Raw genomic sequence first — 223439 nt, forward strand, 5'->3', positions numbered from 1 at the left:
GTACTGTCGTCCGCCATCATAGTGGCAAACTGAGGAAGAGAGGCGCGTTTACCCGCTTTGTTATAGGTCTGGGTCGCTGCCTCGTAGTCCGGACCTTTCGGTGAGGTCGTCAGCGCCAGAATATCCAGCTTCACCGGAATCGGCATCGCATCCCCGTCCAGCAGTTCAACGCGGGGTGAAGCGTCGAAGGCCGCAGATTCCTTCTCCGTTTCAAGGCGAGGCAGGGTGATATTCACCTGACTGATTTGCCGGGTATTAAAGCTGACGATCAGCGGCGGCGAGATGTACATCCTTTGCTCGTGATTCGCCAGACCGATCGATTTTTCCACCCTGAATACCAGCTGATGCGGCCCGTTATCCAGCTCGATGCTGTCCGCACCGCGCAATAACGAGCTGGAGACCTTTTTTCCGTCCAGTACAAGGAGATCAATGTCGGTAGAGAGCCGGAGCGTGGTAGCAAAAACGCAGACCGGCATCACTAACGCAATCAGAGCAGTGGCAATACCGGTTTTCATAGAAGGCTCCCGTCAGAAATCCTGTCGCCGCATTAATGTATCTAAATTTTTCGATAATCACGTTTACTAACATATAGACATATTTCGCCGTTTTGCCCTCATGCATCTGTATGGGATGGATGGTTGAGATGTGCGGTTTGGCGTACACTTTTAAAAAAGCCAGGAGAAAAACCATGAAAGAGAACGATATTGCCGAGATTCTGACATCTACGCGTACCATTGCGCTGGTGGGCGCGAGCGATAAACCCGATCGCCCAAGCTATCGGGTGATGAAATACCTTCTCGATCAGGGCTATCACGTTATCCCGGTCTCGCCAAAAGTGGCGGGGAAAACCTTACTCGGTCAGCAGGGGTATGCCACGCTCGCTGACGTGCCGGAAAAAATTGATATGGTTGATGTCTTCCGAAACTCCGAGGCAGCGTGGGAAGTGGCGCAGGACGCTATCGCTGTAGGGGCGAAAACGCTGTGGATGCAGCTGGGTGTGATTAACGAGCAGGCTGCGGTACTGGCGCGGGATGCGGGGCTGAACGTCGTCATGGACCGCTGTCCGGCGATCGATATCCCCCGTCTGGGGCTAGCGAAGTAATAAAAAAAAGCCCGTTCATCGGGCTTTTTTTACACGCTTAGTTCCGCAGGCGCGGAGCCTGTAACTGTTTGCGGATAGTCTGAGCAAGTTCATCCATAGTGGGTTGCTCCGGATGCTCTTCCTGCAGCTCGCTACTCAGCTGCGCTTCGGCAAGGTAGGTGTGGACGGGTTGCCCGTCGTCACCTTCCATCACCACATGGTACCAGGGCGCGGCGCGAAGCTCTGCGTTCACCGCCAGCTCGTCTGCTGACGGTTCATCAAGGGAATACTCCGGGTCGATATCCACGACCACACCCAAATACCCGAGCAAAGTGTGGCGGACCTGCTGGCCGATACCGAATTTGCTGGCAATCATAGTCACCTCCCGGGAAATACGACTTACACGTTATGTGCGGGCAATATTTCTCTTTTCAAGTTACATGACGCGACAGGCAAACCCTTTCAGATACAGTCCTTCCGGGTAGGTAGCAATCACGGGATGATCGGCTGCCTGACGGAACTGCTCTATAAATTGTACATCACGGCCAGCATCTATTGCGGCGTCGGCGATGATTTTCTGAAATAAATCTGTGGTCATCAGGCCGGAGCAGGAGAACGTGAGCAGAACCCCGCCCGGATTCAGCAGCTGGATGGCCAGCATGTTGATATCTTTATACCCACGGCACGCGCCAATCAGCTGGCTTTTATTTTCCACAAACTTTGGTGGATCCATCACGATGACGTCGAACTTCTCGCCCTGATCGCGATATTTACGCAGCAGCTTGAACACGTCATCGCGTACAAATTCCGCTTTGCTCAGATCCAGCTTGTTCAGCTCGACGTTCTGTTTTGCCACGTCCAGCGCTTCCTGCGAGGTATCCACGCTGACAACCTGGGCACAGCCGCCCATCAGAGCTGAAACGGCAAAACCGCCGGTATAGGAGAAGCAGTTCAGCACGCGTTTGTCGGCAACGTACTGACGCGTAGCCAGACGACTGTCGCGCTGGTCGAGGTAATAACCCGTTTTGTGCCCGCCCTGAATATCCACCAGCAGCTTCATGCCGTGCTCTTCAATCGGCAGCAGGGCAGGCGGCAGTTCGCCGGTCACTGGGCCTTGCGTCAGCTCCATGCCCTCTTTTTTGCGCACCGCCACATCGCTGCGGTCGTAAATGGCACACTGCGGGAACAGGGTTTGCAGGGCGCTAATCAGCGCGGCACGCTGGTATTCCGCCCCGGCGCTCAGAAGTTGCAGCACCAGGAAGTTGCCGAAGCGATCGATGGTTACACCTGGCAGCCCGTCGGACTCACCGGCAATCAGGCGGTAGCTGTCCAGCCCGTCGCGTTTTGCCAGCCATTCGCGCCACTGCTGCGCCTGCTGCAGGCGGCGGACGAAGAAGTCGATATCGATGGTTTCATCTTTATCGAAGGTCCAGACGCGGGCACGGATCTGGGACGCTGGCGAGTAAGCGCCTCGCGCTAACCATTTCCCCTGATGGTCAACGATATCAATGGTTTCACCGAGGCTGGCTTTACCTTCCATACGGGCAACCGCGCCGGAAAAGACCCAGGGATGACGGCGCAGTAATGATTTCTCGCGCCCTTTGGCTAACACTAAACGTACACTCATAATTTGCTGTTCTGTCGATTTCAGGAAATGGCGCGTAGATTACCACATTCAGCAAGGCGCAATCATCTGCGGATGCCGTTGAGCGTTTCGGCACAAAATCAAATCGCTTAGGCACATTACGATATTGCAGCTGGCTTTAGAGTGGGGCTTCCGGTACAGCAAAGGGAGCACCCATGAAAAAGCGCAGTGTAATAGCCATAGCCGCTCTGGCGGCAATGAGTTCTCAGGTTTTAGCGGCAACGCCTTTCGGTATCACCAGCCGGGATATTTCCGGCGAACGGCGGTTAGCGACACAGCAGGTGTTTGAGGGGTTCGGCTGCCACGGTGGAAATACTTCACCACAGCTGGCATGGAAGAATCCCCCCGCCGGTACGAAAAGTTTTGCCGTTACGGTATATGACCCGGATGCACCTACCGGCAGCGGCTGGTGGCACTGGACAGTAGCCAATATTCCGGCGAAGACAATGACGCTGCCCGCTGATGCCGGTAATCCAAACGGCGAGAAATTACCTGCCGGCACTGTGCAGGGGCGTAATGATTTCGGCTATTCTGGATTCGGCGGCGTATGTCCACCCGCCGGGGATAAGCCTCACCGCTATCAGATTACCGTCTGGGCGCTGGACGTGGATAAACTGCCCGTAGACAAAAATGCCAGCGGCGCGCTGGTCGGTTTTATGATCAACAGTCACGCTCTGGCAAAGGCTCAGTTAACAGCAACCTATAGCAGATAAGGATGGCAGGGTGCAGGAGTTTCATTTTCGACATAAACATCTTACAGCGGGTGAAGTGACTGCCAGCAAAATGCATCGCCTGCACCAGGTTAAACTTTTTTTTCCGGCTATTTGTCATATCACTCACGGCAGTAAGGTGATTGTTCAGGATGATAACCGCCTGGAGGCGACACGGGATGAGCTCATTATTATCCCGGCCAATACGTCGATGGAAATTATCAATCAGCCTGTAAACGGGCTGTTTCACTCGGATTTGCTAATGTTATCGCCGGAAATTGTTGCCGAGTTTAAAGCGCATTACCTGAAATCCTGGCCGCGCACGAAGCTGCATTCGCTCTGTGCTCCGCTGAGCGAGGGGCTGGCATTTATGTGGGACAACCTGCTGCACGCCGTGCGTCAGGAGTTACCGGAAGCGCTACAAAAGCATCAGGCCTTCGGTCTGTTGCTGGCCTTGCTACATGATGGCGTGGCGGGTCCGCTGCTTGTTGAGCGAAACAGTAACCTGACCGAGCAGGTGCGGCAGTTCATTATGCTGTCGCCCGCCAGAGACTGGACCGCGCAGGACGTTGCCAGCCGTCTCGCATTAAGCGTGCCGACGCTGCGCAGGCGGTTACGTGAAGAGTCGCAGAGTTTTCGCCAGATTGTGGAGGAGGTAAGGATGGCCGTGGCTTTGTCGCAGCTACAGTCAACACGATTACCGATCGGCGAAATCGCATTACAATGTGGGTATCTTTCCAGCTCTCGTTTCACCGCCCGTTTCCGGCAACACTACGGCTGCTTACCGAAAACGCTACGTTAAGGAGAAGAAGAATGTCTAAAGTCTGCACTATTGCCTGGGTTCACGGCGTTGTTCAGGGCGTCGGGTTCCGCTACAGCACCCAGCGCGAAGCTGTTGAGCTTGGGCTAACGGGATACGCGCGCAACATGGACGACGGAAGCGTCGAAGTGGTCGCCTGCGGCGAAGCGGAGCAGGTCGACAAGCTGGTGGCGTGGCTGAAAGCGGGTGGGCCGCGCAGCGCGCGGGTTGATAAGGTCTTAACTGAACCCCATCAACCGGGGCGCGAATACGTAAACTTCGGGATTCGGTATTAAATACACTTCACCGGCTTAGGCAGGCCTGCAATTTTGGTGGCCTGTTTTGCCGGGCCTTTCGGGAACAGACGATACAGATAGCGGCTGTTGCCTTTCTCTTCACCGAACTTATTGGCCATCGCCTTGACCAGCATGCGGATGGCCGGAGAGGTGTTGAATTCAAGATAGAACTCGCGAACAAAACGCACCACTTCCCAGTGTTCTGGAGAGAGGGTTATCCCTTCGTTTTCCGCAATTTTCTCCGCCAGCGGTTCGCACCAGATCGTCGTATCTTTCAGATAGCCTTCGCTATCGGTCTCAATTTCCTGGCCTGCAAAAATGAACATAATCTTCTGTCGTGTGTGAAAAAACCGGCGACAGTGTAGCAAAAAAGAGGCCGCGGGATAAACCGTGCCCTACAGGAGCAGCTGCAGCAGATTATTGGCATTAAGCTTTTTCAGTGCGTTGCATTTATGGGTCGAAACCTGTTTCTCAGACATACGCGTCATGATGGCAATGTGGCGTACCGGCAACCCGGTAAGCATCAGATCGAGCACGTTGAATTCAAGGCCGGTAAGACAGCAGTCAAGACTTCGAACGCGACGGGGCTCTTTTGCCAGCAAATACGCCGCATCGGCAACGGCGATCCTGTCGTCGATGATATAAAGCGTTAGCGTACCGAAACGCTTGCGTAAATGCGTCGCCAGCGCCCACCCTTTTTCATTGCAGACCAGATAAAGGCTGCCTTGCCAGCGGGCGGCTTCCAGTCTGAGTAAAATGTTAATCAGTGCCTGATGCGTACCCGCAACGGAAAAACGACAGCGTACGACAACCACGCGGCGGGTAAGCAGAGTTGGCTGCCATTGTACGGTATCGCTTATGACCTCTGGCTGGACGCCCCGACGCAGCAGCGCATAGCGCAACCCTTCGGCGTAAAATCGATTGTTGTCGAGAATGGCGTAACTCACGGTGACCTCGTTATAACGTGCTGGGGGTATAGATAACGCGCAGCGTGCCGGTGTAGTCGCCCGCGTTTTTGCTGCTGGCAGCAAACGCGGGGGTTTTCAGGATAATCGGTGCAGGAATGCACAGTACGCTCTCGCGTCCGCCGGGCAGCACGACCTGACGCAGATACTGCGGATCGTTTGTGCCTTGCCAGACAAGGGTTTTACCGTTCGAGACGGTTTCGGTTGCGCCTGTTATTGGATTGGTGACGGAGACCCGATAATCGAGACGATCCCGCGCATCGGTCTGGCTACCGCCACGTCGCCTGATAGAAAACGCGCCATCTGCACGGCCCGCTGACGTAAGTCCGTCGTCCTCAAACCGAAGGTAGGCGCGGGTGCTGGTACTGTTATTGCCGTCGTACAGGCACATATCCAGCGAGTTCTCACCCTGGATCTCACTGCCTCCCGGTCGCCCCGGGAAGTTGGTCAGGTTGAGGTTAACGATGGGCGTTGAGTGCGGAAAGGCTGGCAGATATATCTGCTGGTTTCCCGGGTCGACCACCTCAATGCGAATATTTGCCTGCCATTTGGCGATGGTGAGATAGCCAGGACAACCGACATTTACGTCATTGAAGTTGCCGCCGCAGTCGGCGCTTCCCCACTGACGCAGGTTCTGCTTCAGCGTGGCGGTCCAGATCCCCGGCAGGGCGAGCTTATCCAGTTCGCTTTTCACGATATAGAAATCGAAATAAGGCTCTCTGTTCCAGTCAGCGATGGTGGCCGTTCCCCCTGTCACGAAGCTGGCAAAGGTAAACACTTTGTTGTTGATAAACATGTAGTGATCGCCATACACCTTGATATCCGCCGTCTTGCCGGTGAGGGTATGCGTGAAACGTAAATTGATGGCATAGGGCGCGGCCGGGTTTGCCGAGAACCAGACCGGTGAGTTCATGCAGGCGCCGTTCGTGGTATCGGTACGGGACTGACAGGTCAGGGTATTGCGTCCCCACTTTTGCGGATCTGCGGCGTCAAAGCCGCCCGATTCATGAAACCAGATGTCAAAACGCGCGGGCGGCGCGGTGCGATCGAAGCTGATCCCTACGCTGGTGTTTCGTCCCGCGGGAGAGCCTGCCAGCGTCTGGCTGGCCCACAGGCTTAAGAACAGTAAAATAAAGAGGCACTTAATCACATCATTTCCCTTTTGTGAGGCTATCGGTGTTCATGGCAGTCGGGCCAGCAGGAACCGACCGTCCGGCCAGCATCAGCTGTGCCTGCTGCTGGACGGCATCCGGCAGGGCGGAGAAGGTTAACTCCTTACAGGGGATCGACCCGACGTAACGCACCACGTCGCGCATACTCTTCACGTTCAGCGCACACTGATAAAACTGCTGCTGACGCACCAGGTAGAGGTTATGCAGCAGGGCGTCGCTTTGGGCGCTAAACCCGCCGTTGCCAAGGTCGCTCCAGCCGTTCACGTTCAGCGGCACGCCGCCGATAAACGGCGAATGACGCTCGTCGGTTAACTGGCCGAGCCAGGTGTAGCTTGCGGTGGTTTGCACCTCCCGGCGCAGCAGTTTGCCAGGCACCATAAACAGCGTTCTGCTGCCCGATCCTTGCGTGATTTCACTGCTGGCTCCTCGTGAGACATCCAGCGATTCGTTAACCGTCAACGTTGTCTGCTGATAGCCCGGCACCGCGAAGAGGGCGCGGCTATTGCCCGGAATATCTGCGCTGCCGCCGTTATCCAGCGACACGGCCACGCGCGGATCCTGAGCATCTTCCGGCGTGGTCACGTTCACCGCGACGGCGGAAGCAGGGCGACCGTCGCTCCAGCGGCCCAGCCACAGGCCAGAACGCGACAGCGCAAGGGTCGAGCTGTAGTTGCCGCTGCTGCTCAGCGTATGGCGCCGATCCTGACGATCCCAGGCGTCGCTGACGGTAAGACTGCCGTTGCCATATCGCCCGCCCTGGCGCGTATAGGCTGAGGTATTCAGCGAGTCGCTGTTAATGCCCGATGCGCTAAGGCCGTACTCATTTTCGCCGCGGGCATCGGCATACCAGTTATGCGCCACGCTGTAGCTCAGCTGGTTTTTTTCACGTTGCTGGTGCTGCCATGTCGCGCCCAGAGAGGTGTAGCTTGATGCATCGCCCTGACGGTTATGCGTCATGGACAGGCTCACGCTCAGGTAGCCGCCTTTATCCCTGCCTTCGCGTGAGTCATCGTTACGCATGAACAGGTTAATGCTGCTGTTAATGTTCAGACCATGGGTGCTGAAGGCCTTGCTCAGGCCACCCTGCCAGGCCCGCGTACGCGAGCGGGTCATATAGACTGATTCCCACGGCAAACCCGCATCGTGGCGATCGTCGCTGTCCGGGAGCTCCCGACGTGAAACGTACCGTCCTTCGTTGCGGTTATCCGAATACCCCAGGCTCGCATACCAGGCGCCGACCGGGACGGAGAACATCACCGAGAGGGTGCGATAACAGCCGTTCACGGCATCAAACCCTGTACTTCGGGTGTTGCAGTTTTCCGCTGATAGCGCGTTGCGATAGAGGCTAAGTGAAAAACCGTCGTTGTAGCTGATTTGCTGGATATTGCCTCGCTGGCCTTCGCTGCCGTAAAGGTAGCTAAACCGGGTACTCAGCACGCCATCGATCGGGCCCGCGTTGAAGCCCCGGCTCCAGTCGATCGCATTTTCCAGGAAACGCTGGTTTTTCTTGAACGTTGCGCCGCTGGTCAGCGCCAGCGACGGGGTCAGGGGCAGGCGTACGCCCGCCTGCGCAACCGCACGGCGTTCTTCGTTTTGTTCGCTGTTGTCGGTTTCGCCCGCCTGCAGGAACCACTCGACGCGGTCGAATGGCGTAATGCCGGTTCGGGTAAACGGCACCTGCTCGGTGCGCGTCAGCCGGTTATTTTCATAGATGGAGAGCGTCACGGTGTAGCTCCCGTCCGGGAACGATCGCGTGTCCAGGGTTTGCGCCCCGGCATTCAGATAAAAGCTCGCCAGAAGCTGATTGCCCCGGCGGGCGTCGATACGCGCGTCATGGGAAAGTAGCACGGTAACAGGGGTTCCCTTCGACTGCTGAACCGGATTTATCCACGCCCTTGTCGATCCCGTGCGCAGGCCGCGAATTTTGCCCAGCGGCAGCTGGCTGAGGTTAATATTTCCGCCAGCATTACTGAACAGATCGCGGGTATCCATCTCGCCTAGCTGGACATAGTACTGACGCAAGATATCCTGGCGGAACCAGGCGTTGTTGACGGTTATCTCCTGCTGCTGCTGACGCCGTGAACGCTGTCCCAGCCAGGTCCAGTCGAGATTAACATAGCCGTCCTGCGTGAGCGCCAGCGCGCCGTTGCCCTGCACGGTAGCCGACTGATAATCCCTGTCGGCAACGAAGTTAATGTTCTGCTGATGGATCAGCGCATTTTCAGTGTCCTGCGTGGGCTGATACCACTGATTTTCCGCGATGGCTTTAGGCAGAAATTTCTTGTCCAAAAACAGGCTAATGCGGGCGTTATTCTCGTCATAGATAATGGCCGCGCGGTCGGTATCAATGTAATCGCAGCCTGCTGCGGAGCCGTTGCTGCTGCAGGCCAGGTTGCCGTTACGGGCAAGCGGAACGGCCAGCGCGGCAGACACGGTGGCAACGAGTGCAGGGGCGTCATTGAACCGTCGTTTGATGGCCGCAACCACGGTTTCAGGTGCGACAAAGCTCACCGTTTCAAGGGTGATATCCGTTTCAAAAAGTCCAAGCGACTCGCCGTAGAGGTTGACCTCTGTCCACAGGCGCTGCGTTTTCGCCAGATCTTCAAAACCTGCCGGGACGGCCATCCCGGCGCAGGCGAGTTGGATGGAAGCGGGTAACAAAGCAACAAAGAGGAGGGTATTTCTGTGAAACGCCATGAACGAGCCTCGACATCATCCTGACGTCAGAGGGTGGGCACCCTCTGACGTTATTCCTTAGGTGCTGTGGTGTTACGCACCGCCTTCCGTGGTAGTCGCCTGCGTCAGCATCAGGCTGACAACGCCGCTGTACTGACCGGTTTTCAGAATGCCTTTGGTGGTCTGGGAAATGGTCAGCGGAAGTACCGCTGAACCGTTTTCGATGCTTCCCGGGAACAGTTCGGTACCGGTGTATTCAACATCTGCGGTAGAGAGGGTTTTATCGCCCAGCTTCACCGTCATTGGGATGGTCTCAGCGCCGTCGGCATTCGCCAGCTTCGCGGCGCTCACCAGACGGATTTTCACGTTGCTGGTGGCGGAGTTAGACCACACCTTGGTATTCAGACGATAGCTTTCCAGACCGCGGCCAGGCAGGTACTGCATATCGATGCTTGCCGGCAGCGGCGTGTTATCGGCCTGGGTCATATCCAGCTGTGAATCAACGCTGGCGTTGACGGTAATATCTTTTTGAATCGCCAGCGCGCTAACGGACGTGGTCATCGCGGCAACAATCATTAAAGGTTTAAAGTACTTACGCATTGATATCTCCATATTTACAAATGAGCACCCTGGCTCTTTAAACAAACCCTTTGGGGTCTTTACGGTGACGTCGTGTTATTGCACGACGGGTAAATCAGCTTCTTCAGCGGTTTTATTCACCCAGTTGAAGTAGCGGAATTTATATTTCTGGCCTTGTGTCTTTGTGAGCGTTTTTAATTTCCGTTCGGTGTCCGGATAAATCGTCGCGTCTTCTTTAACCCATTTACACGACGAATCTGCGTTACAAATACCGATCTCTCTCAGCGGCACGCGCAACGTGCCGTTGTTTTTTAACGTGCCCCTGCGAGGGTCTATCGTCAGTGAAACCACACTTTTTTCCGGTGCGAGATGGATCAGGGCGCCCCAGATCACATTGACGCCCAGTCTTGCCGTCGCCGCAGGGCTTTCTGCCTTGCCCGGAATAATGCTGTCAGGCTGCTTTACTCCTTCAAAATAGACGCGCCAGGTCGTCTCTTTTTCCGGGGGCGTAAGCGATACCAGACGAACCACTCGCATTGCACCTGCCGCAAGGGCGAATTTTTCCGGTGTGACAACAACACCGCCTTCTTTCCACGAGGCCACATCAATCTCTTTTTCCTGGGCCGTGCCGGGATTAAGAATTTTCTTTTGCCTCACCCGAATGAACTGAATATCATCCGTTTTTGACGCCACCTTAATTTGCGCCGCACCGGACTTATCCACGTTAAGTTCCATGGGATACACGCTCATATTGGCGAGTGCCATTTCTGAGAAAAATGGCAGTGACAGCGCAGCGATATAAAAGGCAGTTGTCTTATTCACATTTTTTTTCTGTTTCACTTTCGGTCCGCCTGCGTTGAGTTCATTCCCGGAGCATTCACAACGGGACACCCTCTGCTAACGTATCGCTTCAGGGCAGGGAAACTTTAACCAGAACAGCGGTTTGTGAAAATTTGTATTAATTAACTCGTTACATACAGTTTTTTATCCTGCTTTTCTGGCTTTAAGGTTGTATAGTTAAGCGAAAATACCGCCACCAGGGATGGAGAGAAAATTCCTTCTGATGAAAAAATAAGCAGATCGGGAGGCGATTTTCATGTCGATGTACCAGGGATTAAAAAGCATGCGGTAACAGCCGAGAATAAAAGATGTTTTTTATATGCAATAATTCGTTGTTATTTGATCCTGAAGCACATGCAATAAGTCTTGTTGGACAACCGGAATCTGTATTAACGCTTTCGGCACCCGCCGTTCGCCTCTTACAGGAATTTATTAAACACAAAGGGCACGACCTGAGTCGGGAGGAATTGATTACCCGCGTGTGGGAGGAGTTTGGCTTTACGCCATCGGGAAATAATCTCAATAAAGCGGTGAGCGAATTACGGAAAAGCTTCCAGGCGCTGGGAGAGAGGTATGAATTTATCGTAACCGTGCCCCGTTATGGGTTTCGCTTTGAGGCCGATGTGATTTTTCAGCCTGGAGAGAATATTCAAACCGCCGAGCCGCAGCCTCCGTCTGCACCGCAACAGGAAAAGCGGCGACCCGCTTCCCTGAAAAGGTGGGGGATTCCTGCCGTATTGATTGTCGCTGTATTGGGAGCGAGCTTCTGCTTTAGCCGACAGCAGGGGATATTCGTCCCGGCGAAACTCATGCCGGTTAAGGAGAAAATCGCGCGTTGCAGCATCTGGATTATCAACGATCACGGAAGACCGCTGGTGTTATCGAAATTAGCGGAGCGGCTGACGGCCAATAACGTGGCGTGCGAACGTGAGGAATACGACATTTATTATTTCAGCGCCCGTTTTTCTATTGCCACTGCAGATGAGGTGTTCATTGGCGCTTGCCCGGTCAGTAAATCCAGCCTGTGCAAAACCATCCGTTATAAAAGTGGGGCACAAAAATGAAAATAAAACTTCTTTTTGGGCTGGGTGGCGCATTGGTCGGCAGTGCCCTGGCGCTATTTTACTATTCCGGCTGTGTGTTTAAAAAGGATGTGCTGGCCTGCAGCACTGAATTTAACTTCACGCGCAATGAGGGAAAAGCCAGCGAAGTAAAGGTCAATACCGTTGCTCAGTTCTATTTTCACCGGGATGGTACAGGGGTAACTACCTATAAAGGCGCGGCAAGGGCTGACGGGCAAAATATGATCGTTGACAGGGACGTGGACTTTACCTGGCAGCAGCGGGACGACGATAAGGTCATTGTATTGAGCTACACCGAAACCTGGCGTCGGCACAATGACAATACGCCTGATGCACAGTGGGGGAGCTTTGCCAGTCCTACCGCACGTTATTACCTCACGATCTCTGAACTCTCGCCATCCGTGTGGCTGATTCAGGACCGGCGTTACCCCACCTATATTTGCCGGGGTGAGTAGGGCATAAAAAAAGGAGAATGCCAGAGGCATTCTCCTTTTTAATATCCGTTGTGCTTAATCGCGGCTGGCGAAGCCCAGGATGCTCAACAGGCTGACGAAGATGTTGTACAGCGACACGTAAAGGCTCACGGTGGCGCGGATATAGTTCGTCTCACCGCCGCGAATGATGTTGCTGGTTTCAAACAGGATCGCGCCGGAAGAAATCAGAATAAACACGGCGCTGATCGCCAGGTGCAGGGCAGGCAGCTGCAGGAAGATGTTAGCCACCATGCCCACCAGCACCACAACAACACCCGCCATCAGCATACCGCCGAGGAAGGACATGTCCTTACGGGTGGTCAGCACGTAGGCCGAGCAGCAGAAGAATACCAGCGCGGTACCGCCCAGCGCCATGCCGATAAGGTCGCCCATACCGGCAGACAGATACGCGTTCAGCATCGGTCCCAGGATGTAGCCCAGGAAGCCGGTGAAGGCAAACGCCGACAGAATACCGACCGGTTTGTCAGCGGTTTTGTAGGTCAGGAACATCAGACCGTACATACCCACCAGCGTCAGAATGAGCCCCGGAGACGGCAGCATCAGCACTGTGCTGGCGGTGGCGGTGATCGCTGAAAACGCCAGCGTCAGGCTGAGCATGAAATAGGTATTGCGCAGCACCTTGTGGGTGCTGAGTAGCGATGTACGGTCGCGTGAGGAAGTAATTATACGATCCATGAGTCACTCTCTTATGACAGATGTAATTAACGGAAAGAATAGGAAACGGGGCGCCAGTCTCAAAGTGGTTTTACCCATCTTTACTCAGCAGGTTAGCGCTGGAGCTGGTTGTTTCTTCTGCATAAATACATTTCACCAGTGTGAACAGCGGTTTGACGCGATTAATCAGATCAACCTCTTATAGGTTACTGAAAATTATTGCGTTATTACCATAAGGCCGCTAAGAGTTATTTCCGGATCGTCACGAAAACAGACAATAAGGCGAAGGACATGAAACCACAAACACGCACGCGCTTTACGCTCTCTTTAATTACCGCCGGGATCCTGTGCGCCAGCACGGCTACCTGGGCGGCTAACGTGCCGGCAGGAACGCAGCTGGCCGATAAGCAGGAACTGGTCAGGAACAACGGTAATGAGCCCGCTTCGCTCGACCCGCATAAAGTCGAAAGCGACGTCGAATTCAATATTATCAGTGATTTATTCGACGGGCTGGTCAGCGTTTCCCCGTCGGGTGAAGTTCAGCCCCGGCTGGCGGAAAAATGGGAGAACAAGGACAACACCGTCTGGACGTTCCATCTGCGCCCGGGCATCACCTGGAGCGACGGCACTGCCATCACCGCGGAAGATGTGGTCTGGAGCTGGCAGCGTCTGGTTGATCCTAAAACCGCTTCACCGTATGCCAGCTATCCAGGCAACATGCACATCGTAAATGGTGCGGATATCGCTCAAGGGAAAAAAGCCACCGATACGCTGGGCGTGAAAGCCATTAACGACACCACCCTGGAAGTGACATTGACGCAGCCTAACGCGGCGTTCCTCGCGATGCTGGCGCACCCGTCGCTGGTGCCGGTGGATAAAGTGCTGATTAGCCGCTTTGGCGACAAGTGGACCAAGCCTGAACATATCGTCACCAGCGGGGCGTATAAGCTTTCGCAGTGGGTGGTCAACGAACGCATCGTGGCGGAGCGTAACCCGCGCTACTGGGATAATGACCATACCTTGATTAACAAGGTGACCTATCTGCCTATCACCTCCGAAGCCGCGGATGTGAACCGCTATAAAGCGGGTGAAATTGATATCGTGTACACGGTGCCGATCAACCAGTTTGCCCAGCTTAAGAAGACTCTGGGCAGCCAGCTGGATGTCTCTCCGCAGCTGGCGACCTATTACTACGAATTCAATACCACCCGACCGCCGTTCAACGACGCCCGCGTACGTAAGGCGCTGAACATGGCGCTCGATAAAGACATCATTGCTGGAAAAGTGTTAGGGCAGGGGCAGCGCCCGGCCTGGCTCATCAGCCAGCCGGATATTGGCGGCGTTAAGCTTCAGAACCCGGACTACGCCAGCTGGCCGCAGGACAAGCGCATCGCTGAGGCGAAAAAACTGCTCAACGAGGCCGGGTACAACGAAAGCCACCCTCTGAGCTTCAACCTGCTCTATAACACCTCTGAATCGCACCAGCGCATCGCGATTGCCGCCAGTTCCATGTGGAAAAAGAACCTCGGCGTGGAGGCGAAGCTGCAAAATCAGGAGTGGAAAACCATGCTGGATACCATGCACACCCACAACTTTGACGCGGTGCGGTACGCGTGGATTGCCGATTACGACGATGCCGCGACCTTCCTGAACACCTTCCGCACCGGCGACAGCGAAAACACCAGCCAGTACAGTAATCCGGAATACGACCAGGCGCTGGTGAATGCCGCAAAAGCCAAAACAACGGAAGAGCGGGGTAAGTTCTACCAGCAGGCGGAAGATCTGCTGGGGCGCGATGTGCCCGCCATTCCGGTGTATCACTACGTCCGTACGCACCTGGTGAAACCGTGGGTGGGTGGGTTTACGCCGGATAAGCTGGGGTACTATTTCACGAAAGACATGTACATCAAAAAACACTAAGCCTGAGTGCGGGAGACTGTGCTGATAAAATCGTCGATGTGTCGTCAGTTCAACCGTTTAAACACGTTTTGACTATTTTTACAGCGAACGAGTGCAGCCACTCTTTACAGCACGCGGTGAGGTGTTTATAGTTCGCCTCACTTAGGAAGTGTGGCCGAGCGGTTGAAGGCACCGGTCTTGAAAACCGGCGACCCGAAAGGGTTCCAGAGTTCGAATCTCTGCGCTTCCGCCAGATATAAACCCCAGGTTACTCGTGAACCTGGGGTTTTTGTTTTGGATTCACCGATCCGCCTCACACTTTCAAGACCCCGTTATTTCCCCGCAAAAATCAGGCGCTATTATTCACCCCCGTAAATACCTTTTCATCTCTCATCGAGGCTTTGATGCTGGAGAATGTTTTCATCAGATAATCAGTTTCCCGACCTTTTCAGGACGGACTGGTTATCGCTGCGCTTAAACCTTACGCACGCACCTGCGGGTGTGGGCTCGTTTTTACGCATGATGATTACACAGGTTTTCCAGTATGAATTTATCCCGTCAGGAACAACGTACCTTACACGTTCTCGCCAAAGGTGGGCATATTGTGCACGTCCGCGACAGTTCCGGCCGCGTTACGTCCGTAGAGTGCTATACCCGTGAAGGGCTGATACTGAGCGACTGCACGCTCAGCGTCTTCAAAAAACTCCGCACCAAAAAGCTAATCCGCTCCGTGAACGGGCAGCCGTACCGGATCAACACCACCGGGCTGAACAACGTTCGCGCCCAGCTGGATAATCGCTAAGCGAAATAGACAACGCCACCCTCGGGTGGCGTTCATGCATTGAACTGGATATCGTAGCGGAATGTAGGCCGGGTAAGCGCAGCACCACCCGGCAAGAAACGCAGCGTTATGGGCGAATGAAAGCCAGAATGTCCGCGTTGATAGTATCCGCATGGGTGGTATGCATCCCGTGCGGGAAGCCCGGATAAATTTTCAGTACGCTGTTCGCCAGCAGCTTGTCCTGCAGCAGGGCGGCATTCTTATACGGCACGACCTGATCGTCGTCGCCCTGCATCACCAGAACGGGAACCGTGATGGTTTTTAAATCTTCCGTCTGATCGGTTTCAGAAAATGCCTTAATCCCCTCATAGTGGGCCTTGGCGCTGCCGATCATGCCCTGACGCCACCAGTTCTGAATCGTACCGTGTGAAATCTCGGCTCCCTCACGGTTAAAACCATAGAAAGGACCGCTGGCGACGTCGAGGTAAAACTGGGCGCGGTTAGCCGCCAGCGCTTTGCGGAAGCCATCGAAAACCTCGATCGGCGTTCCGCCGGGGTTAGTCTCCGTTTTGACCATGAGAGGCGGAACAGAGCTGACGAGCACCGCTTTGGCAACGCGCCCCTGCGGTTGGCCGTACCGGGCAACATAGCGGGCGACCTGGCCGCCGCCTGTGGAGTGACCGACGTGCACGGCATTACGCAGATCCAGGCTTTCAACCACGGCTGACGCATCGGCCGCATAATGATCCATATCGTGTCCTTCACTCACCTGGTCCGAACGCCCGTGACCGCGGCGATCGATAGCGATAACGCGATAGCCTTCAGCAAGGAAGAAGAGCATCTGGTTATCCCAGTCATCGGCACTCAACGGCCAACCGTGGTGGAAGACAATGGGCTGGGCCTCTTTGGGGCCCCAGTCTTTGTAGTAAATGTTGACGCCGTCTTTCGTGGTTACGAATGCCATACTGCAGACTCCTCTGTTAAAGGCAAAACGATCGCAACCCGGGTGGAGAGCGAATCATTAATGCCTTAATTAAGTTGGCTTTTTTCTGTTTCCCGTACCGACAGTACCCCTAAAGTGTAGGTGAAATAGTAAAAGCAGTGGGTTTCATTCCTGTGAAAGGCAGCGTTTTGCTTTCAGGCGGGAGGGGGGAACGAAAAAAGGCTCTGGGGAGATCCTCCAGAGCCTTCAGGGCAGCATTAACTGCAGGGGCGTTTAGCGGTTTTCTTCAATATAGCGGGCCAGGTCAGCCGGGGTTTTCAGCACCGTCGCTACGTCAGTTGGCGGGATCATACAGCCGTAAACGTCCTGCACTTCCAGCACCATATCGACCGCCAGGATGGAGTCGAGAATGTCGGATTCAATCAGTTCATCGTGAAAGCCCACCTTACGGGATAACACTTTTTCGAACAGGGCGAGAATTTCTTGTTCCATAATTTTTCCTGGAGTCATTAATTTGTGCGGGCGTAAGCGTCCAGCAGCTTGCGGTCAATTTTGCCGTTGGGATTCAGCGGCAAAGCGTCTTTTACGATAATTTGTGAAGGCACCATATAGTGCGGAACCACCTTAGAAAGCGACGTTTTGATGGTATCCGGCGCCATATCGGTCACGCAGAACGCGGCAATGCGCAGCACGCTGCCGCAGGATTTCATCAGCGGCAGAACCACCGCTTCGTTGATGCCGGACATGGCCAGCAGGCGGTTTTCAATCTCGTTGATTTCAATACGGTAGCCATTCAGTTTGACCTGGCTATCGTTGCGGCCCTGGCAGTAGATAAGTTCCGCTTCATAGCCCAAATCGCCGGTCCGGTAACCGCGAAATGCTTCATTTTCCCGACGGAGTAATTTTTCTGCGTTCTCCTGCGGCAGGCCGAGGTAGCCGCGCATGACGTTTTTACCCCAGATAATCAGCTCGCCTTCAGCGGAAATTTCCATTCTGCTCTCAGGCATCATGACCCCCACCGGCAGCACGGCGCTGTCGCTGTTCAGGATCTCATCCGTGATTTCAACCACGGTGGTCGCGATGGTTGCTTCCGTTGGACCATAGGAGTTAATGATTTTCGCCTGCGGGAAGCGGCGGCGAAGCTGTTTAACCAGCGCTTTATTCAACACTTCACCAATGAAGATAAAGACGTTGAGTTCAGGTAAATACTCGCTGTTAAACTGCGGGGAAAGCAGCTGCTGGTAAGCAAAAGAGGGGGTGGAAACCCAGGCGGAGACGGCGTTGCTTTTCAGTCGCTCCAGCCAGTTCTCTTTTTGAATGTCTTCTTTGGCGTTCAGCACGATGTGTCCACCCATCGCCAGATTCGCCAGCAAAGGGATCAGGGAGAGGTCAAAACTGAAAACCGCGTGGTTCATCAGCACCGGTTTTTCCGGCAGCGAAAAGTCCTGGCTGACCCATTTCATGAAGTGCCATACGCTTTCACGTCCAATCTGCACCCCTTTAGGCTTGCCGGTGCTGCCTGAGGTAAACATGATATAGGCCAGATCCTGCTCCTCCAGCACCTTACCCGGTTCTCCGGTGGCGATGAACTGCCGGGTCGCGACGTCGTAATAGTAAGGGGCGCTGGCCAGATGGCAGATCTCCCGCAGGCGCTCCTGCGGGTAAATGCAGTCCACCGGAATGTACGGAATGTTGTGCAGAAGGCAGCTATAAATCGCCACGGCGAACTCGGCCTGCTGGTGTCCGTACAAGACGACCGGCGTACCGGCAACAGGCTGGCAACGCTGATAGCGCTGCGCCCAGTCCGTCACGGCCGCGGAAAGCTGCAGCCAGCTTAAGGCTTCGTCGCTGCCGCTGATGGCCGGCTGCTGCGGGGAGGCGGGATCGCATAATGCCGCACGCAAGAAATCGTGCATTTCCTGAAGATCGGAGTGATTTTTCATAGAGGTGACATTCCACTAAAGATGTAAAGGGAGCCCGCGGCGCTTCCCAGCGTCAGAATGCGTCCCAAAAACGCAACGGCCGGATACTGCAACCCGCGGTGTAACGTCGGGCTGCGTTTGGCTGACCACAGCAGCATGTTATGGGCGACAGAAATGCCGCCAAACAGCGCGCCGCTGATGACGTAATGGCGTTCCAGGCCATTCCATGCCCCCATGCAGAACAGGGTGCAAAAAATACCGATATTTTGCGCCAGCGTTTTGTTCTGACGGAAAAAGTTGAACTTCATCAGGTTCATATAAACGGGCATAAAGACCACATCGCGCAGCCATTCAGACAGGCTGATGTGGAAGCGGCGCCAGAAATCCTGCGGGTTCTTTGCCAGAAGCGGCATATTGAAGTTTGCCGGAATGTTGAGTCCAAACAGGCGGCCTGCGCCGATGGCCATATTGCTGTATCCCGCAAAATCAAAGTACAGATAGGCGCTATAGGCAATCGACATCACCACGCCCACGGTCAGCGTAAACGGCTTATGGCTCCAGGGCTGCACGACGAGTGAGTCAACCAGCATCGCAAACAGGAACTTCTGGACAATGCCGGTAATGATTTGCTCCAGCGCCACTAAAAACTGTTCGCGAGTAAGGGCAAATACGGGCTTGCTGACGTCGCTCATCCATGTCCGCCAGCGGTACATTGGGCCCGCCAGAATAATAAAGGGCATAAACAGATAGCAGAAATAGTGCAGGAAATTCTGCCCTTCTTTTTTACTGCGATAGAGCAGCACGTCCACCGCGCGGAACGTCATAAAAGAGAGGCCGATCATGCCGAGATGGTGATTAACGTGCAGTTTCACCAAAAATAAAGGAAGCAGCGTTAACACAATCGCCTGCCAGGTTTTTAACCATCCTTTTTCTTTCAACGCGGCGACAAGGTAAAAACTAAAAAAAACGACCGCGGGAACACGGTAATCACCCTGAAAAATATAGCCCCAGCCTAATGCGGCCAGGACGGATAAGGCCGATAAATACGTCAGGCGATGGCGTAATACGCGATTGACCAGCGCAAACGCCAGGGCGGATGAAAACAAATAGACAAAAAACATTCCTGAGCTATACATCATTCGGCCTCAGAACTTTTGATATTCAAAATGCAGCTGCATACTCATGCTGTCATCGACAGAGGTCCACGCGACGACGGTAATCGCCAGCAGGAGATAAAGGAAAAAAAGACGGATCGCAATTTTCATCATTTAAAACTCTGTGCAATAAAGCGAATCATAGGAACCCAGGCCAGTTCGGAAGGGTGCAAACGATCCCAGTTCCAGCCATTCTGATAAGGCATGGCGTACATATCTAAATAGGGGATCTGGTTCTTTTCCAGAATGGTTTTAATTTGCTTATCAACCGGGCGGAAGGTATCGGTGTTGTAAAGCGCCCAGGGGTTAACCGGGTCGACGATAGCAATCACCTGCACGTGATGTTCTTTCAGCAGCTGGACGGTTTTACTGAAAGCGGCGATTTGCGCAGGCACGACCGGCGTGTCGTCCCACTGTTGCCGCGTACCGTCCTCTTCGTAAATCGTTTTGTCCATCCACAGGGTGGCCGCGCTCTGCTGGCGTTTTTTATTTAACTCGCGGGCATTCGCCAGCTCTTTATCCCAGTCAGGGATAATGTGGGTGGCTGGCTGCGGCGGCCAGGTCTGAACCGTCTGGGGCCTAATGTTGAGCAGCGACAGCCAGTCGTTTTTTATCATGGTACAGACATTCGCAAACTGGAAGCTCAGCTCGTCCCAGATCAGATCGGGATGCCAGCCAAAGACGCGCATTTGGCCAAAGGTTAAATGGCTTATTTCTTTACTATCAATATGCTTTAAATAATTAACCAGCAGCGGGCGCGCCTGCGGATCCTTCATCAGTGGATTAAAAATAGAGCCGGGGAAATTATCGGCATAAATAGCCGGTGGCAGCCCTTTTGAGTAAAAGCTGTCAGGCGCCAGCAGCAAAACAACTTTACTGTTTGCGTTAAGGCTATTTTTAAAGCGTGAGAATAGTAAAAATTGCGTTTCATCATCGACAAACGCATCGCCATACGCCACGACAGGTTTGTGTAATTGCTTATTAAAGTAATTATATACAGCGTAATGTTCATCTTCTGAGGTGGCAACCTCAGACGCGCCAATGAAGAAAATAGCATTCCCTTCTAAGGCATGAGAAATAGTGGCAATTTTTTCCGCCTGTTCTTTAGGCGTGCCCGCCATTGATTTAATCAGCGGCTGGAAGGTGAGCGGCGGATCGAAACTCGTCACCAGCGGGTGAACACAGAGAAACAAAATGGCCAGCGTCGCCATCAGGATATGTAAGCAAAGCGAATTTTTGATTTTCATCATCAACCAGTAACACTGCATGGCAGTAATTTCTAAATCTGTGGCTACTCAGATTTATAACAATTACACAACAAATGACCGTTTATTTTTGTGGCATTCTATACCAGAGCGTTTTAAAACGATGAGCGTTGCTATGTTACGGTATGTACAAGGTCGCGGAGAGTGATGTGAAGTCAGCGTTTGGGTGACTTTTTGCGCAGTCAAACGCCTGTGGGGAAAAATAGAAAAATTCCTGCTTTACAAGGCGCTAATAGATGTTTATAGTGCGCCTCACTTTGGAAGCGTGGCCGAGCGGTTGAAGGCACCGGTCTTGAAAACCGGCGACCCGAAAGGGTTCTAGAGTTCGAATCTCTACGCTTCCGCCAAATTCGAAAACCCTGCGATAGCAATATCGCAGGGTTTTTTCGTTTTACAGCCCAATCACCAGCTCCCCGGAATGGCTTCGCGAACAGCACAGCGCCACCTGCTGGTTCGTCGCGCTTTTTTCCGCCTCCGACTGCACGCTATCCCGGTGATCCACCACGCCGTCAATCACCGGCGTCAGGCACGCGCCGCAGATCCCCATTTCGCATGACAGCGGAATGTCCACCCCGTTTTCCTGTAATACCTGGGCGATGGTCTTATCCGCAGGCACCGGCCAGCGCTCACCCGTGGAGGCCAGTTTGACCGTGAAGATCTCCCCGGTTTCACCGCCTGCGGCGGGCGCAACGGGTTGAAACGCCTCGCTGTGAAGGTGGGCGTAATCCCACCCTTTTGCCGTCGCGACCTCACGCACTTTTTCCATAAACCCTGCCGGTCCGCATATCCAGGCGTGAAGCCCCGCCTCGGGCGCGGGGAGATGCTCTGCCAGCGTTGTGCGCGGGCTGGCGGTATGAATGAGGCACTCATCGAACCGGGAGAGTTCACGCGTAAACGCCGCGCTTTCGCGGTTTCTGACGTAATAGTGCAGCGTAAACGGCGTTCCGGTCGCCTTCAGCTGCAGGGCCATCGCGTACAGCGGCGTAATGCCAATGCCCGCCGCCAGCAGCAAAACCCGCTCAGCCTGCTGAAGCGGAAACAGGTTGCGCGGGGCCGATATCATCAGCTTCTGCCCGGGACGCAGCGTCTCGTGAACGTAGCGCGACCCGCCGCGCGAGGCGGTTTCACGCCCCACGCAAATAAGATAGCTCTCGTCCCCACATGCTCCGGTCAGTGAATACTGGCGCACCACGCCGCAGGGCAGGTGGACATCAACGTGCGCGCCGGCCTGCCACGCCGGCAGCGCTTCGCCGTTTTCAGCCACCAGCCTGACGGCGAGGCTCTTGTCGCCCTCACGCCACAGCCCGTCAACAATTACGCTCAGCATATCGGCCTCCGTCATACCAGGAAAAATTCGCCAAAGCCCATCTTCTTCAGCCCCCGACGGTAGGCAATTGAGCTTTTATCTGCGGGAATATGGGCTTCCAGCGTCAGATCCAGCGGCAGGCTTTCCGGGCGCTGGGTTTCGACCATCAGGCGATCCTCTTCAAAAATGCGCAGGTTAAAGGCATGCACATCCTCCACCGGAATATGCAGGTCAAAGTTGCGGGCGATAGGGGCGAACATGCGGGTCACGCGCGACGACACGGGCGACGCGGCGTTCATGATCACCAGCCGCGATTCACCCGGAAAATGAATCGTCAGGGTAGCGGTAAACGGCAGGTGCATTTCAAAATGGCGCAGCCACTGGAACCCTTCTGGTGCCTGCACGTCCGAACTGGCGGGATAGTTGCTCACGGAGCTCCAGTAATCCGCCACGAAGCCGAACGGCGTCTCCTGCGGCTGATAGGCAGGTACAAGCTGATTATTGGGGTCGGCAAAGGTTTCGGTGTGGATCCACGCAAAGTGCGCCACGTCCAGAAAACCCTCTACCTGACGTCCGGCAAAGCCGTTTACCTCAAACGCCGGGCAGTTAATCTGCTGAAATCCGTCGTCATCCCAGTGCGGCATGGCGGGCAGCGGCGCGGGGTTATCCGGATCAAAGGCCAGGCAGGTCCAGATCAGCCCGTACCGCTCTTCCACGGCGTAGTTAATCAGGTTCAGCTTCGCCGGAACGGGCTGGTCGGGGCTGGACGGAATACGGTTGCAGCGCCCGTCCTCCCCAAAGCGTAAACCATGATAGGGGCAGATAATCCCGTGCTCATCGTGAAAGCCGAGCGTCAGCGGCACGCCGCGGTGCGGGCAAACGTCACGGGCGACCACAACCTGGTCGTTTATCCGGTAAATCACCAGCTGTTCATCCAGCAGCGTCGCTTTGACCGGCGCCGGACCGACGTCGCAGGCGCGCGCAACCGGATGCCAGCATTTCGCCAGACGCAGCCAGTCCTCTGGCTCAAACGTACAGTGGGCGGGTGGAGTCGGTTCTCTTTTCATCATTATCCCTCTTACGTTCAGCCTAACGGGCCGCCCTGAATGGTCTCGCACAGACCGTTGATGATGCGCTCTCCGGTCTCTTCGCTAAGCTCCTGATACCAGGCCTGCGTCAGCGCCATGTCTTTCCCGTGGGTGACGTCGCAGCGCTTACGCGCCTTCAGGACCAGGTCGCGCACCCGGTCGCAGCGCAGCGCCTCGTACTGCCGCAGCGCTAGCGTAATATTATGGTTTTCACGCAGGCATTCCCCCAGCACTACGGCATCTTCCATCGCCGCGCAGCCGCCCTGGCCGATATCCGGCGTGGTGCTGTGCGCGGCATCGCCGAGCAGCGCGACGTTGCCGCGCACCAGGCTGTCGAACGGCTCGATATCGTGGATTTCGATGCGGTTGGTCGTTTCAGGATCCAGCGCCGCGATAAGCTTCTGCACCGGCGGCGCCCAGCCGCGGAAGTAGCCCGTGAGATCGGCGCGCAGGGTGGTGCGATCTTCCGCCAGGCCTGCGGGCAGCGGCACGTCAAAAAAGAAGTAGAAGCGTCCGCCGGAGACGGGCATCAGCGACACGCGTTTGCCTTCGCCAACGAAGGTGGTCCACTGGTGCGCCGGGGCAATCTCTTCGTCAATCTTCACCAGCCCGTTCCAGTTTACGTACCCGGCGTATCGGCGCTCCGGGGTATACCCCAGCACATACGGGCGAACCGCCGAGTGGCTGCCGTCGGCGGCAATCAGAAAATCGCCGGTTGCCGTGGTGCCATCGGTGAAGGTGACGTTCACGCCCGCGTCGTCTTCATGGACGTGTTCCACGCGCTTGCCGAACTGCACCCCGTCGCGCCCCCAGAAGTCCAGCATTTCGCGCTGGAGTTCAGCGCGCGAGACGGGGCAGGGACGCCCGCCGGTACGCTCAACCAGCGGGGCAAGGCTAAAGCGGGTCAGAGTCTCGCCGCGCCGGTAATCCTTGTAGGCCATAAAACGCATCGGCCCGCCCCAGGTCTCGATGATGTCGCCCATGCCGAGGTGCTGCATGCATTTCACGCCGTTAGGCCAGATGGAGATGGCCGCCCCGACGGGCCTGATCTCCTTTACGGCTTCAAACACGGTACAGTCGATGCCCGCTTTCTTCAGCGCCACGGCAGCGCTCAGGCCGCCAATACCCGCGCCAATCACGATTGCTTTCATGCTTCTCTCCTTTTGCAGGGTGTAAAGACATTCAGCAATTTGCGTACCAGGCTGCAGAGTGGCGAAAATGGCGTTGTAAGGGAGACGTTTGCACTGCTAAGGTGCATAAACGCGGTGAGCGTGCCTTTTTATGAATCAAAAATTTCCAGTTGAGATATACGGAATCGACTGTTTCACGCCCGCGTTCAAGGTGGCGTGGTTTGTGCAATAGCCTGGAGAAGGATAATAAAGGAGACACTATGATCGCACTGCACGACTTCAATCAGCTTCCTGAGAAAGATGCTCTTACGCTGCTTCAGCCCTGCGTGGCGATACCCGGCTGGGCCGACGCGCTGGCTCTGGGGCGGCCATACGCCAGCCGGGACGAATTACTCAGTACGGCAAGCGCGCTGACGCAAAACTGGGACGAAGCGGCGCTGGCGCAGGCCCTGAGCGCCCATCCGCGCATCGGGGAAAAGCCCGCGGGTTCAGCGGCGGAGGCGGCGCTGTCGCGTCAGGAGCAGGGCGCTGTGAACGATCGCGATGGCGCCCTTGCCCAGGGGCTGCGCGAGGGGAATGCCCGCTACGAGGCCCGCTTCGGACGCGTGTTTCTGATCCGCGCGAAGGGTCGCAGCGGCGAGGAGATATTGCGGGCCCTGCACGCGCGGCTGGAGAACAGCGACGCGCAGGAAATCCGTGCCGCGCTGGAACAGCTGCGGGAAATTACGCTGCTTCGGCTGGAAGGAGTTATTAGCGAATGAGCACACTCAGCACCCATATTCTCGATATCTCTACGGGCAAGCCCGCAGAGGGCGTAACGGTTCATCTGCAACAGGACGGAAAGACGCTGGCGACGGGCGTGACCAACGCGCAGGGGCGCATCGCCGCGTTCGTTGCCTCTCTGCCCGCGGGCCGCTATCGGCTGGTGGCGGAGATCGGGGCGTGGTTTAGCGATACCGGCCGGGAGACAATCTACCCCTGTGCGCAAATTGATTTTGTGACGGGAGAAACGGCAGACGAGCATTTCCATCTGCCGTTTGTGATTGCCCCCGGCGGGTGGTCAACCTACCGGGGCAGTTGACCACACCCGCTCGCCGTTAACCCAGGTCTCGCTGATGTTGCGCTCGTCTCCGAGGGTCATCAGCACAAAAAGCTGCTCGTAGATATCCTGACAGCGGCGATTGCGCAGGCGCTGCAGCGGCGTCACGTCGGGATCGATGACCACAAAATCCGCCTCTTTGCCGGGTGTGAAGTTGCCAATCTTATCGTCCAGCCGGAGGGCGTGCGCGCCGCCCAGCGTGGCGTGATAAAACGCCTCGCTGGCGCGCAGGCGGTAGCTCTGAAGCTGGCCGACCTTGTAGGCTTCCCCCAGCGTGCGCAGCATGCTGAAGGTCGTGCCCGCCCCAACGTCGGTGCCGATGCCCATCCGCACCCTGTGCTGCCAGCAGGCGGGCAGGCGAAACAGCCCGCTGCCGAGAAACAGGTTAGAGGTAGGGCAAAACGCCACCGCCGAGCCGGTGTCATGCAGGCACTGCCACTCGCTGTGGTGCAGATGGATCGCGTGGGCAAACACGCTGCGCTCGCCGGTCAGGCCGTAGTGGTGATACACGTCGAGATAGCGCTCATGCTCCGGCCAGAGGTCGCTTACCCAGGCCACTTCGTTGGGGTTTTCGCTCAGGTGGGTCTGCAGCCAGGTGTCCGGGAACTCCTCTCTGAGCAGGCTGACCGCCGCAAGCAGCTCGGGGGATGACGTCGGGGCAAAGCGCGGCGTAATGGCATAGCCCAGCCGTCCCCGGTGGTGCCAGCGCTGGATTAGCGCCCGCGTCTGCCGGTAGCTCTGCTTCGCGTCTTCGCTCAGGTAGTCCGGCGCGTGTCTGTCCATCATCACTTTTCCGGCGATAAGGCGCATGTTCAGGCGCAGGGCCTCGGTAAACAGCGCCTCGACCGATTCCGGATGCAGCGTGCAAAACACCAGCGCGGTGGTGGTGCCGTTGCTAACCAGTTGCTGTATGAAAAATTCGGCGATCTCTTTCGCGTAGGCCTCATCGGCAAACTGGCTTTCCACCGGGAAGGTGTAGGTGGTCAGCCACTCCAGCAGCTGTTCGCCAAAGGCGCCGATCATCTCCGTTTGCGGGTAATGGACGTGGGTGTCGACAAAACCGGGCAGCAGCAGCCTGCCGCGCAGGTCGGTATAGCCCTTGTGGGGGTCAAGATACTGCTCGCCCTCCTGCCACGGCATCTGCGCCAGAATTTTCCCGCTCTGTATAAACAGCAGCCCGTCCTCAAGGTAGCGCGCGTGTTGAGCAATGGCGTCTGCGCTGTCGCAGACCCGGGCAATATCAAAAAATGCACCGCGTATCGCAGTCTGGTATTCCATCATGGTTCCTGCCTTCGTGTTTGCGTAGCGGGGGTGAGAGGGCTCAGCAAGAACGGTGCCAGAATGAAAGGGCCGCAGATACGCTGCGGCCGGAGGACGAGGGTTACTCTTTTTGCGTTGCCACGCGGGAGCTGAACGACGTCGCGCCCGCCGTCTCACGATCTTCCCGCGCCAGCCAGCGGTAGGTCACGCCGCCGAGGAAGACGCCGATAAACCAGCTGAAGTTCGCCACCTCATGCAGGGCCGGGATAAAGCTAATCACCAGGCCCACGGCAACGGACGGGATCAGCGCGCCAATAGCTTTCGGGTTAAAGCCGTTGCGGTACCAGTATTTGCCCTTTGGCGTGTCGTCGAACAGATCGTCAACCGACACCTTGCCGCGCTTAATCAGGTAGAAGTCAGCAATCAGAATGCCGAACAGCGGGCCGATGAACGCCCCGAGCACGTCCAGGGTGTAGTGGATAAGCTCCGGCGAGTTGAACAGGTTCCACGGGGTGAGCAGGATCGAGCCGACGGCGGCAATCATGCCCCCTGTGCGGAAGCTGATTTTCTGCGGCGAGCAGTTAGAGAAATCAAACGCCGGGGAGACGAAGTTTGCCACGATGTTGATCCCGATGGTGGCGGTGATCATCGTCAGCAGGCCAATCGCCACGGCCAGATCGTTGCCCACGCGGCTGACGGTTTCGATCGGGTCGGTGATCATGCGGCCAAACAGCGACTGGGTGCCGGACACAATCACCACCGTGACGATGGAGAACAGCAGGAAGTTAAACGGCAGGCCCCAGCGGTTGCCGCGGCGGATCTCGCCCATGCTTTTTCCGTAGCGGGAGAAGTCGCCAAAGTTGAGCAGCGGGCCGGAGAAGTAAGATACCACCAGCGCGGTCGCGGTGATCATCTGCCAGGTCTGCTCGCCCGCGCTCAGGGATTTGCTGGCGAGGGTAAAGGAGATCCCGTCAAAACCGGTCTTGTATACAATCCAGCCTGCGAGGGCAAGCATCACCACGTAGACCGCCGGACCGGCGATATCAATAAAGCGCTTGATGGCGCTCATGCCGTGCCAGAAGACCATCGCCTGCAGGACCCACATAATAGCGAAGCAGATCCAGCCCAGATGAGACAGGCCCAGGAACGCGCCGGCGGTGAGCGAAGAGAGCGATGGCCAGAACTTCAGCGCCACCAGCATCAGGGCGTTGGCGGCAAGATAGGTCTGGATGCCGTACCACGCGAAGGCAATCAGCCCGCGGATCACCGCCGGAATATTGGCTCCGAAGACGCCGAACGCCTGACGGCTGATCACCGCATAGGGCACGCCAGCCATCTGGCTTGGTTTGGCCACCAGGTTGGCGCACAGCTGCACGATGCAAATCCCCACCAGCAGGCAGAGCAGCACCTGCCAGCTTGCCAGCCCGAGCGTAAAGAAGCTCGCGGCGACAACATAACCCCCCATGCTGTGAACGTCCGACATCCAGAACGAAAAGATGTTGTACCAGCTCCAGTTCTGGTCACGCGTCGGTGCCAGATCCTCATTGCAAAGACGTGGGCTGTAAACCGCACCGGAATCAGCGGCCGTACCTTGCTGTGCGTTTTGACTGTTTGGCATGAAACCTGCTCCTGTGAATGAAAACCCGTTAAGCGGGAGTGCAAACGGTGTTGCAGGATCCAGGCCAAAATAATAAATCTTGTATGCAATATTTTATTTTTATGTATACGATTCGATAACGAAGAGTAAAAGACGGAGTGGTGAATGAACAACATAAACGCCCTGCAGACCGCGCCAGACCTGCATGACAAAGACGAATCGATCTTTCAGGCGCTGATGACCGCGATTGTCGAACATCAGCTGCTGCCGGGGAGCAAATTGCCAGAAGAGGCGCTGGCCGAGGTGTTTGGCGTAAGCCGCACGGGCATCCGCAAGGTGCTTCAACGACTCGCCGCTGTGCAAATGGTCACCCTGACGCCCAAGCGTGGTGCACACGTCGCCAGCCCGACGGTGGAAGAGGCGCGACACATCTTTCGCACCCGCGCCCTGCTGGAGGTCGCTAACCTTCCGGACGTGCTGGCGCACTGCCAGCCGCCGCACCTTGCCGCGCTGGAGACCATTATTCGCCAGGAGCAGCAGGCGCACGAGGCCTATGACGGCCCGGCGGCGATTCGCCACTCCGCCAATTTCCACATTCAGCTGCAGGCCATCTCCGGCAACCAGGTGCTCACTGAGATGGTGACCAGCCTGAGCCAGCGTTCTTCGCTGGTGATTGCCACCTGGGGCGCGCCGTGGCGTCAGGGCTGCCGCTGCAACGATCACGAACAGCTTGTGGATCTGCTGCGCCAGAAGGCGCTTGAGCCATTAAGCGATGCCCTCACGCACCATTTTGAACATATCGTCGCCAGCCTCTGCTTCGAGCGGGCGGGCGAGTGCCTGCCTGATTTTGCCCGGCTGTTTGCCGGCCACAAGGAGTCGTAATGTCTGTCTGTATACAAGTGATCAACCCCAACACCAGCCTCGCCATGACGGAAACCATCGGCGCGGCGGCGCGCGCGGTGGCGGCGCCGGGGACGGAGATCCTCGCGGTCTGCCCGAGCGCGGGCGTGCCGTCTATAGAAGGCCACTTTGATGAGGCCATCGCCGCCGTCGGTGTCCTGGAACAGATCAAAAAAGGCAGGGAACAGGGCGTGTCGGGTCACGTGATTGCCTGCTTTGGCGATCCGGGCCTGCTGGCGGCGCGCGAGCTGGCCCAGGGGCCGGTTATCGGCATTGCCGAAGCCGCGATGCACATGGCGACGCTGGTGGCGACGCGTTTTTCGGTGGTTACCACGCTGCCGCGCACGCTGATTATTGCCCGTCATCTGTTGCACCAGTATGGCTTTCAGGACCATTGCGCGGCGCTGCACGCCATCGACCTTCCGGTGCTCGCGCTGGAGGATGGCAGCGGTCTGGCGCAGGAAAAAGTGCGCGCGCGTTGTATACAGGCGCTGAAAGAGGATGGCTGTGGCGCCATCGTGCTGGGCTGCGGCGGCATGGCGACGCTGGCGCAGGAGCTGACCCGCGAGCTGCGCGTGCCGGTGATCGACGGCGTCAGCGCGGCGGTGAAGATGGTGGAATCGCTGGTGGCGCTGGGGCTGTCGACCAGCAAGCACGGGGATCTGGCATTCCCGGAGAACAAACCGTTAAGCGGGCATTTTCAGGCATTGAATCCATTTTAATTTTTGGGGGTGGCAATGGGGCTTTTTGAACAGGATTATCCGCGGGATTTGCGCGGCTACGCGGGCAACCCGCCGCACGCGCGGTGGCCTAATCAGGCGCGCATCGCCGTGCAGTTTGTGCTCAACTATGAGGAAGGGGCGGAAAACCACGTTCTGCACGGCGATGCCGGATCCGAGCAGTTCCTGTCGGACATTATCGGCGCGGCCAGCTACCCGGATAAACACATGTCGATGGACTCCCTCTACGAATACGGCAGCCGCGCCGGGTTCTGGAGGATCCACAATGAATTTCAAAAGCGCGGCCTGCCGCTAACGGTCTTTGGCGTGGCGATGGCGCTGGCGCGTCACCCGGAGATCGTTGAGGCGATCAAAGCCGCGGATTACGACGTGGTCAGCCACGGCTGGCGCTGGATCCACTATCAAAACATGGACATCAGCCAGGAGCGCGAACACCTGCATAAGGCGGTGCACGTTCTGACCGACCTGTTCGGCAAGCCGCCAACGGGCTGGTACACCGGGCGCGACAGCCCCAACACGCGCCAGCTGGTGGTGGAGCACGGCGGTTTTGACTACGACAGCGACTACTACGGCGACGATTTGCCCTTCTGGACGGAAGTGGCCTGCAGCGACGGCACCCGCAAGCCGCACCTGATTGTGCCGTATACGCTGGATGCGAACGACATGCGCTTCGCGACCGCGCAGGGGTTTAACACGGCCGAGCAGTTCTATACCTACCTGAAGGACAGTTTTGACGTGCTGTACGAAGAGGGAGAAAGCGCGCCGAAGATGATGTCCATCGGCATGCACTGTCGCCTGCTGGGCAGACCGGGGCGTTTTCGCGCGCTGCAGAAGTTCCTGGATTATGTGCAGCAGCACGAGCGGGTATGGGTCTGTACCCGCCAGCAGATTGCCGACCACTGGCGGGAGGTGCATCCGTTTCAGAAATAACTGAGCCGTCTTTAGCCGGGTGGCGGCTGCGCCTTACCCGGCCTACGACTACGACATCAAACTCACCTGCGCCGCCACGATCCGCCACCCGTAGGCAAACCGTACCCACGTCTGCTGCTGGCGGCCAATGCGTTCCGTCCCCGCGCGGGTAAACTCGGTGCTGCACACGGCATAATCCTCCCCAAAGGTGGTAATCACTGTGTGGCGCAGCGTCCGCTGCAATCCGGCGGACGGGCGCGCCGCCCGAAAGGCGCGGATTTCATCAATCCCGTACAGGTTTTCACCCGCTCCGAGACGCACCGTGCTTTTGTCGTGCCAGAACAGCTCGTCCAGCACCGCAACGTTGTTGCTCACCAGCGCGTCCTCATAGCGGTAAAACGCAGCGGTCACCTCGGCAACCACCCACGGGAGGTTAATGTCATCGTGATTCATCATGCTGCTATCTCCGCCGGGCGGGCATCGGTGATACCGTTCTCTTCCAGAACCCGCGCGACGCGCAGGCAGGCCTGCTCGTTAAACGGCGCGGCAATCAGCTGCAGGCCGATGGGCGCACCCTGCGCGGTGCGCAGGGGAACGGTGGTCACGGGCAGGCCCAAAAACGAAATTGGCTGGGTCAGCATCCCCATGCTGGCGCGAATGGGCAGCGGCTGGCCGTTAATCTCCATGGTCTGCTCACCCGCCAGCGTGGCGCTGCGCGGAGTGGCCGGGGCGATCAGCACGTCGGCCTGCGCGAACAGGGTTTTGAACGCCTGCCGGGCGTGAGCGCGAAACCGCTGGGCCTGAATATACCAGGCTGAGGGGATCATCGCCCCGGCGAGCAGCCGTTCGCGAGAGTGCGGCTCAAAACGCGCCGGTTCATGGCGAAGCGCGGGCAGGTATTGATTTCCCCCTTCGGAGGCGCTGATGATAAACGCCGCCGAACGCGCCAGCTCGGCGTCAGGGAACTGCAGCTCATCCTGCACGCCGAGCGCTTTCGCTACCCGCGCCACGGCGGCTCTGGCGTCCGTGTCACACCAGGTGGTGAAATAGCCGCCGAGCACCGCGCAGCGCAGGCCATCAAGCCCGCGATCGAGCAGGGGGCGCGTCTGTTCCCGGGAGCACTCGGCCTGAAAACCGTCGCTGGTATCCCGTCCCTGCAGCGCGTCGTACACGGACGCCAGGTCGCACACGCGGCGCGCAAAGGGCCCGATATGATCCAGGCTCGCGACAAACGGATGGCTGCCGGATCGCGACAGGCGGCCAAAGGTGGGCTTCAGGCCATAGATACCGCACAGGGAGGCCGGAACGCGAATCGAGCCGTTGGTGTCGGTGCCGAGCGAAAAGTGCACCAGCCCGGCGGCCACCGCGGCGGCTGAACCGCCGGACGACCCGCCCGCAATGCGCGTCAGGTCGTGCGGGTTACGCGTCGTGCCGTAGTGACTGTTCTCGGTGGTAAAGCCGTAGGCGTAGGCGTCCATATTGACCATCCCGGTCAGCAGCCCGCCCGCGCTGCGCAGCTGGCGCACCGCAAAACTGTCAGCGGCGGCGGCAGGGCGCTGGCTGAACAATTCGGCTCCTGCGAGGGTGGTGTGATCGGCAACGTCGAACAGATTTTTTACCGCGTAGGGCACGCCCGCCAGCGGCGGCAGGGGGCGCTTTTCCCGTCGCAGGGTATCGATATTGTCGGCCTCGGCGAGCATGCGTGCTTCCGTCACTGCGGTCCAGGCGCCGATCTGCGGGTTAACGCGCGCAATCCCCTCCAGCGTCTGTCGGGCGATCTCGCGAGCGCTCAGCTCCCCAGCGCTCAGCGCCTGCTGAATAGCGCTGATACTCATCTCGTGTAGCGTCATGCTTTATATACTCCTGCGATCTCAAGACGGTCGTCGAGCGGCAGCGCCATCAGCGGGGCGGCCATGGTGGCTATGCGGCTGAACTGCAGCTGCAGCTCGGCGCGGCGGGCGTCATCCAGCGTCACGCCGAGTACAGTTTCCATTTGCGCCAGGTATGCCTGCCAGTCGGGTTGGTGTGTCGTCATTTTTTTTCTCCTCAGAATCCGGCGGCCGCGCCGTTGCTGCGCGGGTCAAATGCCCCTTCGAACAGCCCGTTGGGGTGGCGGACAATCGCGCCCGCGTGGCCCATGGCTTCACTAAAGTCAGGGAAAAGCTCCACCTCGTGACCGAGTGCCCGCAGGCGCACGACCGTCTCGGGTGAAAAACGTCCTTCAAGCTTTAAGGTGTCCGAGGTTTGTCCCCAGGTGCGCCCCAGCAGCCAGCGCGGGCGGGAAATGCTCTCCTGTAAAGGCACGCCCTGAATCGCGTAGCGGGTAAAGATCGCGGCCTGGGTTTGCGGCTGTCCGTCGCCGCCCATCGATCCGTAGACCATCACGCGACCGTCCTTCAGACGCGCCGCCGCCGGGTTCAGGGTGTGGAACGGCTGTTTGCCCGGCGCGAGGGCCAGAAGATGGGCGGGATCGAGGCTGAATGATGCCCCTCGGTTCTGCCAGACGATGCCGGTATCGGGCAGCACCACGCCGCTGCCGAACTCGTGATAAATGCTCTGGATAAACGACACGGCAAGCCCGCTGCTGTCCATCACTCCCATCCACACCGTATCGCCGGGGCCTTTTCCGGTTCCCCACGGTGCGGCACGGCCGTCGTCAACCCTGTTGGCAAGCGCCTGCAGAGCGGGGGGATCCAGCAGATCCTGAATATCGGTTTTCAGCTCGCGCGGGTCGGTGATGTGGGCATCACGCAGGCCAAAGGCCAGCTTGGTGGCTTCAACGATGCGGTGAAGGGTTTCGGCGTCTTCGGCCTCCGCCATGTTCAGGCGGTCGGTGATGCCGAGTATCGCCAGCGAGACCAGCCCCTGCGTCGGCGGGGCGTGGTTAAAGATCTCCCCCTGCTGATGCTGCAGCGTCAGCGGCGCGGTGCGTCGGGCTGCGTGGGCGTGTAAATCGGCCAGCGTAACGGGCAGGCCCAGCGTCTCCATGCCGTGCGCCAGCACGTCCGCCAGCGGGCCGCGATAAAAACTGTCCAGACCGTCTTCCGCCAGGCGCCTCAGGGTTGTAGCCATGGCGGGCTGATAAAAGCGGCTCCCGGCCTGCGGCGGCTTGCCGTCGACCAGCCAGGTTTCCGCGAAGCCCGGAACATCCTTCAGCTCGTCGAACTTGCTGGCAGTGGCGTGAGCCTGAGAGGCCGTGACCGGCGTGCCGTTCTGCGCGTAGTCAATGGCGTCGGCCAGCAGGCGGGCCAGCGGCAGCGACTTGCCGGTCATCTCACGGGAAACCTTCAGCGCCTCGTCCCAGCCGCTGACCGTGCCGGCGACGGTTAGCGCCGCCTGCGGTCCGCGATGGGGGATCTGCTTGAGCCCATCGTAGGCGGCCAGCGTCGCGTGCGATCCTGCCGCGCCGCTGGCGTCAATGGCGATGGGGTCGCCTTCCGGCGGTACGATAAGCCAGAAGCCATCGCCGCCCAGCCCGTTCATATGCGGGTAGACCACGGCGATGGTGGCCGCCGCCGCGACCATCGCTTCTATCGCGCTGCCGCCTTCGCGTAGCACCGCCAGCGCGCTCTGGCTGGCGAGGTGGTGGGGCGCAACCGCCATACCGTGTGTGGAGACATTACTTTGCATGAAGAGTCCTCGTAACCCTGAAAGTCACAAGGCGCTGCAAAAGCTGTTCCAGTTCTGAAAGAAAAGTTTCAGTAAACTGGCACGTATAATGAAAGGTAGAATGAAAACCAAAATGTGATGAAACAAAAGTTACAGAGGCGCTATGGAACAACTGGATGAACGTCTGAAAGCACAATACCCGTCGCTGTCGCCGCAGGAGCAGCGGGTGGCGGACTTTATTTTTGATCATTTTGACGATCTCATTAGCTACAACAGCGCCGAGCTGGCGCAGCTGAGCGGGGTATCGAAAGCCACGGTGAGCCGTCTGTTTAAGCGTCTGGGCTATGAGAAATATAAAGACATGCGCGAAGAGCTGCGCACCCTGCGCCAGAGCGGGATGCCGCTCACCGATAATCGCGACGCGGTGCAGGGCAACACGCTGCTGGCACGCCACTACAAGCAGGAGATGGCGAACCTGACCCAGTGGGTCAATGCCCTCGACGCGCAGCAGTTTGCCGACGCCATGGCCTGCATGGTGAAGGCGCGGCGCATCGTTATTATCGGCATGCGTAACGCCTATCCGGCGGCGCTCCACCTGCGCCAGCAGCTGCTGCAGGCGCGCGGTCAGGTGCTGGTCCTGCCGCAGCCGGGGCAGAGCCTGAGCGAGGAGCTGGTGGACTTAACGCCGGACGATCTGGTGGTCATGATGGCCTTCCGCCGCCGTCCGCGCATTATCCGCCCGCTGATGCAGCAGCTTCAGAGCAGCGGTATTCCGGTGCTGCTGATGTGCGAGCCGCAGGCCCACAGCCTGTTTCCGCTCGCCAGCTGGCAGCTCTGCGCCCCGCTGGACAGCGTCTCGGCCTATGACAGCTATTCCTCGGTTAACAGTCTGATCAACCTGCTGGCGAACGCCTTCCTGCATGAGATCCTCGATAAAGGCCGTCCGCGCATTCACGAGATTGCCTCCCTCTACCAGCAGCTGGACGAGCTGGAACAGCGATAATGGGGCATCAGGCTGGTGCTTTGCATTAAAATGGTGCGTAATGGCGGGGCGAAAATGGAGAGCATTTTCGCCCCGCCCGCGTTTTATCAGGCTTTACAAGAATATTTCCCGCTTCGCCTTATCTGGCACATTAGTTGCAAAATCACATTCAAAGAATCTTTTGTTTCATGTTAACGTTACGGGGAAGCACCATGAAAAAATTGTTGATTGCACTGGCCGGGGCAGCATGCCTCTTCACTCAGCTGCCGGCAAAGGCTGACCAGCTACAGGATATCGAGAAGCGCGGCACTATCCGTATTGCCGTACCGCAGGACTTCCCGCCGTTTGGCTCGGTGGGAACCGATCTGCAGCCGCAGGGGTACGACATCGATATGGCGCGCTATCTCGCTAAACAGATGAAGCTCAAGCTGCAGCTGGTGCCGGTGACCAGCGCCAACCGCGTGCCGTACCTGCAAACCGATAAGGTGGACCTGGTCATTTCCAGCCTCGGTAAAAACCCGGAGCGCGAGAAGGTGATCGACTTCAGCCGCGCCTACGCGCCGTTCTTCCTTGGCGTGTTTGGTCCAAAAGGGGCCGAGCTGAAGGACGCCGCCGCGCTGAGCGGAAAAACCATCGGCGTGACGCGCGGGGCGGTGGAGGACATGGTGCTGACTGGACTGGCGCCGAAAGACGCGGACGTGAAACGCTACGAAGACAATAACACCACGCTCTCCGCTTACCTGTCGGGGCAGGTGCAGTACGTGGCAACCGGTAACCTCGTGGTGGCGGCCATTTCGCGCCAGAACGCGGATAAAGCCCCGGTGCCGAGCTTTATGCTGAAAGATTCGCCGTGCTTTATTGGCCTGAAGAAAAACGAACCGGCCCTGAAGGCAAAAGTGGATGCGCTGATTGAGCAGGGCATCAAGGACGGCACGCTGAACGGCCTGTCTGAGCAATGGCTGAAGGCCCCGCTGCCGGCAAATCTTGGCGCCTGAGCCGATGACTGAGCAACTTGATTTCTCCGCGCTCTGGCCGCACTGGCCGGAGCTGCTGGCAGGGCTGTGGGTCACCGTTCAGCTGACGGTGATGGCGACCGTCGGCGGGCTGGCGATAGGGATTTTCGGGGCGGCGATCCGCAGCGGACGCACGACCTGGTTCAGCCGGATCTGGGGCGGCTACGTGGAGATCATCCGCAACACGCCGTTTGTGGTACAGCTGTTTTTCATTGTCTTCGGCCTGCCAAATCTTGGCCTGAAGATGACGGCGGGGGAAGCGGCGCTGCTGGCCATGGTGGTAAACCTGGGCGCCTACAGCACCGAGATTATCCGCGCGGGCATTCAGGTCACGCCGAAAGGGCAGTGGGAAGCCGGACGCGTGCTGGGGCTCACCCGCCTGCAGACCTTTATTCGCGTGGTGCTGCCGCCCGCGCTGCAGCGCATTTACCCGGCGCTGGTGAGCCAGTGCATCATCGTGATGCTCGGCTCGTCGGTGGTGTCGCAGGTCTCCTATGAAGAGCTGACCTTCGCCGCCAACCTGATCCAGTCCAGAACGTTTTTGAGCTTTGAGGTTTATCTGGTGACAACCGGGATTTACCTGGCGCTGTCGATAACTCTGCGCCAGCTGATGATGGCGGCAGGACGCAAATGGCTGGGGGTGCAGGCATGATGACCACCTTTACCGACTGGGACATTATTCGCAACCTGCTGCTGGCCGGACGCTGGACGGTGCTGCTGTCGCTGGTGGCGTTCGTCGGCGGGGCGGTGGTAACCCTGCCTCTCCTGCTGCTGCGCCTGACGGGCGGGCGCACGGTGACGCGCATTATCCGCGGCTATATTGAGCTGTTTCAGGGCACGCCGCTGCTGATGCAGCTGTTCCTGGCCTTCTTCGGCGTGGCGCTGTTCGGCATCGACGTCTCGCCGTGGACCGCCGCCTCGCTGGCGCTGACGTTTTACACCAGCGCGTTTCTGCTCGATATCTGGAACGGCTGCATTCGCGCTTTACCGAAGGGGCAGTGGGAAGCGTCGCGCTGCCTGGGGATGACCTTCGGCCAGACCCTGTTTCGCGTCGTCGCCCCGCAGGCGCTGCGCATCGGCATTGCGCCGACGGTCGGCTTTGCCGTGCAGGTGATCAAAGGCACCGCGCTGGCGTCGATTATCGGTTTTGTCGAGCTGACCAAGGCCGGAACCATGCTGACCAACGTGACCTATCAGCCGTTTAAGGTCTTTGCGCTGGTGGCGCTGGGCTACTTTATTCTGTGTTATCCGCTGTCGCGCTACAGCCGCTATCTGGAGACGAAATTCAATGCCTCTCATCACCATTAATCAGGTGCAGAAGTACTACGGCGATAACCACGTGCTCAAGGGCGTCGATCTGGATATCGACATGGGCCAGGTAATCTCCATTATCGGGCGCAGCGGATCGGGCAAAAGCACGCTGCTGCGCTGCATTAACGGTCTGGAAGGCTATCAGGACGGCAGCATCAAGCTGGGCGGCATGACCATTACCGACCGGGATTCCCAGGCGCGTGAAATCAGCCGCTCGGTGGGGATGGTGTTCCAGAGCTTCAACCTGTTCCCGCACATGACGGCGCTGGAAAACGTGATGCTCGCCCCGCGTCGGGTGCTGAAGAAAAGCGCCACCGAATGCCGCGAGCTGGCGCAGCGCATGCTGGAGAAGGTTGGCCTCGGCGATCGTCTGGATTACTACCCGTCGAGCCTCTCCGGCGGCCAGCAGCAGCGCGTGGCGATTGCCCGCGCGCTGGCGATGTCGCCGAAAGTATTGCTCTGCGATGAGATCACCTCCGCGCTCGACCCGGAGCTGGTGGGCGAAGTGCTCAAAGTTCTGGAGCAGCTGGCGGCCGAGGGGATGACGCTCATACTGGTTACCCATGAAATGAATTTTGCCCGCGAAGTGGGCGACCGCGTGGTGTTTATGCACCAGGGGAAAGTCTGGGAGCAGGGCGACAGCAAAACGCTGTTCGCCAACCCGCAGACCACGGAACTGAAGCAGTTCATCTCCTCCGTGCGCGGCCTCAACTGATAAGGACTTAACAATGGATATCGCACACTTTCCGCAAATCAACCCGCCGCAGCGCCTGCTGATGGGGCCGGGCCCGATCAACGCCGACCCGCGCGTGCTGCGCGCCATGTCGAGCCAGCTGATCGGGCAGTACGATCCGGCCATGACCCACTACATGAACGAGGTGATGGCGCTCTATCGCGGCGTATTCCGCACCGAAAACCGCTGGACGATGCTGGTGGACGGTACCTCCCGCGCGGGGATTGAAGCCATTCTGGTCTCCGCCATCCGCCCGGGAGATAAGGTGCTGGTGCCGGTCTTTGGCCGCTTTGGCCACCTGCTGTGCGAAATTGCCCGCCGCTGCCGCGCGGAGGTGCATACCATCGAGGTGCCGTGGGGCGAGGTGTTTACCCCGGACCAGGTCGAGGATGCGATTAAACGTATTCGTCCGCGCCTGCTGCTGACCGTGCAGGGCGACACCTCCACCACCATGCTGCAGCCGCTCGCCGAGCTGGGCGCGATCTGCCGCCGCTACGACGTGCTGTTTTACACCGATGCCACCGCGTCGCTGGGCGGTAACGCGCTGGAGACCGATGCCTGGGGGCTGGATGCCGTCTCGGCCGGGATGCAGAAATGCCTCGGCGGCCCGTCGGGCACCTCGCCGATCACCCTGAGCGCGCGCATGGAGGAGGCGATCCGCCGCCGCAAATGCGTTGAGGAAGGCATACGCACCGACGCCCACCGCGACGGCGACGAGGAGATGATCTACTCCAACTACTTCGATCTCGGCATGGTGATGGACTACTGGGGGCCGGAACGTCTTAACCACCACACCGAAGCCACCACCGCGCTGTTTGGCGCCCGCGAGTGCGCGCGTCTTATCCTGCAGGAAGGGCTGGATAACGGCATCGCTCGCCACAGGCTGCACGGCGATGCGCTCCTGAAGGGCATTCAGGCGATGGGGCTGGAGACCTTCGGCGACCTGAAGCACAAGATGAACAACGTGCTGGGCGTGGTGATCCCGCAGGGCATCAACGGTGACCAGGTGCGTAAGCTGATGCTGGAGGATTTCGGGATTGAAATCGGCACCTCGTTTGGCCCGCTGCACGGCAAAGTTTGGCGCATTGGCACCATGGGCTACAACGCACGCAAGGACTGCGTGATGACCACCCTGAGCGCGCTGGAGTCGGTGCTGAACTACCTGAAATTCTCCACCACGCAGGGGGCCGCCATGCAGGCCGCGTGGGACCACTATCGCCGCGAGACGCAGCAATGAGCCCGGCGGCAGAGCGGGTGATGGCGCGCGCCGACGCGCTGGCCGCCATCAGCGAAACCCCGGACGGCCTGACGCGGGTCTATCTCTCCACGCAGCATCTGCAGGCTAACCAGCTGGTCGGGGAGTGGATGCGCCAGGCTGGCATGACCGTCTGGCAGGACAGCGTGGGCAATATCTGTGGACGCTATGAAGGCCAGCAGGAGGGGGCGCAGGCGGTGCTGCTCGGCTCGCATCTCGATACCGTGCGCAATGCCGGGCGCTACGACGGCATGCTCGGCGTGCTTGCCGCCATTGAGGTGGTGGACAGCCTGCGCCAGCAGGGTGTGCATCTGGCGCAGGCCATCGAGATTGTCGGCTTTTGCGACGAAGAGGGGACCCGCTTCGGCATTACGCTGTTAGGCAGCCGGGGCATCACCGGCACCTGGCCGCAGGGCTGGCTGGAGAAAGCCGACGCCAGCGGAATCAGCGTGGCGCAGGCGATGACCCTGGTGGGGCTCGATCCTGCCCGCGTGTTGCATGCCGCGCGCCGTCAGGAGGATTTCAGCGCCTATCTGGAACTGCATATTGAGCAGGGGCCGTGCCTTGAGCAGGAGACGCTCGCCATGGGCGTGGTGCAAGCCATTAACGGCGCGCGTCGTCTGAACTGTCGCTTTACCGGCGAGGCCGGGCACGCGGGAACCGTGCCGATGCACCACCGCAGGGATGCGCTGGCCGCCGCCGCCGAGTGGATGGTCATCATCGAAAACGCTACCCGACAGCAGGGCGGAAACCTGGTGGCGACGGTTGGCGAGCTGCGCTGCCTGCCGGGGGCGGTGAACGTGATCCCCGGCGAGGTTCAGCTCTCGCTGGATATTCGCGGCCCGCAGGATGCGCCGCTGGATCGGTTGCTTAACGACCTGCTGGAGCATGCGCAGGCGATCGCATCGCGCCGCAATCTGGACTTCAGCGCCGAGGAGTTTTACCGCATTGCCGCCACGCCGTGCGATATCCACCTGCAAAACGTGCTGGAGGAGGCGGTCAAATCGGTACAGGGTCGCTCGCTATCGCTACCCAGCGGTGCGGGCCATGATGCGATTGCCATCGCGGAACGCTGGCCGGTCGGCATGCTGTTTGTGCGCTGCAAAGGGGGCGTCAGCCACCATCCGGCGGAATCGGTGATGGCTGAAGATGTCGCCCTGGCGATTGAGGCGTTTTCGCGAGCGGTGATCCAGCTGGCGGACCGCGTTACTCCAGCCCCAGCGTATATTGCGCGATCTTAAAGTAGATAATCAGCCCGGTACCGTCGATAAGCGTCGCAATAAACGGCGCGGAGACGACAGCCGGGTCAATGCCGCAGCGCTTGAGCACCATCGGAATGACGGACGACACAATCGCACTCCAGAGCGTAATGCACACCAGCGTCAGGCTGACGATGAGCGTAATCTCCAGCCCAATCCCCATCATCCAGGCGCGGATACACCCGGCGATACCGAGCGTGGCGGCAATCATCAGCGAGGTGGTCATCTCTTTACGTAGTACGCGGCCAACGTCGCGCAGACGCACTTCCCCCAGCGCCATGGCGCGCACCAGGGTGGAGGTGATCTGCGTCCCGCTGTTGCCGCCCGTGCCGATCAGCAGCGGAATAAAAAACGCCAGCGCGATGGCGGACTCCAGCGCCTCTTCGAAATGCTGGATCACCGAGCTGGTGTAGGCTTCTGCGACAAAAAGCAGCAGCAGCCAGACGGAGCGTTTCTTCCACAGGCTATACGGACTGGTATCCAGATAGGGCTTCTCCAGCGGTAGCGTCGCCCCCTGAAGCTGGGCGTCTTCAGTGACGTCATCTTCCAGCAAATGGGCGATTTCGCGCTCCGTCAGGCAGCCGACGAGCTTACCGTGGGTGACCACAGGCACCACATCCGCGCCGCCGTGCGCCAGCAGTCCGGCAACGTCGGCACGTTCATCCTCCGGTTTGACCTGCAAAAACTGCGAAATCATCAGCGATTTCACCGGCTGGACCGTGTCGGCGGTTTGCAGCAATTTACGCACGGCAATCATGCCCGCCAGGCGACCATTGTCTTCAATAAAAATATGAGACGGAATATCGTCGTCTTTTAATTTTTCGAAGAATTGCTCGCGCGCCAGCGCCACGCATAATGAAATATCAAGGACAATAAAATCGGTATTCATATATTGCGCAACAGCGCTGTCATTGAATGCCAGGTTTTGGTTGTGAATAGCGTAAGACATAGTGAATTCCCTTTGAATAATAACATCTCTCAGGGGCGAGCAAGACAGGGCATGTCGAAGAGGAGATCCCCACGTCCTGGGTTCAGCACTGTACACCGTATCCCGTGAGGGAAGTTATACTGACAAAGCCTTGATTCGACAGTGCCTGTTTTACCCTGTGCCGGTTCTCTCGAACCTACCAGAGCGATAACGTGTATTTGTACAGGAGCCTCGCCATAACGAGATCGTTGTAAAACGAGGGAAATAATACGCCTGTTTAAATTTACCGCTCAGGAAATTAAATAATGTTTAAGAACGGTTTAGATAAATATTATTAATAAAGCGTTGAGGGTTTATTTAGGTTTGTTCATTTTAAATGGAGGATTAAATAATTAACGGAGGAGAGAAAATGGCGTGGCTTGATAATCTGCTGAATCATTTTGCGCTGTATCCGGCACATCTTTTCGCGCTGTTATTTGTGATGGCGCTGAGTAAATCGACGGTGCTGATCTCCTCCGTGCTGCCGCCCGCGTCGGTGATGCTGCTGGCGGGCATTACCGTCAGCCAGGGGAGCATGCATCCTGCGTTGGCATGGCTGGCCGTAGTGATGGGGGCAACGGCGGGATCGGTGCTGAACTACCACTTAGGGCAGCTGATGGGGCACACCCGGCTGGTCGCGCGCTTTACGTCGAAGCATGCCGCTACGTTTTTGCGGGTACAGCATCAGCTGCAAAAGAACGGCGTTATCGCACTGTTTACGTCGCGCTTTCTGGCGGTGCTGCGTTACATCGTGCCGCTGGCGGCGGGTATGCTCAGGCTGAACGCAGTCAAGGTCTACCTCGTCAGCCTGCTTTCAGCCTGCGCGTGGGCGGCGCTGTATGTCGGCGCGGTCACCGGCATCAGCGCCTTTTGAATTACAGACTTCCCATTCCGCCGTCCACCAGCAGCTCGGTTCCCACCGTGTAGCTCGACTCGTCGGACGCCAGATAGAGCGCGGCTTTTGCCAGCTCCGCCGTTGAGCCCATTCTGCCGAGCGGCACCAGCTTGATGATTTCCGCCATCATCGCGTTAAGCGCCTCGTCGCTTAAGCCCGTTTTGGTAAACGCCGGGGTCTCCACCGGACCGGGGCTCAGGCCGTTGACGCGTATCCCGCGCGGCAGCAGTTCCGCCGAGAGCGTGCGCGCCAGCGACAGCAGGGCGGCCTTGCTCGCGGCATACACGCTGCTGGTGGGCAGGCCGATGCGCGCGCTCACGGAGCCGCAGAGGATCACCGACGACGGGTTATTCAGCAGCGGCAGCAGCGCCTGAATCAAAAAGAACGGTCCCTTCAGGTTGATGCCCATCAGGCGATCCCAGGTCTCTTCCCGCCACTCTTCCAGCGGCGCGTGCGTTACGTCGCCGGCGTTGAGGAACACCGCGTCCAGGCGCGGCCAGCGGGTGGCGAGGGTTTCCGCCAGCGCTTTTTGCGACGCGATATCGCCCGCATCGGTTGGGATCACCCAGGCCTTATCGCCAAGAATACGTTCTGCTTCGGCGAGGGTGTCCGGGTTACGCCCGGTCACGGCGACGCGCGCGCCTTCGGCGATAAACGCCTGCGCGGTGGCGAGGCCGATGCCGCTGGTGCCGCCGGTAATCAGCGTATATTTATCTGTTAAATGACCCATATTCTTCTCCTGAAATGTCACTGGAGAAAGCACTATAGAAACGTTAGTATCGAAAGGAAACCAGGTACCAAATGGATACTAAAGAGGCAAGAGGTGTGCTATGGCAGAAATGCTGGAGGTGTGCTGCGAAAAAAAATCTGAGGCGTATACCTGCCCGATGACGCAGTTTGTGAACCTGATTTCCGGTAAATGGGCGATCCCCATTCTCTATCGCCTGATTGTCTTTAATACGCCCGTACGCTTTGGCGATCTGCTGCGGGCGGCTGCCCCCATCACGCAGAAAGAGCTGACTAAGCAGCTGCGCCTGTTTGAGCAGCGCGGGCTGGTGACGCGGACGGTCTACCCGGAGATCCCGCCGCGCGTGGAGTATCAGATAACCGAGCTGGGGTTAACCCTGCAGGACGCACTCTCCCCGCTGGCCGCCTGGATGAGCGAGTACGGCGACCAGCTTGAGCGTTAGGCTACTGTTTTACGTAGCGCGGTGCCGGAATGCCGGTGCGCGCGCTGTTGAACAGCTCAAGGCGCGCCGCTTCGTAGCGATCCCACAGGCCAGCGTCATGCATCGGCGGGATGGTGATCGGTTCACCCTGATCCAGACCCGCCAGCGACGCATCCACCATATCGTCGGTGGTCATCACCGATCCTTCCGGCAGATCGTCCACCGTGACGCCTGAATGGCTCCAGATTTCAGTCGCCGTGGCGGCAGGCAGTACGGCCTGAATGCGCACGTTGCTGTCGGCAAATTCTTCCTGTAACCCACGTGTAAAGCTCAACACCCACGCCTTGGTGGCGCTGTAAAGCGCGCTGCCCGCCCGGACGTGCAGGGCCAGCACGGACGCGATATTGATCAGCGTGCCGCGATTGTTCTGCGCCAGGCGCGGCAGGATGGCGTAGGTCAGACGCATCAGCGCCGTGGTGTTCAGGGTATTGATGGCCTGATGCTGCGCCACCTCGCCCGCGAGGAACGGTGCCATCTGCGCGGTGCCCGCGTTGTTAACGAGCGTATCAATGGCGGTATTGCTGCGCAGCTCTTCTTCCACGGCGCGGATCCCGGCTTCATCGGTGAGATCGGCCACCAGAATATCGACGGCCACGCCATAGCGCGCGCGAAGGTCGGTGGCGAGGATTTTCAGGCGACCCTCGCGACGGGCGACCAGCACCAGGTTAGCGCCGCGCGCGGCAAGGCGGTCAGCATAGACGGCACCGATCCCGGAAGAGGCACCCGTAATCAGGGCGGTTGTGATTTGCGTAGTCATCTGTGTTACCTCAAAGCAAAGTGGGTTATTTGGTTTCAATATGAAACTGAATAAACTCTCTGCTATTTGGTTTTATAATGCAACCATATTTGCGAGCATTTTGTGCTTTTGCCGTCGGGAACGGTCAGGAGGGGAGTTTAGCCACGATCTCTTCAGGCGTCAGTTCGCGCCCGTCGTCGGCGATAAGCGCCAGTTTACGCAGAGGTTTGCGCTGTTCGGTATCGACCAGCACGGTGCCGCATTCGTTTTCCGCGAACAAAAACTCGTTGCCCCACTGGGAGAGGGCAACCAGCACCGTTTGCAGGGCGCGCCCTTTATCGGTCAGGACATACTCCTGCCAGGCGCTGCCGTCAGACGCGGGCTGAAGCCGGAGGATGCCCTCGTCGACCAGCAGCTTGAGCCGCGTAGTCAGCATATTTTTTGCGATACCGAGGCTTTTCTGGAACTCGCCGAAGCGTTTAATCCCGCGTAGCGCGTCGCGAACAATCAGCAGCGACCACCAGTCGCCTATAATATCCAGCGAACGGGCGACGGGGCAGGTGCTCTCTTCAAGGCGGGTACGTTTCACAGCGCATTCTCCGGTGGGGTGTGGTTTTATTATAAAACTAATCTGCACGCGTCGTAAGCATGTTAATCATCAGTTTGAGAAATGCTTCCCGGAAAATTGTCACGAATCTGTCACACTGAACGCGACATTTTAAAACGAGTGAGGAATTAGGGATGAGAAAAGCACTACTCGCGCTGGCAGTCGCCGGTTCCATTTCAGCAACGTTTGGCGTGCAGGCGCAAGAGACGCCGGAAGGGTATCAGCTGGAGCAAGTTTTAATCATGAGTCGCCATAACCTGCGCGCGCCGCTCGCTAATAACGGCAGCGTGCTGGAGCAGTCCACGCCGAAGCAGTGGCCGGAGTGGGAGGTGCCGGGCGGTCAGCTCACCACCAAAGGTGGCGTGCTGGAAGTCTATATGGGCCATTACATGCGCGAGTGGCTGGCGCAGCAGGGGATGGTGAAGACGGGAGAATGTCCAGCGGCGGATAGCGTTTATGCTTACGCCAACAGCCTGCAGCGTACCGTCGCCACCGCGCAGTTCTTCATTACCGGCGCGTTCCCGGGCTGCGATGTGCCCGTGCACCATCAGGAAAAAATGGGCACCATGGACCCGACGTTCAACCCGGTGATTATCGATAACTCGCCGGAATTCCGCGAAAAAGCGCTCAAGGCGATGGAGACCGAGCGGCAGAAAATGCAGCTTGGCGAAAGCTATAAGCTGCTTGAGCAGATGACTAACTACGCCGATTCGCCGTCCTGCAAAGAGAAAAAAGTCTGCTCTCTGGCGGACGCAAAAGATACCTTCAGCGCCGACTATGAAAAAGAGCCTGGCGTATCCGGGCCGCTGAAGGTGGGTAACTCGCTGGTGGACGCGTTTACGCTGCAGTATTACGAAGGCTTCCCGGCCGACCAGGTGGCCTGGGGAGAAATCAAAACCGACCAGCAGTGGCGCGTGCTGTCGAAGCTGAAGAACGGCTATCAGGACTCGCTGTTTACCTCAACCGAGGTGGCGCAAAACGTAGCGAAGCCGCTGGTGAAATATATCGATAAAACGCTGGTCACCGACCAGGCTAAAGCGCCTAAGATCACCCTGCTGGTGGGACATGACTCGAACATTGCTTCCCTGCTGACGGCCCTGGATTTCAAACCGTATCAGCTGCACGACCAGCAGGAACGCACCCCGATTGGCGGCAAGATTGTCTTTCAGCGCTGGCATGACAAAAATGCCAACCAGGAGTTGATGAAAATTGAGTATGTCTATCAGAGCTCAGAGCAGCTGCGCAACGCCAGCGTGCTGTCGCTGCAGTCGCCTGCACAGCGCGTGACGCTGGAGCTGAAAGGCTGCCCGGTAGATGCGAATGGCTTCTGTCCTGTCGACAAATTCAATGCGGTGATGAATAACGCGGCGAAGTAAAAGAGAACCCCCCGCTGCGGCGGGGGGAAACGCTTAGACGTTTTTACGTTCGATGGTTTGCTCGCCCCAGAAGAGCGAGTCTTTATCCGTTTTTTCGAAGGCGCGCACCAGCACCTCATCGTTACCTTCCTCCCAAATCTGCTCGGCCAGCTTTTCATCGTATTTAGCGACTTCAAAGATAGCTTCGGCAATCTCCGGAGAGGTGTTGCGTAAACTTGCCCATTCGCCCACGTGGTGAGCTTTGGATTCTTGAGTTGGCATGCTTGTCCTCCTGTTGGGTGTTAGCCGTTCAGTTTTTTGGCCAGACCCGCGACGTATTCACCCTGATAGCGGGCGATAGACAGTTCTTCATTGCTTGGCTGACGTGAGCCATCCCCACCGGCAATGGTGGTTGCGCCGTACGGCGTACCGCCACGCACCTGGGAAATGTCAAACAGCTCCTGCGCGCCGTAGCCAATCGGCACAATCACCATCCCGTGATGAGCAAGGGTAGTCCAGGTTGAGGTAATCGTCTGCTCCTGACCGCCGCCGGTGCCGGTAGAGCTGAACACGCTGGCGAGTTTGCCGTAGAGCGCCCCGGATGCCCAAAGCCCGCCGGTTTGATCGAGGAAGGTGCGCATCTGGCCTGACATGTTGCCGAAGCGGGTCGGGGTGCCGAAGATAATGGCATCATAATCCGCCAGCTCCTGCGGGGTGGCGACCGGGGCGTTTTGCGTTTTCCCCCCGGCTTTCATGAAGGCTTCCGCCTGCATGGTTTCCGGTACGCGTTTCACCACAACCTCAACGCCGTCAACCCTGTTTGCACCTTCTGCTACCGCGTGAGCCATGGTTTCAATGTGTCCATACATGGAATAATAGAGCACCAGAACTTTTGCCATTTTGCTTCACTCCTCGTTGGTTTCTCTGACAGCGGATCGCTGCGCTCTTTTAAAGATATGCCATCACGGCCAGACTGCAAAAATGAACGCCATTTATTTGATTTATAACAACATGAGTAGAAAAATGGCTTTGTAGCAAAATGATACAACTTTCCAGGCGCGGATTTTTAAAATGATAAGAATGGCTTATGCATCCACGCCGCGTCATCTCATCCGAAAGACTGAGATCATGTTGCAGGATATTACCTCTGGCTTGCCGGACAGCCTCAGTCCACTAAGCTTAGTTTCACGCGGCACAGATTGAGGCGTCGTCCTTGCGCCGCGAGGTGAAAGAATCCTCTTTTACTGAATGCAATATGATGTCTAATGTTTCACACTCTGGAGGTTAGAGATGGCAAACCATCGTGGTGGTTCAGGTAATTTCGCTGAAGACCGTGAAAGAGCATCAGAAGCAGGTCGTAAAGGTGGCCAGCACAGCGGGGGCAATTTTAAAAATGACCCTCAGCGCGCATCAGAAGCTGGTAAAAAAGGGGGGAAAAACAGCCACGGCAGCAGTAAGTAATACGCCGGGTTGAACCTCTGCCGCCGGGATCTCCCGGCGGTTTTTTTATTTCTGCAACATTGAACTGTAACCAAAGGCAACGCACACTACAGAATTGTTTTCTCTTTCTGGTGCCGCATGTCTGTCTCACGCTTCAAATTCTCCGTTAAACCGCAGGAAGCCATCCTCATTCTCATCACCATGTTCTGGGGCGGGACGTTTCTGGCCGTTCAGTACGCGGTGACCCTCAGCGATCCGTTCTTTTTTGTTGGCCTGCGCTTTGCGACGGCGGCGCTTGCCGTGGGGCTAATTTCGCTTAAAACGCTGAGGGGGCTGACGCTGAAAGAGCTTAAGGCCGGCGTGGCGATTGGGGTGGCGATAGCGATGGGCTACAGCCTCCAGACGTGGGGATTGCAGACCATCTCCAGCAGCAAATCCGCATTTATCACCGCCATGTATGTGCCCCTGGTGCCGCTGCTGCAGTGGCTCTGCCTGGGTCGGCTGCCGGGGATGATGTCCTGTATTGGCATCGTGCTGGCGTTTATCGGTCTGATTTTGCTGGCCGGGCCGGAAAATAACCTGCTGGCGCTGGGGCCGGGCGAAATTATTACCCTGATTGGGGCGATCGCCATTGCGGCGGAAATTATTCTGATTAGCGCCTGGGCGGGCAAGGTCGACGTCAAACGCGTAACGGTGGTGCAGCTCGCGACGGCGTCGCTGGTGGCCTTTGCGACGATGGTTCCGGCAGGGGAGTCCGTGCCGCAGATGTCCACCGGTCTGGTGGTAGTCGCACTGGGGCTGGGTATCTTCAGCGCCATTATCCAGGTCACCATGAACTGGGCGCAGCGCAGCGTGTCGCCGACGCGGGCAACGGTGATCTACACCGGTGAGCCGGTCTGGGCAGGCATTTTCGGGCGACTCGCCGGCGAGCGTTTGCCGCTGCTGGCCCTGGTGGGCGCGGCGTTTATTGTCGCCGGGGTGCTGGTGAGCGAGCTGAAGCTCAGAAAGCGTCGGAGCCCGGTGAGCGACATGACTGCTGAAGAAGGTTTAGATTGAAAAAATAGACGGGTTTATCTACGATGTGTACGGATAAATACCGTACACGGTGAAGTAAACCATGCCAGCACTGAAAAAACAGCGTATCGATCTTCGCTTAACGGACGAAGACAAAACAATGATTGAAGAAGCGGCAGCGATGACGAACCAAACGATCACCCAGTTTATGGTGAACAGTGCGTCAGAGCGGGCAGCGGAAGTTATCGAGCAGCACCGCCGTCTCGTATTAAACGAAGCATCATGGAATGCCGTGATGGATGCCATCGAGAATCCGCCAGAGCCAAATGAACGCCTGATGCGAGCGGCGAAACGTCTTCGAAACATGGAGTGAAGCGTCGTGGATAATCTCACGATCGAAATGTTTTCAGAGGGAAAAGACTATGATTTCAGGGACTTCGATTGTGGTGAACCCTCGCTAAATGTCTTCCTCACAGAACATCTGGTGCGTCAGCACAATGGGCGTATTTTACGAGGCTATTTGCTTAAAGATCGCGATGGTCCGCGAGTCCTGGGCTATTACACGTTGTCTGGTAGTTGCTTTGAAAAAGCGATGCTGCCTTCTAAGACTCAGCAGCGTCGGATCCCTTATAGCAACGTACCGAGCGTAACGCTGGGACGTCTGGCGATACATAAAGACTTACAGGGGCTGGAGTGGGGAACGACGCTCGTCACGCATGCCATGCGGGTTGTCTATCTGGCATCGCAGGCGGTGGGCGTACACGGAATATTTGTTGATGTACTCAACGACCAGGCAAAACAATTTTATCTGAAGCAGGGCTTTATTCCGCTGACGGATGAAAACAGCCATTCTCTTTTCTTTCCTACAAAATCTATCGAACGACTGTTTGAGCAGGCGTGATTGCCTGACATAAAGGTGTTCTTAGCGAACATAAAGGTCGGGTAAGGCATCGCCGTCACCCGACATTCAGATTTCACGACTCCTGACGCACCACCTCGCCCTGCGGCGCAGCGGCCATCCGGCGGCTCAGCAGGGCGTTAAGCAGGATCGCGCCGAAGGTTGCCGTGCCAATCCCGCCGATCGTAAACCCGCCCAGCGTCAGGGCAAAATCGCCCGCGCCCAGCACCAGCGTAACGGCCACCATAATCAGGTTGCCGTTCTGGCTGAGATCGACCCGATGCTGCACCCAGATCCGCGCGCCAGCCACGGCGATCAGCCCAAACACCACGATTGAGGCCCCGCCGATGACCGGTGACGGAATGGTGTGGATCAGCGCGCCGAACTTCGGCGAGAAGCCGAGCAGCATCGCCATTACCGCCGCCGCGACAAAGACCAGCGTCGAGTAGACTTTGGTTACCGCCATCACGCCGATGTTTTCGGCATAGGTGGTGACGCCGCTGCCGCCCACGGAACCGGAGAGCATGGTCGCCAGCCCGTCGCCGACGAAAGCGCGGCCCATGTACGGATCCATACTGCGCCCGGTCATCCCCGCGACCGCCTTCAGGTGGCCCAGGTTTTCCGCCACCAGGATAACGGCGACGGGGGCGATAAGCATCATCGCCTGGGTGTTAAAGGTGGGCGAGGTGATTTTCGGCAGGCCGAACCAGGCGGCCTGGTGCAGCAGGGTAAAATCAACCGGCTTGCCGAGACCAAAAACGTTTGCCAGCAGGGCATATACCAGACAGGCGACAATCAACCCGACCAGGATCAGCAGCCGCTGGATCATGCCTCGCGTAAACACCGCCACCAGGCCGATGCACAGCACGGTCACGACGGCCATCCAGCTTTCAAAGGGCGAGCCGGAGACGCTTTTCACCGCAATCGGCGCAAGGTTCAGGCCAATCGCCATCACCACCGCGCCGGTGACAACTGGAGGCATCATGCGTTCGATCCACCGCGTGCCGATCTTCATCACCACCAGACCTATCAGGGTATACACCAGACCGCAGGCGATGATGCCGCCGAGGGCCACGCTCAGGTTGGGGTTGATTCCCTGGCCGTTAAACCCGGTAGTGGCGATGACCACGCCGACAAAGGCGGCACTGGATCCCAGATAGCTGGGCAGGCGCCCGCCGGTGACAAAAAAGAACAGCAGGGTACCGATACCCGACATCAGAATAGAGAGGTTGGGATCGAGTCCCATCAGCATCGGCATCAATACCGTGGCGCCAAACATGGCGACCGCGTGCTGGACGCCCATCACCATCGTCTGCCCGAGCGGGAGTCGTTCATCCGGCGCGACCACGCCAGCTTCTGTGGAGGTCGATTTCAACTGCCAGTGGGGAAATCCGAACATGGTCTGTCTCCTTAAAGCGGGTTAACAGGCGGGTCGCATCAGCGCGTGGTAGCCGCGGTCAAACCACACCAGGCCTTGCGGCGCGGGGTGGCGAATAATCGAAACGATGTCGCAAAACAGAATGTCGTGCGTACCGACGCTCACCACCTGGCTGATCCGGCAGTCAAACGAGGCCAGCGCCTCCTCCAGGCGCGGACAGCCCGTGTCGCCCGTTTGCCAGCGGGCGGCGGCGAAGCGTTCTTCCATTGGCGTTTTGCCGCCAAAGAGGTTTGAGAGCGGTTCCTGTCCGGCGCTTAGGGTATTCACGCAAAGGGTGCGATTTTCGCTGAACGTCGGCCAGACGGACGCGCCGCGGTTCAGGCACACCAGCAGGGTGGGCGGTGAATCCGTGACGCTGCACACCGCGCTGGCGGTGAAGCCTGCCATCCCCGCCGGGCCGTCGGTGGTGATGATATTCACCGCCGCGCCAACGCAGGCCATGGCGTCGCGAAAGGTTTGCTTATCCGGTGTCGTCATGATCGCTCCTTACGCCAGCCCGCAGGCATCGTCGAAGGTCAGGCGCGGCAGGCGGCCGTAAAGTTTGCCCGGGTCGCCGTAGCCAATGTTGATCAGCAGGTTGCTTTTAAGCGTCGTGCCGGTGAAAAAAGCCTCGTCGACCTTTTGGCGGTCAAAGCCCGACATCGGGCCGGTATCCAGCCCCAGCGCGCGACAGGCGAAAATCATGTAGGCGGCCTGCAGCGAGCTGTTGCGAAAGGCGGTCTCTTCCGCCAGCGCGGGGCTTGCGGTAAACCAGCTTCGGGCATCGCCGTGCGGGAACAGCTCAGGCAGGCGCTCGTAGAATTCACCGTCCCAGGCGACAATCGCCGTGACCGGAGCGGTAAGCGTTTTCTCCAGGTTGCCGCTGGAGAGCGCCGGGCGCAGCTTCTCTTTTCCCTCAGCGCTTCGCACAAACACAATCCGCGCCGGGGAGCAGTTGGCGGAGGTTGGCCCCCATTTCATCAGGTCGTAGATTTCGCGCAGCGTCTCGTCGCTGACGGCAATATCCTGCCAGCCGTTATGGGTGCGGGCGCCGGTGAACAGCGTTTCCAGCGCGGCGGGGGTAATGGCTTCGCTCATTAAAGCTCCTTATAAAGCGGGTTCAGGGCTGTGCAGCAGGCTGGCCAGCCCGTTCAGCAGCAGGGTGTTAAAGGCGTCCGGCTCGGTGACGTTGCAGGCATGCCCGCCCTGGCGCATCACCGCGCTGTGGCTGTTCGGGATCGCAGCCTGCAGTTCAGACGAGCAGACAGAGGGCACCAGCATGTCGTCGGCGGAACAGATGATCTGTACCGGGCAGCGAATGCGCGCCGCATGGCGGCTGAAGTCGGCCTTTTTCAGGGCGCTGAGCCGGTGCAGCAGGTTGGCTTTTCCCTGAAAGTGGGCCAGCGCCAGCGCTTCTTCGGCCTCCAGGCGGGGAGCGCGAGCGGCCATCCAGTCTGCCGGGTAGAGAAACAGCGGCTGCGCCTCGACCCACGCCTGGGCGCCGCCGTAATGCAGCAGGCACTCGCGGATCTGAAAGCAGCGGCGGGTGTGGGCGTTGAGGGTCAGCCAGCCGTTGACGCACACCAGCGCGGTGAGGGCGTCGGGCCTGTCGAGAGCCAGCTGCAGGCCGACCAGCGCCCCCAGCGCGTGGCCGACGACGCAGTAGCGTGCAATACCGGCCTCAGCCAGCGCCTGGTCCAGTTCGTCCGCCATCTCTGCAAGGCTGTAGCCTTCCGGCAGGACGTCGGGGTTATTGCCCGTTCCGCGCTGGTCATAGCACACCACCTGATACTCCGGTTCCAGCGCGGCCAGCTGGGGCAGCCAGTAGCTGCCGCTGCCGCCGAGACCGGAAATAAGGACCACCACGGGGGCACCTTCGTACGGTGGCGGCGAGATGGAGAGTTTCATGGCCGCCTCACTTCGCGATGTGCGCAACGGTGGCGATCTCAACCAGCGCCTCCGGCTTCACCAGGCCGCACTGAATGCAGAACCGGGCCGGCTTATCGCCGGGGAAGAACTCCGCGTAGATTTCGTTAATCGCGGCGTAATTTTTCCAGTCGGTGATAAAGATGCTGTTGAAGGTCACGTCCTCCATCGTGCCACCCGCCGTTTCGATCACGGTTTTGATCGTCTCCAGCACGTGGCGGGTTTGCGCCTTTGGGTCGTTGATAAATACCACGTTGTTGTCTTTATCAAACGGCAGCGTGCCGGAGACATACACCACGCCGTCGGCAAGGGTGCCGGGGGCAAACGGGGCGATGGGCGTGCTGGTGCCCGGCGGGATGATTACGGATTTCGGCATCAGATGTCTCCTCAGGCGATACGGGCGAGCGGGGGATTCAGGGCGTCGCAGAACTCGGCGACGCTGCTGACCCAGCCAAAAAAGGTTTCGATATTGAACAGGGCCGCCTTCTGGGCGAATTCCGGCCCGGCCTGATGGGTCGCGTCTTCCAGCACCACGCCAAAATACTCGAGGAAAAAGCCGTCGCGCAGGGTCGACTCCACGCAGACGTTGGTGGCAATGCCGGTGAAGACCAGGTGGCGAATGCCCCGGCTGCGCAGCAGGCTGTCGAGCGGCGTGTTGAAAAAGCCGCTGTAGCGCGGTTTGGGCAGGACGATATCACCCGCCTGCGGGACCAGCTCATCCACCAGCTGATAATCCCAGCCGCCTTTCGCCAGCAGCTTGCCCTGCAGTTCGGGCCGTTTGCGCATGGTTTTCAGGGCGTTCGACTTGTGGAAGTTGGGCGAGCCGGGGCCACCGGCCTCGACGTACTGGTCATCCCAGCCGTTCTGGAACCAGATGATGAGCATGCTCGCAGCGCGCGCGGCGGCGACGGCGGTTTTTATGTTCGCGATCACCGGCTGCGTAGCGGAGACGTCGAAGCCCGCCAGGTCCAGATAGCCGCCCTGGCTGGCGTAGGCGTTTTGCATGTCCACCACGATCAGCGCGCTCTGCTGTGGCGCGAAGGTGATGGCTTCCGGGCGTGCGTTAAGGGTTGTCATTACGCCACCTCCTTCGTGACGGCAGGAACGTGGGCGCGGCACTGCATCAGCGGCTGGATGCGCTCGCCGAAGGTCTCCACGCCGGTGAGGAAGTCATCGAAGGTCAGCAGGACGCCTTCCGCACCGGGAACGGCCGCCACTTCGTCCAGCATCCTGGCGACGCTGGCGTACGAGCCGACCAGCGTGCCCATGTTGATATTGACGGCGGAGGTCGGGTCGGCCATCTGGCGCACGTTGGTGTCCGCCCCGGAGCGGGTATCCTTCTGGCTCTGCTCGGTAAGCCAGCTCAGGGCCTCCTCGTCGGCGCCGTCCTTATAGCGCTCCCATTTCGCGCGCGCGGCGTCGTCGGTTTCATCTGCTATCACCATGAACAGCACGTAGGAGCCCACGTCGCGCCCGGTTTTGTCGGCGGCCTCTTTCATGCGAGCGGCGGTCGGGGCGAAGGCGGCAGGCGTGTTAACGCCTTTACCGAAGCAGAAGTTAAAGTCGGCGTATTTGGCGGAGAATTCCATCCCCGCGTCGCTCTGTCCGGCGCAAATCACCTTCATCGGCACCGACGGCCGCGGGCTGACGCGGCAGTCGTTCATGGTGAAGAAGTCACCCTTAAAATCGCTTTTGCCGGTACCCCACAGATCGCGCAGAACCTGCACGTATTCGGTCAGGTAGTCGTAGCGACGCGAGAAGTAATCGTCACCCGGCCAGAGCCCCATCTGCTCGTACTCGGGTTTTTGCCAGCCGGTAACCAGGTTGACGCCAAAGCGTCCGCCGGAAATGGAGTCAATGGTGGAGGCCATGCGCGCAACGATCGCCGGGGGCAGGGTAAGCGTGGCGGCGGTGGCGTAGATCTGGATCCGCGAGGTGACTGCCGCCAGCCCAGCCATCAGGGTGAAGGACTCCAGGTTGTGATCCCAGAATTCGGTTTTGCCGCCAAAGCCGCGCAGCTTGATCATCGAAAGCGCAAAGTCGAAATGGTAGTGCTCCGCTTTCTGCACGATGGCTTTATTGAGCTCAAAGGTCGGCATGTATTGCGGTGCAGTGGTCGAGATAAGCCAGCCGTTGTTGCCGATGGGTACAAATACGCCAATTTTCATCACGAACCTCTCTTCATTACGTCGCAGGTGTAACGGTGATTTTGCAAAGGCAGTGCCAGTTTTGAAAATGGCAGTGTTATTAATGTGTTAATCAAGAGTTGATGGATTGATGCAGCTAAATGTGGACTAACTGGTCAAAAACATTGCACAGAAAACAGGCATTCATGCGCGATCGGAGTGCAGGATGTCGTGGTGAGACGGGGGTTTTGCTATGCTGAGGGCAACGCAGAATAAGGAGAGCGGGAATGACACAAGGCGCAGTGAAAACACCAGGTAAACGTTCGCAGGCGGTGAGCGCCAAGAAGCAGGCGATCCTCAGCGCGGCGCTGGAGACATTTTCGCAGTTTGGTATTCACGGCACGCGCCTGGAGCAGGTGGCGGAGCAGTCCGGGGTATCCAAAACCAATCTGCTCTACTATTACCCGTCGAAAGAGGCGCTGTATGTTGCGGTGATGCAGCAGATCCTCGATATCTGGCTGGCGCCGCTGAAAGCGTTCCGCGAAGAGCTGGCCCCGCTGGTGGCGATCAGGGAGTACATTCGCCTGAAGCTGGAGGTGTCGCGCGATTACCCGCAGGCATCACGGCTGTTTTGTCTTGAGATGCTGCAGGGCGCTCCGCTGTTGCAGGCGGAGCTGACCGGAGATTTGAAACAGCTGGTGGACGACAAGTCGGCCATTATCGCCGGATGGGTTGCCAGCGGAAAGCTGGCCCCGGTCGATCCGCATCATCTGATCTTTATGATTTGGGCCTCCACCCAGCATTACGCTGACTTTGCGGCCCAGGTCGAGGCGGTGACCGGAAAAACGCTCCAGGACGAAGCGTTTTTCCACAGCACCCTGGAAAACGTGCAGCGGATGATTATTGAAGGGATCCGCCTACGTTAGTTTGCCGGCGGGAGAGGGCAGCTTAAGTCGCCCTCTTCACACTGCATCAGCGAGGCCAGAAACGCTTCGCGCTCCACGGTTTTTTCAGCCAGGCACTGGTTAACAATCATTGGCTGAACGCTCCCGCCTTCCGTACCCGAACCGATAAACGCGCAGTCCGCATCGCGCAGGGTAATCCACGCCTGCTGCGCTTTTTTCAGCAGATCTCGCTGAGGGGCTGCCGCACGCTTAACGGCCGCCTGGTACGTCTGGTTGAGCTTTTTATCGGCAGCCTGGTACTGCTGCGCGCTACAGGTATTCAGTTCAAGCTGGGTGGTCGCTTTGTCGCACTCGTCGGCCAGCGCGCTGGCGCTCAGCAGCAGCGCTGCACTGGCGATAAGATATCGTTTCATATATTCCCCAATAAAATAAGGCTCCGTCTCCGGAGCCTTATTAGCACAGCGTTAACCTATTGTCATCAGGCTGGCGTTACCGCCCGCCGCCGCGGTGTTGACGCTGAGCGAGCGCTCCACGTACAGACGCTCCAGCAGCAGGTTGGTTTCCCCGCGCGCAAAGCCCTGCACCGAAACAATCGCCCCGCTGCGGGCCGCAACCTGCTCGCACAGCTCGCGCAGCTGATCGGAATCACCGTGGTAGATCACCGCATCAAACGGCTGGGTCAGCAGGATATCGGCTTTCGCAAAGCGAATGCGGGCCGAGACCGCCTTCGGCAGCTGTTTGGCGAGATCGCGATGCAGCGCATCTTCCGGCCACAGCACTTCACAGCCGGTTGCCATCGTGGCGGCCAGCTGCACCAGCGCATCCTGCTCGTTATCGGCCACGCACAGCACGCGCTCGCGCGGCATCAGCGTCCAGGTGTTGCGCTCGCCGGTTGGACCCGGAAGCAGACGCTGCGTACCGGCCTGCGCCAGCTCGCCGTACTGCTGTGCGACAGCACGCAGTTCAGGACGTTTTTCCGCCCAGGCGATCAGCGCCTCCAGCGGCTGGGTCAGCACGGTTTTCAGCTGCGCATCCACCGGATACTCCGCATCCTGGCGAGCCAGGGTAACGCCCAGCGCGTTCTCCGGACGGTTCGCCAGCAGACGGTACAGGTAGAGCGGACCGCCCGCTTTCGGACCGGTGCCGGAAAGGCCTTCACCGCCGAACGGCTGTACGCCCACGACCGCGCCAACCATGTTGCGGTTAACGTACAGGTTGCCCACTTTGGCGCTGCCGGTCACCTGCGCGATAGTCTCGTCGATACGGGTATGCACGCCGAGCGTCAGGCCATAGCCGGAGGCGTTGATCTGCTCAACCAGCTCGTTGAGGTTGTTACGGTTGTAGCGCACCACGTGCAGTACCGGACCGAAGACCTCTTTTTTCAGCTCGTCGAAGCTTGCCAGCTCGATAAGCGTAGGCGGCACAAAGGTGCCGGAACGCCACTCGCGGGCGTCTTCGCTGTTGTCTCGCACCGCCTGGAACACCGGACGGCCTTTCGCGCGCATGGTCTGAATGTGGTTTTCAATATTGGCTTTGGCTTCCGCATCGATCACCGGCCCGATGTCGGTGGTGAGACGGCCCGGGTTGCCCATGCGGCATTCGGCCATCGCGCCGCGCAGCATCTTCAGCGTGTGGTCCGCCACGTCATCCTGCAGGCACAGCACGCGCAGGGCGGAGCAGCGCTGACCGGCGCTGTCGAAGGCGGAGGCCAGGACGTCAACCACCACCTGCTCGGTGAGGGCGGAGGAGTCAACGATCATGGCGTTCATGCCGCCGGTTTCCGCGATAAGCGGAGTAGGACGACCCTGCGCATCCAGACGGGTGGCAATATTGCGCTGCAGCAGCGATGCCACTTCGGTCGAACCAGTAAACATCACGCCGCGCACGCGGTTATCGGAGGTCAGTTTGGCGCCCACGGTTTCACCGCGGCCCGGCAGCAGCTGGACTACGCCCGCCGGTACGCCTGCCTCCAGAAGAATGTTGATGCCCTGCGCGGCAATCAGCGGGGTCTGCTCCGCCGGTTTTGCCAGCACGCTGTTGCCAGCGGCCAGGGCGGCGGCAATCTGGCCGGTGAAGATCGCCAGCGGGAAGTTCCACGGGCTGATACAGACGACCGGACCCAGCGGACGGTGGGTTTCGTTATCGAAATCATCGCGCACCTGACCGGCGTAGTAGTGCAGGAAGTCGACGGCCTCGCGTACTTCGGCGATGGCGTTGCTGAAGGTTTTACCCGCTTCGCGCACCAGAATGCCGATGAGCGACTGCATCTGATCTTCCATCAGCACCGCCGCGCGTTCCAGAATGGCGGCGCGCTCCTGCGGCGGGGTGGCGAACCAGATAGGGGCGTTATTCACCGCGCTGTCCAGCGCCTGATCCACTTCCGCATCGGTGGCTTCACGCACGTAGCCGACGATGTCTTTTGGCTCTGCCGGGTTGATGACCGGCTGCATGTCGCCGTCATCAACGGGCTGCTCCAGCATCGGTTTGGCCTGCCACTTCTGCAGCGCGCTGTTGAGCAGGGCAGAGGAGAGGGACGCCAGACGGTGTTCGTTGGCGAGATCCAGACCCGCCGAGTTGACGCGGCCTTTGCCGTACAGCTCGCGCGGCAGGGCAATTTTTGGATGCGGCAGACCAATCTGGCCTTCCTGCGCCGCCATCTTCTCAACGGCCAGCACCGGATCGGCGACCAGTTCGTCGAGCGGCAGCGTGGTGTCGGCGATGCGGTTAACGAAGGAGGTGTTCGCGCCGTTTTCCAGCAGACGACGAACCAGGTACGCCAGCAGGGTTTCGTGCGTGCCCACCGGAGCATAGATACGGCACGGGCGGTTCAGCTTGCCGTCCGCCACTTTACCGGTCACCTGCTCGTAAAGCGGTTCACCCATGCCGTGCAGGCACTGGAACTCGTATTGGCCCGGATAGTAGTTTTGCCCGGCCAGACTGTAGATCGCCGCCAGGGTGTGGGCGTTGTGGGTAGCGAACTGCGGATAGATCAGGTTCGGCACGCCGAGCAGCTTTTTCGCGCAGGCGAGGTAAGAGACGTCGGTGTAAACCTTACGGGTATAGACCGGATAGCCTTCCAGCCCTTCCATCTGGGCGCGTTTGATTTCGCTGTCCCAGTAGGCCCCTTTCACCAGACGGATCATCAGGCGACGGCGGCTGCGGCTGGCCAGGTCAATCAGGTAATCAATGACGAACGGGCAGCGCTTCTGGTAGGCCTGGATAACGAAGCCAATCCCGTTCCAGCCTGCCAGCTCCGGCTCGAAGCACAGTTTTTCCAGCAGATCGAGGGAGATCTCCAGACGGTCGGCCTCTTCGGCGTCGATGTTGATGCCGATGTCATACTGGCGCGCCAGCAGGGTCAGGGACTTCAGGCGCGGGTAGAGCTCTTCCATCACCCGGTCATACTGCGCGCGGCTGTAGCGCGGGTGCAGGGCGGAGAGCTTTATCGAGATGCCCGGGCCTTCATAAATACCGCGACCGTTGGACGCTTTACCAATGGCGTGGATCGCCTGCTGGTAAGAAACCATGTAGGCCTGCGCGTCGGCGGCGGTCAGGGCCGCTTCACCGAGCATGTCGTACGAATAGCGGAAACCTTTGTCTTCCAGCTTGCGGGCGTTCGCCAGCGCTTCGGCAATGGTTTCTCCGGTGACGAACTGCTCGCCCATCAGGCGCATCGCCATGTCCACGCCCTTGCGGATCAGCGGCTCGCCGCTCTTGCCGATGATGCGGTTCAGGGAGCGTGACAGGTTGGCTTCGTTATGGGTCGAAACCAGTTTGCCAGTAAACAGCAGGCCCCAGGTTGCCGCGTTAACGAACAGCGACGGGCTGCGGCCAATGTGCGAATGCCAGTTGCCGTTGCTGATCTTGTCGCGGATCAGCGCGTCGCGGGTGGCTTTATCCGGAATACGCAGCAGCGCTTCCGCCAGGCACATCAGCGCCACGCCTTCCTGAGAGGAGAGGGAGAACTCCTGCAGCAAACCCTGAACCATTCCGGCGCGGCCGGTGGCGGTTTTCTGGTTGCGCAGCTTGTCGGCTAACTGATACGCCAGGCTGTGCGCCTGTGCGGTAATGGCGTCAGGCAGGCGAGCCTGCTCAAGCAGCATCGGCACGGCGTCGGTTTCGGCGCGGCGGTAGGCGCCGGTAATGGCGGCGCGGCTGACGGACTGCGGCAGGATCTGCTCGGCAAATTCAAGGAACGGCTGATGGCTTTCGTCGCCAGCGGCCGGCGCCTCTTCGCTTTCATTGGCGGCACCGGCGAGCAGGGCAGGCAGCTCCGGCAGGCCCTCATCGCTCTCGAGTCTTTCGAGATAGTTAAAAATCGCCTGCTTAATTAACCAGTGCGGCGTGCGGTCAATGCGGGTTGCTGCGGTCTTAATCCGTTCGCGGGTCGCGTCATCCAGCTTAACCCCCATGGTGGTCATACCCATGCCAAAGCTCCTGTTGTTCTGTAATAGCGTTCTGTAGATAGCGTGAAATATCCCCCATGTTGCAACTTTGTGCAACCGTGTTAAATGTGACCTGGTTTGCAACCCAGAAAATGAATGGATTGTTAACGAATGGTTAGCTGGAAAAACGTGCTGGCTTTGTCGCGGAAAGCCTGGTTTTATGCGGAAGTTAACACTTTTCAAAGGTGCAACCCGTAAAAGCGTGAGCGAGTGCAACCTATAGGAAACTCGTATCAAACCGGGGATGAAATTGATGTAAATGCAGTGTTAAATCGTTTGTCAGCGGAGGGCGCATACGGCAGGATAGCGCGCCCAACCGAAACACAAGATACCGTCACCTCGTTCCGGTGATCATATAACAAGGCAACCCGGACGGTTGTCGCTCGACACTTTTGGAGAATTTGAATGGCTATTAGCACACCGATGCTGGTGACATTTCTCGTTTATATTTTTGGCATGATCCTGATAGGGTTTTTGGCGTGGCGTTCTACAAAGAACTTTGACGACTACATTCTGGGCGGACGCAGTTTAGGCCCGATGGTGACCGCGCTCTCCGCGGGCGCATCCGACATGAGCGGCTGGCTGCTGATGGGTCTGCCGGGCGCGATTTTCATCTCCGGTATCTCTGAAAGCTGGATCGCCATCGGTCTGACCGTCGGCGCGTGGATCAACTGGAAGCTGGTGGCAGGCCGTCTGCGCGTGCACACCGAGGCCAACAACAACGCTCTGACGCTGCCGGATTACTTCACCGGACGCTTTGAAGATAACAGCCGCGTGCTGCGTATTATCTCGGCGGTGGTGATCCTGGTATTCTTCACCATCTACTGCGCCTCCGGCATCGTGGCCGGTGCGCGCCTGTTCGAAAGCACCTTCGGCATGAGCTACGAAACTGCCCTGTGGGCCGGTGCGGCGGCAACCATCCTCTATACCTTCGTGGGCGGTTTCCTGGCCGTAAGCTGGACCGACACCGTGCAGGCGAGCCTGATGATCTTCGCCCTGATCCTGACCCCGGTGATTGTGATTTTCACCGTTGGCGGCTTTGGCGAATCGCTGGAAGTGATCAAGCAGAAGAGCATCGAAAACGTCGACATGCTGAAAGGGCTGAACTTCGTGGCCATCGTCTCCCTGATGGGCTGGGGTCTGGGCTACTTCGGTCAGCCGCACATTCTGGCGCGCTTTATGGCGGCGGATTCTCACCACACCATCGTACATGCCCGTCGCATCAGTATGACGTGGATGATCCTGTGTCTGGCGGGCGCGTGCGCTGTTGGCTTCTTCGGTATCGCCTACTTCAGCAACAACCCGGCGCAGGCGGGTGCGGTGAACCAGAACGCAGAACGCGTGTTTATCGAGCTGGCGCAAATTCTGTTTAACCCGTGGATTGCCGGTATTCTGCTCTCCGCGATCCTGGCGGCGGTTATGTCCACCCTGAGCTGCCAGCTGCTGGTCTGCTCCAGTGCGATCACCGAAGACCTCTATAAGGCCTTCCTGCGTAAAAACGCAAGCCAGAAAGAGCTGGTGTGGGTCGGGCGCTTCATGGTGCTGGCGGTTGCGCTGGTGGCGATTGCGCTGGCTGCCAACCCGGAGAACCGCGTGCTGGGTCTTGTTAGCTACGCGTGGGCGGGCTTCGGTGCGGCATTTGGTCCGGTCGTCCTGTTCTCCGTCATGTGGTCCCGTATGACCCGTAACGGTGCGCTGGCGGGGATGATTATCGGTGCGGTGACCGTTATCGTCTGGAAACAGTTCGCCTGGCTGGGCCTGTATGAAATCATTCCTGGCTTCATCTTCGGCAGCATCGGCATCGTGGTGTTCAGCCTGCTGGGTAAAGCGCCGTCTGCCTCCATGCAGAAACGCTTTGCGGAAGCCGACGCGCATTACCACACTGCGCCGCCGTCTAAGCTTCAGGCAGAATAATTTTTCTCGCTGCACAATACAGGCCGGGTGAGCGCAAGCGCCACCCGGCTTTTTTCTTGCCAAAATCCGTAATTTCCTGTGATATCCATGTGCTTATAACAATGAGGATAGCGAAGCATGACAATCAAAACAGGGTTAATGGCGGCGGCATTATTGATGCTGGCGGGCTGCAACGCGCCATCGCAGCATGCTGCGGTGGAGACCTGCAAAGCGGATAACCAGATGCAGCAAACCACGCTCTATTTCGGCTTAAACCGTCCTGCCGGGGCGCAGATTACCAGCAACGAGTGGCAGCAGTTTGTTGACCAGGACGTGACGCCACGCTTTCGCGATGGCTTAACGGTGTTTGACGCGCGCGGGCAGTGGCTGGGGAACGACGGGAAAGTGGCGCGCGAACCGAGCAAGGCGCTGATGCTGATCCATGGAAAAGATGCGCAGAGCGAGAAGAACATCGAAGCGTTGCGCGGGATTTATAAGTCACGCTTCGCGCAGGAGTCGGTGATGCGTGTCGACCAGCCGGTGTGCGTGCAGTTTTAATGAAAACGGCGGGAATTCCCGCCGTTGTTGTTTTGTAGGCCGTGATCGCTGCGCGCCACCCGGCATTGCATCAGAGCACCAACCCCGCAAAGCTCGCCGATAGCAAACTTACCAGCGTTGCTCCATACACCAGACGCAGACCGAAACGCGACACCACGTTCCCCTGCTGCTCGTTAAGACCCTTAATCGCTCCGGCCACAATGCCGATGGATGCGAAGTTCGCGAACGACACCAGGAAGACGGATAAAATCCCCAGCCCGCGCGGGGACATTTGATGAGCGATTTTTTGCAGCTCAATCATCGCCACAAATTCATTCGCCACCAGCTTGGTCGCCATAATACTGCCCGCGTTCAGGGCGTCACCCAGCGGAATACCCACCAGCCATGCCAGGGGATAAAATACATAGCCCAGGATCTGCTGGAAGCTCATGCCAAATACGCTGGAGAAGAGGGCATTAACGGCGCTAATAAGCGCGATAAAGCCAATCAGCATGGCCAGAATAATCATCGCCACTTTAAAACCGGCCAGAATATACTCGCCGAGCATTTCGAAGAAGCTCTGCGATTCATGCAGTTTTTCCAGCTTGATATCCGGCTCCGCTTCCGGGCGTGCCGGGTTGATGACCGAAAGAATAATAAAGGTGCTAAACATGTTCAGAATCAGCGCCGCGACGACAAATTTGGCGTCGAGCATGGTCATATACGCGCCGACAATCGACAGGGAGACCGTCGACATCGCCGTGGCTGCCATGGTGAAGAGACGACGGGAAGAGAGATCCCCCAGCACGCCTTTGTAGGCAATGAAGTTTTCCGACTGGCCGAGAATCAGCGAGCTAACCGCGTTAAAGGATTCCAGCTTACCCATGCCGTTCAGTTTCGACAGCAGCGTACCGATCACCCGAATAAAAATCGGCAGGATCCGCCAGTGCTGAAGAATACCAATCAGCGCGGAAATAAAAATAATTGGGCAAAGCACGCCGAGGAAAATGAACGCCAGCCCTTTTTCACCCATACCGCCAAAGACGAAATTGGTGCCTTCGCCGGCAAATTTGAGCAGTGACTCAAAAAATCCCGAGACGTATTTAATCAGGAATAACCCGCTTTCGGCGTGCAGGAAAAAGAACGCCAGGGCAATTTCAATGACAATCAGCTGTAAAACAAAACGAATGCGAATTTTTCGGCGGTCGAAACTTACCAGCCAGGCAAGCGCGAGAATAATCACCAGCGCCAGCAGGAAATGGACAATTTTAAACATAATTTATTTTCACCAGGTGTTTGAGGCGGATATTTAGCCACAGCCCTGAATCAGCGTAAATGGGCATTTTCGTTATAACTTATAAACTTAACGATAACGTATGTAACTATTATCAGGCTGGGCGTTTACAACTCGTTATCAAAACACCGCACATTTCGCTTGTTTTTCTTTTCGCCGTAATGATAATCACTATCACAAGAATTTACCTTTCTTTGCATCAGTTGACCGCGATAAACATTTAAGGTGTCGGCATGTTTGTTCCATTTCTCATTATGTTACGTGAAGGGCTCGAAGCCGCCCTTATCGTGAGCCTCATCGCCAGTTATCTGAAGCGAACCCAGCGCGGACGCTGGATTGGCGTCATGTGGGTCGGGGTATTCCTTGCCGCGGCGCTCTGCCTGGGCTTAGGTGTCCTCATCAACGAAACCACCGGCGAGTTCCCGCAGAAAGAGCAGGAGCTGTTTGAAGGTATCGTCGCCGTGATTGCGGTGGTGATCCTCACCTGGATGGTGTTCTGGATGCGTAAAGTCTCGCGTAACGTGAAGGTGCAGCTGGAGCAGGCGGTGGATAACGCGCTGCAGAAGGGGAACAACCACGGCTGGGCGCTCATTATGATGGTCTTTTTCGCCGTCGCGCGTGAAGGCCTGGAGTCCGTTTTCTTTCTGCTGGCGGCGTTTCAGCAGGATGTGGGGATCTGGCCGCCGCTCGGGGCCATGCTGGGTCTCGCCACGGCCGTGGTGCTTGGTTTCCTGCTGTACTGGGGCGGTATCCGCCTGAACCTGGGCGCTTTCTTCAAGTGGACCAGCCTGTTTATTCTGCTGGTGGCGGCAGGGCTGGCGGCAGGGGCGATTCGCGCCTTCCATGAAGCGGGCCTGTGGAACCACTTCCAGGACGTCGCGTTCGACCTTAGCAACGTGCTCTCCACGCACTCTCTGACCGGCACTCTGCTCGAAGGTATCTTCGGCTATCAGGAAACGCCGAGCGTCAGCGAAGTGGCGATTTACTTTATCTATCTGGTTCCGGCGCTGGTGCTGTTCGCAATGCCGCCGCGTACCAGCACGCAGGCGTCTCGCGTTACGCCATAATAGTTGATTTAGTTACAACATACTTTTTAAAGGGAAGAGTCATGGCAATTCAGTTCCGTCGTAGTGCGTTATGCGCAGGCATTGCCGCGCTGTTCGCTTCTGCATTCTCCGCCTGGGGCGCGGATGTTCCTCAGGTTAAAGTCACCGTTAATGATAAGCAGTGTGAGCCGATGACCCTCACGGTGAATAGCGGCAAAACCCAGTTTATTATTCAGAACCACAGCCAGAAGGCGCTGGAATGGGAGATCCTTAAAGGCGTTCTGGTGGTGGAAGAGCGTGAAAATATCGCTCCTGGCTTCAGCCAGAAGATGACCGCCAACCTGCAGCCGGGCGAGTATGAAATGACCTGCGGCCTGCTGACTAACCCGAAAGGTAAGCTTATCGTCAAAGGCGAAGCGACGGCCGATGCGGCGAAAGGCGCTGCGGTGCTGAGCCTGGGCGATGCGATTACCGCGTATAAAGCGTACGTCACGAAAGAGACGGCGGATCTGGCAGCGGCAACCAAAGCCTTTACCGATGCGGTGAAGGCCGGTGACATCGAAAAAGCGAAATCCCTCTATGCGCCAACACGTCAGCACTACGAGCGCATTGAGCCGATCGCCGAGCTGTTCTCTGACCTTGATGGCAGCATCGACGCCCGCGAAGATGATTTCGAGCAGAAGGCCGCCGATCCGAAATTCACCGGTTTCCACCGTCTGGAGAAAGCCCTGTTTGGCGACAACTCCACCAAAGGGATGGAGAAATACGCTGAGCAGCTGAACGGCGACGTGCTGGAGCTGCAAAAGCGCATCAGCGAGCTGGCCTTCCCGCCGTCAAAAGTGGTGGGCGGCGCGGCCGGCCTGATTGAAGAAGTGGCCGCGAGCAAAATCAGCGGCGAAGAGGATCGCTATAGCCATACCGATCTGTGGGACTTCCAGGCCAACGTCGACGGCGCGCAGAAAATCGTTAACCTCCTGCGTCCTCAGCTGCAGAAAGAGAACGGCGAGCTGCTGGGCAAGGTGGATGCCAACTTCAAAAAAGTCGACACCATCCTGGCGAAGTACCGCACCAAAGACGGGTTTGAGACCTACGACAAGCTGACCGACGCCGACCGTAACGCGCTGAAAGGCCCGATTACCGCCCTGGCGGAAGATCTCTCCCTGCTGCGTGGCGTACTGGGTCTGGACTAAGCACGATGAATAAGCATAGCGAGAACGACGTGGTTGAGCCTTCACGTCGTCGGTTGTTAAAAGGGGTAGGGGCGCTGGGGGGCGCGCTTGCTCTGGCTGGCGGGTGTCCGGTAGCGCACGCGGCGAAACCGCAAAGCGCGCCCGGCACGCTGTCACCCAATGCCCGCATGGAGACGCAGCCGTTTTATGGCGAGCATCAGGCGGGCATCCTGACGCCGCAGCAGGCGTCGATGATGCTGGTGGCCTTTGATTCGCTGGCCAGCGATAAAGCCGATCTGGAACGTCTGTTCCGCCTGCTGACGAAGCGCATTGCGTTTCTCACCGCCGGTGGACCGGCGCCCGATACGCCGAACCCGCGTCTGCCGCCAATGGACTCCGGCATTCTGGGGCCGTTTATCGCCCCTGACAACCTGACCATTACCGTTTCGCTGGGGGAATCGCTGTTTGATACACGCTATGGGCTGGCAAAACAGAAGCCGAAAGCGCTGCAGAAAATGACGCGTTTCCCGAATGACTCGTTGGACGCTGCGCTGTGTCATGGCGACCTGCTTCTGCAAATTTGTGCCAACACCCAGGATACGGTGATCCACGCCCTGCGCGACATCATCAAGCACACGCCGGATCTGCTGAGCGTGCGCTGGAAGCGGGAAGGGTTTATCTCGGACCACGCCGCCCGCAGCAAGGGGAAAGAGACACCGGTGAACCTGCTGGGCTTCAAGGACGGCACTGCCAATCCGGACAGCCACGATGGTGCGCTCATGAAGGAGGTGGTGTGGGTCACTGCCGATCAGGGCGAACCGGCATGGGCGGTGGGCGGCAGCTATCAGGCGGTGCGCATTATTCAGTTCCACGTGGAGTTCTGGGACCGCACGCCGCTGAAAGAGCAGCAGACGATCTTCGGTCGCGATAAGCAAAGCGGCGCGCCGCTCGGCATGAAGAACGAGCATGACGTGCCCGACTACGCCAGCGATCCTAATGGCGATGTGATTGCGCTGGACAGCCACATTCGTCTGGCCAATCCGCGCACCAAAGAGACGCAGTCGAGCCTGATGATGCGTCGGGGATACAGCTACTCGCTCGGCGTGACTAACTCCGGTCAGCTCGATATGGGGCTGCTGTTCGTCTGCTACCAGCACGATCTCGAAAAGGGCTTCCTCACCGTGCAGAAGCGCTTAAACGGAGAGGCGCTGGAAGAGTACATTAAACCTATCGGCGGAGGCTATTTCTTTGCCCTGCCGGGCGTGCGCGACAGCAGCGCGTATCTCGCTCAGAGTCTTATTGAAGCCTGATAATTGTCCCTGCGACGATTCGCAGGGACATTATTTTTTCATATGACTATCCTCCTGTTATATTTATGTAATATTTCTATATGAGACTGATTTCAACTGTAGGGACAGTCCTAAAAGTTGCATTCAGGTAAAATAAATGTTGCATTTATGATAACTCCTGATGTACTTAAGATAAGACAGCGGTAGTTCCCGGCAGTGATGCTGAATCACTATGGAGATCGCGAATGGTTGCGTCCTGTACTGGACAAGGTAAACATAACAACCGCAGCACCCGGCGCGGAGGCTCAGACTCCGGCAGCGATTTCCTCACCACTAAATTTTCCCCCCTCCCTCAAGAATCTGATTCGACCGACGTGCAGAACGGTGCGCGTAGCTGTTCCGTATCGTCATCCGATAGTGCAAGCAATGGCTTACAAGGAAGCCAACCCTCTGATGTTCGTGCGCATAATCGTGCCGACGCTGGCGCGTGTGATGAATACCAACAACTCAAGGTGCTATCCATGGGAAGACAAAAAGCAGTGATCAAAGCTCGTCGCGAAGCAAAACGTGTGCTGAGACGGGATTCACGTAGCCATAAACAGCGTGAAGAAGAATCGGTCACCTCGCTTGTGCAGATGAGTGGCGTAGAAGCAATTGGCATGGCCCGAGACAGCCGTGATAATTCTCCAATTGTGGCGCGCAATGAGGCTCAGGCGCACTACCTGAATGCTATCGAGAGTAAACAGCTCATCTTTGCAACCGGTGAAGCCGGATGCGGGAAAACCTGGATCAGTGCAGCCAAAGCGGCGGAAGCGCTGATCCATAAGGACGTGGAAAGAATCATTGTTACCCGTCCGGTACTGCAGGCTGATGAAGATCTCGGCTTCTTGCCCGGTGATATTTCGGAGAAGTTTGCCCCGTACTTCAGGCCCGTCTATGACGTGCTGGTGAAGCGGCTGGGTGCATCCTTCATGCAGTACTGCCTGCGGCCAGAGATTGGCAAGGTGGAAATCGCGCCGTTCGCCTATATGCGCGGACGTACATTTGAAAATGCGGTCGTCATTCTTGACGAGGCTCAGAACGTGACCGCTGCGCAAATGAAGATGTTTTTAACGCGCCTCGGGGAGAACGTGACGGTTATCGTTAACGGCGATATTACCCAGTGTGACCTGCCGTCCGGCGTAAAGTCCGGGCTGAGCGACGCCATGTCACGTTTTGAGGAAGATGAGATGATTGGGGTGGTACGTTTCACCAAAGAGGACTGCGTGCGATCGGCGCTCTGCCAGCGCACGCTGCAAGCGTATTACTGAGTTTGCTGTTGCGTTCAAGGCCCGGGAAACCGGGCTTTGTTTTTTGTGCGGGCAGCCTGTTCGCTGCGCTCACGGTCTGTCCAACTGGCTGCGCCAGTTGTCGAACCCCGGTCGGGGATTCTCATCCCCCTTTTCGGAGAATATAAAAGAAAAAAAGCCCGTACTTTCGTACGAGCTCTCATCTCAAATATGGCGGTGAGGGGGGGATTCGAACCCCCGATACGTTGCCGTATACACACTTTCCAGGCGTGCTCCTTCAGCCACTCGGACACCTCACCATATTGTTTTGCTGCCTGACCGCTTGGGGGGCAACGGGGCGCTACTATAGGGAGTTGCGCTGACACGGTCAAGCAGATTTTCAGCTTTAGTACCTGTTCGGTTAAGCAATAATCAGCTCCACGGTTTTTACGCCGTGGAGCAGGGGATAACGCTGTGAATCGAGAACTTGACGGTTTAAGGGGGCGCTGGATCTCGGAGATCACAGCGGCAGTCCTCCTTTATTACGTTCAGATCTGGCCGAAGCGGCCGGAATTGAAATCGCGAATGGCTTCGTTGATTTCACTCTTAGTGTTCATCACAAACGGGCCATAGCCCACGATCGGTTCATTCAGCGGCTCGCCGGCCATCAGCAGCACTTTTGCATCGCTGTTCGCCTCCAGGTGCAGTTTGTCACCTTCCTGACTCAATACGACCAGCTGGGCTTCACCCGCCTGAGTTGCACCGTTCACCGTGATGCTGCCTTCAAGCACGACCAGCGCCGTGCTCCAGCCTTCAGGCTGATTGAGCGTCAGATGGCATCCCTGGTTCAGCGCGATGTCCCAGACGTTAAGCGGCGAGAAGGTGTGCGCCGGGCCTGTCACCGTGTCGTAGCGACCGGCTATAACTCGCAGCGAACCGCTGTTATCCGACAGCGTCACCACCGGGATGTCGGCTTTCGTGATGCTCTGGTAGCCCGGGGCCGCCATCTTGTCTTTCGCCGGCAGGTTGACCCAAAGCTGCATCATTTTCAGTTCCCCGCCTTTCTGCGAGAACGCGCTGGAGTGGAACTCCTCGTGCAAAATGCCTGCCCCTGCGGTCATCCACTGCACGTCGCCAGGGCCAATGACGCCGCCTTTACCCGTGGAGTCGCGATGCTCCACTTCACCGGCATAGACGATAGTGACCGTTTCAAAACCCCGGTGAGGGTGTTGGCCTACGCCGCGTTTCGCGCCATCAGCAGGAAAGGTATATGGGCCCGCGTAGTCCAGCAACAGGAACGGGCTGAGCGGCTCGCCGTGCGTCTGATAAGAAAACATTGAACGGACCGGGAAACCATCGCCAACCCAGTGCTGGCGGGGAGCGGTATAAACGCCTGTTACGTTTTTCATGATTAACTCCTGATGTTCTGTTGATGTAATTAGCTTATATTCAGGGTCAATATCCCGGTAGATAGTGAAAATGGCATTCACTGTTCTGAAAATAGAACGATGAGGTTTTATGCAGGATCTCAATGACTTTGTCTGGTTTGTGAAGGTGGTGGACTACGGTGGCTTTGCTGCGGCGGGAAGGGCGCTTGATTTACCGAAGTCCAGGCTAAGCCGCCGGATTGCGCAGCTGGAAGAGCGGCTTGGCGTACGGCTCATCCATAGAACAACCCGGCATTTTACGGTGACCGAGGTCGGCCAGACGTTCTATCAGCACTGCAAAGCGATGATGGTGGAGGCCGAGGCTGCCGAGGAAGCCGTGGCGGCACTGCAGGCCGAACCGCGCGGTATCGTCAGGATCACGTGCCCGATAACCTTACTGCATGTCCACGTTGGTCCGATGCTGGCAAGATTTATGGCGCGCTACCCCGGGATCAATCTTCAGCTTGAGGCGACTAACCGGCGTGTAGATCTGGTGGGAGAGGGCGTGGATATCGCGATCCGCGTACGCCCGCGTCCGTTTGATGACAGTGACCTGGTGCTAAGGGTGCTGGCTGACAGGGGGCATTGCCTGGTGGCAAGCCCGGCGTTGATTGCCCGTCTGGGGGAACCGTCAATGCCGTCTGAACTCAGCGCCTGGCCTGGATTAAGTATGGGAGAGGGAAAGCACAACCATAAGTGGGCACTTTCCGGACCCGACGGGGCGAAAGCGGAGATCCATTACCATCCCCGTTTGATCAGTACGGATATGCTCGCGCTGCGTGAAGCCGCCATGGCAGGCATTGGCGTGGTGCAGTTGCCGATTTTGATGGTGAAGGATCAGCTTGCGTCCGGTGAGCTGGTCCGGGTGCTTGAGGCATGGGAACCCAGACGGGAAGTGATTCATGCCGTTTATCCTTCAAGACGCGGTTTGCTGCCCTCCGTTAGGGCGCTGGTGGATTTTCTGACTGAAGAGTATGCGAAGATGGTGGAAGACTAGTTTTTTCCAGGTCGGGTAAGCGCAGCGCCACCCGACATGAGTTTTCGCACAGAGCCACAAGGTTCGAATCCCCCCTGCATGCGTACAATATGCGAAAAAAAAAGCCCGCATTTTCATGCGAGCTCTTCTTTAAATATGGCGGTGAGGGGGGGATTCGAACCCCCGATACGTTGCCGTATACACACTTTCCAGGCGTGCTCCTTCAGCCACTCGGACACCTCACCATATTGTCATCCCGTTGTTGACGGGACGGGCGCTAATGTAAGGAAAAGCCGAACTGCCGTCAACTCACTTTTTCAGTAATTTAGCGCGTTTAGACAAACTTCAGGCAACATGATTCTTAAATGTGCATAAAATGCCTCTTTTATCAGCAACGCGGTTTCCTGATAAATTTGTTATGCTGACAATCCACTTGAAAATGAAAGCAAAACAGCGCAATAAAAGGCAGGAATGACCATGGATATTCTCTTCTATCACCCTACATTTGATAACGCTTACTGGATTGACGCACTTTCGGCGGCGCTGCCCGGCGCACGCGTACGCGAGTGGAAGCGCGGCGATAATGAACATGCTGACTATGCGCTGGTCTGGCATCCTCCGGTAGAAATGCTCCAGGGCCGCAAGCTGAAGGCCGTTTTTGCCCTGGGAGCCGGCGTGGATTCCATTCTGAGCAAACTTAAGGCACACCCTGAAATGCTGCCGGAAGACGTTCCACTGTTTCGCCTGGAAGATACCGGAATGGGCCAGCAGATGCAGGAATATGCCGTGAGCCAGGTTCTGCACTGGTTCCGCCGCTTTGATGACTATCAGGCATTTAAGCAGCAGGCCCGCTGGGAGCCGCTGCCGGATTACCGTCGTGAAGACTTTACCATCGGCATCCTCGGCGCGGGCGTGCTGGGCTCAAAAGTGGCTGAAGCCCTTGCTCCGTGGGGCTTTCCGCTGCGCTGCTGGAGTCGCAGCCGCAAAGATTATCCGGGCGTAGAGAGCTTTGCCGGGACGGATGAACTCCCGGCTTTTCTGAACGGTACGCGCGTGCTCATCAACCTGCTGCCCAATACGGCGGAAACGGTCGGTATCATCAATGAAGCGTTGCTCAATCAGCTCGTCGATCGGAGCTACCTGATGAACCTGGCGCGCGGGGTGCATCTGGTCGAGCCCGATCTGCTGAAGGCGCTGGACAGTGGAAAGCTTAAAGGTGCCATGCTGGATGTCTATAGCCGTGAGCCGCTACCCGCGGAAAGCCCGCTGTGGGCGCACCCGCGCGTCGCGATGACCCCTCACGTGGCCGCCGTGACGCGTCCGGCAGAAGCGGTGGCGTATATATCCCATACCATCAGCGAAATGGAAAAGGGTAACCCGGTCACCGGCCAGGTCGACAGACAGCGCGGCTACTGAGAGAAACCCGGCGTTCGCCGGGTTTTTGCTAATATTCGCCGCTGATAACTGCTATCCTTTGGAAAAACCGCAGAGGAGAGAGAGATGTATCCCGTTGACCTGCATATGCACACCGTCGCCAGTACCCACGCTTATAGCAACCTCCATGATTATATCGCCCAGGCGAAGCTTAAAGGCATCAAGCTGTTCGCGATCACCGATCATGGCCCGGATATGGCGGATGCGCCGCACTACTGGCATTTTGTGAATATGCGGATCTGGCCACGTCTGGTGGACGGCATTGGGATACTGCGCGGCATTGAGGCAAACATCAAAAATACCGACGGTGAGATCGACTGCACCGGACCGATGCTGACGTCTCTTGACCTTATCCTCGCCGGCTTCCATGAGCCGGTTTTTGCTCCTCAGGATAAAGAGACCAATACCGCGGCGATGATTGCCACCATTGCCAGCGGCAATGTGCACATTATCAGTCATCCCGGTAACCCAAAATATCCGATTGATATTCAGGCTGTCGCGCAGGCGGCAGCGAAGCACCGCGTGGCGCTGGAGATTAATAACTCCTCTTTTGTTCACTCGCGTAAGGGCAGTGAAGCCAACTGTCGCGAAGTGGCGGCCGCCGTCCGCGATGCGGGCGGCATGGTGGCGTTGGGCTCAGATTCTCATACCGCGTTTACGCTGGGTGATTTCAGCGAGTGCCTGAAAGTGCTGAATGATGTTAACTTCCCGGAAGCGCAAATCCTGAACGTTACTCCGCGCCGCATGCTCGATTTCCTTGAGTCCCGCGGAATGGAGCCGATTGCCGAATTTGCCGATCTTTAATTGTGTAATGGAATAATAAAAAATGAACGAGTTTTCCATCCTCTGCCGCGTGCTGGGTACGCTCTATTATCGCCAGCCGCAAGACCCGCTGTTGGTTCCGCTTTTTACGTTGATTCGTGAAGGTAAACTGGCGCAGAACTGGCCGCTGGAACAGGATGATTTACTGGAACGTCTGCAAAAAAGCTGCGATATGCAGCAGATTGCGACGGACTACAATGCGCTGTTCGTCGGCGATGAGTGCCGCGTTTCGCCATACCGTTCTGCCTGGCAGGACGGGGCGACGGAAGCGGAAGTCCGCGCTTTCCTCTCCACCCGCGGTATGCCGCTGAGCGATACGCCGGCGGATCATATCGGTACGCTGCTGCTTGCTGCCTCCTGGATCGAAGACAACGCCGGGGATGATGAGAACGAAGCTATCGAAACCCTGTTCGAAACGTACCTGCTGCCGTGGGTCGGAACATTCCTTGGTAAAGTTGAAGCGCATGCCTCCTCGCCGTTCTGGAGAACGCTGGCACCGCTCACGCGCGACGCGATCGCGGCGATGTGGGATGAGCTCGAAGAAGAGAATGAAGAGTGACCTAAGTCACATAAACTCTGCAACTCTGCATTTCAATTTGCACATAATGTGCTTCTGATCTCATTTCTATGGTGCGCTTCTGCTAAGATGCGCGCCATGAACATATTACTTTGTATCGCAATAACGACGGGCATTCTCTCCGGACTTTGGGGATGGGTGGCCGTGTCTCTCGGATTACTCAGCTGGGCCGGATTCCTTGGCTGTACGGCCTATTTCGCCTGCCCGCAGGGGGGCGTCAAAGGGCTCTTTATCTCTGGCTGCACCCTGATGAGCGGCGTTATCTGGGCGCTGGTGATCATGAAAGGCAGCGCGCTGGCGCCGCATCTGGAGATGCTGGGATACGTGATGACGGGCGTTGTTGCCTTTTTAATGTGCATCCAGGCTAAGCATCTGCTGCTTTCATTTGTTCCTGGAACCTTTATTGGGGCGTGTGCGACCTTTGCAGGGCAGGGTGACTGGAAGCTGGTGGTCCCCTCCCTGGCGCTGGGGTTGCTGTTTGGCTATGCCATGAAAAACAGCGGTCTTTGGCTGGCGTCGCGGCGGGAAAAAGCGCAAAACGTCACGGCTGTGAGCGAATAAAAAAAGGCGAGATAATCATCTCGCCTTTTTTATGCGCTTCCTGTCAGGATTCCGGAGGGACTGACATATCGCGGTATTTCACCAGTATCGGGTTCTGCACGTCTGCTTTGTTTTGCAGATCCCACAGCCCGCGGTCAATACCGTCGTTGATTAAGAAGATCACGCCGGTTTCAATGGCTGACATCAGACACATCATGACCGGCTCGTTGGAGGTGTAGCCAATTTCACCCTCCAGCAAACGCTGGTAATCGATGAAGCGGAATACCCCTGCCTGAACTTCATAGGACAGTATGGTTTTGCTGGTGTTCACCGAAGAGAGCACTTCGCCTGTACTGACGTTGACCACACGCAGGTTAACGGCAATTTGGTCGAGCTGGTATTGGGTATCCGCGCCGATACCGAAATACCGCGCGCCCGCTCCACCCGATTTAACATTACTTTCGTAGCCAATAATCGATCCTTCAATCATCACGTTCGCTGCCGCCAGAGATTCCAGAGGCGTACGGTTATTGGCCGCGACGGTACCATTTTCCTGTGCTGCACGAATGATTTTACGTTCATTCAACAGGTTCTGGAGACCCTGACGTTCCAGGGGAATAAACCAGTGCGAATCCTTGAGCGCGGTAACCAGCATCGCGGTTGCGCTTTGCGGCACGGCCGTGGAGAAGTTACTTGCCGGGTAAGGTTTGAATTGCCCGGTTTCATCCTGAATGTTGTATACGGAGACAAATATTTTCCCCGTTGGAGCAGGTAAATGCGTTAAATCACGATAACTCTGGGCCCGAGGCATTAATGTAGGTTTTGCAGCTTCTTTAGGTGGAGCAGTTAAACAACCGCTCAATAAGCACACTGCAACAAAAATCAGGAAGCGCTGCATGATCGTTGTCCTTATTTAGCTATTGTTTAAAAGTCAGTTGAATTACTTTGTAGACCGGAAACCTGAATGGTGGAGATTCTTCCGGTTTTACGATCGGTCACGTTCAACTGAAGCTGTCCGTCAGTGTTGGCGATATCAACGATAAAGTCGTTGGTCACCATCCGGCCGGGTTTACCGGTATTAATGTTGGTCAGTAACCCACCTAAAATCTGCGACTGAATAGCTTGAGTGAAGTTGTCCAGTGCGGACGGGGTATCAATGCTAAAATCCTTTAAGCTGGGATCCTTATAGGAGTTTTGCGCCTGAGCTTCATTCAGCAGGAACGCGCCGTTGTTAGGGTTACCGCCAAAGTTAGGGTTACGGAACTGAAACGTCATGTTTCCGGCCCAGCTTATGGGTGTTATCAGCATTATCGAAACAACTGCATATGCAATACGCATGACAGCCTCCGCATATCGGTTCGCTAGAACTCGTCTTTTGCTAAATCGCTGGTGCTTAATAGGGCTTTATCTATTTGCAGGCGATTAATAGCGTCTTCTGATTGTGCCAGTGCCAGGGCTACGTTTTTATCGAAGTCCATTTTTGTGGGGAATAAAAACGTTTGATAAATAACGTACTGATTAGCCGTTATTGTTATCCAACTTCCCCATCGTGCACTGGGCCGCTCGTTGATCGTTATATTTCCGGTATAAGTACTGTCCCATTTATCACTAAAGGCACGGTAAAAACTGTGCCCGACCGATGAAACAGTGTGGTCTGTTAACAATCCGGGAACTTCGACCTCGACGGCCTTCAGATTCCCGGCAGCGAGCAGGAAACTCGCTGCGGCGATCCAACTCAACGTGCGCTTCATGTGATTAACGCCTGAGGTTATCGTTTGCCCACGAAACAGCCTGAGTTCTGTTTTTCACAGCTATCTTCTTGAAAAGATTATAAAGGTGCGTCTTTACCGTATTTTCGCTGATAAATAACGAACGGGCGATTTCAATATTTGAAGCACCAATGCGTAACTTATTCAGGATCTCTTTCTCACGGTGCGTGAGCAGTGCTGACTCTGAGCTGTTATAACGATAATTTCCCGAGTGCGTGATGAGATAACTGGCAAGCTTTTGCGAAAAATAACACTCTCCGCGCAATATACCTTGCAGACCCTCAACTACCCGGTCTTCTTCTTCTGTGACGTAGAACACGCCATTGATATGCGGCCAGCTTTCAATATCTCTGAAAGGATATTCATCAGGCGTATTCAACAATAGCACGCGGATATTGTTGTTTTTCCTGCTTAAAATATCTTGCCAGTAATGGATAAGTTTTTTATCCGCTTCCATCATATCGAAAAGAATGATGCTGCCAGGTGCAATATCATCAAAAGAACGTTGAATATTATGCAATTTCCCGTTCAGTGATAAAGATTGCTTTAAATGTTGTAATAATGCTGTCGCTTGCAGAGAAGGTTTTGTGATCAACAGTAATGTATGACCATGTAAACTATGGACTTCATTATACATGATGAAACCCCACTTTATTTGGCACCTGGCAGCTGTCCTCCTGTTTAAAAGAGGACACCAGAAGTACTGACAGATGTTGCACTGCTGTGTGTAGAATCAGACCATAACCTCCACAGGGAGGTAAATATAAAACCAATTTCGTACATCTAATTTCAATCTAGCTTTTACGAAGTTTAAAGCAAGTGTTAAACATGTTACATAATGTAAAAATCAATATTAATTTGTGAAATTGAGTTGTTTTGAATGGCGAGAATTGATGAGAAAGTTGTACACATAAATAGAGCTGCACAGATTTTAAAAATCATACAAATATTTTTAATTTCATGATTTAAAAGGATATTTATTATTTTATAAAGCAATAATTTAGTATGAGTTACAGGTTTTTACTAAGCCATCGAATGAGCAGCAGTCTGGCTTAAGAAAAGAGGTCTCGTGTCACGTGCTGAGAAAAAATGTTCTCATGCCGTTACGTTTAAACACCCCGGGAGGAGGCGTGGACAGCTTTTGTGTTGCTGTACAACCCTTTCGACAAATGCATTTAATAAAAAATATAAGCTGGCCTGAATAAAGTGGTTTTTGATGTGAATTACGACTTTGTGGTGATCTGAAAAATAAAAATAAGCCGCGCGGGTGAGATATTTAAAATGTTTCAGCGGACATACTCTTCACCGTAACGACGCGTTAACACAATACGAATCGTTTTTACATGTGACACTGTTATAGGGTTATGGAGTTATTCAATAACCAGGTCCAGGGTGACAACATGAAATACACATCGTTATTTATGATGTTTACATTACTGGGTGCGCCTGGATTTGTATCCGCAGCGAATTCAGATTTAGCAAATGCTGAATATAACTTTGCGGTTAACGAATTAAGTCTTTCATCACTCAATCAGGCAGCCATTATTGGTCAACAGGGTGTTTTCAATGACGCTCAGGTTCGCCAGGAAGGTTCGAAACTATTGTCCATTGTTTCCCAGGATGGGGCAGGCAACAGAGCGAGAGTTGATCAATCAGGGAGTTACAATATAGCCTGGATCGATCAGAGCGGAAACGCGAATGATGCAGGTATTACGCAAGATGGATACGGTAATAGCGCAAAAATTATCCAGAAAGGGTCGGGTAATAGAGCAAATATTACGCAGTACGGTACGCAGAAAACCGCAGTTGTAGTGCAGAAACAGTCGCAAATGGCGATTAACGTTATTCAACATTAGCGCTTTCGCGACGACTTTAATCAATCCGATGGGGGTTTACCATGAAATTTCTCAAAGTGGCAGCGCTTGCAGCAATCGTAGTTTCTGGTAGTGCTATGGCGGGTTCTATTAATCAGGGCGGCTGGGGTCATGGGCATGGTCATGGCGGATACAGTGGTCCAAATTCAACCCTGAATATTTATCAGGACGGTGGCGGTAACTCCGCGGTTGCTCTGCAGACAGACGCCAGAAATTCCGTGCTGAATATTACCCAGAAAGGTGGCGGTAACGGCGCTGACGTTGGTCAGGGTTCTGATGACAGTAAAATCAACCTGACCCAGAAAGGATTCGGCAACAGTGCAACACTTGATCAGTGGAACAGTAAAAAATCTGTTATGAACGTTAGCCAGTCCGGCGGCTTTAACGGCGCACTCGTTGACCAGACTGCCTCTAACTCTACTGTCAACGTTACCCAGATCGGCTTTGGTAACCACGCGACAGCTCATCAGTACTGATACTGAAATCTGTGCTACAAAAAAACAGGGCATCAGCCCTGTTTTTTTTCGGGAGTTCATCATGAATACCTTAATTCTCCTGGCCGCGCTTTCCAGTCAGATCACCTTCAAAACGTCGCAGCAGGAAAATATGACCACCATTATTCCTCAGGTCACTCTGGCGCAGTCGTGTGATTGTCAGGTTCAGATTGTTTCTTTACGAGAAGGGCAGGGGGGGCAAAGTTCTTCCCGGCAGCAAAACACACTTTTTATACCCGCTAATCAGACGATTGATTTAATGCGCCTGAGTTTAAATATTAATGCAGGAGACACGGTAAAAATCGTTGTCACCGTTACAGATGGAAAATCGCTTCATTTATCACAACAGTGGTCGCCAGCGGAACGTTCGCTATAAAAATGTATTAAATCAATACGTTGTGAATGTGGCGGGTCTGTGGCGTTGAGCTATGCTGATATCAGGGACCAGGTCGTTATGTTCCGTAACGTGAAACTTCGTTTGCCGTAATAAATGAAGCGCGTTTACCCCTCATGGACGATTTTCATTGAGGAGTACCTATAATGAACAACTATTTTGCTCGACTCGTAGCAGGTCTGGGTCTGGTCGTTTCTGCTTTGAGTATCCCGGCTTATTCGGCCACAGTTGTTGACGGCGGTGTCATTCATTTTCGCGGTGCTATCGTCGCCGACCCTTGTGAAATCACTCCGCAGAAGCAACAATTTGCAATGTCATGTCCAAATAATAACCGTATGCAAACGCGTATGGTCAGCTATGAAGAGGCGCTTAACGGGAAAGTGAGCGACTCAAACCTGGCAACGCTCAATATGAAATACCTTAATCCTGAAAAAACGCTTGCAGTTATTGAAATCCAGTATCGCTAATGCGCGTTCTCCCCGCCCTGAGGAGGAAGAGGATTTTTTCTGATAGTTTTTTCTCCCGGTCACCTCTGCGATACACTTAAGAAAAAGGCGGATTGCAGAGGGGCTTTATGAAACCGCAAATTGAAATTATTCAAGGCGATATTACGACAATGCACGTCGACGTCATCGTCAATGCGGCCAATCCTTCCCTCATGGGGGGAGGCGGTGTAGACGGGGCGATTCACCGTGCTGCCGGACCGCAGCTGCTCGAAGCCTGTAAAACCGTGCGGCAACAGCAGGGCGAATGTCCTCCCGGTCATGCGGTAATTACGCTGGCGGGCAATTTGCCCGCCAGAGCGGTTATTCATGCCGTTGGGCCCGTCTGGCACGGTGGCGATCGGCACGAAGCGAGTATTCTGGAAGAGGCTTACCGGAACTGTCTGCGACTGGCCGCCGACAACGGTTATAAAACGATGGCGTTCCCGGCTATCAGCACCGGCGTGTATGGTTATCCTAAGGCAGCAGCCGCAACGATCGCTGTAGAAACCGTTTACCGCTATCTGTCGTTAAAACCGCTGCCAGAGAAGGTGATTTTTGTCTGTTTTGACGACGACACCACGCATCTTTATCAGCGGCTTCTGACTCAGCGCAGACAAGAGCTGGAAAGCTGAAGCAAACGCGGCGCATCAGGTGCGCCGCGTGGTTTATGAGGCTTTTGCCTGCGGTTTTCCTGAAAAGAGGAAACGCAGGAGCGGGATCCGCAGATGGATTTCGTAAAGTACGATCGCCACCCCTACCACAAAAACCAGCCCGGTAAAGAAGCCCAGCGTGTTGGAGGCGATGTGCGGTGTGATGTAAGCCCCGAAGAAAAGCGTCAACGGATGATGCACCAGATAGATAAACAGTGATGCATTAACGAAGTAAGTCACGCGGCTGGACTTAAAGTTCAGCAAGCGATGGCCCAGCGCGAATACCACGTTCACCATCCACAGGCCCAGCAGCATCGTGATCACGCTTTCCGTTTCATACATCCAGGCGTCGCCGCTGCCGTAGCGCTGATTCAGCAGATATGCAGCGAACGCAAGGGTTGCCCCCAGCGCGCACCACGGTGACGGGGTGACAAACAGCGATTTAAGCTTTGGATGAATAAAAGCCAGCGCGCCGATTAAAAAGAACGGAATGTAGAACAGTGACTGCATCACCACGAAATTAAATAACCCGTCGCTCAAAATAGGCGGATAGACGATAAGCAGCGTCCGTCGCACGGCGGCATAAGCGATCCCCAACAGCAAGAAGAGCACTGACAGTTTGCCCATCGTAACGTTGGCGAAGAAGGTGTCGGCTTTCGTGCTCAGATGGTGGCGCAGGCGGCTAAAAATCAACAGACTTACCGTTGTGAGCACTACAAGGACCAGCAGGAACCACAGGTGAGACACCAGCTCCCAGACCAGCGTATTGTACTTTTCATACAGCGTCAGATTCGGCCAGTTCTCCGCTTTGCCTTTGACGTATTGCAGCATAATGAACTGAGGCAGCGTCAGCAGCGGAATTGCGGTCAGCATGGGGATGCCCACGCGCTCCACGCGTACTTTCCACCATCGCTTAAGCGGGTATCGCAGAAACAGCATGTAAGAAAAATAGCCGGATATGACGAAGAAAACCTGCATACGAAAGGCGTGAATAAAGTCGTTAAACAGCGTCAGCCACCAGGAGGGCATCTGGCTATTCACGTGCCAGGTATGGCTGGAGTAAATCAGTGAAATGTGAAAGGGGATCCCCAATAGCATCAGCCAGGCCCTGATCGAGTCGAGGAAATATTCACGTTCTGTTGGTGTTGTGCTCATATAACGTTGTGCATTCTCAGACTTTTCGTCTTATCCCTAAGACTCATAATGGTTACATTCGAAGCCAACCCTACACCAAGACCGACACCCTGTCTCCAGGATAAGCACGCAAAGTGAATAGCGGGTTCTTTCATTTGCTTAATCCATGAGCCAGCAGCTGAACAAAGCAGTGATAATGTTGTCGGATTGCCTGAGTTTCCATTAAAATGGATCGGATCGATATAAGCACACAAAGGGGGAAGTGCTTACTTATTATGAAACATAAACCACAGATGATGAAAATGCGTTGGTTGGGTGCTGTAGTGGTGTTATCACTGTATACCTCATCGGCACTGGCCTTTAACATCGACGATGTCGCAAAACAGGCAAGATCGATGGCAGGCAAGAGCTACGAAGCGCCGAAAAGTAACTTGCCCTCCGTTTTCCGCGACATGAAGTATGCGGACTATCAGCAGATCCAGTTCAATCACGACAAAGCGTACTGGAGCAATATTAAAACCCCGTTCAAGCTTGAGTTTTATCATCAGGGTATGTACTTCGACACGCCTGTTGCCATCAATGAAGTGACGGCAACAGCGGTACGTAAGATCAAATACAGCCCGGATTACTTCAATTTTGGCAATGTGCAACACGACAAAGATACGGTGAAAGACCTGGGCTTCGCAGGCTTTAAGGTGCTTTACCCGATCAACAGCAAAGATAAAAACGACGAAATCGTCAGCATGCTTGGTGCCAGCTACTTCCGCGTGATTGGCGCGGGGCAGGTATACGGGCTTTCTGCGCGCGGACTGGCTATTGATACCGCGCTGCCATCAGGTGAAGAGTTCCCACGTTTCCGTGAGTTCTGGATTGAACGTCCAAAACCAACGGATAAACGTCTGACTATCTACGCGCTGCTGGATTCGCCGCGTGCGACCGGGGCCTATCGCTTTGTGATTATGCCGGGCCGCGACACGGTGGTTGACGTACAGTCTAAGGTTTACCTGCGTGATAAAGTGGGCAAACTGGGCGTTGCGCCGCTGACCAGCATGTTCCTGTTTGGGCCGAACCAGCCGTCACCAGCAACCAACTTCCGCCCGGAACTGCACGACTCCAACGGTCTGTCGATTCATGCTGGTAACGGTGAGTGGATCTGGCGTCCGCTGAATAACCCGAAACATCTGGCGGTGAGCAGCTTCGCGATGGAAAACCCACAAGGTTTTGGCCTGCTGCAGCGTGGTCGTCAGTTCTCCCGTTTTGAAGATTTGGACGATCGCTATGACCAGCGTCCAAGCGCCTGGGTCACGCCAAACGGTGACTGGGGTAAAGGTAAGGTCGAGCTGGTAGAAATTCCAACCAACGACGAAACCAACGATAACATCGTTGCTTACTGGACACCGGATCAGCTGCCGGAAGCCGGTAAAGAGATGAACTTCAAGTACACCATTACCTTCAGCCGCGACGAAGATAAGCTGCATGCGCCGGATAACGCGTATGTGATGCAGACTCGCCGCTCAACGGGTGATGTGAAGCAGTCAAATCTTATCCGTCAGCCTGACGGCACCGTGGCGTTTGTCGTGGACTTCACGGGCCAGGATATGAAGAAACTGGCACCGGACACCGCCGTTGCCGCTCAGGCCAGCATCGGTGATAACGGTGAAATCGTTGAGAATACCGTGCGTTACAACCCGGTAACCAAAGGCTGGCGTCTGACCCTGCGCGTGAAAGTGAAAGATCCGAAACAGACCACTGAAATGCGTGCTGCGCTGGTCAGTAACGATCAGCCGCTGAGTGAAACCTGGAGCTATCAGCTACCTGCCAATGAATAATACATCTGAATATATTGATGCCATGCCGCTGACGGATATCGAAAAAGCGGCACTGCCTAAGAGCGACATCCGCGCGGTTCACACCGCGCTGGATGGTGAACATCGTCAGTTTTCCCGTGATGATGATACGCCGCTTGGGTCAGTCAAGGCGCGTCTGGAGCAGGCCTGGCCGGACTCGCTGGCGGAAGGGCAGTTGATTAAAGACGATGAAGGACGCGATCAGCTTCAGGCGATGCCGAAGGCCACGCGTTCCTCTATGTTCCCCGAACCGTGGCGCACCAACCCGGTGGGTCGCTTCTGGGATCGCCTGCGTGGACGTGATGTGACGCCGCGCTATCTGTCACGCCTGACGAAAGAAGAGCAGGCGTCTGAACAGAAATGGCGTACCGTGGGGACAATCCGTCGCTATATCCTGCTGCTTCTGACGCTTGCGCAGACGGTCGTCGCGACCTGGTATATGAAAACCATCCTGCCGTATCAGGGCTGGGCATTCATAAACCCGACGGACATGATGGGCCAGGATCTCTGGGTCTCCTTCATGCAGCTGCTGCCGTACATCCTGCAGAGCGGCATCCTTCTGCTGTTCGCGGTTCTCTTCTGCTGGGTCTCAGCCGGCTTCTGGACCGCGCTGATGGGCTTCCTGCAGCTGCTGATGGGGCGTGACAAATACAGCATTTCAGCATCAACGGTCGGGAATGAACCCCTCAATCCTGAGCACCGTACCGCGCTGATTATGCCTATCTGTAACGAAGACGTTGACCGCGTATTCGCGGGGCTGCGTGCAACCTGGGAGTCCGTAAAGGCCACCGGCAACGCGGAGCATTTCGACGTTTACATCCTGAGCGACAGCTATAACCCCGATATCTGCGTGGCAGAGCAAAAAGCCTGGATGGAGCTGATTGCGGAAGTGCAGGGCGAAGGCCAGATCTTCTACCGCCGCCGTCGTCGTCGTGTGAAGCGTAAAAGCGGTAACATTGATGACTTCTGCCGTCGCTGGGGTAACCAGTACAGCTACATGGTCGTGCTGGATGCAGACTCCGTCATGAGCGGAGATTGCCTGAGTGGTTTGGTGCGTCTGATGGAAGCCAACCCGAACGCGGGTATTATCCAGTCCTCACCAAAAGCGTCCGGAATGGACACCCTTTATGCACGCTGCCAGCAGTTCGCCACCCGTGTTTACGGGCCGCTGTTTACGGCAGGTCTGCACTTCTGGCAACTGGGTGAATCGCACTACTGGGGGCACAACGCCATTATCCGCGTGAAGCCGTTCATTGAGCACTGTGCGCTGGCGCCGCTGCCGGGCGAGGGTTCGTTTGCCGGCTCTATTCTGTCGCACGACTTCGTAGAAGCGGCGCTGATGCGTCGTGCTGGCTGGGGCGTCTGGATTGCCTACGACCTGCCGGGATCGTACGAAGAGCTGCCGCCGAACCTGCTGGACGAGCTCAAGCGTGACCGCCGCTGGTGTCATGGTAACCTGATGAACTTCCGCCTGTTCCTTGTTAAAGGGATGCACCCGGTTCACCGTGCGGTGTTCCTGACCGGCGTGATGTCGTATCTCTCCGCACCGCTGTGGTTTATGTTCCTTGCGCTCTCCACCGCGCTGCAGGTCGTCCATGCCCTGACGGAGCCGCAATACTTCCTGCAACCGCGGCAGCTGTTCCCGGTTTGGCCGCAGTGGCGTCCGGAGCTGGCGATCGCGCTGTTTGCCTCGACCATGGTGCTGCTGTTCTTGCCTAAGCTGCTCAGCATCATCCTGATCTGGTGCAAAGGCTCGAAAGAGTACGGCGGTTTCTTCCGCGTGACCCTTTCACTGCTGCTGGAAGTCCTGTTCTCCGTGCTGCTGGCGCCGGTGCGTATGCTGTTCCACACCGTGTTCGTGGTCAGCGCATTCCTGGGCTGGGAGGTGGTCTGGAACTCACCGCAGCGTGATGACGACTCCACGCCGTGGAGCGAAGCCTTTATGCGCCATGGTTCTCAGCTGCTGCTGGGTCTGGTGTGGGCGGCCGGGATGGCGTGGCTGGATCTGCGTTTCCTGTTCTGGCTGGCGCCGATTGTCTTCTCGCTGATCCTGTCGCCGTTTGTCTCCGTGATCTCCAGCCGTTCGACGGTGGGACTGCGGACCAAACGCTGGAAGCTGTTCCTGATCCCGGAAGAGTATTCCCCGCCGCAGGTGCTGGTGGATACCGATCGTTACCTGGAGCAGAACCGCAATCGCACGCTGGATGACGGCTTCATGCACGCCGTGTTTAACCCGTCATTCAACGCCCTGGCAACGGCTATGGCGACGGCGCGCCACCGCGCAAGCCAGGTGCTGGAGATTGCCCGCGATCGTCACGTAGAGCAGGCGCTTAACGAGACTCCGGAAAAACTCAACCGCGACCGTCGTCTGGTCCTGCTGAGCGACCCGGTCACGATGGCGCGTCTTCACTATCGCGTGTGGTCCGCTCCGGAGAGATACTCTTCGTGGGTAAACTACTATAAGGAACTGAAACTTAACCCGCTGGCGTTGAAGGCGAAGTAAGTTTTTAAGTAGGATGGGTAAGCGAAGCGCCTCCCGCCAAATAAAATACCGGCTTAATCGCCGGTATTTTTTTAGAGGTTACTCATGAAAATAATCATCGTCGTACTGATGGCATGCCTGCTCAGCGGCTGCGGCAGTATCATCAGTCGCACCATTCCAGGGCAAGGCCACGGGAATCAGTATTACCCTGGCGTGAAATGGGATCTCCGTGATTCCGCATGGCGCTACCTGACCGTGCTCGATCTGCCGTTCTCGCTGATTTTCGACACGCTGCTGCTGCCGATTGATGCCAGCCATGGCCCTTACGAATAACCTAAATTAACGTTCGTCCCACTCATCGGCTGCGGTTTGACCTTCTTCCGTATCAAGCGGCGGCTCGAGCTGAAACTCACCCTCATCCCACTCGTGCAGGGTGTTCTCTTCCAGCCATTCCTGCCGAAGTTCGATTTCTTCATAGTCGCCGTCAAAGACGGCCTGCGCACCTTCACCACTTAATATCGGCAAACATTCCCCTTCTTCACCTTCATCGGCAAAGAATTCGGCCTGCCACATAATATCCCCATCCTGCAGAACGTATTTCTGGATATTAAGCTGTTGCACGTCAGCATCTTCTTCTTCAACGCCGGGGTTGTCGGCGAGGAACTCTTCACGAGCGGCATCAATAGCTTCTTCCAGCGTGGCGTACATGGTCATTGGTGTCTCCCTGTTTTCCAGAAGGTTTCAGGGAAAGAATAGCTGAATATCCGATTCTGCAAGTATGAATACGAAAATAAGCTGTCAGGCGTTCGTCTTATTCCGTCACCGGCCGTAACGCGCGGGATAAACTAAACCATGAATAAATGGCATTGAACAACACGACGCCCGCCGTCACGATAAAGACGGCGCGAAAACCGAAGCTGGCGGAGACCCCAGCCCCGAGCAGCGGTCCGGTGACGTTACCGATATCGCGGAATGACTGGTTATAGCTGAAAATACGCCCGGCAATCTGGTTCGTGGAGTTGTAAACCAGCAGGGTCTGTACGGCGGGCAGTAACGCGCCGTCGGCGGCTCCCAGTAAAAAGCGCAGGACGCCCAGCTGCCATGGCGTTTGCACCATCGACATCGGGATAAGCAGCAGGACGGAAATCACCAGCGCGCAGATCAGTATTTTTTCCGGACCCACCCGGTCCCCCAGTTTTCCGAGCCTCGGGGCGCTCAGCAGCGCCGCCACGCCGGGAACGGAGGCAATGAGTCCGCTGATAAACGCAATGTTGCTGACGTTACCCGCCAGATCGCGAACGTAAAGCGTCAGAATAGGGGCAATCGACCCGGTAGCCACCTGGATAATCATTGTCGTCACGAACAGGCTCAGCACCAGTCTGGGATTTTTGAGCGAGGTCAGCACTTCCCTGGCGTGGAGCATCTCTTTTTTGGCGACAGGCGTGAAGTTTTCACGAATACAGAGCAGGGTGACGATGAAGCACAGGAACAACACGCTGGCGGTGATAAAGAAAACCGGCCGCAGTCCATAGCTATCGGCCAGGAGTCCGCCGGCCAGTGGCCCCAGCAGGGCACCGCTCACGCCGCCGGTTGAGAGCGTGCCCAGCGCCCAGCCGCTTTTATGGCGGGGAATTTGTGTGGCAATCAGGGCGTTCGCGTTGGGAATAAATCCTCCCAGCAGGCCCAGCAGCGCGCGCAAAATCAGGAACTGCCAGACGTTTTGCGCCACGCCCATCAGCGCCATGATGATGGCCATCCCCAGCGCCGAACGCAGCAGCATGATTTTTCGCCCCTTGCGGTCGGCAAGGCCGCCCCAGAAGGGTGAGGCTATCGCGGAAAACAGGAACGTGATGCTGAATACCAGGCCGGACCACATATTGAGCGCACTGTGGCCCGTCACGCCCAGCTGTTCGACGTAGAGCGGCAGGAAAGGCATAACCAGGCTAAACGCCGCGCCGGTGAGGAAACAGCCAAGCCACGCAACCGTGAGGTTACGCTTCCAGTTTATGGGGGCATCTGAGGGTGACATAACAATCCGCATAATGAGGTGCTGAGCACCTGAAGCATGAAGTAATAAGCCTGCTAATTATGCGCCTGGGTTATGAATGCCGCAATGAGGGGGAGCTTTTAAAGCTAAAACAGCATGCGGCCCTGAGGGCCGCATGAGAATTAATAGCGAGACGGCGTGCCTTGTGGCCGCGTTTTAAAGCGGCGGTGCAACCACATGTACTGCTCGGGCGCCAGCATAATGCACTTCTCCACAACGCTGTTCATCCAGCGCGCGGTAGTTTCCGCATCGTCGAGCGGCGGCGCGAGTTCCGGCTCCAGCATCATCAGCTCGTAGCCTGAACCATCCGGCTTACGGCGGGGAACAAAAGGCACGATGGCGGCTTTGGACATCCGCGCCAGCATCCAGGTTCCGGTCGTTGTGGCGGCCTCTTCAACGGCGAAGAAGGGGACAAATACGCTGGCCTGCGGGCCATAGTCGTGGTCGGGGGCGTACCAGACCACTTCACCGGATTTCAGCGCGCGGATCATTCCCTTCAGATCTTTACGGTCGATCATGCTTTTGTTGGAGCGCATGCGGCCATTGGTCTGGATTAAATCGATGACCGGGTTATCGTTAGGGCGATAAACGCCAATGCCCGGCGCCTGCATGCCGAACATGCGCGCCCCGATTTCGAGCGTCAGGAAATGGACGCCGATCAGCAGAACGCCCGTCTGGTTGGCCTGAAGCGTATGCACCGGATCCATGCCGGTGCCCGTCACCTCGCTCCAGCGAGCCATGCGTTTGTCCGGCCAGAACCACGCCATGCCGGTTTCCATAAGGCCCATCCCGACGGATTCGAAATTCTTCGCGACCATATCGTGACGCTCTGACTCGCTCATCTGCGGAAAACACAGCTCAAGATTGCGGTACGCGATTCTGGCTCGACGTTTCATAAACAGTTGCGCGAAGCGGCCCAGAAATTTACCCAACCGAAAAATAACAGGGTAGGGAAGCTGTACCAGAAGCCATAAAAAGCCGATGCCAAGCCAGGTCAACCAATAGCGGGGATGCAAAAGGGCGGCAGTAAATTTTGGTAACTGGGTCATGTCTTTCCTGTGTTCAAACGTCCTGTTTTGCTAGTGTCTCATTTTTTGAGACGTAGCCAAAATATCTGCTTTCGAAGCGTGCACGAATACAGCAATTGTTAAGCCTGATTAATCAGGGTGTGTGAAATGTAGCGTAAATTGTGTGGATGTAAATTGGTTTTGTTTGCTATATGATGCCGACCGATTTTTCATTCTCTCTAACGAATCCAGGACTGTACACCATGCCAGTGTTACATAACCGCGTTTCGAATGAGATGTTAAAAGCGCGTATGTTGGCTGAAACCGAACCGCGCACAACCATCTCATTCTATAAATACTTCACGATCGACGATCCGCAGGCGACCCGCGATGCGCTTTATCAGGCGTTCACGGCGCTTAACGTCTTCGGCCGGGTCTACCTTGCCCGTGAAGGCATCAACGCGCAGATTAGCGTACCGGAAAGCAAAGTCAGCGCCTTCCGTGACGTACTTTATCAGTTTGACCCTGCACTCGACGGCTTACGCCTGAACATTGCCCTGGATGATGACGGGAAATCCTTCTGGGTGCTGCGAATGAAGGTTCGTGAACGCATCGTGGCAGACGGTATCGACGATCCTGAGTTTAACCCGTCGAATGTCGGTGAATACCTGAAGGCTGCGGAAGTGAATGCGATGCTGGACGATCCGGATGCCGTATTCATTGATATGCGTAACCACTATGAGTACGAAGTGGGACATTTCGAGAACGCGATGGAAATCCCGGCTGATACCTTCCGCGAGCAATTGCCCAAAGCGGTTGAGATGATGCAGGAGCATAAAGATAAAAAGATCGTTATGTACTGCACCGGCGGTATCCGCTGTGAGAAAGCCAGCGCGTGGATGAAGCACAACGGCTTCAATAAGGTCTGGCACATTGAAGGCGGCATTATTGAGTACGCTCGCCGCGCCCGCGAGCAGGGGTTGCCGGTACGCTTTATCGGGAAAAACTTTGTCTTTGACGAGCGGATGGGTGAGCGTATCTCTGAAGACGTTATTGCCCAGTGCCATCAGTGCGGCGCGCCGTGCGATACCCACACCAACTGCAAAAACGACGGCTGCCATCTGCTGTTCATTCAGTGCCCGGCCTGTGCCGAGAAGTTTAACGGCTGCTGTAGCGAGCTGTGCAGTGAAGAGAGCATCCTGCCGGAAGAAGAGCAGCGTCGCCGTCGCGCAGGACGTGAAAACGGCAACAAGATTTTTAATAAATCACGCGGTCGTCTGAATACCAAACTGGGTATCCCTGACCCGGAATGATAATAACGCCCGGCACGGTTAAAACCTGCCGGGCGAATCAATTATGATTTCTGCTGTACCCCTTCAACGGAAATAATCAGCTCCACGTCCTGAGACGCCGGGCCTAAATCCGTTGTGATATTAAAATCTTTCAGGTGAATTTTCCCTGCCGCTTCAAAGCCTGCGCGTTTACCGCCCCACGGATCGTCACCCTGGCCCAGTAATTTAGCATCAAGCGTGACCGGTTTTGTTACGCCGTTAAGCGTCAGGTTGCCGGTAATATTCAGCTTATCACCGTCTTTCTTCACCTCAGTAGAAGTGAAGGTCGCCTGCGGGAATTTCGCGACGTTGAGGAACTCCCCACTGCGCAGGTGTTTATCGCGCTCTGCGTGGTTCGTGTCGACGCTGTTCGTATTAATCGTCACATTGACTTTATCGGCCGCGGGATTTTTCTCGTCAAAAGTGAACGTGCCGTCAAAATCCTTAAAGGTGCCGTACAGCCAGCTGTAGCCCAGGTGCTGAATACGGAAATTGACGAAAGCGTGCTGGCCCTCTTTATCAATTTTATAATCCGCCGCCACGGCATTACCGGCGGTGAATATCAGAGAACCCAGGGCGATACCCAGCAGGTGTTTTTTCATTTTATGCTCCAGAGTCAACTGACGAGCGGCCAAGCATGCGCTTTAGCGTATCGTCTTTATCAATAAAATGGTGCTTGAGGGCGGCAAGCCCGTGCAGCACGGAGAGGATCACCACGCTCCAGGCAAGCCAGAGGTGAACTACCCCCGCCGTATCGGCCTGCGCCCCGGCATCGCTAAGCGTTGCCGGAACCTCGAACAGGCCAAAAACGTTAATCGGCTTACCGTCAGCCGTCGAAATGAGATAGCCGCTAATCAGGATGGCAAACAGCAGCGCATAGAGGGCAATATGCGCGGCGACTGCACTAACGCGGGTAAATTTGCTGTGAGACGTTGGCGCGGCGGGCGGCGGGGAGATATGTCGCCAGATCACTCGGAAGACCAGCCCCAGCATCAGCAGGACACCAATACTTTTATGCAACTCTGGCGCCTGGTGATACCAGCCATCGTAATAGCTGAGCGTGACCATCCAGAGCCCAAGTCCAAACATACCGTAGACGGCAAGAGCAAATATCCAGTGCAAACTTATGGATATTATTCCGTAGCGCCGGGAGGAGTTACGCAATTGCATCAGAATGTCCATTTTCATATTAACCGAAAGGTAAAAATGAACGGGAAGGTGGGATATTGCAACTGAAATAATTGTCTATTGATTTTTATTTTATTTATTTCAGCGTTTTTGAACAGGATCAATAAATGTAATTCAATGGCTTCGTGCAAGATGAAATTGAGAGTTTCAGCAAACCTAAATAAACGTCAATTATTGTCAATCATGGTTTTCAATAAAATACGATGTAAACAAAATCAATAATGGCCAGTAGCGCCCACAGTAAGATATAGAGCATAAAATGCTCGCGAATATTATTCATAAGAAAGCTAACGATCCTGCGCATAACATCCCGTAATGCAGTGTGAATGAAACGGGCTCCGACGTCCGAAGCCCGTGGCGGATTATCCGTTAAAACGCGAGAGGGAGAAGGGCGTCAGATCAAACTGCGGCGTGATGCCCTGGGCAAACTGCGCGGCGATTTCACCCAGCACGGAAGCAAACTTAAAGCCGTGGCCGCTCAGCCCGGTGATAAGCAGGACGTTGTCATGCCCCGGCAGGGTGTCAATGATAAAGTCTTCATCCGGCGTGTTGTCGTAGGTACAGGCCGCGCCATACAGCAAGCCGCCAACGCCCGGAAGAATAGTGCGCAGGAACGAGAAGGCCTCTGAACCATCCTGTGGCCAGGCGCCGAAGGGCTTACGCTCGTCAGGGGAGGCGATAGCCTGGCCCCCGTTGTGTTTACCGATTTTCAGCGCGTCTTTCTCGGAAGGGAAACCGTAGAACTGATCGCCATTCGGCAATTCGCCGGTAAAGGCCGGGAATTTATTCTGCGCGCTGTAGCGCCCATCCGACTGGAACCAGGAGAAGACCTTACGCACCGGCTGGACAGGCAGTTCCGGCAGCAGGCGCGTGACCCAGGTTCCTGCGCTGACGAGCAGGCAGGACGCTGAATATTCGCCGTCAATAGTCGTTACCGTGACGCCATTCTCGTCATGGGTGATAGCCTCTACCGGACAGTTAAACAGCTGCGCGCAGCCGGCTTTCGCGGCAAGATCGATCCAGGTTTTGATCGCTGTTTCACAGTGCAGCACGCCGGAGTGGGCTTCAAAGAGGCCAATGTAATCGTCGGGGACGGTAATTTCAGGCCAGCGCGCGGTAATGCCCGTCGCGTCCAGCTTCTCGACATCAAGATTAAAGGCTTTTGCGCTGCGCTCGACGCTGGCGAGAAAATCAGAATTAGCAGGGCCAAGGTTGATAACGCCGGTACGCTCAAAAATACGCTCTTCGGTCTGCTTCGCCAGCTCGTCCCACAGCGTCTGGGCGCGAAGCACCAGCGGTACATAGCGCTCGCCTTCTCCATACGCATGGCGCATGAGGCGGGTATCGCCATGATGGCTGCCCTCCGAATGGGGAGGAAGGTGGGCATCGATCATCAGGACCTTCAGGCCTGCCTGTGTTGCGTAATAACCGGCGGCGGAACCCACGGAGCCGCTACCAATAATGATTAAGTCGTATTTCATATGCATCTCATAAACTGACGTTTTGTTAGCAGAGTAATTAACAACGCGGGGTTAGACAAGGGAGAAATAAATAAGGCACCGCGAGGGTGCCTGTAGAGAGAAAAGTGGGCATAAGCTTAGTGCCGTTTATACTCATTTTCCTGATAGTCGCCAGATTCTATTTTTGCAATACCTGCTTCTAAAATAGAAATAAACTGACGGGCGACGTCTGTTGTTAGCCACAGCGTCTGTCCAACTTCCGCTTCTTCACGGTTGAGTTGATTCGGGGTCTGGTAGTGCAAACGCAGCATCAGCGCATCGTAGCTATCTACGGTACTGATATCCCAGCCAACCAGTGGATGGGTCTGGATCACTTCACTATTCTTTTCCATTATAACCCCCTTAATGCGTGTTAGAAGACAACGGCTCTGAGGTTCAATGCATGTTTTTCTGAAAGCATCTTCAGTATACCAAGTAATAAGGGTTCCGACGGGAAAAATAAACAGCTGGCAACACATTTTTCTGCTTTTTAGGATTGTTCGAACAATAAAACACCATCTTGTTCACGATTCTTAAAGAAGATGCCGAATTAATTTGAACTTGCAGGATTTTTAGACAAAAAAAAGCCGGGGCGACCCGGCAAAAAACACAATGAGGGAGCAGTGTTAATCTGTGATAAACCAGTCGTCTGCGCTTTCCCACGTTTCCTGCAGGATTTCGCTGATGCGATCTTTATCTTCTTTCGCAGCACCAATGACGGAGAGGTTGTTCGCCGCGGCGTAACGCACCGTTACGGCGCCCGCGTTATCGGGAAAGGTGTTGTTAATACGGCGGGATAATTCGCCTGCCAGTGCATCAAGCGCGCCGGCAGGCAGAACGGTAGTTTTGGCTATGGTGACTTCAATACGCATAAATGCCCCCTGTGTAGTATACTGTTTATTTATACAGGTATATTATCTTTTTGACAACAAGGGGGATTGATTTTTTAACGTTTTACCGTCCAGTTAACGGTTTCACCCGCCAGGAATGGGATCAGCGTATCATCCGTCAGGGCAATGGACTCCTCAACGTGGCTCGCTTTCCGCTCCAGCTCGATGAAGGTGTCGTTGACCGGCAGGCCGTAGAAGCGCGGGCCGTTAAGGGAGCAGAATGCTTCGAAATGTTCCAGCGCGTTCATCTCTTCAAATACGGTTGCGTAGCTGGCAAGCGCCGTTGGGGCGTTGAAGCAGCCTGCACAGCCGCAGCTCGCCTCTTTACGATGGCGGGCGTGAGGTGCGGAGTCGGTACCGAGGAACGCGCGGGAGAACCCGCTGGCGACCAACTCGCGCAGCGCCTGCTGGTGGATGTTGCGTTTGAGGATAGGCAGACAGTACAGGTGAGGGCGCACCCCGCCCACCAGCATGTGGTTACGGTTAAACATCAGGTGCTGTGGCGTAATGGTGGCGGCGATAAGATCGTTGCCGTCACGCACGTACTCTGCCGCGTCTTTGGTGGTGATATGCTCAAATACCACCTTTAGCGCGGGCAGGCGCTGGCGCAAAGGCTCCATCACGGTCTCGATAAAACGGGCTTCACGGTCGAAGATATCAATCTCCGCGTGCGTGACTTCACCATGGACCAGCAGCGGCATACCCAGTTTCTGCATGCGTTCCAGAACCGGCATGATGGCATCAATGCTGGTGACGCCGTGGCTGGAGTTGGTGGTGGCATTCGCCGGGTAGAGTTTCGCTGCCGTAAAGACGCCTTCGTTAAACCCACGCTCCACTTCGTTCGGGTCCAGCGAGTCGGTCAGATAGCAGGTCATCAGCGGGGTAAAATCGTGTCCCGCAGGCACGGCATCCAGGATGCGCTGGCGATAGGCTATCGCGGCATCGACGGTGGTGACTGGTGGAACCAGGTTAGGCATGACAATCGCGCGGCCATAAATTTCGCTGGTATAAGGCACGACGGTTTTCAGCATATCGCCATCGCGCAGATGGATATGCCAGTCGTCAGGGCGGCGGATTTTAAGAACCTGGGGTTGTGCAGTCATGGAAGCTCCGGCTTGTCAGGAATCAGTCATAAGGATGGCTGTTTTTGCCGGACACAAATCATAAGCGGAAACGTTTTCGTTTGCACACTTTTCCGTGAAAAAAAAGGGCGCCGCAGCGCCCTTCAGGTTAATCGGTGAAAGGAATGATAATTTCGCCCGGTTTCACCTCTATGCCCTTTGCGTATTTTTTCGCCAGGGCTTCACCCTTGCTTTTGTCTTCACTTAAGACGTACGCGGGCTGCTGGTTAAAATAATTACGCAGCGACTGGTTCAGATAGGGCATCAGGGTTTGCAGAACCGGTGCCATCTTGTCCGGAGACACCTGCGCATCGACCACTTCCATCTCCTGCAGGAAAATCGCCCCTTTCTCTTTGTTGAAAACAGGGAGTGCCTTCAGCTTGAGCTTGATGTTGGCTTTCTGATTGCCAAACAGGGAGGACATATCGAGGTCCGCATCACCGGCCAGGGTGACTTTGTTTGGCTCTTCACGTCCGATCTGGCTACTCAGGTTTGTGAGCACGATATGCGCGTCTGCCAGCCCCGGCACGCCAATGTCTTTCGAGAAATTGTTATGTTTTTCCAGCGCCTGATTAATTTCCTGTTCACTGACGGTATATTGCGTGAGCTGGTTACAGCCAACCAGCAGGCCGCTGACAACTAATGCAGCGGCAAAGAAAATTTTCTTCATAGTGTTCCTCAACGAAAAATCGGCGCTTCTGTCCTGTTACGCCAGTATGTCAGCGTGAATGGGCAGAAACCAGCAGAAAAAACTGAGAAGTGGGGCGGGAGAGGCTCCCGCCCGAGGGAAAGGCTACGCGCCAGGCTCGAGCATGCCGCTCGCGCTGCGTTTCTGGCTGAACTGCCACCACAGGGCGAGTAGCGTCATAAAGCCCACCGCGCCCAGCATCATCCACGGGAGTTCAGGTTGATTTAACGCTTTGCCGGCATCAAACAACCAGCCGCCCCCGGCGTAACCTAATGCACCGCCGAGCGCCAGCCCCAGGCGGCTGAACCCCATATAGCTGCCGCGCGCACGCGCATCCGCAAGCGAGGCGCTCAGCGTTTCGCGGGCAGGCTCGGCGATGATTGAGCCAATATAGAACGTGCAAATCAGCGTAAACAGCTGCTGGAGCGTGTTCACCAGGCCGATCGGCATCATGCTCAGCGTCATCAGAAACAGCCCGGCCATCAGGCGATGTTCCAGACGAAAACGTCGCTCGCTCCAGCGGGCAACTGGATAAAGCAGCGTTAACGACAGGCAGGCTTCAATGGCGTACATCCATTTTACGGCTGCAGGCGTGCCCGCAATATCGTTAACCATGATCGGCAGCATCAGCATGACCTGTACGGCCAGCATGTAGTATCCCGTCAGGGTCAACACATAGGTGACAAAACGCCTGTCGCGCAGGACCCGGCCAAGCCCTTCCCGGACCGGCGCTTTGACCGTCGACAGCTTCCAGGCGGGCAGGAACAGGCCATTAAACAGCGCGCACAGAATAAAGAGCACCGCCCCAGCCGCACAGACCAGACGGAAGTCATACTGCAGCAGCCAGCTTCCCAGCAGGGCGCCGATAACCGCCCCGGCACTGTCCTGCATCATCAGAATCGAGAAGAAACGGCCGCGGTGCTGAGGGCGAATCAGCTTCACCACCAGCGCGGTACGTGGCGGATCGAACAGCGTGCCCCCGATGCCGGAGAGGAAACAGGAGAACCAGAGCAGCCAGGGCTCCTGGGCGACCGCCATCGTGGCAAACCCTGCCGCGCGTAGCAGCATACCGGTAACGATCATCGGTTTAGCGCCAAAGCGGTCGGCGATAGCCCCGCCAAAGACGCCCAGACCCTGCTGGACAAACTGGCGTAGCCCCAGGGCAATGCCGACCATTAATGCCGCCCAGCCCATTTGATCGACAAAGCGGATCGATATAAGGGGAAATACGACAAAAAAGCCGAGCACGACCAGCATGTTATCGACGAGCAGGAAATATTTACCCAGGCTCCTGGCCTGTGATACGCGGGACATTTTCCCTCCAGGGAAAATAAGATGGTGAGCACGCTAACATTCTGCGGTGTCGCCGCGTTTTTTCCCACCCCCGGGCGTGACAATATTTTTTTATCAAAAGGCTGCTTTGATAGAGAGTTCTCATCGAAAATAGTGAAAAGCGAGCAAAATGGTATGTCACTGTTTTCACAGACGGCGCAGGCGCAGGTATAGTAAAGCTAATGGGTAAGCAGAAGTGACGGGAAGGAGTGGGATCGATGTTTGGCTATCGCAGTAATGTGCCAAAAGTGCGTCTGACAACGGACAGGCTGGTCGTTCGTCTGGTGCATGAGCGTGATGCCTGGCGTCTGGCGGATTATTACGCCGAGAATCGCCAGTTTTTAAAACCCTGGGAACCCGTTCGGGATGAGAGCCATTGTTACCCTTCCGGCTGGCAGGCGCGCCTCAGCATGATTACGGAATTTCACAAGCAGGGCAGCGCGTTTTATTTCGCGCTGCTGGATCCCGAAGAGAAAGAGATTATCGGGATCGCCAATTTTTCAAACGTGGTGCGCGGGTCGTTTCACGCCTGCTACCTTGGATACTCCATCGGCCAGAAATGGCAGGGGCAGGGGCTGATGTACGAGGCGTTAACGGTGGCGATCCGCTATATGCAACGCACGCAGCATATCCATCGCATCATGGCGAACTATATGCCGCATAATCAGCGCAGCGGCAATTTGCTGGCGCGTTTAGGGTTCGAGAAAGAGGGTTACGCCAAAGACTATCTGCTGATTGACGGAGAGTGGCGCGACCACGTTCTGACGGCGTTAACCACCCGGGACTGGACCGCAGGTCGTTAAGGAGAAAAGATGAAGTATCAGCTAAACGGTACAGAAGTGCGCGTGATTGGGTGCTTACTCGAAAAACAGGTCACCACGCCGGAGCAGTATCCGCTCTCCGTCAACGCCGTGACTATGGCCTGCAACCAGAAAACCAACCGCGAGCCGGTGATGAACCTCAGCGAGCATGACGTTCAGGACGTGCTGGATGCGCTGGTAAAACGCCACTATCTGCGCACCGTAAGCGGCTTCGGCAACCGCGTGACCAAGTACGAACAGCGCTTTTGTAACTCCGAATTCGGTGACCTGAAGTTGAGCAGCGCGGAAGTGGCGGTCATCACCACGCTGCTGCTGCGCGGGGCGCAGACGCCGGGAGAACTGCGCACGCGCGCTTCCCGTATGCATGAGTTCAGCGATATGCAGGAAGTTGAGCAGACCCTCGAAGGGCTGGCTTCTCGTGAAGACGGCCCGTACGTGGTGCGTCTGGGGCGCGAGCCGGGCAAACGTGAAAGCCGCTATATGCATCTGTTCAGCGGCGACGTCGATGTCGCTACCGTGGAGAGCGACGCGGTATCCTCAGCAGGCACAGACACTCTTGCCGCGCGCGTAGAAGCGCTGGAAGAAGAGGTCGCCGGGCTGAAACAGCGTCTGGATGCCTTGCTGGCACATCTGGGAGACTGACGGTGAAAAAATTACGCGTAGGCGTGGTGGGGCTGGGCGGCATTGCGCAAAAAGCCTGGCTGCCTGTTTTAGGTGCGGCGACGGACTGGAGCCTGCAAGGGGCATGGTCACCCACGCGAGAAAAGGCAGAACGTATCTGCGAAACCTGGCGCATTCCGTACGCTGCCTCCCTGCAGGATCTGGCCCGCGAGTGTGATGCGGTTTTTGTGCATACCTCAACGGCAACTCACTATCAGGTGGTGAGCGAGCTGCTCAATGCGGGGGTTCACGTCTGCGTGGATAAACCGCTGGCGGAAAATGTTCCGGACGCGGAACGTCTGATCGAACTGGCGGCGCGCAAAAAACTGACGCTGATGGTGGGCTTCAACCGGCGCTTCGCGCCGCTTTACCAGCAGCTTAAGGCGCAGTCGGGCACGCTTGCCTCGCTGCGAATGGATAAACACCGTACCGACAGCATTGGGCCAAACGATCTGCGGTTTACCCTTCTGGATGATTACCTGCATGTGGTGGATACGGCGCTGTGGCTGACCAACGGTAATGCGCAGCTGAAAAGCGGCACCCTCGTGACAAACGATCAGGGGCAAATGGTCTACGCTGAACACCACTTTTCCGTTGAGCATCTTCAGATTACCACCAGCATGCACCGCCGGGCGGGTAGCCAGCGTGAATCCGTGCAGGCGGTGACCGACGGCGCGCTGTACGACATTACGGACATGCGCGAGTGGCGGGAAGAGAAGGGCAGCGGCGTGGTGACGCTCCCGGCGCCAGGCTGGCAGAGCACCCTCGAGCAGCGCGGTTTCGCAGGATGCGCCCGCCACTTTATCACCTGCGTGCATAATCAGACGGTTCCTGAAACGTCCGGCGAGCAGGCCATTATGGCGCAGCGCATTGTAGAAAGGCTCTGGCGCGATGCCATGAGTGAATAACTCGCTGTAACATCTGCGGATAGTAATTCGTTGAAATCCGGGTAGACTAAGCGCCGCTTGTAGGCTTTGCCGGGTGGCGCTTACGCTTGCCCGTCCTGGAAATCCGTATGGTTCTGGAAATTCACGTTAATGAACTTATTAAAATCGCTGGCGGCCGTCAGCTCGATGACCATGTTTTCCCGCGTGCTGGGTTTTGCACGCGACGCCATTGTGGCAAGGGTATTTGGTGCAGGGATGGCCACGGACGCCTTTTTCGTCGCCTTCAAATTGCCGAACCTGCTGCGTCGTATTTTTGCTGAAGGGGCGTTTTCCCAGGCATTCGTGCCCATTCTGGCGGAATATAAAAGCAAGCAGGGTGAAGACGCGACGCGCGTCTTTGTTTCTTATGTCTCCGGGTTGCTGACGCTGGCTTTAGCTGTGGTGACCGTACTCGGGATGCTGGCCGCGCCCTGGGTAATTATGGTGACCGCACCCGGGTTTGCCGATACGGCTGACAAATTTGCCCTGACCTCGCAGCTTTTGCGCATTACTTTCCCCTATATTCTGCTCATCTCGCTGGCTTCGCTGGTGGGGGCGATCCTGAATACCTGGAACCGCTTCTCTGTACCGGCGTTTGCGCCGACGTTTCTTAACGTCAGCATGATCGGTTTTGCCCTGTTCGCCGCGCCGCACTTCAACCCGCCGGTGCTGGCGCTGGCCTGGGCGGTCACCGTCGGCGGCGTGCTGCAGCTGGCGTATCAGCTGCCGCATCTGAAAAAAATCGGCATGCTGGTGCTGCCGCGCATCAATCTCAACGATGCCGGGGCGATGCGCGTGATCAAGCAGATGGGGCCCGCCATTCTCGGCGTCTCAGTCAGCCAGATCTCGCTTATCATCAACACCATCTTTGCCTCTTTCCTCGTGTCCGGTTCGGTTTCCTGGATGTACTACGCCGACCGCCTCATGGAATTTCCGTCCGGGGTGCTGGGCGTGGCGCTGGGGACCATTCTGCTGCCGTCGCTGTCGAAAAGTTTTGCCAGCGGCAACCATGATGAATATTGCCGCCTGATGGACTGGGGATTACGTCTCTGTTTCCTGCTGGCCCTGCCAAGCGCGGTGGCGCTGGGTATTCTGGCTAAACCGTTAACGGTGTCGCTCTTCCAGTACGGAAAATTCACCGCTTTTGATGCTGCCATGACCCAGCGCGCGCTGATTGCCTACTCGGTCGGATTGATGGGGCTGATCGTCGTCAAGGTGCTGGCGCCAGGGTTCTACTCGCGTCAGGACATCAAAACGCCGGTGAAAATTGCTATCGTGACGCTGATTATGACGCAGCTGATGAACCTGGCGTTTATTGGGCCGCTGAAGCATGCGGGCCTGTCATTATCGATTGGTCTGGCGGCCTGTCTGAATGCCGGGCTGTTATACTGGCAGCTGCGCAAGCAGGATATTTTCACGCCGCAGCCGGGCTGGGGGAGTTTCCTGGTGCGTCTGATCGTTGCGGTACTGGTGATGTCTGCCGCGCTGCTTGGCATGATGTACGTGATGCCGGAATGGTCCCTGGGCACCATGCCTTACCGTCTGATGCGGCTGATGGCCGTGGTAGGCGTTGGGGTGGTGGCTTATTTTGCCACGCTCGCGGTGCTGGGGTTCAAAGTGAAAGAGTTTGCCCGCCGTACGGCATAAACGCCAAAAGGGGAGTTCACCTTATGGTGCTCCCCGCTGCATGATTTGTCGCTCAGGCGTCAAATCGAAATCTTTTTAACTCCCGCAATACGCGCAGTCGCTGTCTGACCATCCGCACCGTACAGTCCGGTTTCTTTATACGGTTTCAATACCTCAAGCGCCTGCTGGTTACGCTCAATCTGACCTTCCAGTAGCCAGCCGTTGTGCTGATTAAGATCGCGCAGATGCTGAGTTTTTTCGGTAATGGTTTGCCAGCGCTCAATAATATCGTCATTGGCGCTACGCTTAGGATCCTGCTCAGCGCGGCGCTGCTGCTCCAGATAATCCAGCGTCGCCAGGAGTGAACTCTTATCTTCAGTAATACGCTGCAGCGCACTGCCGTTGATGTGTCCGGAAGAGAGATGCTGTTGTTCAGCGTCCATTACCGTTTTCAGGTCGTTAAGAACAACCGTCATTTGATCCAGTATTTCTGACAGTCGACTCATACGGTTAGTTACTCTGTAAGAAACTCTGTGCTTCCTGAATCAGGGCGTCAGCGATTTTGCTGGTGTCCATTTTCAGCTCACCGTTACGAATAGCCGTTTTCAGCGCTTCAACACGTTCCATATTGATATCGTTGCTGCCTGGCTGCATCAGTTTTGCCTGCGCGTCGCTCAGGGTAACGCTGGTGCTGTTGGACGTTGACGGTTTTTCCAGACGCGTTTTCTGCGCAGGAGCGTCATTCGTTTCGCGAGGTTGTACAGCGCTTACCGGCTTCAGGGCTGATGTACGATCAATGCTCATAGTGTTGTCCTCATCGAGGGTTCGCGGCGTTTGCGCCTGATATCATCATTAGTGGAATATTTATCGGCACGCGCAGCGAAATCTTTAAAAAGATTATAGGTTAATCAGAATATTCCCATCAGCATCGACGGTTCCGCTCACCACCTGGCCTGAGGACATTCTGACGCGGGCGTTTTGCGCCACCGCGGCATTGTTTAACGCTTTCCCTTCACTGTTGATGCTAAAGCCATCTCCGTTGGCCACCACCATCACCTGTTGACCCGCTTTTACCCGCCATGCCTGACGCAGCATTGAGAGCTGTATCGGCTGGCCGGGGGCGACATCACGCAGGCTGACGGCGTCCTGTGCCTGGTTCATATCGAGCATGGTGCGTGGCGGCAGCTGATCCAGACGCCCGCGTTTTAACGTCACGCTGTTCGTCTGCAGCACGCTGCCGCGCGCAATGGGCACGGCGGCGACAACATAATTGCCCGTCGCCTGAACTGCAACCTGTAAATAGCGTTTTTCGTTGGCGCAGCGTGCCAGCACGTTCACATTCCCCCAGAGCTTTGTGAACCCTACCACGCTGAAGGACGGCTGGTCACACGTCGGGTACAGATTCGGTGGCGTGCGCACGGCAACGGTCACGTCATCGCTAAAGCCTGCCAGTTTTTCAGCAAAAAAAGCCGTCAGCCGATCCTGTAAGCCATCAGCCTGCACCAGAGGACTAAACAGCAAGAAAGCTGCCACCAGGCCACGTTTTAACGTTTGCATCGCAAGTTCCACCGTTTCCAGAGTTGAATGAATTTTACCTGCAGTGGTTTTGCATCAACGCAATAAATAGCGACGCATTTTGCGCTTATTCCGTCGATAGGGGAGACCGGGTGAGATTTAAGCTGTGAACTGAAATTTTGCCATCAGCGGAGGAGACATGCTCGATAAACTCGACGCCGCGTTACGTTTTCAGCAGGAAGCGCTCAACTTACGCGCCCAGCGGCAGGAGATTTTAGCCGCCAACATCGCTAACGCCGATACCCCAGGGTTTCAGGCGCGCGATATTGATTTTTCCAGTGAACTCAAAAAGGTGATGGAGCGTGGACGTGCCGAAGGAACGGGTGTTGCACTCGCCATGACATCCTCTCGCCATATTCCTGCTCAGGCGATGACCGCGCCAGCGACCGATTTACTTTACCGCATTCCCGATCAGCCCTCACTCGACGGTAACACCGTGGATATGGACCGGGAGCGTACGCAGTTTGCCGATAACAGCCTGAAATACCAGACGGGCCTGACCGTACTCGGCGGACAAATCAAAGGCATGATGAACGTCCTGCAGGGGGGGAACTGATAGATGGCCTTGTTGAATATTTTTGATATTGCCGGTTCGGCGTTAACCGCGCAGTCCAAACGCCTGAACGTGGCCGCCAGTAACCTGGCGAACGCCGACAGCGTAACCGGACCTGACGGCCAGCCTTATCGTGCCAAACAGGTTGTCTTTCAGGTCGATGCGGCGCCAGGCGCGGCGACGGGCGGTGTGAAGGTGTCTGATGTGGTAGAGAGCCAGGCGCCGGACAAGCTGGTGTATGAGCCGGGTAACCCGCTCGCGGATGCCAGCGGATACGTGAAAATGCCAAACGTGGATGTGGTGGGTGAGATGGTGAACTCCATGTCGGCTTCCCGTAGCTACCAGGCCAACGTCGAAGTGCTTAATACCGTGAAGAGCATGATGCTCAAAACACTCACTCTCGGCCAGTAAAGGAGACATGCATGTCCATCGCCGTAAATGTGAATGATCCTACGAACTCGGGTGTTAATAACACGAAGAGTACGACGGGTTCTAACTCCCTGACCGGAAGCAATGCCTCCGATCTTCAGGGCAGCTTTCTGACGCTGCTGGTGGCGCAGCTTAAGAACCAGGATCCCACCAACCCAATGCAGAATAACGAACTGACCACGCAGCTTGCGCAGATCAGCACCGTGAGCGGCATTGAGAAGCTCAACACTACCCTCGGTGCCGTTTCCGGCCAGATTGGCAGCAGCCAGTCTCTGCAGGCAGCGAGCCTGATTGGTCACGGGGTGATGATCCCTGGAACCACGATTCTGGCGGGCACCAGCACCACTGAAGGGAACACCACAACGACCACCACGCCGTTTGGCGTTGAGCTGCAGCAGGCGGCGGAGAAAGTTACCGCAACCATCACCGACAGCAACGGCACGGTCGTGCGCACCATTGATATCGGTGAGCTGAAGGCGGGCGTTCACACCTTTACGTGGGATGGCAGCCTGACCGACGGCACTAAAGCACCAAACGGTTCTTACAAAGTAGCGATCAGCGCCAGCAACGGGACGACCCAGCTGGTGGCGCAGCCGCTGCAGTTCGCGCTGGTCCAGGGCGTGATTAAAGGAAGCGACGGCAACAAACTGGATTTGGGAACCTCTGGTTCCACCACACTCGACGAAGTTCGGCAGATTATCTAAGCCTTAACACTTATCAGGAGTAAGTCATGGCCTTTTCTCAAGCGGTCAGCGGCCTGAATGCTGCGGCCACCAACCTGGACGTCATTGGCAACAACATCGCCAACTCCGCGACCTATGGTTTTAAATCCGGTTCTGCTTCTTTTGCAGACATGTTTGCCGGTTCCAAAGTGGGTCTGGGCGTAAAAGTTGCAGGCATCACTCAGGACTTTAGCGACGGCACCACCACCAACACCGGCCGTGGCCTGGACGTTGCCATCAGCCAGAACGGGTTCTTCCGTATGGTCGATTCTAACGGTTCTGTGTTCTACAGCCGTAACGGCCAGTTCAAACTGGATGAAAACCGTACGCTGGTTAACATGCAGGGCATGCAGCTGACGGGCTACCCGGCAGCAGGAACGCCTCCAACCGTTCAGACCGGTGCGAATCCTCAGGCGATTACTATCCCGAATACCCTGATGGCGGCGAAATCAACCACCACCGCCACGCAGCAGATCAACCTGAACTCAACCGATCCTGTTCAAACCGCCCCCTTCGATGCGACCAACCCGGATACCTATAACAAAAAAGGTACCGTGACCGTATTCGACAGCCAGGGTAACGCCCATAACATGTACGTCTACTACGTTAAGACGGCCAACAATAAATGGGATCTTTACACTCAGGACGGCAGCGTTGCGGGTTCTGCTGCGACGAAAGCGGCGCAGATGAACTTTGATGCGAACGGTAACCTGGCGGGTGTGTATAACTACGACGCAGCGGGCGTGCTGAGCGCAGCGCCAAACGCCACGCCGGCCATTAACATCACCACGGGTTCTGTCAGCGGTGCGACGGCGGCGACCTTCTCCCTGAGTTTCCAGAACTCCATGCAGCAGAACACCGGTGCAAACAGCGTGGTGGCAACCAATCAGAACGGCTACAAGCCTGGCGACCTGGTGAGCTACCAGATCAACGACGATGGCACCGTGGTGGGAAGCTACTCTAACGAACAGTCTCAGGTTCTGGGTCAGATCGTGCTGGCAAACTTCGCCAACAACGAAGGCCTGAAGTCTGAAGGCGACAACGTCTGGTCTGCCACACAGTCTTCCGGCGTGGCGCTGCTGGGCACCGCAGGCACCGGTAACTTCGGCAAGCTGACCAACGGCGCGCTGGAAGCCTCCAACGTGGATATGAGTAAAGAACTGGTGAACATGATCGTCGCGCAGCGTAACTATCAGTCGAACGCGCAGACCATCAAAACCCAGGACCAGATCCTCAACACGCTGGTTAACCTGCGTTAAGCGGCTAACAGGAAAGCGCAATGGATCACGCAATATATACCGCGATGGGCGCGGCAAGTCAGACGCTCAATCAGCAGGCCGTTACCGCCAGCAACCTGGCAAACGCCTCAACGCCGGGCTTTCGCGCCCAGCTTAATGCGCTTCGCGCGGTGCCGGTAGAAGGGCTTTCCCTGCCGACCCGTACGCTGGTGACAGCATCAACCCCTGGCGCCGATATGACGCCAGGGCAGATGGATTACACCTCACGCCCGCTGGACGTTGCCTTGCAGCAGGACGGCTGGCTGGCGGTGCAAACGGCGGACGGCAGCGAAGGCTATACCCGTAACGGCAACATTCAGGTGAGCGCGACGGGCCAGCTGACGATTCAGGGGCATCCGGTGATGGGGGAAGCGGGTCCGCTGACCGTGCCGGAAGGCTCTGAGCTCACTATCGCTGCGGACGGCACCATTTCGGCGCTGAACCCGGGCGACCCGGCCAACACCGTTGCGCCCGTCGGACGTCTGAAGCTGGTGAAGGCGGAAGCCAAAGACGTGCAGCGTGGCGACGATGGCATGTTCCGTCTGACCCAGGCGGCTCAGGCGACGCGTGGCGCCACGTTACAGGCCGATCCGAGCATCCGCGTGATGTCCGGCGTTCTGGAAGGCAGTAACGTCAAGCCGGTCGAAGCCATGACCGACATGATCGCCAGCGCCCGCCGTTTTGAAATGCAGATGAAGATCATCAGCAGCGTGGATGAAAACGCGGGCAAGGCTAACCAACTTCTGGCTATGAGTTAACAGGACTCCTTATGATCAGTTCCTTATGGATCGCGAAAACTGGCCTGGACGCCCAGCAAACCAATATGGACGTGATTGCCAACAACCTGGCAAACGTGAGCACCAATGGTTTCAAGCGTCAGCGTGCCGTTTTCGAAGATTTGCTTTATCAAACCATCCGCCAGCCGGGCGCGCAGTCTTCTGAACAGACGACGCTGCCATCGGGTCTGCAGATCGGTACCGGTGTTCGTCCGGTGGCCACCGAACGTCTGCACAGCCAGGGCAACCTGTCTCAGACCAACAACAGCAAGGACGTGGCAATCAAAGGCCAGGGCTTCTTCCAGGTGCAGCTGCCTGACGGGACCTCTGCCTACACCCGCGACGGCTCGTTCCAGGTCGATCAGAACGGCCAGCTGGTGACGGCGGGCGGTTTCCAGGTTCAGCCTGCGATTACCATCCCGGCGAACGCCCTGAGCATCACCATCGGACGTGACGGTGTGGTCAGCGTGACCCAGCAGGGACAGGCCGCGCCGGTTCAGGTCGGGCAGCTCAACCTGACCACCTTCATGAACGATACCGGTCTGGAAAGCATTGGTGAGAACCTCTACACCGAAACGCAATCCTCCGGTACGCCGAATGAGAGCACCCCGGGCCTGAACGGCGCGGGTCTGCTGTACCAGGGTTATGTTGAAACGTCTAACGTGAACGTGGCGGAAGAGCTGGTGAATATGATCCAGGTCCAGCGCGCGTATGAAATTAACAGTAAAGCAGTGTCGACGACCGACCAGATGCTGCAGAAACTGACGCAACTCTAAGGTGTAGCCCGGTGCGGTAAACGCCGCGCCGGCTCCCTGTTTTCGAAGATGAAGGCAATGCAAAAAAACGCGGCGTTTCGTTATCCGATACTGACTGTTCTGGCTGTCACCCTCAGCGGGTGTGCTTTGATCCCGTCTAAACCATTGGTCCAGGGTGCGACGACTGCCCAACCCGTTCCTGGCCCCGCGCCAGTGGTAAACGGCTCCATTTTCCAGACCGCGCAGCCGATTAATTACGGCTATCAGCCGCTGTTTGAAGATCGCCGCCCGCGTAACGTCGGCGATACATTGACCATTGTGCTGCAGGAAAACGTCAGCGCGAGCAAGAGCTCGTCGGCGAACGCCAGCCGCGATGGCAAAACCAATTTTGGCTTCGATACCGTGCCACGCTATCTGCAGGGCCTGTTCGGCAATGCCCGTGCGGATGTTGAGGCCTCCGGCGGCAACACCTTTAACGGTAAAGGCGGTGCCAACGCCAGCAACACCTTCAGCGGCACGCTGACGGTCACGGTTGACCAGGTACTGGTTAACGGCAACCTACACGTTGTGGGTGAAAAACAGATCGCCATCAACCAGGGCACTGAATTCATTCGCTTCTCGGGCGTGGTTAACCCTCGCACCATCAGCGGCACCAACACCGTTCCATCTACCCAGGTGGCGGATGCGCGCATTGAGTACGTCGGGAACGGCTATATCAATGAAGCGCAAAATATGGGTTGGCTGCAGCGCTTCTTCCTTAATTTATCGCCAATGTAAGCGAGGTGACCCATGTTTAAATCGATCTTCGCCGTGGCGCTCGCGCTGGTGGCAACATTTGCCCAGGCTGACCGTATTCGCGACCTCACCAGCGTTCAGGGCGTACGTGAAAACTCCCTGATTGGCTATGGCCTGGTGGTTGGTCTGGATGGTACCGGTGACCAGACCACCCAGACGCCGTTCACTACCCAAAGTCTGAACAACATGCTTTCCCAGCTAGGCATTACCGTGCCGGCGGGAACTAACATGCAGCTGAAAAACGTGGCCGCGGTAATGGTCACCGCGTCCTACCCGGCGTTTGCTCGTCAGGGGCAAACCATTGACGTGGTGGTCTCCTCAATGGGTAATGCCAAAAGCCTGCGCGGCGGTACGCTGCTGATGACCCCGCTGAAAGGCGTCGACAGCCAGGTCTATGCACTGGCGCAGGGGAACATTCTGGTTGGCGGTGCGGGCGCTTCCGCAGGCGGGAGCAGCGTGCAGGTGAACCAGCTTAACGGTGGACGTATCACCAACGGGGCGATCATTGAGCGTGAACTGCCGACCCAGTTTGGCGCGGGCAACACCATCAACCTGCAGCTCAATAATGAAGACTTCACCATGGCGCAGCAAATTGCCGATACCATCAACCGCAGCCGCGGCTACGGTAATGCAACGGCACTCGATGCGCGCACCGTGCAGATCCGTACCTCTACCGGCAGCAGCAACCAGGTGCGCATGCTGGCAGATATCCAGAATATGGAAGTGAACGTTCCGGTTCAGGATGCCAAGGTGATCATCAACTCCCGTACCGGCTCGGTGGTCATGAACCGGGAAGTGTCGCTGGACAGCTGTGCCGTAGCGCAGGGCAACCTCTCCGTAACGGTAAACCGCTCCGCGAACGTGAGCCAGCCGAATACGCCATTTGGTGGCGGTCAGACGGTGGTGACGCCGCAAACGCAGATTGATATGCGTCAGAGCGGCGGGTCGCTGCAGAGCGTTCGCTCCAGTGCCAACCTGAACAGCGTGGTGCGAGCCCTGAACGCCCTGGGTGCAACGCCGATGGACCTGATGTCCATTCTGCAATCCATGCAAAGCGCGGGCTGCCTGCGCGCCAAACTGGAAATCATCTAATGCTGACCGATAGCAAACTGTTGACCAGTGCAGCCTGGGATGCCCAGTCGCTCAACGAACTGAAAACCAAAGCAGGAAAAGACCCGGCGGCGAACATCCGCCCGGTCGCCCGCCAGGTGGAAGGGATGTTTGTACAGATGATGCTGAAAAGCATGCGTGAAACCCTGCCGAAAGACGGGATGTTCAGCAGTGATTCAACGCGTCTCTACACCAGCATGTATGACCAGCAGATTGCGCAGCAGATGACCGCCGGTAAAGGCCTCGGCCTGGCTGACATGATTGTGAAACAGACCGAAGCCGCGCAGGGCATTCAGCCTCAGGAACAGACGCAGCAGGTGCCGATGAAGTTCGACCTGGAAACGGTGACCAGTTATCAGAACCAGGCTCTGACGCAAATGGTGCGTAAAGCGATGCCAAAAGCCACGGGCAGCGGCGATGAGCCGCTCTCCGGTGACAGCAAAGACTTCCTGGCGCAGCTTTCTCTGCCTGCGCGTCTTGCCAGCGAACAGAGCGGCGTGCCGCATCACCTGATTCTGGCGCAGGCCGCGCTGGAGTCGGGCTGGGGCCAGCGTCAGATCCGCAAGGAAAACGGCGATCCGAGCTTCAACATCTTCGGCGTGAAGGCCACCTCCAGCTGGAAGGGGCCAACAACGGAGATCACGACCACCGAATACGAGAACGGTGCGGCGGTGAAGGTCAAAGCAAAATTCCGCGTCTACAGCTCTTATCTGGAAGCATTGTCCGACTACGTTGGCCTGCTGAGCCGAAATCCGCGTTATACCGCCGTTACGCAGGCGGCGACGGCGGAGCAGGGCGCTCAGGCCTTACAAAACGCGGGCTACGCGACTGACCCGAACTATGCACGCAAGCTCACCAGCATGATCCAGCAGCTGAAATCCATGGGCGAGAAGGTCAGCAAAGCCTATAGCACAGATATTGAAAATCTGTTCTGAAAGTTCTCAAGTCCCGGTGGAGGTTGCCGATAACCTTCATCAGGACTCGTGTCTGAACGTATAAAAGGAACCCCCATGTCCAGTTTGATTAACAGCGCCATGAGTGGCCTCAGTGCTGCGCAGTCGGCACTCAATACCGTCAGTAATAATATTTCAAGCTATAACGTGGCAGGTTACACCCGCCAGACCACGGTGCTGGGCGCATCTAACAGCACGCTGACCGGCGGTGGCTGGGTGGGTAACGGGGTGTATGTCTCCGGTGTCCAGCGTGAGTATGACGCCTTCATCACCAACCAGCTGCGCGCCGCGCAGACGCAGAGCAGCGGTCTGACGACGCGCTATCAGCAGATGTCAAAAATCGACGATGTGCTCTCTGATACCACCAACTCGCTCTCCACCACCCTGCAGGATTTCTTCAAAAGCCTGCAAACGCTGGTGAGCAACGCGGAAGACCCGGCTGCACGTCAGACGGTGCTGGGTAAAGCGGGTGGTCTGGTCAATCAGTTCAAAACCAACGATCAGTATCTGCGCGATCAGGATACGCAGGTCAATACCGCCATTGGGACCAGCGTGTCTCAGATCAACAACTATGCCAAACAGATTGCGAACCTGAACGATCAGATCTCTCGTCTGACCGGCGTCGGAGCGGGCGCATCGCCTAACGATCTGCTCGACCAGCGCGATCAGCTCGTCAATGAGCTGAACAAAATCGTCGGCGTGGAAGTGTCTGTTCAGGATAGCGGTACGTTTAACATCTCTTTCGGCAATGGTTACAGCCTGGTTCAGGGCAGCAAAGCCAACCAGCTGGCTGCCGTGAAGTCGAGTGCAGATCCGGCTCGTACCACCGTGGCCTATGTCGACGACGTAGCGGGTAATGTCGAGATCCCGGAAAAGATGATTACCACCGGTTCTTTAGGCGGTTTACTGACCTTCCGCACGGAAGATCTTGATAAAGCTCGTAACACCCTGAACCAGATGGCGCTGGCCTTTGCAGATTCAATGAACACGCAGCATGAAGCCGGCTTTGATGCGAACGGTGATGCGGGCGGTAAGCTGTTCAACTTCGGCTCTCCGGCGGTCCTGTCCAGCAGCAAGAACGGCGGTTCGGCGGTTGTTACGGCTTCTGTAGCGGACAGCAAGCAGGTCCAGGCGACAGACTATAAGCTGCAGTTTAACGGAACTGACTGGACGGTTACCCGTACTTCAGACAAAACCAGCTTTACGATGAGCCCGGATGCCAGCGGCAATCTGTCGTTTGATGGCCTTAACGTCAACGTGAGCGGTACGGCAAACACCAAAGACAGCTTTACCGTGAAGCCTGTTTCCAACGTCATCATGAACATGGAACTCGCGATCAGCGACGAGTCCAAGCTGGCGATGGCATCGGTGCAGAACGGCGGCGAGAGTGATAACCGTAACGGCCAAAAACTGCTCGATCTGCAAAACGGCAAAGTGGTGGGGGGAAACAAAACCTTCAACGATGCGTATGCCTCTCTCGTCAGTACCGTCGGTAGCTCAACGGCGTCACTGAAGGTGAGCAGCCAGACGAAAGCCAACGTGGAGACGCAGTTAATCAAGCAGCAGCAGACCATCTCTGGGGTAAACCTCGACGAAGAGTATGGCAATTTGCAGCGTTATCAGCAGTATTACCTGGCTAACGCCCAGGTTCTCCAGACTGCCAGTACGCTCTTCGATGCAATTATCAACATTCGTTAAGGTTGAGGTGAACAATGCGTATTAGCACCCAGATGATGTACGAGCAGAACATGCGTGGGATCACCGATTCCCAGAGCAGATGGCTGAGCTACGGTGAGCAGATGTCCACCGGCAAGCGCGTCAATCGTCCTTCGGACGATCCTATCGCCGCGTCGCAGGCCATCGTTCTGTCACAGTCTCAGTCGCAAAACAGCCAGTTTGCGCTCGCGCGTACCTTTGCAACGCAGAAGGTCTCGCTGGAAGATAACGTGTTAACCCAGGTCAACACCGCGATCTCGAGCGTGCGCGAGAAGCTCGTTTATGCGTCGAACGGCACGTTAAGCGATGACGACCGTCTTTCTCTGGCGACCGATATTCAGGGGATCCGCGATCAGCTTATGAACCTGGCCAACACGACGGATGGTAATGGTCGCTTTATCTTTGCGGGATACAAAACCGAGAGCGCACCGTTTGATGCCGCGACCGGGGATTACAACGGCGGCGCAGAGGCCATCACGCAGCAGGTTGATACGGCGCGAAATATGACCATTAGCCATACCGGCCAGCAAATTTTCGAAAGTATTACCAGTAATGCAGAACAGCTGCCGGGCGGTGGATATGGCCAGACGAACATGTTCAAAATCCTGGATTCTGCGATTGCGTCGCTGAAGACGCCGATTGAAAACGATCCGGCTGCTGCCACGGCGCAAAGCCAGGTGATTGCCAATGCGCAAATCGGCATCAAAAACTCCCAGAACAATGTCCTGACGGTCGTTGCGGATGTGGGAACCAAGATGAACGAGCTGGAAAAACTCGATACGCTGGGTGATGACCGCGCGCTGGGTCAGACCAAGCAGATGAGCGACCTGGTTGATGTCGACTGGAACGAAGCGATTTCCTCTTACACCATGCAGCAGGCGGCCTTGCAGGCGTCTTATAAAGCGTTTAGCGATATGCAGGGCATGTCTCTGTTCCAGCTGAACAAATAACATCTTGACCTCTTGGAACATGTCTTGAAACTGGGCATGTTTTACTGCCCAATCCGCCTGGATTGGGCATTTTTTTATGCAACTTCTGCTGATGCGGAGGCGACACGCGCGCTTTCAATCAGACGAATTGCCAGTGCAATGACGCCACAGACTGTCGCCAGCGCGACCACACCCGTCCAGCCAGCCAGCGAGTAGATATTGCTGCCTAACGCGGAACCCAGCGCCATCCCGATAAAGACCACCGTAAAGAGCAGGGCGTTGAGACGACCCCGAGCCTGCGGTTCAAGGCTGTATACCAGGTTCTGGTGAGCGACCAGGCTTGACTGCAGGCCCAGGTCGAACCCGACGGCAGAGATGGCGATCAGAATCAGCTGTCCATGAACGCCCAGCGCGGGCATCAGGAACATCAGGGCAAATGAGACGGTCACCAGAACGGCACCAAGCTGCGTGACTTTTCCTGCGCCCAGTTTGTCCGCCAGACCCCCTGCCAGCGGGGCAGCTAACGCACCGGCGGCACCTGCAATACCAAAACCACCCGCTACGGCACTGCCCAGGTTATAGTGCTCAAGCAGCATGACCGCAAGCGTAGACCAGAAGGCGCTAAAGGCAATCGACAGAAAGCCCTGAGCCAGCGCCGCACGGCGCAGCGCCGGATAGCGACGCCACAGGTGTTCCATTGAGCGCATCAGCGCGGGGTAGCTCAGCGTGGAGTGAATGGCAAAACGGGGAAGTACAAACCACATCATCACGCCGATGAACGCAATGCTCGCCGCCGCCAGCTGGTACATGACGCGCCAGCCAAACGCTTCACCCACCACGCCGCTCACGGTTCTTGATAATAAGATACCCATCAGCAGCCCGGTCATTACCGTGCCCACGGTTTTCCCCTGTTTACCTTCCGGCGCAAGGATGGCCGCGGCAGGGACGATATCCTGTGCCATGGTGGCGGCCATGCCGATGAGCAGGCTTGCCAGCAGCAGAGAGTGGATCTGCCCGGTCAGGCTACAGCCGAGAAGAAACAGCGCCAGCGCCGCACTCTTTATCAGGATTAACGTCCTGCGGTCGTGGCGATCGCCGAGCGGAAGCAGGAACAGGATCCCCAGGGCATATCCCGCCTGGGTGAGCGTCGGGACCATGCCCATTCCTTCGATACTCAGATGAAGGTCTGCGCCCATCAGCGGCAGCAGAGGCTGAGCATAATAGATTGATGCCACGCTGAAACCTGCACCGATCGCCAGCATTAAAATCACCCAGCGGCTCACGGCATGGGCGGCGGTTGTTGTGTTCATAAGAAGTTCCTCATTCGTCGTGTGAGGCTATTTTTTATCAGTACGCCTTGCGACGGTAGCGGGCACGGTGGTAAAACGCTTATACGTTGAACGTATAAATGAAAAAGCAATGAAAAGAGCTGAGCGTATAGACAGGGTGGAGCTAATGCGGACGTTTGTTCGCATCGTGGAGGCGGGTTCCCTCTCTGCGGCTGCACGGCAGCTGGCCACCACCCAGGCCACTGTGAGCAGACGGTTACAGTCGCTTGAGACCATGCTGGGCGTACGCCTGATATTGCGCACCACCCACACGACGCGGCTGACGGATGACGGCGAGCGCTGCTATCAGCACGCCCGTCGGGTGATTGACAGCTGGCTGGCGCTGGAAGATGAGGTGGGGCAGACGGAAGATGAGCCGGTAGGCGTGCTGCGGGTGCGCGCTCCCCACGCGTTTGGTCAGGATCAGCTTCTTAAACCCGTAACCGAATTTTTGCAACGCTATCCGCAGCTTTCGATTGAGTGGATGCTCAACGACAGGTCGGCGGATTTCCTCGGCGACAACCTGGACTGTGCTATTCGGGTAGGCGTGGAGGTCGATCCGGCGACCGTGTCCGTGCTGCTGGCGGAGGTGCCGCGCTCGGTGGTGGCTTCACCGGCACTGCTGGCCCGTTTTCCAGCGGTTACCACGCCGGAGGATTTGCAGCAGTTTCCCTGGATAGCCATCAGCTCTTTCTACCAGCGCCACGTGGAGCTTTTTCACGATACTTCGCCCGCCACCGCGCGGATTGCTATTACGCCACGGCTAAGTACCGACAGCCTGTATGTCGCACGTAACACTGCACTCACCGGGCTTGGCGTGGCGGTGGTCTCCAGCTGGACGGTACAGAACGATATTCAGGAAGGGCGGCTGGTGCACTTGCTGCCGGAGTGGCAGCCAGCGGCGCTACCGGTGCATCTGGTTTATCCCTGGTCCCGTTATTATCCGGCACGCTTGCGGCGTTTTCTGGAGTTGATGCGGCAGGTCATGCCGGAGGTGACCGGGATGAGGAAGCCCGTGCAGCAGCCATAAAAAAAGCCGACCTTAAGGTCGGCTTTTTACTTTCAGCGTCGTTTGTCGTTATTCGACAGACTGCGGACGCGTTGCCGGTGCAGTCGCCTGATGCGTTGCACTGTGGCCACCGGCTGCGCCTTTACCTTCGAAGCTGAATGCCGGGCGAACCCAGTCGCTGTGACGCGGTGCTTCAGGCACGTAATCCGGCGCCGGAGCGCGCGTCATTGGTGCTGTCGCCACGTGGGCAGCGGCTGGCGCAGAAACAACCGGCTCTGGTTTCACTTCAGGCGCTTTCGGTTCTTCAACAACCGGTTCAACCTCAATCTCAACGTCCTGAACGATTTCTTCAGCGGTGTCTTCCACTGCGGCTACAGGTTCAGCTTCTTCAGCGATTTCCTCAGCCACCACGACATCTTCTTCAGCAATAAGCTGCGGTGCGGCATCAACCGGCGCGGCAATCACTTCCGGATGCGTGGTTTCGACTTCAGCTACCTGAGGGGCTGCAGTTTCAACAACCTGAGGTTCCACCACGGTTGCCGCTTCAGTCACGACCTCTTCTACCGCTGCCGCAGGTGCAATAACCTCTTCGGTTACTGGCTGTTCTTCAACAACCTGCTCCGGACGCGCTACCGGGTAGCGGATCCAGACTTTGCCGGAGGCCATTTCTGGTGAAGCACAGGCAATGGTCAGCGGCATTGGCGACTGAGTTGGGTAACGCTCGTCACGATAGCGACGACGGCGCTGGCCGCTAACGCGCAGATGACGTGGGGAACGACGTGAACGGCGCGGCATGCCGGCGTTATCACGGTTTTCACCGTTATCATCCTGCTCAACGTTGTTATCAACGACCGCTGGCAGGTCAACTTTTGCAAGCTGAGTACCGGCTGCGCTCTCGCGGGTTTCAACCGGGACAATTGCTGACTCTTCGGTTGCTTCGGAGGCGAAACGAACTTTCTGAGCAAGCTGGCGCTGCTTACGACGTGGCATTACCTGAGTACGTTCTTCCTGCTCGCCGTCCTGCTGTTCAACAGGCTCTTCGCGGTTCAGGTTTTTGACTTCCTGCTGTGCCTGACGCTTCTCGTCGTTACGGCGACGGTTGCGTTCACGGCGCGGCTGCTGGTCGTCACGCTGTTTGCTCTTCTCAGACTCATCGCCCGCCTGCTGGCGAATTTCACGATCTTCAACATTCTGCTGCTGTTTCTCGCGACGGTTGCGACGGTTGTCTTCGCGTTGCTCACGGCCTTCGTTATTCTCAGAGCGGTTGTCACGGTTGTCACGACGCTCGTTGCGGTCATTGCGATCGCTGCGGTCGTTACGATCGCGGCGGTTGTTCTGACGCTTACGGCGGTCCTGCTGACGCTCAGGCTTGGCCGCTTTTGGCTCTTCTTTCGGCTGCTCAGGCTGAACTTCCTCACCGGCAAACATCTTCTTCAGCGCGCCGAAGAAGCGGCTCAGCAGACCAGGCTGCGCCGGCTGGGCTTTCGCTGCCGTTGCTTCAGGTTTCTGCGCCGCAGGTTTGGCCGCCGGTTTTTCCAGGGCTGCTTCAGGCGGTGCTTCAGGCATAATGAAGGTCGCTAACGCAGGCTGCTCAGGCAGCTTGCGCTCGGCTGGCTCTTCATCGGACGGCAGGGCCATCTCTTCTTCATGCAGCTTCGGCAGCAGGTAGCTGAGCGTTGACGTCTCTTCGCCTTTACGGACACGCAGCACGTGATAGTGCGGGGTTTCCATCTGATCGTTTGGCACGATGATGCAGCGAACGCCACCCTGACGCGCTTCAATCGCACTGACCGCTGCACGTTTTTCGTTCAGCAGGTAAGAGGCAATTGGCACAGGGACAATCGCGTGAACCTCTTTGGTATTCTCTTTCAGCGCTTCTTCTTCAATCAGACGCAGAATCGAGAGGGACAGCGATTCGTTATCACGCACGGTACCGGTGCCGGAGCAGCGCGGACAAACGTGATGGCTGGACTCACCCAGCGACGGGCTCAGACGCTGGCGGGACATCTCCAGCAGGCCAAAGCGTGAGATATGGCTAATCTGGATACGCGCACGATCCTGACGCACCGCTTCGCGCAGACGGTTTTCTACTGCACGCTGGTGGCGAACAGGGGTCATGTCGATGAAGTCGATAACAATCAGACCACCCAGGTCGCGCAGGCGGAGCTGGCGGGCGATTTCATCAGCGGCTTCAAGGTTGGTGTTGAAGGCGGTCTCTTCGATATCGCCACCGCGCGTTGCGCGAGCGGAGTTGATGTCGATAGCGGTCAGCGCTTCAGTGGTATCGATAACGATAGAACCGCCGGATGGCAGGCGCACTTCACGCTGGAAGGCGGATTCAATCTGGGATTCGATCTGATAGTGGCTGAACAGCGGTATTTCACCGGTGTACAGTTTAATTTTGCTGGTGAAATCCGGACGACCCAGCGCGGCAATGTGCTGGCGCGCCAGCTCAAGTACTTTCGGGTTATCGATCAGAATTTCACCGATGTCCTGACGCAGGTAGTCACGGAAGGCACGCACGATAACGTTGCTTTCCTGGTGGATCAGGAACGGAGCAGGGCGGCTTTCCGCTGCTTTTTGGATGGCTTCCCAGTGCTTCAGACGGAAGCTCAGGTCCCACTGCAGCGCTTCGGCGGATTTGCCAACGCCTGCGGTACGCACGATAAGCCCCATGCCATCAGGCAGCTCGAGGCTTGCCAGCGCTTCTTTCAGCTCGGTACGGTCATCACCTTCGATACGGCGAGAGATGCCACCCGCACGCGGGTTGTTTGGCATCAGAACCAGATAGCTCCCTGCCAGGCTGATAAAAGTTGTTAGTGCGGCACCTTTGTTGCCACGCTCTTCTTTATCAATCTGAACGATAACTTCCTGACCTTCACGCAGCACATCTTTGATGTTTGGGCGGCCATGGGCGTTGTAGTTTGCAGGGAAATATTCGCGGGCAATTTCTTTCAGAGGGAGGAAACCATGACGCTCAGCACCGTAATCGACAAATGCAGCTTCAAGGCTTGGTTCAATGCGGGTGATTTTACCTTTGTAAATGTTCGCTTTTTTCTGTTCGTGTCCAGGACTTTCGATATCCAGATCGTACAGGCGCTGCCCATCCACAAGGGCGACACGCAACTCTTCTTGCTGAGTTGCGTTGATTAACATTCTTTTCATCGTAACTTACTCGTTATTCTTACATTGACGACAAAGCTGCGGGCAAGGTGACGCTTTCCGGGGTATGAACCGATGGCCTCGTGTCTGTTCACGTCGCCAACCTCACGGTTGTCGCTCGCTTAAGAGGCGCAGAGTGTCGGTTGCCTGTATTTCATACGGAAACACAGCGCAATTATCAGGGGAATTGCCTGGGTAGAACTCTCCAGAGAACAATCCTTATACCGGGAAGTACTGCAACCCGCAGCCCGCTAACTGCCTGAAAGATCAATACGTCTTACGCCATTGCTGCGTGGATGATCGGTCAGACAAAATTGGTCATTCCGTCAACATCCTTACTTAACCAGGATTTAACACGGAAAACAGCCTCATTATTCCACTGCTCGCCGGGTTATAGCAAGATGACTTTTACCAATTATCACCCGGTTACTCACAGTTTCTTCACTTCAGAATGGAGATTGGTTTAATAACCACCAAATCGGTTGCGCGAAACGGGTAGCAGGCCGGATAAAAGTAAATATAAGCATAGAAAAATGAGTGGCGCTAATGGCTGACGATATTTAGAATCGCCAACCATGAAAACAGAGACTCCAGCCGTAAAAATGGTTGCCATCGCCGAAGATGAAGCGGGGCAGCGTATCGATAACTTTTTGCGCACCCAGCTAAAAGGGGTGCCAAAGAGCATGATTTACCGCATTCTGCGTAAGGGCGAGGTGCGGGTTAACAAAAAACGCGTGAAGCCCGAGTACAAACTCGAAGCCGGTGACGAAGTGCGTATTCCACCGGTGCGCGTGGCAGAGCGTGAGGAAGAGACCGTTTCACCGAAGCTACAGAAAGTGGCGGCCCTGAGCGATGTGATCCTTTATGAAGACGACCACATTCTGGTGCTGAATAAACCGTCAGGGACGGCTGTTCATGGCGGTAGCGGTCTGAGCTTCGGCGTGATTGAAGGGCTGCGTGCCCTGCGCCCGGAAGCGCGCTTCCTTGAACTGGTGCATCGTCTTGACCGCGACACCTCTGGCGTACTGCTGGTGGCGAAAAAGCGTTCCGCGCTGCGTTCTCTGCATGAACAGCTTCGTGAAAAAGGGATGCAGAAAGACTATCTGGCGCTGGTGCGCGGCCAGTGGCAGTCCCATGTTAAAGTGGTGCAGGCGCCGCTGCTGAAAAATATTCTGCAAAGCGGTGAGCGTATTGTCCGCGTGAGCCAGGAAGGGAAACCGTCTGAGACGCGCTTTAAGGTTGAAGAGCGGTATGAGTTTGCCACGCTGGTGCGCTGCAGTCCGGTGACCGGCCGGACCCACCAGATCCGCGTGCATACGCAGTTTGCAGGGCATCCCATCGCGTTTGATGACCGCTATGGCGACCGCGAGTTTGATAAGCAGCTGGCGGGAACGGGGCTGTCGCGTCTGTTCCTGCATGCGGCAGCGCTGAAGTTTACCCATCCGAATACCGGTGAAGTGATCCGTATTGAAGCGCCGCTGGATGAGCAGCTGAAACGCTGTCTTAAGGTTTTGCGCGGCTGATTTTGCCTTCCTCCCTCTCCCTGTGGGAGAGGGGCGGGTGAGGGCATCAGGCCGCAACGTCCCAGTCACATCGTCAGCGGATTACACTCTTCTCGTCTTAACATCTGACACAGGGCAATTAGCGGTAACCCCACCAGGGTGTTGGGATCCCGACCGTCCAGCTTGTCGAAAAGTGCAATCCCCAATCCTTCACTTTTAAAGCTCCCCGCGCAGTTCAGCGGTCGCTCACGGCGCACGTAATCCATAATCTCCTGCTCGCTGAGATGGCGGAAGTGCACGTCGAACGGTTCGCATTCAGTTTGCAGATGACCGGAAGCGGAGTTATAGAGCGCCAGGCCGGTATAAAAGGTCACGATGCTGCCTCGTGCACGCAGAAGCTGCTGGCAGGCGTTCTCCTCCGTATGGGGCTTGCCGGTGATTTCGCCGTCCAGTACGCAAACCTGATCGGAGCCTATAATCAAATGTGCGGGGTAACGTGCTGCCAGCGACTGCGCTTTCTCTTTAGCGAGACGCGTCACCAGATGACGCGGTGATTCACCCGGCTGTGGCGTCTCATCAACCTCTGGCGCGGCGCATTCAAACGGGATCCCGAGCTTTTCCAGCAGCATTCGGCGATAGGGAGACGTGGAAGCTAGGACGAGATTTGGCATATTTTTATCACCAGATATAGCGTATCGATGCCAGCCATTTTAAACTACAGGCCGCAATGTGTGCGAATAATTGGCAAAAGGCAGCTCTGGTTGCCTTTTTCTTTGACTCTATGACGTTACAAAGTTAATATGCGCGCCCTATGCAAAAGGTAAAATTACCCCTGACTCTTGATCCGGTTCGTACGGCTCAAAAACGCCTCGATTATGAAGGTATCTATACTTCCGATCAGGCTGAGCGTATTGCCGAATCCGTAGTCAGTGTGGACAGTGATGTAGAATGCTCCATGTCGTTCGCTATCGACAACCAGCGTCTCGCCGTTTTAACCGGTGATGCGAAGGTAACGGTAACGCTCGAGTGTCAGCGTTGCGGGAAACCGTTTGTACAGCATGTTCACACAACGTATTGTTTCAGTCCGGTCCGTTCTGACGAACAGGCTGAAGCACTCCCGGAAGCGTATGAGCCGATTGAGGTTAACGAATTCGGTGAAATCGATCTTCTGGCTCTGGTTGAAGATGAAATCATCCTCACCTTGCCAGTAGTTCCGGTGCATGATTCTGAACACTGTGAAGTGTCCGAGGCGGACATGGTCTTTGGGGAACTGCCTGATGAAGCGCAAAAACCAAACCCATTTGCCGTATTAGCCAGCTTAAAGCGTAAGTAATTGAGGAGTAAGGTCCATGGCCGTACAACAGAATAAACCAACCCGTTCCAAACGTGGCATGCGTCGTTCCCATGACGCGCTGACCGCAGTTACCAGCCTGTCTGTAGACAAGACTTCTGGTGAGAAACACCTGCGTCACCACATCACCGCTGACGGTTTCTACCGCGGCCGCAAGGTTATCACTAAGTAATCACGCGCAAGCGTGATTAGGCTTAGTGAGGATTTCCCCGTGTAAACGGGGAATTTACCGAACCAGGCTGCGACGATACCTTGACACGTCTAACCCTGGCGTTAGATGTCATGGGGGGAGATTTTGGCCCTTCCGTGACAGTGCCTGCAGCATTGCAGGCACTGAATTCTAATTCGCAACTCACACTTCTTTTAGTCGGCAATCCCGACGCAATCACGCCATTACTCGCAAAAGCTGACTTTGAACAACGTTCGCGTCTGCAGATTATTCCTGCGCAGTCAGTTATTGCCAGTGATGCCCGACCCTCGCAGGCTATTCGCAATAGTCGTGGCAGCTCTATGCGGATAGCGCTGGAGTTGGTGAAAGAAGGGCGAGCCCAGGCTTGCGTTAGCGCGGGAAATACCGGCGCGCTGATGGGGCTGTCGAAATTACTGCTCAAACCTATAGAAGGTATTGAGCGCCCGGCGCTGGTGACGGTATTACCGCATCAGCAGAAGGGCAAGACGGTGGTGCTCGATTTAGGCGCTAACGTCGACTGTGATAGTACTATGCTGGCACAGTTTGCCGTGATGGGATCGGTGCTGGCAGAAGAAGTTGTCGGGATCAACACTCCCCGTGTTGCGTTACTGAACATTGGTGAAGAAGAGACCAAAGGCCTGGACAGCATTCGCGAAGCGGCTGAATTGCTCAAACAGGTTCCCTCCATCAACTATATTGGTTATCTCGAAGCCAATGAGTTGTTGACGGGGAAAACGGATGTTCTGGTGTGCGATGGCTTCACCGGAAACGTCACGTTGAAGACCATGGAAGGGGTCGTGCGCATGTTTCTTTCTCTGCTGAAATCTCAGGGAGAAGGCAAAAAAAGCGCCTGGTGGCTCATTTTATTGAAGCGTTGGCTACAAAAGAGCCTGACGCGGCGATTCAGTCACCTCAACCCCGACCAGTATAATGGCGCCTGTCTGTTAGGATTGCGCGGCATCGTGATTAAGAGTCATGGCGCCGCCAATCAGCGAGCATTTGCTGTCGCGATTGAACAGGCAGTGCAGGCGGTGCAGCGACAAGTCCCTCAACGGATTGCCGCTCGCCTGGAATCTGTATTAGCTAAAAGTGACTGAGCGTACATGTATACGAAGATTTTAGGTACCGGCAGCTACCTGCCAAAACAAGTGCGTACCAACGCCGATCTGGAAAAAATGGTAGATACGTCTGACGAGTGGATTGTCACGCGCACAGGTATCCGTGAACGTCGTATTGCCGCGCCAGACGAAACAGTGTCGACCATGGGTTACGAAGCCGCACAGCGTGCTATCGAAATGGCGGGCATTGATAAAGAACAGATTGGTTTGATCGTGGTCGCCACGACGTCTGCCACGCATGCATTCCCAAGTGCAGCGTGCCAGGTGCAAAACATGCTCGGCATTAAAGGCTGTCCGGCGTTTGACGTCGCTGCAGCGTGCGCAGGCTTCACCTATGCGCTGAGCGTTGCCGATCAGTACGTGAAATCCGGTGCCGTTAAATATGCGCTGGTGATCGGTGCTGACGTGCTGGCGCGCACCTGCGATCCAACCGATCGCGGAACGATCATTATTTTTGGTGATGGCGCAGGCGCGGTGCTGCTGGGGCAGTCCGAAGAGCCGGGTATCATCTCTACGCATCTGCATGCTGATGGCAGCTACGGCGAGCTGTTGACTCTGCCTAACGCCGATCGCGTTAATCCGGACAACTCGATTTACCTGACCATGGCAGGGAACGAGGTGTTCAAGGTGGCGGTGACTGAGCTGGCACACATCGTTGATGAAACGCTGGAAGCGAATAACCTTGAGCGTTCCTCGCTCGACTGGCTGGTGCCGCATCAGGCGAACCTGCGCATCATCAGCGCGACCGCGAAAAAGCTGGGCATGTCGATGGATAACGTTGTTGTGACCCTGGATCGTCACGGCAACACTTCTGCGGCGTCGGTACCGTGCGCATTTGATGAAGCGGTACGCGATGGACGAATCAAACGGGGCCAGCTGGTCTTGCTTGAAGCCTTCGGTGGCGGGTTCACCTGGGGTTCCGCGCTGGTTCGTTTCTAGGATAAGGAATAAAAAATGACGCAATTTGCTTTTGTGTTCCCGGGCCAGGGCTCTCAAACCGTTGGGATGTTGTCTGAAATGGCAGCAAACTATCCGGTCATTGAAGAGACTTTCCGTGAAGCTTCTGATGCACTGGGTTATGATTTATGGGCGCTGACCCAGCAGGGGCCGGCCGAAGAGCTGAACAAAACCTGGCAGACCCAGCCAGCGCTGCTGACCGCATCTGTTGCGCTGTGGCGCGTCTGGCAGCAGCAGGGCGGTAAAGCGCCAGCGCTGCTCGCAGGCCATAGCCTGGGTGAATACTCTGCGCTGGTGTGCGCCGGCGTGATCGCGTTTGCTGACGCGGTACGTCTGGTGGAACTGCGTGGTAAATTCATGCAGGAAGCGGTGCCGGAAGGCACGGGCGGCATGTCTGCCATTATCGGTCTGGATGATGCTGCAATTGCAAAAGCGTGTGAAGAATCTGCTGAAGGCCAGGTTGTCTCGCCGGTGAACTTCAACTCGCCGGGTCAGGTGGTTATCGCAGGTCATAAAGAAGCGGTTGAACGTGCCGGTGCGGCCTGTAAAGCAGCGGGCGCTAAGCGTGCGCTGCCGCTGCCTGTCAGCGTGCCGTCTCACTGCGCGCTGATGAAGCCTGCTGCCGAGAAGCTGGCGGTTGAGCTGGAAAAAATTACCTTTAACGCACCGACGATTTCTGTCGTGAACAACGTCGATGTGAAATGCGAAACCGCGCCGGAAGCTATCCGTGACGCGCTGGTTCGCCAGCTCTATAGCCCGGTACAGTGGACCAAAACCGTTGAGTTTATGGCCGCACAGGGCGTTGAGCATCTGTATGAAGTCGGCCCAGGTAAAGTCCTCACCGGTCTGACAAAACGTATTGTTGACACCCTGACAGCCTCGGCGATTAACGAGCCGGAAGCGATGTCAGCGGCACTCTCGCAATAAAAGAGGAATACCATGAGTTTTGAAGGAAAAATCGCCCTGGTCACTGGCGCAAGCCGCGGTATCGGGCGTGCAATTGCTGAAACACTGGTTGCGCGCGGCGCGAAGGTGATTGGTACAGCAACCAGCGAGAATGGCGCTCAGGCCATCAGCGAGTATCTGGGTGCAAACGGTAAAGGTCTGGTACTGAATGTGACTGAACCTGCATCTATCGAATCTGTTCTGGAAAATATTCGCGCAGAGTTTGGCGAAGTGGATATTCTGGTAAACAATGCCGGGATCACTCGCGATAACCTGTTAATGCGAATGAAAGACGACGAGTGGAACGATATCATCGAAACCAACCTGTCATCTGTATTCCGTCTGTCAAAAGCGGTAATGCGCGCTATGATGAAAAAGCGTCATGGTCGTATTATCACTGTCGGTTCTGTGGTAGGTACCATGGGAAATGCTGGTCAGGCTAACTACGCTGCGGCGAAAGCAGGTCTGATTGGTTTCAGTAAGTCGCTGGCGCGTGAAGTTGCGTCCCGCGGTATTACGGTAAACGTTGTTGCTCCGGGCTTTATTGAAACGGACATGACGCGTGCGCTGACTGATGAGCAGCGTGCGGGTACGCTGGCGGCAGTTCCGGCGGGTCGTCTTGGCGACCCTAAAGAAATCGCCAGTGCGGTTGCATTTTTAGCCTCTGACGAAGCGGGTTACATCACTGGTGAGACCCTCCACGTCAACGGCGGGATGTATATGGTTTAACCACGATAAAAAAATTTGCGTTATTTGGGTAAAAGGCCTCAAAATAACGTAAAATCGTGGTAAGAACTGCCGGGATTTAGTTGCAAATTTTTCAACATTTTATACACTACGAAAACCATCGCGAAAGCGAGTTTTGATAGGAAATTTAAGAGTATGAGCACTATCGAAGAACGCGTTAAGAAAATTATCGGCGAACAGCTGGGCGTTAAGCAGGAAGAAGTTGTGAACTCCGCTTCCTTCGTTGAAGACCTGGGCGCAGATTCTCTTGACACCGTTGAGCTGGTAATGGCTCTGGAAGAAGAGTTTGATACTGAGATTCCGGACGAAGAAGCTGAGAAGATCACCACCGTTCAGGCTGCCATTGATTACATCAACGGTCACCAGGCGTAAGTGAACATCTCCAGGCGGTCATTCGACCGCCTGAGTTTTATCTTTTTTAGTCCCACGAATCTCTTTTTTTATCCCTCCCTGGAGGACAAACGTGTCTAAGCGTCGTGTAGTTGTGACCGGACTTGGCATGTTGTCTCCTGTCGGCAATACCGTAGAGTCCACCTGGAAAGCTCTCCTTGCCGGTCAGAGCGGCATCAGCCTAATCGACCATTTCGATACTAGCGCCTATGCAACGAAATTTGCTGGCTTAGTAAAGGATTTTAACTGTGAAGAGATCATCTCGCGCAAAGAACAGCGCAAGATGGATGCCTTCATTCAATATGGAATTGTCGCTGGCGTTCAGGCCATGCAGGATTCTGGCCTTGAGATTACGGAAGAGAACGCAACCCGTATCGGCGCCGCTATCGGCTCCGGGATTGGCGGTCTTGGCCTGATCGAGGAAAACCATACATCTCTGATGAATGGCGGCCCGCGTAAGATCAGCCCGTTCTTCGTTCCGTCCACGATTGTTAATATGGTGGCAGGTCACCTGACCATCATGTTCGGCCTGCGTGGGCCAAGCATTTCTATCGCGACCGCCTGTACGTCTGGCGTACATAACATCGGCCAGGCCGCGCGCATTATTGCGTACGGCGATGCAGATGCTATGGTTGCCGGCGGTGCTGAAAAAGCCAGTACCCCGCTGGGTGTTGGCGGTTTCGGCGCAGCCCGTGCGCTGTCTACCCGTAATGATAACCCGCAGGCGGCAAGCCGTCCGTGGGATAAAGACCGTGACGGCTTCGTGCTGGGCGACGGGGCGGGCATGATCGTACTGGAAGAGTACGAACACGCGAAAAAACGCGGTGCGAAAATTTATGCTGAAGTCGTTGGCTTTGGTATGAGCAGCGATGCGTACCACATGACGTCTCCTCCGGAGAACGGTGCAGGTGCTGCGCTGGCGATGGAAAACGCAATCCGTGATGCGGGTATTACCCCGGCTCAGATTGGCTATGTTAACGCGCACGGCACGTCTACTCCTGCAGGCGATAAAGCTGAAGCTCAGGCGGTTAAATCTATCTTCGGCGAGTCTGCCAGCCGCGTACTGGTAAGTTCAACGAAATCCATGACCGGTCACCTGCTGGGCGCGGCGGGTGCAGTAGAGTCAATCTACTCCATCCTTGCGCTGCGCGATCAGGCTGTTCCGCCAACCATCAACCTGGATAACCCGGATGAAGGTTGCGATCTGGACTTCGTTCCTCACGAAGCGCGTCAGGTTAGCGGTATGGAGTACACCCTGTGTAACTCCTTCGGCTTCGGCGGCACCAACGGTTCTCTGATCTTCAAAAAGATCTGATCCTGACGTCCCGATAGCTTTTAAAAAGGTCCGCTTGCCGGGCCTTTTTTATTAAGGCTAATCTTCTTGTCGGCTGCATGACATCCTGCCAGACTAAACGCCCACGCATAAGGAGCCACCATGTTTTTAATCAATGGCCTTGAGCAGGACACGCTGCCTGCCAGCGACAGGGCGATACAGTTCGGTGATGGTTGCTTTACGACGGCGCGCATTCTGGATGGCGATGTCTGCCTGCTGGAGGCGCATATTCGACGCCTGCAGCATGGCTGTGAAAAGCTAATGATCCCTTTTACGCACTGGGACATGCTGCGTCAGGAAATGTGCCAGCTCGCGTCAAAGAAGCACAGCGGCGTACTCAAGGTTATCATCAGCCGCGGCAGTGGTGGCCGGGGGTATAGCGCTGCATCATGTCTCAACCCAACGCGAATCCTCTCCGTATCTGCTTATCCCGCGCATTACTCTCGCTGGCGAGAAGACGGCGTCACGCTGACGCTGAGCCCGGTGCGACTGGGACGAAACCCGATGCTGGCCGGGCTTAAGCATCTCAATCGCCTGGAGCAGGTGCTCATTCGTACTCATCTTGAACAGACGGACGCCGATGAGGCGCTGGTTCTTGACAGCGAAGGGTTCATTACGGAATGCTGTGCGGCTAATTTACTCTGGCGGCAGGGAGGAGAGGTGTTCACTCCGTCGCTGGAACACGCTGGCGTAAATGGGTTAATGCGTCAGTTTTGTCTGGAACAGCTGGCACGCTCTGGCTTTCGCGTTGTCGAAGTTAGTGCAGGAGAAACCGCGCTAAAGGCCGCAGATGAAGTCATCATCTGCAACGCGCTGATGCCTGTTGTACCCGTCCGTGCGTATGGCCAACAACGCTGGTCCTCGCGCGAGCTGTTTCAGTTTTTAGCCCCGATATGTGAGCAAATCAGATAGTCATGAAAAAAATGTTGCGCTTTGTCCTTATCCTCATCGTCGCGCTGGGCATCGCTGGCGGAGCAGGCGTATGGAAAGTTCGCCAGCTGGCTGACAGCAAGATCCTGGTTAAAGACGAAACGATCTTTACCCTGAAAGCGGGAACCGGCCGTCAGGCGCTTGGGGAACAGCTCTATGGCGACAAGATTATTAATCGTCCACGGGTCTTCCAGTGGTTATTGCGCGTGGAACCTGAGCTGTCACATTTCAAAGCCGGGACCTATCGCTTTACGCCTGGAATGACCGTCAGAGAGATGCTGCAGCTGCTCGAAAGCGGCAAAGAAGCCCAGTTCCCTCTGCGATTTGTGGAAGGGATGCGCCTGAGCGATTACCTTAAACAGCTGCGCGATGCGCCGTATATCAAACATACGTTAAAAGACGATAGCTATCAGACGGTAGCAGAAGCGCTGAAGCTTGAGCATCCGGAATGGGTGGAAGGCTGGTTCTGGCCAGACACCTGGATGTACACGGCAGGCACGACCGATGTGGCCATCCTTAAGCGGGCGCACAAAAAAATGGTCGCCGCAGTGGATGCCGCCTGGCAGGGGCGAATGGAAGGATTGCCTTACAGCGATCAGAACCAGTTCGTAACCATGGCCTCGATCATTGAGAAAGAGACCGCCGTTGCCGCCGAGCGCGATCGGGTGGCGTCGGTGTTTATCAACCGTCTGCGTATCGGCATGCGTCTGCAAACCGATCCTACCGTTATCTACGGCATGGGCGAGAGCTACGCCGGCAAGATCTCACGAAAAGATCTGGAGACGCCAACGGCGTATAATACCTACGTGATTAGCGGTTTACCGCCAGGCCCGATTGCCACGCCGAGCGAGGCGTCGCTAAAAGCAGCCGCGCATCCGGCTAAAACACCGTATCTCTATTTTGTGGCTGATGGAAAAGGGGGGCACACCTTTAACACCAACCTTGCCAGCCACAACCGCTCTGTTCAGGACTATCTGAAGGCACTTAAGGAAAAAAATGCGCAGTAAATACATTGTCATTGAGGGACTTGAAGGGGCGGGTAAAACCACTGCCCGCAACGTGGTAGTGGATACGCTCAAATCACTTGGCGTGGCGGACATGGTGTTTACCCGTGAGCCGGGCGGCACGCAGCTGGCTGAAAAGCTGCGCAGCCTGGTGCTGGATATTAAATCCGTCGGCGACGAAGTTATCACTGACAAAGCCGAAGTGCTGATGTTCTACGCGGCGCGCGTGCAGCTGGTTGAGACGGTGATCAAACCCGCCCTGGCCGAGGGTAAGTGGGTGATCGGTGACCGTCACGATCTGTCGACTCAGGCGTATCAGGGCGGCGGACGCGGCATCGACCAGACCATGCTGGCAACGCTGCGTAATGCCGTACTGGGAGATTTTCGCCCCGACCTGACGCTCTATCTGGATGTAACCCCGGAAGTGGGCCTCAAGCGTGCCCGCGCGCGCGGCGAGCTGGACCGCATAGAACAAGAGTCGTTTGATTTCTTTAACCGCACCCGTGCGCGCTATCTTGAACTGGCCGCACAGGACAGCTCAATTTGTACCATCGATGCGACGCAATCCCTGGACGACGTCACGCGTGACATTCAGCAAACCGTGACGCAGTGGGTGCAGGAGCAGCAGGCATGAAATGGTATCCATGGTTGCGCCCGCACTTTGAACAGCTGATCGGCAGCTATCAGGCGGGGCGGGGGCATCATGCGTTACTGATTCAGGCATTGCCGGGAATGGGCGATGACGCGTTGATTTATGCCATCACCCGTTTTCTGATGTGCCAGCAGCCGGAAGGGCATAAGAGCTGCGGCAAATGCCGCGGCTGCCAGCTGATGCAGGCGGGTACACATCCTGACTACTACACCCTTGAGCCTGAGAAGGGTAAAAGCGCGCTGGGTATCGATGCCGTGCGGGAAGTCAGTGAAAAATTGTATGAACACGCGCGGCTGGGCGGCGCTAAAGTGGTCTGGCTTAAAGACGCCACGCAGCTGACCGAGGCGGCCGCTAATGCCCTGCTGAAAACCCTGGAAGAGCCACCGGTGAAAACGTGGTTTTTCCTCTCGTGCCGCGATCCGGGACGATTACTGGCGACGCTGCGTAGCCGCTGTCGTCTTCATCACCTTGCGGTTCCTCAGGAATCGTGGGCGCTGAGCTGGCTGGAACGAGAGGTGACAACGTCACCTGAGAGCACGCTGTCCGCCTTGCGCCTGAGCAGCGGCGCGCCTGCGGCGGCGCTGGCATTACTGCAGCCTGACGTCTGGTCAGAGCGAGAAACGCTCTGCCGTGCCATCGAAACGGCACTGAATAACCACGACTGGCTAAGTTTACTGCCTGCGCTTAACAGCGATCGGGCCGTTGATCGGCTGCACTGGCTGGCCTCCTTGCTGCTGGATGCGCTCAAAATCCAGCAAGGGGCAACGCTTTTGACCAACCCGGATGCGTGGCCGCTGGTGAATACGCTGGCGAACCGCCTCTCAGGGACGGTTCTTCACGCTATGCTTCATGAAATTTGCCAAAGCCGTGAACAGCTTTTAACCGTGACGGGGCTTAATCGCGAGCTTTTACTGACCGACCAGTTACTGCGTATCGAACATTACCTGCAACCCGGCGTCACACCGCCTGTTTCCCATCTCTGAGAGAGACATTATGTTTTTAGTCGACTCACACTGCCATCTTGATGGCCTGGATTATCAATCCCTGCATAAAAACGTGGATGACGTGCTGGCAAAAGCCGCTGCCCGCGATGTGAAATTTTGCCTTGCGGTGGCGACGACGCTGCCGGGCTATCGCTCCATGCGTGAGCTGGTGGGCATTCGCGATAACGTGGTGTTCTCCTGCGGCGTGCACCCGTTGAATCAGGACGAGGCCTACGACGTTGAGGATCTTCGCCGCCTGGCAGCAGAAGAGGGCGTGGTGGCGATGGGCGAAACCGGGCTGGACTATTTTTACACGCCGGAAACCAAATCTCGCCAGCAGGAGTCCTTCCGCAACCATATTCGCATTGGCCGTGAACTGAATAAGCCGGTTATCGTCCACACTCGCGATGCACGTGCGGATACGCTGGCGATCCTCCGGGAAGAAAACGTGACGGATTGCGGTGGCGTACTACACTGTTTCACAGAAGACAGAGAAACGGCGGGTAAACTGCTTGATTTGGGGTTTTATATCTCGTTTTCGGGGATCGTGACGTTCCGTAACGCTGAGCAGCTGCGTGATGCTGCACGTTATGTTCCGCTCGATCGCATTCTGGTGGAGACAGATTCTCCGTACCTGGCACCGGTACCGCATCGCGGTAAAGAGAACCAGCCCGCAATGACCAGAGATGTGGCTGAGTACATGGCCGTTCTGAAGGGCGTCAGTATCGATGAGCTGGCCCGCGTGACGACGGAAAACTTCTCCGCGCTGTTCCATATTGACCCCGCCCGCCTGCAATCTGTCTGATACACCTGTTTTTTTTAGGCTCGTAATTAATAAGTAAAGCGAGTAAAGTTCACCGCCTCATTTGGGGCGGTGAGGGTGTTTTTAGACACATCCGGACATGCTTTTTGTAAATAACTGAAAGTTTTTCGACCGCCTTAAGCTGAAACGTGATAGCCGTCAAACAAACTCAGAGGGAATTATTTTACTCTGTGTAATAAATAAAGGGCGCTTAGATGTCCTGTCCACGGCACGGTACTCCCCCCGGGCCAATGCGTGAAAGCGTAAAAAAAGCACAAATACTCAGGAGCACTCTCAATTATGTTTAAGAATGCATTTGCTAACCTGCAAAAGGTCGGTAAATCGCTGATGCTGCCAGTATCCGTACTGCCTATCGCAGGTATCCTGCTGGGTGTCGGTTCTGCTAACTTCAGCTGGCTGCCAGCCGTAGTGTCCCACGTGATGGCCGAAGCAGGCGGTTCTGTCTTTGCTAACATGCCACTGATCTTCGCGATCGGTGTAGCTCTGGGCTTCACCAATAACGACGGCGTTTCTGCGCTGGCTGCAGTGGTTGCCTACGGCATCATGGTGAAAACCATGGCTGTGGTTGCGCCGCTGGTTCTGCATTTACCGGCAGAAGAGATCGCTGCGAAACACCTGGCGGACACCGGTGTTCTGGGCGGTATCATCTCCGGTGCGATTGCAGCGTATATGTTTAACCGCTTCTATCGCATCAAGCTGCCTGAGTATCTGGGCTTCTTTGCGGGCAAGCGTTTCGTTCCGATCATTTCTGGTCTGGCAGCGATTTTCACTGGCGTGATCCTGTCCTTCATCTGGCCACCAATCGGCTCTGCTATCCAGACCTTCTCTCAGTGGGCTGCTTACCAGAACCCGGTTGTGGCGTTTGGTATCTACGGCTTCATCGAGCGTTGCCTGGTGCCATTCGGTCTGCACCACATCTGGAACGTTCCTTTCCAGATGCAGATTGGTGAATTCACCAACGCAGCAGGCCAGGTATTCCACGGCGATATCCCACGTTACATGGCGGGCGACCCAACTGCAGGTAAACTGTCTGGTGGCTTCCTGTTCAAAATGTACGGTCTGCCAGCAGCGGCGATTGCTATCTGGCACTCTGCTAAGCCAGAGAACCGTGCAAAAGTGGGCGGTATCATGATCTCCGCAGCGCTGACCTCGTTCCTGACCGGCATCACCGAGCCGATCGAGTTCTCCTTCATGTTCGTTGCGCCGATCCTGTACGTTATCCACGCGATTCTGGCGGGCCTGGCGTTCCCAATCTGTATCCTGCTGGGTATGCGTGACGGTACGTCCTTCTCTCACGGCCTGATCGACTTCATCGTTCTGTCCGGTAACAGCAGCAAACTGTGGCTGTTCCCAATCGTGGGTGCGTGCTATGCCGTTGTTTACTACACCATCTTCCGCGTGCTGATTAAAGCACTGGACCTGAAAACTCCGGGTCGTGAAGATGCGACAGAAGACAGCAAAGCTGGCGCGACCAGCGAAATGGCTCCGGCACTGGTCGCAGCGTTCGGCGGTAAAGAGAACATCACTAACCTGGACGCGTGCATCACTCGTCTGCGTGTGAGCGTTGCCGACGTAGCGAAAGTAGACCAGCCGGGTCTGAAAAAACTGGGCGCAGCGGGCGTAGTTGTTGCAGGTTCTGGTGTACAGGCAATCTTCGGTACCAAATCCGATAACCTGAAAACCGAAATGGATGAGTACATCCGCAGCAACTAAGTTGTGACCTGGGGAGACTAAGGCAGCCGAATGGCTGCCTTTTTTATTTGTGTCTTAAAAAACGCCACTGAGGCACAAGAGCGGTCACTCTTCAGTCAGCTGATGAACATTCAGGAAAGAAATCGAGGGAGGAGGTTGAAAGGACAGGAGAAACTCGCTCATACTCTTGCATTGTGTCACACACCGATCCCGGGAGTGTGTTTACAGCGGACGCATTGCGCCAGATTAAACAAAAAAGGAAAAGGTCATGGCTGAAGAAACGATTTTCAGTAAAATTATCCGCCGCGAAATTCCGTCGGATATCGTCTATCAGGATGAACTGGTGACGGCTTTCCGGGACATTTCCCCTCAGGCCCCGACGCACATCCTTATTATTCCCAATATTCTGATTCCGACTGTAAACGACGTAAAAACCGAGCATGAAGTGGCGTTAGGTCGTATGCTGACGGTGGCCGCGAAAATCGCTGAACAGGAAGGCATTGCACAAGACGGTTATCGTCTGATCATGAACTGCAACCGTCACGGTGGCCAGGAAGTTTATCATATTCACATGCATCTGCTGGGTGGTCGTCCTCTGGGACCGATGCTGGCACATAAAGGTCTTTGACATGCTTAAAGGGCGTATTGCAGCGCTGATAATGACGATGATGATTGTGGGGTGCAGCTCGCGCCCGGCGATCCCCGTGAATGATGAACAGACGCTGGTCATGGAATCCTCCGTGCTTGCCGCGGGCATCACGGCGCAACAGCCCGCGTTGACTATCAGTGAAATCAACTCATCTGCCTCCTCTACGCTCTTTAATGAAAGACATGAGCCCGTGACGGTCCACTACCGTTTTTTCTGGTATGACGTAAGAGGTCTTGAAATGCATCCGCTGGAGGCGCCTCGCAGCGTCACCATTCCGGCCAGGTCGTCGGTAACGCTCTATGGCAGCGCCAACTATCTGGGTGCACATAAGGTGAGACTTTATCTTTATCTCTGAGGGGTGAACCTTGATTAAAAATTTGAGCCGCTATGCGCTCGTGACAGCTTTCGCTCTGTTCCTGGCAGGGTGTGTGACCCGAACTGAACAGCCAGCGCCTGTGGAAGAGGCGAAACCGGGCACTGAACAGCCGACGCCGCCAACGCAGCAGCAGCCAACCGTGCCGTCTGTGCCGTCTATTCCGTCACAGCCAGGCCCGATTGAACATCCGGACCAGACGTCGCAACCCACGCCGCGCGTGCGTCATTACGACTGGAACGGCGCAATGCAGCCCATGGTCGGCAAAATGCTGCAGGCACAGGGCGTGACGGCAGGTAGCGTGTTGCTGGTCGATAGCGTGAACAACCGTACCAACGGTTCGCTGAATGCGGGTGAAGCGACGGAAACTCTGCGCAATGCCCTGGCAAACAACGGTAAGTTTACGCTGGTCTCGGCTCAACAGCTCGCGGTAGCCAAACAGCAGCTGGGCCTTTCGCCGCAGGATAGCCTCGGTACCCGCAGCAAGGCGATCGGTATTGCCCGTAACGTTGGCGCACAGTATGTGCTTTACTCTAACGCCACCGGTAACGTGAATACACCAGCCCTGCAGATGCAGCTGATGCTGGTTCAGACAGGCGAAATTATCTGGTCAGGTAAAGGTGCGGTTACGCAACAATGACAGCACGCGTGAAGAGATTCTGACGCGCTATTTTCCTCAGTACCGCCTTATCGCGCCGCAGGCCCATTCCGGGCTTGGCGGCGCGAGTTGCATTATAGCGCAGGGCGAACAACGTCTGATCTTGCGGCAAAACCATGACCCCGATGCGCCTGCCTCCCATTTCCGTCGTCAGTTTCGCGCCCTGAGGCGTCTACCGTCAGATCTCGTGCCTGCCCCTCGTTTTTTCAGACAGGGCTGGATGGCCGTCGACTATCTGGAAGGTGATGTTAAAAGCGCGCTGCCGGACACGACTGTGCTCGCGGCGATGCTGTATCATCTGCACCAGCAGCCACGTCTGGGATGGCGAATCACGTTATACCCGCTGCTGGAACGCTACTGGCTGCAGGCCGCGCCTGACAGACGCACCCCAATGTGGCTGGCGCATCTCAGGCGGCTGCATAAAACGGGCGAGCCGCAGCCGATTCGGCTCTCGCCGCTGCACATGGATGTTCATGCCGGAAATATTGTGCATACGTCAGCGGGCATCAGGCTCATCGACTGGGAATATGCCGGAGATGGCGATGTCGCGCTGGAGCTGGCGGCCGTCTGGACGGAGAGTGAAGCCGCGCGGCAAATGCTCATCATGGACTACGCCCAGGTGGCACACATTAACGCCGACGCGCTGAAGCGTCAGGTTAAACGCTGGCGGCCCTGGGTCGTCATGTTAATGGCTGGCTGGTTTGAAATGCGCTATCGGCAGTCCAGAGACAAACAATTTATTGCGCTGGCAGACGATGCCTGGCGTCAGTTACAAACTAAAGGATAAGAGAGGTGGATGTGGGTCCAGTCATGTTGGATGTAGAAGGGTTTGAGCTGGATGCGGAGGAGCGTGAAATTCTGGCGCATCCGCTGGTGGGGGGGCTTATCCTGTTTACCCGCAACTATCACGATCCGGCGCAGCTGCGTGAGCTGGTGCGTCAGATCCGCGCCGCGTCGCGCAACCATCTGGTGGTCGCCGTCGATCAGGAAGGCGGACGCGTGCAGCGTTTTCGCGAAGGATTTACCCGCCTGCCGGCAGCCCAGTCTTTTGCCGCGCTGCTCGGCACGGAAGAGGGCGGGAAACTGGCGCAGGAGGCTGGCTGGCTGATGGCCAGTGAAATGATTGCCATGGATATCGACATCAGTTTTGCCCCGGTTCTGGACGTGGGGCATATCAGCGCCGCCATTGGCGAGCGCTCGTACCATGAAGATCCGCGCATTGCGCTGGCCATGGCGACCCGGTTCATCGACGGCATGCACGATGCCGGGATGAAAACCACCGGGAAACACTTCCCGGGCCACGGGGCGGTCACGGCGGACTCGCATAAAGAGACCCCTCGCGATCCGCGCCCGGAAGCGGAAATTCGCGCCAAAGATATGTCGGTGTTCAGGTCGCTTATCACCGACAACAAGCTTGATGCCATCATGCCTGCGCACGTGATTTATAGCGACGTTGACCCGCGCCCTGCCAGCGGCTCTCCGCACTGGCTGAAAACCGTTTTGCGTCAGGAGCTGGGCTTCAATGGCGTGATCTTCTCTGACGATTTATCGATGGAAGGGGCGGCGATTATGGGCAGCTACGCTGAACGTGGTCAGGCGTCGCTGGATGCAGGTTGCGATATGATCCTGGTCTGCAATAATCGTAAAGGTGCCGTTAGCGTGCTGGATAACCTGTCGCCGATCAAAGCTGAGCGTGTTACACAATTGTATCATAAAGGTTCATTTAGCCGTCAGGAGCTGATGGATTCGGCGCGCTGGAAGACGGTCAACGCCCGGCTTGAAGACCTGAATGAGCGCTGGCAGGCACATAAAGCCAGCCTGTAAACCCTCCCGGAAGGCGTAGCGTGGTGAGAAGACGATGATCATCTATTTACACGGTTTTGACTCAAACAGCCCTGGTAATCATGAGAAGGTGCTGCAGCTGCAGTTTATCGATCCGGATGTACGGTTGATCAGCTACAGCACGCGCCATCCGAAGCACGATATGCAGCATCTGCTCAAAGAGGTGGACAAGATGTTGCAGCTCAACGTCGACGATCGCCCGTTGATCTGCGGCGTGGGGCTGGGCGGCTACTGGGCGGAGCGCATTGGCTTCCTGTGCGACATCCGTCAGGTGGTATTCAATCCTAACCTGTTCCCGAACGAGAACATGGAAGGCAAAATTGACCGCCCGGAAGAGTATGTCGATATTGCAACCAAGTGCGTGAGTAATTTTCGTGAGAAAAACCGTGACCGCTGTCTGGTGATCCTGTCGCGTAACGATGAGGCGCTCAACAGCCACCGGGCGGCAGAGCTGCTGCATCATTATTACGAAATTGTCTGGGACGAAGAACAGACCCACAAGTTCAAAAACATCTCCCCGCACCTGCAGCGTATCAAAGCATTTAAAACGCTGGGTTAATTTCTTACCTGCAGGCGTCGAAGCCCGGCCGTGAAAGCGTGCCGGGCTTTCTTTTTGACCAGAATTGTCTACTTTTAAGCCATCAAAACTTGATGCATATCAATTTTGGTATGACCAATGCGCCTGACGTGGTATTCTCAATGCACCTGAATGGTTTCAGTGCTGTAACCTGTTGTTAATTAAGGGTTATTTTTATAACTTTTAATTAACAATTGGTTAATAATTTGAGGGGGTCACGTTGACTACGCCATTGAAAAAGATAGTGATTGTAGGCGGTGGTGCTGGCGGGCTGGAGCTGGCGACACAGTTGGGCAAGAAGCTGGGTCGCGGTAAAAAAGCCAAAATCACGCTCGTGGATCGTAACCACAGCCACCTGTGGAAACCGCTGCTGCACGAAGTGGCGACCGGCTCTCTGGACGAGGGCGTGGACGCGCTCAGCTATCTGGCGCACGCGCGCAACCACCATTTCCAGTTCCAGCTGGGCTCGGTGGTTGACATCAACCGTGAAAGCAAAACCATCACTCTGGCAGAACTGCGTGATGAAAAAGGTGAGCTGCTGGTTCCTGAGCGCAAACTGCCGTATGACACGCTGGTCATGGCGCTCGGCAGTACCTCCAACGACTTCAACACGCCGGGCGTGAAAGAGCACTGTATCTTCCTCGATAACCCGCACCAGGCGCGTCGTTTCCATCAGGAAATGCTGAACCTGTTCCTGAAGTACACCAGCAATATGGGTGCGAACGGTAAGGTAAATATCGCCATTGTCGGCGGCGGTGCGACGGGCGTTGAGCTGTCTGCGGAGCTGCACAATGCGGTGAAGCAGCTGCACAGCTACGGTTACAAAGGATTAACGAATGAAGCGCTGAACGTCACGCTGGTCGAAGCCGGTGAACGCATTCTGCCTGCGCTGCCTCCGCGTATTTCCGGTGCGGCGCACAATGAACTCACCAAGCTGGGCGTGCGGGTGCTGACGCAGACCATGGTGACCAGCGCCGACGAAGGCGGCCTGCACACCAAAGACGGCGAGTATATCAAAGCGGATCTGATGGTCTGGGCGGCCGGCATCAAAGCGCCTGACTTTATGAAAGATATCGGCGGTCTGGAAACCAACCGCATTAACCAGCTGGTAACCGAGCCGACGCTGCAAACCACGCGTGACCCTGAAATCTTTGCTATCGGTGACTGCGCCTCCTGCGCGCGTCCTGAAGGTGGATTTGTGCCGCCGCGCGCGCAGGCCGCACACCAGATGGCAAGCCTGGTCCTGCACAACATTCTGGCGCAGTACAAAGGCAAGCCAATGAAGGCCTATGTCTACAAAGACCATGGTTCTCTGGTGTCTCTGTCAAACTTCTCTACCGTCGGCAGCCTGATGGGTAACCTGATGCGCGGCTCGATGATGGTAGAAGGGCGCATTGCCCGCTTCGTGTATATCTCCCTGTATCGTATGCACCAGATTGCGCTGCACGGCTATTTCAAAACCGGGCTGATGATGCTGGTCGGCAGAATCAACCGCGTGATCCGTCCGCGTCTGAAGCTGCACTAATCTTTCACTCCCTCCGGGCTCTCCGGAGGGAGTTTTTAGCATTTCATGCTGTAGATCACAGATTGAGTGCTTAAGAGTTCTCCTAAATACAATATATCTCCTCTGAACGCCCCTTTTTTGATCCTTTATCTGATTGGCGAAGCCGTGCCTCCATTGCAAAATTGTTACCAATAGCAACAAAGGAGGAAGTCCCGTGAATAAATCAATGTTGGCGGGTATAGGGATTGGCGTCGCGGCTGCGTTAGGTGTGGCTGCCGTTGCCAGTCTCAACGTATTAGATCGCGGCCCGCAGTATGCGCAGGTGGTTTCTGCTACACCGATTAAAGAAACGGTAAAAACGCCTCGTCAGGAGTGCCGTAACGTCTCCGTGACGCATCGTCGTCCGGTGCAGGATGAAAACCGTATCGCCGGTTCTGTTCTGGGCGCGGTAGCGGGTGGCGTGATTGGTCACCAGTTCGGCGGCGGCCGGGGTAAAGATGTGGCGACCGTGGTCGGCGCGCTGGGTGGCGGCTATGCCGGTAACCAGGTGCAGGGCGCGATGCAGGATAACGATACCTACACCACGACTCAGCAGCGCTGCAAAACCGTCTATGACAAGTCGGAAAAAATGCTGGGCTATGACGTGACGTATAAAATTGGCGATCAGCAGGGCAAAATCCGCATGGATAAAGACCCGGGCACGCAAATTCCACTGGATGGAAATGGCCAGCTGGTTCTGAATAACAAAGTGTAAAAAAGATGTTCTCTGAATTTAGCTCCTCATGCGCTCAGGCTGAGGAGCTTTTTTTTGCTTCAGATTTTCAGTAGCTCAGGCCACAGCCGCAGCGTGGTTTCGCTTATATTCTGCAGTTTTTCCAGCGTAGCCCCTTCACGGGCGCTGATCGACATCCCCTGCAAAATACAGCTCAGGTATTGCGCCAGCAACTGTGGGTTGCACTGGGCAGGGATTTCACCGCGCTGCTGCCGCTGAGCCAGAAATGCGCTAAGCGTCTCCTCCTGCATGGCATGCCGCGATTTCACCGTATTGGCAATCTCTTTAGAGGACGCCGCCAGGGTGGCAGAGGTATTAATCATAAAGCAGCCCGCAGGCGTCTCTTTACTGGTGAAGCAGGTCGCGACGGCGGTGAAATAATCCCGAAGCGCCTGTTCGACGCTTTTCTCTTCACAAAACAGCTGGGCTTCGTGTTTCGCCGCAAAGCGCGAAATGTATCTGTCCAGCACCGCCCTGAACAGCCCCTCTTTATTGGTAAATTCGGCATACAGCGTCGGCGCTTTTGCTCCGGTAGCTTCTACCAGATCGGAAAGCGAGGTTGCTTCATACCCATGTTGCCAGAAGAGAGTCATGGCCTTATCAAGCGCTGCATCCCTGTCAAACACTTTTGGTCGGCCACGGCTTTTCTTCGCACAACTCGTGACGTCGGTTGTCATGTGCCGTTGGTCCTCTGTTGGTTTGTTGAATGACCATTATAAAAATAAACGCAAGTCACCACCAGCGCTGAATGCTTAAAAATAAATTAATCATATGAGTATGAAAAATAACGACTTTAAAATTAAGTTAACGACCATTATAAAATTGTGTTGACGCGTGATGTGGATCACATTTATGATTTACCTATCGATCGTTAACTAAATGATTAACGACCTCCAAATTCATCTGCTAAAGGTAAACATCATGAAAAACGTAAAAACCCTCATCGCTGCCGCTGCTCTGAGTTCACTCTCTTTCGCAAGCTTTGCTGCTGTACAGGTACAGTCCACCCCGGTCGATCAGCATAAAGTCGGGACCATTTCTGCGTCTGCCGGTACTAACCTGGGTTCCCTGGAAGATCAGCTGGCACAAAAAGCGCAAGAGATGGGTGCAAAATCTTACCGCATCACCTCTGTGACCGGTCCTAACACCCTGCACGGCACTGCGGTCATCTACAAATAAGCCGGGCATAAACCCTCATTTATGCCACTGCAATAAAAAACGCCCTGCTCAGCAGGGCGTTTTTTTATTTCTGATTTACATCGACTGCTGGGCAACATCGTGATGCCGGGTGACATCGGTCGGCATGCCTGAGCGGGCCTCCATTGCGCGCTCCATCACCTCGCTGTTGGTATTCGCATTCGTTTTGAAGCTTACCATCGCGGCATTCAGGTTAATGGGCAGCGTCTGCGGATCGTCGCCAATGTTTTTCGATAGCGGCTGATGAATTTCAACCAGCCGCACGCCGCCCGGCTCCTCAGAAACCTTAATCGGCGTATTGATAATATTCACTTTGGTACCCGGCGTAACGACGTTAAACAGCGTTTTGATATCGTCATCGCGCAGACGAATGCAGCCGGAGCTGACGCGCATGCCGATGCCAAAATCCGCATTCGTTCCGTGCAGCAGGTAAACGCCGCCGTAGGCCGCCAGACGGATTGCGTGGTGACCCATCGGGTTATCCGGGCCTGCTGGCACCACGGCTGGAAGATCGATGCCCTGAGCTTTATAACGGGCACGAATATTGGCCGTCGGGGTCCAGGTTGGATTCGCGCGTTTATCCGAGACGGTTGTGACCATCGTCGGCGTCAGGGTGTCGCCGCCCAGCTGACCAATACCAATCGGGTAGACGGTCACCTCATGTTTACCCGGCGGATAATAGTACAGGCGTAGCTCCGCCAGATTTATCACGATCCCCTCGCGCGGGGCGTCCGGAAGGATAGTCTGTAACGGGATTGTCAATACGCTGCCCGCGCGCGGGACGTACGGGTCGACGCCGGGGTTCGCCTGCAGCAGAGCCAGAAAACCGACATTATATTTTTTGGCAATGGCTTCCAGCGAACCGCCATTATTTTCAACCACATGAAAGCGGTTTTCCCCCACCACCTTGCTGCCGGGCGGAGGGAGGGGCCAGGTATTTGCGCGAGCGGGAAGCGCCACCGCGACGGTGGCTGCCAGCGCAATCAGGGTTAACCAGCGAGTAAAACGCGAAGAGGTCATCATCACCATAATCCATGCAAATGATAAGGTTATTGTTTTATAAGGCGTTAACAATAATTATGGCGAATGGGTGTGTCGGGAAGATCGGGTGAAGTGCAAAGAGTTTGTAAATTGTCCCCCGTTAGCGCTGGGCTAACGGGGGAAGGGAGGTCAGGCGATCGCGTTCTCTTCCAGCTGGCGCATAAAGTTACGCACCCAGTCCATGCGGGTTTTGCGCTCCGTCAGCTCCTGGGTAAATTTCAGACGCGTTGGGCCATCCAGACGGAAATGCTGCGGCTGTTTTTGCAGCAGGCCGATGAGCCACATCGGGTTGACGTGATTCTTCTCGGCGAACTCAATCACGCCGCCTTTTTCGTTGCCTTCAAGTTTGCGAATGCCCAGCTTCTGCGCCTGCTGGCGCAGGCGAGCGATATCCAGCAGATTTCGCGCCGCATCGGGCAGCAGGCCAAAGCGGTCGATCAGCTCAACCTTAATCTCTTCCAGCTCGTTTTCCGTCTTCGCGCTGGCGATGCGCTTGTAGAACGACAGGCGGGTATTCACATCCGGAATGAAATCATCCGGCAGCAGGGAAGGCATACGCAACTCGACCTCGGTCTGCTGGCTGGTGAGATCTTCCAGCGACGGCTCGCGACCGGCCTTCAGGGCATCAACCGCGTTCTCAAGCAGCTCCATATAGAGCGAGAAGCCGATGGTCTCCATGGAGCCGCTCTGGTCCTCACCCAGCAGCTCGCCGGCGCCGCGGATCTCGAGATCGTGCGTGGCCAGCGCGAAGCCTGCGCCGAGGTCTTCCAGCGAGGCGATGGCTTCCAGACGCTTCTGCGCGTCGGTGGTCATCGCTTTCGGGTGCGGCGTCAGCAGCCAGGCGTAGGCCTGATGGTGCGAACGCCCGACGCGGCCGCGCAGCTGGTGAAGCTGCGCCAGGCCAAAGTGATCCGCACGTTCAATGATGATGGTGTTCGCCGTCGGAATGTCGATCCCCGTTTCGATGATGGTGGTGCACACGAGCACGTTAAAGCGCTGGTGGTGGAAGTCGTTCATCACCCGTTCCAGCTCGCGCTCGCGCATCTGCCCGTGACCGATAGCAATGCGCGCTTCCGGCACCAGCTCCGCCAGCCTGTCGGCCGCTTTCTGGATGTTTTCCACGTCGTTGTACAGGTAATAGACCTGACCCCCGCGCAGCACTTCACGCAGTATTGCCTCACGCACCACCAGATTATCGTACTCGCGGACGAAGGTTTTCACCGCCAGACGGCGCGCCGGCGGCGTGGCAATAATTGACAGATCGCGCATGCCGCTCATCGCCATGTTCAGGGTTCGCGGGATCGGCGTTGCGGTCAGGGTCAGGATGTCGACGTCGGCGCGCATCGCTTTGATGCGTTCCTTATGGCGCACCCCGAAGCGGTGCTCTTCATCGACGATCAGCAGCCCCAAATCTTTCCACTTCACGTCGCTTTGCAGCAGCTTATGGGTGCCGATCAGAATATCGATTTTGCCTTCGCTTGCCTGTTCGAGGATCTGCGTCTGTTCTTTGGTGCTGCGAAAACGCGACAGCATCTCGATGCGTACCGGCCAGTTGGCGAAGCGGTCGCGGAAGTTGTCGAAGTGCTGCTGAGCGAGCAGGGTGGTCGGCACCAGCACTGCCACCTGCTTGTTGTTTTCCACCGCAAGGAAGGCGGCGCGCATCGCCACTTCGGTTTTACCGAAGCCGACGTCGCCGCACACTAAACGGTCCATTGCCAGCGGCTGGCACATGTCGCTCAGCACGGCGTTAATAGCCTGAGCCTGATCCGGCGTGGTTTCAAACGGGAAGCTGTCGCAGAACAGCTGATACTGTTCCTTATCATGCTTAAAGGCGAATCCCTCTTTGGCCGCACGCTGGGCGTAGATATCCAGCAGCTCGGCGGCCACGTCGCGCACTTTTTCCGCGGCCTTCTGGCGCGCGCGCGCCCAGGCGTCGCCGCCCAGCTTGTGCAGCGGCGCATTCTCTTCGGCACCGCCCGCGTAGCGGCTGATCAGATGCAGGGACGACACCGGGACATACAGTTTTGCGTCGTTGGCGTAGGTCAGCATCAGGTATTCACCTTTAATGCCGCCCGCTTCCAGCGTGGTCATCCCCTGATAGCGCCCAACACCATGCTCCAGGTGCACAATCGGCTGGCCCGGATGCAGCTCGGCCAGGTTGCGGATCAGCGTGTCCGGGTTGATGGTTCGACGGCTGTCCTGACGACGGCGCGCGACGCGCTCGCCCAGCAGGTCGCTTTCGCAAATCAGCGCCAGGTTGTTGAGCGTGTCGATAAAACCGTGCTCGGCGGCGCCAATCATCAGGTAACGGCCGTTTCCGGTCGCTTCGCTCAGGCGCAGGATGCGCTTCGGCGCCACCTTAATGCGTCCCAGCAGCTCACCTAACGCTTCGCGGCGGCCTTCACTCTCAACGGAGAACACCACCGGGCCGGTAAAGGACTCCAGGAACTTGCGCAGATTATCCAGCGGGGATTTCTGCTGCGCCTGGACGGCCAGGTCCGGCAGCGTCCGGAAGGCGAGGTTAGTGTTGGCGGCCTTGTCGGCAAGCGAATCGGTTTTCAGCTGCATGCGCGGCCAGCGCTTCAGCTCGGCGTTGAGCTCGTCGGTGCGCAGCCACAGCGCTTCCGGCGGCAGCAGCGGACGCATCGGGTCAACGCCCCGGTTTTCAAAGCGGGCGCGGGTTTCGCTTTCAAAGCGGCTGGCGCTGGCGTCGATATCACCGGTGTTAACAATCAGCGTATTCGCCGGGAAGTAGCTGAACAGGGCAGGCAGCGGCTCGTTAAAGAATAGCGGCTGCCAGTATTCGATCCCGGCAGGCAGCGTGCCTTTGCTGACCTGCTGATAAATATGTTCCGCGTCGCGCTTCACCTCGAACCTATCGCGCCACTGGCTGCGGAACAGTTCGATAGCGGTTTTGTCCGTGGGGAACTCATGCGCGGGCAGTAAATTGATGGACTCCACTTCCTCCAGCGTGCGCTGCGTATCGGCGTCGAAGACGCGCAGGCTGTCGATTTCATCATCAAAAAAGTCCAGACGATACGGCTGGTCGCTGCCCATCGGGTAAAGGTCGAGCAGCGCGCCGCGGGTCGCGTATTCCCCATGTTCCATGACCTGATCGACGTGGCGATAGCCGGCCCCGTCAAGCTGCGCCCGCAGGGCATCACGGGACAGGCGCTGGCCCTTTTTCATCACCAGCGCGTGGCCGTGCAGGTAGCTGTGCGGACAGACGCGCTGCATCAGGGTGTTCACCGGTACAATCAGCACGCCGCGCTGCATGGTCGGAAGCTGGTAGAGCGTCGACAGGCGCGAGGAGATGATCTCCTGATGCGGAGAGAAGCTGTCATAGGGCAGCGTTTCCCAGTCGGCCAGGCTGAACACCAGATTATCGGTGAACTGGCGAATTTCATCGTGCAGGCGCAGGGCGTTTTGCATATCCGGGGCAACCAGGATCACCGGCCCTTGATGACGCTCGGCGATTTCCGCCACCAGCGTGGCGCACGCCGCGCCCGTGAGTTCACCCAGCTGGCGCTGGTCGCCCGCTTTGACAGGCAAGGAATAACGATAGTGTTCAGGCATGGCTATGTCAGAGTCTCTTATGGATATACCAACAGTATTGGGGCATATCACTGATACGCAATGTCTTTATTATCCTCGATCGTTTTGCATAAGCAAATCGTAACCGCACGGCAGGGCTAAACGCCCCCGAAGCGGGGGCGGAGAGGGCATTAACGCGTTGAGGGGGACAGGGTCAGCGTAGACGGAGGAGAGAAGAAAACGTCGCCAAACAGCGCGGTGGAAATTTTACGCACCCCGAGCCCGGCCAGGGTACAGATCAGCAGGCTGGCAAACGGGTAGACCAGAATTAAGGTGAGTTCAGCCCAGACCGGCCAGTAAGCGGCATTCATCTCGCCAATCAGGAACAGGCTGAAGGCCTCAATTAAGATGCGGTGGGTGGTATAAATCGCAATGGTATTGGAGCCAATCACGTTCAACAGGTTGTCAGGGTGAACGGCATAGCGCTGCTCAAAGCTGTAGAATAGCTTCATGATCAGCACAATCGACAGCAATGAGAGCAGCAGCGGAACGTTAGCAAACCACAGCACCACGGAGACGGCGGCGAAAGCGACGGTTGCCAGCCAGAGGCGGCGCAGGCTGACGCTTTTCATCCACGCCATCAGCGTCGCGCCATACCACGCCCCGAGGCTGTAGTAGATCATGTTGCGTACCACGCTGTTCATTCCCCACCACGGCAGCGGCAGGAAGTTGATCGCGATGCTTGCCAGCGCCAGCAGTCCCAGCATCGGCAGCTTCCAGCGGCTCAGCAGTTTACACAACGTGAAGTAGACCACCAGGGCATACAGATACCACAGGCTTGTGCTGGCGGTGAGCATCCCTTGCACAAATCCCGAGAGCGAGTCGGCGTAGGCCGCGTTCGACGAGGTGGCAAGCTCGCGATCGGGCGCCAGCCAGGCATTCAGGTGGGTCAGCGCCTGCCATTGCAGAATCCCCCACAGCGCCAGGACCCAGACAATGCTCCAGATTCGCTTGTCGAGACTGGTTCGCCAGTCCACCTCGTCAATATAACGACGGATCAGATAGCCGGAGATAAAGAAAAAGACAGGCATACGGAAGGGGGCAAGATAGAGATTAAAATAGACCCAGCATTTGGCGAGAAGGCCGGAGAGCGGGTGTTGCAGCCCGATCAGGTGCGGATAAAACGTGATAACCGAATGATATATAACCACCAGGCAGATACACAGCCCTTTTATCTGGTTAATCCATAATGCTTTTTGCTTCATTGTTCGCAACTACCTTATTGCCATAGACGAACGAGCAATTGTTGTTAAACGAAACCGTGCTGTAATGGGTAACAGTCTGTATCAGGAGGTTTTTCGGAAAAGGTGGAGGTTATGAGGTGCGGTTTCAGATATTAGTATCCTGATTTATCTGAATTTTTTGGAAAAATGATTACCAAAGCTTACGGTTTCAGTCATTTACGCTTAACGGATTCGCTTATATACTCGTGGGTCTGCTATCAGCAAACAGACGGACTTCATGTATCAACCTGTCGCACTCTTCATAGGCTTACGCTACATGCGTGGGCGCGCCGCGGACCGCTTCGGTCGCTTTGTCTCCTGGCTATCGACTATTGGCATTACGCTTGGCGTGATGGCTCTGGTGACGGTGCTTTCCGTCATGAATGGCTTTGAGCGCGAGCTGCAAAACAACATCCTGGGGCTGATGCCGCAGGCCGTACTCTCATCCACTAACGGCTCGGTTAACCCGCAGCAGCTGCCGGAAAGCGCGGCGAAGTTACAGGGCGTCACGCGCGTAGCGCCGTTGACCACCGGCGACGTGGTGCTGCAAAGCGCCCGCAGCGTGGCGGTCGGCGTGATGCTGGGTATCGACCCGACGCAAAACGATCCGCTGACGCCGTATCTCGTTAACGTGAAGCAGACCGACCTGGAAGCCGGGAAATATAACGTGATTCTGGGCGAGCAGCTTGCCGGACAGCTTGGCGTCAACCGTGGCGATCAGCTGCGCGTAATGGTCCCTTCTGCCAGCCAGTTTACGCCGATGGGGCGCCTGCCAAGCCAGCGTCTGTTTAACGTGATTGGTACTTTTGCTGCCAACAGCGAAGTCGATGGCTACCAGATGCTGGTTAACATTCAGGACGCGTCACGCCTGATGCGCTACCCGGCAGGAAATATCACCGGCTGGCGACTGTGGCTCGACGCGCCGCTGAAGGTCGATACTCTCAGCCAGCAAAAACTGCCGGACGGTACCAAGTGGCAGGACTGGCGCGAGCGTAAAGGCGAGCTGTTCCAGGCCGTGCGGATGGAGAAAAACATGATGGGGCTGCTGCTGAGCCTGATCGTCGCCGTGGCGGCATTTAACATCATCACCTCGCTGGGCCTGATGGTAATGGAGAAGCAGGGCGAAGTCGCCATTCTGCAAACCCAGGGGCTCACGCCGCGCCAGATCATGGCCGTGTTTATGGTGCAGGGCGCCAGCGCCGGGATCATCGGCGCGTTGCTCGGCGCCGTGCTGGGTGCGCTGCTTGCCAGTCAGCTTAATAACTTAATGCCGATCATCGGCGCGCTGCTCGACGGCGCGGCGCTGCCGGTGGCTATCGAGCCGCTGCAGGTGGTCGGTATTGCGCTGGCCGCGATGGCCATTGCGCTGCTTTCTACGCTTTATCCTTCCTGGCGCGCCGCCGCCACTCAACCCGCTGAGGCTTTACGTTATGAATAAGATCCTGTTGCAATGCGACAACCTGTCCAAACGCTATCAGGAAGGCACTGTGCAAACCGACGTGCTGCACAATGTGAGCTTCAGCGTGGGCGAAGGCGAGATGATGGCGATTGTCGGCAGCTCCGGCTCGGGCAAAAGTACGCTGCTGCATCTGCTGGGCGGGCTGGATACGCCAACCAACGGCGACGTGATTTTCTCCGGCCAGCCGATGAGCAAAATGTCCTCGGCGGCGAAGGCCGAGCTGCGCAACCGCGAGCTGGGCTTTATCTACCAGTTTCACCATTTGCTGCCGGACTTCACGGCGCTGGAAAACGTGGCGATGCCGCTGCTGATTGGCAAAAAGAAACCGGCAGAGATTAACGCTCGCGCCAGCGACATGCTGAAAGCGGTAGGGCTGGGCCATCGCGGTAACCACCGTCCGTCGGAGCTCTCCGGCGGCGAGCGCCAGCGCGTGGCGATTGCCCGTGCGCTGGTCAACAACCCGCGTCTGGTGCTGGCGGATGAGCCCACCGGGAACCTGGACGCGCGCAATGCGGACAGTATTTTCCAGCTTCTGGGCGAGCTGAACGCCTCGCAGGGCACCGCGTTTCTGGTCGTAACCCACGATCTGCAGCTGGCAAAACGCATGGGGCGTCAGCTTGAAATGCGCGACGGCCATCTGAACGCGGAACTGACCCTGATGGGAGCAGAGTAATGGCGTCACCGTTATCGTTACTCATCGGTTTACGTTTTAGCCGCGGCCGCCGTCGCGGCGGCATGGTGTCGCTGATCTCCGTTATCTCGACCATCGGTATTGCGCTGGGTGTGGCGGTGCTGATTGTGGGCTTAAGCGCCATGAACGGCTTCGAGCGCGAGCTGAATAACCGCATTCTGGCGGTGGTGCCGCACGGGGAGATCGAGCCGGTTAACCAGCCGTGGACGAACTGGAGCGATGCGCTCGCCAAAGTTGAAAAAGTGCCGGGCATCGCCGCGGCCGCGCCCTACATTAACTTTACCGGGCTGGTGGAAAGCGGGGTAAACCTGCGCGCCATTCAGGTGAAAGGGGTCAACCCGGCACAGGAAGCGCGTCTCAGCGCGCTGCCGAACTATGTGCAGAACGGCGCTTGGGCCAACTTTAAAGCTGGCGAGCAGCAGATCATCATGGGTAAAGGCGTTGCCGATGCTCTGAAGGTGAAGCAGGGCGACTGGGTGTCAATCATGATCCCGAACGCCAGCACCGACCACAAACTGCAGCAGCCAAAACGCGTGCGCCTGCACGTTACCGGTATTCTTCAGCTGAGCGGCCAGCTTGACCACAGCTTTGCGATGGTGCCGATGGAGGATGCGCGCCAGTATCTCGACATGGGCGACAGCGTGACGGGCATTGCGATTAAGGTGAACGACGTCTTTAACGCCAACAAACTGGTGCGCGACGCGGGCAGCGTGACCAATAACTATGTCTACATCAAAAGCTGGATCGGCACTTACGGGTATATGTACCGTGATATCCAGATGATCCGCGCCATCATGTATCTGGCGATGGTGCTGGTGATTGGCGTGGCGTGCTTTAATATCGTTTCGACGCTGGTGATGGCGGTCAAGGACAAGAGCGGCGACATCGCCGTGCTGCGTACGCTGGGGGCGAAAGACGGTCTTATTCGCGCCATCTTCGTCTGGTACGGTTTGCTGGCAGGGCTGTTTGGCAGCCTGTGCGGCGTAGTGATTGGCGTGGTGGTTTCCCTGCAGCTGACGCCGATTATAAACGGGATTGAAAAGCTTATTGGCCACCAGTTCCTGTCGGGTGACATCTATTTTATTGACTTCCTGCCGTCTGAACTGCACTGGCTGGATGTTTTTTATGTGCTGCTTACAGCACTTTTACTGAGTCTGCTGGCAAGCTGGTATCCGGCGCGTCGCGCAAGCCGAATTGATCCGGCGAGGGTATTAAGTGGCCAGTAATTACGTCACGATCTAGCGGCTTTCGGGCCGCCAGGTTAAAAGAGGAATGCGTTATGTATTACGGATTTGATATTGGCGGCACCAAGATTGCGCTCGGAGTGTTTGATAAAAACCTCAAACTGCAGTGGGAAACCCGCGTTCCCACGCCGCGCGAAAGTTATGACGAATTTTTAACCGCCATTGCCGCGCTGGTGGCTCAGGCGGATGAACGCTTTGGGGTCAAAGGCAGCGTCGGCATTGGTATTCCGGGCATGCCCGAAACCGACGACGGCACGCTGTATGCGGCCAACGTGCCTGCCGCCAGCGGTAAACCGCTGCGTGCCGATCTCTCTGCTCTCCTTGAACGCGACGTGCGTTTAGACAACGATGCCAACTGCTTCGCGCTCTCTGAAGCCTGGGATGATGAGTTTCGTCGCTACCCGCTGGTGATGGGGCTGATCCTCGGTACCGGCGTCGGCGGAGGAATCATCATCAACGGTAAGCCCATCACCGGCCGCAGCTACATCACCGGCGAGTTTGGTCATATTCGCCTGCCGGTGGATGCCCTCGAGGTGGTGGGACGTGATTTTCCGCTAACCCGCTGCGGCTGTGGCCAGCACGGCTGTATTGAGAACTACCTTTCCGGCCGCGGGTTTGCATGGCTTTACGAACACTTCTATCATCAGAAACTTGAGGCCCCTCAAATCATTACCCTGTGGGAGCAAGGGGATGCGCAGGCGCGTGAGCACGTCGAGCGCTATCTGGATCTGCTGGCGGTATGTCTGGGCAATATTCTCACTATCGTCGACCCGGATCTGCTGGTGATCGGGGGAGGGCTTTCAAACTTTACCGCGATTACGGAACGGTTGTCCGGGCGTTTGCCCCGACATTTATTGCCGGTTGCCCGCGTGCCGCGTATTGAACGCGCGCGACACGGGGACGCAGGAGGCATGCGCGGAGCCGCATTCCTTCATCTCACCGATTAGTTTACGAGGTTTCTATGCTGTCGCGTCGCCAGGGTCGACTCAGCCGTTTTCGCAAAAACAAACGCCGCTTGCGTGAGCGCTTGCGCCAGCGGATCTTTTTCAGAGACAGAATGATGCCAGAAGCGATGGATAAACCCAGAGTGGTGGTGCTGACCGGAGCGGGGATCTCGGCCGAGTCAGGAATTCGAACCTTCCGCGCGGCGGACGGGCTGTGGGAAGAGCACCGCGTGGAGGATGTCGCCACGCCGGAAGGCTTTGCCCGCGACCCGGATCTCGTGCAGGCGTTTTACAACGCACGCCGTCGTCAGCTTCAGCAGCCTGACGTCGCGCCGAATGCGGCGCATCTGGCGCTGGCGAAGCTGGAAGAGGCGCTGGGCGATCGTCTTCTGCTGGTGACGCAGAATATCGACAACCTCCACGAACGGGCCGGTAACAAGAACATCATCCACATGCACGGCGAGCTGCTCAAGGTTCGCTGCGCATGGAGCGGTCAGGTGCTGGACTGGAAAGAGGACGTGCTGCCAGAGGATAAGTGCCACTGCTGCCAGTTCCCGTCGCGCCTGCGTCCTCACGTGGTCTGGTTTGGCGAAATGCCGCTGGGAATGGATGAGATCTACAGCGCGCTGGCGATGGCCGACGTGTTTATCGCCATCGGAACATCCGGCCACGTTTACCCTGCGGCAGGGTTTGTCCACGAAGCGCGACTGCACGGTGGGCATACGGTAGAGCTCAACCTTGAGCCAAGCCAGGTAGGCAGCGAGTTTGAAGAGAAACACTATGGCCTGGCAAGCACGGTCGTCCCGGAGTTTGTCGACAAGCTGCTGAAAGGGCTGTAACGGCAATCGCCTGAAAAGGCACCCGCCCAGCGGGTGCCTTTTTATTTAAGAATGAAAGAACGCCAGCGTCTTCTCCAGCGATTTAGCCTGCTCGTCCAGCGAGAGCGCCGCAGCGGAGATCTGCTGAACCAGAGAGGCGTTCTGCTGGGTGGTGCTGTCCATCTGGTTAACGGCGGTACTGACCTGGCTTATCCCGCGGTTCTGCTCGTCCAGCGCCTGGACAATGTCGTTGATGACCAGATGCACGTGCGACACCGCCTCAATCACCTGTTTCATCATTACGCCGGTTTCATTGACCAGCTCAACGCCTTTGCTGACGCGGCCTGAGGACTCGGCAATCAGCTGGGAAATTTCTTTAGCCGCGTTAGCGCTTCGCTGGGCCAGGTTGCGCACTTCACCTGCGACCACTGCGAAACCGCGCCCCTGTTCGCCCGCGCGCGCCGCTTCAACGGCGGCATTCAGCGCCAGGATATTGGTCTGGAAGGCGATGCCGTCGACGATGCTGTTAATCTCACCGATCTTACGCGCGCTCTCGTCAATCTCTCCGATCACCATCACCACGTCGTTTACCAGCGTTTCGCCATGCCCGGCGAGGCTCGCGGCGCGATCGGTCAGCGTGGTCGCCTTGTGGGCGTTGTCGGCATTATTTTTAACCGTGACCGAAATCTCTTCCATGCTGGCTGCTGTTTCAACAATCGCCGCCGCCTGTTCTTCGGTACGTGAGGCGAGGTCAAGGTTGCCCGCCGAAATTTCGCTGGTGCCGCCGTGCACGGAGTGGCTGGCTTCGCTGATGTTGTCGACGATGCGCTTGAGCTGCGTCTGCATGGTGTGCAGGGCATAAAAAATGCTGTGGGTATCCCCGGAACGAACCGGGATGGTGTTGTTCAGCTCTCCCCGGGCAACGGCCAGGGCGATCCCGGCGGCCTCCGAAGGTTCCCCTCCAACCGGACGGTCAACCTTGCGGGTAAAGATCTGGGCCATCACCAGGCTGACCGCAACGATGCTTAGCATCATCATGATGATGGCTTTTAGTAAAAATGCCCGCGCTTCGGCCATCACTTCGCTAACCGGAGTAATAATGGCCAGCTTCCACGGCGTCTGGCTGTTACCGACGGCGATGTCCTGCCAGGTGATGAACACCTCTTCCATCAGCAGCGGATCGTTTACCCGGGTGACGTCATGACCGGCAATCTGACCCGCGTATGGCTTGCCTGCCGCCTGTTTGTCCGGGCTGGACACCACGTTATTACCCGCTGAGAGGAGCAGGGCGTAGCCTGTGCCGTTCCACGGTTTAATCGCGCCGATCGTGGACTGCAGCGTGGCGAGGGAGAAGTCAGAGGTGACCGAACCCAGAAACTGTCCGTCACGCATGATGGGTGCGGCAATCGAGGTGAGCATCACGTCCACGCCGTTGTAGGGGTAAATATAGGGCTCGATGATCACATCTTTATGCCGCTGTTTCGGCAGCAAATAATAATCACCGCTGCCGGGTGTTTCGATGTCAGTCAGCAGGTGTAATGCCGGTTTGCCGGTGGCATCGCGGTCGACGTAGCGGGCGTAGCGTCCGGCAGGATCTTCACCGCTCTGACCGGCAAAGGCGGCATCTTTATCGTCGAACGCGTTGGGCTCAAAGGCCATCGACATGGAGAGAAACTGTGGGTGAGCCGAGAGGTAGTGGATAAGCAGCTGGTTCAGGCTCTGGCGGTCGGATACGCCCGCCTCGCGCAGTGCCAGGGCGCTGTTGCCCATATCCCGGGCGGCAGTCAGGGCGGAATCCAGCTGTTTGCTGACCTGTAAAGCCTGTACCTCGGCTATCTGGCGGATATGTTTTTTGGCCAGCACCTCTTGCTGCGCCATCCACTGCCACATCATAAACCCGATCGTTGCCGTAAAGCCCACCGTCACGGTGAGGAAAATGGACAATAGCATCAACGTCTTGACTCTTATTTTTTGTTTTCGGACCATGGCGTCTTTCATTCTCATCTCCCGTAATGTTGTGCATGTCGGGCAGGCACACAGTACTTATCGGATATTTGATCCTCTTTCTGTAGAGCGCCGGATATATTTAATTTAAATTCCAGAATATTTAATCCCGTTAATTAGTGTGGATGCTTTTATTTTGTGCATTCAATCAAAATAGCGCTCGATAATGCTCGTTATCATCGTGTAGAAAGAGGATGCTAATAAATATTAAGTGGTAAAGGAGGATGGGATATGTACGGATTTATTGCGCGACAACCCATTTTTAACCCTGAGATGAAGACGGTGGCCTATGAGCTGCTCTTCAGAGACGGGATGACAAACCGTTTTCCGGATGTGTCGGCGGAATATGCCACCTCCAGAATGATATCCGATCAGTTTTTATGCGTGCCGTCCCAGCGCATCGCCGGGGCTCATACGTCGTTTATTAATTTCCCTTCGCGAATGGTCATAGACCGCAGTGGAGAAGCGCTGGATAAAGAGAGCGTGGTCATTGAGATCCTTGAAGATGCTGTGCCGGGAGCGGAACTGCTGCAGGCCGTCAGGGAGATGAATGCGCATGGTTATCAGTTTGCGCTTGATGATTTCACCCTTGCACCAGAATGGGATGCTTTTTTACCCTATATTTCAATACTGAAATTTGACGTCAGAAATTACACCTTAGCGCAAATTAAACAGTATCTGAAAACGCGTAAACATCTGACCGGTCATATTAAATATCTCGCTGAAAAAATTGAGACTAAAGAGGAATTCAACCAATACAGGGACGAGGGGTTTTCCCTTTTTCAGGGCTATTTTTTCTGCCGCCCGGAGGTCATTAAATATAAACGGCTGTCGCAAAATCAGCTGGCGATTTTTCGACTGCAAATGGAGGTCGGACGCAATAAGCCTGATTTTCGAATTATCGAGTCGTTGATAAAAACCGATCTCACGCTCTCTTATAAAATCATGCGCTATATGAAGCATACTGCGTTTAAGCATGTCGGCGCCTGTAATTTCAGCAAGTTAACCCTGAGCGAGGTGCTCAGGTATCTTGGCGAAAATCAGCTCCGACGGTTTGTTGCCGTCGTGGTCCTCGCCAGTGCGGGCAATGATACCGTCAGCGAGCTTTATCCGCTGAGCATGATGCGCGGCAAGTTCTGCGAGCTGATCGCAGAGACGATGAACGAACCGATTCTGGCTGAAAATGCGTTCATGTGCGGCCTGTTTTCTCTTCTGGATACCCTCCTTGAGCTGCCGATGGCAGAGTTGATGAAGCAAATTGCGGTCCCGCAGAGCGTGAGCAACGCGCTTTGTCATCAGGAAGGACGGTTAGCCGATATGATTAACCTTTGCCGTTACTATGAACAGCAGCAGTGGGACGAAGCGACCAGAGTACGTCAGAGGCTGGGGCTGTCGGATGAAGAAGTGGTTGAGGCGATGCGAAAGGCGACGATCTGGGCAGGAGAGAATGCGGTCAGTTAATCCTTCCTCACGCCGTACAGGCGGCGTGAGGAAGAGCGCGATACCGTTACCGGCCCGCTTTTAACTTCTGGTAATACTCTTCGTAGAGGCGGCTGGCGTCGCCGACATCGTTCTGCCATTCGCCTTTGCTGATGGTTTCGGCATCCGGATAGAGCGATTTATCGTTAGCCACTTCAGGCTTCAGCAGCTTGCGTGCGGCGAGGTTTGGCGTCGGGTAGCCAATCGTCTCGGCAACCTGTTTCGCCACGTCCGGGCGCAGCAGGAAGTTAATCAGCTTATGCGCCCCTTCAACGTTTTTCGCATTGGCCGGAATAGACAGGCTGTCCATCCAGAAAATCCCACCTTCTTTCGGCCAGACCACCTCAAGCGGCGTACCGGCCTGACGGGCAACATACGCGGAGCCGTTCCAGACCATCCCCAGATTTACTTCGCCTTCCATATACGGGTTTGCCGGGTTATCAGAGTTGAATGCCGCCACGTTAGGCATCAGCTTTTTCAGCTCGGCATACGCCGCTTCAATCTCTTTAGGATCCGTCGTATTGCCCGAGTAGCCCAGCTTGCGCAGTGCCACCTGGAACACTTCGCGTGCGTCGTCGGTCAACAGCAGGCTGCCCTTGTATTCCGGTTTCCACAGATCGGCCCAGCTTGTCACCGATTTCGGTTCGACGGCCTCGCTGTTAACGCCAATCGCGGTTGCCCCCCAGATATACGGAATGGAGTAGTCGTTATTCGGGTCGAACGGCTTGTTGAGCATCTCAGGATCGAGGTTTGAAAAATGGGTAAGCTTCGTTTTGTCGATCTTCTGGATCATGCCCTCTTTGCGCATTTTGTCGACAAAGTAGGTGGAAGGAACCACCAGATCGTACGCGCCATCTTTGTAAGTTTTCAGCTTGGCGTACATGGTTTCATTCGACTCGTAGGTCGAGTAGATCACCTTGATGCCCGTCTCCTTTGTGAACTGTTCCAGCAGGCCCGGCGGCACGTACTCGGTCCAGTTGTAGAAGTAGAGCGTTTTGCTGTCATCAGCGTGCGCGGCACCCATGCCGAGCACCAGCGCCGCAGCGGCGAGCATTTTTTTCATTTCATTGTCCCCTGAGATTTTGTTTTATCACGAGCAATAACCTGGCTGGCGATCACCAGAACCAGCGAAAATACCAGCAGAATGGTCGCCAGCGCGTTCACCTCGGGTGAAACGCCGACTTTCACCATCGAATAGATTTTCAACGGCAGAATTTCATAGCTCGGCCCGGTCACGAAGGAGGAGACCACCACGTCATCCATCGACAGGGTAAAGCTCAGCAGCCATCCGGCCGCCACGGCGGGCATCGCCAGCGGCAGGATGATTTTGCGCAGGATGGTCATCTCGCTGGCGCCCAGATCTTTCGCCGCCTCCAGCATGCGCACGTCGAACCCTTTCAGGCGCGCAAAGACGGTCACCACCACAAACGGCAGGCAGAAGGTGATATGGGAAAACAGCAGCGACCAGAAGCCAAGCTGTACGCCCAGCAGCATAAACAGCACCAGCAGCGAAATCGCCATCACGATATCCGGCGACATCATCACCACAAACAGCATGCCGCTGACGAACGGTTTACCGCGAAAGCGGTAGCGGTAGAGCGCCACGGCGGTCAGTGAACCAATTAGCGTGGCGAAGGTGGCGGAGAAGATCGCCATCGTCAGCGAGTGCTGAGCGGCCTGCAGCAGGCTGTCGTTGTTCATCAGCAGGCTGTACCAGCTGGTGGTAAAGCCCTGCCAGTTAATCCCGAAGCGTGAGCTGTTAAACGAGTTCACGATCAAAATAACGATCGGGATATACAGGTAAGCGTAAATGGCGGTCATAAAACCGCCGCGAAGCAGTCGACTGATCATTCGAGTTCCACCTTCTTGTTCAGCAGCCGTGAAGCGCGCCAGTAGACCAGCAGCATCAGACCCATCACCACCGTCAGCGTGATGCTGGTGGCGGACCCGAACGGCCAGTCGCGAATGTTCAGGAACTGACTCTTGATCACATTCCCAATCAGCAGGTTTTTCGCGCCACCCATCAGGTCAGAAACGTAGAACAGACCCATGGCCGGAAGCATTACCAGCAAACAGCCCGCGATAATACCGGGCATGGTCAGCGGGATGATAATGCGGATAAAGGTCTGGAGCTTGTTGGCACCCAGATCTCTTGCCGCTTCCAGCAGCGGTTTATCCAGCTTCTCTATGCTGGAGTAGAGCGGCATTACCATAAACGGCAGCAGGATATAGACCAGGCCGATAATGACCGCGCTCGGGGTAAACATGATGCGGATCGGCGTATCAATCACCCCCAGCCACAGTAGAAACTCATTGAGGTAGCCTTTGGTGCTGAGGAAGATTTTCAGCCCGTAGATGCGGATTAACGAGTTGGTCCAGAATGGAACAATCAGTAAAAACAGCAGCAGGGGCCGCACCTTTTGCGGCAGGCCCGCGAGGAACCATGCGAAAGGATACCCGAGCACCAGGCAGGCAACGGTGGCAATTAGCGCCATATTGAGCGAGTGCAGCAGCACGTCAAAATAGAGCGGATCGAGCAGGCGCGCGTAGTTATCCAGCGTAAAGACCAGCGAAACGAAGTTAGCGTCGTCGCGGGTCAGGAAGCTGGTGGCAACGATCATCAGGTTGGGTAAAAAGACAAACAACACAAGCCAACCGACGATCGTGGCAATCACCACATTCTGGAACTTACTTGTGTTCTTCATCAGCCAGCACAACCTCCCAGCTTTCTACCCAGTTGACAACCATTTTCTGGTCGAGCGAGTGGTCGAAGTCAGGGTCGTCCTCGTTAAAGAACTCGCTGACCATCACCATTTTGCCGTTCTCCAGCTCGACGACAGACTCCAGGGTCATGCCTTTGTAGTTGCGCTCGCGGATATAGCCGATTAACCCTTCGGCCTCGGTATTGCCGTGGATTTCATCGACGCGCAGATCTTCCGGGCGCAGCAGAACGTTGAGCTTTTGTCCCTTCTCGACGGGGAAATTCACCGTGATATTGCATTCGCGTCCTTCGACGCTGGCGAGCACGCGCTGGTCGTCCAGACGTTCAATCACCGTGGCGTCAAAGATATTGATCTCGCCAATGAAGCTGGCGACAAACAGGTTCTTCGGCTCTTCGTAGATTTCGCGCGGCGTGCCGTCCTGCTCGATTTTGCCGTCGCGCATCACCACGATGCGGTCTGACATGGTCAGGGCTTCTTCCTGATCGTGGGTGACGAAGACAAAGGTAATGCCGAGCTTGCGCTGCAGGGCTTTGAGCTCGTTCTGCATCTGCTTGCGCAGCTTGTAATCCAGCGCGGAGAGGGATTCATCCAGCAGGAGCAGACGCGGCTTGTTAACCACGGCGCGGGCGATGGCCACGCGCTGCTGCTGGCCGCCGGAAAGCTGATGGGGTTTACGCTGGGCAAACGTCTCAAGCTGTACCATGCGCAGGGCGTCGGTGACGCGCGGTTCGATCTCATGCGCCGGTTTTTTTTGCATCCGCAGGCCAAACGCCACGTTTTCAAAAACGGTCATGTGCGGGAACAGGGCATAGCTCTGAAAGACGGTATTAACGTGGCGATCTTCGGCAGGAACCCGGGTAATGTCCTGGTTCTCTAGATGGATATGGCCGTTATCGACGCTTTCCAGCCCGGCGATAAGGCGCAGTACGGTTGTTTTGCCGCAGCCGGAGGGGCCAAGCAGCGTCAGAAACTCACCGTCATTGATGGTAAGAGTGAGGTCGGAAATAACGTCTTTGCCATCAAAACTTTTACGAATTCGTTCCAGTTTCACCAGCGGTGAACGGGTTTGTGTATTCAATTTTTGCGCTGTCCCATATAGACGCCTCAGGCAGCAGACTGAAGCGGGGTTTGTATGTAACCACCTTGGTGACTCGTAATGAGGGCGGACATTCTACGGCAATCCCCGGTAATCGCCAATCCTTGTCACTGATTCATAAGCTACATTTACTAACGCATAACGATATAAACGGAAAATATTCTCGTTTGCGGGATAAAAGTGACCTGACGCAATATTTGCGTTTTGATGCTTATTGATAATGTTGTCACAAAAAGTGAGGGTGACTGCATGGATAAATTACTTGAGCGTTTTTTACAGTACGTTTCGCTGGATACCCAATCTAAACCGGGTGTTCGCCAGGTGCCGAGCACCGAAGGCCAGTGGAAGCTATTAAACCTGCTGAAAGAGCAGCTTGACGCCATGGGGCTGGTCAACGTCACGTTAAGCGAGAAAGGCACTGTGATGGGAACGCTGCCGGCGAATGTCCCGGGTGACATTCCGGCGATTGGCTTTATCTCCCATGTCGACACCTCTCCTGATTTTAGCGGTAAAAATGTGAACCCGCAGATTGTGGAAAATTACCGCGGCGGCGACATTGCGCTGGGCATTGGCGACGAAGTGCTCTCGCCCGTGATGTTCCCGGTGCTGCATCAGCTGCTGGGCCAGACGCTGATCACCACCGACGGGAAAACTCTGCTGGGGGCGGATGACAAAGCGGGGATCGCGGAAATCATGACGGCGCTGGCGGTGCTGAAGGGCAAAGATATTCCGCACGGCGACATCCGCGTGGCCTTTACGCCGGATGAAGAGGTCGGCAAGGGCGCGAAGCACTTCGACGTGGACGCCTTTAACGCCCAGTGGGCCTACACCGTCGACGGTGGCGGCGTCGGTGAGCTGGAATATGAAAACTTCAATGCCGCGTCCGTCACGATCAAAATTGTCGGCAACAACGTTCATCCCGGTTCGGCGAAAGGCGTCATGGTGAACGCGCTGTCGCTGGCGTCGCGAATTCATGCGGAAGTCCCGGCGGAAGAGAGCCCCGAACAGACCGAGGGGTATGAAGGTTTCTATCACCTGACCAGCATCAAAGGCACCGTGGACAGCGCGCAGATGCACTACATCATCCGCGATTTCGACCGTAAAGCCTTTGAGGCGCGCAAGCGTAAGATGATGGAGATCGCCAAGAAGGTGGGTAAGGGCCTGCATCCCGACTGCTATATTGAGCTCATCATCGAAGACAGCTATTACAATATGCGCGAGAAGGTGATGGCGCATCCGCATATTCTCGATATCGCCCAGCAGGCGATGCGCGACTGCGATATTGAACCGACATTAAAACCGATTCGCGGCGGCACCGACGGCTCTCAGCTGTCATTCATGGGGCTACCGTGCCCGAACCTGTTTACCGGTGGTTACAACTACCATGGCAAGCATGAGTTTGTGACGCTGGAAGGAATGGAAAAAGCGGTGAAAGTGATAGTGCGGATAGCGGAGTTGACCGCGAAGCGGTAAGAAAAGCCCGGTGGCGAAGCGCCACCGGGCATTAAGGCGACTCAGTCCTCAAAGAACCAGTACCCGCTGTTAACCAGCGCGGCCAGCATCGCGAGGAAAGACGGGTCTTCCAGCGCATCGCCAAAGGTTTCGGCAGTCAGCACCAGATGGCTGGCAATGGCTTCCAGCGCCGGACGGTGCGGAGAGTCCAGCTTCTCGCCGTTGACGAATACCTCCTCACCAATGCGCAGCACGCGCAACCCGCCCAGACGTACCAGCTTGTCGCCCTGCTGGAGCGCATCATAAATCTCGTCAGCCTGATAAGGCGGCTCCGGTGGCGCAACGTCCAGCTCATGACGAGACTGGCTGATAAACTCGCCAAACCACTGACGGAAATGTTCCGGTTCGTTGATCAAATCCAGCATCATGCCGCGCAGCTTATCCAGCTCCGCGGGCAGGATATCGGCCGGATGCTCGCGTGCAGGCACATCGGGGTCGCTGTAACGATAGCTGCCCAGCTCGCGTTGCAGAACGTAGTCGGCAAATCCGCTGATCATCTCGCGGCCGCTTGGCGCGCGGAACCCCACGGAGTAGTTGAGGGAGTTTTCCAGCGAGTAACCCTCGTGAGGGAATCCAGGCGGAATGTAGAGAATATCGCCCGGCTCCAGCTCTTCGTCGATAATCCCTTCAAACGGATCAACCTGCAGCAGGTCCGGATGCGGGCAGTGCTGCTTCATAGGTACTTTTTCGCCCACGCGCCAGCGGCGGCGGCCCGTACCCTGAATGATGAATACGTCGTACTGGTCCAGATGCGGACCCACGCCGCCGCCAGGCACGGAGAAGGAGATCATCAGATCGTCCATGCGCCAGTCGGGCAGGGCGCGGAACGGACGCATTAAGGCGGCAGTTGGCTCGTGCCAGTGGTTGACCGCCTGCACCAGCAGAGACCAGTTGTTTTCACCGAGGTGATCGTAGCTTTCGAAAGGACCGTGGCTAACCTGCCATTTCCCGTCCTGGTGGCTGACCAGACGGCTGTCGACTTCGTTTTCCATGGCCAGACCGGCCAGCTCGTCAGGCGAGATGGGGTCGACAAAATTGCTGAACCCGCGTTTCAGAACCACCGGGCGTTTTTGCCAGTAACGTTCAATAAACTCGGGCCAGTTAAGCGTTAAGTGATAATCCATAATTTTTTTATTCCGCAGGCTCTTACTGACTCGGATTATAACGGAAGCTCAGCCCCCCGGCTGCGAGATCCTCGCATTTTTCACATAACGGGTTAACTATCGTTCGATGTGGGCTGCTGGCGACCAAAAATGACCTCCATTCTGGCGCCGCCCAGCAGGCTCTCGCTGGTTTCGATTTTCCCGTCGTACTGGTCGACAATCTCGCGCGCGACGGCTAATCCTACGCCCTGTCCTGGACGTAACGTATCGGCGCGCTGCCCGCGATCGAACACCACGTCACGCTTATTGCGCGGGATCCCCGGGCCATCATCCTCAACGATAATATGCAGCTCGGTTTCCGTCTGGCGCGCAGATACTTCCACGAACTCCAGGCAGTATTTGCAGGCGTTATCCAGCAGGTTACCCATCACTTCCATGAAGTCATTTTTTTCACCCACAAAGCTTATCTCTGGCGAGATATCGAGGCTGATATTCACCCCTTTACGCTGATACACCTTGTTGAGGGCAGACGTGAGGTTATCCAGAAGCGGGGCTACCGGGTGCAGCTCGCGGCTCAGAAGCGCGCTGCCGGAACGCATGCTGGCGCGATGCAGGTAATAGCCAATTTGCTGTGAAATACGGCTGATCTGTTCCAGCATCACCGGCTCGGCATCGTCGACGCTCAGCTTCGAACTGCGCATTGAACGGAGGGTACTTTGCATGACCGCGAGCGGGGTTTTCAGGCTGTGGGTCAGGTCGGTAAGCGTCGTACGGTATTTATCATAGCGTTCGCGTTCGCTTTTCAGCAGGCGGTTGAGGTTTCGCACCAGGCTGGTGAGCTCGCGCGTGGTTTCCGGGTTCAGCTTCTCGCGATGATGTTCCTCCAGCTCGCGAACCTCTTTCGCCAGTGATTCAATGGGGCGCAAGCTCCACCATGCTGCCACCCACAGCAGCGGGATCACCAGCAGGAGATTCGCAGCCAGAACATAGATGAACCAGCTCCAGACCATATAAGAACGCTTCAGCTCGACCGGAATGGTGTCGATCACCACAATGGTCAGCTGCGGCATGTTTAGCGTCGCCGGATAGAGGTTAATCGCGACGGAGTGCGTCATCTCCGTTTCGGCATTGTCGGCGCGGATCTCGTTCAGCTTTTGCTGCAGGGAGCGATCTTCACGGATCAGCGAGCTGGTGGTGTTGAGATCGGCTTCAATTTCATGAAACCCGTTGGTTCTGAGCCAGTCCGGACGAATGCTTTTGACCAGCCATGGGATGTCACGCTGCGCCCACAGTAGCTTGCCCTTTTCGTCATAAATCAGGGCCAGCGTTGGACTCTGCTGGTTGAGGTTTTCCGGCATTTCGACGGTGATTTGATTGTTTTCCCACTTCGCCAGGGTATAAAAAAGATTGCTTTCGCCACGCAGCAGCCGAAAGGTTGTTTTATCAAAGCTGACGCTATAGCCCACCAGGGCGACCATGCCGTAGGAGAGTGACAGCACCAGCACGACGGCGGCCGTTGCCAGTAAGAAACGAACCCTCAGGGAGAGGGGCAGAATGTGGCGCAAAATCACTCTCATTTAGCGTAATTCGAACAGGTAGCCCTGACCACGGACGGTGGTGATCACATCCTGCGGGTACTGCGCCTGAATTTTCTTGCGCAAACGCCCCATCAGCACGTCAATGGTATGGCTCTCGCGCAGTTCCGCATCAGGGTAAAGCTGGAGCATTAAGGAATCTTTGCTTACCACTTTGCCGTTGTTACGGATCAGCGTTTCCATAATGGTGTATTCGAAGGCGGTAAGCTTGATCACTTCATCATTGATCGCTAACTCCCGACGGGAAAGATCGACCTGGAAAGGCGGGATGGAAATAACCTGTGAGGCCAGCCCGCTATTGCGGCGTAACAGCGCCTGCATGCGCGCCGCCACCTCTTCAATATGAAACGGCTTGGTGACGTAATCATCCGCACCCGCGCTGAGCACTTCGACCTTATCCTGCCAGCCTTCACGGGCGGTCAGAACCAGAACCGGTAGGGAGACATCGTGGCTGCGCCAGCGGCGAATCAACGACAGACCGTCTTCGTCAGGCAGCCCTAAATCGACAATGGCGATATCCGGCAGGTGTTCATTGAGATAATAATCGGCTTCTTTTGCGTCTTCAGCATCGTCCACCTGATGTCCCATCTCCTGAAGCTGAACCTTCAGGTGATGACGTAGCAATGCGTTATCCTCAACAACCAGTACGCGCATCATCTCTTCTCCCTAAATAATTGGTATGAATAGTTTAACGCTGATTATGTTGTTTTGGGGATAAACATTGAGTAAACCGGGGAAAAGCATCCCCCTTTTCGGGCGAAAAGGGGGAGAGGGGCGTTACTTCAGCTCGTCAACCATGGTGATGGCGCGGCCAATGTAGTTCGCCGGGGTCATCGCCTTCAGGCGCGTTTTCTCTTCTTCCGGCAGCGCCAGACCGTCGATAAACTGCTTCATGCCTTCGGCGTCAACGCGTTTGCCGCGGGTCAGCTCTTTCAGCTTCTCATACGGTTTTTCGATACCGTAACGGCGCATCACGGTCTGGATTGGCTCCGCCAGAACTTCCCAGTTGTGATCCAGCTCGTCCAGCAGACGGTCACGGTTCACTTCCAGCTTGCTCACGCCTTTCAGGGTGGACTGATACGCGATCAGCGCATAGCCAATGCCCACGCCCAGGTTACGCAGTACGGTGGAGTCGGTCAGGTCGCGCTGCCAGCGGGATACCGGCAGTTTGCTCGCCATATGCTGCAGCACGGCGTTCGCCAGGCCCAGGTTGCCTTCTGAGTTTTCGAAGTCGATTGGGTTCACTTTGTGCGGCATGGTGGAAGAGCCGATTTCACCGGCGATGGTTTTCTGCTTGAAGTGGTTCAGGGCGATGTAGCCCCACACGTCACGATCGAAGTCGATCAGGATGGTGTTGAAGCGCGCAATGCAGTCAAACAGTTCGGCGATATAGTCGTGCGGCTCAATCTGGGTAGTGTACGGGTTCCACTGAATGCCCAGAGAGGTCACGAACTCTTCGCTGAACTGGTGCCAGTCCACTTCCGGGTAAGCGGCGATGTGGGCGTTATAGTTACCGACCGCGCCGTTGATTTTACCGAGGATCTCAACCTGTTCCAGCTGACGATACTGGCGCTCCATACGATACGCTACGTTGGCCATCTCTTTACCCATCGTGGACGGGGTGGCTGGCTGGCCGTGGGTACGGGAGAGCAGCGGAATGTCGCGGTATTCCACGGACAGCGCTTTCACCGCGTCGATGATTTTACGCCAGTAAGGCAGCACCACCTCTTTGCGCGCGGTGGAGAGCATCAGCGCATGGGACAGGTTGTTGATGTCTTCAGAGGTACAGGCGAAGTGGATGAACTCAGACACGGCGTGCAGCGCAGGAACGCTTTCTACTTTCTCTTTCAGGAAGTACTCAACCGCCTTAACATCGTGGTTGGTGGTGCGTTCAATGGTTTTAATGCGCGCGGCGTCTTGTTCGCTAAACTCGGCAACGATTTTATCAAGGTAATCGTTTGCCTTTTCGTCAAAAGCAGGAACTTCCTTGATTGCTGCCTGGGCGGCCAGCTTTTGCAGCCAGCGTACTTCAACCTGAACACGGAACTTCAGCAAACCATATTCGCTGAAGATCCCGCGCAGCGCGCTGACTTTATCGCCGTAGCGTCCATCGACAGGGGATACGGCGGTCAGTGAGGATAATTCCATAATTCGCAACTCCGGGAGGTTAACAATGAGCAAGAATTTGTTTTGCCTGAGTGGTCAGGCGATTACGAGAAAACATTAACTGCAGGCGGCCACCACCGACCTGGTGCCACAGCACGGCGGCGCGGATACCTGCCAGCAGGGACGCGCGCACTTTTGCCTGTACCTGCGGGCTTTGCAGCACGGCAGGGGACCCGGTGACCTGAATACGCGGGCCCAGCGGGCTGATGACGTCAACATAAATGCCGGCCATCGCGCTGAGCAGCGTTTCGGACTGCAGATCAAAATGGTCGAGCTGACGCTGTAACCCGGCAATGCGATCGCCCAGGGTATTAAGCGCGCCTTTTGCTGCGCTCAGCTTACGCTCCAGCACCATCAGGCTCAACGTGTAGCGGGTCAGCTCTGCGTTTAATCCCTGACGGCTGCTGGCGTTAAGCACGCCAAGCAGGGTTTCAAGACCGAGACGAAGATTGGTTTCACTGCCGCCGAACACGCCCAGGGTCGAGCCGGGGTTAAGATCGATAACGCTGTTCAGTGAAACGTGCAGGGCATCAGCGTCGCAATGACCCTGATGCGCGAGCTGTTGCACCAGACGGGCTGACTGGCAAATTCCCGCCAGCGCCAGGGTGATGTCATAATAGTTCTTCGCCACACGGTCTCCTTTATGTGTGCAATCGTATTAAACAGCAGGCAGCGGCAGGCGCTGTTCAATGATCCCGCCGCCCAGGCAGATCTCACCGCTGTAGAAGACAGCAGACTGACCTGGGGTGACGGCGGCAACCGGCTCGTCGAAGCGCACGTCAATGCGATCGTCATCGAGCGCGGTAACGGTGCAAGGAATATCGGTCTGACGGTAGCGTGTTTTCACCGTGCAGCGCAGCGTGCCTTTCAGCGGCTCACGATCGACCCAGTGCAGCTGCTGCGCGATCAGGCCAACGGACATCAGACGCGGATGGTCGTGACCCTGAGCAACAACCAGAATATTGTTTTCGACATCTTTGTCGACGACGTACCACGGATCTTCGCTACCTTCTTTCGTCCCGCCGATACCCAGGCCTTTACGCTGGCCTAAGGTGTGGTACATCAGCCCCTGGTGCTGGCCAATCTCTTCCCCGTCGACGGTGACAATTTTACCCGGCTGTGCGGGCAGGTAGCGCCCCAGGAAATCGCGGAATTTACGCTCGCCGATGAAGCAGATGCCGGTAGAGTCTTTTTTCTTCGCGGTGATCAGGTCCAGCTCTTCGGCGATTTTACGCACCTGCGGCTTTTCCAGCTCGCCGACCGGGAACAGGCTCTGGGCGATCTGCTCGTGGCTCAGCGTATAGAGGAAATAGCTTTGATCTTTGTTGCCGTCCAGACCGCGCAGCAGCTGGCTTTTACCATTCACGTCTGCACGACGCACGTAGTGGCCGGTCGCGATGTAGTCAGCGCCCAAATCTTCCGCGGCGAATTCCAGGAAGGCCTTAAATTTGATCTCTTTGTTGCACAGAATATCCGGGTTCGGCGTGCGGCCCGCTTTGTACTCTTCGAGGAACAGTTCAAAAACGTTGTCCCAGTATTCTGCGGCAAAGTTAACGGTGTGCAGTTCAATGCCGAGCTTATCGCATACGGCCTGCGCGTCGGCAAGATCCGCTGCGGCAGTGCAGTATTCCTCGCCATCATCTTCCTCCCAGTTCTTCATGAACAGGCCCTCCACCTTATAGCCCTGTTGCTGTAACAGGTAGGCGGAAACGGAGGAATCGACACCGCCGGACATGCCGACGATCACTTTTTTCTGGCTGTTATCTGACATGGAATACTCACGACATTGAACTTCAAGGCGGCGTATTCTATCACGCCCCCCCACCATTGGCACCCTCTGTAAACGGCCAGTTAAATGCGCCGATGACATCCAGCGGCAGGCGTGCGCCTGACTGCCAGCAGCGAATGCTTTCCGCAACCAGCGGGGAGCGCAGGTTTGGCGCGTTCAGGATCTCGTCGGCGGTGACCCACAGGCAGCGGTCTATATCGTCATCCTGCGGCTCAGTGGCGCACGTTTCGCTAAGCTCAACGGCGAATAAAAAGCGCAGGAATGGGGTGCTGTCGGGCGCAATCCACTGGTGCATACGGATGAAGTGCTGGGGTTCAGCGTGAATACCGGTCTCTTCCCACAGCTCGCGTTTCGCTGCCTGCAGCAGGGTCTCATTGGCTTCAAGGTGTCCGGCAGGCTGGTTCCACAGCGCTTTGCCGTTAATGCTCTCTTCGACAACCAGGAATTTACCCCGGGCGTGGACCACGCAGGCAACCGTAACATGAGGTTTAAACATCATTTCTCCTTAAGGGGTGACGTCGCGCCATTCGCCGTTTGCCAGCGTTTCCAGCGTGTAGCTGCCCATGGCGTAGCGAATCAGACGCAGGGTAGGGAAGCCGACATGTGCGGTCATGCGGCGAACCTGACGGTTGCGGCCTTCGTAAAGGGTGATTTTGAGCCAGCTTGTCGGGATGGATTTGCGTTCACGAATCGGCGGATTGCGCGGCCACAGCCACTCCGGTTCATTCACGCGTTCAATACCTGCGGGCAGGGTTGGGCCGTCGTTCAGCGTGACGCCTTTGCGCAATTTTTCCAGCGTTTGTTCGTCCGGCTCGCCTTCGACCTGGACGAAGTAAATTTTGCCGGTGCGTTTGCCCGGCTGCGTGAGCCTCGCCTGCAGCGCGCCGTCGTTGGTTAAGACCAGCAGGCCTTCGCTGTCGCGGTCCAGACGCCCGGCTGCGTAGACGCCCTGAACGGGAATAAAATCCTTCAGCGTGCTGCGCCCGGCTTCATCGGTAAACTGCGGCAAAACATCGTAGGGTTTATTGAACAAAATAATCCGCTTTGGCTGGGTTTCTTGCGGTCTTCTGGCGGCTTGTCGTGAGCTGAATCGCTCAACCCGGTGTTTTGTAAAAGAAGTTTTCTTCATGGTATTTTCAGGCGTTATCAATTGCCGCATTATAGCCTAATAACGAAGACCTTTCATGGCGCAGGACAATCAGGTACTATCGAAGGGCTCATTACAATTTATTAACATAAGATCAGTAACAACCAGAAGCGCTCGAAGGAGAGGTTAATGGAAAGCAAAGTAGTTGTTCCGGCGGAAGGTAAAAAGATCACCCTGCAAAACGGCAAGATTAACGTTCCTCACAATCCGATTATCCCGTTCATTGAAGGTGACGGAATCGGTGTAGACGTTACCCCGGCGATGCTGAAAGTGGTTGATGCCGCTGTTGAGAAAGCCTACAAAGGCGAGCGTAAAATTTCCTGGATGGAAATTTACACCGGTGAGAAATCTACTCAAGTTTATGGCCAGGACGTCTGGCTGCCAGCAGAAACGCTGGACCTGATCCGCGACTACCGCGTTGCTATTAAAGGCCCACTGACGACGCCAGTTGGCGGCGGTATCCGTTCCCTGAACGTGGCACTGCGTCAGGAGCTGGACCTGTACGTGTGTCTGCGTCCGGTTCGTTACTATCAGGGCACCCCAAGCCCGGTTAAGCACCCTGAACTGACCGATATGGTTATCTTCCGCGAAAACTCAGAAGACATCTACGCGGGTATCGAATGGAAAGCGGACTCTGCTGACGCAGAAAAAGTGATTAAATTCCTGCGCGAAGAGATGGGCGTGAAGAAAATTCGCTTCCCTGAGCATTGTGGTATCGGCATCAAGCCATGTTCCGAAGAAGGGACCAAGCGTCTGGTGCGTGCGGCGATTGAATACGCTATCACCAACGACCGCGACTCTGTGACCCTGGTTCACAAAGGCAACATCATGAAGTTCACCGAAGGCGCGTTCAAAGACTGGGGCTACCAGTTGGCGAAAGAAGAGTTCGGCGGTGAGCTGATCGACGGCGGCCCATGGCAGAAGATCAAGAACCCGAACACCGGCAAAGAGATCGTCATTAAAGATGTGATCGCCGATGCGTTCCTGCAGCAGATCCTGCTGCGTCCTGCAGAATACGACGTGATTGCCTGTATGAACCTGAACGGTGACTACATTTCTGACGCCCTGGCAGCGCAGGTTGGCGGTATCGGTATCGCCCCTGGCGCGAACATCGGTGATGAATGCGCCCTGTTCGAAGCGACACACGGTACTGCACCAAAATACGCGGGTCAGGACAAAGTGAACCCAGGCTCTATCATCCTGTCTGCAGAAATGATGCTGCGTCATATGGAATGGTTCGAAGCCGCAGACCTGATCGTTAAAGGTATGGAAGGCGCGATCAACGCGAAAACCGTAACTTACGATTTCGAACGTCTGATGGAAGGCGCTAAGCTGCTGAAATGCTCAGAGTTTGGCGACGCGATTATCGCGAACATGTAATCCAGATTCTGGGTTAAACAAGAGCGGGAACCGATTGGTTCCCGTTTTTATTATTAGTATTCGAAGGGTTATCAAAATTTTATCAAAATAGTTTATCAAAACATAAGGTTTTAGTAACATTATCTTAGTCACTTATAAGGAAAGAATCATGTCAGCTAATGATGCGAAAAAACTTGCGGACAAACTGTTCCCGATCATAAAAGATGATGATGTTGCAATAATTGATATCCCCCCCGAACAACGCCGCTTACACACAGAAACTTATGATTTCTCAATTTCGACACTTGTAGAATATCTTAGGAATGGCGCAGTTTTTATTCCCGAATTCCAACGTAAATACGTATGGAATCGTGGTCAAGCCTCAAGATTGATTGAATCATTGATTATACAATGCCCAATTCCAGTTATTTATCTTAACCAAGAGAAAGATGAAAAATTATCAGTTATTGATGGTAATCAACGACTCACTTCTATAAAGCTTTTTATAGAGGACGGCTTTGAATTACAGGGGTTGACAGCATACCCTGAATTAGAAGGGAATCTTTTTTCGTCACTAGATCCGCGTTTTAGACGACACATTTTGAACCGCACTTTAAGATGTATAACAATTCTTAAAGAAACTCACCCTCAAATTAAAATTGATGTATTTGAAAGAATCAATACTGGTGCGGTACAGTTAAATCCACAAGAAATTCGACACGGCGTTTATCATGGGCCGTTATTTACCATGATTGATGAAATTAGCGAAGAAAAAGTTTGGATGGATTTAGTTGGAATGAAAAACGATACGCGAATGAAAAATAATGAGCTTGTTTTGAGAGCATTCGCGCTATCATATTCAGAACATCCGTATAGAAAACCTCTTAAGCGGTTCCTGAATAACTTTAGCGCTGATTTTAAAGATGTCTCCACAGAAAGAGTTCTCGAGTGGAAGAGTCAGTTTTTGACAGCACTAAATAATATAAATAAATTATTTGGGAAAAAAGCTTTTAGAGTATTAAACCCTAACTTAGAACCACAGGTTAAAAACTTCAACTCTGCTCTTTTTGATGCTGTTATTGTTGCATTTATGACTGGAGATTATAATCGTAACCGTATCCAAAACTTAAGTGAACCGGAGCGTATCGCTTTTCTTACGCGTTTCCAACAGGTTTTATCTGACCAAAGATTTGAAGAGTCAATAACATCTGGTACTAGTGCAACGCAGCTAGTGACGCACCGTATAAATACAATGAAAAACTTTATACAAGAGTGTTTTCAATAATGGCATATGTTAAAAGTGCTGCTAGGAAAGATTTTGAGAACATATATAATACTCTACTCGAACAGGCTGTTTTTGCCTCTAAGCAGAAACAATTGAGAGCAGATATCATACAGTGCGTTTATAATAATGCTATTTTCAGACTTTCTGCTGCGTTTGAAGATTATATTAAAGCGATTTTTGAAGACTGGATCGATATGCTAGAAAAGCATGATGGGTGTTTGTCAGATTTGCCAGAAGAGTCAGTGTCTTATGCACTTTTGAAACATCATGAAAATATGTTTCTCCAGTTCTTGTTAAATGGTTCGGAAGGAAAAGTTATTAATGAAATCTCAACAAAAAAAATCTTGACAAAAAAACTATGTCTTGAGGGTTCGCCTGTAAAAGACTTAATTAAAACGAATCAACTTGTAATGGATAAAAAATATCCGTCACAAAAAAACCTCAAACAACTATTTAACCGCTTCGGATTTAAAGATATATTTAAAGACATGGCAGTCAAAGGAAAGAAAGACTACAAGTTATTATTGCAGTCTTTTTCAGATAGCAGAACAGAGCTAGCACATTCGTATTCTTCTATGCCAATGAGTAAGCAGACAGTTAAAGATAATTTTAATAATGTTTATGAGATCGTTAGGGTTATTGATAGAGTTCTTTATTCACACGTTTGTAACAAAAGTGGAAGTAGGTATTGGAAAGTTGCATCTTTAGCTCTCTAACTGTTGATGATATAACACCAACCCTTACCACGATCATCATGATAGTGGGCTGTTTGTTTAGGTGACTTGATCTGCCCCCAGGAGTAGATACAACATTCAGCTAGTAATGTCGGTTGGTTTTTCTTCATATTTCCTGTTTCGCCAGTCCGTTGCGAATTCAGCTGGTGTCTGGTAATCCAGCGATGAATGGGGACGGCTCTCGTTATAATCCTGCCGCCAGTCATTAATCGTTTTCCGGGCATGAAGAATATCGCTGAACCAGTGTTCATTCAGACACTCATCGCGAAAGCGTCCGTTAAAACTCTCAATAAATCCGTTATGCGTTGGCTTACCAGGCTGGATAAGCCGTAGTGCCACACCATGCTCAAAGGCCCATTGATCGAGTGCGCGGCAGGTAAATTCCGGGCCCTGATCGGTTCTTATTGTCGCCGGATAGCCCCGAAACAGCTCGATGCTGTCCAGAATACGCGTGACATGAACGCCTGAAATACCAAAAGCAGCCGTGATCGTCAGACACTCCTTCGTGAAATCATCCACACAGGTCAGGCACTTGATCCTCCGACCGTTGGCCAGTGCGTCCATAACGAAATCCATCGACCATGTCAGGTTCGGCGCATCCGGGCGCAGAAGCGGAAACCGTTCGGTTGCTAGCCCTTTACGGCGTCGTCTGCGTTTTACGCTCAGTCCATTAAGGTGGTAAATACGGTATACCCGCTTGTGATTGACGTGAAGGCCCTCCCGACGCAGCAGCTGCCAGATGCGGCGGTAGCCAAAACGCCTGCGCTCCAGTGCCAGCTCAGTGATGCGCCCTGATAAATGCGCATCAACTGCCGGACGCTGAGCCTCATAGCGGCAGGTCGACAGGGACAAACCCGTAAGCCTGCAGGCACGACGTTGCGACAGACCGGTCGCATCACACATAAACTCAACCGCTTCCCGCTTCTGGCCTGTCGTTAGTACTTTCGCCCCAGAGCCACCTGAAGTGCGTCCTTATCCAACATGGCTTCGGCAAGTAGCTTCTTGAGGCGAGCGTTCTCCTCTTCAAGAGATTTAAGCCGCTTCACCTCAGGAACTTCCATGCCACCAAACTTCTTGCGCCAGGTGTAGAAAGTGGTATCGGAAATGGCGTGCTTACGGCAGAGCTCACGGGCAGAAACTCCGGCTTCCGCTTCGCGAAGAATACTGATGATCTGTTCGTCGGAAAAACGCTTCTTCATGGGGATGTCCTCATGTGGCTTATGAAGACATTACTAACATCGGGGTGTATTAATCAACGGGGAGCAGGTCAATGTTACGGTACTCGGCGTTCTTACATATACGCTTAACTAGGTTAAAGACGATAAATGGCCTGTAATGTAGCGTGTAAATACCGGTGGTTATTCCCCCATTTTTCCCCAATGATTCCCCGAACAAAATTTAAACATAAAAAAACCAGCCATAAGAGGCTGGTTTTCAATGTGTTTTTGGTCGGCACGAGAGGATTTGAACCTCCGACCCCCGACACCCCATGGTAGTGCAACAGCAATGATTACAGAGACTCGAACCACTTTATATGGTCAATTACAGTAGAAACAGTCATTTTAGTGGCTTGGCTGTTAGCCTGTGTTGTGGCGGTAACACGCCCACGAGATTGTTTCTCTTGTAACACGCGTTTTCTGTCAGCTAATGACGCAACAACTTGTTTTTGTGCTTTTTCGATGTACATGACATGTATCTCCCTCAAAGTTTCAATAAGGGTAGTTTCAAGATCCGTAAAATAATTTTGGTTTAATGGTAGCATTGTCCCATGGGCCGCATGGTTTTGCACCCATTCAAGTTTGTGCACTTTACCACCAGAACATACATCTTGGCTATAAGCATAATTCATTGCACAGACAATGCCACAAGAATGAGCAAAAGTTCTCGGTGGAACTTTGTTCCTTTTTTTACGGCTATAGACGCTAGCATGATAGTAGAAAGAACCTGCATAGTAGCCGCCACTGCCAAAGGAGTATATGCCATTCCCTTTATAATCAGGGTAATAGGTATGAGCTTTTGACTTCAGAACGCCGTTAGACAGTAAGAAAGTTATTGAGTCATAGTCAAGCTCGAAGTGATCCTCATACATTTTAAAAAGGGTAAAAAATTGCGGAGGAGAGATCAGTTGACTGAGAAAAGCCTGATGAAGAACAATTGCAATATGACTTCCCGCCTGTAGTGTCACTAGCATCTCACCAGTGCTAGGCGATTTATGAAAAACGTACTTACTTTCGCGTATATCTTTGATCTCATTGCCATTTATTGACCATCTTGAATCGCAAGCAGCAAAAACACCCGGTTTGTAAAATACGGTAGTCATTAAGAGATCCGCTTATTCTTTTAATCATCGTAGTTTTAAGGTTTTTTGTAATCAAAGTCTAATCCTTTTTACAAAAAAGTGTTGGTTTTCAGCATGTTCTATAATGATTAAGGGATTGGAAATTCAATTTCCCTTTTTTTTCATTAAGTTACATGCTAGCTGTTGTGAATGTTGCTGAGAGATCCTCTTACTAAAATGGTTATCAAAACCAAAAAATAATTAAGTACAATCATCAGGTTAGCATGTGCCTAAAAATGTGTGACGAGAGCAATATTTCAGATATTTTTACTTTAAAATCAATGCATCATGAATGATTTCATGAAATAATGCTGCGTCATATGGAATGGTTCGAAGCCGCAGACCAGATCGTTAAAGGTATGGAAGGCGCGATCAACGCGAAAACCGTAACTTACGATTTCGAACGTCTGATGGAAGGCGCTAAGCTGCTGAAATGTTCAGAGTTTGGCGACGCGATTATCGCGAACATGTAATCCAGATTCTGGGTTAAACAATAGCGGGGGCCTGAGGGTTCCCGTTTTTTTTGCCTCTGCCTGCGGGAGACAACACGATGCTAGCTACTATTCTTATCGCTGTCGTTGCACTCATCCATCTCTACATTCTTGTGCTGGAAATGTTCCTGTGGAATACCAAAACAGGGCACAAGGCCTTTAATCTGCGTCCTGATTTTGCGCGCGATACCCGCGTACTGGCCGCGAATCAGGGGCTGTATAACGGTTTTCTGGCGGCAGGTCTGCTCTGGAGCCTCTGGCTCGGCGAAAAGGGTATTCAGGTGGCCATCTTCTTCCTGGCCTGCGTGCTGATCGCCGGGCTCTTTGGCGCAGCCACCGCCAGCCGGAAAATTTTGTATGTACAGGCCGTACCCGCTCTCGCGGCGCTGCTTGCGTTGCTCATCTGAAGCAATGCTTTGGTTGAGATAAGGCGTCCGATATACTGATGGCTTCACCCTTACAGGTTAGCAACGAGACAGTTATGAACAACGATATCCCACTGAAATATTATGACATTGCCGATGAGTACGCGACGGAAGCCGCAGAGTCCGTCGCTGAGTCAGAGCTCGACGCGCTGGCACATTATTTCCAGCTGCTGCTTACCCGTTTATCGAATAACGAGGAGATTAGCGAGGAAGCCCAGCAGGAGATGGCCGCTGAGGCCGGGATCCGTGCGGGGCGCATTGATGATATTGCGAACTTCCTCAATCAGTGGGGAAATGAATAGCCTGCTTCAAAAACCGTTATGCTGATGCTTTGCGATACAGCTAAGCATCACGCTATCGGACCACATGCACTTTTTCCGCAGAATATGCGAAGCGGGGGCGTCGATAAGCAGCGCGAAAATAACGGTCAGGCAAAAGAGTACCACTGGGAATAGTAAGGATAATTTCACGTTTTTAACCAAAATATGAGTGTGCTTCAGGGTAATCTACCGTCTGATTGTGACGACTATATGTTTTTGCGTAAAAAATTGAAATGCCCGACTGAAAAAAACGGGCACGCCAGTTTTGAATTACGGTGTGACGCCGGTGAGTTGCTTCGCCAGTTCGCTGCGGGTGAGTGCTTTTGAAAAATACCATCCCTGGATCAGGGCATCGGGATATCTGTCCGCAATAAAGCGATATTGAATTTCATTTTCCACGCCCTCGAATACAAGCGTTTTATTCAATCTTGCAAGAGCATCGCTGAAGATAGCGAAGATGTTTTGCTTATAATGCTCGCTGATGCCGTCAACCAGCGACTTATCAATTTTGATTTCATCATATTCAAGCAGCGACAGGCGGGCGAGGTTCGAGTTTTGCACGCCAAAATCATCTATTGATATTTTAACGCCGAGCGATTTGAGCTCCCGACAGAACCCCTCGAGGATATCTGCCGTTGAAACGGCTTTCTCAGAGAGTTCGACCTTCATCAGGGAAAGGGGAAGGTGATTGGCAAAACACGCACGACGCAAAATGGTAATGAACTGTCCATCTTCAATTTCCTTCCGCCCAACGTTGATTGAGACTATCAGCTGGTGTTTTATTGCCAGTGGGGCAATTTCGGAAAGGGATTTTTCGATAATATTACTATAATATTTTTTATACAGACCAATCTTCTTAATTAATGGAATAAACAGCTCCGGAGAGACGTCCCCGTGCTTTTGATCGCGCCATCTCGACAGAACTTCAACACCCACGATTTTTTTATCGTGAATGCGGATAATGGGCTGATAGTTAACGCAGATGGTATTCGTGATGACGGCTTTGATCAGCGTGCGTTCCAGAGAAAAACGATCTTCATAGATTCGGAAGATAAACAACGTAATCGCGATCCAGATCAAACAGAGAATGACCGCAAGAAGCGCAAAGATAAACGGAGGTAACGAGGCCAGCCCAGCGTCATGATGCTTCACGATGACGCACAGGTCCCAGAAGGCGCTGCACTGCGTCAGGGTCAGGGTAAACAACGTCGAATGCAGCCAGCTCTGCTGATTTAGCTCCGGAGCGGCCGAAAAAAAGACTCTGCCGAAGTCTTTCGTGGTAGCACTTAGCGAATAACTTGCGGTAACCGGGCTGAATTTATCGTAAGCATAGCGGGAGGTGAAGATAATAATATTGTTATAAATTGCCGCGTTGCCCGTGAAAAAGTCTTTTCGCGAAAACTGGGCCAGGAGAAAGCCTCTCGGCGTTTTATGCAGTTCTGCAGGAAGTGCAACGGGCGTTGCGAGTTTCCCCCAAAAAGCGGTACAGACTATTTTTCCCTTTTCGATAAAACCAATATCGCCAAAATAAAGATTATTAAGCTTGATTTGTCTGTAGCTATCAAGGCTGGCTTTATCACATCCCTGCGTCGTTATGCTTTTTAGGCCCAGCGCAACGTTTTGGGACAGGTCTTCTGAATAATGTAAAAGGGTTCGGGATATTTCGAGCTGTTTGCTCTTCTGCTGTCCTGTGATGACAGCATTGACGGCATAAAGAGACAGGAAGACCAGAAGCGTTGAAACGATAGCAACGGCAATGCGCTTTTTCATTTTCCAGATATCCAGTCCGCTCCCTGATTTCACAAAGCTTAACACAGCCAGGGCAAGGAACAAGCCTGATAGTCACGTCATGTGAGCAAATTCGGGCAGGTGAACTCATACGAAAGCATCAGTTTTTTAAGACAATTCTCAGCTAAGCTATTTTCATTGTCATAAGCAACGCCGGATTAGCACAGGCTTTTCTTCTAGTACATCCATGCTTGTTTTTTCTATTAAGGAAAACATCATGCGCAACGTGATGATCCCTATTATGAGTGCCCTGTTTCTTTTTCTGAGCGGCATTCTGATTATTAACTGGCAGCTATGGCAGATGGCGAAGCTGAGTAATAGTCATGCCGCGACGGCAAGCACCCAAAAAATAGAAAGTATTCTGGCTGAAGCAGTCAGTGCGGCCAGCACGGCGAAGCGCGTTGCGGAGCAGGGGTGTACCAGTAGCGGACAGCTGGCGTTGGGGACGGAAGCCGCGCTAAAACCGCATCTGCGCGCCATCATGATCCAGCAGCAGGGCAGAATCATCTGTACTTCCCTTCCCGGGAATGGCGTATTGATTATTCACCCTGAGACCTTACCTGCCGAAAAGTTGATGCTGCTACCCGGCAATCGGCTGGTGAACGGCATGCCGGTGCTTGTCTTTCAGATGCCCGTTGCGGGAGGGCGCGTCATGGTCAGCATCAGCGACGCGCATTTGCAGGATGCCATTACGAGCGCATCAAATAGCGTTGGCCTGGGACTGGTTGTCGGCGAAAGAATGTTTACCCGCAGCGGTGATGTGACCGGCTGGAAAGCGGCCTCGTGGGCGGGGTCACTTACGACATCTTCGCAGTTCCCCTTTAGCCTGGCCTGGCAGCCTCCTGCCTTTTTTAGCCTGACGCGGCTACTGCAGCAGGGATGGAGCCTGATACTGCTTATTCTTGCGTTATCCGTGGCGGTGGGCATTTTGATCCGTCGTTACAAGGGGAAAAGCACCTCATTCGAAGACGATTTGCGCAAAGCCATTTTGCAGGGGGAGATCGAGCCTTATTATCAGCCGATCGTGAACGGGGATACCGGCGGGTTGTACGGCGTTGAGGTCCTGGCGAGATGGAAACATCCAAAATCAGGCTTTATCCCGCCGGATGTCTTTATTCCGATTGCCGAACGTAGCGGTTTAATTATCCCGTTAACCAAAGGGTTGATGGCGAAAGTGGTCGCACAGCTTAAACCACTGTTGCCTAAGCTACCGGACGGGTTTCATATCGGGGTGAACATCAGCGCCAGACACATCAATGCACCTTCCTTTATCGGGGACTGTCGCGTCTTCGGGAAGGGGTTTCAGGGTAAAGAAGTCAAACTGGTTCTCGAGGTGACCGAGCGTGAACCGCTGATCGATAATCCTCACCTGGTGGAAAACCTCAACATGCTGCATAACGCCGGTTTTGTTATTGCCCTTGATGATTTTGGTACGGGTTATTCCGGGCTGTCATGCCTTAATGCGCTTGCCATTGATTATATTAAAATTGATAAAAGCTTTGTGAACCGGGTTTCAGAGGAAAAGGACTCAACGATCCTGCTGGACTGCGTCATTGATCTGGCGAAAAAACTCTCATTGCGCATTGTAGCTGAAGGAGTAGAAACAAAAGAGCAGCTGGAGTATCTCAACCGTAATGAGATAACCCTGTTACAGGGATATTATTTTGGTAAGCCCGTCTCCTATATCGATTTTATTAAAGTCATTTTATCTAAACCCAGGGAGATCGTAAGTTTGTAAATCAAAATAAAGGCAAGCTTCCGTTGTCTGCTTAAGTGCAATTCATTTTCCTCTTATCCCGAGCTTTGTTACAGTGACAAGAGTTGTCAGCCAGGGATGTCAGGCGTGATAAGGTGGAAAAGCTCGTGCATGTGAAAAATACTTTTTACACAACAACCATTACCGTCATCATTGTTTCATTGATCCTCTCGCTGTCGCTCGCCGTCCAAATAGCCACGTCCAGACAGCAGTCAATCCAGCAAATTAATACCAGCGTTGCTAACCTGAGCCATACCCTTGATGTCTACACCGAGGGGATCATGCGCCAGAGTGAAATGTTAATTACTACCGTTTCCGACATAATCGAAATTTATGGTATGACCCCGCAGCAGGCGACCAATATTCAGCACGTGATCAATAATCAGGATAACCTTCTTACCCAGATTAATAATGTGGTTGTTTACAACGCTCAGGGCGATATCTTCACCGCACTGCATGAAAGTTTTACCGGGTCACGCAAAGGCTCGGACAGAGAGTTTTTTATCTATCACAAAGAAAATAAAACTCAGCAGATTTTTATTGGGGAGCCGGTGGTAAGCAGAACCAATGGCAAATGGGTTATCACCATCAGTCGACGCCTTGAAACCGAGAGCGGGGCATTTAACGGAGTGGTGGTGGTGACGCTGGGTATCGAAAATTTTCTGGCACTCTACGGGCAGATTAATATCGGTCACTCGGGCGTCATCGGCTTAACGACGCAATCAGGCGTGCTGCTGGTCCGTTATCCCTTTAAAAATACTTATATCGGCACGATTGTTTCTGATTCACCGCTATTCAGGAAATATCTCAAGGTACAAAATTCGGGGATAGCCAGCTCCATCTCACGGTTTGATAAAATCGAGCGCATTTATGCCTACGAGAAAAACAGACGCTACGGACTGGTCACCACCGTGGCCGTTAGCATTGATGAAGCCCTTGCACCCTGGCGCAAACAGGCCATTCAGCTGGCGGTGCTCATTTTCGTGTTCACGGCGATCCTCATTGTGGCGTCATACTTCCTGTATTCCGACCTGTCCCGAAAAACAAGGGATAACAAAGCGCTGAAGATTATTGCCTCAGAAGATGCGTTGACCGGGCTGTACAACCGCCGCTTCTTTGATGAAAAAATCCTCTCGGAAATCACTATGTGTGCTGAGCATGACGCACCGATTTCGATACTGATCGTAGACGTGGATTACTTCAAAAAATACAACGATAACTACGGTCATCCGGAAGGGGACCGGTGTCTGGCAATGCTCGGAAACAGCCTCAGGGAGAGCCTTACGCGTGATAATCAGATTGTGGCGCGATACGGCGGAGAAGAGTTTGCGCTGATATTGCCGGATACGGATATCCAGGATGCGCTCCGACTGGCGCAGACGATTATTCGCAATGTGTTTTCCCTGCAAATTGCGCATGCTTTTAGCCCCTTCGGACGGGTAACGGTCAGCGTCGGGATTTCTACCGCACGTGCCGTCGACATCGCTGGCAGCCAGCAAAATATCATTATTGCCGCTGACCAGGCCCTCTATCAGGCAAAGCGCGCAGGACGTAACCGTTACGCGTTTGTTGGGGTATGAGCAGAAAAAAAAGCCCACTCAGGAGTGGGCAAGAAATACTGGAAGCAATGTGAGCAATGTCGTACTGAATACCTGAGTATTTCGCTCAACTATTCAGTGTTGAGAAAGATAATCTTTCTCAACAAAAGATGCAACCCCACAGTTTATGTGGCACGCTCTTTTTGTTGATGAATAATCACTCACTCTCTCATTGTGACGCCTATCACAAATTTCCTTTCTGAAATCCTGTGCTATTCTTTTTTGTGTCGTTGATTTAATGACAAAAACCATACAGAGAGGAAAGTTATGGGAATTTTATCCTGGATTATCTTTGGGCTTATTGCGGGTATTCTGGCGAAGTGGATCATGCCGGGCAAAGATGGCGGTGGGTTTATCGTCACCGTAATACTGGGTATTGTCGGCGCAGTAGTCGGCGGCTGGATCAGTACGCTGTTCGGTTTTGGCAAAGTCGATGGCTTTAACTTCGGCAGTTTCGCCGTCGCGGTGATTGGTGCGCTGGTTGTTCTGTTTATCTACAGAAAAATCAAAAGCTAAGGCTTAAAAGCGTTGAAAAAAGGCTGCCAGATGGCGGCCTTTTTACGTATTGGCGTTTACCACCAGCCAAGCTGGGTGCCGGCAAACGCCGCGATGGCAACGATCAGCATAATGAGGGTCGTTTTTCTCATTTATGCCCCAGGCGCCGCGTAACCACCGACAAAAAACCACGCTAAAAAAATCACCGCCGTTATAAAAATAACGACCGGGAAGAGGATCCCTATTCTCATATCATCACCTGTTTCGGTTTTTGTAACGCCGTAGAGTGTACGGGGTTAATCCATAGTGAGAAAGCGTGTTTTGCTTTTTCCTTTCTTATCCTGATACATCGCGACATCCGCGTCGCGTAATGCGCTGTCAGGATCGGTTGCGGCAGGGTCCACTTCGATAACGCCGAGGCTGGCGCCCGGATAAATAATATGAACGCTGCCCAGCCAGTATTCGCCTGCGATACAGGCGCTGAGGCGCGTTTTGAGCAGCGTAACCTGCGCGTTATCTCCGTCCTCGTGGAGCTGGCTCAGCGATGCGACCAGAAATTCATCACCGCCCAGTCGGCCGATAATATCGTCCTCCTGTTTCTCTTCCGTCAAACGCTTGCCCACTTCTATCAGGAACTGGTCGCCAGCCTCATGGCCGTAACGATCGTTAATCAGTTTGAAATCATTCAGATCGATGAACGCGATGATGGCGTTACGCTTAAGGTGCCGGGCCAGAGAAAACAGCGTGGTCAGATCTTCAAAAATGGCGCGACGGTTGGGTAAACCGGTAAGGGCATCCGTGTAGGAGTGCGCGATGAGGGCCGCATTGGCTTCGCGAAGCTGGGTTACCAGCGACTCTTTCTGAATGGACTGGGCGATCAGCCCGGCGAAGAGCTTCAGAACCTGTTCCCCGCGCTCGCTAAGCGGCTTTCTGGCCGTGCTGGTGGCGCAGAGCGTACCGTAGAGTGAACCATCCGCAAGATGGACAGGAATACTCATGTAGGTCGTAATGCCAAGCGCTTTTGCGGCTTCACACTCGGGCCAACGTTCGGGTACGTCATTGCTGAATAACGTGTCACTGTCCAGCGCACGCTTGCACAGCGTCTCGTCCCATGGGACGCTCAGACCCTCCGGGATCGTCATCTGCTTGCTGTTGCGGGCGTAGAGGATGTGCTGCAGCCGCGCCTCGATATCGACCTTCGTCAGGTAGGTCGACTCCATGTCGGTGACAATCTCCAGCATCTCCAGCAGCTGGCGAACGAGGCTTTCAAGGGACTGCTCGGTGGCAAGGGTTTCTGAAACGCGAGCGAGGATAAGATCCGACATGACGTAGAATGACTCCCAGGCAGAAGACGTCTGCATCTGCATGTTATGCTGAGTTTTGAGGCTTCAGGCATAGTAAAACATGAATACAGAAAATTTAATATATGCAGGGAGAGGGCAGCATGCGTGAAAAAAAGCCCCGTTGTTGAGAACGGGGCAAAGACATCTTGATTACGGAATGATGTTCTCTGGTCATATCGAGAACATGCCACACTATAGTGCTGAAAAGTGCAGTTAAAATGGAGAAATCATGGAGAACGCGGCGATGACCCGTTACCCTTAGGGTGTAATGACGTCAAAAGGATCAATGAGATGAGATTTCTGCTTCTGGCGCTGGCGCTTCCCCTGACCGCCTGTACCGCAAAACCCACGCCACCCGATGCGCCGAAACCGCCGCACGTTATTGGTATGGCGAACCCGGCCTCCGTCTACTGCCTGGAGAAAGGCGGGGAACAGATCCCGGTTCAAAGCCCGCAGGGCGTTCGCACCGAGTGCAAATTACCGGGCGGGGAAGTGATCGATGAATGGACGCTCTATCGTCGCGATCGTCCGCAACCCACCAGGTGACAGACGGATACCGCCTGCGATACACTTCTCTTTAGGATTAATCTTAGCCAGTTTCTGGCATTCGTTTCCGCGAGAGAAGTATGTTTCAGCTAAAACCGGGCAGCATGGCGATGATCGTGGGTGCCCGCACGGCGTCAGGCCGTCGCAATATTGGTAAATCTGTTGAACTATTTGGCCTCTGCCAGCCTGGTCTGCGTTTTGTTAACCCGGTCAACGGCGTGATGACGCAATTACCGGCCACCGCAGATCGCGCGCTTTGGCTGGTGACGGGTGATGTCTACGCCTTTGACAACCAGCACGGCTTTGCGTTTGTACGCGCCGAACATCTGATGCCGCTCACCCCGGATGAAGCGCCGCAAATTCTGGATGAACTGACGATCGGCTGATCACAGATGACGCAGCCAGTCGGCTAAGATCAGGGCGTGATTTTGCTCCGTGTTTTTGGCAGCAAAGAGCAGGGTGACGGTCTGCCTGCGCGCCAGCGTCGCCAGACGCACTCCCTCGTTAGCATGCTGCGCAAGCTCTTCCCGATAGGCCTTACTGAAGGCGGTGAAATCAATGGTTTCGCTATGAAAGGCCTTGCGTAGTTCATTCGAGGGCGTGAGCGCTTTACACCATTCGTCATAAACGAGGTCCGTTTTTTTAACCCCGCGAGGCCAGAGCTTGTCCACCAGCACCCGATAGCCGTCGTCCGGAACTGCCTGTTCGTAAACGCGTTTGCACTGAATCATGATTTCACCCTCCCAATTTAAGGTATTGTGATAATTGCAAAAGATCGGTAGTCTGAGGTTCCTTATGTTATCTGATAATACTCTGGCATAAGGAACCTTTCATGGAACACCTCCCGGTTAAAACGACGCTGCGCATTGCGCTTGTTGGCGATTACAATCCCAATGTTATTGCGCATCAGGCGATCCCGCTGGCCATTGACGACGCCGCCGCAGTCCTTGACCTCACCGCCGATTACGACTGGCTGGCCACCACGGAGCTGACTAGCCCTGAAGATCTGGTGGGCTACGATGCCATCTGGCTGGTTCCTGCCAGCCCCTACAAAAACACCGAGGCCGCTTTTATCGCCGCGCGCTACGCCCGTGAAAACAGCATTCCGTTCCTGGGCACCTGCGGCGGGTTCCAGCATGCGCTGATTGAGTATGCCCGAAACGTGCTGGGCTGGGCCGATGCGGCACACGCTGAGACGGATACCGAAGGCACCATGGTGATTGCGCCGCTGACCTGCTCGCTGGTGGAAAAAACCGATGCTATTGAACTGCGCAAAAATACGCTGATCGCCAAAGCGTACGGCAAACCGGAAATTGAAGAGGGGTATCACTGTAACTATGGCGTGTCGCCGGCGTTTGCACAGGCGCTGGAAAGCGGTGATATGCATGTTACGGGCTGGGACGATCGGGGGGAAATTCGCGCCGCGGAGCTGGTTACGCACCCGTTCTTCGTGATCACCTTATTCCAGCACGAGCGTGCCGCGCTCGAAGGGCGTCCGGTCGTGCTGGTGCAGGCGATGCTGCGCGCCGCTCGCGGGTAAAAAAGGCAGACCCGAGGGTCTGCCACACTGTTTAACGGGGCGCGATCTCCCGGTCTCGCCCGGCTAAGATGCCGCAGAGGGCCATTATCACGGCGGCCAGGGCGCAGCCCAGAAGCGGGATTTGCCAGTCTCCCGCGCTATCGTGAATTTTCCCCATCAGCGGGGGACCGCAGGCGGCGAGCAGATAGCCAATCGACTGCGCCATGCCGGACAACGCCGCCGCCTGGTGTGCAGAACTGGCGCGCAGACCGATGAACGTCAGGCCGAGGATCATCGTTGCCCCTGTGCCAAAGCCAAACACCAGCGTCCACATAACCGCCATGCCCGGCATAAACCATAATCCCGCCGCGCTTATCGCGCACATCAGCGCCACCGCGCCTGCGATCGCCCGCTGGTCTTTCAGACGGTGAAGGATCAGCGGAACGGCGAGTCCCGGCACGGCCGTAGCCAGCTGCAACAGACCGTGCACCGAGCCGGCCTGCGCTTCGCTGTAGCCGTGGCTCAGCAGTATCGCCGGCAGCCAGCCGATGATGACGTAGTAAATCAGCGAGTTTATCCCCAAAAAGAGCGTGACCTGCCAGGCGAGGGCCGAGCGCCAGATCGCGCGGTTATGTAGCGCGCCTGCGGCCGTTACCGTTGCGACGTGTTTCTGACGCCACTGGGGCAGCCAGAGCAGCAGCGCGACCAGCGGAAACGCCATCAGCATCAGCAGCGCGCCATGCCAGCCGGCGCTACCCTGTGCCAGGGGAACGATCATTGCCGAACCGAACGCCGCCGAGACGCCCATCGTCAGGGAATAGGCGCCGGTGAGCTTCGCCACCTGGCCGGGAAAATCACGCTTAATTAATCCGGGTAACAGCACGTTCCCGAGCGCAATACCGCAGCCGACGATCGCCGTTCCGGTGAAAAGCAAAGCGGCGGAAGGCAGGGAGCGAACGGCAATCCCGACGCAAATCAGCAGCAGGGCGATAAACAGGCTGCGCTCCATGCCGATACGCCGGGCAACGCCCGCGGCGAGCGGCGAGACAATGGCGAAAGCCAGCAGGGGCAGGGTGGTCAGCAGACCGGTTTGCGCCGTACTTAAGCCATAATCAAGACGAATTGTATCGAGCAGCGGCGCTGCGCCGGTAAAGGTGACGCGAAGCGTAGTGGCAATCATCAGGATGCCTGCAACCAACAGCGCGCCGTGTTTTCCTGAGGTGCGAATAGCAGTAGTCATTATGTTCTCATACGTTCAAGCGAGCGCACACAATACCCATTTTATCAGCGGTTGAAATCAGGCTAAAATGACAGTTTATCGCTAATATCGGACAAACTGATGATTGGTCTGGGACTGGAAGGCTACGATCCTGATAGCCAGTACGATGCGGCCGTCGCATTTCGCATTCAGGTAGTGGCGGAGGAACAGTATATTCCCCGGCATCATCACCGTAAGGGGCAGCTGATTCTTGCCCTCGGCGGCGCAATCACCTGTGAAGTGGAAAATGCCATGCTTATGGTGCCACCTCAGTATGCCGTCTGGATCCCCGGCCAGATGCCGCACAGCAACAGGGCCACGCCGGGCGCGCAGCTCTGCTTTTTGTTTATTGAGCCGGGGGCCGTCAGCCTGCCCGAGCGCTGCTGTACCCTGAAAATCTCCCCCCTGGTGCGGGAGCTGATTTTATCGCTCGCGGAAAAATCTCGTGAACAGCTGCAGCTCGCGGCCACCTCGCGTCTGGTGGACGTCCTGTTTGACGAGCTGCCGCTCCAGCGTCAGGAGCATCTGCAGCTGCCCGTCTCGCCCCATCCCAAAATTCGGCTGATGAGCGAGAAAATGGCGGAAGAGCCCGCCGCCTGGCAGACGCTGGCGCAGTGGGCGAGCCACTTCGCCATGAGCGAACGCAGCCTGGCGCGGCTGGTGGTGAAAGAGACCGGTTTAAGCTTTCGCCGCTGGCGTCACCAGCTGCAGCTGATTGTGGCATTACAGCACCTGATCGGCGGGAAATCGGTACAGCAGGTGGCCCAGTCACTGGGCTATGACTCTACCACCGCGTTTATCACCATGTTCAGAAAGGGACTGGGCCAGACGCCAGCGCGTTATATGGCCAGCCTGACTACGACTTCCCGATAAACAGAGAGACAAGGCCTGCCGCAATCAGCGGGCCGACCGGCACGCCGCGAAAGAGCGCCACGCCCAGCACGGTGCCCACCAGCAGACCCGCCACCAGCGAGGGCTGGCTGCTCATCAGCGTGACGCCGCGTCCCCCCAGCCACGAAACAAAAATCCCCACCGCGATCGCCACCAGCGATTTCCAGTTTACGAACGAGTGCAGCAGGGTTGATGCGGGAAGGGTGCCGCTGGCGATCGGCGCCATTACCCCAATGGTCAAGATAATGATCCCGATGGTGAGGCCTTGTTTTTCTATCCACGGGAAAAAGGTATTTAACGGGGTCACGCGCACAATAATCAGCACCAGAATCGAGATGGCGACGGTGGTGTTATGGCTGACAAAGCCGAGCGCGGCCAGTGCCAGAAGAATGAGCAGAGTAGGGTCAAACATAGGGAATCCTTGCCAGAAAAATTGTTCTGTTTACTGTACGCGCAAACGCGGCAGAGAACAGTTTTAAAAAGATTTTATCGTTGTCATTACCTTGTCATTTACGCGGATTAAAACGAAAGCAGATATCGCAAAAGGGGGCGCCATCATGAACGATCACATGTTTGTTGAAACGCTGATTATCTCCTCATCGTTTTTCGCTATTGCCGCTATTCTCGTTGCCTCCGTGCTGTTTCTGGAACGAAAAGGCTGACAGGGCGTCAGCCACCGCAGTTACGCTCTATGGAAGGTGACAAGCTCAGGACGGGCGATGCGCAGGTAATCCTGGGTATCCATAATCACGGATTTCTCCAGCAGGCCGGCGTTAAACGCGATTTCGTCAAAACGCTCGAACAGCAGCGGGTCGGCAACCAGCGCCAGGTCAGGATGGAAGCTAAAGGGCGGGATAGCGCCGAAAACGCAGGCGGTCAGGGCATCGACTTCCGCCGGGCTGGCGAGGGAAGCTCTTAGCCCGCCAAAATGACTGGCAAGCTGGCTCAGGTCAGCCTGCAGATCGGCGGCGAGGATCGCCAGAACGTGTTTTTTTACGCCGTTTCCCTTCACCTTGCAGACCAGGGCTTTTGCGCCTTGCCGCAGATCGGTCCCGCGAATTTCACTTACCGCTTCGCATTTACCGACCGCCTCGTGCTCCATGACGCGAAACCGCGCGCCCTGCTCGGTGAGTAAGGTAATCAGTTGCTGGTGGGTTCCTGCCCCAATAACGTCATCATTCATAACGATTTCCCGGTGATAATCCAGTATGCAGCGTTCTACATTAGCACGGGATGAGCGGGGGCGAAAGAAAACAGCCAGCGGGCTCGCTGGCTGTTGGATTATGCGTTGCTGGTAGCAGACTGCTTGTGGAACAGCTCCCTGAACACCGGATAAATATCATCCTGGTCACGGATATGCTGCATGGCAAAATTGTCGAACATCGCCTGCAGATGCTCATATTCTCGCCACAGGGTCTGGTGCGCGCGGCGGGTGATTTCGATATAGCTGTAGTAACGCACGACCGGCAAAATTTTCTTCGCCAGAATCTCGTGACACAGCGGTGAGTCGTCGGCCCAGTTATCGCCGTCCGACGCCTGCGCAGCATAAATATTCCACTGCGCCGGGTCGTAGCGCTCTTTGACCACTTCATCCATCAGCTTCAGCGCGCTCGAGACGATGGTCCCCCCGGTTTCCTGAGAGTAGAAGAACTCATGTTCATCCACCTCCTTCGCCTGGGTGTGGTGGCGGATATAGACCACCTCCACGTTCTTATAGGTTCTGCTCAGGAACAGGTAGAGCAGGATATAAAAACGCTTCGCCATATCCTTGGTTGCCTGATCCATCGAGCCGGACACGTCCATCAGACAGAACATCACCGCCTGGCTAGAGGGCTCAGGGCGTTTTTCGTAGTTCTTGTAGCGCAGGTCAAAGGTGTCGATAAACGGTACCCGTTTGATCTTCGCCCTCAGCTCTGCAATCTCTTTACGCAGGCGCTCCTCTTCCAGCAGTTGCGCCGGTTCCGTGTTTTCCACCACCTTCAGGCTGCTCTCCAGCTCGCGCAGCTCGCGACGTTTTCCTGCCGTCATGGCCGTACGCCGCGCCAGCGAATTCTGCAGCGAACGTACGACGCTGATGTTGGCGGGCACGCCGTTGGCGGTATAGCCCGCGCGGTGAGTTTTATATTCATTAAGCTGACGATGCTGATTCTTCTTCAGATTCGGCAGCGCCAGGTCTTCGAACAGCAGGTCGAGATATTCATCTTTCGAAATCTGGAAGACAAATTCGTCCTGACCTTCACCGTCCTGGCTGGCCTGTCCCTGACCGCTTCCTGAACCACCTCCGCCGCCCTGAGGGCGCTCAATTCTGTCGTTCTGAACGAAGTGGTCATTACCTGGGTGTACGCGATGGCGCAGGCCGCCTCGCCCCTGATGAAACATCGGTTCGCTGATGTCATCGGTGGGGATGGAGACAGACTCGCCGCTGTCGACGTCGGTCACCGAGCGTTTGTTGATGGCCTCGGAGATAGACTGTTTAATTTGCGCTTTATAACGACGCAAGAAGCGCTGGCGGTTCACCGTGCTCTTGTTTTTGCCGTTAAGACGCCGGTCAATAAACCAGGTCATATACCCCCCGTACTGCATTTGCCAACTTGCATTTTGTAGGCCCGGCAGGCTCTAAGCGCCGCCGGGCACTTGTTTTAAGACGATTTACGCACGCGCAGGTACCATTCGCAGAGCAGGCGCACCTGTTTGCGGGTGTAGCCTTTTTCCATCATACGGTCGACAAAATCGTCGTGTTTTTTCTGTTCATCGGTTGAGGTTTTGGCGTTAAACGAGATCACCGGCAGCAGCTCTTCGGTATTGGAGAACATTTTCTTCTCAATGACCGTGCGCAGCTTCTCGTAGCTGGTCCAGTTCGGATTGCGCCCGTTGTTATGCGCTCTGGCGCGCAGGACGAAGTTCACAATCTCATTACGGAAGTCTTTCGGGTTGCTGATCCCGGCAGGCTTCTCGATTTTTTCCAGCTCCGCGTTCAGGGATTCACGGTCAAACAGCTGGCCGGTATCCGGGTCGCGGTACTCCTGATCCTGGATCCAGAAGTCAGCGTAGGTGACGTAACGGTCAAAAATGTTCTGCCCGTACTCTGAATAGGATTCCAGGTAGGCCGTCTGGATCTCTTTGCCAATGAACTCGGCGTATTTCGGGATCAGGTAACCTTTCAGGAACTCAAGATAGCGTTCAGCCTGCTCCTGCGGGAACTGTTCGCGTTCGATTTGCTGTTCCAGCACGTAGAACAGATGAACCGGGTTGGCCGCCACTTCCGCATGGTCGAAGTTAAAGACGCGGGAGAGGATCTTAAACGCGAAGCGCGTGGACAGACCGTTCATCCCCTCATCAACCCCGGCATAGTCGCGATATTCCTGATACGACTTCGCTTTCGGGTCGGTATCTTTCAGGCTCTCACCGTCATAGACGCGCATTTTTGAGTAAATGCTGGAGTTTTCCGGCTCTTTCAGGCGCGAAAGAATGGAGAAGCGTGACAGCGTTTCCAGCGTGCCCGGCGCGCAGGGAGCGTGCACAAGCTCACTGTGGTTAAGCAGTTTCTCGTAAATTTTGATCTCTTCAGAGATCCGCAGGCAGTAAGGCACCTTGACGATGTACACGCGGTCAAGGAAGGCCTCATTGTTTTTGTTGTTACGGAAGGTCACCCATTCAGATTCGTTCGAGTGGGCGAGAATGATCCCGTTAAACGGCAGGGCGGAGATACCTTCCGTCCCGTTGTAGTTGCCTTCCTGGGTAGCCGTCAGCAGCGGATGCAGCACTTTAATCGGTGCTTTAAACATCTCAACGAACTCCATGATCCCCTGGTTAGCCCGGCACAGCGCGCCTGAGTAACCGTATGCATCCGGATCGTTTTGCGCGAAGTTTTCCAGCTTGCGGATGTCAACTTTACCCACCAGCGCCGAGATGTCCTGGTTGTTCTCATCACCGGGTTCAGTTTTGGCGATGGCGATCTGTTCAAGGATAGATGGCCAGACCTTCACCACGCGGAATTTGGTGATATCGCCACCAAACTCGTGCAGGCGTTTTGCCGCCCACGGCGACATGATGGTGCCGAGGTAGCGACGCGGTATACCGTATTCTTTATCCAGAATCTGCGCATCTTCCTGCGGATTGAACAGGCACAGCGGATGGTCATTCACCGGGCTGCGCTCGCCGTTGGCGCTCAGCACATAGATAGGCACGCGCTGCATCAGCGACTTCAGGCGTTCCGCCAGCGAGGATTTACCGCCGCCCACCGGGCCGAGTAAATAGAGGATCTGTTTCTTCTCTTCCAGACCCTGAGCGGCATGCTTCAGATAGGAGACAATCTGTTCGATGGCATCTTCCATACCATAGAACTCTTCAAACGCCGGATATCGGGCGACCACCCGATTCGAAAAGAGACGGGAAAGCCGGGGTTCCAGGGCAGTGTCAACCATGTTTGGCTCACCAATAGCCATCAATAGCCGTTCTGCCGCATTGGCATAGGCACTGCGATCTTGCCGACAGATGGTAAGAAACTCCTGCAGTGTGAACTCTTCGTCCTTGGCAGCTTCATAGCGCTGGCGATAGTGATCGAATATATTCATGGCATGCCGTCCTTTCGTTTTTTAGCACAGGATAAGAGCCGTTCGTATGAGTAGTGGAGGCTCCCGGAAGAGAATCTCTCGCACCTCACTGCCAGAGCAGCAACCTGTGTGCCAGGTCAGACGCTAAGAACCGCAGGTGTTCAGGAAAACTCTTCTTAAATTAAAGCGTAGATGGCATTTGCAAAACTTGCATGCCCACAAAATCTACTTTCAATGACATATCAATAACTCATCCAAAAATTTCCACTGTCGTTATAAGACAAATGCACGTTTTTCATTCAGCGGTCATATAAATGAAAGCGTGTTGTCATCTGAAAAGTTAAAAATAACGGGTTAATCAGACTGATTAGCAGGCAAAAAATTTTGGGATGTACGGGAATGGCGGTTACACTTCACCCGCTGATTATTTGACTACAGGAAAGAATGGATTGTGACCAAACTCAAACTTCTGGCATTAGGCATCCTTGCCGCGACCGCAGTAAGCACCGCACAGGCGGAAAGTCAGTGGACGCTTGGCGCGGGTGTTGGCGTCATTAACAGCCCGTACAAACAGTATGACCGTGATGTGTATCCTGTTCCGGTTATCACCTATGAAGGGGATAACGTCTGGTTCCGCGGGCTCGGCGGCGGCTACTATCTCTGGAACGACAAGGCCGATAAGCTCTCCATCATGGCCTACTACGATCCAACGCACTTCAAGCCGGGTGACAGTGACAGCCACGCGCTTCGCCAGCTCGACAAGCGTAAAAGCTCGATGATGGCCGGCCTCTCATACGTGCATAACACCCAGTATGGCTTCCTGCGTACGGCCCTGGCGGGCGACACGCTGGATAACAGCAACGGCTTTATCTGGGACCTGGCGTGGCTGTACCGCTATACCAACGGTGGGCTGACTCTGACGCCGGGTATTGGTGTGCAGTACAACAGCGAGAACTACAACGACTATTACTACGGCGTCTCTAAAAACGAGTCCCGCCGCAGTGGTCTGAAAAGTTATAGTGCAGATGACGGCTGGGATCCTTACCTGGAGCTGACAGCGAGCTACAACTTCCTTGGCGACTGGAGCGTGTACGGTACCGGCCGCTACGAGCGTCTGAGCGACGAAGTGAAGGATAGCCCGATGGTCGATAAGTCCTGGGCAGGCATCTTCTCTGTGGGGGTGAGCTACAAGTTCTGATTGTGCATTAATTTAGTGCAATCTATGCATCAAAACGGGGCGCTTGCGCCCCGTTTGCTTTAGCGTGGTGCAGAGAAATTATCGCTTCACAATGCGAATCGTCTGCCCTAAACGAGACGGTTTTTCTTCACTCGCTTTCTGCGGGTTGGTCACGCGAGCCGTTTCCACGCAGACAAACGTTTTGTAACCCTCATCCGTCATGTCGGCCATGCTGACGGACAGCGCAGGACCCGGGTTCCAGCCCACCACATCGCTGTGATGATGATGGACCACTTCAATGCCGCGGTTCAGGGCGCCGTCGTGGATCACGCTACACGCTTCCGGGTGCAGGTAGACGCGGTCGGTACGGTCAGGGAATGCCTGAACGCCGTCGCTAAGTTTGCCTTCTTTCGCGTTATCGACTTTATCGATATAGGTATCGCCCAGGCCGCTCACCTTCACTGCGCTGATATCACCCACGTTGAAATAGGTGTGCAGGGCAGAGGTGGTTTCGAACTCGCCGTGAGCTTCCAGTTCGATTTCGCAGGTTTTACCCAGCTTGAAGCGGGCATACAGGGTGAAATCGTGCGGCCACAGGGCGCGGGTTTCATCATTAGCCTGCAGCTCAAAGGTCAGCACGGCGCCGTTATCGTCTTCGTTGTGCGCTTTCAGGGTCCACTGCTGGTTACGGGCAAAACCGTGAGAAGGCAAACCCTGCTGGGCGGACGGGCCAAACCACGGCCAGCAGATAGGCACGCCACCGCGGATTGCGGCCCCTTTTTTGAAGGAGGTCGCATCGCTCAGCCACAAACCTTCAGCTTCGCCTTCCGGTTTCCAGGAGAGCAGGTGAGCGCCATTCAGCGCCACGGACGCTTTAACACGCGGATGGTCAACGACGATGATATCAGCACCGTCAATCTGACGGCGGGAGAGCACAGGGGTAAGCTGTTCGACTACCGGAAGTGCAAAAATTTTATTAATCATTAAGCAATCCTCTGTCTTATAAATAAAAAAAGGCGACCGAAGTCGCCTTTTTGGATCAAGCACTCATCTCAACTTATTTGGAGATGTGAGCGATCAGGTCCAGTACTTTGTTAGAGTAGCCAGTTTCGTTGTCGTACCAGGAAACCAGTTTAACGAAGTTGTCGTTCAGTGCGATACCTGCTTTAGCATCGAACACGGAAGTGCACACTTCGCCGTTGAAGTCGGTAGAAACAACGTCGTCTTCGGTGTAGCCCAGAACGCCTTTCATTGCGCCTTCGGAAGCAGCTTTGATTGCTTTCTTAATTTCTTCATAAGAAGCAGCTTTTTCCAGACGAACGGTCAGGTCAACAACAGATACGTTTGGAGTTGGAACGCGGAACGCCATACCAGTCAGTTTGCCATTCAGTTCTGGCAGTACTTTACCTACAGCTTTAGCAGCACCGGTAGAGGATGGGATGATGTTCTGAGCCGCGCCACGGCCGCCGCGCCAGTCTTTGTGAGACGGGCCATCAACGGTTTTCTGAGTAGCGGTGGTCGCGTGAACGGTAGTCATCAGACCTTCGATGATGCCGAAGTTGTCGTTGATAACTTTAGCCAGCGGTGCCAGGCAGTTGGTGGTGCAGGATGCGTTAGAGACGATATCCTGGCCAGCGTAAGTTTCGAAGTTTGCACCACGAACGAACATTGGGGTGTTGTCTTTGGAAGGACCAGTCAGAACAACTTTTTTCGCACCAGCGGTGATGTGTTTACGCGCAGTTTCGTCGGTCAGGAAGATACCGGTTGCTTCAGCAACAACGTCAACACCGATTTCGTTCCATTTCAGGTTAGCTGGGTCTTTTTCAGCAGTAACGCGGATGGTTTTGCCATTAACAACCAGGTGGCCGTCTTTCACTTCAACGGTGCCGTCGAAACGACCGTGAGTTGAGTCGTACTTCAGCATGTACGCCATGTATTCAGCGTCCAGGAGATCGTTGATACCAACGATTTCGATGTCAGAACGTTTCTGAGCAGCACGGAAAACAATACGGCCGATACGGCCAAAACCGTTGATACCTACTTTGATAGTCATATATTCCACCAGCTATTTGTTAGTGAATAAAAGGTTGCCTGTAAAATTACAAAAACCTTACGCAGCGTCAAGCGGAATCGTGTCAATCATTGCGACAAATCAATCCTGTGACTAACGTTTGTGCGACTGACTCGCCTCACTTTCCCTTTGAGCTTGCACCCATATGGGGGCTGCGCCGGGATTTTAAAGTCCTCGCAGGATAAAAATGTGAACGTGATCACAATTGCCTGACCGCTTATTCGCGACACATAAGTTTAGATCAAAAGTGCACGCAAGGGTGTTAATGTTTTGTTAGAATCCGGGTTGAAAGATGTCTGTTTCTACAGCGAGATGTAAGCATATGTCGAACCAACGTAACCCTGACGATTTGAAAAAAAACCTCACAGAAATGCAGTTTTACGTGACGCAGAATCACGGAACGGAACCGCCGTTCACCGGGCGTTTACTGCACAACAAGCGGGACGGCGTCTACCACTGCCTGGTCTGTGATGCCCCGCTGTTTAATTCACAAACGAAATTTGATTCTGGCTGCGGCTGGCCGAGTTTCTATGAGCCGGTGAACGATGAGGCAATCCGCTATCTGACCGACTCGTCGCACGGCATGGTGCGTACGGAAATTCGCTGCGGCAACTGCGACGCGCACCTTGGGCACGTTTTCCCGGATGGACCTCAGCCTACCGGCGAGCGTTTCTGCGTAAATTCAGCCTCAATGAGCTTCACCGATGATGAAAACGGTGACCAGATTAAGGGTTGAAAAAACGATTCAGCAAATTATTCCTTTGAAAGGGCGCGAGTGTGAATATTGATGACATGATTAGCGGCATGACGCCGGAGATTTATCAGCGTCTGGTGACCGCCGTGGAGCTGGGAAAATGGCCCGACGGCGTTGCGCTGACGCCGGATCAAAAAGAGAACAGTTTGCAGCTGGTGATGCTGTGGCAGGCGCGCAATAACACCGACGCACAGCACATGACGATCGACACCAAAGGCCAGATGGTGATGAAGAGCAAGCGCGAGCTGAAAGAGGACTTCGGTATCACGCCGAAGCCGATTGCGACGATTAAAATGCAATAACGGTGCGGGTTGATGCCCTCTCCTACAGGGAGAGGGCGTAAAAGACTATGCCTGCGTTTCCAGCCAGTCTTCGAGTGTATACAGGGTTGCGCCTTCCGCAGCCATATCCATAAACGCCTGAGCGCTGTCCTGTGGTTGAATGTTCACCCCGCGGCAGCCGTCGGTGATGACGCTGACGGTGTAGCCAAGCTGAAGCGCATCCAGCACGGTGAACTTCACGCAGTAGTCCGTCGCCAGGCCCAGTACGATCAGCTCCGTGATTTCGTGGTGACGCAACCAGGCGTCCAGCGCCGTTTTCTGGCGATGCCCGTTATCAAAAAACGCGCTATAGCTGTCGATAGCAGGGTTTTCACCTTTATGGAACACTGCGTCGACGGCTTTCTGGTTCAGGAGCGGATGTAACTCCGCGCCTTCCGTCTGCTGTACGCAGTGATCCGGCCAGAAAGTTTGCGCCAGCCCGTCGAGTTCACCCTGGGTGAAGGGCTCTACGTTGTGCTGGCTGGCAAAGCTGCCGTGATTCGCAGGGTGCCAGTCCTGGCTTGCGACAACCGCTTCACCACGGGCTTTGCACCAGTCAATCAGCGTGTTTGCCACGTCAACGGTGCTGTCACCTTCGGCGACGGCCAGCGCACCGCCCGCGCAGAAATCATTTTGCAAATCGACCAGTAGCAGGGCACGTTGCTTCATGAGCACTCCTTATTCGTCCGGGGTCAGTTCGCCGCGCAGGTTTTGCATCATCGCGCTGCGAATGGACTGAATGTCCAGATCCTGACTCAGTAAATAGTGAAGTTTAGTCAGCGTTGCCTCAACGGTCATATCGAAGCCGCTGATCACACCAGCATGCGCCAGCGCGTTGCCGGTGGCATAGCCGCCCATATTCACTTTACCGGACATACACTGGGTCAGGTTCACTACCACAATTCCGCGCTCGCTGGCTTCCTGAAGCTCTTTCAGGAACTCGCCGTTCTGCGGCGCATTGCCAACGCCGTAGGAGCGCAGGATAAGCGCTTTCACCGGCTGGCGCAGGAAGTTACGCACCACGTCCGCAGAGATACCCGGATAAATGGTGACCACGCCAATCGGTTGCGGGGTAATCGGATGCACAATCAGCTCGCCCGCGGTGTTCGGCGCAGGAGGGGTTCCCAGACGACGGATATGAATCCCGGCCTCCAGCAGCGGCTGCAGGTTGGGTGAGGCAAAGGCGTCAAAGCCGTCGGCGTGGGCTTTGGTGGTGCGGTTACCGCGATACAGACGGTTGTTAAAGAACAGCGACACTTCGTTAATCGGGTAATTCGCCGCCACGTACAGGGAGTTCAGCAGGTTGATCTGCCCGTCCGAGCGCAGCTCCGCCAGCGGAATTTGCGACCCGGTAACGATAACCGGCTTGCTCAGGTTCTCCAGCATGAAGGAGAGCGCCGAGGCGGTAAACGCCATGGTGTCGGTGCCGTGCAGGATCACGAAGCCGTCGTACTGGTCGTAATGGGCTTTAATATCATCCGCGATATGCTGCCAGTCTTCCGGCGTCATGTCGGAGGAGTCCATCAGCGGCTCGTATTCGTGGATGGTAAAGTCAGGCATTTCCGGACGGTGGAATTCTGGCATCAGCGCAAGCTGACGCTGCAGGTGGCCGGAGACGGGGATATAGCCGTTTTCAGAGCGCTGCATACCGATGGTACCGCCAGTGTAGGCTACATAAATCGATTTCTTCTGCATGGTAGTGAGTTCTTGTTCTTCAAAAGAAAAAAATCCCCTCTTCGCGAGAAGAGGGGACGGTTTTAACGGACGTTCGCGCAGGTCAGGCAAAACGCGTAACGACTCTGTGGATCGTTAAAGGCCGCAAGCTTATCGCTTTCTGCCTTCATCGCTTTTGCCGCCGTGGCGACAGGCGCAGGCAGGTAAGCCTGCAGCGCCTCCGGCAGCATGGCATGTACCGAGCCGGACATGCTGTCCATGACCATATCGAAGAACGACGGTTCGTCCTGGTAATACTCGATATGCCACTGCTTCAGCTTCGCCAGTTCGGCGGCTTTCTTCACCGCGTCATCGAAGTCACCCAGACTGTCGACCAGACCGTTGCTCTTCGCATCCTGGCCGGTCCAGACGTGGCCCTGTGCAATCTGGTCGATCTGCTCAGGCGTCTTTTTACGCGAGTCCGCGACCAGGGTGATAAAGCGTTTATAGCCGTTCTCAATGCTGAGCTGCATCATCTCAGAAACTTCCGGCGGCAGGGATTTGGTCACCGACACATCCGCCAGCGGAGAGGTTGCTACACCATCGGTATGCACGCCCAGAGAATCCAGGCTGTTTTCCACGGTGTTGATCACCCCGAAGATGCCAATCGAGCCGGTCAGCGTGCTTGGGTTAGCCACGATGTAGTTGGCTGGCGTGGAGATCCAGTAACCTCCGGAGGCGGCCATTCCGCCCATTGAGACGACGACCGGCTTGCCTGCGGCGCGGGCCGCGGCCAGTTCAGCACGGATCACCTCTGAGGCGCTGACGCTGCCGCCAGGGCTGTTGACCCGCAGGACAATTGCCTTCACTTTCGGATCGAGGCGAGCATCGCGGATTTGCGACGCGGTAGTATCGCCGCCCACGTTCCCCGGGGTCTCCTGACCGTCCATGATCGCACCGTTGGCAAAGACCACCGCGACGCTGTCACCGTTCTCATCCGGTTTTTTCGTCGAGTAATCATACATGCTGATGGCGCTGTAATTTTTGTCCTCTTTGCTCCAGCCAAACTGTTTGCTCAGGGATTTTTCAATCTCGGCGCTGGTGCCCAGGGCATCAACCAGTTTGTTATCGAGCGCATATTTTGCGGTATCACCGTCAACCTTACGCAGGCCTTCGAGCACGCCCTGCGCGCCAGGGAACACCTGCTCAGGCGTAATCTGACGGTTAGCGGCAACGGTGCCGAGATAGTTCTGCCACAGCTCGCCAATCCAGCGGCTATCTGCTTCGCGGGCGGCAGGGGACATATCGTCGCGGATAAACGGCTCCACGGCGGATTTATACGTGCCGACGCGGAAGACGTGGGTGGTGACCTTCAGCTTGTCGAGCAGCGATTTATAGTACAGGCCGTTGGTGGCAAAGCCGTGCAGATCGACCGTGCCCTGCGGGGAGAGCCAGATCTTATTGGCAAAGCTCGCCAGATAATATTGCCCCTGGCTGTAGCTGTCGCCCACGGCAATCACCGGCTTGCCGCTGTCGCGGAACTCGCGCAGCGCTTTACCGATGTACTGCATAGACGGCTGATCGCCACCGGCAAAATCTTTCAGATCCAGCACGATGCCGGTGATGTTACGGTCATCTTTGGCCTGACGGATGGTATCGACGATATCGAACAGGGAATTTTCCTGCAGGCGGTCTGATGTTGCGCCAAACAGCTGACGGCTGATTACGCCCAGACGGCTGCTGGCGGAAGGTTTATCAACAATAACGCCGGTGATATCGAGTAACAGCGCCCCGCGAGTCGAATGCTGCGCCTGATTCGCGTTGCTGATGTGCATCCAGATTCCCGCGCAAACCAGAACCAGAAAAATGAAGAAGATGTTCATCACCAGGTTGCGGACGAAGTTGAGCAGTCGCCACGTCCATTTAAAGAAACCGGCAATGATTCGCCAAAGGGTTCGCATGTATTCTCCCTAACCAGAAAATGACTGTTTCCGTCGCCACTGGACGGTAATGTTGGGTTATCGTAATGACCCAACCGCCACTTGTCAGCAGGAATCGCCTGCCAGGCTGTAACAAAATCTGCCGTCGTGTTAATTTTGTGAGTAAATTTCAAGAAAGGAGTTAACCAATGGACGCACTCGAACTGCTTGTTAACCGCCGTAGCGCTTCCCGTCTGGCCGAACCTGCCCCGGCAGGCGAGCAGCTGGAGAACATTCTGCGTGCCGGCATGCGTGCCCCCGATCATGGCACACTGCAGCCGTGGCACTTCTTTGTAATTGAAGGCGAAGGCCGCGATCGTTTCAGCCAGCTGCTGGAGCAGGGTGCGGTGGCCGCCGGGCAGGATGAGAAGGGCATCGACAAGGCGCGCAATGCCCCGTTCCGTGCACCGATGATTATTGCTGTCGTGGCGAAATGCCAGGCCGACCATAAGGTGCCGGTCTGGGAGCAGGAAATGTCCGCGGGCTGTGCGGTAATGGCGATGCAAATGGCCGCCGTCGCGCAGGGCTTCAATGGCATCTGGCGCACCGGGCCGCTGACGGAGAGCGCAGCCGTACGGGAAGGATTCTCCTGTGGCGAGCATGACAAAATTGTCGGCTTCCTCTATCTCGGTACTCCGCAGCTTAAAGCCTCCAGCACCATCAGCGTGCCGGACACCACGCCTTTCGTCAGCCGTTTCTGATAACGCGCGCTAAACTGTCTGGATTCTGAGCATCTGCCGCAGAATTCAGACAGTCATACTTACCTCTTTATGGAATGAGCGCTACCATAGCGCGATTGAGATGACAGGAGACGTCCATGAGCGAGCAAACCATTCGTTTAACGCAGTACAGCCACGGAGCCGGTTGCGGTTGTAAAATTTCCCCGAAAGTGCTGGAGACCATCCTGCACAGCGAACAGGCGAAGTTTGTCGACCCGAACCTGCTTGTCGGCAACGAAACGCGTGACGATGCAGCGGTTTATGACTTAGGTAACGGCACCAGCATTATCAGCACCACCGACTTCTTTATGCCGATTGTCGACAACCCGTTCGACTTCGGACGCATTGCGGCCACCAACGCCATCAGCGATATCTTCGCAATGGGCGGTAAGCCGATTATGGCGATCGCCATTCTGGGCTGGCCGATCAACACCATCCCGCCGGAAGTGGCCCGTGAAGTGATTGATGGCGGCCGTTTCGCCTGCCAGCAGGCGGGAATTGCGCTGGCCGGCGGTCACTCTATTGATGCGCCGGAGCCTATCTTCGGCCTGGCCGTTACCGGCGTGGTGCCGACCGAACGCGTGAAGCGCAACAGCACCGCGCAGGCGGGCTGCAAGCTGTTTCTCACCAAGCCGCTGGGCATTGGCGTGCTGACCACCGCCGAGAAAAAATCCCTGCTGAAACCGGAGCACAAAGGGCTGGCAACCGAAGTCATGTGCCAGATGAACCTCGCCGGTGCGGCGTTTGCCAATATCGACGGCGTGAAGGCGATGACCGACGTGACCGGTTTTGGTCTGCTGGGACACCTCTCCGAGGTGTGTCAGGGCGCGGGCGTGCAGGCGCAGGTCTGGTATCAGGACGTGCCGAAGCTGCCGGGCGTGGAAGAGTATATTGCTCAGGGCGCGGTTCCGGGCGGTACCCAGCGTAACTTCGCCAGCTACGGTCACCTGATGGGCGAAATGCCTGAGGAGTGGCGCAACCTGCTGTGCGATCCGCAAACCTCCGGCGGCCTGCTGCTGGCGGTGACGCCGGAATCCGAAGCCGAGGTTCAGGCCACGGCCGCTGAGTTCGGCATTACCCTGACGGCGATCGGCGAGCTGGTGACCGCGCGCGGTGGTCGACCGATGATTGAGATCCGTTAATTCGATGCGGTTGTTTATTGCCGAAAAGCCGAGCCTGGCCCGTGCCATCGCCGACGTGCTGCCTAAGCCGCATCGCAAAGGCGACGGCTTTATCGAATGCGGTAACGGGCAGGTGGTCACATGGTGTATTGGTCACCTGCTTGAGCAGGCGCAGCCGGATGTCTATGACAGCCGCTACGCCCGCTGGAATTTGAACGATCTGCCCATCGTGCCTGAAAAATGGCGCCTGCAGCCCCGACCTTCGGTGACCAAACAGCTCAACGTGATCAAGCGCTTCCTGCATGAAGCCGATGAAATCGTGCACGCGGGTGACCCGGACAGGGAAGGACAGCTGCTGGTGGATGAGGTGCTGGACTATCTGGAGCTCGCGCCGGAAAAGCGTCAGCAGGTGCAGCGCTGCCTGATCAACGACCTCAACCCGCAGGCGGTGGAGCGTGCGATCTCGCGCCTGCGCGCCAACAGCGAATTTATCCCGCTGTGCGTCTCGGCATTAGCCCGCGCCCGCGCCGACTGGCTGTACGGCATCAATATGACCCGCGCCTACACCATTCTTGGGCGCAACGCGGGCTATCAGGGCGTGCTCTCCGTGGGGCGCGTGCAGACGCCGGTGCTGGGGCTGGTCGTGCGTCGCGATGAAGAGATTGAAAACTTCGTCGCCAAAGATTTCTTTGAGGTCAAAGCGCATATCGTTACGCCTGAAGACGAGCGTTTTACCGCCGTATGGCAGCCGAGCGATGCCTGCGAATCGTATCAGGATGAAGAGGGGCGTCTGCTGCACCGTCCGCTGGCGGAGCACGTGGTTAACCGCATTACCGGACAGCCCGCTATCGTCACCAGCTATAACGATAAACGGGAATCAGAACCCGCGCCTCTGCCGTTCTCGCTGTCGGCCCTGCAGATTGAGGCCGCGAAGCGCTTTGGCCTCAGCGCGCAGAACGTGCTGGATATCTGCCAGAAGCTCTATGAAACCCACAAGCTGATCACCTATCCGCGTTCGGACAGCCGCTATCTGCCGGAAGAGCACTTTGCCGGACGTCATTCGGTGATGAATGCCATCAGCGTGCACGCGCCGGATCTGCTCCCGCAGCCGGCGGTGAATCCGGATACCCATAACCGCTGCTGGGACGATAAAAAAGTCGATGCCCACCACGCGATTATCCCGACGGCGCGCGCCAGCAGCGTCAACCTGACGGATAACGAAGCGAAGGTCTACAACCTGATCGCTCGTCAGTACCTGATGCAGTTCTGCCCGGACGCGGTGTTCCGCAAATGCGTGATCGAGCTGGAAATCGCAAAAGGGAAGTTTATCGCCAAAGCCCGTTTCCTCGCGGAAGCAGGCTGGCGCACGCTGCTCGGCAACAAAGAGCGTGACGAGGAGAACGACGGCACGCCGCTGCCCGTCGTCTCTAAAGACGATGAGCTGCTGTGCGAGAAAGGGGAAGTGGTGGAACGCCAGACCCAGCCGCCGCGCCATTTTACCGATGCGACGCTGCTGTCGGCGATGACCGGGATCGCCCGGTTCGTGCAGGATAAAGATCTGAAGAAGATCCTGCGCGCCACCGACGGTCTGGGTACGGAAGCAACCCGCGCGGGGATCATCGAGCTGCTCTTTAAGCGCGGTTTTCTTGAGAAGAAGGGGCGCTATATCCATTCGACCGAGCCGGGACGCGCGCTGATTCATTCCCTGCCGGAGCTGGCCGCCAGGCCGGACATGACCGCGCACTGGGAATCGGTGCTGACGCAGATCAGCGAGAAGCAGTGTCGCTACCAGGACTTTATGCAGCCGCTGGTCGGGACGCTTTACCAGCTGATCGATCAGGCGCGCAGCACGCCGGTGAAAACGTTCAGAGGGATGGTTGCACCCGGTGGTGGCGCGAAGAAACCGTTTAAAAAGAAAAAGAGCGCGGCCTGATACACCCGGCCGCACGCTATAAACCTTAAATCACACCCTGCCCAATCATCGCATCCGCTACCTTCACGAATCCGGCGATATTCGCCCCGCGCACGTAGTTGGTTTGCGATGCCTCGCCGCCGTACTCCACGCAGGCATGGTGAATATCCAGCATGATGTGATGCAGGCGGGCATCCACTTTTTCCGCCTTCCAGCCGAGACGCGCGGCGTTTTGCGCCATCTCCAGGCCGGACGTCGCCACGCCGCCCGCGTTAGCGGCCTTGCCCGGTGCAAACAGTACGCCCGCTTCCAGGAACAGATCCGTCGCTTCGATTGTGGTCGGCATGTTCGCCCCTTCGGCTACCGCCTTCACGCCATTGCTAATCAGCGTGCGCGCGGCTTCAGCATCCAGCTCGTTCTGCGTGGCGCACGGCAGGGCGATATCCACCGGCACGCCCCACGGCTGTTTCCCTTCAAGATACGTCAGGCCAAACTCCCGGGCATAATCTGCAAGACGGCCATCGCGGCTGGCTTTGATTTCACACAGGCGCGCCAGCTTCTCTGCCGTGAAACCCGCTTCATCCACCACCGTTCCGCTGGAATCAGAGGCGGTTACCACGCGAGCGCCAAACTGCATCGCTTTCTCAATCGCGTACTGCGCCACGTTACCGGAGCCGGACACCGCGACGCGCATGCCTTCAAAGCCTAAACCGTGGCGCTTGAGCATGGCCTCGGTGAAGTAAACCAGGCCGTACCCGGTCGCTTCCGGGCGGATCAGGCTCCCACCAAACGACAGCCCCTTACCGGTAAAGACGCAGGCGCTGTTGTTGGAGAGCTTTTTCATCATCCCGGCCATAAAGCCTACTTCACGCCCGCCCACGCCGATATCACCGGCAGGCACGTCGGTGTCAGGACCTAGATGGCGATAGAGTTCGGTCATCAGCGCCTGGCAGAAGCGCATGATTTCACCTTCGCTTTTGCCTTTCGGGTCGAAATCGCTGCCGCCTTTCCCGCCGCCCATGGGCAGCGTGGTGAGGGCGTTTTTAAAGGTCTGCTCGAAGCCGAGGAATTTCAGAATCGACAGGTTCACGGACGGATGGAAACGCATGCCGCCCTTAAACGGGCCGATGGCCGAGTTGAACTGTACGCGCCACGCGCGGTTAATCTGCACCTGATTGCGATCGTCAACCCACGTCACGCGGAACTGGATCACGCGCTCTGGCTCGACCAGGCGTTCGAGCAAAGACATCTGGCGATAGCGCGGGTTTTGTTCAAGGAAGGGCCACAGGGTGGTCATCACTTCACGCACGGCCTGGGCGAACTCGCTTTGGTGCGGGTCGCGCTGCTGAACGTGGGCAAGGAAACTTTCCAGAGAGCGTGTCTGATCCATAGCTATAAGAACCTCTTATAATAATGTTTGTATATGACTTATGCGATTTGTGTTGTTTTTTTGACTATAACACCCGTACTGCTTTGTATGGCAGGCAGAAATTTAGGACGAAAGGGAAATTAATGAGAGCGCGGGCGTCATAACCAAAAGCGATGACGAGATAAATTAAAGGTTCCGCGCGGGTTTACCGTTATAGTCATTATCAAGGGAACAACAGGAAGATGTGTCTATGAAACGTTATCTATTAACCGCGTTATGTCTGATCTTCACCGCTGGCGCGCAGGCTGACCGCATTCGTCCGGACGTGGAGGTGAATGTGCCGCCGGAAGTGTTTAGCTCCAGCGGCCAGAATCAAACGGTGCAGCCCTGTAATCAGTGCTGTATCTATCAGAATCAGAACTACTCGGAAGGCGCCGTGGTGAAAGCGGACGGCATTCTGCTGCAGTGCCAGCGCGACGAGCGCGCAATCAGCACGAACCCGCTGGTCTGGCGTCGCGTAAAACAATAAACGCTTCCAGCAGGGGAATATCCGCGGGGGCTAAGTCGTAGCCGAACGCCTCTTCCGGCGTACACCACGCCAGCGCGCTGTGGTAGTGCGCCGTGAGCGCACCGCTAAACGCAGGAACGTGCCAGGCGTGCAGGTTGATTAACCGCTGCGAGACCTCGCGCTGGTGGCTTGCCACGTATTGCGCGGGCAGCGCTTCAATACCCAACTCTTCACGCAGCTCGCGGATAAGCGCCTCGGGCTGGGTTTCACCCGCCTCGACTTTGCCGCCTGCAAATTCCCACATGCCCGGCTGGTCGGCGTGGGCAGGGCGCTGTGCCAGTAAAATTTTGTCGTCTTTTTCGATGATGGCGGCAACGACATCGAGTGTTTTCAGCATGGTCGTCAATAATTGATGGCGAAAAAAGACATATTATCGTGCCCTTTCTCAGAGTCCAGCTATCAGGAGAATCAGTTGAAAGAGACTACCGCCTGGGTTGCCCCTATCGAATCCCTTCCCGCCAGCCTTAAACCCATTGCCGTGATGCAAAAAAAGCATTTTGGCGCCGTGCTGAATCCCACGCGCTGGTGGGGGCGCATGCCGCGTCTGTTCTGGCTGGTGGCGCTGTTCGTCGGTTTTCTGGAGCGTCGTCGTGCGCGCCTGACGCCCGTTATTCGTTCGCTGCTAATGACGCGGGTATCCCAGCTCTGCCACTGCGCTTTCTGTATTGATGCCAACAGCCTGCGGCTGGCCGAGCGCTGCGGGGCGCTGGATAAGGTGCAGGCCGTGAGCGACTGGCAGGGTTCCGCCTTGTTCACGGGGCAGGAGCGCGCGGCGCTGGCCTACGCCGAGGCGGTGACCGCCACGCCGCCCCGGGCGGATGAGGCCATCAGAGCGGCGCTGAAGCGCCACTTTACGGATGACGCCATCACCGAGATGACGGCGCTCATTGCCTTTCAGAATCTCTCTGCCCGCTTTAACGCCGCGCTGGACATCCCGGCGCAGGGGCTGTGCGCCACATTTAACGAGACGCCTCATGCTTGATCGCCATCTTCACCCGCGGATAAAACCCGCTCTGAATCGTATGGTCTCTGTGCTGAACCGACCGGGCATTACGCCCGACGGATTGACCCTGACAGGGTTTGCCATCGGCGTGCTGGCGCTGCCGTTTCTGGCCCTCAGCTGGTATCCGGCGGCGCTGGTCGCCATCGTGCTGAACCGCCTGCTGGATGGTCTGGACGGGGCGCTGGCGCGCCGCAGAGGGCTGAGCGATGCGGGGGGATTTCTCGATATCGCGCTCGATTTTCTTTTCTACGCCCTGGTGCCGTTTGGCTTTGCGCTGGCTGCTCCGGCAGAGAATGCGCTGGCGGCTGCCTGGCTGCTGTTTGCGTTTATCGGGACCGGCAGCAGTTTTCTGGCGTTTGCGACGCTGGCCGCAAAGCACGACATCGACAACCCCGGCTATGCGCACAAGTCGTTTTATTACATCGGTGGGTTAACGGAAGGGACGGAGACCATCGCGCTGTTCGTGCTGTGCTGCCTCTTCCCGGCACACTTTACTCTGTTCGCGTGGGTATTCGGCGCGCTGTGCTGGCTGACCACCACAACGCGCGTCTGGAGCGGCTATGTGACGCTGAAGTCACTCAACCCTTAGAGAGCGCTCTCTGGCCCACGCTCTCCGCTGGTGACCGGGTTCTGCGGGTGACTACTCCATTCGTACCAGCCGCCGTCATAGACGGCGACATTCTTCCAGCCCATCGCCCGGGCGTACATAAAGGTTTCGGACGCCCGCCAGCCGGTGCCGCAGTAAAACGCGACGTGCTGCTCCGGCAGAATATTCCAGCGCTTCCACTGGGCGGCGATATCGTCCGCGCTGCGCATGGTGCCATCCGGGTTATGGAAATCCTCCATGTGGGTAGCATCGCTGCCCGCGTGGCCCCAGCGGGCACCGGCAATTTCACCTTTTGGTTTGATGTAGCTGTAGCCGCTGGTTTCGCCGATGAACTCCGGCCACGAGCGAATGCTGACCAGGGAGGCATCCTGACGGTGCAGCATGCCGCGCGCCTGTTCCATATCCACCATCAGCTGCGGCTGGCCGGGGATCGGCGCGCCAAAATCGGGGGCGGGTTTGACGGGGCCGGGCACACCGCCCTGTACCAGCAGTCCCGAATCAGACCATGCCTTCCAGCCGCCGTCCAGAAGACGGACATCTTTCACGCCGGCGTAGAGCATTATCTGGGCCACACGGGCGGCGGCGTAAACGTCGCGACCATACAGAATAACGGTAGTGTCATGGCGGATCCCGTGTTTCTCCAGCATCGCTTTCAGCTTGTCGTCAGAAACTTTATTCCACAGCGGTTCGCTTTCAACCTCGTTAGTATCGATGTAGCCCGCCCCGGGAATATGGCCGAGCAGATAAAATTTAGGCGCCCCCCAGCCGGCTTCTATAATCTTCCAGTCGGCTGATGGTGCGGCGGTGATACGTTCCCCTTGTTGCAGACGATGGATCCACTCCGGGTAAACCAGCTGTTCAAAGTGCGGCAGACGCTGAAGACGGCCGGGGGTCTGCAGCGCATCGCTGAGCAGCGAAACGTGGCGATATCCTGCTTTCTCCAGACGGGCTTTCACCGCCTGGTTATCCCTATCGTCACCGTACAGAGCGATGGCCGTCGCAGAGGTCAACTGATGCTGTTTTGCCCAAAGCGCAAGCTGCTCGTCGCTCATGCTGTCAAGCCAGGCGGCAGCCAGGTTGACTGCGGCGGGTTCATGCCCGGAAGGCGCGCGAAAAGTCTGTGGCCAGCCGTTATAGAAGGCGCTGGGCCGGGTATCGACAGGCGTGCCGTGCTGCGCCTGAAGCTGAGACAGCGTCATCGCGTTGGGCATATTAGCCGCCAGAGAGGAAAAGGACGCGAGGCCGCAGAGCAGAGCCAGCGCGGTCAGTTGAGAAACACGTTTCATCGAATAACCTGACGTCAATAAAAGAGGGGGGCATTGTCGTCTCTCCCGAAACGGAAAACATTGCGTTAGCACATTATTGCCAGCGAGAAATCTCAATCAGCTTGCCGCCGGGCGGAATATCGTCCTCATCGTGCGTGACCAGCACCACCGGGATATTGCGCGAGCGGACGGCGTCAAAAACCCATGCCCGAAACGAGGCTCGCAACGCTTTATCGAGGCGGCTGAACGGTTCATCCAGCAGCAGCGCCTGCGGCTCCGCGAGCAGGGCGCGCAGCAGGCTAACCCGGGCGCGCTCACCGCCGGAAAGGGTGGCCGGGTCGCTGGCGTAATGACCGCTCAGCCCCGCGGAATTCAGAGCCTGCTCGACCGCTTCCCGACGCGCGCGTCCGGTGATGCGCTCGGGCAGCGCCAGCAGCAAATTCTGCCCGACGCTGAACTGTTCGAACAGCAGCGCGTCCTGAAAGAGAATACCCAGCCCGCGGGATTCCACGGGGAGACCGTCGCAGCGACGCGCGTCCAGCCACAGTTCGCCCCGCGCCTGGAAATCGTCTGACAGCGCGCCGACCATCCAGGCAAAAAGGGTCGATTTGCCGCTGCCGGACGGCCCCATCAGGGTGACGATCTCCCCGCGGGGCACGCAAAAACTGACCTCGCGGAAAAGCGGTTCGATGGTGAGATTGTTTACCTTCAGCATTAACGTAATCCTTGTCGGTAGCGGCCCACGAGCCGGGATAGCAGGGCCGCAAGACCAAACACCGTGCCCGTGACCAGCAGTAGTCCCAGCGCCCGGTTAGCGAGGATCGGGATGCTGCCCCCGCTGCTGAGCGCGACGGTTTCGGTGGTAAGGGTGGCGAACCGCCCCGCGCCCAGCCACAGCGTCGGCATGTATTGCGCCATGCTGACGGAAAAACCGCTAGCAAAGGCCAGCAGCGCAGGGCGCACCAACAGGGGGCATTTCAGCAGCAAGAAGATTTTTGCCCGTCGCCAGCCGAGCGTCCTGGCGGTAAGGATAAGTCGGGGATCGATCCGCCGCCAGGCGGGCTGCAGCACCAGCAGCATCCACGGCAACACCCAGAGCAGATGGCTCCAGAGCACGGCGGCGTAGTGCCCGTCGACGCCCAGGTGAAGCGCAATCGCGTACTGGCCGGTGACGAGCGGGAGGGCCGGAAGGGCGAGCGGTAGCCACACCCACAGTACGCCGCGCTGCGGACCCCATTCCAGCCAGAGCAAGCCGACGACCAGGGCAATCAGGGCTGAAAGCAGACCGAAGGAAAGGCTGCTTCCCACCGGGCCAACGTCATTCCTTTGCGCCAGCATCAACAGCACCACGGCGCACAGCACGCCGCACGCGGGGAGGAACCCGCTCAGTGCTCGCTCAGGCAGGATGCGCTGAGACCGGGGACGCGTCCCCGCGACTTCCGGAATGGTGCGACGCCATGCCTTCCAGAGGCCGTACCCGAGGGCGGCAAGCGCGGACAGCAGCAGAAGGAGAAGCAGGCACAGCAGCGTCCCTTTTGCCTGCTGATGCGCGTCGCCCTGGCTCAGCCACTGCCAGGCCAGCACGGCCAGGGTAGGCGGGTTGCCGGGCCCGAGAACGATCGCCACATCCACGACCGAGAGCGACCATGCCAGCACCGCCAGCATCACTGCGCCGAGGACTGGCGCGATGGCCGGGAGAATCAGCCAGCTGAGCGTCTGAAAACGCCCGTAGCCAAAGGTTTGCAGGACGATCTTCTGCTGCGCGAGCCGCTTCTCCGGCAGCACGGCGTAAATCGCCCACAGCACAAACGCGCTCTCTTTGACCGCGAGCGTCAGGCCCAGCCCGGCGCCGTATCGGTCAAACGGCGGCGAACAGACGGTGCAGATCTGATAAAACAGACCGCCCTCGGCAAAAAGCAGTAATGCGCCGGTGGCGAACGCCACATGGGGGATCGCCAGTAGCCACGGCAGGCGGGTAGTGAGACGGCGCCAGCGCTTACCGGGCCATAAAAGGCTGACGAGGAAAAGGGCAATCAGCAACGCCCCGAGCGTGGCGATGAGCGTTGAGACCAGCGTAGCGACGGCCGCCTGCGGGAGTTGCGGATCGTTCACCAGCCGCTGCCAGTTTGTCAACGAAAACGCCGGTGCCAACAGCATGGCGCCTGCGGGCAGGACCGGCAGATAAATCACCGCCATCGCCAGCCAGACTAGCCCGCTCAGCGGGTGCCGTAACGACGCAGCCATTCCTGCTCCAGCGCGTTCACCCAGGCGGACTGCGGCTCTGCAAGCACCTTCGGCAACTCCTGAGGCGTGTGGGCCAGCAGCTGTTTGGCTTCACCTTCGGGCAGCGTTTTGGCATCCAGCACGCTCGGATCGCCCCAGATGGCCGGGTCGGCCTTGCGGATCTGCGCCTGCGGTGACAGCAGGAAATTAGCGACCACTTTTGCACCCGCGCTGGCGCCAGCATTGGCCGGAATCGCCACAAAATGGACGTTACCTAGCATCCCACTCTGGAAACCAAAGCTGTAGCTGTCGGCAGGCAGTTCGCCGCTCGCTATTTTTTGCTGACCATGGGCCGGGTTAAAGGTCAGCGACAGGTTCAGACTGCCGCTGGCAAGCAGGGCATCCATCCGTGCAGGGGAAGGGGGGAAATCTTTCCCTTCGCGCCACAGCTGCGGGTGGAGTTTGTCCAGATAATCCCAGAGCGGTGCCGTCACCTCGGCAAAGGTGCTATCGGGAGCCTTTTGCAGCGCGTCCGGGTGAGCGGTCAGCGTCAGCAGCAGCTGCTCAAGAAATGCCGTGCCGGTAAAATCGGGCGGGCGCGGATAGCTGATCTTGCCGGGGTGCTGCTGCGCGTAAGCCAGCAGCGCCTGAGGATCCACAGGCGGCGTCGGCATGCTGGCCTTGCGGGCGATAAAGGTCAGCTGCGCGCCGCCCCATGGCGATTCCGCCCCGTCGGTTGGGACGGCAAAATCTTCCGTGACCGGTTTGCGGGTATCAACATAGCGCCAGTTTGGCAGCGTCTGCGCCCATCCGGTTTGCAGCAGGTTCGCCTCTTTCAGCGTGCGGAAGTTTTCGCCGTTAATCCACAGCAGGTCAACCGAGCCGTTGGTCTTACGCCCCGAGGCGGCTTCGGTCTGAATACGTTTTACCGCGTCGGCAGCATCCGCCAGCGGGACGATTTTTAGGGTAATGGCATAGTGCGTTTGCATCTCGCCGCTGACCCATTCCAGATAGCGGTTGACCGCCGGATCGCCGCCCCAGGCGTTAAACCAGACGGTCTGGCCTTTAGCCTGTTGCTGAATGGCCTGCCAGCCGTCGGCGGCAAATAGGGGGGCTGCCAGCAGCAGACCGGTCAGAAACGTGCAAAAACGCACACGGCGCATAATGCCTCACTTTTTAGCAGACGGGAGAAAACGGGAAAACAGCCGGCGGGTGACCAGCGGTAATAACCCCAGTAGTGTAAAGGCGAATACCATGCCAGGCGACAAAATATCGCGCAGCGAGGTCACTTTCCCCAGCTCGCGCCCGGCGTTCAGAAAGATAATCGTGGCGGGCAGCATGGCTGTCTGGCTGACCCACCAGTAGCGGCAGACGCCAATGCGTGTCAGCCCCATCAGCAAATTCACCAGGAAAAACGGGAACAGCGGCATCAGGCGCAGGGCAAAAAGATAGCCCGCTCCGTCGCGCGCCATGCCAGCGTTTACCGTTTTCATCTGCTGAGCAAACCGCTGCTGAACCCAGTCGCGCAGCAGATAACGGCTTGCGAGCATCGCAAGCGTCGCCCCGAGGGTGGAGGCAAACGAGACCAGCACGGTGCCTTCCCACAGGCTAAACAACGCCCCGCCCAGCAGGGTAAGGATCGCCGCGCCGGGAATCGAGAGGGCGGAGACCGCCACATAGATCGCAAAAAAGGTCAGCGCGCTGCGCAGCGGCGCGTGGTCAACATGGGAGAGGAGTGCCTGCTGGTGGGTTTTAATCCCTTCCAGGGAGAGGGTTCCCGGGGAAAGCATGACAAACGTCAGAATAAATGCGCCCAGAAGGGCGCACAGGAAGAGTGTTTTTCGAATGTTCACGCGTCATTACAGCTTGAATTTAGCCCACACCGGCGCGTGGTCAGACGGTTTTTCCATGCTGCGGATGTCGTAGTCGATCCCGGTTTCGATGCAGCGCTCTGCCAGCGGCGAACTGGCCAGCAGCAGGTCGATACGCAGGCCGCGGTTGTCGTCAAAGCCTTTTGAGCGGTAGTCAAACCAGGAGAAGCGATCCTGCGTTTCCGGGTTGGCGTTGCGGAACGTGTCCACCAGGCCCCAGCCCAGCAGGCGCTCCATCCACTCACGCTCTTCCGGCAGGAAGGAGCATTTGCCGGTACGCAGCCAGCGTTTGCGGTTCTCTTCGCCGATACCGATATCCAGATCCGTCGGGCTGATATTCATATCGCCCATGATCAGCACCGGATTCTCTTTTTTGAGTTCGGTGGTCAGGTAGTCCTGCAGATCCTGATAAAACTTGGCTTTTGCCGGGAATTTTGTTTCATGGTCACGGCTCTCACCCTGCGGGAAATAGCCGTTAATGACCGTGATATTTCCGAGCGCGGAAGGGACTTCCGCCATGATGATGCGGCGCTGCGCTTCTTCACCGTCGCCGGGGAAGCCGCGACGCACGGAAACCGGCGGCGCTTTGGTCAGCAGCGCGACGCCATAGTGACCTTTCTGGCCGTGATAGAAGACGTTGTAGCCGAGTTTCGCCACCTCTTCGAGGGGGAACATGTCGTCGTGAACCTTTGTCTCCTGCAGGCCGATCACATCTGGCTGATGTTGCTCAACGATAGCTTCAAGCTGATGAGGGCGGGCACGCAGGCCGTTGATATTAAAAGAGACAAATTTCATAGTCGCTGCCAGTGCAAGGTGAATAGTGCAAGGATGGTAGCAGAATTTGCGTCAACTGTTACCGGCTTCGGCCAATAACTGCAACAGATAATGCCGGTGGTGCAATATTTGCACCATTCTGACGCGCCTCGCCCTCAAACAGGGCGTAAATGACCGATAAATTTCGCGAGCGATCACAATTCCAGAATTATATTTGGCCTGTGCATACTCTTTCTGATTTTCATGCGGCAAAGCGCCGCTTGTCGTAAAAATATTCACTTTTTATGCACTAAAGGTGAATAACTCCATATTGTAACTTATTGATATTCTGTTACCTCAACCCGTTTATGCAATTTTATCGCTGGCTGGCACGAAGGCTGCAATCTACATTCACAGTGCAAACACTCAATTATTTAACATTCAAATAACCTTTTATTTACCGGGTGAGGTCGCTATGTCTCTGTCAATTACGCGTGAAAATTTCGATGAATGGATGATGCCGGTTTACGCTCCGGCGGCTTTTATTCCGGTTCGTGGGGAAGGCTCGCGCCTGTGGGATCAGCAGGGTAAAGAGTATATCGACTTTGCCGGTGGGATTGCGGTCAATGCGCTGGGTCATGCGCACCCGGCGCTGCGTCAGGCGCTCAATGACCAGGCGGCGAAGTTCTGGCATACCGGCAACGGCTTTACCAACGAGCCCGCGCTGCGCCTGGCCAAAAAACTGATCGACGCGACGTTTGCGGAGAAGGTCTTTTTCTGTAACTCGGGGGCGGAAGCCAACGAAGCGGCGCTGAAGCTGGCGCGCAAATATGCGCACGATAAATTTGGTACCCACAAGAGCGGCATCGTGGCGTTTAAAAATGCCTTCCACGGGCGCACGCTCTTTACCGTCAGCGCGGGCGGCCAGCCTTCATACTCGCAGGATTTCGCCCCGCTGCCGCCGGATATCCGTCACGGTATTTATAACGATCTACAGTCTGCCAGCGAGCTGATTAACGACACCACCTGCGCGGTGATCGTCGAGCCGATGCAGGGCGAGGGCGGCGTGCTTCCGGCGAAAAAGGAATTCCTGCAGGGGCTGCGCGAGCTGTGCGATCGTCATAACGCGGTGCTGATTTTCGACGAAGTGCAGACCGGCGTGGGCCGCACCGGCGAGCTGTATGCCTATATGCACTACGGCGTCACGCCGGACGTGCTTTCGACCGCCAAAGCGCTGGGCGGCGGCTTCCCGATTGGCGCGACGCTGACCACCGATAAATTCGCCAGCGTGATGACCGTCGGCACCCACGGCACCACCTACGGCGGCAACCCGCTGGCCACCGCCGTCGCCGGACAGGTGCTCGACATCATTAACACCCCTGAGGTGCTGAAGGGCGTTAAGCAGCGCCACGACTGGTTTGTTGAGCGTCTGAACGCCATCAACGGCAAAACGGGGCTGTTTAAAGAGATCCGCGGCCTGGGGCTGTTAATCGGCTGCGAGCTCACAGCTGAGTTTGCCGGGAAAGCTAAACTTATTTCACAGGAAGCGGCAAAAGTGGGCGTGATGGTGCTGATTGCCGGTGCCAACGTAGTGCGTTTTGCTCCCGCGCTGATCGTCAGCGAGGAAGAGGTGCAAACCGGTCTGGACCGCTTTGCGCTGGCGTGTGAAAAAGTGAAATCCGGGGTGTCATCATGATGGTCATCCGTCCCGTTGAGCGCGGCGACCTCGCCGGGCTCATGCAGCTTGCCGGTAAGACGGGAGGCGGGCTGACCTCGCTTCCTGCCGATGAAAATACGCTGTCGGCGCGCATTGAGCGCGCCCTGCAAACCTGGCAGGGGACGTTGCCAAAAAGCGAACAGGGGTATGTGTTCGTGCTGGAAGACACCGACACGGGGACCGTAGCCGGGATCTGCGCCATTGAAGTGGCCGTCGGGCTTAACGATCCGTGGTACAACTACCGCGTCGGCACCATGGTTCACGCCTCGAAAGAGCTGAACGTCTATAACGCGCTGCCCACGCTGTTTCTCTGCAATGACCACACGGGCGCCAGCGAGCTTTGCACGCTGTTTCTCGACCCGGCGTGGCGAAAAGAGGGCAACGGCTATCTGCTCTCCAAATCGCGCTTTATGTTTATGGCCGCCTTCCGCGATCGCTTTAACGAAAAAGTGGTTGCGGAGATGCGCGGCGTGATCGACGACACCGGCTACTCGCCGTTCTGGGAGAGCCTGGGCGAGCGCTTCTTCTCGATGGAGTTCAGCCGGGCGGACTATCTCTGCGGCACCGGCCAGAAAGCCTTTATTGCCGAACTGATGCCGAAGCATCCTATTTATACCCATTTCCTCAGCCCGGAAGCACAGGCGGTGATCGGCGAAGTGCATCCGCAAACCGCACCCGCCCGCGCGGTGCTGGAGAAAGAAGGCTTCCGCTACCGCAACTATGTCGACATCTTTGACGGCGGGCCTACGCTTGAGTGCGATATCGACCGCGTGCGCGCGATCCGTAAGAGCCGGCTGGTTGAGGTATCTGAAGGCCAGCCCGCGCCGGGCGACTGGCCGGCGTGCCTGGTGGCGAACGAAAATTATGCCAACTTCCGCGCCATGCTGGTGCGTACCAACCCCAAATGTGAACGTCTGGTGCTGACGGCTGCAGAACTGGATGCCCTGAAATGTAACGCCGGCGATACGGTTCGCCTGGTGCGTCTCTGCCCTGAGGAGAAAACAGCATGACATTATGGATTAACGGTGACTGGGTCACGGGCGAAGGCGAACAGCGCGTAAAGACCAATCCGGTAGGAAAAGAGGCGCTCTGGAAGGGGAATGACGCCAGCGCCGCGCAGGTGGAACAAGCCTGCCATGCCGCCCGCCGCGCGTTTCCGGCGTGGGCAAAACAGCCTTTCGCCGTGCGCCAGGAAATTGTTGAAAAGTTTGCCGGGCTGCTGGAGGCAAACAAGGCCGAGCTGACGCGCATCATCGCGTCTGAAACCAGCAAACCGCGCTGGGAAGCGGCAACCGAAGTGACGGCGATGATCAACAAAATCGCCATTTCGGTGAAGGCGTACCACACCCGTACCGGCGAACAGCACACCGACATGCCGGACGGCGCGGCCACGCTGCGCCACCGTCCGCACGGCGTGCTGGCGGTGTTTGGTCCGTACAACTTCCCGGGGCATCTGCCGAATGGGCACATTGTGCCCGCGCTGCTGGCGGGCAATACCGTCATCTTCAAACCGAGCGAGCTCACGCCATTAACCGGCGAAGCGGTGGTTAAGCTGTGGGAACAGGCAGGCCTGCCGCCGGGCGTGCTGAACCTGGTGCAGGGCGGACGGGAAACCGGTCAGGCGCTGAGCGCGCTGAGCGATATCGACGGCCTGCTGTTTACCGGCAGCGCCGGGACGGGCTATCAGCTGCACCGCCAGCTGGCTGGGCAGCCGGAAAAAATTCTGGCGCTGGAGATGGGGGGCAATAACCCGCTGATAGTGGAAGACCCGGATGATATTGACGCCGCGGTGCACCTGACGATTCAGTCCGCCTTTATAACCGCCGGACAGCGCTGCACCTGTTCCCGCCGTCTGCTGGTGAAGCGGGGCGCACAGGGGGATGCCTTCCTGAAACGTCTGGTTGAAGTGAGCGCGCGTCTGGTGCCAGCCGCGTGGGATGCCGATCCGCAGCCGTTTATCGGCGGGCTGATTTCCGAACAGGCCGCGCTGAACGTGCTTAAGGCCTGGCAGGACCACGTCGCGCGCGGCGCGAAAACCCTGCTGGAGCCGAAGCTGGTTCAGCCGGGAACCTCGCTGCTGACGCCGGGCATCGTAGAGATGAGTGGCGCGAGCAACGTCCCGGATGAAGAGGTCTTTGGTCCGCTGCTGTGCGTCTGGCGTTACGACGATTTTGATGCGGCGATTGCGATGGCCAATAACACCCGCTACGGCCTGTCGAGCGGGCTGATTTCGCCTCATCGCGAGAAGTTTGATCGGCTGCTGCTGGAAGCGCGCGCCGGGATCGTGAACTGGAATAAACCGCTGACCGGGGCCGCGAGCACCGCGCCGTTCGGCGGCGTGGGCGCATCGGGCAACCATCGCGCCAGCGCGTGGTATGCCGCCGATTACTGTGCCTGGCCGATGGCGAGCCTGGAAACCCCGGCGCTGACGCTGCCGGAGACGCTTAATCCGGGGCTGGATTTTACCGGAGGGGACCGTCATGAAAGCGCGTGAAGTCAACTTTGACGGGCTGGTGGGGCTGACGCACCACTACGCCGGTCTCTCTTTTGGTAATGAAGCCTCCACGAAGCACCGTTTTCAGGTTTCCAACCCGAAGCTGGCGGCGAAGCAGGGGCTGCTTAAGATGAAAGCGCTGGCAGATGCCGGTTTCCCGCAGGCGGTGATCCCGCCGCAGGAGCGTCCGAACGTGGCGGTGCTGCGTCAGCTCGGCTTTAGCGGTACCGATGAGCAGGTGGTCGAAAAAGCGGGGACGCAGACGCCGCACCTGCTCTCGGCGGCAAGCTCCGCCTCTTCGATGTGGGTCGCCAACGCGGCCACCGTCGCGCCGTCAGCCGATACGCTGGATGGCAAAGTCCACCTGACGGTGGCGAACCTGAATAACAAGTTTCACCGCGCCACCGAAGCGGAAACCACCGAGCGCGTGCTGCGCGCCATTTTCAACCAGGACGCCCTTTTTGCGGTGCATCAGGCCCTGCCGCAGGTGGCGATGTTTGGCGACGAAGGCGCGGCCAACCATAACCGCCTGGGGGGCGATTATGGCGAGCCGGGCCTGCAGCTGTTTATCTACGGGCGAGAAGAGGGTGGCCACGTCGCGCCAACCCGTTACCCTGCGCGTCAGACGCTGGCGGCCAGCCAGGCGGTTGCCCGCCTGAATCAGGTCAATCCTTCCCAGGTGGTTTTTGCCCAGCAAAACCCGCATGTGATTGACCAGGGCGTATTCCATAACGACGTGATCGCCGTTTCTAACCGCCAGGTGCTGTTCTGCCACGAGCAGGCGTTTGCCCATCAGGAAAAGCTGCTTGCCACGCTGCATGAGCGCGTGCGTGGCTTCACGCCAATCCAGGTGCCAACGGAGGCGGTGAGCGTGCAGGATGCGGTAGAAACGTATCTGTTCAATAGCCAGCTGCTGAGCCGCGACGACGGCAGCATGATGCTGGTTCTGCCGCAGGAGTCCCGGGATCATCAGGGCGTGTGGCGCTATCTGACCGAGCTGGTGAAGGCCGATAACCCCATTTCCGAACTGCGCGTGTTTGACCTGCGCGAAAGCATGGCCAACGGCGGTGGTCCCGCCTGTTTACGTCTGCGCGTGGTCTTGACTCAGGACGAAATGCAGGCGGTGAATCCGGCGGTCATGATGAACGATACGCTCTTTACGCGCCTGAATGACTGGGTCGATCGCTACTATCGCGATCGGTTAACGCAGGCGGATCTGGTTGACCCGCAGCTTCTGCGTGAAGGACGCGAGGCGCTGGACGCGTTATCGGCAATCCTGCAGCTGGGATCGGTTTACCCGTTCCAGCGCTGAAGGAGTGGATATGGAAAATTTACTGGCGCTGACCCTGGCCGATGAAACGCCGGAACAGAAAGAGGGGGAGGGCCCCTCATTTCGCTGGCGGTGGCTGGGCCGCGGGGTGCTTGAGCTGACGCCGACCGCAAAAAGCGATCTCTCGCTGCTGCTTTCAACGGGTATCCACGGGAATGAAACGGCGCCCGTTGAGATTGTCGATCTGCTGCTGCGCGCGCTGTATCGCGATGAGATTACCCTGAAGTGCCGCGTGCTGGTGGTGCTCGGCAATCCGCCTGCGCTGGCGCAAAACAAGCGGTATCTGGTCAGCGATATCAACCGCATGTTCGGCGGGCGCTGGTCGCAGTTTCCGCAGAGTGACGAAACGGCGCGGGCACAGTGGCTGGAGAACATCGTGACCCCGTTTTTTGCCGCTGCGGGACCCGTGCGCTGGCATCTGGATCTGCACACGGCAATTCGCGCGTCCTACCACGTTCGCTTCGGCGTTCTGCCGCAGCGCAATCAGCCGTGGGAGGAAGATTTCCTGAGCTGGCTGGGAGACGCCGGGCTGGAGGCGCTGGTGTTTCACCAGTCGCCGGGCGGAACCTTTACGCACTTCACCTGTGAGCACTTTGGCGCGTTGTCCTGTACGCTGGAGCTGGGGAAAGCGCTGCCGTTTGGGCAAAACGATCTTACCCGCTTTGCGCCAACGCATCTCGCCCTTCGGGCGCTGCTGGGCGGAACGGCTCCCGAGCATACGCATCTGCCCGTCGAGCGGTATCGGGTCGTACAGCAGATCACGCGGCGCAGCGACGCCTTCCTGCTCCATATGGCCGCGCATACTCTAAACTTCACGCCGTTTCGCAAAGGGGCGCTGCTGGCCGAGGATGGCGAGGAGCGTTACGAGGTGCAGAAAACCACCGAGTATGTTTTATTCCCTAACCCGAGCGTGGCGTTTGGCCTGCGTGCCGGACTGATGCTGGAAAAAATATCCTGAACCTTTCCCCTCTCTTCATCCGGGAGGGGAACTAAAATACCTTTTCTTAACAATTAAAGCGCCTGTGCGTGTTTTGCAGAATATTCCTGGTGAATTGCTTTATTATTCATCTTCACTCGGTTATACTTCTGCTAAATCGCTTTTAAATCATCGTATTAAATATTTTTCGTTGCAACTCTCCACGCTTTATCCTTATTTCCTCCACATTTGGCGAAAATTTGTTTTTTACACTTTCATTGTTTTACCGTTGCTCTGACTAATTGACGATAAACCCCGTAAAGTTAATCTCGTCAACACGGCATAGCGCCGAAGAATAACTGAAAGAAAGGAAATAAATTATGCGTAAGTTTACTGCACTGTTTGTTGCTTCTACCCTGGCTCTGGGCGCTACCAGCATGGCGTTCGCCGCAGATACTGCGACCACTGCACCTGCCGCGCCTGCTGAAGGCAAAATGATGATGCATCATAAAGGTCCGGGTATGCACAACGAGATGATGATGTTCAAGGATCTCAACCTGACGGATGCGCAGAAACAGCAGATCCGCGATATCCGGAAAAGCGAACGCGATCAGATGAAACGTCCGCCGCTGGAAGAGCGTCGTGCCATGCATGACATCATCGCCAGCGACAGCTTCGATAAGGCGAAAGCCGAAGCGCAGATCGACAAAATGGCCGAGCAGCACAAAGCCCGCATGCTGGCTCACATGGAAACCCAGAACAAGATCTACAACATTCTGACCCCGGAACAGAAAAAACAATTTAATGCGAATTTTGAGAAGCGTCTGACAGAACGTCCGGCGATGGAAGGTAAAATGCCAGCACCAACCGAATAATCGGTTCACTCTCTTAAGACCGCCGGGATCCTGTCCACAAAAGCGCAACCGCTGTGGACAGGACCGGCGGTTTTTCTTTCATGCCCTCTTGTCTGCCGCCGCCAGCGCGGTATGCTCCTGTAGTCGCATCAGAGAATGTTTGTAGAGTCATGGCGTTAGAATTTTTATTAACGTTCCGCTAAGGCCTGCCCTCTCTGCTGCCGATACTGTTTCTGTGAATACCCAACGATAACAAACAAGACAGCAACGATAGCAATATCCTTGCCCTGGCACGGGTTGTGCCATTCAGGAGTGGTGATGGAGTTCTTTGATATCCGTAAGATGCCGGTCAGCCTCTGGCGCAATGGTGCGGGTGAAACGCGTGAGATTTGTTGTTTCCCTCCCGCGACGCGGGATTTTCAATGGCGTGCCAGTATCGCGACTATTGCCAGCAACGGCGAATTTTCCTCGTTTCCAGGCGTCGACCGGGTGATCACGTTACTGGAAGGAGGGGAGGTGACGCTGGATGCTGGTCAGGCATTCTTCCATACCCTCAAGCACCATCAGCCCTACAGCTTTGCCGGCGATCTGCCGGTGAAAGCGCTGCTTTCCGATGGGCGGATGGCGATGGACTTCAACATCATGACCCGGCGCGACTGCTGCCGGGCGAAGGTGCGCGTGGCTGACCGTACCTTTACCACCTTTGGCTCACGCGGGGGGGTGGTGTTTGTGTTAAGCGGGGCGTGGCAGCTGGGTGATAAATTGCTGACGGCCGATCAGGGCGCCAGCTGGGAGGAGGGTACCCATACGCTGCGTCTGCTGGAGGCTCAGGGCACCTTATTGTTCAGCGAAATCACGTGGCTGCCAGGCCATTGAGTTCGATGATCTCAAACTTACCGGCCAGGACAGGTTTACAGAGAATTTTGTAGCCATCGTGGTCAAATCCGGCGGGCGTGCGCAGCAGGGTTGCCGCGTCGTTGATGTCGTCGACAGCGCCCAGCCAGAGCCAGTTATTGACGATGTGATACTGGGTCATCGCGTCACCCACTTCTTTTAGCGCAACGGCGCTTTCCCAGGGCCAGCACTTCACGCTGATGGCCCCCAGACCGGAGAGGAGCCGGGCGTGGTGCGCCTCAATGCTCTCTTTCCCACAGCAGGCACCGGCGCAGCGCTTCAGCGCGGATCGGAAACAGGCGCGTCCGCGGGTGGTTGCCTCCAGACCTAAAAGGCTGTAGCAAAGCTGCAGCTCGTCCGCCAGCGTCTGCAGCGCCTGGAGCGCGGCGCGTTTATTGGCGAACAGCCCATAGAGATTGGGGGCATGTGAAAAATCGACCTCGCGCGCGTAGACGATCTGCGGCTTGCCATCGTTGATCTGCAGGGAGCAGAGCTGACGGTTGCGGCGCAGGCGCTTATTGAACAGCGGCTGCTGCTCTTTAATCAAACGCGCTTCCAGCAATAGCGCGCCCATTTCTCCGGCCGTCTGGAACCAGGTAATGCGTCGCGACTGGCGCAGCATGGCGGCCTCGTCCGGGGTACGCAGATGGGATAACACCCGACTGCGAATGTTAACGCTCTTGCCAATGTAGAGCGGCAGGGTGTCGCTTTCGCCGTGAAAGATGTACACGCCCGGCTGTTTAGGCAATGCTTCAAGCCAGGGGCGAAGGTGCTCGGGATATTCGTAGATAGCCGCCGCTTCAAACTCAAGTCGCGGGGCGGATTGACGCCTGCTCACATACTGCTCCATATACTGTTCAGGTATACAGTGTAGCAGGAGTGTGGTGGTTAAAAAAGAGCCGGGTGGCGGCGACGCCTTACCCGGCCTACTAAACGGGGTTACCGTTTTGCTTTATTTTTTCCAGAAGTCGTCAAACACCGTAATGGGCGTGTGGCGCTTGTGCTCGGTTTTCAGATACCAGCCTTCGATGATTTTCGCGGTACGTTCATCCAGCTTTTTGCCTTCCAGATAATCATCAATGTTGTCATAGGTGACGCCAAGCGCTGCTTCATCCGGCAGGGAAGGGCGATCGTCCTCCAGATCGGCTGTCGGCGCTTTCTTATACAGATGCTCAGGACAGCCCAGCGCGGCAAGCAGCTGCTTGCCCTGACGCTTGTTCAGGCGGAAGATCGGGTTAATGTCGGTGCCGCCGTCGCCGTACTTGGTGAAGAAGCCGGTGATCGCTTCGGCCGCATGGTCGGTGCCGACCACGACGCCTTTGGTCATCCCGGCGATGCTGTACTGTGCTTTCATACGTTCGCGGGCTTTCTCGTTGCCGCGGACAAAATCGCTCAGCTCAATGCCCGCTTCGCGAAGCGCCTGCTCGCTTGCCAGCACCGAGCCCTTAATATTCACGGTCAGCACGCGGTCAGGCTGAATGAAGGCAATGGCATCCTGGCAATCCTGCTCGTCCGCCTGTACGCCGTAAGGAAGGCGCACAGCGATAAACTGCAGCGTCTCATCGCCCGTCTCTTCGCGAAGCTCTGAAATCGCCATTTGGCAGAGTTTACCGGTCAGGGTAGAGTCCTGGCCGCCGCTGATGCCCAGCACCAGGGATTTCAGGAAAGCGTTCTTTTTTAAGTACGATTTTAAAAAATCCACGCTGCGGCGGATCTCTTCATGTGCATCTACCGTAGGCTTCGCGCCCAGTGCCTGAATAATCTCTTGTTGCAGAGCCATCACGCCCTCCATATGCAGTACATAAACAGAATGTGTTAGCTGTTAAAACTAACCCTTTGGGCGAGAAACGACAAGGATCACAGTTTCGAGTGCGCTAATTTGCGCCGATTTAGCAGCTTATCGTTGTTTTATTAGAATTTTCCGAAATTCGTCTGGCGTAACTCACAAAGTTGAACAATAGTACTTTTTATCCCATGCTTAGATAACACGCTGATAAACAAGAGGACGGAATATGAACAAGAACGTAGCAGGAATTCTTAGCGCAGCGGCGGTACTGACTATGCTGGCAGGGTGTACGGCTTACGATCGCACTAAGGATCAGTTTACGCAGCCCGTAGTAAAAGACGTTAAAAAAGGGATGACCCGTTCGCAGGTGGCTGCGATTGCCGGTAAACCTTCTTCTGAAGTGACCATGATTCATGCGAAAGGGACCTGCCAGACCTATATCCTGGGTCAACGTGATGGTAAGGCAGAAACCTACTTTGTCGCCCTGGATGATACCGGCCATGTGATTAACTCCGGCTATCAGACCTGTGCTGAATACGACACCGATCCGCAGGCACCTAAGGCGCAGTAACCCTGCTTGCCTGAGGATGTAAAAAACCGGCCCCCAGGGCCGGTTTTTTTATTCATCAGAAAATCTTATTTCTTTGCGCGAATTATTTGCCCGAAATGTGAAGGGAGTCAACAAGCCAGGTCAATGAGAGACAATTTGAGTCTATCCAGAATTATCCCCTGTCTGTACCATTGCGTATACTCACTCCAACGATAAACAACAGTACGCAAGCTACCTGTCTGCCGGGACAGCGAGTCGAGTGATAGCGCGATGGCAGGTAGTC

At 56.0% G+C, this 223439-nt stretch carries 232 protein-coding genes, 4 tRNA genes, 2 pseudogenes and 1 riboswitch (1 of these 239 only partly in view); of the genes and pseudogenes, 128 read left to right on the forward strand and 110 right to left on the reverse strand.

Features of this window, described 5'->3' with window-relative positions; all coding sequences use genetic code 11:
- On the reverse strand, window positions 1-515 hold the 5' portion of the coding sequence (gene csgI / locus PUP35_RS07470) for a curli synthesis inhibitor (protein WP_096150519.1). It extends 148 nt beyond the left edge of the window; the window shows 515 of its 663 coding nt (coding positions 1-515); its start codon is at window positions 513-515; the stop codon falls past the left edge of the window.
- 173 nt (window positions 516-688) lie between these two features.
- Between csgI and PUP35_RS07475 the strand changes: the two genes are divergently transcribed.
- On the forward strand, window positions 689-1102 hold the full coding sequence (locus tag PUP35_RS07475) for a CoA-binding protein (protein ID WP_008499920.1): 414 nt from the start codon (window positions 689-691) through the stop codon (window positions 1100-1102).
- A gap of 37 nt (window positions 1103-1139) precedes the next feature.
- Here the strand turns inward: PUP35_RS07475 and hspQ are convergent, their stop codons facing one another.
- On the reverse strand, window positions 1140-1457 hold the full coding sequence (gene hspQ, locus PUP35_RS07480; protein ID WP_008499919.1) for a heat shock protein HspQ: 318 nt from the start codon (window positions 1455-1457) through the stop codon (window positions 1140-1142).
- Between the two features lie 60 nt (window positions 1458-1517).
- Entirely contained in the window at window positions 1518-2708 is a 1191-nt protein-coding gene (rlmI, locus tag PUP35_RS07485) for a 23S rRNA (cytosine(1962)-C(5))-methyltransferase RlmI (protein ID WP_274242476.1), read from the reverse strand.
- Window positions 2709-2881: 173 nt separating this feature from the next.
- On the opposite strand from rlmI, the gene PUP35_RS07490 reads away from it, so the two are divergent.
- The 3 genes from PUP35_RS07490 to yccX are packed head-to-tail and all read left to right on the forward strand — an operon-like array spanning window position 2882 to window position 4531.
- Window positions 2882-3439 carry a kinase inhibitor gene (locus tag PUP35_RS07490; RefSeq protein ID WP_274242477.1) on the forward strand — a complete coding sequence of 186 codons (558 nt, stop codon included), beginning with the start codon at window positions 2882-2884 and terminating at the stop codon, window positions 3437-3439.
- Between the two features lie 10 nt (window positions 3440-3449).
- Window positions 3450-4238, forward strand: coding sequence for an AraC family transcriptional regulator (locus PUP35_RS07495; RefSeq protein ID WP_274242478.1), 789 nt, complete (start codon window positions 3450-3452; stop codon window positions 4236-4238).
- A gap of 11 nt (window positions 4239-4249) precedes the next feature.
- The gene (yccX, locus tag PUP35_RS07500; protein ID WP_029739909.1) at window positions 4250-4531 is read left to right on the forward strand and encodes an acylphosphatase; all 282 of its coding nucleotides are present in this window, start codon (window positions 4250-4252) and stop codon (window positions 4529-4531) included.
- Here the strand turns inward: yccX and tusE are convergent.
- The 6 genes from tusE to PUP35_RS07530 all read right to left on the reverse strand — a co-directional run bounded on the left by tusE (window position 4528) and on the right by PUP35_RS07530 (window position 10763).
- A complete protein-coding gene (gene tusE, locus PUP35_RS07505; protein ID WP_271367539.1) occupies window positions 4528-4857 on the reverse strand; it encodes a sulfurtransferase TusE in 330 nt (109 codons plus the stop codon). The two genes, yccX and tusE, sit on opposite strands and share 4 nt — an antisense overlap.
- 69 nt (window positions 4858-4926) lie before the next feature.
- The gene (locus PUP35_RS07510; RefSeq protein WP_126302784.1) at window positions 4927-5478 is read right to left on the reverse strand and encodes a LuxR C-terminal-related transcriptional regulator; all 552 of its coding nucleotides are present in this window, start codon (window positions 5476-5478) and stop codon (window positions 4927-4929) included.
- A 10-nt stretch (window positions 5479-5488) separates the two neighbouring features.
- Window positions 5489-6646, reverse strand: a complete 1158-nt coding sequence (locus tag PUP35_RS07515) for a CfaE/CblD family pilus tip adhesin (protein ID WP_111964532.1) — start codon at window positions 6644-6646, stop codon at window positions 5489-5491.
- Between the two features lies 1 nt (window position 6647).
- Window positions 6648-9365: a TcfC E-set like domain-containing protein gene (locus tag PUP35_RS07520; RefSeq protein WP_274242483.1), complete on the reverse strand. Its 2718-nt coding sequence runs from the start codon at window positions 9363-9365 to the stop codon at window positions 6648-6650.
- A 72-nt stretch (window positions 9366-9437) separates the two neighbouring features.
- Window positions 9438-9944: a CS1 type fimbrial major subunit gene (locus tag PUP35_RS07525; protein ID WP_274242484.1), complete on the reverse strand. Its 507-nt coding sequence runs from the start codon at window positions 9942-9944 to the stop codon at window positions 9438-9440.
- Between the two features lie 75 nt (window positions 9945-10019).
- Window positions 10020-10763, reverse strand: coding sequence for a fimbrial protein (locus PUP35_RS07530; protein ID WP_111964530.1), 744 nt, complete (start codon window positions 10761-10763; stop codon window positions 10020-10022).
- A 308-nt stretch (window positions 10764-11071) separates the two neighbouring features.
- On the opposite strand from PUP35_RS07530, the gene PUP35_RS07535 reads away from it, so the two are divergent.
- Both PUP35_RS07535 and PUP35_RS07540 read left to right on the forward strand, forming a co-directional pair.
- Entirely contained in the window at window positions 11072-11827 is a 756-nt protein-coding gene (locus tag PUP35_RS07535; RefSeq protein ID WP_111964529.1) for a winged helix-turn-helix domain-containing protein, read from the forward strand.
- Window positions 11824-12300 (forward strand): hypothetical protein, encoded by a 477-nt coding sequence (locus PUP35_RS07540; RefSeq protein WP_111964528.1) that lies wholly within the window; start codon window positions 11824-11826, stop codon window positions 12298-12300. The genes PUP35_RS07535 and PUP35_RS07540 overlap by 4 nt, the downstream gene beginning before the upstream one ends.
- A 54-nt stretch (window positions 12301-12354) precedes the next feature.
- Here PUP35_RS07540 and yccA read toward each other — a convergent pair whose 3' ends face one another.
- Complete coding sequence (yccA, locus tag PUP35_RS07545) at window positions 12355-13014, reverse strand: FtsH protease modulator YccA (RefSeq protein ID WP_023335168.1); 660 nt, start codon at window positions 13012-13014, stop codon at window positions 12355-12357.
- 270 nt (window positions 13015-13284) lie between these two features.
- Between yccA and PUP35_RS07550 the strand changes: the two genes are divergently transcribed.
- The 3 genes from PUP35_RS07550 (at window position 13285) to PUP35_RS07560 (ending at window position 15694) form a co-directional block, all read left to right on the forward strand.
- Window positions 13285-14913: an ABC transporter substrate-binding protein gene (locus PUP35_RS07550; protein ID WP_274242489.1), complete on the forward strand. Its 1629-nt coding sequence runs from the start codon at window positions 13285-13287 to the stop codon at window positions 14911-14913.
- A 144-nt stretch (window positions 14914-15057) separates the two neighbouring features.
- Window positions 15058-15145, forward strand: a tRNA-Ser gene (locus tag PUP35_RS07555).
- A gap of 291 nt (window positions 15146-15436) precedes the next feature.
- Window positions 15437-15694, forward strand: a complete 258-nt coding sequence (locus PUP35_RS07560) for a YjhX family toxin (RefSeq protein WP_149366295.1) — start codon at window positions 15437-15439, stop codon at window positions 15692-15694.
- A 106-nt stretch (window positions 15695-15800) separates the two neighbouring features.
- Here the strand turns inward: PUP35_RS07560 and PUP35_RS07565 are convergent, their stop codons facing one another.
- From PUP35_RS07565 to PUP35_RS07590, 6 genes are all read right to left on the reverse strand, one after another.
- Entirely contained in the window at window positions 15801-16637 is an 837-nt protein-coding gene (locus PUP35_RS07565; protein WP_274242492.1) for an alpha/beta fold hydrolase, read from the reverse strand.
- 252 nt (window positions 16638-16889) lie between these two features.
- Window positions 16890-17108 (reverse strand): acyl carrier protein, encoded by a 219-nt coding sequence (locus tag PUP35_RS07570; RefSeq protein ID WP_008499867.1) that lies wholly within the window; start codon window positions 17106-17108, stop codon window positions 16890-16892.
- Window positions 17109-17125: 17 nt separating this feature from the next.
- On the reverse strand, window positions 17126-18559 hold the full coding sequence (locus PUP35_RS07575) for an AMP-binding protein (protein WP_274242494.1): 1434 nt from the start codon (window positions 18557-18559) through the stop codon (window positions 17126-17128).
- Window positions 18556-19674 (reverse strand): MBOAT family O-acyltransferase, encoded by a 1119-nt coding sequence (locus PUP35_RS07580; protein ID WP_115874669.1) that lies wholly within the window; start codon window positions 19672-19674, stop codon window positions 18556-18558. Before PUP35_RS07580 ends, PUP35_RS07575 begins: the two co-directional genes overlap by 4 nt.
- Before the next feature lie 9 nt (window positions 19675-19683).
- On the reverse strand, window positions 19684-19806 hold the full coding sequence (locus PUP35_RS07585; protein ID WP_256371422.1) for a hypothetical protein: 123 nt from the start codon (window positions 19804-19806) through the stop codon (window positions 19684-19686).
- Window positions 19803-20939, reverse strand: a complete 1137-nt coding sequence (locus PUP35_RS07590; RefSeq protein WP_115874670.1) for a D-alanyl-lipoteichoic acid biosynthesis protein DltD — start codon at window positions 20937-20939, stop codon at window positions 19803-19805. The genes PUP35_RS07585 and PUP35_RS07590 overlap by 4 nt, the downstream gene beginning before the upstream one ends.
- 277 nt (window positions 20940-21216) lie before the next feature.
- Between PUP35_RS07590 and PUP35_RS07595 the strand changes: the two genes are divergently transcribed.
- Window positions 21217-21304: transfer RNA gene (locus tag PUP35_RS07595), tRNA-Ser, on the forward strand.
- A gap of 44 nt (window positions 21305-21348) precedes the next feature.
- On the opposite strand, the gene PUP35_RS07600 is transcribed toward PUP35_RS07595, so the two are convergent.
- The 3 genes from PUP35_RS07600 to hpxO are packed head-to-tail and all read right to left on the reverse strand — an operon-like array spanning window position 21349 to window position 24502.
- On the reverse strand, window positions 21349-22284 hold the full coding sequence (locus PUP35_RS07600) for a PDR/VanB family oxidoreductase (protein WP_274242499.1): 936 nt from the start codon (window positions 22282-22284) through the stop codon (window positions 21349-21351).
- Between the two features lie 11 nt (window positions 22285-22295).
- On the reverse strand, window positions 22296-23333 hold the full coding sequence (gene hpxD, locus PUP35_RS07605; protein ID WP_274242501.1) for a molybdenum cofactor-independent xanthine hydroxylase subunit HpxD: 1038 nt from the start codon (window positions 23331-23333) through the stop codon (window positions 22296-22298).
- 14 nt (window positions 23334-23347) lie between these two features.
- Window positions 23348-24502 (reverse strand): FAD-dependent urate hydroxylase HpxO, encoded by a 1155-nt coding sequence (hpxO, locus tag PUP35_RS07610; protein ID WP_127730317.1) that lies wholly within the window; start codon window positions 24500-24502, stop codon window positions 23348-23350.
- A gap of 239 nt (window positions 24503-24741) precedes the next feature.
- Between hpxO and uraD the strand changes: the two genes are divergently transcribed.
- Together uraD and uraH are read left to right on the forward strand one after the other, a co-directional pair.
- Window positions 24742-25242 carry a 2-oxo-4-hydroxy-4-carboxy-5-ureidoimidazoline decarboxylase gene (gene uraD / locus PUP35_RS07615; RefSeq protein ID WP_274242503.1) on the forward strand — a complete coding sequence of 167 codons (501 nt, stop codon included), beginning with the start codon at window positions 24742-24744 and terminating at the stop codon, window positions 25240-25242.
- Complete coding sequence (gene uraH / locus PUP35_RS07620; protein ID WP_115874674.1) at window positions 25239-25562, forward strand: hydroxyisourate hydrolase; 324 nt, start codon at window positions 25239-25241, stop codon at window positions 25560-25562. Before uraD ends, uraH begins: the two co-directional genes overlap by 4 nt.
- Here uraH and guaD read toward each other — a convergent pair.
- Complete coding sequence (gene guaD / locus PUP35_RS07625; protein WP_111964518.1) at window positions 25542-26861, reverse strand: guanine deaminase; 1320 nt, start codon at window positions 26859-26861, stop codon at window positions 25542-25544. The two genes, uraH and guaD, sit on opposite strands and share 21 nt — an antisense overlap.
- Window positions 26862-26961: 100 nt before the next feature.
- A complete protein-coding gene (locus PUP35_RS07630) occupies window positions 26962-28458 on the reverse strand; it encodes an NCS1 family nucleobase:cation symporter-1 (RefSeq protein WP_111964517.1) in 1497 nt (498 codons plus the stop codon).
- 144 nt (window positions 28459-28602) lie between these two features.
- Between PUP35_RS07630 and PUP35_RS07635 the strand changes: the two genes are divergently transcribed.
- The 3 genes and pseudogenes from PUP35_RS07635 to puuE all read left to right on the forward strand — a co-directional run bounded on the left by PUP35_RS07635 (window position 28603) and on the right by puuE (window position 31007).
- On the forward strand, window positions 28603-29319 hold the full coding sequence (locus PUP35_RS07635) for a GntR family transcriptional regulator (RefSeq protein WP_274242507.1): 717 nt from the start codon (window positions 28603-28605) through the stop codon (window positions 29317-29319).
- Window positions 29319-30151, forward strand: a pseudogene (gene hpxA, locus PUP35_RS07640) (allantoin racemase). Before PUP35_RS07635 ends, hpxA begins: the two are co-directional and overlap by 1 nt.
- Entirely contained in the window at window positions 30108-31007 is a 900-nt protein-coding gene (puuE, locus tag PUP35_RS07645) for an allantoinase PuuE (protein ID WP_271367686.1), read from the forward strand. The pseudogene hpxA and the gene puuE overlap by 44 nt, the downstream one beginning before the upstream one ends.
- A 48-nt stretch (window positions 31008-31055) precedes the next feature.
- Here the strand turns inward: puuE and hpxZ are convergent, their stop codons facing one another.
- The 4 genes from hpxZ to hpxW are packed head-to-tail and all read right to left on the reverse strand — an operon-like array spanning window position 31056 to window position 34616.
- Entirely contained in the window at window positions 31056-31442 is a 387-nt protein-coding gene (hpxZ, locus tag PUP35_RS07650; protein ID WP_149366301.1) for an oxalurate catabolism protein HpxZ, read from the reverse strand.
- A complete protein-coding gene (locus PUP35_RS07655) occupies window positions 31439-32836 on the reverse strand; it encodes an AtzE family amidohydrolase (protein ID WP_274242510.1) in 1398 nt (465 codons plus the stop codon). Before PUP35_RS07655 ends, hpxZ begins: the two co-directional genes overlap by 4 nt.
- Window positions 32833-33021, reverse strand: a complete 189-nt coding sequence (gene hpxX / locus PUP35_RS07660) for an oxalurate catabolism protein HpxX (protein ID WP_045334723.1) — start codon at window positions 33019-33021, stop codon at window positions 32833-32835. The genes PUP35_RS07655 and hpxX overlap by 4 nt, the downstream gene beginning before the upstream one ends.
- 11 nt (window positions 33022-33032) lie before the next feature.
- Window positions 33033-34616 carry an oxamate amidohydrolase gene (hpxW, locus tag PUP35_RS07665; RefSeq protein ID WP_274242514.1) on the reverse strand — a complete coding sequence of 528 codons (1584 nt, stop codon included), beginning with the start codon at window positions 34614-34616 and terminating at the stop codon, window positions 33033-33035.
- A 142-nt stretch (window positions 34617-34758) separates the two neighbouring features.
- On the opposite strand from hpxW, the gene hpxU reads away from it, so the two are divergent.
- From hpxU to hpxK, 7 genes are all read left to right on the forward strand, one after another.
- On the forward strand, window positions 34759-35598 hold the full coding sequence (hpxU, locus tag PUP35_RS07670; protein WP_115874683.1) for a MurR/RpiR family transcriptional regulator HpxU: 840 nt from the start codon (window positions 34759-34761) through the stop codon (window positions 35596-35598).
- A 191-nt stretch (window positions 35599-35789) separates the two neighbouring features.
- A complete protein-coding gene (locus PUP35_RS07675) occupies window positions 35790-36572 on the forward strand; it encodes a transporter substrate-binding domain-containing protein (protein WP_023311064.1) in 783 nt (260 codons plus the stop codon).
- A gap of 4 nt (window positions 36573-36576) precedes the next feature.
- A complete protein-coding gene (locus tag PUP35_RS07680; protein WP_111964571.1) occupies window positions 36577-37242 on the forward strand; it encodes an amino acid ABC transporter permease in 666 nt (221 codons plus the stop codon).
- Window positions 37242-37898, forward strand: coding sequence for an amino acid ABC transporter permease (locus PUP35_RS07685; RefSeq protein ID WP_274243242.1), 657 nt, complete (start codon window positions 37242-37244; stop codon window positions 37896-37898). The genes PUP35_RS07680 and PUP35_RS07685 overlap by 1 nt, the downstream gene beginning before the upstream one ends.
- A complete protein-coding gene (locus PUP35_RS07690) occupies window positions 37879-38616 on the forward strand; it encodes an amino acid ABC transporter ATP-binding protein (RefSeq protein ID WP_115874685.1) in 738 nt (245 codons plus the stop codon). Before PUP35_RS07685 ends, PUP35_RS07690 begins: the two co-directional genes overlap by 20 nt.
- A 13-nt stretch (window positions 38617-38629) precedes the next feature.
- The gene (locus PUP35_RS07695) at window positions 38630-39871 is read left to right on the forward strand and encodes a pyridoxal-phosphate-dependent aminotransferase family protein (RefSeq protein WP_274242518.1); all 1242 of its coding nucleotides are present in this window, start codon (window positions 38630-38632) and stop codon (window positions 39869-39871) included.
- Window positions 39868-41130, forward strand: a complete 1263-nt coding sequence (hpxK, locus tag PUP35_RS07700; protein ID WP_274242520.1) for an allantoate amidohydrolase — start codon at window positions 39868-39870, stop codon at window positions 41128-41130. Before PUP35_RS07695 ends, hpxK begins: the two co-directional genes overlap by 4 nt.
- On the opposite strand, the gene PUP35_RS07705 is transcribed toward hpxK, so the two are convergent.
- Window positions 41096-42097, reverse strand: a complete 1002-nt coding sequence (locus PUP35_RS07705) for a magnesium transporter (RefSeq protein ID WP_111964506.1) — start codon at window positions 42095-42097, stop codon at window positions 41096-41098. The two genes, hpxK and PUP35_RS07705, sit on opposite strands and share 35 nt — an antisense overlap.
- 60 nt (window positions 42098-42157) lie before the next feature.
- A riboswitch (M-box (ykoK) riboswitch) is annotated at window positions 42158-42327 on the reverse strand.
- A gap of 158 nt (window positions 42328-42485) precedes the next feature.
- Here PUP35_RS07705 and PUP35_RS07710 point away from each other — a divergent pair.
- Window positions 42486-42989: a DedA family protein gene (locus tag PUP35_RS07710; RefSeq protein WP_115874689.1), complete on the forward strand. Its 504-nt coding sequence runs from the start codon at window positions 42486-42488 to the stop codon at window positions 42987-42989.
- Between the two features lies 1 nt (window position 42990).
- On the opposite strand, the gene PUP35_RS07715 is transcribed toward PUP35_RS07710, so the two are convergent.
- Window positions 42991-43740 carry an SDR family oxidoreductase gene (locus PUP35_RS07715; protein ID WP_274242523.1) on the reverse strand — a complete coding sequence of 250 codons (750 nt, stop codon included), beginning with the start codon at window positions 43738-43740 and terminating at the stop codon, window positions 42991-42993.
- A 100-nt stretch (window positions 43741-43840) separates the two neighbouring features.
- On the opposite strand from PUP35_RS07715, the gene PUP35_RS07720 reads away from it, so the two are divergent.
- On the forward strand, window positions 43841-44200 hold the full coding sequence (locus PUP35_RS07720; RefSeq protein WP_023335206.1) for a winged helix-turn-helix transcriptional regulator: 360 nt from the start codon (window positions 43841-43843) through the stop codon (window positions 44198-44200).
- A gap of 1 nt (window position 44201) precedes the next feature.
- On the opposite strand, the gene PUP35_RS07725 is transcribed toward PUP35_RS07720, so the two are convergent.
- Entirely contained in the window at window positions 44202-44996 is a 795-nt protein-coding gene (locus tag PUP35_RS07725) for an SDR family NAD(P)-dependent oxidoreductase (RefSeq protein ID WP_274242526.1), read from the reverse strand.
- Between the two features lie 124 nt (window positions 44997-45120).
- Complete coding sequence (locus tag PUP35_RS07730) at window positions 45121-45564, reverse strand: winged helix-turn-helix transcriptional regulator (protein ID WP_111964502.1); 444 nt, start codon at window positions 45562-45564, stop codon at window positions 45121-45123.
- 152 nt (window positions 45565-45716) lie between these two features.
- Here PUP35_RS07730 and agp point away from each other — a divergent pair, with 152 nt between their 5' ends.
- The gene (agp, locus tag PUP35_RS07735; RefSeq protein ID WP_274242528.1) at window positions 45717-46958 is read left to right on the forward strand and encodes a bifunctional glucose-1-phosphatase/inositol phosphatase; all 1242 of its coding nucleotides are present in this window, start codon (window positions 45717-45719) and stop codon (window positions 46956-46958) included.
- Between the two features lie 33 nt (window positions 46959-46991).
- On the opposite strand, the gene PUP35_RS07740 is transcribed toward agp, so the two are convergent.
- Both PUP35_RS07740 and wrbA read right to left on the reverse strand, forming a co-directional pair.
- Window positions 46992-47219, reverse strand: coding sequence for a YccJ family protein (locus PUP35_RS07740; protein WP_008499832.1), 228 nt, complete (start codon window positions 47217-47219; stop codon window positions 46992-46994).
- A 20-nt stretch (window positions 47220-47239) separates the two neighbouring features.
- Window positions 47240-47836 (reverse strand): NAD(P)H:quinone oxidoreductase, encoded by a 597-nt coding sequence (gene wrbA, locus PUP35_RS07745; protein WP_274242531.1) that lies wholly within the window; start codon window positions 47834-47836, stop codon window positions 47240-47242.
- 391 nt (window positions 47837-48227) lie between these two features.
- Between wrbA and PUP35_RS07750 the strand changes: the two genes are divergently transcribed.
- The 4 genes from PUP35_RS07750 to PUP35_RS07765 all read left to right on the forward strand — a co-directional run bounded on the left by PUP35_RS07750 (window position 48228) and on the right by PUP35_RS07765 (window position 50292).
- Window positions 48228-48398 carry a general stress protein gene (locus tag PUP35_RS07750; protein ID WP_023311077.1) on the forward strand — a complete coding sequence of 57 codons (171 nt, stop codon included), beginning with the start codon at window positions 48228-48230 and terminating at the stop codon, window positions 48396-48398.
- 117 nt (window positions 48399-48515) lie between these two features.
- Window positions 48516-49433 (forward strand): DMT family transporter, encoded by a 918-nt coding sequence (locus PUP35_RS07755; RefSeq protein WP_115874694.1) that lies wholly within the window; start codon window positions 48516-48518, stop codon window positions 49431-49433.
- Between the two features lie 61 nt (window positions 49434-49494).
- On the forward strand, window positions 49495-49764 hold the full coding sequence (locus tag PUP35_RS07760; protein WP_115874695.1) for a type II toxin-antitoxin system TacA family antitoxin: 270 nt from the start codon (window positions 49495-49497) through the stop codon (window positions 49762-49764).
- Between the two features lie 6 nt (window positions 49765-49770).
- Window positions 49771-50292: a GNAT family N-acetyltransferase gene (locus PUP35_RS07765; RefSeq protein WP_274242535.1), complete on the forward strand. Its 522-nt coding sequence runs from the start codon at window positions 49771-49773 to the stop codon at window positions 50290-50292.
- A gap of 73 nt (window positions 50293-50365) precedes the next feature.
- On the opposite strand, the gene rutG is transcribed toward PUP35_RS07765, so the two are convergent.
- The 7 genes from rutG to rutA are packed head-to-tail and all read right to left on the reverse strand — an operon-like array spanning window position 50366 to window position 55800.
- Window positions 50366-51688, reverse strand: a complete 1323-nt coding sequence (gene rutG, locus PUP35_RS07770) for a pyrimidine utilization transport protein G (RefSeq protein ID WP_274242537.1) — start codon at window positions 51686-51688, stop codon at window positions 50366-50368.
- Window positions 51689-51709: 21 nt separating this feature from the next.
- On the reverse strand, window positions 51710-52204 hold the full coding sequence (gene rutF / locus PUP35_RS07775; RefSeq protein ID WP_111964498.1) for an NADH-dependent FMN reductase RutF: 495 nt from the start codon (window positions 52202-52204) through the stop codon (window positions 51710-51712).
- Between the two features lie 9 nt (window positions 52205-52213).
- Complete coding sequence (locus tag PUP35_RS07780; RefSeq protein WP_111964497.1) at window positions 52214-52804, reverse strand: malonic semialdehyde reductase; 591 nt, start codon at window positions 52802-52804, stop codon at window positions 52214-52216.
- A gap of 9 nt (window positions 52805-52813) precedes the next feature.
- On the reverse strand, window positions 52814-53614 hold the full coding sequence (rutD, locus tag PUP35_RS07785; RefSeq protein ID WP_274242542.1) for a pyrimidine utilization protein D: 801 nt from the start codon (window positions 53612-53614) through the stop codon (window positions 52814-52816).
- Between the two features lie 7 nt (window positions 53615-53621).
- Complete coding sequence (gene rutC / locus PUP35_RS07790; RefSeq protein ID WP_274242544.1) at window positions 53622-54008, reverse strand: pyrimidine utilization protein C; 387 nt, start codon at window positions 54006-54008, stop codon at window positions 53622-53624.
- 11 nt (window positions 54009-54019) lie between these two features.
- A complete protein-coding gene (rutB, locus tag PUP35_RS07795; RefSeq protein WP_274242545.1) occupies window positions 54020-54709 on the reverse strand; it encodes a pyrimidine utilization protein B in 690 nt (229 codons plus the stop codon).
- Window positions 54709-55800, reverse strand: a complete 1092-nt coding sequence (gene rutA, locus PUP35_RS07800) for a pyrimidine utilization protein A (protein ID WP_274242548.1) — start codon at window positions 55798-55800, stop codon at window positions 54709-54711. The genes rutB and rutA overlap by 1 nt, the downstream gene beginning before the upstream one ends.
- 245 nt (window positions 55801-56045) lie before the next feature.
- On the opposite strand from rutA, the gene rutR reads away from it, so the two are divergent.
- On the forward strand, window positions 56046-56684 hold the full coding sequence (gene rutR, locus PUP35_RS07805) for an HTH-type transcriptional regulator RutR (protein WP_025912986.1): 639 nt from the start codon (window positions 56046-56048) through the stop codon (window positions 56682-56684).
- On the opposite strand, the gene PUP35_RS07810 is transcribed toward rutR, so the two are convergent.
- Both PUP35_RS07810 and putA read right to left on the reverse strand, forming a co-directional pair.
- Entirely contained in the window at window positions 56681-57076 is a 396-nt protein-coding gene (locus PUP35_RS07810) for a lysozyme inhibitor LprI family protein (RefSeq protein WP_115874700.1), read from the reverse strand. The two genes, rutR and PUP35_RS07810, sit on opposite strands and share 4 nt — an antisense overlap.
- A gap of 51 nt (window positions 57077-57127) precedes the next feature.
- Entirely contained in the window at window positions 57128-61090 is a 3963-nt protein-coding gene (putA, locus tag PUP35_RS07815; protein ID WP_274242551.1) for a trifunctional transcriptional regulator/proline dehydrogenase/L-glutamate gamma-semialdehyde dehydrogenase, read from the reverse strand.
- A gap of 423 nt (window positions 61091-61513) precedes the next feature.
- Between putA and putP the strand changes: the two genes are divergently transcribed.
- The gene (gene putP, locus PUP35_RS07820) at window positions 61514-63022 is read left to right on the forward strand and encodes a sodium/proline symporter PutP (protein WP_274242553.1); all 1509 of its coding nucleotides are present in this window, start codon (window positions 61514-61516) and stop codon (window positions 63020-63022) included.
- Window positions 63023-63139: 117 nt separating this feature from the next.
- Window positions 63140-63559 (forward strand): DUF3574 domain-containing protein, encoded by a 420-nt coding sequence (locus tag PUP35_RS07825; protein WP_032648964.1) that lies wholly within the window; start codon window positions 63140-63142, stop codon window positions 63557-63559.
- Window positions 63560-63629: 70 nt separating this feature from the next.
- Here PUP35_RS07825 and PUP35_RS07830 read toward each other — a convergent pair whose 3' ends face one another.
- On the reverse strand, window positions 63630-64814 hold the full coding sequence (locus tag PUP35_RS07830; protein WP_127730349.1) for a NupC/NupG family nucleoside CNT transporter: 1185 nt from the start codon (window positions 64812-64814) through the stop codon (window positions 63630-63632).
- 251 nt (window positions 64815-65065) lie between these two features.
- Between PUP35_RS07830 and efeU the strand changes: the two genes are divergently transcribed.
- From efeU to phoH, 4 genes are all read left to right on the forward strand, one after another.
- Window positions 65066-65899 (forward strand): iron uptake transporter permease EfeU, encoded by an 834-nt coding sequence (gene efeU / locus PUP35_RS07835; protein ID WP_271367584.1) that lies wholly within the window; start codon window positions 65066-65068, stop codon window positions 65897-65899.
- A 41-nt stretch (window positions 65900-65940) separates the two neighbouring features.
- On the forward strand, window positions 65941-67068 hold the full coding sequence (efeO, locus tag PUP35_RS07840) for an iron uptake system protein EfeO (RefSeq protein ID WP_111964488.1): 1128 nt from the start codon (window positions 65941-65943) through the stop codon (window positions 67066-67068).
- A gap of 5 nt (window positions 67069-67073) precedes the next feature.
- The gene (gene efeB, locus PUP35_RS07845; protein ID WP_127730355.1) at window positions 67074-68357 is read left to right on the forward strand and encodes an iron uptake transporter deferrochelatase/peroxidase subunit; all 1284 of its coding nucleotides are present in this window, start codon (window positions 67074-67076) and stop codon (window positions 68355-68357) included.
- Between the two features lie 500 nt (window positions 68358-68857).
- A complete protein-coding gene (gene phoH, locus PUP35_RS07850; protein ID WP_024908976.1) occupies window positions 68858-69646 on the forward strand; it encodes a phosphate starvation-inducible protein PhoH in 789 nt (262 codons plus the stop codon).
- A gap of 190 nt (window positions 69647-69836) precedes the next feature.
- Here the strand turns inward: phoH and PUP35_RS07855 are convergent.
- Both PUP35_RS07855 and PUP35_RS07860 read right to left on the reverse strand, forming a co-directional pair.
- Window positions 69837-69924: transfer RNA gene (locus tag PUP35_RS07855), tRNA-Ser, on the reverse strand.
- Window positions 69925-70152: 228 nt separating this feature from the next.
- Entirely contained in the window at window positions 70153-71013 is an 861-nt protein-coding gene (locus PUP35_RS07860) for a pirin family protein (protein ID WP_274242561.1), read from the reverse strand.
- A gap of 109 nt (window positions 71014-71122) precedes the next feature.
- Here PUP35_RS07860 and PUP35_RS07865 point away from each other — a divergent pair, with 109 nt between their 5' ends.
- Window positions 71123-72028, forward strand: a complete 906-nt coding sequence (locus PUP35_RS07865) for a LysR family transcriptional regulator (protein WP_252092729.1) — start codon at window positions 71123-71125, stop codon at window positions 72026-72028.
- A gap of 136 nt (window positions 72029-72164) precedes the next feature.
- On the opposite strand, the gene PUP35_RS07870 is transcribed toward PUP35_RS07865, so the two are convergent.
- Window positions 72165-72252, reverse strand: a tRNA-Ser gene (locus PUP35_RS07870).
- A gap of 232 nt (window positions 72253-72484) precedes the next feature.
- Between PUP35_RS07870 and ghrA the strand changes: the two genes are divergently transcribed.
- The 4 genes from ghrA to PUP35_RS07890 all read left to right on the forward strand — a co-directional run bounded on the left by ghrA (window position 72485) and on the right by PUP35_RS07890 (window position 75401).
- Window positions 72485-73423, forward strand: coding sequence for a glyoxylate/hydroxypyruvate reductase GhrA (ghrA, locus tag PUP35_RS07875; RefSeq protein WP_115874709.1), 939 nt, complete (start codon window positions 72485-72487; stop codon window positions 73421-73423).
- Window positions 73424-73507: 84 nt separating this feature from the next.
- Window positions 73508-74245: a phosphatase gene (locus PUP35_RS07880; RefSeq protein ID WP_008500850.1), complete on the forward strand. Its 738-nt coding sequence runs from the start codon at window positions 73508-73510 to the stop codon at window positions 74243-74245.
- Between the two features lie 22 nt (window positions 74246-74267).
- Entirely contained in the window at window positions 74268-74822 is a 555-nt protein-coding gene (locus tag PUP35_RS07885; RefSeq protein WP_274242565.1) for a TorD/DmsD family molecular chaperone, read from the forward strand.
- A gap of 96 nt (window positions 74823-74918) precedes the next feature.
- Window positions 74919-75401: a DUF1097 domain-containing protein gene (locus tag PUP35_RS07890; protein ID WP_248173431.1), complete on the forward strand. Its 483-nt coding sequence runs from the start codon at window positions 74919-74921 to the stop codon at window positions 75399-75401.
- A gap of 43 nt (window positions 75402-75444) precedes the next feature.
- Here PUP35_RS07890 and csgG read toward each other — a convergent pair whose 3' ends face one another.
- Genes csgG through csgD form a run of 4 tightly spaced genes read right to left on the reverse strand, consistent with a single transcriptional unit; the run spans window position 75445 to window position 77786 of the window.
- Entirely contained in the window at window positions 75445-76278 is an 834-nt protein-coding gene (gene csgG, locus PUP35_RS07895) for a curli production assembly/transport protein CsgG (RefSeq protein WP_021240792.1), read from the reverse strand.
- Window positions 76279-76304: 26 nt separating this feature from the next.
- Window positions 76305-76718, reverse strand: a complete 414-nt coding sequence (gene csgF, locus PUP35_RS07900; protein ID WP_023311106.1) for a curli production assembly/transport protein CsgF — start codon at window positions 76716-76718, stop codon at window positions 76305-76307.
- A 23-nt stretch (window positions 76719-76741) separates the two neighbouring features.
- Window positions 76742-77131, reverse strand: a complete 390-nt coding sequence (gene csgE / locus PUP35_RS07905; protein ID WP_008500845.1) for a curli production assembly/transport protein CsgE — start codon at window positions 77129-77131, stop codon at window positions 76742-76744.
- 4 nt (window positions 77132-77135) lie between these two features.
- Window positions 77136-77786, reverse strand: coding sequence for a biofilm master transcriptional regulator CsgD (gene csgD, locus PUP35_RS07910; protein WP_021240790.1), 651 nt, complete (start codon window positions 77784-77786; stop codon window positions 77136-77138).
- A gap of 763 nt (window positions 77787-78549) precedes the next feature.
- Between csgD and csgB the strand changes: the two genes are divergently transcribed.
- The 5 genes from csgB to ymdB all read left to right on the forward strand — a co-directional run bounded on the left by csgB (window position 78550) and on the right by ymdB (window position 81028).
- A complete protein-coding gene (csgB, locus tag PUP35_RS07915; RefSeq protein WP_248173434.1) occupies window positions 78550-79005 on the forward strand; it encodes a curli minor subunit CsgB in 456 nt (151 codons plus the stop codon).
- 41 nt (window positions 79006-79046) lie between these two features.
- Complete coding sequence (gene csgA, locus PUP35_RS07920) at window positions 79047-79499, forward strand: curli major subunit CsgA (protein ID WP_008500842.1); 453 nt, start codon at window positions 79047-79049, stop codon at window positions 79497-79499.
- Between the two features lie 61 nt (window positions 79500-79560).
- Window positions 79561-79893: a curli assembly chaperone CsgC gene (csgC, locus tag PUP35_RS07925; RefSeq protein WP_111966172.1), complete on the forward strand. Its 333-nt coding sequence runs from the start codon at window positions 79561-79563 to the stop codon at window positions 79891-79893.
- A 164-nt stretch (window positions 79894-80057) separates the two neighbouring features.
- Window positions 80058-80378, forward strand: a complete 321-nt coding sequence (locus tag PUP35_RS07930; RefSeq protein WP_111966171.1) for a type 1 fimbrial protein — start codon at window positions 80058-80060, stop codon at window positions 80376-80378.
- Between the two features lie 107 nt (window positions 80379-80485).
- The gene (gene ymdB, locus PUP35_RS07935; protein ID WP_111966170.1) at window positions 80486-81028 is read left to right on the forward strand and encodes an O-acetyl-ADP-ribose deacetylase; all 543 of its coding nucleotides are present in this window, start codon (window positions 80486-80488) and stop codon (window positions 81026-81028) included.
- A 33-nt stretch (window positions 81029-81061) separates the two neighbouring features.
- On the opposite strand, the gene mdoC is transcribed toward ymdB, so the two are convergent.
- Window positions 81062-82201 (reverse strand): glucans biosynthesis protein MdoC, encoded by a 1140-nt coding sequence (mdoC, locus tag PUP35_RS07940; protein WP_274242577.1) that lies wholly within the window; start codon window positions 82199-82201, stop codon window positions 81062-81064.
- A 254-nt stretch (window positions 82202-82455) separates the two neighbouring features.
- Here mdoC and mdoG point away from each other — a divergent pair, with 254 nt between their 5' ends.
- The 3 genes from mdoG to PUP35_RS07955 all read left to right on the forward strand — a co-directional run bounded on the left by mdoG (window position 82456) and on the right by PUP35_RS07955 (window position 86842).
- Window positions 82456-84009: a glucans biosynthesis protein MdoG gene (gene mdoG / locus PUP35_RS07945; protein ID WP_274242579.1), complete on the forward strand. Its 1554-nt coding sequence runs from the start codon at window positions 82456-82458 to the stop codon at window positions 84007-84009.
- Complete coding sequence (gene mdoH, locus PUP35_RS07950) at window positions 84002-86530, forward strand: glucans biosynthesis glucosyltransferase MdoH (RefSeq protein WP_274242581.1); 2529 nt, start codon at window positions 84002-84004, stop codon at window positions 86528-86530. Before mdoG ends, mdoH begins: the two co-directional genes overlap by 8 nt.
- Before the next feature lie 84 nt (window positions 86531-86614).
- Window positions 86615-86842, forward strand: a complete 228-nt coding sequence (locus PUP35_RS07955; protein ID WP_032650824.1) for a YceK/YidQ family lipoprotein — start codon at window positions 86615-86617, stop codon at window positions 86840-86842.
- Window positions 86843-86848: 6 nt separating this feature from the next.
- Here the strand turns inward: PUP35_RS07955 and PUP35_RS07960 are convergent, their stop codons facing one another.
- The 3 genes from PUP35_RS07960 to PUP35_RS07970 all read right to left on the reverse strand — a co-directional run bounded on the left by PUP35_RS07960 (window position 86849) and on the right by PUP35_RS07970 (window position 89605).
- Window positions 86849-87223, reverse strand: a complete 375-nt coding sequence (locus PUP35_RS07960) for a MysB family protein (protein WP_115874714.1) — start codon at window positions 87221-87223, stop codon at window positions 86849-86851.
- A gap of 97 nt (window positions 87224-87320) precedes the next feature.
- Complete coding sequence (mdtG, locus tag PUP35_RS07965; RefSeq protein ID WP_115874715.1) at window positions 87321-88538, reverse strand: multidrug efflux MFS transporter MdtG; 1218 nt, start codon at window positions 88536-88538, stop codon at window positions 87321-87323.
- A gap of 140 nt (window positions 88539-88678) precedes the next feature.
- Window positions 88679-89605, reverse strand: a complete 927-nt coding sequence (locus PUP35_RS07970) for a Kdo(2)-lipid IV(A) acyltransferase (RefSeq protein WP_115874716.1) — start codon at window positions 89603-89605, stop codon at window positions 88679-88681.
- A 221-nt stretch (window positions 89606-89826) separates the two neighbouring features.
- Here PUP35_RS07970 and trhO point away from each other — a divergent pair, with 221 nt between their 5' ends.
- The gene (trhO, locus tag PUP35_RS07975; protein ID WP_274242585.1) at window positions 89827-90876 is read left to right on the forward strand and encodes an oxygen-dependent tRNA uridine(34) hydroxylase TrhO; all 1050 of its coding nucleotides are present in this window, start codon (window positions 89827-89829) and stop codon (window positions 90874-90876) included.
- Between the two features lie 41 nt (window positions 90877-90917).
- On the opposite strand, the gene PUP35_RS07980 is transcribed toward trhO, so the two are convergent.
- The 9 genes from PUP35_RS07980 to mdtH form a co-directional block, all read right to left on the reverse strand.
- A complete protein-coding gene (locus PUP35_RS07980; protein WP_274242587.1) occupies window positions 90918-91496 on the reverse strand; it encodes a YceI family protein in 579 nt (192 codons plus the stop codon).
- A 1-nt stretch (window position 91497) separates the two neighbouring features.
- Window positions 91498-92064 (reverse strand): cytochrome b, encoded by a 567-nt coding sequence (locus PUP35_RS07985; RefSeq protein ID WP_111965848.1) that lies wholly within the window; start codon window positions 92062-92064, stop codon window positions 91498-91500.
- 208 nt (window positions 92065-92272) lie between these two features.
- Window positions 92273-92386 carry a YceO family protein gene (locus PUP35_RS07990; RefSeq protein WP_032638658.1) on the reverse strand — a complete coding sequence of 38 codons (114 nt, stop codon included), beginning with the start codon at window positions 92384-92386 and terminating at the stop codon, window positions 92273-92275.
- A 58-nt stretch (window positions 92387-92444) separates the two neighbouring features.
- Window positions 92445-93563: an N-methyl-L-tryptophan oxidase gene (solA, locus tag PUP35_RS07995; RefSeq protein ID WP_274242591.1), complete on the reverse strand. Its 1119-nt coding sequence runs from the start codon at window positions 93561-93563 to the stop codon at window positions 92445-92447.
- A 116-nt stretch (window positions 93564-93679) separates the two neighbouring features.
- A complete protein-coding gene (bssS, locus tag PUP35_RS08000; RefSeq protein WP_008500827.1) occupies window positions 93680-93934 on the reverse strand; it encodes a biofilm formation regulator BssS in 255 nt (84 codons plus the stop codon).
- Window positions 93935-94207: 273 nt separating this feature from the next.
- Window positions 94208-94453 carry a DNA damage-inducible protein I gene (gene dinI / locus PUP35_RS08005; protein ID WP_008500826.1) on the reverse strand — a complete coding sequence of 82 codons (246 nt, stop codon included), beginning with the start codon at window positions 94451-94453 and terminating at the stop codon, window positions 94208-94210.
- A gap of 74 nt (window positions 94454-94527) precedes the next feature.
- Window positions 94528-95574 carry a dihydroorotase gene (gene pyrC, locus PUP35_RS08010; RefSeq protein WP_023311125.1) on the reverse strand — a complete coding sequence of 349 codons (1047 nt, stop codon included), beginning with the start codon at window positions 95572-95574 and terminating at the stop codon, window positions 94528-94530.
- 127 nt (window positions 95575-95701) lie between these two features.
- The gene (locus PUP35_RS08015; RefSeq protein WP_115874720.1) at window positions 95702-96262 is read right to left on the reverse strand and encodes a lipoprotein; all 561 of its coding nucleotides are present in this window, start codon (window positions 96260-96262) and stop codon (window positions 95702-95704) included.
- A 123-nt stretch (window positions 96263-96385) separates the two neighbouring features.
- Entirely contained in the window at window positions 96386-97594 is a 1209-nt protein-coding gene (gene mdtH / locus PUP35_RS08020; RefSeq protein WP_127730378.1) for a multidrug efflux MFS transporter MdtH, read from the reverse strand.
- A 236-nt stretch (window positions 97595-97830) separates the two neighbouring features.
- Between mdtH and rimJ the strand changes: the two genes are divergently transcribed.
- The 4 genes from rimJ to murJ all read left to right on the forward strand — a co-directional run bounded on the left by rimJ (window position 97831) and on the right by murJ (window position 101666).
- On the forward strand, window positions 97831-98415 hold the full coding sequence (gene rimJ / locus PUP35_RS08025; protein WP_008500822.1) for a ribosomal protein S5-alanine N-acetyltransferase: 585 nt from the start codon (window positions 97831-97833) through the stop codon (window positions 98413-98415).
- A 9-nt stretch (window positions 98416-98424) separates the two neighbouring features.
- Complete coding sequence (locus PUP35_RS08030; RefSeq protein WP_274242596.1) at window positions 98425-99075, forward strand: YceH family protein; 651 nt, start codon at window positions 98425-98427, stop codon at window positions 99073-99075.
- 2 nt (window positions 99076-99077) lie between these two features.
- Window positions 99078-100001 (forward strand): Gfo/Idh/MocA family protein, encoded by a 924-nt coding sequence (locus tag PUP35_RS08035; protein ID WP_274242598.1) that lies wholly within the window; start codon window positions 99078-99080, stop codon window positions 99999-100001.
- Between the two features lie 129 nt (window positions 100002-100130).
- Complete coding sequence (gene murJ / locus PUP35_RS08040; RefSeq protein WP_274242600.1) at window positions 100131-101666, forward strand: murein biosynthesis integral membrane protein MurJ; 1536 nt, start codon at window positions 100131-100133, stop codon at window positions 101664-101666.
- A gap of 59 nt (window positions 101667-101725) precedes the next feature.
- Here the strand turns inward: murJ and flgN are convergent, their stop codons facing one another.
- The 3 genes from flgN to flgA form a co-directional block, all read right to left on the reverse strand.
- The gene (gene flgN, locus PUP35_RS08045) at window positions 101726-102151 is read right to left on the reverse strand and encodes a flagella biosynthesis chaperone FlgN (protein WP_274242603.1); all 426 of its coding nucleotides are present in this window, start codon (window positions 102149-102151) and stop codon (window positions 101726-101728) included.
- Window positions 102152-102155: 4 nt separating this feature from the next.
- Window positions 102156-102449 (reverse strand): flagellar biosynthesis anti-sigma factor FlgM, encoded by a 294-nt coding sequence (gene flgM, locus PUP35_RS08050; protein WP_023311133.1) that lies wholly within the window; start codon window positions 102447-102449, stop codon window positions 102156-102158.
- Window positions 102450-102542: 93 nt separating this feature from the next.
- Window positions 102543-103202 carry a flagellar basal body P-ring formation chaperone FlgA gene (gene flgA, locus PUP35_RS08055; RefSeq protein WP_143344932.1) on the reverse strand — a complete coding sequence of 220 codons (660 nt, stop codon included), beginning with the start codon at window positions 103200-103202 and terminating at the stop codon, window positions 102543-102545.
- A 157-nt stretch (window positions 103203-103359) separates the two neighbouring features.
- On the opposite strand from flgA, the gene flgB reads away from it, so the two are divergent.
- The 11 genes from flgB to flgL all read left to right on the forward strand — a co-directional run bounded on the left by flgB (window position 103360) and on the right by flgL (window position 113256).
- Window positions 103360-103776, forward strand: coding sequence for a flagellar basal body rod protein FlgB (gene flgB, locus PUP35_RS08060; RefSeq protein ID WP_023311135.1), 417 nt, complete (start codon window positions 103360-103362; stop codon window positions 103774-103776).
- Window positions 103777-103779: 3 nt separating this feature from the next.
- Complete coding sequence (gene flgC, locus PUP35_RS08065; protein WP_014069769.1) at window positions 103780-104184, forward strand: flagellar basal body rod protein FlgC; 405 nt, start codon at window positions 103780-103782, stop codon at window positions 104182-104184.
- Window positions 104185-104195: 11 nt separating this feature from the next.
- On the forward strand, window positions 104196-104906 hold the full coding sequence (gene flgD, locus PUP35_RS08070; RefSeq protein ID WP_111965533.1) for a flagellar hook assembly protein FlgD: 711 nt from the start codon (window positions 104196-104198) through the stop codon (window positions 104904-104906).
- 26 nt (window positions 104907-104932) lie between these two features.
- Window positions 104933-106183 carry a flagellar hook protein FlgE gene (gene flgE / locus PUP35_RS08075; protein ID WP_111965534.1) on the forward strand — a complete coding sequence of 417 codons (1251 nt, stop codon included), beginning with the start codon at window positions 104933-104935 and terminating at the stop codon, window positions 106181-106183.
- A 20-nt stretch (window positions 106184-106203) separates the two neighbouring features.
- The gene (locus tag PUP35_RS08080; RefSeq protein ID WP_033145205.1) at window positions 106204-106959 is read left to right on the forward strand and encodes a flagellar basal body rod protein FlgF; all 756 of its coding nucleotides are present in this window, start codon (window positions 106204-106206) and stop codon (window positions 106957-106959) included.
- Between the two features lie 11 nt (window positions 106960-106970).
- The gene (gene flgG / locus PUP35_RS08085; protein ID WP_008500810.1) at window positions 106971-107753 is read left to right on the forward strand and encodes a flagellar basal-body rod protein FlgG; all 783 of its coding nucleotides are present in this window, start codon (window positions 106971-106973) and stop codon (window positions 107751-107753) included.
- A gap of 57 nt (window positions 107754-107810) precedes the next feature.
- Window positions 107811-108509, forward strand: coding sequence for a flagellar basal body L-ring protein FlgH (gene flgH, locus PUP35_RS08090; RefSeq protein WP_023311139.1), 699 nt, complete (start codon window positions 107811-107813; stop codon window positions 108507-108509).
- 12 nt (window positions 108510-108521) lie between these two features.
- Window positions 108522-109619, forward strand: coding sequence for a flagellar basal body P-ring protein FlgI (locus PUP35_RS08095; protein ID WP_029740346.1), 1098 nt, complete (start codon window positions 108522-108524; stop codon window positions 109617-109619).
- Window positions 109619-110572 carry a flagellar assembly peptidoglycan hydrolase FlgJ gene (gene flgJ / locus PUP35_RS08100; RefSeq protein ID WP_023311141.1) on the forward strand — a complete coding sequence of 318 codons (954 nt, stop codon included), beginning with the start codon at window positions 109619-109621 and terminating at the stop codon, window positions 110570-110572. The genes PUP35_RS08095 and flgJ overlap by 1 nt, the downstream gene beginning before the upstream one ends.
- Before the next feature lie 75 nt (window positions 110573-110647).
- Window positions 110648-112288: a flagellar hook-associated protein FlgK gene (gene flgK, locus PUP35_RS08105; RefSeq protein WP_111965536.1), complete on the forward strand. Its 1641-nt coding sequence runs from the start codon at window positions 110648-110650 to the stop codon at window positions 112286-112288.
- Between the two features lie 14 nt (window positions 112289-112302).
- Window positions 112303-113256, forward strand: coding sequence for a flagellar hook-associated protein FlgL (flgL, locus tag PUP35_RS08110; RefSeq protein ID WP_033145208.1), 954 nt, complete (start codon window positions 112303-112305; stop codon window positions 113254-113256).
- A 74-nt stretch (window positions 113257-113330) separates the two neighbouring features.
- Here the strand turns inward: flgL and PUP35_RS08115 are convergent, their stop codons facing one another.
- On the reverse strand, window positions 113331-114545 hold the full coding sequence (locus PUP35_RS08115; RefSeq protein ID WP_127730384.1) for an MFS transporter: 1215 nt from the start codon (window positions 114543-114545) through the stop codon (window positions 113331-113333).
- Between the two features lie 145 nt (window positions 114546-114690).
- On the opposite strand from PUP35_RS08115, the gene PUP35_RS08120 reads away from it, so the two are divergent.
- Entirely contained in the window at window positions 114691-115593 is a 903-nt protein-coding gene (locus PUP35_RS08120; RefSeq protein ID WP_407719094.1) for a LysR family transcriptional regulator, read from the forward strand.
- Window positions 115594-115641: 48 nt separating this feature from the next.
- Here the strand turns inward: PUP35_RS08120 and rne are convergent, their stop codons facing one another.
- Window positions 115642-118737: a ribonuclease E gene (rne, locus tag PUP35_RS08125; protein WP_271367631.1), complete on the reverse strand. Its 3096-nt coding sequence runs from the start codon at window positions 118735-118737 to the stop codon at window positions 115642-115644.
- Window positions 118738-119309: 572 nt separating this feature from the next.
- On the opposite strand from rne, the gene rluC reads away from it, so the two are divergent.
- The gene (gene rluC, locus PUP35_RS08130; RefSeq protein ID WP_021240761.1) at window positions 119310-120257 is read left to right on the forward strand and encodes a 23S rRNA pseudouridine(955/2504/2580) synthase RluC; all 948 of its coding nucleotides are present in this window, start codon (window positions 119310-119312) and stop codon (window positions 120255-120257) included.
- Between the two features lie 65 nt (window positions 120258-120322).
- Here rluC and PUP35_RS08135 read toward each other — a convergent pair whose 3' ends face one another.
- Window positions 120323-120907: a Maf family protein gene (locus PUP35_RS08135; RefSeq protein ID WP_115874728.1), complete on the reverse strand. Its 585-nt coding sequence runs from the start codon at window positions 120905-120907 to the stop codon at window positions 120323-120325.
- A 140-nt stretch (window positions 120908-121047) separates the two neighbouring features.
- Here PUP35_RS08135 and yceD point away from each other — a divergent pair, with 140 nt between their 5' ends.
- From yceD to PUP35_RS08245, 22 genes are all read left to right on the forward strand, one after another.
- Window positions 121048-121569, forward strand: coding sequence for a 23S rRNA accumulation protein YceD (gene yceD, locus PUP35_RS08140; RefSeq protein WP_014883375.1), 522 nt, complete (start codon window positions 121048-121050; stop codon window positions 121567-121569).
- A gap of 16 nt (window positions 121570-121585) precedes the next feature.
- The gene (rpmF, locus tag PUP35_RS08145) at window positions 121586-121759 is read left to right on the forward strand and encodes a 50S ribosomal protein L32 (RefSeq protein WP_003857964.1); all 174 of its coding nucleotides are present in this window, start codon (window positions 121586-121588) and stop codon (window positions 121757-121759) included.
- 80 nt (window positions 121760-121839) lie between these two features.
- Entirely contained in the window at window positions 121840-122874 is a 1035-nt protein-coding gene (plsX, locus tag PUP35_RS08150) for a phosphate acyltransferase PlsX (protein ID WP_060568787.1), read from the forward strand.
- A gap of 6 nt (window positions 122875-122880) precedes the next feature.
- Window positions 122881-123834: a beta-ketoacyl-ACP synthase III gene (locus PUP35_RS08155; RefSeq protein WP_115874729.1), complete on the forward strand. Its 954-nt coding sequence runs from the start codon at window positions 122881-122883 to the stop codon at window positions 123832-123834.
- Between the two features lie 15 nt (window positions 123835-123849).
- A complete protein-coding gene (fabD, locus tag PUP35_RS08160; protein WP_111965541.1) occupies window positions 123850-124779 on the forward strand; it encodes an ACP S-malonyltransferase in 930 nt (309 codons plus the stop codon).
- A 12-nt stretch (window positions 124780-124791) separates the two neighbouring features.
- A complete protein-coding gene (fabG, locus tag PUP35_RS08165; RefSeq protein ID WP_008500795.1) occupies window positions 124792-125526 on the forward strand; it encodes a 3-oxoacyl-ACP reductase FabG in 735 nt (244 codons plus the stop codon).
- A gap of 153 nt (window positions 125527-125679) precedes the next feature.
- On the forward strand, window positions 125680-125916 hold the full coding sequence (gene acpP / locus PUP35_RS08170) for an acyl carrier protein (RefSeq protein ID WP_003857954.1): 237 nt from the start codon (window positions 125680-125682) through the stop codon (window positions 125914-125916).
- 91 nt (window positions 125917-126007) lie between these two features.
- Window positions 126008-127249, forward strand: coding sequence for a beta-ketoacyl-ACP synthase II (gene fabF, locus PUP35_RS08175; protein WP_032639670.1), 1242 nt, complete (start codon window positions 126008-126010; stop codon window positions 127247-127249).
- A gap of 120 nt (window positions 127250-127369) precedes the next feature.
- Window positions 127370-128179: an aminodeoxychorismate lyase gene (pabC, locus tag PUP35_RS08180; protein ID WP_143344935.1), complete on the forward strand. Its 810-nt coding sequence runs from the start codon at window positions 127370-127372 to the stop codon at window positions 128177-128179.
- 2 nt (window positions 128180-128181) lie between these two features.
- Window positions 128182-129204 carry a cell division protein YceG gene (yceG, locus tag PUP35_RS08185; RefSeq protein WP_111965543.1) on the forward strand — a complete coding sequence of 341 codons (1023 nt, stop codon included), beginning with the start codon at window positions 128182-128184 and terminating at the stop codon, window positions 129202-129204.
- On the forward strand, window positions 129194-129835 hold the full coding sequence (tmk, locus tag PUP35_RS08190; RefSeq protein WP_133294167.1) for a dTMP kinase: 642 nt from the start codon (window positions 129194-129196) through the stop codon (window positions 129833-129835). The genes yceG and tmk overlap by 11 nt, the downstream gene beginning before the upstream one ends.
- Window positions 129832-130836, forward strand: coding sequence for a DNA polymerase III subunit delta' (holB, locus tag PUP35_RS08195; RefSeq protein WP_274242634.1), 1005 nt, complete (start codon window positions 129832-129834; stop codon window positions 130834-130836). Before tmk ends, holB begins: the two co-directional genes overlap by 4 nt.
- A 10-nt stretch (window positions 130837-130846) precedes the next feature.
- Window positions 130847-131641, forward strand: coding sequence for a metal-dependent hydrolase (locus PUP35_RS08200; RefSeq protein ID WP_248173490.1), 795 nt, complete (start codon window positions 130847-130849; stop codon window positions 131639-131641).
- A gap of 297 nt (window positions 131642-131938) precedes the next feature.
- The gene (gene ptsG / locus PUP35_RS08205; RefSeq protein ID WP_023311158.1) at window positions 131939-133372 is read left to right on the forward strand and encodes a PTS glucose transporter subunit IIBC; all 1434 of its coding nucleotides are present in this window, start codon (window positions 131939-131941) and stop codon (window positions 133370-133372) included.
- Window positions 133373-133619: 247 nt separating this feature from the next.
- Complete coding sequence (gene hinT / locus PUP35_RS08210; RefSeq protein WP_014069796.1) at window positions 133620-133979, forward strand: purine nucleoside phosphoramidase; 360 nt, start codon at window positions 133620-133622, stop codon at window positions 133977-133979.
- 1 nt (window position 133980) lies between these two features.
- Window positions 133981-134355, forward strand: a complete 375-nt coding sequence (locus PUP35_RS08215; RefSeq protein ID WP_111965547.1) for a YcfL family protein — start codon at window positions 133981-133983, stop codon at window positions 134353-134355.
- Between the two features lie 13 nt (window positions 134356-134368).
- Complete coding sequence (gene lpoB, locus PUP35_RS08220; protein WP_197737691.1) at window positions 134369-135013, forward strand: penicillin-binding protein activator LpoB; 645 nt, start codon at window positions 134369-134371, stop codon at window positions 135011-135013.
- Window positions 134994-135818 carry a thiamine kinase gene (gene thiK / locus PUP35_RS08225; RefSeq protein WP_274242640.1) on the forward strand — a complete coding sequence of 275 codons (825 nt, stop codon included), beginning with the start codon at window positions 134994-134996 and terminating at the stop codon, window positions 135816-135818. Before lpoB ends, thiK begins: the two co-directional genes overlap by 20 nt.
- A gap of 11 nt (window positions 135819-135829) precedes the next feature.
- The gene (gene nagZ, locus PUP35_RS08230; RefSeq protein WP_127732759.1) at window positions 135830-136855 is read left to right on the forward strand and encodes a beta-N-acetylhexosaminidase; all 1026 of its coding nucleotides are present in this window, start codon (window positions 135830-135832) and stop codon (window positions 136853-136855) included.
- Window positions 136856-136889: 34 nt separating this feature from the next.
- Complete coding sequence (gene ycfP / locus PUP35_RS08235) at window positions 136890-137432, forward strand: alpha/beta hydrolase YcfP (protein ID WP_008500781.1); 543 nt, start codon at window positions 136890-136892, stop codon at window positions 137430-137432.
- 238 nt (window positions 137433-137670) lie between these two features.
- Window positions 137671-138975 (forward strand): NAD(P)/FAD-dependent oxidoreductase, encoded by a 1305-nt coding sequence (locus PUP35_RS08240; protein WP_008500780.1) that lies wholly within the window; start codon window positions 137671-137673, stop codon window positions 138973-138975.
- 193 nt (window positions 138976-139168) lie between these two features.
- Window positions 139169-139708, forward strand: coding sequence for a glycine zipper 2TM domain-containing protein (locus PUP35_RS08245; RefSeq protein ID WP_008500779.1), 540 nt, complete (start codon window positions 139169-139171; stop codon window positions 139706-139708).
- 59 nt (window positions 139709-139767) lie between these two features.
- On the opposite strand, the gene PUP35_RS08250 is transcribed toward PUP35_RS08245, so the two are convergent.
- Window positions 139768-140403 carry a TetR/AcrR family transcriptional regulator gene (locus PUP35_RS08250; protein WP_024909039.1) on the reverse strand — a complete coding sequence of 212 codons (636 nt, stop codon included), beginning with the start codon at window positions 140401-140403 and terminating at the stop codon, window positions 139768-139770.
- 244 nt (window positions 140404-140647) lie between these two features.
- Between PUP35_RS08250 and bhsA the strand changes: the two genes are divergently transcribed.
- Entirely contained in the window at window positions 140648-140905 is a 258-nt protein-coding gene (bhsA, locus tag PUP35_RS08255; protein WP_271367660.1) for a multiple stress resistance protein BhsA, read from the forward strand.
- A 75-nt stretch (window positions 140906-140980) separates the two neighbouring features.
- On the opposite strand, the gene ldtC is transcribed toward bhsA, so the two are convergent.
- The 3 genes from ldtC to PUP35_RS08270 all read right to left on the reverse strand — a co-directional run bounded on the left by ldtC (window position 140981) and on the right by PUP35_RS08270 (window position 146763).
- Window positions 140981-141946 carry a L,D-transpeptidase LdtC gene (gene ldtC / locus PUP35_RS08260; protein WP_274242647.1) on the reverse strand — a complete coding sequence of 322 codons (966 nt, stop codon included), beginning with the start codon at window positions 141944-141946 and terminating at the stop codon, window positions 140981-140983.
- A 147-nt stretch (window positions 141947-142093) separates the two neighbouring features.
- Window positions 142094-145540: a transcription-repair coupling factor gene (gene mfd, locus PUP35_RS08265; RefSeq protein ID WP_111965551.1), complete on the reverse strand. Its 3447-nt coding sequence runs from the start codon at window positions 145538-145540 to the stop codon at window positions 142094-142096.
- 149 nt (window positions 145541-145689) lie between these two features.
- Entirely contained in the window at window positions 145690-146763 is a 1074-nt protein-coding gene (locus tag PUP35_RS08270; RefSeq protein ID WP_111965552.1) for an acyltransferase family protein, read from the reverse strand.
- Between the two features lie 256 nt (window positions 146764-147019).
- On the opposite strand from PUP35_RS08270, the gene lolC reads away from it, so the two are divergent.
- From lolC to cobB, 5 genes are read left to right on the forward strand one after another with little or no spacing between them, the layout of a single operon-like run.
- Entirely contained in the window at window positions 147020-148219 is a 1200-nt protein-coding gene (gene lolC, locus PUP35_RS08275) for a lipoprotein-releasing ABC transporter permease subunit LolC (RefSeq protein ID WP_127730410.1), read from the forward strand.
- The gene (gene lolD, locus PUP35_RS08280; RefSeq protein WP_008500772.1) at window positions 148212-148913 is read left to right on the forward strand and encodes a lipoprotein-releasing ABC transporter ATP-binding protein LolD; all 702 of its coding nucleotides are present in this window, start codon (window positions 148212-148214) and stop codon (window positions 148911-148913) included. Before lolC ends, lolD begins: the two co-directional genes overlap by 8 nt.
- Window positions 148913-150157 carry a lipoprotein-releasing ABC transporter permease subunit LolE gene (gene lolE / locus PUP35_RS08285; protein ID WP_111965554.1) on the forward strand — a complete coding sequence of 415 codons (1245 nt, stop codon included), beginning with the start codon at window positions 148913-148915 and terminating at the stop codon, window positions 150155-150157. The genes lolD and lolE overlap by 1 nt, the downstream gene beginning before the upstream one ends.
- Before the next feature lie 53 nt (window positions 150158-150210).
- Window positions 150211-151122: an N-acetylglucosamine kinase gene (nagK, locus tag PUP35_RS08290; RefSeq protein WP_111965555.1), complete on the forward strand. Its 912-nt coding sequence runs from the start codon at window positions 150211-150213 to the stop codon at window positions 151120-151122.
- A 14-nt stretch (window positions 151123-151136) separates the two neighbouring features.
- Entirely contained in the window at window positions 151137-151958 is an 822-nt protein-coding gene (gene cobB, locus PUP35_RS08295; protein WP_274242655.1) for a Sir2 family NAD+-dependent deacetylase, read from the forward strand.
- Between the two features lie 45 nt (window positions 151959-152003).
- On the opposite strand, the gene PUP35_RS08300 is transcribed toward cobB, so the two are convergent.
- Entirely contained in the window at window positions 152004-153935 is a 1932-nt protein-coding gene (locus PUP35_RS08300) for a methyl-accepting chemotaxis protein (RefSeq protein ID WP_115874746.1), read from the reverse strand.
- A gap of 237 nt (window positions 153936-154172) precedes the next feature.
- Between PUP35_RS08300 and PUP35_RS08305 the strand changes: the two genes are divergently transcribed.
- Window positions 154173-155402 carry an EAL and HDOD domain-containing protein gene (locus PUP35_RS08305; RefSeq protein ID WP_115874747.1) on the forward strand — a complete coding sequence of 410 codons (1230 nt, stop codon included), beginning with the start codon at window positions 154173-154175 and terminating at the stop codon, window positions 155400-155402.
- Between the two features lie 46 nt (window positions 155403-155448).
- On the opposite strand, the gene potD is transcribed toward PUP35_RS08305, so the two are convergent.
- Genes potD through potA form a run of 4 tightly spaced genes read right to left on the reverse strand, consistent with a single transcriptional unit; the run spans window position 155449 to window position 159251 of the window.
- Window positions 155449-156483 carry a spermidine/putrescine ABC transporter substrate-binding protein PotD gene (potD, locus tag PUP35_RS08310; RefSeq protein ID WP_274242657.1) on the reverse strand — a complete coding sequence of 345 codons (1035 nt, stop codon included), beginning with the start codon at window positions 156481-156483 and terminating at the stop codon, window positions 155449-155451.
- Window positions 156480-157271, reverse strand: coding sequence for a spermidine/putrescine ABC transporter permease PotC (potC, locus tag PUP35_RS08315; RefSeq protein WP_274242659.1), 792 nt, complete (start codon window positions 157269-157271; stop codon window positions 156480-156482). Before potC ends, potD begins: the two co-directional genes overlap by 4 nt.
- The gene (gene potB / locus PUP35_RS08320; RefSeq protein WP_274242661.1) at window positions 157268-158125 is read right to left on the reverse strand and encodes a spermidine/putrescine ABC transporter permease PotB; all 858 of its coding nucleotides are present in this window, start codon (window positions 158123-158125) and stop codon (window positions 157268-157270) included. Before potB ends, potC begins: the two co-directional genes overlap by 4 nt.
- Complete coding sequence (potA, locus tag PUP35_RS08325; RefSeq protein WP_271367689.1) at window positions 158109-159251, reverse strand: spermidine/putrescine ABC transporter ATP-binding protein PotA; 1143 nt, start codon at window positions 159249-159251, stop codon at window positions 158109-158111. The genes potB and potA overlap by 17 nt, the downstream gene beginning before the upstream one ends.
- 237 nt (window positions 159252-159488) lie before the next feature.
- Between potA and pepT the strand changes: the two genes are divergently transcribed.
- A complete protein-coding gene (gene pepT, locus PUP35_RS08330) occupies window positions 159489-160712 on the forward strand; it encodes a peptidase T (RefSeq protein ID WP_133294179.1) in 1224 nt (407 codons plus the stop codon).
- A gap of 41 nt (window positions 160713-160753) precedes the next feature.
- Here the strand turns inward: pepT and PUP35_RS08335 are convergent, their stop codons facing one another.
- The 8 genes from PUP35_RS08335 to rluE form a co-directional block, all read right to left on the reverse strand.
- Window positions 160754-161875 (reverse strand): ribosomal protein uL16 3-hydroxylase, encoded by a 1122-nt coding sequence (locus tag PUP35_RS08335; RefSeq protein ID WP_063955840.1) that lies wholly within the window; start codon window positions 161873-161875, stop codon window positions 160754-160756.
- Between the two features lie 92 nt (window positions 161876-161967).
- A complete protein-coding gene (phoQ, locus tag PUP35_RS08340; protein WP_274242666.1) occupies window positions 161968-163431 on the reverse strand; it encodes a two-component system sensor histidine kinase PhoQ in 1464 nt (487 codons plus the stop codon).
- The gene (phoP, locus tag PUP35_RS08345; RefSeq protein WP_028019015.1) at window positions 163432-164103 is read right to left on the reverse strand and encodes a two-component system response regulator PhoP; all 672 of its coding nucleotides are present in this window, start codon (window positions 164101-164103) and stop codon (window positions 163432-163434) included.
- Window positions 164104-164226: 123 nt separating this feature from the next.
- The gene (gene purB / locus PUP35_RS08350) at window positions 164227-165597 is read right to left on the reverse strand and encodes an adenylosuccinate lyase (protein WP_008500757.1); all 1371 of its coding nucleotides are present in this window, start codon (window positions 165595-165597) and stop codon (window positions 164227-164229) included.
- Window positions 165598-165616: 19 nt separating this feature from the next.
- Entirely contained in the window at window positions 165617-166246 is a 630-nt protein-coding gene (gene hflD, locus PUP35_RS08355; RefSeq protein WP_013097081.1) for a high frequency lysogenization protein HflD, read from the reverse strand.
- A 27-nt stretch (window positions 166247-166273) separates the two neighbouring features.
- The gene (mnmA, locus tag PUP35_RS08360; protein ID WP_021241033.1) at window positions 166274-167386 is read right to left on the reverse strand and encodes a tRNA 2-thiouridine(34) synthase MnmA; all 1113 of its coding nucleotides are present in this window, start codon (window positions 167384-167386) and stop codon (window positions 166274-166276) included.
- Window positions 167387-167426: 40 nt separating this feature from the next.
- Entirely contained in the window at window positions 167427-167900 is a 474-nt protein-coding gene (locus tag PUP35_RS08365; RefSeq protein WP_008500754.1) for an NUDIX hydrolase, read from the reverse strand.
- Window positions 167901-167909: 9 nt separating this feature from the next.
- Entirely contained in the window at window positions 167910-168563 is a 654-nt protein-coding gene (gene rluE / locus PUP35_RS08370; protein WP_274242672.1) for a 23S rRNA pseudouridine(2457) synthase RluE, read from the reverse strand.
- Window positions 168564-168680: 117 nt separating this feature from the next.
- Here rluE and icd point away from each other — a divergent pair, with 117 nt between their 5' ends.
- The 3 genes from icd to PUP35_RS08385 all read left to right on the forward strand — a co-directional run bounded on the left by icd (window position 168681) and on the right by PUP35_RS08385 (window position 171911).
- Window positions 168681-169931 (forward strand): NADP-dependent isocitrate dehydrogenase, encoded by a 1251-nt coding sequence (icd, locus tag PUP35_RS08375; RefSeq protein ID WP_023292761.1) that lies wholly within the window; start codon window positions 168681-168683, stop codon window positions 169929-169931.
- A gap of 148 nt (window positions 169932-170079) precedes the next feature.
- Window positions 170080-171195: a DUF262 domain-containing protein gene (locus tag PUP35_RS08380; RefSeq protein ID WP_274242675.1), complete on the forward strand. Its 1116-nt coding sequence runs from the start codon at window positions 170080-170082 to the stop codon at window positions 171193-171195.
- Window positions 171195-171911, forward strand: a complete 717-nt coding sequence (locus PUP35_RS08385) for a HEPN domain-containing protein (RefSeq protein WP_274242678.1) — start codon at window positions 171195-171197, stop codon at window positions 171909-171911. Before PUP35_RS08380 ends, PUP35_RS08385 begins: the two co-directional genes overlap by 1 nt.
- A 96-nt stretch (window positions 171912-172007) precedes the next feature.
- Here PUP35_RS08385 and PUP35_RS08390 read toward each other — a convergent pair.
- A protein-coding gene (locus tag PUP35_RS08390; protein WP_274242680.1) for an IS3 family transposase occupies window positions 172008-173128 on the reverse strand; the annotation gives its coding sequence in 2 pieces (ribosomal slippage) (window positions 172008-172870 and window positions 172870-173128; 1122 coding nt in all).
- Window positions 173129-173439: 311 nt separating this feature from the next.
- Window positions 173440-174249 (reverse strand): hypothetical protein, encoded by an 810-nt coding sequence (locus tag PUP35_RS08395; RefSeq protein ID WP_274242682.1) that lies wholly within the window; start codon window positions 174247-174249, stop codon window positions 173440-173442.
- Window positions 174250-174569: 320 nt separating this feature from the next.
- Here PUP35_RS08395 and PUP35_RS08400 point away from each other — a divergent pair.
- From PUP35_RS08400 to PUP35_RS08410, 3 genes and pseudogenes are all read left to right on the forward strand, one after another.
- Window positions 174570-174740: pseudogene (locus tag PUP35_RS08400) on the forward strand (isocitrate/isopropylmalate family dehydrogenase); the annotation flags it as partial.
- 77 nt (window positions 174741-174817) lie between these two features.
- A complete protein-coding gene (locus tag PUP35_RS08405) occupies window positions 174818-175165 on the forward strand; it encodes a DUF1304 domain-containing protein (protein ID WP_115874783.1) in 348 nt (115 codons plus the stop codon).
- A gap of 74 nt (window positions 175166-175239) precedes the next feature.
- Window positions 175240-175485 carry a DUF2543 family protein gene (locus PUP35_RS08410; RefSeq protein WP_111965567.1) on the forward strand — a complete coding sequence of 82 codons (246 nt, stop codon included), beginning with the start codon at window positions 175240-175242 and terminating at the stop codon, window positions 175483-175485.
- 288 nt (window positions 175486-175773) lie between these two features.
- Here the strand turns inward: PUP35_RS08410 and PUP35_RS08415 are convergent, their stop codons facing one another.
- Window positions 175774-177273 carry an EAL domain-containing protein gene (locus PUP35_RS08415; protein WP_133294183.1) on the reverse strand — a complete coding sequence of 500 codons (1500 nt, stop codon included), beginning with the start codon at window positions 177271-177273 and terminating at the stop codon, window positions 175774-175776.
- 235 nt (window positions 177274-177508) lie between these two features.
- Between PUP35_RS08415 and PUP35_RS08420 the strand changes: the two genes are divergently transcribed.
- The 3 genes from PUP35_RS08420 to PUP35_RS08430 all read left to right on the forward strand — a co-directional run bounded on the left by PUP35_RS08420 (window position 177509) and on the right by PUP35_RS08430 (window position 181161).
- Window positions 177509-179029 carry an EAL domain-containing protein gene (locus tag PUP35_RS08420; RefSeq protein WP_274242687.1) on the forward strand — a complete coding sequence of 507 codons (1521 nt, stop codon included), beginning with the start codon at window positions 177509-177511 and terminating at the stop codon, window positions 179027-179029.
- Between the two features lie 113 nt (window positions 179030-179142).
- On the forward strand, window positions 179143-180627 hold the full coding sequence (locus PUP35_RS08425; protein ID WP_441315735.1) for a sensor domain-containing diguanylate cyclase: 1485 nt from the start codon (window positions 179143-179145) through the stop codon (window positions 180625-180627).
- A 285-nt stretch (window positions 180628-180912) separates the two neighbouring features.
- Window positions 180913-181161 carry a GlsB/YeaQ/YmgE family stress response membrane protein gene (locus PUP35_RS08430; RefSeq protein ID WP_008500746.1) on the forward strand — a complete coding sequence of 83 codons (249 nt, stop codon included), beginning with the start codon at window positions 180913-180915 and terminating at the stop codon, window positions 181159-181161.
- Between the two features lie 131 nt (window positions 181162-181292).
- Here the strand turns inward: PUP35_RS08430 and PUP35_RS08435 are convergent, their stop codons facing one another.
- Window positions 181293-181391 carry a YoaK family small membrane protein gene (locus PUP35_RS08435; protein ID WP_029739841.1) on the reverse strand — a complete coding sequence of 33 codons (99 nt, stop codon included), beginning with the start codon at window positions 181389-181391 and terminating at the stop codon, window positions 181293-181295.
- Window positions 181392-181436: 45 nt separating this feature from the next.
- Window positions 181437-182465 carry a sensor domain-containing diguanylate cyclase gene (locus tag PUP35_RS08440; RefSeq protein WP_127732765.1) on the reverse strand — a complete coding sequence of 343 codons (1029 nt, stop codon included), beginning with the start codon at window positions 182463-182465 and terminating at the stop codon, window positions 181437-181439.
- A gap of 309 nt (window positions 182466-182774) precedes the next feature.
- Between PUP35_RS08440 and PUP35_RS08445 the strand changes: the two genes are divergently transcribed.
- Window positions 182775-183029 (forward strand): putative hemolysin, encoded by a 255-nt coding sequence (locus PUP35_RS08445; protein ID WP_111965569.1) that lies wholly within the window; start codon window positions 182775-182777, stop codon window positions 183027-183029.
- Between the two features lie 80 nt (window positions 183030-183109).
- Window positions 183110-183415 carry a periplasmic protein gene (locus PUP35_RS08450; protein WP_045401563.1) on the forward strand — a complete coding sequence of 102 codons (306 nt, stop codon included), beginning with the start codon at window positions 183110-183112 and terminating at the stop codon, window positions 183413-183415.
- Here the strand turns inward: PUP35_RS08450 and PUP35_RS08455 are convergent, their stop codons facing one another.
- Window positions 183416-183760: a DUF488 domain-containing protein gene (locus PUP35_RS08455; RefSeq protein WP_115874786.1), complete on the reverse strand. Its 345-nt coding sequence runs from the start codon at window positions 183758-183760 to the stop codon at window positions 183416-183418.
- A gap of 101 nt (window positions 183761-183861) precedes the next feature.
- On the opposite strand from PUP35_RS08455, the gene PUP35_RS08460 reads away from it, so the two are divergent.
- Window positions 183862-184569: a CTP synthase C-terminal region-related (seleno)protein gene (locus tag PUP35_RS08460; protein WP_127730432.1), complete on the forward strand. Its 708-nt coding sequence runs from the start codon at window positions 183862-183864 to the stop codon at window positions 184567-184569.
- A gap of 31 nt (window positions 184570-184600) precedes the next feature.
- On the opposite strand, the gene PUP35_RS08465 is transcribed toward PUP35_RS08460, so the two are convergent.
- A complete protein-coding gene (locus PUP35_RS08465) occupies window positions 184601-185788 on the reverse strand; it encodes a CynX/NimT family MFS transporter (RefSeq protein ID WP_115874788.1) in 1188 nt (395 codons plus the stop codon).
- A gap of 99 nt (window positions 185789-185887) precedes the next feature.
- On the opposite strand from PUP35_RS08465, the gene PUP35_RS08470 reads away from it, so the two are divergent.
- Entirely contained in the window at window positions 185888-186679 is a 792-nt protein-coding gene (locus tag PUP35_RS08470) for an AraC family transcriptional regulator (protein ID WP_133294188.1), read from the forward strand.
- On the opposite strand, the gene PUP35_RS08475 is transcribed toward PUP35_RS08470, so the two are convergent.
- Entirely contained in the window at window positions 186663-187109 is a 447-nt protein-coding gene (locus tag PUP35_RS08475) for a DUF441 domain-containing protein (RefSeq protein WP_024908579.1), read from the reverse strand. The genes PUP35_RS08470 and PUP35_RS08475 overlap by 17 nt on opposite strands.
- A gap of 145 nt (window positions 187110-187254) precedes the next feature.
- On the opposite strand from PUP35_RS08475, the gene yoaI reads away from it, so the two are divergent.
- Complete coding sequence (gene yoaI, locus PUP35_RS08480) at window positions 187255-187359, forward strand: small membrane protein YoaI (protein ID WP_111965575.1); 105 nt, start codon at window positions 187255-187257, stop codon at window positions 187357-187359.
- 20 nt (window positions 187360-187379) lie between these two features.
- Here yoaI and PUP35_RS08485 read toward each other — a convergent pair whose 3' ends face one another.
- The 3 genes from PUP35_RS08485 to yeaG all read right to left on the reverse strand — a co-directional run bounded on the left by PUP35_RS08485 (window position 187380) and on the right by yeaG (window position 191271).
- Window positions 187380-187880, reverse strand: a complete 501-nt coding sequence (locus PUP35_RS08485; RefSeq protein ID WP_274242698.1) for a YbaK/prolyl-tRNA synthetase associated domain-containing protein — start codon at window positions 187878-187880, stop codon at window positions 187380-187382.
- A 98-nt stretch (window positions 187881-187978) separates the two neighbouring features.
- Window positions 187979-189262, reverse strand: a complete 1284-nt coding sequence (locus tag PUP35_RS08490) for a YeaH/YhbH family protein (RefSeq protein ID WP_274242699.1) — start codon at window positions 189260-189262, stop codon at window positions 187979-187981.
- Between the two features lie 74 nt (window positions 189263-189336).
- Window positions 189337-191271: a protein kinase YeaG gene (gene yeaG, locus PUP35_RS08495; RefSeq protein WP_008500713.1), complete on the reverse strand. Its 1935-nt coding sequence runs from the start codon at window positions 191269-191271 to the stop codon at window positions 189337-189339.
- A 430-nt stretch (window positions 191272-191701) separates the two neighbouring features.
- On the opposite strand from yeaG, the gene PUP35_RS08500 reads away from it, so the two are divergent.
- Entirely contained in the window at window positions 191702-192448 is a 747-nt protein-coding gene (locus PUP35_RS08500; RefSeq protein ID WP_115874791.1) for a MipA/OmpV family protein, read from the forward strand.
- A 78-nt stretch (window positions 192449-192526) separates the two neighbouring features.
- On the opposite strand, the gene PUP35_RS08505 is transcribed toward PUP35_RS08500, so the two are convergent.
- The gene (locus PUP35_RS08505; RefSeq protein WP_115874792.1) at window positions 192527-193411 is read right to left on the reverse strand and encodes a D-hexose-6-phosphate mutarotase; all 885 of its coding nucleotides are present in this window, start codon (window positions 193409-193411) and stop codon (window positions 192527-192529) included.
- 73 nt (window positions 193412-193484) lie between these two features.
- A complete protein-coding gene (gene gapA, locus PUP35_RS08510) occupies window positions 193485-194480 on the reverse strand; it encodes a glyceraldehyde-3-phosphate dehydrogenase (protein WP_014831506.1) in 996 nt (331 codons plus the stop codon).
- Between the two features lie 340 nt (window positions 194481-194820).
- Here gapA and msrB point away from each other — a divergent pair, with 340 nt between their 5' ends.
- Entirely contained in the window at window positions 194821-195234 is a 414-nt protein-coding gene (msrB, locus tag PUP35_RS08515; RefSeq protein WP_274242701.1) for a peptide-methionine (R)-S-oxide reductase MsrB, read from the forward strand.
- Between the two features lie 56 nt (window positions 195235-195290).
- Window positions 195291-195554, forward strand: a complete 264-nt coding sequence (locus tag PUP35_RS08520) for a YeaC family protein (RefSeq protein ID WP_249429466.1) — start codon at window positions 195291-195293, stop codon at window positions 195552-195554.
- 45 nt (window positions 195555-195599) lie between these two features.
- On the opposite strand, the gene pncA is transcribed toward PUP35_RS08520, so the two are convergent.
- From pncA to sppA, 3 genes are all read right to left on the reverse strand, one after another.
- Window positions 195600-196241, reverse strand: a complete 642-nt coding sequence (gene pncA / locus PUP35_RS08525) for a bifunctional nicotinamidase/pyrazinamidase (RefSeq protein ID WP_223581888.1) — start codon at window positions 196239-196241, stop codon at window positions 195600-195602.
- 9 nt (window positions 196242-196250) lie between these two features.
- Entirely contained in the window at window positions 196251-197267 is a 1017-nt protein-coding gene (gene ansA / locus PUP35_RS08530) for an asparaginase (protein ID WP_008500705.1), read from the reverse strand.
- Window positions 197268-197329: 62 nt separating this feature from the next.
- Entirely contained in the window at window positions 197330-199186 is a 1857-nt protein-coding gene (sppA, locus tag PUP35_RS08535; RefSeq protein WP_274242706.1) for a signal peptide peptidase SppA, read from the reverse strand.
- Window positions 199187-199353: 167 nt separating this feature from the next.
- On the opposite strand from sppA, the gene PUP35_RS08540 reads away from it, so the two are divergent.
- From PUP35_RS08540 to PUP35_RS08550, 3 genes are all read left to right on the forward strand, one after another.
- Complete coding sequence (locus PUP35_RS08540) at window positions 199354-199905, forward strand: NAD(P)H nitroreductase (protein ID WP_143344991.1); 552 nt, start codon at window positions 199354-199356, stop codon at window positions 199903-199905.
- 116 nt (window positions 199906-200021) lie between these two features.
- Window positions 200022-201065: a selenide, water dikinase SelD gene (gene selD / locus PUP35_RS08545; protein WP_008500702.1), complete on the forward strand. Its 1044-nt coding sequence runs from the start codon at window positions 200022-200024 to the stop codon at window positions 201063-201065.
- Window positions 201066-201069: 4 nt separating this feature from the next.
- A complete protein-coding gene (locus PUP35_RS08550; protein WP_271367697.1) occupies window positions 201070-202977 on the forward strand; it encodes a DNA topoisomerase III in 1908 nt (635 codons plus the stop codon).
- A 25-nt stretch (window positions 202978-203002) separates the two neighbouring features.
- Here PUP35_RS08550 and gdhA read toward each other — a convergent pair whose 3' ends face one another.
- A complete protein-coding gene (gene gdhA / locus PUP35_RS08555; RefSeq protein WP_274242709.1) occupies window positions 203003-204346 on the reverse strand; it encodes an NADP-specific glutamate dehydrogenase in 1344 nt (447 codons plus the stop codon).
- 229 nt (window positions 204347-204575) lie between these two features.
- Between gdhA and PUP35_RS08560 the strand changes: the two genes are divergently transcribed.
- Entirely contained in the window at window positions 204576-204854 is a 279-nt protein-coding gene (locus tag PUP35_RS08560; RefSeq protein WP_115874800.1) for a DUF1496 domain-containing protein, read from the forward strand.
- Here the strand turns inward: PUP35_RS08560 and PUP35_RS08565 are convergent.
- Entirely contained in the window at window positions 204814-205230 is a 417-nt protein-coding gene (locus PUP35_RS08565; protein ID WP_274242712.1) for a pyrimidine (deoxy)nucleoside triphosphate diphosphatase, read from the reverse strand. The genes PUP35_RS08560 and PUP35_RS08565 overlap by 41 nt on opposite strands.
- Before the next feature lie 75 nt (window positions 205231-205305).
- Between PUP35_RS08565 and PUP35_RS08570 the strand changes: the two genes are divergently transcribed.
- The gene (locus PUP35_RS08570) at window positions 205306-205875 is read left to right on the forward strand and encodes a carboxymuconolactone decarboxylase family protein (protein ID WP_274242715.1); all 570 of its coding nucleotides are present in this window, start codon (window positions 205306-205308) and stop codon (window positions 205873-205875) included.
- Window positions 205868-206485 carry a CDP-alcohol phosphatidyltransferase family protein gene (locus PUP35_RS08575; protein ID WP_274242717.1) on the forward strand — a complete coding sequence of 206 codons (618 nt, stop codon included), beginning with the start codon at window positions 205868-205870 and terminating at the stop codon, window positions 206483-206485. The genes PUP35_RS08570 and PUP35_RS08575 overlap by 8 nt, the downstream gene beginning before the upstream one ends.
- Here PUP35_RS08575 and PUP35_RS08580 read toward each other — a convergent pair.
- The 6 genes from PUP35_RS08580 to xthA all read right to left on the reverse strand — a co-directional run bounded on the left by PUP35_RS08580 (window position 206482) and on the right by xthA (window position 212657).
- The gene (locus PUP35_RS08580; RefSeq protein WP_274242719.1) at window positions 206482-207789 is read right to left on the reverse strand and encodes a rhodanese-like domain-containing protein; all 1308 of its coding nucleotides are present in this window, start codon (window positions 207787-207789) and stop codon (window positions 206482-206484) included. The genes PUP35_RS08575 and PUP35_RS08580 overlap by 4 nt on opposite strands.
- 73 nt (window positions 207790-207862) lie before the next feature.
- Window positions 207863-208483, reverse strand: coding sequence for an ATP-binding cassette domain-containing protein (locus tag PUP35_RS08585; protein WP_127730452.1), 621 nt, complete (start codon window positions 208481-208483; stop codon window positions 207863-207865).
- On the reverse strand, window positions 208483-210012 hold the full coding sequence (locus PUP35_RS08590; RefSeq protein ID WP_274242722.1) for a thiamine ABC transporter permease: 1530 nt from the start codon (window positions 210010-210012) through the stop codon (window positions 208483-208485). Before PUP35_RS08590 ends, PUP35_RS08585 begins: the two co-directional genes overlap by 1 nt.
- Window positions 209985-211145: an ABC transporter substrate-binding protein gene (locus tag PUP35_RS08595; RefSeq protein WP_441315736.1), complete on the reverse strand. Its 1161-nt coding sequence runs from the start codon at window positions 211143-211145 to the stop codon at window positions 209985-209987. The genes PUP35_RS08590 and PUP35_RS08595 overlap by 28 nt, the downstream gene beginning before the upstream one ends.
- 15 nt (window positions 211146-211160) lie before the next feature.
- A complete protein-coding gene (locus PUP35_RS08600) occupies window positions 211161-211844 on the reverse strand; it encodes a TVP38/TMEM64 family protein (RefSeq protein ID WP_149366706.1) in 684 nt (227 codons plus the stop codon).
- Window positions 211845-211850: 6 nt separating this feature from the next.
- The gene (xthA, locus tag PUP35_RS08605) at window positions 211851-212657 is read right to left on the reverse strand and encodes an exodeoxyribonuclease III (RefSeq protein WP_111965595.1); all 807 of its coding nucleotides are present in this window, start codon (window positions 212655-212657) and stop codon (window positions 211851-211853) included.
- A 433-nt stretch (window positions 212658-213090) separates the two neighbouring features.
- Between xthA and astC the strand changes: the two genes are divergently transcribed.
- The 7 genes from astC (at window position 213091) to ves (ending at window position 220802) form a co-directional block, all read left to right on the forward strand.
- On the forward strand, window positions 213091-214311 hold the full coding sequence (gene astC / locus PUP35_RS08610) for a succinylornithine/acetylornithine transaminase (protein WP_111965596.1): 1221 nt from the start codon (window positions 213091-213093) through the stop codon (window positions 214309-214311).
- Window positions 214308-215342 carry an arginine N-succinyltransferase gene (gene astA / locus PUP35_RS08615; RefSeq protein ID WP_115874811.1) on the forward strand — a complete coding sequence of 345 codons (1035 nt, stop codon included), beginning with the start codon at window positions 214308-214310 and terminating at the stop codon, window positions 215340-215342. The genes astC and astA overlap by 4 nt, the downstream gene beginning before the upstream one ends.
- Entirely contained in the window at window positions 215339-216826 is a 1488-nt protein-coding gene (astD, locus tag PUP35_RS08620) for a succinylglutamate-semialdehyde dehydrogenase (RefSeq protein WP_274242752.1), read from the forward strand. Before astA ends, astD begins: the two co-directional genes overlap by 4 nt.
- Window positions 216813-218138, forward strand: a complete 1326-nt coding sequence (gene astB, locus PUP35_RS08625) for an N-succinylarginine dihydrolase (RefSeq protein ID WP_274242754.1) — start codon at window positions 216813-216815, stop codon at window positions 218136-218138. The genes astD and astB overlap by 14 nt, the downstream gene beginning before the upstream one ends.
- 10 nt (window positions 218139-218148) lie before the next feature.
- Window positions 218149-219114 carry a succinylglutamate desuccinylase gene (gene astE, locus PUP35_RS08630; RefSeq protein WP_274242756.1) on the forward strand — a complete coding sequence of 322 codons (966 nt, stop codon included), beginning with the start codon at window positions 218149-218151 and terminating at the stop codon, window positions 219112-219114.
- A gap of 338 nt (window positions 219115-219452) precedes the next feature.
- Window positions 219453-219947 (forward strand): ATP-independent periplasmic protein-refolding chaperone Spy, encoded by a 495-nt coding sequence (gene spy, locus PUP35_RS08635; RefSeq protein ID WP_274242758.1) that lies wholly within the window; start codon window positions 219453-219455, stop codon window positions 219945-219947.
- A gap of 297 nt (window positions 219948-220244) precedes the next feature.
- On the forward strand, window positions 220245-220802 hold the full coding sequence (gene ves, locus PUP35_RS08640; RefSeq protein ID WP_115874816.1) for an environmental stress-induced protein Ves: 558 nt from the start codon (window positions 220245-220247) through the stop codon (window positions 220800-220802).
- Here the strand turns inward: ves and cho are convergent.
- Together cho and nadE are read right to left on the reverse strand one after the other, a co-directional pair.
- Window positions 220780-221658, reverse strand: a complete 879-nt coding sequence (gene cho / locus PUP35_RS08645) for an excinuclease Cho (RefSeq protein WP_274242761.1) — start codon at window positions 221656-221658, stop codon at window positions 220780-220782. The genes ves and cho overlap by 23 nt on opposite strands.
- 114 nt (window positions 221659-221772) lie before the next feature.
- Window positions 221773-222600, reverse strand: coding sequence for an ammonia-dependent NAD(+) synthetase (gene nadE / locus PUP35_RS08650; protein WP_111965602.1), 828 nt, complete (start codon window positions 222598-222600; stop codon window positions 221773-221775).
- A gap of 232 nt (window positions 222601-222832) precedes the next feature.
- Between nadE and osmE the strand changes: the two genes are divergently transcribed.
- Window positions 222833-223177: an osmotically-inducible lipoprotein OsmE gene (gene osmE / locus PUP35_RS08655; RefSeq protein ID WP_010430142.1), complete on the forward strand. Its 345-nt coding sequence runs from the start codon at window positions 222833-222835 to the stop codon at window positions 223175-223177.
- The last annotated feature ends 262 nt before the right edge of the window (window positions 223178-223439 follow it).

Origin of the sequence: Enterobacter sp. S-33, from assembly GCF_028735835.1 — a bacterium.
Taxonomy (GTDB): domain Bacteria; phylum Pseudomonadota; class Gammaproteobacteria; order Enterobacterales; family Enterobacteriaceae; genus Enterobacter; species Enterobacter vonholyi.

Excerpts from the sequence above, each read along its gene's own strand:
- hpxX (WP_045334723.1), bottom strand. The coding sequence starts at position 33,021 with ATGACGACACACCAACCCGACTGGCAGGCATACCTGGCGCAAATGGAA.
- PUP35_RS08015 (WP_115874720.1), bottom strand. The coding sequence starts at position 96,262 with ATGAAGAAAATTTTCTTTGCCGCTGCATTAGTTGTCAGCGGCCTGCTG.
- potC (WP_274242659.1), bottom strand. The coding sequence starts at position 157,271 with ATGATCAGTCGACTGCTTCGCGGCGGTTTTATGACCGCCATTTACGCT.
- csgG (WP_021240792.1), bottom strand. The coding sequence starts at position 76,278 with ATGCAGCGCTTCCTGATTTTTGTTGCAGTGTGCTTATTGAGCGGTTGT.
- hspQ (WP_008499919.1), bottom strand. The coding sequence starts at position 1,457 with ATGATTGCCAGCAAATTCGGTATCGGCCAGCAGGTCCGCCACACTTTG.
- ves (WP_115874816.1), top strand. The coding sequence starts at position 220,245 with ATGGAGTTCTTTGATATCCGTAAGATGCCGGTCAGCCTCTGGCGCAAT.
- holB (WP_274242634.1), top strand. The coding sequence starts at position 129,832 with ATGAAATGGTATCCATGGTTGCGCCCGCACTTTGAACAGCTGATCGGC.
- guaD (WP_111964518.1), bottom strand. The coding sequence starts at position 26,861 with ATGATGGAATACCAGACTGCGATACGCGGTGCATTTTTTGATATTGCC.
- PUP35_RS07635 (WP_274242507.1), top strand. The coding sequence starts at position 28,603 with ATGAACAACATAAACGCCCTGCAGACCGCGCCAGACCTGCATGACAAA.
- PUP35_RS07675 (WP_023311064.1), top strand. The coding sequence starts at position 35,790 with ATGAAAAAATTGTTGATTGCACTGGCCGGGGCAGCATGCCTCTTCACT.
- PUP35_RS07490 (WP_274242477.1), top strand. The coding sequence starts at position 2,882 with ATGAAAAAGCGCAGTGTAATAGCCATAGCCGCTCTGGCGGCAATGAGT.
- PUP35_RS08540 (WP_143344991.1), top strand. The coding sequence starts at position 199,354 with ATGGACGCACTCGAACTGCTTGTTAACCGCCGTAGCGCTTCCCGTCTG.
- PUP35_RS07885 (WP_274242565.1), top strand. The coding sequence starts at position 74,268 with ATGAACGAGTTTTCCATCCTCTGCCGCGTGCTGGGTACGCTCTATTAT.
- PUP35_RS08475 (WP_024908579.1), bottom strand. The coding sequence starts at position 187,109 with ATGTTTGACCCTACTCTGCTCATTCTTCTGGCACTGGCCGCGCTCGGC.
- mnmA (WP_021241033.1), bottom strand. The coding sequence starts at position 167,386 with ATGTCAGATAACAGCCAGAAAAAAGTGATCGTCGGCATGTCCGGCGGT.
- PUP35_RS08135 (WP_115874728.1), bottom strand. The coding sequence starts at position 120,907 with ATGCCAAATCTCGTCCTAGCTTCCACGTCTCCCTATCGCCGAATGCTG.
- PUP35_RS07550 (WP_274242489.1), top strand. The coding sequence starts at position 13,285 with ATGAAACCACAAACACGCACGCGCTTTACGCTCTCTTTAATTACCGCC.
- PUP35_RS08415 (WP_133294183.1), bottom strand. The coding sequence starts at position 177,273 with ATGAAAAAGCGCATTGCCGTTGCTATCGTTTCAACGCTTCTGGTCTTC.
- ymdB (WP_111966170.1), top strand. The coding sequence starts at position 80,486 with ATGAAACCGCAAATTGAAATTATTCAAGGCGATATTACGACAATGCAC.
- potD (WP_274242657.1), bottom strand. The coding sequence starts at position 156,483 with ATGAAAAAAATGCTCGCCGCTGCGGCGCTGGTGCTCGGCATGGGTGCC.
- PUP35_RS08560 (WP_115874800.1), top strand. The coding sequence starts at position 204,576 with ATGAAACGTTATCTATTAACCGCGTTATGTCTGATCTTCACCGCTGGC.
- mdoH (WP_274242581.1), top strand. The coding sequence starts at position 84,002 with ATGAATAATACATCTGAATATATTGATGCCATGCCGCTGACGGATATC.
- flgL (WP_033145208.1), top strand. The coding sequence starts at position 112,303 with ATGCGTATTAGCACCCAGATGATGTACGAGCAGAACATGCGTGGGATC.
- PUP35_RS07685 (WP_274243242.1), top strand. The coding sequence starts at position 37,242 with ATGACCACCTTTACCGACTGGGACATTATTCGCAACCTGCTGCTGGCC.
- rutG (WP_274242537.1), bottom strand. The coding sequence starts at position 51,688 with ATGTTCGGATTTCCCCACTGGCAGTTGAAATCGACCTCCACAGAAGCT.
- PUP35_RS07720 (WP_023335206.1), top strand. The coding sequence starts at position 43,841 with ATGGCAGAAATGCTGGAGGTGTGCTGCGAAAAAAAATCTGAGGCGTAT.
- PUP35_RS08270 (WP_111965552.1), bottom strand. The coding sequence starts at position 146,763 with ATGAAGCAAAAAGCATTATGGATTAACCAGATAAAAGGGCTGTGTATC.
- ptsG (WP_023311158.1), top strand. The coding sequence starts at position 131,939 with ATGTTTAAGAATGCATTTGCTAACCTGCAAAAGGTCGGTAAATCGCTG.
- putA (WP_274242551.1), bottom strand. The coding sequence starts at position 61,090 with ATGGGTATGACCACCATGGGGGTTAAGCTGGATGACGCGACCCGCGAA.
- flgE (WP_111965534.1), top strand. The coding sequence starts at position 104,933 with ATGGCCTTTTCTCAAGCGGTCAGCGGCCTGAATGCTGCGGCCACCAAC.
- PUP35_RS07740 (WP_008499832.1), bottom strand. The coding sequence starts at position 47,219 with ATGCCAACTCAAGAATCCAAAGCTCACCACGTGGGCGAATGGGCAAGT.
- PUP35_RS07970 (WP_115874716.1), bottom strand. The coding sequence starts at position 89,605 with ATGACCCAGTTACCAAAATTTACTGCCGCCCTTTTGCATCCCCGCTAT.
- yoaI (WP_111965575.1), top strand. The coding sequence starts at position 187,255 with ATGAACGATCACATGTTTGTTGAAACGCTGATTATCTCCTCATCGTTT.
- PUP35_RS07535 (WP_111964529.1), top strand. The coding sequence starts at position 11,072 with ATGTTTTTTATATGCAATAATTCGTTGTTATTTGATCCTGAAGCACAT.
- PUP35_RS07630 (WP_111964517.1), bottom strand. The coding sequence starts at position 28,458 with ATGCCAAACAGTCAAAACGCACAGCAAGGTACGGCCGCTGATTCCGGT.
- csgD (WP_021240790.1), bottom strand. The coding sequence starts at position 77,786 with ATGTATAATGAAGTCCATAGTTTACATGGTCATACATTACTGTTGATC.
- csgB (WP_248173434.1), top strand. The coding sequence starts at position 78,550 with ATGAAATACACATCGTTATTTATGATGTTTACATTACTGGGTGCGCCT.
- yceG (WP_111965543.1), top strand. The coding sequence starts at position 128,182 with ATGAAAAAAATGTTGCGCTTTGTCCTTATCCTCATCGTCGCGCTGGGC.
- PUP35_RS08405 (WP_115874783.1), top strand. The coding sequence starts at position 174,818 with ATGCTAGCTACTATTCTTATCGCTGTCGTTGCACTCATCCATCTCTAC.
- PUP35_RS08305 (WP_115874747.1), top strand. The coding sequence starts at position 154,173 with ATGTACGGATTTATTGCGCGACAACCCATTTTTAACCCTGAGATGAAG.
- icd (WP_023292761.1), top strand. The coding sequence starts at position 168,681 with ATGGAAAGCAAAGTAGTTGTTCCGGCGGAAGGTAAAAAGATCACCCTG.
- PUP35_RS07890 (WP_248173431.1), top strand. The coding sequence starts at position 74,919 with ATGAACATATTACTTTGTATCGCAATAACGACGGGCATTCTCTCCGGA.
- mdoG (WP_274242579.1), top strand. The coding sequence starts at position 82,456 with ATGAAACATAAACCACAGATGATGAAAATGCGTTGGTTGGGTGCTGTA.
- PUP35_RS08115 (WP_127730384.1), bottom strand. The coding sequence starts at position 114,545 with ATGAACACAACAACCGCCGCCCATGCCGTGAGCCGCTGGGTGATTTTA.
- acpP (WP_003857954.1), top strand. The coding sequence starts at position 125,680 with ATGAGCACTATCGAAGAACGCGTTAAGAAAATTATCGGCGAACAGCTG.
- astA (WP_115874811.1), top strand. The coding sequence starts at position 214,308 with ATGATGGTCATCCGTCCCGTTGAGCGCGGCGACCTCGCCGGGCTCATG.
- msrB (WP_274242701.1), top strand. The coding sequence starts at position 194,821 with ATGTCGAACCAACGTAACCCTGACGATTTGAAAAAAAACCTCACAGAA.
- PUP35_RS08155 (WP_115874729.1), top strand. The coding sequence starts at position 122,881 with ATGTATACGAAGATTTTAGGTACCGGCAGCTACCTGCCAAAACAAGTG.
- ansA (WP_008500705.1), bottom strand. The coding sequence starts at position 197,267 with ATGCAGAAGAAATCGATTTATGTAGCCTACACTGGCGGTACCATCGGT.
- purB (WP_008500757.1), bottom strand. The coding sequence starts at position 165,597 with ATGGAATTATCCTCACTGACCGCCGTATCCCCTGTCGATGGACGCTAC.
- efeO (WP_111964488.1), top strand. The coding sequence starts at position 65,941 with ATGGCAATTCAGTTCCGTCGTAGTGCGTTATGCGCAGGCATTGCCGCG.
- flgH (WP_023311139.1), top strand. The coding sequence starts at position 107,811 with ATGCAAAAAAACGCGGCGTTTCGTTATCCGATACTGACTGTTCTGGCT.
- PUP35_RS07985 (WP_111965848.1), bottom strand. The coding sequence starts at position 92,064 with ATGCAATTGCGTAACTCCTCCCGGCGCTACGGAATAATATCCATAAGT.
- PUP35_RS07990 (WP_032638658.1), bottom strand. The coding sequence starts at position 92,386 with ATGCGCAGGATCGTTAGCTTTCTTATGAATAATATTCGCGAGCATTTT.
- PUP35_RS07725 (WP_274242526.1), bottom strand. The coding sequence starts at position 44,996 with ATGACTACGCAAATCACAACCGCCCTGATTACGGGTGCCTCTTCCGGG.
- nadE (WP_111965602.1), bottom strand. The coding sequence starts at position 222,600 with ATGGCTCTGCAACAAGAGATTATTCAGGCACTGGGCGCGAAGCCTACG.
- potB (WP_274242661.1), bottom strand. The coding sequence starts at position 158,125 with ATGAAGAACACAAGTAAGTTCCAGAATGTGGTGATTGCCACGATCGTC.
- PUP35_RS08470 (WP_133294188.1), top strand. The coding sequence starts at position 185,888 with ATGATTGGTCTGGGACTGGAAGGCTACGATCCTGATAGCCAGTACGAT.
- PUP35_RS08365 (WP_008500754.1), bottom strand. The coding sequence starts at position 167,900 with ATGTTTAAACCTCATGTTACGGTTGCCTGCGTGGTCCACGCCCGGGGT.
- trhO (WP_274242585.1), top strand. The coding sequence starts at position 89,827 with ATGCCAGTGTTACATAACCGCGTTTCGAATGAGATGTTAAAAGCGCGT.
- PUP35_RS08250 (WP_024909039.1), bottom strand. The coding sequence starts at position 140,403 with ATGACAACCGACGTCACGAGTTGTGCGAAGAAAAGCCGTGGCCGACCA.
- PUP35_RS08465 (WP_115874788.1), bottom strand. The coding sequence starts at position 185,788 with ATGACTACTGCTATTCGCACCTCAGGAAAACACGGCGCGCTGTTGGTT.
- rutC (WP_274242544.1), bottom strand. The coding sequence starts at position 54,008 with ATGCCGAAATCCGTAATCATCCCGCCGGGCACCAGCACGCCCATCGCC.
- PUP35_RS07830 (WP_127730349.1), bottom strand. The coding sequence starts at position 64,814 with ATGTTTAAAATTGTCCATTTCCTGCTGGCGCTGGTGATTATTCTCGCG.
- flgN (WP_274242603.1), bottom strand. The coding sequence starts at position 102,151 with ATGAGTCGACTGTCAGAAATACTGGATCAAATGACGGTTGTTCTTAAC.
- PUP35_RS07710 (WP_115874689.1), top strand. The coding sequence starts at position 42,486 with ATGGCGTGGCTTGATAATCTGCTGAATCATTTTGCGCTGTATCCGGCA.
- csgA (WP_008500842.1), top strand. The coding sequence starts at position 79,047 with ATGAAATTTCTCAAAGTGGCAGCGCTTGCAGCAATCGTAGTTTCTGGT.
- flgK (WP_111965536.1), top strand. The coding sequence starts at position 110,648 with ATGTCCAGTTTGATTAACAGCGCCATGAGTGGCCTCAGTGCTGCGCAG.
- PUP35_RS08395 (WP_274242682.1), bottom strand. The coding sequence starts at position 174,249 with ATGACTACCGTATTTTACAAACCGGGTGTTTTTGCTGCTTGCGATTCA.
- rluE (WP_274242672.1), bottom strand. The coding sequence starts at position 168,563 with ATGCGGCAATTGATAACGCCTGAAAATACCATGAAGAAAACTTCTTTT.
- hpxW (WP_274242514.1), bottom strand. The coding sequence starts at position 34,616 with ATGCAAAGTAATGTCTCCACACACGGTATGGCGGTTGCGCCCCACCAC.
- PUP35_RS07570 (WP_008499867.1), bottom strand. The coding sequence starts at position 17,108 with ATGGAACAAGAAATTCTCGCCCTGTTCGAAAAAGTGTTATCCCGTAAG.
- PUP35_RS08300 (WP_115874746.1), bottom strand. The coding sequence starts at position 153,935 with ATGAAAGACGCCATGGTCCGAAAACAAAAAATAAGAGTCAAGACGTTG.
- flgA (WP_143344932.1), bottom strand. The coding sequence starts at position 103,202 with ATGCAAACGTTAAAACGTGGCCTGGTGGCAGCTTTCTTGCTGTTTAGT.
- uraH (WP_115874674.1), top strand. The coding sequence starts at position 25,239 with ATGAGCACACTCAGCACCCATATTCTCGATATCTCTACGGGCAAGCCC.
- csgE (WP_008500845.1), bottom strand. The coding sequence starts at position 77,131 with ATGAAGCGCACGTTGAGTTGGATCGCCGCAGCGAGTTTCCTGCTCGCT.
- phoQ (WP_274242666.1), bottom strand. The coding sequence starts at position 163,431 with ATGAGAGTGATTTTGCGCCACATTCTGCCCCTCTCCCTGAGGGTTCGT.
- PUP35_RS08435 (WP_029739841.1), bottom strand. The coding sequence starts at position 181,391 with ATGAGAATAGGGATCCTCTTCCCGGTCGTTATTTTTATAACGGCGGTG.
- astD (WP_274242752.1), top strand. The coding sequence starts at position 215,339 with ATGACATTATGGATTAACGGTGACTGGGTCACGGGCGAAGGCGAACAG.
- PUP35_RS08410 (WP_111965567.1), top strand. The coding sequence starts at position 175,240 with ATGAACAACGATATCCCACTGAAATATTATGACATTGCCGATGAGTAC.
- mfd (WP_111965551.1), bottom strand. The coding sequence starts at position 145,540 with ATGCCTGAACACTATCGTTATTCCTTGCCTGTCAAAGCGGGCGACCAG.
- mdtH (WP_127730378.1), bottom strand. The coding sequence starts at position 97,594 with ATGTCCCGCGTATCACAGGCCAGGAGCCTGGGTAAATATTTCCTGCTC.
- hinT (WP_014069796.1), top strand. The coding sequence starts at position 133,620 with ATGGCTGAAGAAACGATTTTCAGTAAAATTATCCGCCGCGAAATTCCG.
- PUP35_RS07600 (WP_274242499.1), bottom strand. The coding sequence starts at position 22,284 with ATGCTGAGCGTAATTGTTGACGGGCTGTGGCGTGAGGGCGACAAGAGC.
- PUP35_RS07825 (WP_032648964.1), top strand. The coding sequence starts at position 63,140 with ATGACAATCAAAACAGGGTTAATGGCGGCGGCATTATTGATGCTGGCG.
- astC (WP_111965596.1), top strand. The coding sequence starts at position 213,091 with ATGTCTCTGTCAATTACGCGTGAAAATTTCGATGAATGGATGATGCCG.
- PUP35_RS08450 (WP_045401563.1), top strand. The coding sequence starts at position 183,110 with ATGTTTCAGCTAAAACCGGGCAGCATGGCGATGATCGTGGGTGCCCGC.
- PUP35_RS07575 (WP_274242494.1), bottom strand. The coding sequence starts at position 18,559 with ATGAAAAATCACTCCGATCTTCAGGAAATGCACGATTTCTTGCGTGCG.
- PUP35_RS07690 (WP_115874685.1), top strand. The coding sequence starts at position 37,879 with ATGCCTCTCATCACCATTAATCAGGTGCAGAAGTACTACGGCGATAAC.
- lolD (WP_008500772.1), top strand. The coding sequence starts at position 148,212 with ATGAATAAGATCCTGTTGCAATGCGACAACCTGTCCAAACGCTATCAG.
- PUP35_RS08485 (WP_274242698.1), bottom strand. The coding sequence starts at position 187,880 with ATGAATGATGACGTTATTGGGGCAGGAACCCACCAGCAACTGATTACC.
- rutR (WP_025912986.1), top strand. The coding sequence starts at position 56,046 with ATGACACAAGGCGCAGTGAAAACACCAGGTAAACGTTCGCAGGCGGTG.
- hpxK (WP_274242520.1), top strand. The coding sequence starts at position 39,868 with ATGAGCCCGGCGGCAGAGCGGGTGATGGCGCGCGCCGACGCGCTGGCC.
- wrbA (WP_274242531.1), bottom strand. The coding sequence starts at position 47,836 with ATGGCAAAAGTTCTGGTGCTCTATTATTCCATGTATGGACACATTGAA.
- PUP35_RS08505 (WP_115874792.1), bottom strand. The coding sequence starts at position 193,411 with ATGATTAATAAAATTTTTGCACTTCCGGTAGTCGAACAGCTTACCCCT.
- flgG (WP_008500810.1), top strand. The coding sequence starts at position 106,971 with ATGATCAGTTCCTTATGGATCGCGAAAACTGGCCTGGACGCCCAGCAA.
- PUP35_RS08120 (WP_407719094.1), top strand. The coding sequence starts at position 114,691 with ATGCGGACGTTTGTTCGCATCGTGGAGGCGGGTTCCCTCTCTGCGGCT.
- PUP35_RS08080 (WP_033145205.1), top strand. The coding sequence starts at position 106,204 with ATGGATCACGCAATATATACCGCGATGGGCGCGGCAAGTCAGACGCTC.
- yeaG (WP_008500713.1), bottom strand. The coding sequence starts at position 191,271 with ATGAATATATTCGATCACTATCGCCAGCGCTATGAAGCTGCCAAGGAC.
- efeB (WP_127730355.1), top strand. The coding sequence starts at position 67,074 with ATGAATAAGCATAGCGAGAACGACGTGGTTGAGCCTTCACGTCGTCGG.
- PUP35_RS08585 (WP_127730452.1), bottom strand. The coding sequence starts at position 208,483 with ATGCTGAAGGTAAACAATCTCACCATCGAACCGCTTTTCCGCGAGGTC.
- ycfP (WP_008500781.1), top strand. The coding sequence starts at position 136,890 with ATGATCATCTATTTACACGGTTTTGACTCAAACAGCCCTGGTAATCAT.
- PUP35_RS07880 (WP_008500850.1), top strand. The coding sequence starts at position 73,508 with ATGTATCCCGTTGACCTGCATATGCACACCGTCGCCAGTACCCACGCT.
- pabC (WP_143344935.1), top strand. The coding sequence starts at position 127,370 with ATGTTTTTAATCAATGGCCTTGAGCAGGACACGCTGCCTGCCAGCGAC.
- PUP35_RS07715 (WP_274242523.1), bottom strand. The coding sequence starts at position 43,740 with ATGGGTCATTTAACAGATAAATATACGCTGATTACCGGCGGCACCAGC.
- fabD (WP_111965541.1), top strand. The coding sequence starts at position 123,850 with ATGACGCAATTTGCTTTTGTGTTCCCGGGCCAGGGCTCTCAAACCGTT.
- hpxO (WP_127730317.1), bottom strand. The coding sequence starts at position 24,502 with ATGAAAGCAATCGTGATTGGCGCGGGTATTGGCGGCCTGAGCGCTGCC.
- PUP35_RS07780 (WP_111964497.1), bottom strand. The coding sequence starts at position 52,804 with ATGAGCGAAGCCATTACCCCCGCCGCGCTGGAAACGCTGTTCACCGGC.
- murJ (WP_274242600.1), top strand. The coding sequence starts at position 100,131 with ATGAACTTATTAAAATCGCTGGCGGCCGTCAGCTCGATGACCATGTTT.
- osmE (WP_010430142.1), top strand. The coding sequence starts at position 222,833 with ATGAACAAGAACGTAGCAGGAATTCTTAGCGCAGCGGCGGTACTGACT.
- PUP35_RS08030 (WP_274242596.1), top strand. The coding sequence starts at position 98,425 with ATGAAGTATCAGCTAAACGGTACAGAAGTGCGCGTGATTGGGTGCTTA.
- rne (WP_271367631.1), bottom strand. The coding sequence starts at position 118,737 with ATGAAAAGAATGTTAATCAACGCAACTCAGCAAGAAGAGTTGCGTGTC.
- yccA (WP_023335168.1), bottom strand. The coding sequence starts at position 13,014 with ATGGATCGTATAATTACTTCCTCACGCGACCGTACATCGCTACTCAGC.
- efeU (WP_271367584.1), top strand. The coding sequence starts at position 65,066 with ATGTTTGTTCCATTTCTCATTATGTTACGTGAAGGGCTCGAAGCCGCC.
- PUP35_RS08580 (WP_274242719.1), bottom strand. The coding sequence starts at position 207,789 with ATGAAACGTGTTTCTCAACTGACCGCGCTGGCTCTGCTCTGCGGCCTC.
- agp (WP_274242528.1), top strand. The coding sequence starts at position 45,717 with ATGAGAAAAGCACTACTCGCGCTGGCAGTCGCCGGTTCCATTTCAGCA.
- PUP35_RS07655 (WP_274242510.1), bottom strand. The coding sequence starts at position 32,836 with ATGACGCTACACGAGATGAGTATCAGCGCTATTCAGCAGGCGCTGAGC.
- csgC (WP_111966172.1), top strand. The coding sequence starts at position 79,561 with ATGAATACCTTAATTCTCCTGGCCGCGCTTTCCAGTCAGATCACCTTC.
- PUP35_RS08565 (WP_274242712.1), bottom strand. The coding sequence starts at position 205,230 with ATGCTGAAAACACTCGATGTCGTTGCCGCCATCATCGAAAAAGACGAC.
- PUP35_RS08420 (WP_274242687.1), top strand. The coding sequence starts at position 177,509 with ATGCGCAACGTGATGATCCCTATTATGAGTGCCCTGTTTCTTTTTCTG.
- PUP35_RS07585 (WP_256371422.1), bottom strand. The coding sequence starts at position 19,806 with ATGATGAAAATTGCGATCCGTCTTTTTTTCCTTTATCTCCTGCTGGCG.
- PUP35_RS07695 (WP_274242518.1), top strand. The coding sequence starts at position 38,630 with ATGGATATCGCACACTTTCCGCAAATCAACCCGCCGCAGCGCCTGCTG.
- mdtG (WP_115874715.1), bottom strand. The coding sequence starts at position 88,538 with ATGTCACCCTCAGATGCCCCCATAAACTGGAAGCGTAACCTCACGGTT.
- tmk (WP_133294167.1), top strand. The coding sequence starts at position 129,194 with ATGCGCAGTAAATACATTGTCATTGAGGGACTTGAAGGGGCGGGTAAA.
- gapA (WP_014831506.1), bottom strand. The coding sequence starts at position 194,480 with ATGACTATCAAAGTAGGTATCAACGGTTTTGGCCGTATCGGCCGTATT.
- PUP35_RS08460 (WP_127730432.1), top strand. The coding sequence starts at position 183,862 with ATGGAACACCTCCCGGTTAAAACGACGCTGCGCATTGCGCTTGTTGGC.
- PUP35_RS08095 (WP_029740346.1), top strand. The coding sequence starts at position 108,522 with ATGTTTAAATCGATCTTCGCCGTGGCGCTCGCGCTGGTGGCAACATTT.
- rutA (WP_274242548.1), bottom strand. The coding sequence starts at position 55,800 with ATGAAAATTGGCGTATTTGTACCCATCGGCAACAACGGCTGGCTTATC.
- flgC (WP_014069769.1), top strand. The coding sequence starts at position 103,780 with ATGGCCTTGTTGAATATTTTTGATATTGCCGGTTCGGCGTTAACCGCG.
- PUP35_RS08455 (WP_115874786.1), bottom strand. The coding sequence starts at position 183,760 with ATGATTCAGTGCAAACGCGTTTACGAACAGGCAGTTCCGGACGACGGC.
- astE (WP_274242756.1), top strand. The coding sequence starts at position 218,149 with ATGGAAAATTTACTGGCGCTGACCCTGGCCGATGAAACGCCGGAACAG.
- pyrC (WP_023311125.1), bottom strand. The coding sequence starts at position 95,574 with ATGACTGCACAACCCCAGGTTCTTAAAATCCGCCGCCCTGACGACTGG.
- PUP35_RS08445 (WP_111965569.1), top strand. The coding sequence starts at position 182,775 with ATGAGATTTCTGCTTCTGGCGCTGGCGCTTCCCCTGACCGCCTGTACC.
- PUP35_RS07755 (WP_115874694.1), top strand. The coding sequence starts at position 48,516 with ATGTCTGTCTCACGCTTCAAATTCTCCGTTAAACCGCAGGAAGCCATC.
- csgF (WP_023311106.1), bottom strand. The coding sequence starts at position 76,718 with ATGCGTATTGCATATGCAGTTGTTTCGATAATGCTGATAACACCCATA.
- PUP35_RS08590 (WP_274242722.1), bottom strand. The coding sequence starts at position 210,012 with ATGGCTGCGTCGTTACGGCACCCGCTGAGCGGGCTAGTCTGGCTGGCG.
- rutD (WP_274242542.1), bottom strand. The coding sequence starts at position 53,614 with ATGAAACTCTCCATCTCGCCGCCACCGTACGAAGGTGCCCCCGTGGTG.
- PUP35_RS07955 (WP_032650824.1), top strand. The coding sequence starts at position 86,615 with ATGAAAATAATCATCGTCGTACTGATGGCATGCCTGCTCAGCGGCTGC.
- flgD (WP_111965533.1), top strand. The coding sequence starts at position 104,196 with ATGTCCATCGCCGTAAATGTGAATGATCCTACGAACTCGGGTGTTAAT.
- PUP35_RS07590 (WP_115874670.1), bottom strand. The coding sequence starts at position 20,939 with ATGAAAATCAAAAATTCGCTTTGCTTACATATCCTGATGGCGACGCTG.
- hpxD (WP_274242501.1), bottom strand. The coding sequence starts at position 23,333 with ATGATGAAAAGAGAACCGACTCCACCCGCCCACTGTACGTTTGAGCCA.
- fabG (WP_008500795.1), top strand. The coding sequence starts at position 124,792 with ATGAGTTTTGAAGGAAAAATCGCCCTGGTCACTGGCGCAAGCCGCGGT.
- PUP35_RS07865 (WP_252092729.1), top strand. The coding sequence starts at position 71,123 with ATGCAGGATCTCAATGACTTTGTCTGGTTTGTGAAGGTGGTGGACTAC.
- rluC (WP_021240761.1), top strand. The coding sequence starts at position 119,310 with ATGAAAACAGAGACTCCAGCCGTAAAAATGGTTGCCATCGCCGAAGAT.
- PUP35_RS08335 (WP_063955840.1), bottom strand. The coding sequence starts at position 161,875 with ATGGATTATCACTTAACGCTTAACTGGCCCGAGTTTATTGAACGTTAC.
- PUP35_RS08440 (WP_127732765.1), bottom strand. The coding sequence starts at position 182,465 with ATGTCGGATCTTATCCTCGCTCGCGTTTCAGAAACCCTTGCCACCGAG.
- PUP35_RS07525 (WP_274242484.1), bottom strand. The coding sequence starts at position 9,944 with ATGCGTAAGTACTTTAAACCTTTAATGATTGTTGCCGCGATGACCACG.
- PUP35_RS07540 (WP_111964528.1), top strand. The coding sequence starts at position 11,824 with ATGAAAATAAAACTTCTTTTTGGGCTGGGTGGCGCATTGGTCGGCAGT.
- PUP35_RS07560 (WP_149366295.1), top strand. The coding sequence starts at position 15,437 with ATGAATTTATCCCGTCAGGAACAACGTACCTTACACGTTCTCGCCAAA.
- PUP35_RS08380 (WP_274242675.1), top strand. The coding sequence starts at position 170,080 with ATGTCAGCTAATGATGCGAAAAAACTTGCGGACAAACTGTTCCCGATC.
- ldtC (WP_274242647.1), bottom strand. The coding sequence starts at position 141,946 with ATGATGACCTCTTCGCGTTTTACTCGCTGGTTAACCCTGATTGCGCTG.
- PUP35_RS08490 (WP_274242699.1), bottom strand. The coding sequence starts at position 189,262 with ATGACCTGGTTTATTGACCGGCGTCTTAACGGCAAAAACAAGAGCACG.
- dinI (WP_008500826.1), bottom strand. The coding sequence starts at position 94,453 with ATGCGTATTGAAGTCACCATAGCCAAAACTACCGTTCTGCCTGCCGGC.
- PUP35_RS07520 (WP_274242483.1), bottom strand. The coding sequence starts at position 9,365 with ATGGCGTTTCACAGAAATACCCTCCTCTTTGTTGCTTTGTTACCCGCT.
- astB (WP_274242754.1), top strand. The coding sequence starts at position 216,813 with ATGAAAGCGCGTGAAGTCAACTTTGACGGGCTGGTGGGGCTGACGCAC.
- xthA (WP_111965595.1), bottom strand. The coding sequence starts at position 212,657 with ATGAAATTTGTCTCTTTTAATATCAACGGCCTGCGTGCCCGCCCTCAT.
- PUP35_RS07580 (WP_115874669.1), bottom strand. The coding sequence starts at position 19,674 with ATGTATAGCTCAGGAATGTTTTTTGTCTATTTGTTTTCATCCGCCCTG.
- hpxZ (WP_149366301.1), bottom strand. The coding sequence starts at position 31,442 with ATGATGAATCACGATGACATTAACCTCCCGTGGGTGGTTGCCGAGGTG.
- bhsA (WP_271367660.1), top strand. The coding sequence starts at position 140,648 with ATGAAAAACGTAAAAACCCTCATCGCTGCCGCTGCTCTGAGTTCACTC.
- PUP35_RS08430 (WP_008500746.1), top strand. The coding sequence starts at position 180,913 with ATGGGAATTTTATCCTGGATTATCTTTGGGCTTATTGCGGGTATTCTG.
- rutB (WP_274242545.1), bottom strand. The coding sequence starts at position 54,709 with ATGACAACCCTTAACGCACGCCCGGAAGCCATCACCTTCGCGCCACAG.
- nagK (WP_111965555.1), top strand. The coding sequence starts at position 150,211 with ATGTATTACGGATTTGATATTGGCGGCACCAAGATTGCGCTCGGAGTG.
- PUP35_RS08575 (WP_274242717.1), top strand. The coding sequence starts at position 205,868 with ATGCTTGATCGCCATCTTCACCCGCGGATAAAACCCGCTCTGAATCGT.
- PUP35_RS08520 (WP_249429466.1), top strand. The coding sequence starts at position 195,291 with ATGATTAGCGGCATGACGCCGGAGATTTATCAGCGTCTGGTGACCGCC.
- rlmI (WP_274242476.1), bottom strand. The coding sequence starts at position 2,708 with ATGAGTGTACGTTTAGTGTTAGCCAAAGGGCGCGAGAAATCATTACTG.
- sppA (WP_274242706.1), bottom strand. The coding sequence starts at position 199,186 with ATGCGAACCCTTTGGCGAATCATTGCCGGTTTCTTTAAATGGACGTGG.
- lolE (WP_111965554.1), top strand. The coding sequence starts at position 148,913 with ATGGCGTCACCGTTATCGTTACTCATCGGTTTACGTTTTAGCCGCGGC.
- tusE (WP_271367539.1), bottom strand. The coding sequence starts at position 4,857 with ATGTTCATTTTTGCAGGCCAGGAAATTGAGACCGATAGCGAAGGCTAT.
- PUP35_RS07960 (WP_115874714.1), bottom strand. The coding sequence starts at position 87,223 with ATGACCATGTACGCCACGCTGGAAGAAGCTATTGATGCCGCTCGTGAA.
- PUP35_RS08385 (WP_274242678.1), top strand. The coding sequence starts at position 171,195 with ATGGCATATGTTAAAAGTGCTGCTAGGAAAGATTTTGAGAACATATAT.
- lolC (WP_127730410.1), top strand. The coding sequence starts at position 147,020 with ATGTATCAACCTGTCGCACTCTTCATAGGCTTACGCTACATGCGTGGG.
- PUP35_RS07705 (WP_111964506.1), bottom strand. The coding sequence starts at position 42,097 with ATGTCTTACGCTATTCACAACCAAAACCTGGCATTCAATGACAGCGCT.
- gdhA (WP_274242709.1), bottom strand. The coding sequence starts at position 204,346 with ATGGATCAGACACGCTCTCTGGAAAGTTTCCTTGCCCACGTTCAGCAG.
- yceD (WP_014883375.1), top strand. The coding sequence starts at position 121,048 with ATGCAAAAGGTAAAATTACCCCTGACTCTTGATCCGGTTCGTACGGCT.
- hpxU (WP_115874683.1), top strand. The coding sequence starts at position 34,759 with ATGGAACAACTGGATGAACGTCTGAAAGCACAATACCCGTCGCTGTCG.
- spy (WP_274242758.1), top strand. The coding sequence starts at position 219,453 with ATGCGTAAGTTTACTGCACTGTTTGTTGCTTCTACCCTGGCTCTGGGC.
- PUP35_RS07980 (WP_274242587.1), bottom strand. The coding sequence starts at position 91,496 with ATGAAAAAACACCTGCTGGGTATCGCCCTGGGTTCTCTGATATTCACC.
- putP (WP_274242553.1), top strand. The coding sequence starts at position 61,514 with ATGGCTATTAGCACACCGATGCTGGTGACATTTCTCGTTTATATTTTT.
- mdoC (WP_274242577.1), bottom strand. The coding sequence starts at position 82,201 with ATGAGCACAACACCAACAGAACGTGAATATTTCCTCGACTCGATCAGG.
- phoH (WP_024908976.1), top strand. The coding sequence starts at position 68,858 with ATGGGAAGACAAAAAGCAGTGATCAAAGCTCGTCGCGAAGCAAAACGT.
- bssS (WP_008500827.1), bottom strand. The coding sequence starts at position 93,934 with ATGGAAAAGAATAGTGAAGTGATCCAGACCCATCCACTGGTTGGCTGG.
- PUP35_RS07860 (WP_274242561.1), bottom strand. The coding sequence starts at position 71,013 with ATGAAAAACGTAACAGGCGTTTATACCGCTCCCCGCCAGCACTGGGTT.
- PUP35_RS07750 (WP_023311077.1), top strand. The coding sequence starts at position 48,228 with ATGGCAAACCATCGTGGTGGTTCAGGTAATTTCGCTGAAGACCGTGAA.
- PUP35_RS07565 (WP_274242492.1), bottom strand. The coding sequence starts at position 16,637 with ATGGCATTCGTAACCACGAAAGACGGCGTCAACATTTACTACAAAGAC.
- selD (WP_008500702.1), top strand. The coding sequence starts at position 200,022 with ATGAGCGAGCAAACCATTCGTTTAACGCAGTACAGCCACGGAGCCGGT.
- pncA (WP_223581888.1), bottom strand. The coding sequence starts at position 196,241 with ATGAAGCAACGTGCCCTGCTACTGGTCGATTTGCAAAATGATTTCTGC.
- PUP35_RS07475 (WP_008499920.1), top strand. The coding sequence starts at position 689 with ATGAAAGAGAACGATATTGCCGAGATTCTGACATCTACGCGTACCATT.
- ghrA (WP_115874709.1), top strand. The coding sequence starts at position 72,485 with ATGGATATTCTCTTCTATCACCCTACATTTGATAACGCTTACTGGATT.
- uraD (WP_274242503.1), top strand. The coding sequence starts at position 24,742 with ATGATCGCACTGCACGACTTCAATCAGCTTCCTGAGAAAGATGCTCTT.
- PUP35_RS08200 (WP_248173490.1), top strand. The coding sequence starts at position 130,847 with ATGTTTTTAGTCGACTCACACTGCCATCTTGATGGCCTGGATTATCAA.
- PUP35_RS08215 (WP_111965547.1), top strand. The coding sequence starts at position 133,981 with ATGCTTAAAGGGCGTATTGCAGCGCTGATAATGACGATGATGATTGTG.
- rpmF (WP_003857964.1), top strand. The coding sequence starts at position 121,586 with ATGGCCGTACAACAGAATAAACCAACCCGTTCCAAACGTGGCATGCGT.
- flgM (WP_023311133.1), bottom strand. The coding sequence starts at position 102,449 with ATGAGCATTGATCGTACATCAGCCCTGAAGCCGGTAAGCGCTGTACAA.
- PUP35_RS07930 (WP_111966171.1), top strand. The coding sequence starts at position 80,058 with ATGAACAACTATTTTGCTCGACTCGTAGCAGGTCTGGGTCTGGTCGTT.
- PUP35_RS08550 (WP_271367697.1), top strand. The coding sequence starts at position 201,070 with ATGCGGTTGTTTATTGCCGAAAAGCCGAGCCTGGCCCGTGCCATCGCC.
- pepT (WP_133294179.1), top strand. The coding sequence starts at position 159,489 with ATGGATAAATTACTTGAGCGTTTTTTACAGTACGTTTCGCTGGATACC.
- phoP (WP_028019015.1), bottom strand. The coding sequence starts at position 164,103 with ATGCGCGTACTGGTTGTTGAGGATAACGCATTGCTACGTCATCACCTG.
- PUP35_RS07680 (WP_111964571.1), top strand. The coding sequence starts at position 36,577 with ATGACTGAGCAACTTGATTTCTCCGCGCTCTGGCCGCACTGGCCGGAG.
- PUP35_RS07810 (WP_115874700.1), bottom strand. The coding sequence starts at position 57,076 with ATGAAACGATATCTTATCGCCAGTGCAGCGCTGCTGCTGAGCGCCAGC.
- rimJ (WP_008500822.1), top strand. The coding sequence starts at position 97,831 with ATGTTTGGCTATCGCAGTAATGTGCCAAAAGTGCGTCTGACAACGGAC.
- flgB (WP_023311135.1), top strand. The coding sequence starts at position 103,360 with ATGCTCGATAAACTCGACGCCGCGTTACGTTTTCAGCAGGAAGCGCTC.
- PUP35_RS07760 (WP_115874695.1), top strand. The coding sequence starts at position 49,495 with ATGCCAGCACTGAAAAAACAGCGTATCGATCTTCGCTTAACGGACGAA.
- solA (WP_274242591.1), bottom strand. The coding sequence starts at position 93,563 with ATGAAATACGACTTAATCATTATTGGTAGCGGCTCCGTGGGTTCCGCC.
- yccX (WP_029739909.1), top strand. The coding sequence starts at position 4,250 with ATGTCTAAAGTCTGCACTATTGCCTGGGTTCACGGCGTTGTTCAGGGC.
- flgJ (WP_023311141.1), top strand. The coding sequence starts at position 109,619 with ATGCTGACCGATAGCAAACTGTTGACCAGTGCAGCCTGGGATGCCCAG.
- cobB (WP_274242655.1), top strand. The coding sequence starts at position 151,137 with ATGCTGTCGCGTCGCCAGGGTCGACTCAGCCGTTTTCGCAAAAACAAA.
- rutF (WP_111964498.1), bottom strand. The coding sequence starts at position 52,204 with ATGACGACACCGGATAAGCAAACCTTTCGCGACGCCATGGCCTGCGTT.